A 230686-nucleotide genomic window follows, 5' to 3' on the forward strand; every position below is an offset into this window, starting at 1 on the left:
TATCCTTATACATGTGGTAATTATGCTGCTGATCATCACAGGAGGAATCGGTTTTCTTACCTGGGATGATATTTATAGGAATAAAATGAATTTTAAACGTTACCGCATGCAAAGCAAGATTATTCTTATGACTACTGTATGTCTGATTATTTTTCCGGCAGTTTTTTTCTTTGCCTGTGATCTGAAAAACCTGCCTGCAGGAGAACGCCTGTTAGCTGCCATGTTTCAATCGGTAACTACAAGAACTGCCGGCTTTAATACCATAGACATTTCAGAGATGAGCGAGGCATCAAAAGCGGTTATGATACTGTTAATGCTGATCGGTGGTTCGCCGGGTTCTACAGCAGGAGGAATGAAAACAACCACTTTTACGGTACTGATTCTGAATGCAATTGCAACCTTTCGCAGTCAGGAAAATGCAGGGGCTTTTGGACGGAGACTGGAGTATCATGTGATAAAAAATGCAGCCACAATAGCTATGCTCTATTTTACATTATTCTTTTGTGGAGGTGTTGCAATCAGCGTATACGAAGGTCTTCCCCTTTTGGATTGTCTGTATGAAGCAGCTTCAGCTGTGGGCACGGTAGGTCTAACCTTGGGAGTCACACCGGGACTTCATGTTTTTTCACAAGTTGTGCTGATCATACTGATGTATCTGGGACGCGTAGGCGGCCTGACCCTGATTTATGCAGTATTCTCAGGAAGAAATAAGGGAAATGCAAAGCTTCCTCTGGAGAAAATCACAGTTGGATGAGAAGGAGAAAAGTAATATCATGAAGAATGTATTGATTATTGGACTTGGAAGATTTGGAAGACATATTGCCATGCAGCTGAATCAGCTTGGGCATGAAATTATGGCAGTTGACTGGAAGGAAGAAAGGGTGGACAAAGTGCTTCCGTTTGTGACTAACGCCCAGATCGGGGACAGTACCAATGCTGAATTTTTACAATCCCTTGGAATTGGAAACTACGATATCTGTTTTGTGACTATTGGAGGAAGCTTTCAGAATTCTCTTGAGACAACTTCCCTTCTGAAAGAACTGGGAGCAAAACTGGTAATATCCAGAGCTGAACGTGATGTCCATGAAAAATTTCTTTTACGCAATGGTGCAGATAAGGTGGTTTATCCGGAAAAGCAGGTTGCAAAATGGGCATCTATCCGTTACACAGATGATCATATCCTTGATTATATGGAGGTGGATGCTTCCCATGCGATTTTTGAGGTAGAAGTGCCGGAGGAATGGACTGGAAAAACTGTAGGCGGACTGGATATCAGAAAGCGTTACAATATTAATATTCTGGCAGTAAAAAATGAAGGAGAATTTAATATTGCAATTTCTCCGGATACGTATTTGGAAGAGAATAGTAAATTACTGGTGCTGGGAGAATACAGAGCTCTTCAGAAGTGCTTCCGCATATAGTAAAAAAGACTTTTGACCACAACACAGCCCCATGATATAATTTTCAAAACAGTAAAAAAGGTGGGGGACAGGATGAGTTTAAAAAATGTGAATCATCAGAAACGGTCATTTACATGGTCTATGGAAAAACCGTCTGCAAAGGATTATTTTCTGACGGTATTTATATTTGTGGTATGCACCTTAATTGGTCTGTTGTTTCAGAAACTGAATTTTACGGATACGAATATTGTAACCATATATATTCTGGGGGTTTTGATTACTTCGATTGTGACAGATGGCTATCTTTGCAGTGTGGCAGGCTCTTTCTTAAGTGTATTTTTATTTTGTTTTTTTCTGACAGAACCAAGGATGTCTTTTAAAACCTATGCGGTGGGTTATCCGGTGACATTTTTCATAATGCTTATTTCATCCGTACTTACGGGAGCACTTGCAGCAAAGCTGAAAACACATGCAAAGCTGTCTACACAGCTTGCTTTTCGTACACAGATTCTGTTCGATACAGACCGTCTGCTGCAAAATGCAAAAGGGAAAACAGAGATTCTTGATGTCACCTGTACACAGCTTCTCCGTTTATTAAACCGCAATATTACAGCATATGTAGTAGAAAACGGAACTTTATCAGAGGGAAAGCTTTTTTCCGGAGAAAAAGAGGACACAGAAGATTTTTTGATACCAGAAGAGCAGCAGATAGCCAGATGGGTCTGTGAAAACAGGCAGCATGCCGGTGCGTCCACACACCATTTTCCTCAGGCTAAATGTTTATATCTGGCAATCCGGAGCGGGGATAATGTTTACGGTGTGATCGGGATACCATTGCAAAAAGAAACACTGGACTCTTTTGAATACAGCATCCTGTTGTCTGTAATAAATGAATGTGCGCTTGCAATGGAAAATGCGAAAAATGCATTAGAAAAAGAAAAAAATGCAGTTATGGCCAAAAATGAACAGCTGCGGGCAGATCTTCTTCGGGCGATTTCGCATGATCTTCGTACGCCGCTTTGCTCCATTTCCGGTAATGCAGATATGCTGCTTGGCAATAGCGACCGTCTGGACGAAGCTACAAAACATCAGATTTATAGCGATATCTATGATGATTCTGAATGGCTGATCGGAGTTGTGGAGAATCTGCTTTCCATTACCAGACTGAATGACGGAAGACTGAAATTTAAATTTACAGACCAGCTTCTGGATGAGGTGATTGCAGAATCCCTGAGGCATATCAGCCGGAAACATGATGATTATAAAATTGTGACAGACTGCGAAGAACTTGTTCTTGCACGTATGGATGTACGTCTTATTATGCAGGTTCTGGTAAATTTAATTGATAATGCAATAAAATATACACCGCCGGGTTCTGTGATCTTTATTCGGGGAACGAAAACAGATGGAAAAGCGCAGATAAGTGTGGAAGATAATGGCCCGGGAATTCCGGAAGAAATGAAAACACATATTTTTGAGATGTTTTATACAGGGAAAACAACAGTTGCGGATAGTCACCGAAGTCTGGGACTTGGACTGGCACTTTGCTGCTCTATTATAGAAGCACATGAAGGAACCCTGGTTTTGACAGATCATGATCCTCATGGATGCAATTTTACTTTTACTTTACCCTTAAGCGAGGTGACATTAAATGAATAAAACATTAATTCTGGTGGTTGAGGATGACAGACCCATACGCAATCTGATCGTTACTACATTAAAAACACATGACTATAAATATCTGGCTGCAGAAAACGGATCTTCAGCCATTCTGGAAGCTTCGTCCCACAATCCGGATATTGTTCTTCTGGATCTGGGGCTTCCTGATATGGAAGGGGTAGAAGTGATAAAAAAAATCCGTACCTGGTCGAATATGCCGATTATTGTGATCAGCGCCAGAAGTGAGGACACAGATAAAATAGAGGCGCTGGATGCAGGAGCAGATGATTATATTACGAAACCGTTCTCTGTTGAGGAATTACTTGCGCGTATCCGTGTCACCCAGAGGAGACTTGCGGTTATGCAGAGCGGAGAGCAGATAGAAAGCTCTGTTTTTGAGAATGGTGGATTAAAGATAGACTATACAGCAGGCTGTACATATCTGAAGGGAGAGGAATTGCATCTGACACCTATAGAATATAAGCTGCTCTGTCTTTTGTCCCGCAATGTGGGAAAGGTATTGACACATACCTATATTACACAGCAGATTTGGGGACGATGTTCGGATAATGACGTTGCTTCTCTTAGAGTTTTTATGGCAACATTGCGAAAAAAACTGGAGCCTGAGAAAAATGGAGTGCAATACATCCAGACACATATTGGCATTGGATATCGCATGCTTAGAATTGAGAAGTAAAAAGCTAGTACATCGTTTCGTAAATAACTATACCAATCCGCATCCTACGCGATTGGTATAGTTATTTCGAAAACGATGTACTAGATACGGAGTATGTCACAGAGGATATCGCCCAACCATCTGATTTGATGATACAACAATATCTTATTTTTATAGCAATCCTCGTAAATAATGCATTTAAGAGGATTGCTATAGATTTATTTCTCATAATATAATAAGAAGGAACCCTCCCAATATTAACAGCAATGAGGAAACAACTGAAAAGATCTGGGCTCCTACACCTGGGGTGCCGCCCTGTTTGATCGCTTCATCGCGGTCAAGTTTATTTTTCATTAGATTCTCTGTGATTCCGGGTGCGGATTTGAGAGTCTGTCCGTCCTGTATGCCGATAGCAGTTACGGTTTGCCCTGTTTCGAAATCAGCAGCAGAATAATAATAACGAACATCATATTCTTTATGTGAACGTGTCGTCTGGTTCGATGGTTCTATAAAATGCTTTTGTGTATAGGTGTTATCCGGTACATATGTATAACCGGCAGATGATAATGCTGCCTTGTCGTAATCTTCCCAGGTTTTGGTCAGCATAATATCATCAATAAAATCCTGCGAAAGTGCATAATTTCCAATTTTCCCCTGGCCTGATACCGGCATGCTACTGAAAGATGAATTCCATTCCAGAACGCCATATTTCTTTTCGTCGTCAGTCATTGCCTCCTTCTTTTTGGAAGAAGATTTTGTTAATTTCATTGTCTGTTTTGAACTTGAAATGCGGATGCTGTCAAAGTCCAGTCCAAGCTCATCATCATGTGCCGGTTCAGTCAGCTCAAATGTGCCGCATACAATGACTGTCTTTCCATCGTTTTCCGGGTCGATCGTATCTGCTGCATCAACGTAAACTGCGTCTTTCAGAGCTGCTTTTGTTTTGGGGTTATCCACAAAGATCATCTTTAAAGCAGATACAAAAAAGAATATTCCGATTATTACAAGGAGAATCCCTCCTGCTTTCTTCAATATCTTCATAATTTTCATCACCCTCCATTTCTGTTAATATTTTCTGCAAGTATCTCAATCATATTATTACATATTTTACTTCGCTTGCCACTGTCACTTGCGATAGTAACAGGTTGCATTATTTTCTGGAATTACAGTAGGATTCATGCTATTATGAAAAGTAATAAGACGGATAACAATAATAAGGTATGCTTTATAAATGGAAGGGGATATAAGATGGCAGGATTAAAAAAACTTCCAATTGGAATTGAGAATTTTGAAAAATTGCGGCAGGAAGATTTCTATTATATAGATAAGACACGACTGATTGAACAGTTGCTTACAAGATGGGGTGAAGTAAACCTGTTTACCCGTCCGAGACGTTTCGGAAAATCCCTGAATATGAGTATGCTCCAGAGTTTTTTTGAGATTGGAAAAGATAAGACTTTGTTTGATGGGCTGAGGATTTCAGATAATCAGGAATTATGTGAGGAATATCAGGGGAAATTTCCGGTGGTTTCTGTCAGTCTGAAGGGAATCAATGGTGCCACATATGAGGAAGCCCGCAGATTTCTTATAAAAACAATCAATGAAGAAGCCCGCAGGCTATCCGTACTTTCAGACAGCACAGAGCTTGATGAAACAGATCACGAATTACTGACACAGTTAAAGAAAAAAGAAATGACAAACGATTCTCTGGTGTACAGTATCCGTGAACTGACAGAATTGCTGGAAAAGCACTATGGCAGCAAAGTAATTGTTCTGATCGATGAGTATGACGTACCTCTGGCAAAGGCAAATGAAAATGGCTATTATGATGAAATGGTATTGCTGATCCGTAATTTATTTGAGAATGCATTAAAAACCAACAACAGTCTGAAATTCGCAGTGCTGACAGGATGCCTGCGGATTGCAAAAGAAAGCATTTTTACAGGTCTTAACAACTTTAAGGTTTATTCCATTACAGATAAGAGCTTTGATGAAACATTTGGATTTACAGATGCGGAAGTAAGGGAACTCCTCCGGTATTATGGACAGGAAAAATATTATGAGACAGTGAAAGAGTGGTATGACGGCTACAGGTTTGGAAATGTGGATGTTTATTGTCCATGGGATGTGATCAATTTCTGCAGCGATCATCTGGCAGATCCCGGGCTGGAACCGAAGAATTACTGGGCGAATACAAGTGGAAACAGTGTGATCAGTCATTTCATTGACAGTGTGGGAAAACCACAGAAGCTGACCAGAATGGAACTGGAACAGCTGGTAAATGGAGGGATTGTCCAGAAAGAAATTAATTCTGAGCTTACCTATAAGGAATTATATTCTTCCATAGACAATCTGTGGAGTACACTTTTTATGACAGGATATCTGACACAGAGAGGGGAACCCAGTGGCAACAGGTATAATCTGGTCATTCCCAATAGAGAAATCCGAAATATTATCACCAACCATATTCTGAAAATGTTCAAAGAAAATGTAAAGGACGATGGAAAAACAGTCAGTGATTTGTGTGATGCACTGCTGAACCAAAATCCGGAAAAAGTAGAGTTGATTTTTACAGAATATATGAAGAAAACGATCAGCATAAGAGATACCTTTGCGCAGAAACCAACGAAAGAAAATTTCTATCATGGATTGCTGCTGGGGATTCTGGGATTCAAAGAGAACTGGTCAGTAATGTCCAATCGGGAATCAGGAGATGGATTCGGGGATATTCTGATCCGTATAGAGGATGAAGATGTGGGGATTGTGATCGAAGTAAAATATGCAGATGACGGAAATCTTCAGGGAGAGTGCGAAAAAGCACTTCAGCAGATTATAGATATCAGATATACTGAGGCGTTGGAACAGGAAGGAATTCATACAATCATAAAATATGGAATCGCCTGTTACAGAAAGAAATGTAAAGTTTTGATGAGAATAGATAAACAGTAAACACAGAATATTCTGACCTCATTACCGGATGCAGAACGAACGGTAATGAGGTCTTGTCACGTTATCCTTTAGTTACTGTTCACTCCGTTCACAGTAACTTAGCCAAAATTCATTCCAGATTGCCTGCGGCAATGGAATTTTGGCTTGTATGTCTCGGGATAGTGGTATGTGAACAGTAACATCCTTTACTCTAATGCTGAGTTTTTTCCGTGTTTACAATTGACATCTTAACAGGAAATGATTATGATATCTCTGACAGTGCTTTTTAGCTGTCCGGATTTCTTATCAAATCAAATACCCTGTTGCCAGTGGGATATTTGATTTGATATGAAATGAATGAGGAATGGTGAAATACGAAGGAGAGTTAGAAGTTATGAGTATTTCCATGATTGGAATTGACCATAATATGGCACCGGTGGATATTCGTGCGAAATTTGCATTTACAAAGAAAAATGCCGGTGAAGCAATGGAAAAAATAAAGAATCAAAATGGAATATATGGATGCGTGATCCTGTCCACCTGTAACCGCCTGGAGGTCTGGGCAAGTGTGGATGATGAGGTGGATGTCTGTCTTTATGACTGCCTCTGCAGGATAAAGGGAATTACTGAGGATTCTTACAGACAATATTTTGTAGAGCGTAAGGATCAGGAGGCAGTTGAGCATCTTTTTTATCTTACCAGTGGTCTGAAATCACAGATCATAGGGGAGGATCAGATCCTTACACAGGTGAAGGATGCCCTGAATCTGGCAAGAGAGAATTTTGCGGCAGATGGTGTTTTGGAGGTTCTGTTCAGAATGGCTGCCACAGCAGGAAAGAGAATTAAGACAGAGGTTCCTTTTTCCCATGGAAATCCGTCAGTGATCCATCAGGCCATCGGATTTCTGGCAGAGAAGGGGTATTCTCTCAGGGATAAGACCTGTATGGTCATCGGTAACGGTGAGATGGGCAAGGTGGCTGCTCAGGCCTTGCAGGAGGCAGGTGCAGATGTAACAGTGACCATCCGTCAGTACAGAAGCGGAGTTGTGAATATTCCGCTGGGCTGCAAGCGTATTAATTACGGTGACAGAATGGAGTATATGCCACAGTGTGATCTTGTAGTAAGTGCAACTGCAAGCCCGAATTTTACATTAAAAGAAGAATTGTTCCAGGGAATCAGGACAAAGGATGACCTGATCCTGATCGATCTGGCAGTTCCCAGAGATATAGAGCCATCTGTTGGAAAAATCCAGGGGGTCACACTTTATGACATGGACAGCTTCCGTATAGAGGAAGTTCCTGCAGAGCTTCAGGAAAATCTGGAGGCAGCAGGCGCGATCGTAAGAGAGCAGATGGATGAATTTTTCCAATGGCTGGATGGAAGAGACCTGATCCCAAGAATTCAGGATATTAAAGATGAGGCAGTCAATGACCTGAATTTAAGGATTGCAAAGATATTAAAGAAAACACCTATGGAAGAGGATGACAGGCAGAATCTGGTCCATGCAGTGGATACGGCAGCAGGAAAAGTAGTAAATAAACTGATCTTTGGTCTGCGTGACAGTCTGAATCAGGAGATTTTCCTTGAGTGTGTGGCAGGACTGGAGAAAATATATGAAGAATAAGCCGTATTTTCCAATGTTTATAGACTTATCAGATAAGAATATCGTGGTTGTAGGCGGCGGAAACATTGCAACTCGTCGAGTGAAAACCCTTTTATCATTCACCAGAAATATCAGAGTCATTGCTCCGAAGGTCACCATGGAGATGATGGAGCTTGGCAAAGCCGGCTATGTAGAGCTGATCACACGTCCGGTGAAGCGTACAGATTTTGCGATGGCATATATGGTGATCGCAGCTACCAATGACAGAAAGTTAAATGATGAGATCCACAGGATCTGCAGGCAGGAAGGCGTTTATGTTAATGTAGCCAGTGACAGGGAGCAGTGCGATTTTTATTTCCCGGGAATTTATATGGAAGAGGGACTGGTAGTGGGAATTACAGCCAGTGGTCTGGACCATAAAAAAGCGCGCAGGATAAGAGAAGAGATCCAGAATGCCCTGGAGAGGGTTGCGCAGGAAGATGATAATGAGGAGGAGAATGATGACTGAGGTGATCATTGGAAGCAGAGAGAGTAAGCTGGCAGTTCTCCAGAGTGAGATGGTAAAAAGTTACATAGAGCAGAAAAACCGTGAAAAAAATGCCGGCTCTGAAATAACAGTAAATATCCTGACTATGAAAACAACAGGAGATATTATTCTGGACCGTACTTTGGATAAGGTGGGCGGAAAAGGATTGTTTGTAAAAGAACTGGACAGGGCATTGCTGGATGGTAAAAGCAATCTGTCTGTACACAGTCTTAAGGATATGCCTATGGAGGTGCCGGAAGAGCTTCCGCTTCTGGCCTTTTCAAAGCGTGAGGATCCAAGAGATGTACTGGTGCTTCCTGAGGGAGTGGCGGAGCTGGATCCGGATAAACCTCTGGGATGTTCCAGCTTAAGGAGAACTCTTCAGTTAAAGAAGCTGTATCCTGAGATGGAGGTAAAGAGTATCCGTGGAAATCTGCAGACAAGGCTTCGCAAGCTGGATGAAGGAGAGTATTCAGGGCTGATCCTGGCAGCGGCAGGTCTGAAACGACTGGGGCTGGAAAACAGGATCAGCAGATATTTTACACCGGATGAGATGATTCCTTCAGCAGGTCAGGGGATCCTGGCTGTGCAGGGACGCAAAGGTGAGGATTATGGGTATCTGGACGGATACTGTGACAGGGATGCCTGGCTTGCAGGAACTGCAGAGCGCGCATATGTAAAATATCTGGACGGAGGATGTTCTTCGCCTGTAGCTGCATTTGCAGAGGTGGGCGGAGATGAGATCTTTATCCGCGGTTTATATTACAGTGAAGCTACAGGAAAGTGGCTTACAGGTCAGATCAGAGGTGCAGCAGAGGATGGAGAGAAGCTTGGAACAGCTCTTGCAAAGCAATTGAAATCTGACTGTGAGGGAAGATAAAAAAAATTATAAAAAGAAAATTCTTGTGACGCAAAAAGGAGAAGAAACATGGCAGCTGGCAAGGTTTGGCTGGTTGGTGCAGGACCGGGTGATATCGGGCTTTTTACATTAAAGGGCGCAGCGGTTCTGCAGCAGGCAGATGTGGTAGTATATGACAGTCTGGTGGGCGAAGGGGTTCTGGCAAAGATCCCGGAGCATGCCAGACTGATTAATGTAGGTAAAAGAGCAAATCACCATACAATGGTGCAGGAGGATATTAATAAGGTTCTTCTGGAAGAAGCTGAAAAAGGAAATAAAGTGGTAAGGCTTAAAGGTGGAGATCCCTTTCTCTTTGGAAGAGGCGGGGAGGAATTGGAACTTCTTTCTGAGAATGGAATCCCTTATGAGATCGTGCCCGGAGTGACATCTCCGATTTCTGTTCCTGCTTACAATGGGATTCCTGTGACACACAGGGATTTCTGTTCGTCCTTACATATTATTACAGGACATAAACGCGCAGGGCAGGAGTATGATATAGATTTTAAAGCACTGACCCAGACAAAGGGAACATTGGTGTTTCTAATGGGAATTGCAGCACTGGAGGATATCTGCAAAGGACTTCTTGCAGGCGGCATGGACCCGGATATGCCGGCAGCAGTTCTTCAGAAAGGAACAACAGCAGGACAGAAGCGGGTGGTTGCTACTGTAGGTACCCTCAAGGAAGAGGTGGACAGACAGGGGATAGAGACACCTGCCATTATTGTTGTGGGAAAGGTATGTTCTCTGGCTGACAAATTTGCCTGGTACGAGAAACTTCCTCTGGCAGGCTGGAAGGTTCTGGTCACAAGACCAAGACAGCATATTTCAAAGACAGCAGATCTTCTCCGTCAGAAAGGTGCCGAGGTTCTGGAGCTGCCGTCTATCTGTACAGTACCTGTTGAGGATAATGGCAGACTGTATGAGGCATTTGAGAAACTGGATACTTATCAGTGGATCATTTTTACAAGCCCTGCAGGTGTGGAGATCTTTTTTGACGAGATGGACAGAAAAGAGATGGATGTGCGCAGCCTGGGACAGGCGAAGATCGCAGTGATCGGTGAAGGAACGAAGAAAAAGCTGAAAGAGCATCACCTGCTGGCTGATTTTGTGCCAGGTGTGTATGACGGAGATACTCTTGGGGCAGAGCTTGCAAAACAACTTCAGGGAAATGAAAAAATTCTGATCCCAAGAGCCGAAGCCGGAAATAAAAAGCTGACAGAATTGCTGGAGCAGACAGGTGCGAAGGTAGATGACATTGCTACTTACACAACCTGTTATGAAAAGAGCAGGCTGATCGATGAGAAGAAAGAGCTGGAGACAGGAAGTGTGGACTGTGTAGTATTTACCAGTGCATCCACTGTAAAGGGCTTTGTGGAAGGCACAAAGGGACTGGACTATACGAAGGTAAAAGCTGCCTGTATCGGAAAACAGACCAAAGCTGCAGCAGATGCTTATGGTATGCAGACCCGCATGGCAAAGAAGGCTACCATCGAAAGTCTCATAGAGCTTGTGGAAGAGATGAAACAGGAAAACTGATAACTATTCTGCAAAAAATGGAACAGTTATGAGAATTGTTGATAAAAGGAGCAAAAAGACATGGATTTAATTCAGAGACCAAGAAGATTAAGAGGCAGTGAAAATTTAAGAAAAATGGTAAGAGAGACAAGAATGGACAAGTCTTCCCTTATTTATCCCTTATTTGTAAAAGAGGGAACAGGAATTGAAGAAGAGATCCCTTCTATGGAAGGACAGTTCCGCTACAGTGTAGACCGTCTTCCTTTTGAACTGGAACGTCTGCAGAATGCAGGAGTAAACAGCATTATGCTGTTCGGCATCCCGGATCACAAGGATGAGGTGGGAAGCGGTGCGTACGACCCCAACGGAATCGTACAGAAAGCCCTGAGAGAAGCAAAGAAACAGTTCCCGGACATGTACTATATCACAGATGTATGTATGTGTGAGTACACTTCACACGGACATTGCGGAGTGCTCTGCGGTCATGATGTAAATAATGATGCAACACTGGAATTACTGGCTAAGACAGCTGTTTCCCATGTAGAGGCAGGCGCAGATATGGTAGCTCCCTCTGATATGATGGACGGACGTGTACGTGCTATTCGTGAGGCTCTTGATGCGAACGGACATTATGGAGCACCGATCATGTCCTATGCAGTAAAATATGCATCTGCTTTCTACGGACCATTCCGTGATGCAGCAGGTTCTGCACCGTCTTTTGGTGACAGAAAGAGCTACCAGATGGATTTCCATAACAGAAGAGAAGGAATGAAGGAAGCTCTTACGGATGTGGAAGAGGGCGCAGATATCATTATGGTAAAACCTGCCATGTCTTATCTGGATATGGTCTCTGAGGTATCAAAGGCTGTAAATGTGCCGGTTGCAACATACAGTGTAAGCGGTGAATATGCAATGGTGAAAGCAGCTGCAAAGATGGGATGGATCGATGAAGAACGTATTATGTGTGAGATGGCAGTCAGTGCATACCGTGCAGGTGCCCAGATCTATCTTACTTATTATGCAAAAGAACTTGCAAAATGCATGGATGAAGGGAGAATCGGCTGATGGGTTTATCAGAAGAATTATTTGACAGAGCGGTAAAGGTGATTCCGGGAGGAGTAAACAGTCCTGTACGTGCCTATGGCGCAATCGGTATTGCACCGAGATTTATCGACCGCGCAGACGGATGCCATATTTATGATGTTGATGGAAAAGAATATGTGGATTATATCGATTCCTGGGGACCTATGATTCTGGGCCATAATTTTCCGGAAGTAAAAGAAAGTGTACTGAAGGCATGTGAAAAGGGCCTCAGCTTCGGATGTGCAACTGCAATCGAAGTGGAGATGGCTGAATTCATCTGTGACCATATTCCACATGTGGATATGGTGCGTATGGTAAATTCCGGTACAGAGGCTGTTATGAGTGCAGTCCGTGTTGCCAGAGGATTTACAGGAAAGAATAAGATCATTAAATTTGCAGGATGCTATCATGGACACAGTGATGCCATGCTGGTAAGTGCAGGCTCCGGTGTGATGACAAGCGGTGTTCCGGACAGTGCCGGTGTGCCTAAGGGATGCACAGAGGATACCATGACTGCTGTTTATAATGATCTGGACAGTGTACGTGCACTGATGGAGCAGGCTGACGGACAGACTGCTGCTGTTATCGTGGAAGCTGTAGGCGCCAATATGGGTGTGGTTCCTCCGAAAAAGGGGTTCCTGGAAGGTCTGAGAAAGCTCTGCGATGAGTACGGCGCCCTTCTGATCTTTGACGAGGTTATCACTGGTTTCCGTCTGGCTTTTGGCGGTGCTGCAGAATATTTTGGCGTGACCCCTGATCTGGTTACCTATGGTAAGATCATCGGTGCAGGTATGCCGGTAGGCGCATACGGCGGACGCAGAGAGATTATGGAACTGGTTTCCCCTGTGGGAAAGGTTTACCAGGCCGGTACCTTAAGCGGAAATCCTATTGCAATGGCAGCAGGACTGACACAGTTAAAATACCTCTATGAGCACCAGGAAATCTATAAAGATCTGGAGGAAAAAGGAAAACGTCTCTATGGCGGTATGGAGAAAATCCTAGCAGAGAAAAATCTGCCTTACCATATCAATCACGTATCCTCCCTGGGAAGCCTGTTCTTTACAGAGCAGGAGGTTGTGGATTATACATCAGCCAAATCTTCAGATACAAAAGCTTTCTCGGAATATTTCAAGGGAATGCTTGCGCAGGGAATCCATATGGCTCCGTCACAGTTTGAGGCAATGTTTTTATCTGTTGCCCATACAGATGAGATCATAGACCAGACACTGGAGGCTGTCAGAAATTATTTTACCAAATAAACAGCAGAGCGCTTATCCGGTATAGAACTTAGCCAAAATTCATTCCAGATTGCCTGCGGCAATAGAATTTTGGCTTGTATGTGAACAGTAACGACAGTAACCCATGAACTGGAAAAAAATACATAAAACTGAGTTCCGTAATCTTGTTCTGATTAGGAAAATGTGCTATAATCACCTTATCGTATGACATCGTCCGGCAATATTGGGACGAAAATATTATTGCTCGCTGACAGCAGACGGGAACAGAGTGAGCGATGATAAATAAACTTCAGGACAGCAGGAGGAAAAAAGCATTATGAGTGAAAAGAAATATGTAGCTTATGTGGGCTCTTATACACATGGCTCTTCCAGACAGGGAATCCATGTTTATGATGTTGATGTTGAGAATGGCACTCTTACAGAACGCAGCAGTGTTGAAGTAAGTAATGCATCCCACATGGCTGTTTCAAAGAATGGTAAGTATCTTTATTCTATCGAGGATGAGGGTGTTGCAGTATTTAAACGTGATAAAAATGGTGATCTGTCACGTATCAACAGTGTAAATATTGATGGAATGAGAGGCTGTTTCCTTTCTACAGATGTTGACGGTAAGTATCTTTATGTTGCCGGATATCATGACGGTAAGGTGACTGTTGTACATACTCATAAGGACGGCAGACTTGGAAGCCTGATGGATGGCGTATTCCATACAGGACTCGGAAGTGTTGCAGAGCGTAACTTCCGTCCCCATGTGAACTGTGTTCGTCCAACTCCGGATAATAAATATCTCTGTGCAGTAGATAACGGAATTGATCAGGTGAAGATTTACCGTGTCAACAAATTGCGCAATAAGCTGGAACTGGTAGACATCCTGAGATGTCCGAGAGAGAGCGGCCCGCGTATCATTCGTTTTAGCGATGATGGTAAGTTTGCTTATATTCTCTTTGAACTCAGTAATGAGATCAGGGCTTACAAATATGATGGAAGCGGTAAGGTTCCGGCGTTTGAACTGATCCAGACGATTGAGACAAGTGCGAAGAAGGATGTTCATGATACACATAATGCAGCGTCCGGTCTTTCTCTTGCAAATGATGGCAAGCATCTTTTCTGTACAACAGCAGGTGAGGATACAGTTTCCATGTTTGAGCGTGATGAGGAGACTGGTATGCTGACAAGGAAGTTTACACTTCCGATCAGTGGTGAATATCCGAAAGATCTGGTACTTTTACCGGATGATAAGCATCTGGTGCTGGCTAATCATGCAAGTAATACACTGACTACTTTTACAGTGGATTATGAGAAGAATATTATTGTGATGAACGGCAAGCCGATTAAGATTACAGAGCCAAACTGTATCAGAATCTGGCCGGTTCCGGAAGAATAACAGATTCGTTACATAGAATCAGCAATATAGGCAGATAATAAAATACCTTCATTTGAAACTGAGATCAGCTCAGAATTCAAGTGAAGGTATTTTTGCGTGGATTAATTGGAATTATTTCCGATAAAAATCCCGAACCTTATCCATCTGGGAACTCATATTGACAAAGAGCGCATCCGCCAGTGTGATTGCTGCCATAGATTCTACCACAACCACTGCTCTTGGGACAATGACCGGATCATGTCGGCCATGGATTTCCAGAGAAAGAGGTTCTTTATCTTTGGTTACGGTCTGCTGCGGCTGGCTGATGGATGGGGTTGGTTTGATATGGGCACGAAGTATGATTTCACTGCCGTCACTGATTCCTCCCATGATTCCGCCTGCGTGGTTGGAGGTTTTGATGATTTCACCGTCTTTGACTGTGAATCCATCATTGTCAGTGGAACCGTTTGAGGAAGTCACTGCAATGCCGTCACCGATTTCAACAGCCTTGACTGCACCGATGGACATCAGGGCGTGGGCAAGAAGAGCACTGAGCTTGTCAAAGACTGGCTCGCCAAGTCCGGCAGGTGTTCCGGTAATACGACATTCGATCACGCCGCCTGCACTGTCCTGATTCTTCATACATTCTTCCAGATATTCACCGGCCTTCACTGCTGCCTGTGCGTCCGGCATATAAAATGCATTCTGATGGATTTCTTCTTTATTAAAAGAAGCAATTTCAACAGGTCCGATAGATCTGGTATAGGTGCAGATTGAAATGCCAAGTTCTTCTAATATTTTAGAAGCAATGGCACCTGCTGCAACTCTTCCGATGGTTTCCCGCCCTGAAGAACGTCCACCGCCTCTGTAGTCGCGGAATCCGTATTTTTGGTCAAAAGTATAGTCTGCATGTCCGGGACGATAGGAGTATGCGATATTTCCGTAGTCTCTGGAGCGCTGATCTGTATTTCTTACCATCAGAGAAATTGGAGTTCCGGTGGTTTTGCCCTCAAAGACACCTGAGAGGATTTCTACCAGATCTCCTTCTTTACGGGCGGTGGTGTATCTGCTCTGTCCGGGTTTCCTTCTGTCGAGGAATTTCTGAATGTCCTCTTCACAGAGAGGAAGGCCTGCCGGGCATCCGTCTATCACAGCTCCGAGAGCTTTTCCGTGGGATTCCCCCCAGGTAGTTACCTTAAATTTATTTCCAAATGATGACTGGCTCATATGATTTGTATCCTTTCCTGTTATTGTATTAGAGCGTGTCTGGAAAATCATTTCCGCAATCTGCACGCCCCACTTTGCGGGATATTTCACCTGAATTCAGTTGCCATAGTTAGAGCGTGTTTGGAAAATCACTCCCGCAATCTGTACGCCCCACTTTACGGGACTTTTATAAATAAATACTACTTTATTATAGCGAAGTGTAAAAGTTTTGTAAACCGAAAGCATTGGAATTGACAAAAATTCATGTTCAAATTATAATGATGTTTGAGTCTTTGTGAAAATAAAGAGCAAACGTAACTGTTCAGTAATCTCTTGCAGAAACTCTGAATAGTTGCAGATTTATTGTTACTGAGAACAGAGTAAACAGTAACAATCTATTGAGGGGAAATCGAGAAAAAGAAGGGAAGTGTGGATCGTGGTAAGGATTTTTAAGACAATCGATGGCGCTATCCATGAAATACAGGAACCACAGGAGGGCTGTTGGATTGCGCTGACGAATCCTACGGCAACAGAAATTTTTGAAATTTCCGAGCAATTTGGGATAGAGGTGGACGATTTGCGCGCACCTTTGGATGAGGAAGAGCGTTCCCGTATAGAAGTGGAGGACAATTATACCCTTATCCTTGCAGATGTACCTGCGATTGAAGAACGTAACGAGAAGGACTGGTATGTGACCATTCCTCTTGGTATTATCGTGACTCAGAAGATGATCTTTACTGTATGTCTGGAAGACACACAGGTTCTGACAAGATTTATGGAAGGCAGGGTAAGAAACTTTTTTACCTATATGAAAACCAGATTTATTCTGCAGATTTTGTACCGTAATGCCAGCATGTATCTGAGATATCTGCGTATTATAGATAAGAAGAGCGAGCAGATTGAGGAGAAACTTCATCTGTCTACAAGAAATCAGGAATTGATGGAACTTCTGGAACTGGAGAAATCACTGGTATACTTTACCACATCTCTGCGTTCCAATGAGATGGTTCTGGAGAAACTTCTGAAGGTGGAGAGTATCAAGAAATATCCGGAGGATACAGAGCTTCTGGAGGATGTTATCATTGAGAACAAGCAGGCCATTGAGATGGCTAATATTTACAGTGGTATCCTCAGCAGTATGATGGGAACTTTTGCATCAGTTATTTCTAATAACCTGAACATTGTCATGAAGGTTCTGGCTGTTATTACCATTGTTATGAGTATTCCGACTATTGTTTTCAGTGCGTATGGTATGAACCTGAGTGCTGCGGGAATGCCGTTTTCCAGGACACCATGGGGATTTCTTATCGTTATCATCCTTTCTGTAGTGGCAAGTATCATTGCAGCGATATTTCTTTCCAGGAAGAAGTTTTTCTGATTTTGTGTCTGAACTGAGAGGCAGTTATTCGGTGCAGAATTACGCAGAGAAAGCAGATTGTGGATATCCGCTGTAACGAAAGAACGAATAGCATTTTGTGAGAAAAGGAGATTTATGAAATTTATTGACAAACTGGAACGAAAATTTGGAAATCGCGGGATTGAGAATCTTACGATTTATATTATTGTAAGTTATGTACTGGGATATGCATTGATGTATATTAATCCAGGGGCTCTTTCCATGTTGAGTTTGAATGTCTCTGAAATCCTGCATGGTCAGATATGGAGACTTGTTACATGGATTATTTATCCGCCGAGTACGTCATCTGCTTTATGGTTTGTGATTGCGATATTGTTCTTTTATTATCCGATCAGTGCATCGCTGGAACGTACATGGGGATCATTCAGATTTACTGTATATATTTTATCTGGAATGATTTTTACAGTAATTTCTGCGTTTATTTTGTATTTTATCACAGGTGGAGTGTTAGATGCTTATCTGAATGGATCACAGTTTTCAACGTATTATATCAGTTTATCTATTTTTCTGGCATATGCGCTGACATATCCGGATATGAAGGTTTTACTGTACTTTGTAATCCCGATCAAGATGAAGTGGATGGCGATTGTATATGCTGCTCTTGTGGTATATGATATTGTCAGATATTTTATGGGAGGAGCATGGTTTATGGCACTGCCGATCATCGCATCCTTACTGAACTTTATTATTTTCTTCCTTGGTACAAGAAATCTTAACAGATACAATCCGAAGGAAATCCATCGCAGAAATCAGTTTAAGAGAGCAATGGGAGAAAGTAAGACCGTTCCCTTCCCGGGTGGCAGCAAGTCAGGGGAAGTGACGAAGCACAAATGTGCAGTCTGTGGCCGTACAGAGAAAGATGATCCGAATCTGGAATTCCGTTTCTGTTCTAAATGTAACGGAAACTACGAGTATTGTCAGGATCATTTATATACACATATACACAAGAAGTAAGAGGAGAAAAGATTATTATGAAAAAAGTACCATTTGTCACCCTGGATAAACTTCAGGAAATCACAGCGCAGTTTCCTACACCTTTCCATCTTTATGATGAAAAAGGTATCCGCGAGAATGCAAAGGCAGTGAAAGAAGCATTTGCATGGAATAAGGGCTTCAAAGAATTCTTTGCTGTGAAGGCAACTCCAAATCCATTTCTGATCCAGATCCTTCAGGAGTATGGCTGTGGCTGTGACTGTTCTTCCATGACAGAGCTGATGATGTCCAAAGCAATCGGATGCAAAGAGGGAGATATCATGTTTTCTTCCAATGATACACCGGAAGAAGAATTCAAATATGCAAATGAAATCGGCGGGATCATCAATCTTGATGATATCACACATATCGAGAGTGTAGAAAGAGCAGTAGGATATATTCCGAAGGTGATCAGCTGTCGTTATAATCCGGGCGGAGTGTTTAAGATCAGCAACGATATTATGGACAACCCCGGAGATGCCAAATATGGTATGACAACAGAGCAGATTTTTGAAGCATTCAAGATCCTGAAGGAAAAAGGTGCCGAGGAATTCGGTATCCATGCATTCCTTGCAAGCAATACTGTGACAAATGAGTATTATCCGATGCTGGCGAAAGAGATGTTTGAAATGGCAGTGAAACTTCAGAAGGAGACAGGCGCTCATGTGAAGTTTATCAACCTTTCCGGTGGTGTTGGAATCGCTTACAAACCAGATCAGACTCCGAATGATATCAGAGAAATCGGTGAGGGTGTCCGCAAAGTATACGAAGAAGTACTTGTTCCGGCCGGAATGGGTGATGTTGCAATCTATACAGAGATGGGACGTTTCATGATGGGACCGTATGGCTGCCTGGTAACTAAGGCAATCCATGAGAAGCATACTCATAAAGAATATATTGGTGTGGATGCGTGTGCTGTAAACCTGATGCGTCCGGCAATGTATGGCGCATACCATCATATCACTGTTATGGGAAAAGAAGACCAGCCATGTGATCATATGTATGATGTGACAGGTTCTCTCTGCGAAAACAATGATAAGTTTGCAATTGACCGCTATCTTCCGAAGGTTGATATGGGAGATCTTCTTGTGATCCATGATACAGGAGCTCATGGTTTTGCCATGGGATATAACTACAATGGTAAACTGAAATCTTCTGAGATCCTTCTCCATGAAGATGGAAGTTTCGAGATGATCCGCCGTGCCGAGACACCGAAGGATTATTTCGCAACATTTGACTGCTTCCCGATTTATGAGAAATTACTGGAAGATATGGAATAATGCTGTGATTATTCTGTAATTTACTGTCTTGTGGTATTGACGGGGCAGATAGGACATAAAAACACACAAAAAGAAAGGTACTGATCTGTGCATGATGCTGGAAGGTTAGTGCCTTTCGTTTTGCATGGAGAAACAGTGATTTCAGAAGAATGTACTGTAAAAATTTTGTCTGTTCGGAGGTAGACGTATGATTAAATATGAATATGAAACAGGAATGTGTAAACAGCTGCATTACAATGGTCTGTGGAGTGTACAATATGAGGGTGTTCCCGGACATTTTAAAAAAGTAAAGATGGTCTGTCCCTGCATCAGAGACGAATGTGATCAGGAGTGTGAAGTGTTTAAGAACATACCGGAAATAAAAGCAGCAGATCAGGAATGGCATATGAGAGATGAGAGATAGAATAATGGGAGATAAGGAAAAAGAATACAGAGACAAAAGAACAGGCATGCAGACTGTAAGGTCTGTCATATTTGCTATTGTGCTTATAATTACAGGTTTTACCAGTATAATATCTGTGGCAGATAATACTTATGCAGCAGACGAATATCGAGTGCATAAATCTGAGGTGGTTGTAAAGACCGGTGCCACTTATACAGTAAAGATTCTGAATCATGATACAAAAGTGAGTCCAAAGAAGTTTAAATGGACCAGCAGTAACTCAAAATGTGTAAAGGTTGTAAATGGCAGGATATATGGTTTAAAGCCCGGACAGGCAACGATCACAGCACAGATGAGTGGACTGAAAGTAAACTGCGAGGTTTTTGTCTATAATAAAACGGAAACAGTTCTTTTTAAGAAATACAAAAAACAGGTGAAAGTAACGGCAGGAAAGACAATTATTCTGGAGCCGCAGAAGTATGGAAAAAGGCTGACTTATACTTCTTCTGATAAAACGGTGGCAACTGTATCAAAGAAAGGAAAAGTTACTGCAAAAAAGACGGGAAATGTCAAAATCACCAGTGTTTCTTATGGTACTGACAGGTATGTATCAGAGATAGAAGTGATCGTCCTGCCGGCAGCGTCAGAAACTCCGGAAATTACGCCTACACTGACGCCGGATGAACCAGCACCATCTGTGACCCCGGAGCCGACGGTAACGGTCACGCCAACTCCGAAAATCACACCTGCACCGGAAGATGAGGAAAAGTTCCGGAAACCCCTGGATGGAGTTACTCATTATATTTTGCACAGAGGTGAACAGACAGAAGCACCTGAGAATTCCGTGCCTGCCTTTGAGATGGCAGGACGCAATGGGGCGGAGTTTGTGGAGACAGATGTGAGAGAGACCGCAGATGGAGTTCTGGTTGTCTCTCATGATGATTCTTTGCTGCGGATGTGCGGGGAGGACAGGCTTATTTCAGAGATGACTTATGAGGAGATAAAGCAGTATCCGATTATAAATGGAAGAAATGCTTCGCAGTATCCGGATAATCTTATTCCTACACTGGAACAGTATATTGCATGCTGCAATAAGTACTCTGTGACGCCGGTGATTGAAATAAAGTCAATCCGTACGGAAGAAGCCATGAATTTGTTCATGCAGCTTCTGACTGAATCACAGAAAGAGCCGGTACTCATCTGTTTTCGCATAGAAACACTTGGTAAACTGCGTGAGATGGGATTTACAGGAAAAATGCAGTGGATCCGTACAGTGCGCATGAATGCTTCTATGATACAGCAGTGTAAGAAATATGATCTGGACATAAGTGCAGAGTATAAAAATATCAGTATGAATGATATCAACAATGCTCATCAGAATGGAATCCGCATATCCGTATGGCTTTGCCGGAATGAGGATATGGTAGACATTTTCAGGAAAATGGGTGCGGATTATATCACGTATGAGAGGTGGAATACAGATGAAGTAAAAATACGACAGGATTAGCAGAAAATCAAGGTAGACATTTAGCAGAAAAATAAGTAAAATACAAGATGTAGATATAAATTGTAAGCAGAACAGTAACAGTTCACTATTGCTATAAGAAAGGACTGAACAGTTGTATATATTTGATATACTGCTGAAAAAGAGGAGGAGAGAGTAATGAAAAAAATAGCAGCTATGGTGCTGGCAGGTGTTCTGGCAGCAGTTCCGGTCAGTACGACCGGTGCAGCGGAATTTCAGGATGGAGCAGATACACAGAATTTCATCTGGGCAGCCGGAGAGGAAACTTCAACAGACACAGATGAAAGCAAAGGGGTAAGTGCAAATGACAGTGTCGTTGAAGGACTTGACAAACCTTTGGTTTTCTATCCCAACACTTACTATAAATTTAATGTGACCGGTGCCGGAACGCAGAATACGAATCCTGTTGAGGGAGATGTCAGATGGACACCATTATACTGGAGTCTTTCTCTCAAACCGCAGGAAAGCGATATTCACAGGAAATGGGAAATCGGTTCTGCAAAGGGTATTTATACAAAGGTGGAACGTGCATACAATATATATGTCTTTTTCCAGAGAGAAGAATATACAGGAGGTATATGGGAGAAAAACGATATTGTACAACCTGTGAGATATCAGTTCAATGCAGCTCCGTTAACTGAACAGGGTGGAAGCTATAAGTACCTGATAGGTGGAATTGGCTATAAGATTTTGAATGAAAGAGAAGTAAGCGTTACAGGTCTTGCTGCGGAATATAATGTGATACAGATTCCGGCTACAGTTGTGATCAATGATAAAGTTTATAAAGTAACTACAATTGACAAGAATGCCTTCAGCGGGAACAAAGAAATTACAGATGTTATTTTTGGAAATAATGTAACAACGATTGGAAAATATGCGTTCAGCCAGTGCCCGAATCTGCGGAACATAAGATTTGGAAGCAGAGTAAAAAGAATTGGCAGCAACGCATTTGCACAGTGTACAAAACTGCGAAATTTTATACTTCCTGCCAGTGTCAGACATATAGATGCCAGAGCTTTTTACCAGTGCCCGGCAGTCAAAGTGCTCAGGATCAACAGTACAGCACTGAACTATGTTGGAAAAAAAGCTTTTGCGGTCAACAAAACCGTAACTATCAGACTTCCTGAGAAGCTGTTTGCTAGATATCAGAAACTGATCAAGGCAAGCAATGTGTATTCTAAAACGAGGTTTGTGAAATATTAAAAAAAACTCAAAAATGCCCTTGCCATTTCGACAAAAACGTGATATGATAATACTCGTTTCAATGCCGGCATGTCGGAATGGCAGACGAGGCAGACTCAAAATCTGTTGTGGGCAACCACGTGTGGGTTCAAGTCCCACTGCCGGCATTAAAAAGTAAGCGAAGCCTTTGTTTGTGAAGGTTTTCGCTTTTTTTATTTGCCGTATTAAACAGTTCAGATAATTCTAAAATCTTTATGAAATTTATCTCGCTTTTCTTGAAAAAGAGATGAATAAGTGATATGGTACATCATAACAAAACGAAATGGAGGAAAAGCCAATGAACCTTGATAATAAAAAGCCTGGCAGAAAACCGCTTTATGTATATTATATCATTGCGGCAGTTATTATCATTCTTCTGAATGTGCTGTTACTTCCTGCAATTGAGGGACGAAAGGTACAGACGACTGATTACAGTACTTTCCTGACAGGAGTAGAGAAGGATTACGTTAAGACAGTAGAAATTCAGGATGATTATATTTATTATGTAGCAGAGAGTGACGGACAGGAGGGTTATTTCAGAACTGTCAAGATGAATGATCCTGACCTTGTAGACCGTTTGCATGATGCAAATGTCAAGTTCGGTGCAGCAGCACCACAGCAGACATCTATCTGGATCAGTCTGATCGCAGGATATGTACTGCCGATTGCCATCTTTATCCTTCTTGGAAGGTGGCTCAGCAAGAAGATGATGAGTTCCATGGGCGGAGGTCCCGGTGGGGCAATGTCATTTGGAAAGAGTAATGCGAAAGTATATGTGAAATCATCTACGGGAATCAAATTCTCAGATGTAGCGGGAGAGGACGAAGCCAAGGATCTTCTGACAGAAATCGTAGATTATCTTCATAACCCGCAGAAATACAGAGAAATCGGTGCATCTATGCCGAAAGGAGCCCTTCTTGTAGGCCCTCCGGGTACAGGTAAAACACTTCTTGCAAAAGCGGTAGCCGGTGAAGCGGAAGTTCCGTTCTTCTCCATTTCCGGTTCTGAATTCGTGGAAATGTTTGTTGGTATGGGCGCTGCCAAGGTGCGTGATCTTTTCAAACAGGCGAATGAGAAAGCTCCATGTATTGTATTTATCGATGAGATTGACACAATTGGCAAGAAACGTGATGGTGCCGGATTTACAGGCGGCAATGATGAGCGCGAGCAGACTCTGAACCAGCTGCTTACAGAGATGGATGGTTTTGACGGCTCCAAAGGTGTTGTGATCCTTGCGGCAACCAACAGACCGGATTCCCTTGATCCCGCACTTCTTCGTCCCGGACGTTTTGACAGACGTATTCCTGTTGAACTTCCGGATTTAAAAGGACGTGAGGAAATCCTTAAAGTCCATGCAAAGAAGATTAAGATCGCAGATTCCGTACGTTTTGATGAGATTGCGAAAGCTGCAGCCGGAGCTTCCGGTGCAGAACTTGCAAATATTGTCAATGAAGCAGCACTTCGTGCAGTACGTGACGGCAGAAAATTTGCCACTCAGGCAGATTTTGAGGAGAGTATCGAGGTAGTTATCGCAGGATATCAGAAGAAGAACAGAGTTCTTTCCAATAAAGAAAAACTGATAGTTGCTTATCATGAAATCGGACATGCGCTGGTTGCAGCAAAGCAGACCGAATCTGCACCGGTCCACAAGATCACTATTATTCCGCGTACATCAGGAGCACTCGGATATACCATGCAGGTAGATGACGGAGATCATTATCTGATGACAAAGGAAGAACTTGCAAATAAGATAGCGACCTTTACAGGCGGTCGTGCCGCTGAGGAACTGATCTTCCACTCTATTACAACCGGAGCATCCAATGATATCGAACAGGCGACTAAGCTTGCAAGAGCAATGATCTCCAGATATGGTATGAGTGAAGACTTCGATATGGTTGCCATGGAGAATGTGACAAATCAGTATCTGGGCGGAGACTCCAGCTTAAGCTGTTCTTTTGAGACACAGACTCTTCTGGATAAGAAGGTTGTGGAGCTTGTCAGGATGGAACACCAGAAAGCACTGAAAATCCTTCAGGACAATATCGGAAAGCTCCATGAACTTGCAAAATATCTGTATGAGCATGAGACAATTACAGGTGAGGAATTTATGAAGATCCTGAATGCACCTGTACAGGTTCCCACTGTAGTGGCAGAATCTGAAAGTAATACAAAGTCTGAGAACAATGCAGAATCCGAAAACAGTACAGAAGCTGATGCAGATACATCTTCCGGGAAAGTGAATCTGCAGAAGTGATATTTTCTCAAGATATACAAGCCAAAAGTCCATTGCCACAGGCAATCCGGAAATTTGGTTATGTCACTGAAAACTGAGTGAACAGCAATGAAAGCAGCAGAGGCGATTTGAGCTTCTGCTGCTTTTCCTTGCCAATTAACTCCGGTTCGGTTATAATTCGTAATAGTGAACGCAGCATCCTGGATGTTTTTTGGAAGAAAGAAGGGAATGAAGATGGATTGCCGAACTGCAGAAGGAATGGTGAGTAGTTATATTAAACATGATCTTCCACTAAATGAACTGGAAGAGTTTCTCGATCATGTACAGAATTGTTCTTCCTGTTATGATGAACTGGAAACATATTTTATTGTACATGAGGTAACACAGCAGCTTGATGATGACAGCAGCGATTCGGTTCTGGATTTCAAAAAACTGCTGGAACAGGATATCCGGAAATCCAGAAGATATATCCGCAAGAAGAAAGCCAGTTGGCTGATGTTTGGAGTAAGTATATGCCTTCTGATCGCTACGATTGCGGCAATATTGATTTTTGTAATGATGGAGACAAATTACATTCTATAAAGACACTGGAGGATTTTATGAGCGAAAAAATATTACTGATTGACGGACACAGTATTCTGAACAGAGCTTTTTATGGTCTGCCGGATCTTACAAATTCAGAAGGAAAACACACAGGGGCAGTATATGGTTTCCTGAATATCCTTCTTCGGACGATCGAGGAAGAGAAGCCTCAGTATCTGACAGTGGCATTTGACCTGAAGGCACCGACTTTCCGCCATAAGATGTTTGAAGCATACAAGGGAACACGTAAACCCATGCCTGAAGAACTGAGAGAGCAGGTACCGCTGATTAAAGAAATGCTTACTGCAATGGGTGTGAATGTTGTGACAAAAGAAGGCTACGAAGCGGATGATATTCTGGGAACTCTGGCCAGGAAAAGCGAAGCGGCAGGAATGGATGCGACAATCCTTTCCGGGGACAGAGATCTGCTTCAGCTTGCAACAGACAGGATTATGATACGCCTGCCAAAGACTGTAAGAGGCAAGACTACCATAGAGGATTATCATGCACAGCAGGTGATCGAGAAATATCAGGTGACACCTTCCCAGATCATTGAGTTAAAGGCTCTGATGGGTGACAGTGCTGACAATATTCCGGGAATCCCGGGAGTAGGTGAGAAGACTGCCACAAAGATTATTGTGGAGTATGGAAGTATTGAGAATGCTCATGAACATTTGGAAGAGCTGAAGCCAAACAGAGCCAGGGAATCAATGAGAGAACATTATGATATGGCGCAGATGAGCAAGGCTCTGGCTACGATCTGTACGGACAGTCCCATAGAGTTTTCGTATGAAAAGGCAAAACTGGGAAATCTTTATACAAAAGAAGCTTTCCTTCTCTGCAGACAGCTGGAATTTAAGAATCTGCTTAACCGTTTTGACTCTGCGGCCGTACAGGAAGATACGCTGGAACAGGAGTTTTTCACATGTGCAGACTTGGCAGGCTGTGAAGCGCTGTTTGCGAAAGCGGAAGCAGGAAAGACAGCGGGTGTTTCTCTGGTTACAGAGAATGGCAGGGTATTTGGTGTAGGACTTGCGCTGAATGAAGAGGAAATTTATTATATTCCTGTAGAAGGGATGATCACAGAAGGTTATCTCTGCGGAAAATTGGAAGGGCTCCTTCATAAAGTATCTGAATCCAACACAGAGAACATTATGAAATCTAATACAGATGATGTGAAGAAGGATCCGGAAAATGAGATATCTGATGTCAATACAGACGGTACTCTGAAATATGATAAAAAATGTGTATGTGCATTGGATGTAAAGGCATTACTCAAGCATATAAAATCTGATGATCCGATGGCTGTATTTGATGCAGGTGTGGCTGCATATCTGCTGAATCCTCTGAAATCCTCCTATACTTACGATGATATGGCAAAGGAATATCTGAATGGTCGTATCCTGCCTGCAAGAGAGGAACTTCTTGGAAAGAAAACAGTGGAAAAAGCATGGGAGGAGAGTGCAGAGGGGCTTGCAGCATGGGCCTGCTACATGGCCTATACAGCACTTGCCTGCCGGAAACCCATGTGTGAAGCACTGCGTGATACAGGTATGTGGAATGTATATACACAGATTGAGCTTCCGCTGATCTTTACTCTTGATTCCATGGAAAAATGGGGAATCAGCGTGAAGAGTGAAGAACTGAAAAGCTACGGTGAGAAACTAAGTGTACGTATTGGAGAACTGGAGAAGCAGATCTGGCAGCAGGCAGGGGAAGAGTTTAATATCAATTCTCCGAAACAGATGGGAGTGATCCTGTTTGAAAAGCTTGGCCTTAAGGGTGGAAAGAAAACAAAGACAGGTTATTCCACAGCGGCAGATATTTTGGAAAAGCTTGCACCGGAGTATCCCATTGTAAAGGATATTCTGGAGTACCGTCAGCTTGCGAAACTGAAATCTACTTATGCAGACGGGCTTGTTGGTGAGATCGCAGAGGACGGCAGGATTCATTCTACTTTTAACCAGACAATTACAGCAACAGGAAGGATCAGCAGCACAGAGCCGAATCTTCAGAATATCCCTGTAAGAATGGAGCTTGGGAGACTGATCCGTAAGGTATTTGTTCCGGAAGAGGGATATGTATTTCTGGATGCGGACTATTCCCAGATCGAGCTTCGCGTTCTGGCGCATATGTCAGGGGATGAGAAACTGATCCAGGCATATAAAGAAGCCCAGGATATCCACAGACATACAGCATCAGAGGTATTCCATGTGCCCTTTGATGAGGTGACAGATCTGCAGAGGAGAAATGCCAAGGCAGTAAATTTTGGAATCGTTTATGGGATCAGTTCCTTTGGGCTCAGCCAGGATTTAAGTATCACACGAAAAGAAGCAGCAGAATATATTGAAAGATATTTTGAAACGTATCCAAAGATCAAAGGATTTCTTGACGGACTGGTGGAAGAGGGAAAAGAAAAAGGATATGTGACTACCATGTTTGGCAGACGCAGGCCGATCCCGGAACTGAAATCCGGTAATTTTATGCAGAGGTCTTTTGGGGAGCGAGTAGCCATGAATTCTCCAATACAGGGAACTGCGGCGGATATCATTAAAATTGCAATGAACCGTGTGTACAGACGATTAAAGGATGAGAATCTTAAATCCCGTCTTGTACTTCAGGTACACGATGAACTTCTGATAGAGACCTGTAAAGAGGAAATCCCGCAGGTTTCTGCTATTCTTGAAGAAGAGATGAAAGGTGCCGCAAAGCTTTCCGTAGAACTGGAAGTCGATATGCATCAGGGTAATAACTGGTATGAGGCGAAGTGATGATGATAACAATAGGAATTACCGGCGGAGTGGGTGCCGGAAAAAGTACAGTGCTTGATTTTCTTGAAGAAAAGTATCTGGCATATGTGATGAAAGCAGATGAGATCGGGCATCTGGTGATGGAGCCGGGGCAGTCCTGTTATGAACCGGTGATTGCACTATTTGGAAGACAAATCATAAAAAATGATAAAACTATTGACCGCAGACAGGTTTCGGATGTAGTATTTTCACATCCAGAGCTTCTGGAGAAATTAAACCAGATCATCCATCCGGCTGTGAAACAGTACATCAGAGAGCAGTTAGCTGTAAAGAGACAGCAGGGACAGAAGATATGTGTGGTGGAAGCTGCACTCCTTCTGGAAGATCATTATCAGGAGTTTTGCGATACGATATGGTATATTCATACGGATGAAGAGATCCGTATCAGGAGACTGATGGAGAACCGCGGTTATACAAGAGAGAAATCAGTCAGTATCATTGCCAGTCAGGCACCGGAGACTTTTTTTCGGGAAAATGCAGACTATGTTGTGGTAAATAACGGAGATTTTGCACAGACCAGACGGCAGATTGAGGAAGGAATCAGAAAATATGAGACTTTGTAGCATTGCCAGCGGAAGCAGCGGAAACTGTATTTATGTGGGCTCAGATAATACCCATCTTCTGGTGGATGTAGGCATCAGCGGAAAAAGAGTAGAACAGGGATTGAATTCTCTGGAATTGACAGGAAAAGATATTGATGGTATCTTGATTACACATGAACATTCGGATCATATCAAAGGTCTGGGCGTGATCGCAAGGAAACATCAGATACCGGTTTATGCGACAGAAGGAACTGTGGAAGCTTTATCTCACATGAATCTTGGAAAAATGCCGGAAGGGATTTTTCGTGAGATACACGAAGATGAGCCTTTTGAGATTAATGATCTGACAGTGAATCCTTTTACGATCCCTCATGATGCTGCACAGCCCGTAGGATACCGGGTAGAGTGTGGAGAGCATTCTGTGGGGATTGCTACAGACCTTGGAAAATATAATGAGTACATAGTCGGTAATCTGCAGAATCTGGATGCGCTTCTTCTGGAAGCAAATCATGACATCCGTATGCTGCAGGTTGGAAAATATCCCTATTATCTGAAACAGAGAATCCTTGGAGACAGGGGACATCTTTCCAATGAGAATGCAGGCAGGCTTTTATGCAGGCTGCTGCATGACAATATGAAAGGGATTTTCCTTGGACATCTGAGCAGGGAAAATAACTATGAGGAACTGGCATATGAAACCGTCTGTTCAGAAGTAACCTTAGGTGACAACCCTTATAAGTCGCGTGATTTCAGAATTCAGGTGGCACAGAGGGATTGCATATCAGAAGTAATTACAGTGTAGAAAGGACAAAGAACTTATGAAAAAGACAATCATCACAGTAGTAGGAAACGATACCGTAGGAATTATTGCAAAGGTTTGTACTTATCTTGCAGACAATAATGTAAACATTCTTGATATCTCCCAGACCATCGTACAGGGATATTTCAACATGATGATGGTAACAGATGCCAGCAAATGTGAGAAAGACAACGGAGTTCTTGCCAAAGAACTGGAAGCCCTTGGAGATAAGATCGGTGTAGTGATCCGCTGCCAGCATGAAGATATCTTCAATGTAATGCACAGAATCTGAGAAAATCTAAGCAGGTAAGCCACTGAGGGACTTTCCTGTATCAGATTGCCTGAAAAATGCTGAGAGAACATACAAGGGAGAAAAACAAAATGATCAATATTTTTGAAGTAAATGAAACGAATAAAATGATCGAGCAGGAGAATCTGGATGTGCGTACCATTACTATGGGTATCAGCCTTCTGGACTGTATTGACAGTGATCTTGCTGTTTTAAATGAGAAAATCTATAAAAAGATCACAACCTGTGCAAAGGATCTGGTATCTACAGGTGAGGCTATTTCCGGTGAATATGGAATTCCGATCGTAAATAAAAGAATTTCCGTAACTCCGATCGCATTGATTGGCGGAGCTGCATGTAAGACAAAGGAAGATTTTGTAACTATTGCAGAAACTCTGGATAAGGCTGCCAAGGTGGTAGGTGTAAACTTTATCGGCGGTTATTCTGCACTGGTAAGTAAGGGAATGACTCCTGCTGAGAGACTTCTGATCGAATCTATCCCACAGGCTATGGCGAAGACAGAGCGTGTCTGCAGTTCTGTAAATGTTGGATCCACACGTACAGGTATCAATATGGATGCTGTTAAGCTGATGGGTGAGATCGTTCTGGAAACAGCGAAAGCTACCAAAGATCAGGATTCCCTGGGATGTGCGAAGCTGGTTGTATTCTGTAATGCACCGGATGATAACCCGTTTATGGCAGGTGCTTTCCATGGTGTGACAGAAGCAGACACTATCATTAACGTTGGTGTCAGCGGACCTGGCGTTGTTAAGACTGCGCTGGAACAGGTAAGAGGTAAGGATTTTGAAACTCTTTGTGAGATGATCAAGCGTACTGCCTTCAAGGTAACACGTGTTGGTCAGCTGGTAGCACAGGAGGCTTCCAGACGTCTTGGTGTTAAGTTTGGTATCGTGGATCTGTCTCTGGCTCCTACTCCTGCAATTGGTGACAGTGTTGCTGAGATCCTTGAGGAGATTGGTCTGGAGCATGCAGGTGCACCGGGCACAACAGCAGCGCTTGCTCTGTTAAATGACCAGGTTAAGAAGGGTGGAGTTATGGCTTCTACAGCAGTTGGTGGTTTGAGTGGTGCATTTATTCCGGTCAGCGAGGATCAGGGTATGATTGATGCGGTGAATGCAGGGGCACTGACTCTTGAGAAGCTGGAAGCTATGACTTGTGTATGTTCTGTAGGTCTTGATATGATTGCAATTCCCGGAGATACGAAGGCTTCTACGATTGCGGGTATTATTGCGGATGAGTCTGCAATTGGTATGGTGAACCAGAAGACTACGGCGGTTCGTCTGATCCCGGTAATTGGTAAGGGGGTTGGCGAAGTGGTTGAGTTCGGTGGACTGCTTGGTTATGCACCGATCATGCCGGTGAACCAGTTCTCCTGTGATGCGTTTGTGCAGCGTGGCGGAAGGATTCCGGCACCGATCCATAGCTTTAAAAACTGATAAAAAAGGCCAGAAACTTCGGAAAAGGGGAGTTTCTGGCTCTTTTTATGTTCAAGAGGGACGCGGAGCGGAAAATATTTTGTCTGGGGTGCGGTTTCGGAGCCTAAGATATTCTAAGTTTCCATAAATCTGCTAAAAGCATGAGCCGTCTTGTCAAACTCGCTCCGTTGCAAACTTCGCTCAGACAGTGATGCAGCCAGCTCATAACGCAGATTTCTGAAAACTAAGAATATCTAAGACTCCTGCAAATGCACCCCAGACAAAATATTTTCCGCTCCGCTGGTATCTGGTTTTAACTATAGCAATTAAAGAGATTCCAGAATATTGAGGAGTCGGGTGTTGTCTTCGGGGTGCATGATGCAGAAGCGGATGTATTCGCCGTCCAGGCATTCGAAGGAGGAGCAGTCACGGATCATGAGACCCTGACGGATGCAGGCGTCGAAGACGTCCCGGGAGGTCAGGCCGGGCTTCTGGATTTTCAGGAGGAGAAAGTTGGCGTAGGCCGGGTAGGTTTTGTAAGTGGGGATATTCTCCAGTGCTTTGAGCAGGCGGGTGCGTTCTGAGAGAATGAGGTCCCGGGTCTGGCGGATGTAGGTTTTATCCTGGAGCATCAGCTCGCCGGCCAGGGCTCCCAGACTGTTGAGAGACCATGGTACCTGTTTTTCTTTCATTTTTTTGAGAAATTCCAGGTTCCCGGTGATTCCGTAGCCAAGACGCATACCTGGGGCTGCGTAGAATTTTGATACGCCGCGCAGAATCATAAGGTTCGTGAATTCTCTGGTAAGGCTGACAGCAGTGATCTCATTGATATCCGGGGCAAATTCTACATAAGTTTCGTCGATCATCACGAAAATGTTCCGCTCATTGCAGAAGGAAACGATTCTGCGCAGGTCATTTATGCTAATTGCAGATGAGGTAGGATTATTTGGGTTGCAGAGGATGAGAAAATCGTATTTTCCATCCAGAGTCCGGCAAAAGTCATCTACATCGAGAACAAAGTTATCCTCTTCGCGCAGGTGGTAGTATTCCTGAGTGCTTCCGGAGAAGGAGAGTTCCCTGGAGTATTCTGAATAGGTCGGACCCAGGATAAGGGTATGCTTTGGATTTCGTTCCTGTATCAGCAGTGCGATCAGTTCGCTGGAACCATTTCCGGGCAGGATGAATTCAGCAGGAATATTACAATATTCTGAAATTGTGCTGCGAAGTGAAGTATAATCTCTGTCTGGATAAGAAGACAGGATATCCAGCCGTCCTGCAAGCTGTTCCTTTACATGCTCGGAAAGCCCCAGCGGATTTACATTAGCCCCAAACTTCACAATTTCCTCCGGCTTAAGCTGATAGACCTCACATATTTTCTCAACATCACTCCCATGAAAAACCATTTTTGCTGTTGACATATAATATCCCTCATTTCTATATAAATAATCTATTTAAACTTAAAATTACCACATAGCAGATCGCAGATCTTTTCTGAACATTATTTTAACACTTATCACATAGTTCTGTAAACATCACTGTTTACACATTGCTATCCATTACTATCCTGAAATATACAGGTCCCAATATCATTGCAGCAGGCATTTAACAGAAGGCAAGCAATTCAGCATGCTGTCGAAAATGGAATATATGTCAATTTGCCAGTACACAGCGAAGGAATGGGAAGGGATTTCGGGCGCATTTGAGGGTTCATAGTAATTCTTGGTATTTGGGAAGCTGCGTTATTCAAAAAAATCTCACTGTCTGAGCGAAGCGAGTTTGAGATTTTTTTGAATGCTTTTAGCAACTTCCCAAATGCCTTAGAATTACATGGTTCCGAAACTAAGCCCGAAATCCCTTCCCATTCCTTCGCGTCCCTTTTGAAAAAATTAATGGAAAAAAATAAAAAATAAACCTCTTGACATATCTGCATTAGCGTGGTAAAGTAAACACATCAAAACCGATGAGAAAGAAGAGTAAACAACCAAGAATCATTCCAGAGAACGGCAATTGGTGGGAAGCCGTATGAAACTGATTGTTGAATGGCCTTTCGAGGGCGGCCCGAAATCTTGATAAGCGTGAGAGTAGGCACCGACGGGAACCGAACCCGTTATAAATCAGGAGTGTATGTTTGTACATGAGAAAGTGGACAATTCGTCAATTTGAGTGGTACCGCGATAATAAGATTCTTATTACCGTCTCAAGCAACAGATAGCTTGTGGCGGATTTTTTTATATATAAAGAGAATCTGTTATATGGCACCCCCCCTGTAATGCAGGAAAATTTGCTGATGGCAGGTGGGTATCACAGCAGTTGACACATCCGGGAAAAAGAGGAATCCGGGGAGTTCTTTCTCACAGACAGTAACAAGGGATTGGCAAACATCCCTGAGACTATGGCAGTTAAAAAACCATGAACTGCTAAATAAGATGTAGAGAGAGGAAAAAGACTATGAAAAAAAGAGTATTAGCAATCGCAGCAACAGCAATGGCAACTATGATGATGGCATCACCGGTTATGGCACAGGATTTCAAGATCGGTATCTGCAATTATGTAGATGACGCTTCCTTGAATCAGATCGTAGACAACATCCAGTCCCGTCTGGAAGAAATCGGCAAGGAAAAAGACGTAAATTTTGATGTGTCCTATGATAACTGTAATGCAGATGCCAATGTTATGGAACAGATCATTTCTGATTTTCAGGCTGATAATGTAGATTTGATGGTAGGTATTGCAACACCTGTAGCAATGCGTATGCAGTCCGCAACAGAAGGAACCGATACACCGGTTGTATTTTCCGCAGTGTCTGATCCTGTAGGAAGTGGTCTTGTAGAGGATCTGGATGCACCTGGAGCAAACATTACAGGTACAAGCGATTATCTGGATACAGCATCCATCATGAAACTGATCCAGGCAGTGAACCCGGATGTAAAGAAAATCGGACTTTTATACGATATCGGACAGGATTCTTCTACAACAGCCATCCAGGAAGCCAAGGATTATCTGGATAAAGAAGGCATCGAATATGTAGAGCGTACAGGTACCACAACAGATGAGGTACAGCTTGCAGCAGATGCACTGGTGGCAGATGGCGTAGATGCAGTATTCACACCAACTGACAACACAATTATGACAGCAGAGCTTTCTATCTATGAGAAATTCATTGATGCAGGTATTCCACAGTATACAGGAGCTGACTCCTTTGCACTAAACGGTGCATTTGTCGGATATGGTGTTGATTATGCAAACCTTGGACAGAAGACAGCAGATATGATCGCAGACATCCTTATGAATGATGCAGATCCTGCAACAACATCTGTTGAAACTTTTGATAATGGTACTGCAACAGTAAACACAGAAACCTGCGAGGGACTTGGACTTGATCTTGAAACTGTTAAAAAAGATTTCGAGCCGTTATGCACACAGGTAAATGAGATCGTTACAGCAGAGAGCTTTGATGATGTAGAGAAATAATAAGGATATTCGGACAGCATTTTGAATAAATTCAGAATAAGTTCTGGGTTTATGGAATCCATTGTGCCGGTTGAAAAGACTGATATATTTTCTGGATTAAAATGAACAGCAGCAGACATTTTCTGTTGCTGTTCATTGAATGTAATAAAATAAATACAAATTGGAGGAAATCATCGTGACTATTGCGACTATACTCTCTCTTGGAGAGACCGCACTGAAACTTGGCTTGATCTGTTCATTGACAGTTCTTGCCCTGTTTCTCAGTTATTCCATGCTGAATGTCTGTGACCTTTCCACTGATGGCTGTTTCACACTGGGAGCAGCAGTGGGAGCAGCAGTGGCAGTCAGCGGACATCCTTTTTTATCAATTTTTGCAGCTATGGCTGCAGGTATATGCTCGGGCTTTGTGACAGCCATACTTCAGACAAAGCTGGGTGTTGACAGCCTTCTTGCAGGAATTATCGTTAATACGGCTCTTTATTCTGTGAATATTGCAGTGATGGGAGGTTCCTCCCTGATCAATATGAACAGAACAGAGACGGTATTTTCCATGATGAAAGAAACATTGAAAAGTACACCGCTGAAAGGAAGAGGAGATATTGTAGTTGCTTTCATTGCAGTAGCCATTGTGATTGTCTTCCTTGTATTTTTCTTAAGGACAAGACTTGGTCTGGCGATCAGGGCAACAGGAAATAATGCAGATATGGTAAAATCCTCATCTATTAATCCGGTATTTACTACGATTGTAGGTCTCTGTGTTGCCAACTCCTTCACAGCACTTTCCGGATGTCTTCTGTCTCAGTCACAGAAATCTGTAGATATCAATATCGGACAGGGAATGGTTACCATCGCGCTGGCTTCCCTGCTGATTGGTGGTACGATTCTTGGCAGAGGTGGAATTTTCGTGAGAGCTGTTGGCATGGTACTTGGATCTTTTATTTTCCGTCTGGTATATACCGTCGCACTGAGATTCAATATGCCGGCATTTATGCTGAAACTGGTATCTTCTGTGATCGTTGTGCTGGCTATTTCAGGTCCATATTTGAAAAAACAGTGGCCGCAGATTAAGAGAAGAATGACTCACAGGAAGGGAGTACAGTGATTTATGCTGAAGATTGAACATATTTCCAAGACTTTTAATCCGGGTACGGTAAACGAGAAACAGGCCATCAGAGATTTATCCCTGAATCTGGAGAAGGGCGATTTTGCAACGATCATCGGTTCCAATGGAGCTGGTAAATCCACTCTGTTTAATGCAATCTGTGGAGATTTTCTTACAGATTCCGGTGTGATCATGCTGGATGGACATGACATTACTTTTATGCCCCAGCATGTACGTGCAAAGACCATCGGTCGCCTGTATCAGGATCCTATGAGGGGAACTGCGCCTGGAATGACTATAGAAGAGAATCTGGCACTTGCAGCAGGGAAAGGCGGATGGCTTTCCCATGTGTCCAGACAGGAGAAAGAACGATTCCATGAAGAACTGAAGCTTCTGGATATCGGACTCGAGAAGCGTATGACTCAGCCGGTAGGACTTCTTTCCGGCGGACAGAGACAGGCGCTGACACTTCTCATGGCAACCATGAATCCGCCCAAGCTTCTGCTTCTGGATGAGCATACAGCAGCCCTTGACCCGGGCACAGCAGAGAAGGTGCTGAATCTTACGAAACGAATTGTAGAGGAACATCAGCTTACCTGTCTGATGATCACCCACAATATGCAGTCGGCCCTTGATCTGGGAAATCGTATTCTGATGATGGATTCCGGAGATATTGTGCTGGATATCCATGAAGAAGAAAAGAAAGGCCTGACAGTGGAAGGACTTCTGGAGAAGTTTAAGACAGGTGCCGGTAAGATGTTGGATAATGACCGTATTCTTCTTTCCGGAGAAAAGTAATTATAAAAATAACATGTAATTGTAAATGAAAGAACCATTATATACAGAAGTTATAGTTGTTGCCTAAAGCATACAGCCATGTTTTCTGATATCATGGTTCTTTTTGTCTGGTAGCGACTCTATTGCTTGCTGTAATTTGCAGAAGGTTCCTGCTCTGGTTTGAGTGTGATAAGTTTGCTCCCAACCGCTGCTGCGATAAATATCCAGATAAACATTTTAACCGGGAAGCAGAGGAAGAGAAGCATGGTTACTGCCAGTGGCTTTTTCATAATTCCGCCCAGAAGTGACGCAGTAACGATTGCAGCTCCAAATACCACATGTCCCCCGTCTGGCCCGCAGGTCAGCATTGCCACGCCGTATCCCATACATACTCCGGCAAAGATGACAGGGAAGAAATGCCCTCCCTTTAAACCGAACTGAATACACAGATTTGTCAGCAGGAGCTTAAAAAATGCAATGCCAATAAGTGCCAGCGGCAGATAAGAGGTATAGGTTTTCATAAGTGTTCCCATCTGCTCTTCTCCGGAAAACATAAGTACAGGTAAGAATGAACCTGTGATTCCAAGACATAAACCTGCAAAAATTTCTCTGACAACTGCCGGGAATCTGTTGGAAATATTTCCGGTCAGTTTGTGTGTTGCCTGATAGAAGTATGCCAGGATAAGACCGCACAAAATATACAGAATCATAAGCAGATAGTCTTTTCTCTGGATTTCCACCATATCAAAGGATGGAAATCCGGAAAGCCCTGCACCAAAAAGTGCAGATAAACCTGCATAAATACCAGTGCCTGCAGCCAGCGCGATTCCGTAAATAAATAATTTGGAACCCTTTGTTAAGGCTGCAAGATCTTCCTCGGAGTTTTCTTCTACTTCGAAAATACCGAACAGAGGTGCGTGAAACAGCACACTCATGGAGACTGCGGCACCAATCTGCGAATAATTTCTGGTATTCTGTTTGGCAAACTTCAGATTGTCTCCGGCCCAGTAGCATAAACCTACGATGATTCCGGTAAGTCCGGCTTCGGGACCTACACTGCTTCCTATGAGTAATGGCAGCAGTGCTGCCACCATCATTACAAGCATGTTTTTGTATTCGTATCTTTTTTCTGTTCTGACTTTTCCCATAACAGTTTCCAGATCTTCGGGATAGTCTCCGAATATTTTTCGGAAAATACCGATAATTGCCGCACCGGCTACACAGATAAGAATCGTATAATAGGGAACAGAGGTTTTCCCGGGAAGCCATTTCCATAGAAATTCAGTTCCGACTGCCATTATTTTCAGCAGGATCCATACCAGTGCACCGGCAACAGTACCAATGAGTGCACAGAACAGCCACAATTCAAGCTGATTTTTTAAAGATACGTTTTTGGGGCTTTTTGTGTTATTCATACAGTCATAACCTTTTTGTTAGTTTTCGGTCTTTCCGAGATTGATTCCAAGTACGATCATATTGATACCCTGCATCAAAACAGAAAAAGCGATCATATATCCTGCAGAGATCATGGTAAGTACAGGATGGGTAAATGAAATGATGCTGACAATTACGGATAAAACACCGCACACAATACTCAGGATACCTTTTCCTTTAGATGTTTTATATACCTTTGTGCCGGCGGCAATCTGGAAAATACCGTAGATCAGAATGATTGCACCGACCATATAAGCTGCCATTACGTCTGTGATGAACCGCTGAATGCCGCTGAATAATAAGATAATACCTGCAAGTCCTTCCAGAACACCGAGAATACATGCTCCGATTTCTTTCTTTTCTTTGGATAAAGAAAGGATTACAAGTTCAATACCATTTACAAACAGAAGGATTCCCAGGATCCATCCGATGGCAAGAAAAGTTCTCATTGGTCTTACAAGAGTGTAGACTCCTAATAACAATGTTAAAACTCCGGTGATCAAAGTGAGGTATTTTAGTGCTTTATTATCTTTCATACTGTTAAGCTCCTCTCATATTGCAAGTGAAACCGTTTTATACTATACTTCAATTAATTTCAGGCAGTATATTATTTCATTGGAGGACAAGTGCATGAAAAGAATTAAAGTATTAGGCAGTGTGTTAAAACGGACTCGCGCAGATAAAATTATCATTGGTTTTATTGTATTTATTTTTGCTATCGCAGCAGTGATCCAGCTGGTGGAACCGGACATTAACCGATACGGAGATGCACTGTGGTATTGCTATGCGGTGATCTCCACTGCCGGATTTGGCGATGTGGTTGCGGTTACTTTTATTGGAAAAATGTGTTCCGTTCTTCTGACGATCTATTCGCTTTTTGTAGTTGCCATTGCCACCGGGGTAGTGGTTAATTTCTACACCCAGATGGTGGAATTGCAACGAAAAGAGACACTTGCCATGTTTATGGATCAGCTGGAAAGACTTCCTGAGCTTTCCAGAGAAGAGCTGGAGAATATTTCCAGAAAAGTGCGCCAGTTTCGGTAGCTGTGGATCTTACTGATCTTTGGAAGAAAGTTCTTCTTCCTGCTTGCTGCGTACCTGCGGGATCAGAGAAGCTGCCAGCTTTCCTTTTCCGCGGTTTCGCAGATACAGAATACCGATGATAGAAAATACGACTGCGCCGATAAAGTTTACGATCAAATCTTTCATGGTATCAACAATACCAATATCAAGATAGCCTCCCAGATTCCAGGTCTCGCCGTTAACGGCCAGGGACTGAACATCTACATGGATCGGAACATTTGCACCGGTAGGATTCAGCTTCACAGAGTTGATGACCGGTACGATCCAGTCCTTCTGCATATCCATTCCAAAAAACCAGTCCATGCTGAATTCAAAGAATTCCCACATAACACCAACAGTCATTGAAAAACAGAATGCAAAAAAAGCTACAAAATACGGTGACATTTTAATGGAAAACCTGTCACTGCGGTTAAAAAGATCAATCAGTGCAAATCCGATGGCAGCCATCAGAAAACCGTTAGTAGTATGTAAAATGGTATCCCAGATAGGGATTTTTACATAAAAGGCATTGATTTCGCCAAGAATTTCTGCTGAAAAGATAAAGATCAGAATCACTGTTTCCAGTCCCGGTGGTATTGTGACGTTCAGTTTCCTGTCCAGAAACTGGGGAACCATAAAAAGGATCAATGTCAAGATTCCCAGAAACATATTGTGGTAATTTCCCAGGAAAAACTGACGTACAACAGATAAGATTACCAGGGCGGTAAGTACCATCTGAATCTTTGTTCTGTTCTTTTTCAAACCTGAATTAGCTTTCATTTTTCTTTTCCTCCTTCCTTATTTTATATCCTTATCCTCACTGTTTATATTTTAACATAAGTGCATCCAAACAACAAGAATTATAGGATAATAAGCTGTTTCTGGGACTCGTGGCAGAATTTTCTGCCGGTTTTCAGACACAGAAGTTTTTCATATAAATTGGAAGAAAAAACAGTTTCAGATAAAATCTGATTTCCTTCACTGTCCAAAAGATTTTGGGCGTCCGCAAGCTTGGTGATAAGAGGAATTTGGCTGTGCTGCTTGATCTGGCTTAGCAGTTCACTGCTTTCCCTGCGGAAACCAAGAACCCTGGCAAAGGGAATCTGAGTGGGTGCAGTGTGGATATTTAATATAATATGAAGCAATGCCCTCTGTATCCTTGTCTGAGTCAGTTCTCTGGTTTTTAAAACAGATACAGACTGGGAAAAGGACAACAGAAGATTTTGCTGATTTATGATCCGTCGGGCGAGATCCTCGGAAACATCCATATAGGAAGAAAGACTTTCTACATTTTCTTTCATAAGGCAGTAAGAAAGAATAGAGTCCAGAGAATTTTCTGTGAGAAATTCACCGGAGTCCAGCGCCTTTTTGAAAACGTAAAAAGCATCTGGTGGAATCTGGGATGATAATATATTGGCAGTTTTGGTATCCGGATTCCTGACTGGATTATTTATGTCTGAGATTGCCTCTGAATGGCCACCTCCCGGATTCTGAATAAGACTGCGTATAGCAGTTGCAGATGCAAAGAAATCAGTAGATGACTGTAAATCAGGGGAGGAGCTTGCTGAATCTCCTTCAGGGACAGTGGTTTCATGATAGCCCATTCCTTCCCTGCGGATCGTGACAGGGCAGATCCGGCTGTTCAGACGGAGAAGTGCCTTGCAGTATTCGATCCCCAGAATATTATTCGGTGTATTCAGGATCTGTGTAACTTCATTTAACAGAGGAGTAAGGACTCCGTCAAAATCGTCACCATTGAAGTTGCGCGGATTCTTAAAATATTCTGTCAGTGCCTGGCTTCTGGCAGCCGGAAAAGTCAGCCCTTCGCTTAAAAAGCTTTTCAGCAGCTTTTTATATTCTTCAGGTTCTTCTACAAGGATCTCAGCCAGTTCTCGCAGTGCGCTGATCTCCCCAGATTCACTTCCAAAGCAGAGCATATCAACAACGCCAAGGCTGTCCAACAAGGAAACACCTCCCATTGCAAAGGCTTCCGCACTTGCTGTAGAGACAGATACCGGCATTTCAAGTACAAGGTCAGCGCCGCACCGCAGAGCCATTTCTGCACGTGCGTGTTTGGAGATGAGAGCAGGGGTGCCACGCTGCACATAATCTCCGCTCATGGCAACGATAACATAGTCTGCTTTTAGCTTTTCTTTTGTATACCGGATTTGATATTCATGTCCTTTGTGAAAAGGATTATATTCTGCAATAATTCCTGCTGTTTTCATAAATTTACACAGATGCTCCTTCCTGAAATTTTGTAGAGTTCTCTTTTTTAACCATATTGCATCTTAAAAAATACTTTTTTATGTCATATTCTACCATTCAGATGCTTGAAATACAAGGCTTCAGGAGGTATAATGAAGACAGCGCAGAAAACAGATTACTGTTCACTGTATATATTCGGTGAATGGTAATGACATCTGGTATACAGATATTGTGATATCAGAACTGCTATATGAAAGGAGCCATTTTAATCATGGGATTTATTGACACACTCAAAGAGAGAGCAAAAGCAAACGTAAAAACAATCGTACTTCCGGAGACAGAAGATAAGAGAACTCTGGCAGCTACAGAGAAAATTTTAAAAGAAGGAATTGCAAAGGTTATCCTTGTTGGTAACGAAGAAGCTGTTAAAAAGAGTGCAGCTGAAGACGGATATGACATTTCCGGCGCACAGATCGTAGATCCTGCTACATCAGAGAAAACACAGGGATACATTGACAAGTTAGTAGAATTAAGACAGAAAAAAGGCATGACACCGGATCAGGCTAAAGAGATTCTTCTTAACCAGTATCTGTACTATGGTGTAATGATGGTAAAAATGGGCGATGCAGACGGTATGGTATCCGGTGCATGTCACTCTACAGCTGATACATTAAGACCATGTCTTCAGATCCTGAAAACAAAACCAGGTACAAAACTTGTATCTGCATTCTTCTTAATGGTAGTTCCGAACTGCGAATATGGCGCAAACGGCGCATTTGTATTTGCTGATTCCGGTCTGAACCAGAACCCGACTTCAGAAGAGCTTGCAGCAATCGCAGCATCTTCTGCAGAATCCTTTGAACTTCTTGTTCAGGAGAAACCAATCGTTGCAATGCTTTCACACTCCACTAAAGGCAGTGCAAAACATGCTGACGTAGATAAAGTAGTAGAAGCTACAAAGATTGCAAAAGAGCAGAATCCGGAACTTGCACTTGACGGAGAATTCCAGCTTGATGCAGCTATCGTTCCAAGCGTAGGCGCTTCTAAAGCTCCTGGAAGCGAAGTTGCAGGTAAAGCTAACGTACTTGTATTCCCAGACCTTGATGCAGGTAACATCGGATACAAACTTGTACAGCGTCTTGCAAAAGCAGAAGCTTACGGACCTGTAACCCAGGGTATCGCTAAACCTGTAAATGACCTGTCCCGTGGATGCTCTGCAGACGATATCGTTGGTGTGGTAGCTATCACAGCAGTACAGTGCCAGGCTGACGACAACAAATAAGGTTTCAGTCAGACCGTAAAACGGACTGAGAATTATTTCATTGACTACATAATGTTAAAGGCATCGGAGGAGATATTTCTGATTCTGATGCCTTTGATATCATTACTCATATTTCCCTGGAAATGATGAGAATAATATTATAATATGAAAGGAAAAGCTGACAGAAATATTCGAAGACTTGTGTCAGGATTATGGACAGTATTCGAAATTTGTTGCCGGCAGAATATGAAAATGAACGTATTAGTAATCAACTGTGGAAGTTCATCCCTTAAATATCAGCTGATCAACTCTGATTCAGAAGCAGTTCTTGCAAAAGGTCTCTGCGAGAGAATCGGTATCGATGGAAGATTAGTATATCAGAAAACAGGCTGTGACAAAGAGATCACAGAAGCTGCAATGCCTACACATAAAGAAGCAATCCAGATGGTACTGGATGCCCTCACAAATGATAAAACAGGCGCAATCGGAAGCCTGAAAGAAGTAAATGCTGTTGGACATCGTGTTGTACATGGTGGTGAGAAATTTGCCAAATCTGTAGTGATCACAGATGAAGTAATCTCAGCAGTAGAAGAATGCAATGACCTTGCACCACTTCATAACCCTGCAAACCTGATCGGTATCCGTGTATGCTCCGAGCTTATGCCGGGTGTACCTCAGGTAGCAGTATTCGATACAGCTTTCCATCAGACAATGCCTGCAAAAGCATATCTCTATGGTCTTCCGATCGAATATTACAAGAACTACAAAGTAAGAAGATATGGTTTCCACGGAACATCCCACAGCTTTGTTTCTAAACGTGCTGTTGAATTCCTTGGCCTTGACAAAGATAACTCAAAAGTTATCGTATGCCACCTTGGAAATGGTTCTTCCATCAGTGCTGTCGTAAACGGTCAGTGTGTTGATACAACAATGGGTCTTACTCCACTTGAAGGTGTTGTTATGGGAACACGTTCCGGTAACATTGATCCTGCTATCATGGAATTCATTGCTAAGAAAGAGAACCTTGACATCGCAGGTATGATGAATGTTCTCAACAAGAAATCCGGTCTTCTTGGATTATCCGGCGGATTATCCAGTGACTTCCGTGACCTGAACGATGCAGCTCAGAGCGGAAACGAAGATGCAGCTAACGCAATCGATGTTCTCTGCTATGGTATCGCTAAATTCGTTGGCGGATATGTTGCAGCTATGAACGGTGTAGATGCCATCGTATTTACAGCAGGTATCGGCGAGAATGCTATTCCTGTACGTGAGAAGGTTGTAAGCTATCTTGGATACCTTGGAGTTACACTTGACAAAGAAGCTAACGGAGTTCGCGGAGAAGAGATCGTTATCTCTACACCGGATTCCAAAGTTAAAGTTGCTGTAATTCCTACAAACGAAGAACTTGCAATCTGCAGAGAGACAGTAGCTCTGGTTTAATTTTCACAGATAATAAAGTGTCTGTTTTGTGTCCAAACGAGAGAAATATAACTGGATAAAAGTTATATTTATATAGAAGGGAAGGGTGCATCTGTCAGGAGCACCCTTCTTTGTGCCCGTAAGGCATATGGAAATTACCTGATAATAATGCCGCCGGATGATAAAATACTTCGTAAAGGAATATTACTTGACAAAATGTGAAATTTTTCTAATTTATCGTTGACAAAAGTAGAGGCGGTATGTATAATAAAACAAGTGTGGATAGGAGAAAAGTATGCAGATACATTTATCAGATATTTCATCCAGTGAAGGAATGCGTATTCAGAAGACTGCAGAGTTTGGAATGGATACGATCACCTTTCAGTCAGGAAGCTTTCCGGTACTTGCAAAAGAACCCATAGAGCTTACGATTACGAATACAGGTGACAGAAATCTTGAGATCAGAGGAACAGGTAAGATTACCGTAGGTATTCCCTGTGACAGATGTCTGGAAGAGGTTTCAACAGAGATTCCTTTGGAGATTGAGCGAAAACTTGATATGAAGCTTACGGATGAAGACCGTGTGAATGATCTGGACGAAAGTTCTTATCTCACAGGTATGGACCTGGATGTGGACCAGCTGGTCTATCTTGAGGTACTGATGAGCTGGCCTTTGAAGGTTTTATGTAGAGAAGACTGCAAAGGAATCTGTAGCCAGTGCGGGAAAAACCTCAATGACGGTCCCTGTGGATGCGTCGAGGAACCTAAGGATCCCCGTATGGCAGCTATCAGTGATATATTTAGTAAATTTAAGGAGGTGTAACATAATGTCCATCTGTCCGAAGAATAAATCTTCCAAAGCAAGACGCGATAAGAGAAGAGCAAACTGGAAAATGAGCGCTCCGAACCTTGTAAAATGCAGCAAATGTGGCGAACTGATGATGCCGCACAGAGTATGCAAAGCTTGCGGAAGCTACAACAAAAAGGAAATCATTAAAGTTGAAGACTAATTTTTAATGGTTGCAAAGTATGGCAGGTTCTCCCGTCTGGGATGCCTGCTTTTTTGTGTATTATTTTATGGATGAGGAAAAAGTAATGAATGAGAGGGAGAAGGTAAATCAGATTACAGAAGGTGTGATCTGGAAACAGCTGCTGTTATTTTTCTTTCCTATTGTATTTGGAACATTTTTTCAGCAGATTTATAATACGGCGGATACTATTGTTGTAGGCCGTTTCGTAGGAAAACAGGCACTTGCTGCAGTTGGAGGTTCTGCCAGTCAGATCGCCAATCTGATCGTTGGCTTTTTTGTAGGGCTTTCTTCAGGGGCAGCAGTTGTGATCTCGCAGTTTTATGGGGCAAAAGATAAGAAGAATCTGAGTAAGGCACTGCATACAGCATTTGCATTCTCCATTGCGGCGGGAATTGTTCTTACTGTAGTGGGGATTTTTCTGACCAGACCTGCATTGCTGCTTATGAAGACACCTGCAGATGTAGTAGAGGACTCTGCAGTGTATCTTCATATTTATTTTGGCGGAATGGTTTTTAACCTGGTTTATAATATGGGAGCAGCCATCCTGCGTGCAGTAGGAGACTCCAAAAGACCACTGTATGTTCTGATCATTACCTGTGTGCTGAACATTATTCTTGATCTGCTGTTTGTGGTTGCGTTTGGCATGGGTGTGACAGGAGTAGCTGTTGCTACAGTTACTTCTCAGGTGATCAGTGCGCTGATCGTAACAGTAATGCTTCTGAAAACCAGAGAGATATATGTGCTGAAGATCAATCAGATCCGTTTTGACAGAAGGATGCTGTTTTCAGTTCTGAGAATCGGTATTCCGGCAGGTCTGGAATCTGTAATGTATAATATTTCCAATATTGTGATCCAGGTATTTGTAAATAATCTGGGAACTGACACAGTGGCGGCATGGGGAACTCTTGGGAAAATCGATGCTATTTTCTGGATGGTGATCAATGCGTTCGCAATTTCCATTACTACCTTTGTGGGACAGAATTTCGGAGCCGGCAAATATCACCGTATGCGAAAGAGTGTGAGTGTCTGCATGATCATGAGTATGGTCAGTTCTGCAGTGATGATCATTTTGATGTATTCATTTGCTCCCTGGATTTATCGTCTGTTTACCACAGACAGCGCAGTGATCGTCCATGGTGTTCATATGAGTCGTTTTTTACTGCCGTCCTATTTCATTTATGTGATCATAGGGATTCTGTCTGGGGCACTGAGGGGTACCGGGAAGGTTCTGGTGCCTATGCTCCTTACCTGCGGCGGTGTGTGTTCCCTGAGAATCCTGTGGCTTTTTACAGCCGGACAGATGTACCCGGGAATTAATACGATCATGCTCAGTTATCCGGTTTCATGGAGCATTACGGCAGTATTGTTTATTGTATATTATTTTATGAAATTTCCAGGAAAGAAAAAGGAGAATTAATCATTTTTCGGTACACCATTTTTCATGAAATAATGCAGTTTATCCTATGTCTGTTGCCGAAATTCACCAGATAAGGTAAGCTAAGAACAAAGGAAATTGAGAATAAAGATAACGGATCGAGTAGTAATGTAAAATGAAAGTATGAAAAAAGCATGAGAAAACAGAAAATAACAGTTCTGATTTTAATGATAACTCTGTGCCTGACTGGCATATGGGGAATGAAAAAAAATACCACAGTATGGGGCGCGGTGATCCGGGTAAATGATGTGATCGTACCGAAGGATATTCCTGCAGTAGCTGTAGAAATAAATAAAAGCAGCGAACTGATTACTGAGAAACTGTCTCGGGTTTTCTATACAGTTTATACAGACACAGATACACTGCATATTCCAGTGTTCTGGGATGTTTCGTCTGTAAATATGAAACTGGCAGGCGTTTACACAATGAAAGGTGTACTGAAGCTTCCGCCTGAGTATGCTTTTGATGAGAGTGAAAGTCTGCAGGTACAGACAACTGTTTCTGTGCAGTACCCGGACAAACCGGATATTAATATATATTACAGGCTGACTGCGGCAGGAATCTATATATTTCCCTGGTTGAAGCAGGAAAATTTTGACTCCATGGAAGCTTATCTGAAGAAAGAAAGCGGACAGTGGATCAACCTCACTGAGGAGGGCTTTGCTCTCTGTGAAGAGGAGGGCCTGTATGTATCTAACCAGAGTATGGTTGTGGGCAATACCTATTCTCTGTTGGTAACCTATGATAATGGAAGGAAGCAGACCAATACTCTGCGGTTTCAATATCAAAAAGACGGCAGTCTTAAAATTTACGGTTATCAGCACAGTTTGCTTGGAAACACACAGAAGCCTGGAAAGATCATCTGCTCTTATGATACCGGAGATGAGAAATATCTCAGCAGATGTGCTGCCTATGCAGTAAAAACGGGGGGAAGCCTGAAGCAGATTGAGAAAGAATTGAAGGAGAATGTCAGACTGAGGGTCAGTACTGCTGAAACATTTGAAAATACAGCCGAGAATCCGGAACTGATTCTGGAATCTTCCTGGGATCTGAGCCGGGTGAATAGGGAAAAACAAGGCGTGTACAAGGTAACCGGATCATTTGTGATCCCAGAGGGATATGAAGTATCTGACAGCCTGACGCTGCCAGAGGCATATGCATATCTTTCTGTACAGAAAAAAGGAGAACCACAGATTAATACCTACAGCATGCCGATGGTAGACCTGCTGGAATTTCCTATGCTGTTGGATGGATTTTCTGCAGAGGAACGCCGGAACATACAGGTTTACCTCTCTGAGAATGGGGGAAATTACCGGAAAATTGATGATGACTTGGTGGAAGTGACTTCTGCTGGAATTCAGATTTATTACAGAGAGATATTAAAGAAAGGACAGAACTACCAGATCTGTGCTGTCTATGAGAAAGGGAGCACGGGAATTTATTCTTTTTCCTATAATGATGCCTTTATTGTCAACGAATACTGGCATGAGCGGAATTTTTCAGACAGGGAGGAAAAAGATCTTCCTGACATTGTGCAGAAAGCACCTGCTTCGTCAGATGAAATGCAGGGAGAAAAGGAAGGAAATCTGAATACGGGAAGTGCCGGATATCATTATGACAACTCTTACGGAACAGACAATAATACAGACGGACAGAATAGCAGCAGTAACAAAGCTTCTGATGCAAAATCTGCTGAAATATCGGATACAGAGAATTCTGTGACAGAGTTAAGCACCGACACGATTACTGCAGTCAGCGGAGAGAGACTGCTTTTGATACTCCAACAGAACGGCAGTGCAAAGTTTGAAAAACAGGGAATCTCTGTAACATTTTCTCCGGATACAGTGAACGGATGGAAGATCAATGCAGAGGATGAAATCCAGATAGGAATCGAGAAAACGTCAGAAACTGCATTTTCTCTGCGGATTTTTGTCAGAGGTGGGGAGGTAACAGAAGTTCCGGGAACAGTGGTGGAATTCCAGACATCTGTGTTTGGCGGAATCCAGTCACCTGAAACAGTAAAAGCGGAGGATGTGCAGGGAAATCAATATGCAGTGAATTATCAGGAAAAGCAAAATGTTCTCCGTATGGAAATCAGCCAGACAGGAGACTATTTCCTCATAGATGGAGAATCAGAAAGTATGGGAGATCAGACGGATGAGGACAGTGTGGAAGCTGTTTCAGATGGAGAAGATACAGGATTTACAGAAGAAGAGTCGGTGCCGGAAGAGAAAACAGAACAGAAAACAGAAGCTTCCGGCAGGCAGCTTCTGATGATAATACCTACATTACTGGCAGTATGTATCATGGCATTTGCTGCTATTTTTGTATTTTGTAAAAAACGCAGATAAGGGACAGAGGAAAAGCAAAAAAAGCACCCGAAAACAGAAGGAGGTGTCAGCAATGAAGAAGAACTGGAAATATTCATTACTACTTATAGCAACTGTATTTGCATTGACTATGGGCATATTCTTTCTGTTTTACCGCTTTGATAACAAATATACGGCCAGGGGGGACCAGGCCATTCAGGGAATCCTCTATGTGTCTGATGATGATTCTGTGCATTATCTTGCCAGGGAATGGGAATATTATCCGGATGTATTGCTGACACCGCAGGAAATAAAGGAACAGAAGGAGGACTACTACAGCCGTTATGTTTCCATTGGCGAGTACGGTGGAATGGACCTGGGCGACAAAAATAAATCTCCTTTTGGAAGTGGTACCTATCGGATGACCCTGGTGCTTCCTGAAAAAGAAAAACAATATGCTATTGGCCTGACAGAGATTTTTTCTGCTTACAAGCTGTATATTAATGGGGAATTGATGGGGCAGATGGGAAATCCGGATCCGGACAATTACCAGGAGCAGATTCAGAACAGGGTATTTACCTTTGAGGGAAAAGGAACTGCAGAGATTGTGATCGCAGTGACAGACAAACATTCGGTGTCATCGGGAATTCAGTATGTGCCGGTTTTGGCTTCTCCTTTTAAAGTGAATATTATCCGCGGGTTGTCGCTTATGATTGCTGTGGTATTTATGGCTTTTACATTTTTTGTCCTGATTTTTTCAGTGTATATGTATATGCGAACTAAAAAAGTGGAGTTTGGACTTTTTGCCCTGCTTTGTATCTGTGTGCTGGGATATGGTTCTTATCCGATCCTGCATTCCTTTGTTGCAGTAAAAGTACAGCCTTGTTATGGAATGGAGGCATTGTTCTATTATCTGATGTTTGCCGGTGTTATGCTGGTACAACAGAAGATCCTGGGAGGTGAGGAAAGGATTCCGGAAATTCTTGCAGGTGTGGCCGCAGTAGCCGGAGTGATGGTTTTTGTGGCAGAAATGCTGTGCAGCAGAGCCCAGTCTGCAACAGGGCTGTATCTGATCTCTAAGCTTACAGAGATTTTGAAGTGGGCAGCAGCCGGTTATCTGCTTTTCAGAAGTGTAAAGGAGATAAAACAGAAGTACAGTAATGTACTTTTAGTGGGAATTGTTGTTTATGCAGCGTCTCTGGCAGCAGACCGGATATGGAGATTATATGAGCCGATCATTGGCGGGTGGTTTATGGAAATTGGTGCAGCAGTGCTTGTAGCCAGTGTGGGACTGACTCTGTGGATGGAGCTTGCCAATGCTTACAGATTTCAGCTTACCTATGGAGAATACAGCCGTCAGATGGAACAGAAACTGCAGATACAGAAACAGAATTATGAGGAACTTACAGAAAAGATGGATGAGATCAGCAGGATGCGCCATGATATGAGACACCATCTGCGCACCATCATGTCTTACACCCAGCAGGGAAAATATCAGGAGATGATGGAATATCTGCAGGAGTATGCATCCGTTATAACAGAAGAGGAAAAGCTAATCTGTTATTGCAGAAACATGGCCGTAGATGCAGTGATCCATTTTTATGCAGGAGAACTGAGGAAGAAAGGGATTCCTTTTGAATGTGATATGATGCTGCCACAGAATATTGGCATTTCAGATACAGATCTGTGCAAAATATATGGAAATCTTCTGGAAAATGCCGTAGATGCAGTAAAAGATCTGCTGCCGGAAAATAAGCCTTATGTAAAGATGCTTACAAAGGTTAAGAACAGGAAGCTTCTGATAGAGATTTCAAATCCATATTCCAATGGAATCCAGCGAAGGGAAAAAGTTTTTTATTCAACAAAGCATGAAGGCTTTGGAATCGGAACAGCGTCTGTGGCAGAAGTGGTACAACGAATGGGCGGATATGTAGTTTTTAATACAGAAGAGGGTATTTTTAAAGTAAATATCTTTCTGCCGGTGAAAACAGTACAGTAAATAAATAGTTACTGCCCGGAGGGGAAGAGGCATATCGGAAATACTTATTTATCAGAGTCTGAAGAGAATAAGTATTCCAGATATGCTTTTTTTATTGCGTTGGAGCCACGCTTGCGTACAGTAACAAGCTCCTGATTGTCCATAACAAAGCCTTCATCTGTGGATTTCTCGATGTGATCCATATTTACGATACAGCCTCTGTAACAGGAGAGAAAACATTTCATTCCCTCCAGAAGCTCTTCGAATTTCTGGAAGGTTATGTAGGAGCGTATAATGCCTGCATCTGTGGTATGTACCTGAACTGCATTGCGGTAGGTATCCACGTACAGGATGCTCCTGACAGGGATCTTTACAGGGGTACGGTCGGAGATCAGCTCTATATATCTGGAATTCTGCGACTGCCTGAACTGGATTGTTGAGAGGATCCGGCAAAGCTTCTCCGGGTCAAAGGGCTTCAGCAGATAGTAGGATGCCTGTACATCATAGCTTTCCACAGCAAAGGAATCACTGCTTGAAATAAAAATCAGAGCAGCTGTATCCCTGGCTTCGCGGAGCTTTCTGGCTGCATCCATACCGGTCATACTGCCCATATAAATATCCATAATGATCAGGTCGTAAAATCCGGGTATGTATTTAGTAAAAAAAGCTTCTGCGCTGGAATACAAATGGATGTCTGCGGATGTATTCTGGGATTCATAATAAGAAGAAATGACAGATTTTACCTGACGCAGATCTTCCTTTGAATCGTCAAGGATTGCAATATTCAAAAGGAGTACCTCCTAAATTAACTTAAACATAATTTGTATTTTAGCGTATTTTCATGAGTTATTCAAGTACGGATTCCTTACTGAAAGCAAGTAATACCATAAGTATTTATTCATTTTTCCATATTTCATGAAAAATGTCATTTAATCCCATGTATCTTGAAAATAAGACTGAAATTTTTTATAGTAAGAACATAGAAATTCAGTTTAGAAATATGTACACACATTTTAAGAAAGGATGGTAAAAAAATATGAAAAACTGGAAAAAAATAATGGCAGGTCTTTGTGCTGCTGCAATGGTAAGCTCTATGGTTGTTCCGGTATGGGCAGCAGAGGAGACTACAGAAGAAGCAGCAGATGACGGAGATGTCGCGGATGTATCAGAAGCAATGTTGGGTCTGTGGAAGGACAGTGCGGGAGATATTTACGGATTCTATAAAGATAATTCGTTTTTTGGCCAGTGGAAGGATGAAGAGCAGGATGTTCTTGGTGTATATGCTTTGAGTTCAGACGGAGAATATACAGCTCTGGTAATGCAGTTCGCAAATGACGACGGCACGTATGATGATGAAAATATGGTAACTTATCTGGTGCAGGCAAATGAGGAAGAGAATCTTCTGGAACTTTATGATCCGGACAGTCTGGACCTGACTGCAACCCTGGAGCCTTATGAGGCAGACGGTGATGAGTCGGATTACAATCAGACTTATCAGGATATGGGTGATATCCTGACAGAGTGTTATTCCGGCGAGACAGAAGCGGGTGAGACTTTTATTTATGCAGCTAATGAGGATGGAACTTTCTGCTCAGTACTTGTGATCGATCAGGATGATAACTATGTAAGCTTTGTTGGTGAAGGTACTTTTGATGAAGAGAATGGTACTGTGACGATTACTGATGAAGTTTCTGAGATGGCACTTACTTTTGGCGTGGCAGTGAATGATGATGATACACTGACACTGGATATGGGTGATCTTGGAAGCGCTACTGTAGAGGAAGCTACGCTGGCGGTTGCTGTGCAGGGACTGAAGTATGCAGTTGAGAATGGAACTGAGATGAACTAAGCAATTCTTTTTCAGGAACAAAAATATGTGATTTTGAGGATACTCCTCTTCGGATAGATTTATTCGGAGGGGAGTGTTTTTTCTGTGCCGGGGGTTTTAGAATGGCTGGGAAGATGGTATAATGAGGAGCGAATTCTATAGTTTTTGTGGAAGTGTTACAGATGAGCAGAAACAGACAGGAAGCGAAAATTACGAGAGAGGTTTGAATTTATGAATATTCTGAATATAGAGCATGTTTCCAAGGTGTTTGGTGAGAAGGTGGTGCTGGATGATGTTTCCTACGGGGTGCATCAGGGAGATAAGATTGGAATCATCGGGATTAATGGGACCGGGAAGTCTACGATTCTGAAGATCATCGGCGGTCTGGAGGAGCCGGATGAGGGGCAGGTGATCACTCAAAATGGCCTGAGAATCACGTATCTTCCGCAGATGCCGGAGTTTCCGCAGGGAGCTTCTGTCCTGGATTATGTGGCAGAAGGAAAGTGGCAGAAGGACTGGAGTACTGAGAGCGAGGCAAGGAATGTTCTGAATAAGCTGGGAATTACAGACCATGAGGAGAAGATCGATCATTTATCCGGGGGACAGAAGAAAAGGGTGGCACTGGCAAGGACTCTGGTGAATCCCTGTGATGTGCTGCTTCTGGACGAGCCTACCAACCATCTGGATAATGAGATGGTGACCTGGCTGGAGGACTTTCTGAGAAGTTTTAAGGGCGTTGTGATCATGGTTACTCATGACAGATATTTCCTCGACAGGGTTACTAATAAGATTCTGGAGATTTCCCATGGCGGCCTTTATGCTTATGAGGCTAATTACTCGAAGTTTCTGGAACTGAAGGCAGAGCGTGAGGAGATGGAGCTTGCCAGTGAGAGGAAGAGACAGAGCGTACTCCGCATGGAACTGGAGTGGGCAAAGCGTGGATGCAGAGCCAGAAGTACCAAGCAGCGGGCACGTCTGGAACGCCTGGAGGCACTGAAGAACGGAAAGGCTCCGGTGCGTGATGCGAATGTGGAGCTGGATTCTGTTGAGACACGTATGGGAAAGAAGACGATCGAACTTCATCATATCAGCAAGAGTTTTGGTGAGAAGAAGATCCTGGATGATTTTAATTATATTGTGCTGCGCAATCAGCGCCTTGGGATTATTGGTCCTAATGGGTGCGGAAAGTCAACACTCATCAAGATTATTGATGGGATGATACAGCCGGATGCAGGAGAAGTGGAAATTGGAGAAACCATTCGCATAGGGTATTTTGCACAGGAAGTGCCGGATATGGATACCAATCAGCGTGTGATCGATTATATCCGTGACGTGGCAGAGTATATTCCGACCAGAGACGGGAAGATTTCCGCAACAATGATGCTGGAGAGGTTTCTCTTTGATTCTGCCATGCAGTATGCGCCCATTGCCAAATTGTCAGGTGGTGAGAAGAGGCGTCTGTATCTGCTGAAGGTTCTGATGGAGGCGCCGAATGTGCTTCTTCTGGATGAGCCAAGTAATGATCTGGATATTCCTACACTGACCATTCTGGAGGATTATCTGGATTCTTTTGCAGGGATTGTGATCGCAGTGTCTCATGACAGGTATTTTCTGGATAATATTGTGGACAGGATTTTTGCTTTTGAGGGGAATGGACATCTGACCCAGTATGAGGGCGGATATACGGATTATACAGAGGCGCTGGCGAGAAAAGGCGGGGCAGTATCTGAAGGACAGAGCACTGCAGTTGGTGCGGAAAAGAAGAAGTCGGCTCAGGCAGACTGGAAGCAGAATCGTCCCCAGAAGCTGAAATTTACCTATAAAGAGCAGAGGGAATTTGAAACTATCGATGATGATATTGCAGCGCTGGAGGAACTGCTGGAGAAGCTGGATAAGGATATGGAGGCTAATGCCACCAATTCTGTGAAGCTTCGTGAGATCATGGAGCAGAAGGAGAAGGCACAGGCAGATCTGGATGAGAAGATGGACAGGTGGGTTTATCTGAATGATCTGGCGGAGCGAATCGAGGCACAAAAAAGTGAAAAGTGATTTTTTTCAGATGCTATTGACTTTGCAGAGGGTTCTTTAGTATGATACAGATTATGGAAGATTGCAGGAGCTGCTTTGCAGCGGGGCAATTTGCGGATGCCGGGTCAGTAACAGAAAATATCTTTTGATTCTGACATCTGTAAGTGAACAGTAAGTGAACAGGAGATATAAAAATATGGCAGAACAGGTCAGAGTTGTAGTGGACGCAATGGGCGGGGATAATGCCCCGGCAGAACCTGTCAGAGCTGCAGTGGAAGCTGTAACAGAGAGACAGGACATAAAAGTAATTCTTACAGGAAAACAGGAAGTGATAGATAAGGAACTGGCGAAATATTCCGGATATCCGAAGAACCAGATTCAGGTTGTCAATGCATCCCAGGTGATCGAGACAGCAGAACCCCCTGTTTTTGCGATCCGTAAGAAAAAAGATTCATCAATCGTAGTAGGTTTGAATATGGTTAAGAAACAGGAGGCAGATGCCTTTGTTTCATCAGGAAGTACAGGAGCTGTTCTTGTTGGCGGACAGGTACTGGTAGGCAGAAGTAAAGGTGTGGAGAGGCCGCCTCTTGCACCGTTGATCCCTACCACGAAGGGTGTTTCCCTTCTGATCGACTGTGGTGCCAATGTGGATGCACGTCCATCGCATCTGGTGCAGTTTGCGAAGATGGGCTCTATTTATATGGAGAACGTAGTCGGTATTAAAAATCCAAAAGTTGCCATTGTAAATAACGGGGCGGAAGAGGAGAAGGGAAATGCACTTGTAAAAGAAACTTTCCCCCTTCTGAAAGAATGCAAAAGCATTAATTTCATCGGAAGTATAGAAGCCAGAGATATCCCGGCAGGATATGCGGATGTGGTCGTATGCGAAGCATTTGTGGGAAATGTGATCCTTAAATTATATGAGGGAGTTGGTTCTGCCCTGGTCCAGAAGATCAAAGAAGGAATGATGACCAGCACAAGAAGTAAGATCGGTGCACTTCTGGTAAAGCCTGCACTGAAAGAAACTCTGAAATCCTTTGATGCAACGGAATATGGCGGAGCACCGCTTCTGGGGCTTAAAGGACTTGTGGTAAAGACGCATGGAAGTGCCAAAGCCATTGAGATCAAACATGGTATTTTCCAGTGTGTACAGTTTAAACAGGAGAAGATCAACGAGAAGATCGCAGAGCGTATCCTGGAGGATCAGGAAGTACTGAAGTCCGGAGCAGAATAGAGCAGGACAGGAACAGAAACAGGAAGGAGGGTTGAAGATGGAACTGGAGAAAATAAAAGCTATCATAGCAGAGGTTCTGAATATTGATGCAGATTCGATTACAGAAGACACTACATTTGTAGATGATCTTGGTGCAGACTCTCTTGATATTTTTCAGATTATTATGGGGATTGAAGAGGAGTATGACATTGAACTGGATAATGAATCTGTCGAACAGATTCAGACAGTCGGTGATGCTGTTGAAGCAATTCGGACAATTAAATAAAAATGTAACTGTCCGGCAGTCTGAAATTTGACAGGAGCATAATACAGGCGCACTGAGCAGTTGCAAAAAATGATGCCGCAGGGTTGTCAGATGACAGCCCTGTGCATATGGAGAGGGTTAGAGGAATGAATAGAAAGACAGAAGAATTAGAAGAAATCATAGGATATCATTTTAAAAATAAACATTATCTTACACAGGCACTGACTCACAGTTCCTATGCAAATGAGAAGAAGCTGGGGAAGCTGGGCAGCAATGAGAGACTGGAGTTTCTGGGAGATGCTGTGCTGGAGCTGATCAGCAGTGATTATCTGTATGCAAGATTTACCCAGATACCGGAGGGAGAGCTGACAAAGAAGAGAGCCAGCCTGGTGTGTGAGCCAAGCCTTGCCTATTGTGCAAGAGAATTCGGACTGCCGCAGTTTTTGTTGCTTGGAAAGGGCGAGGATATGACAGGCGGAAGAAACAGGGATTCTATCGTCTCTGATGCAACAGAGGCTTTACTGGGAGCTATCTATCTGGATGGTGGTTTTGCTAATGCAAAGGAGTTTGTGCTGAATTTTATCCTGAATGATATTGAACACAAACAGCTCTTTTATGATAGCAAGACCATCCTGCAGGAAATCGTGCAGGAAAACGGAACACAGCCGGTGGAATATATTCTGACAAAAGAAGAAGGCCCGGATCATAACAAAAACTTTACTGTGGAGGCAAGAGTAAACGGAAAAGTGATGGGACAGGGAAGCGGTCATACAAAGAAAGCAGCAGAACAGGCCGCAGCATACCAGGCGATTCGTGTACTCAGAAAATAAACAGGAGAATTATGTATTTAAAGAATATAGAGGTACAGGGATTTAAGTCTTTCGCCCAGAAGATCAATTTTGAATTTCATAACGGGATCACCGGTATTGTAGGTCCGAACGGAAGTGGAAAGAGCAATGTCGGTGATGCGGTGAGATGGGTGCTGGGTGAACAGAGTGCCAGGTCTCTGCGAGGAGGAAATATGCAGGATGTCATTTTCTCCGGTACAGAGACAAGAAAACCCCTGGGTTATGCATCGGTGGCGATCACACTGGATAATTCAGACCATAAGCTTCCGGTTGATTTTAACGAGGTTACGGTTACCAGAAGGCTTTACCGTTCAGGAGAGAGTGAATATAAGATCAACGGAAGTGCCTGCAGACTGAAAGATATCAATGAGATGTTTTATGATACAGGTATCGGTAAAGAAGGATATTCCATTATCGGACAGGGACAGATCGACAGGATCCTAAGCGGTAAACCGGAAGAGAGAAGAGAGCTTTTTGATGAGGCAGCAGGTATTGTTAAATTTAAGAGAAGAAAGAATACCACTATCAAAAAACTGGAGGAAGAACGCCAGAACCTGGTCAGAGTGACAGATATCCTCTCGGAGCTTACCAGACAGCTGGAACCACTGGAGAAACAGTCAGAGACAGCAAGAGTTTATCTTTCCAAAAGAGAGACTCTTAAGGAACTGGATGTGAATATGTTCCTGATGGAGTATGCTGCTGCAGCCAAAGAACTCAAGGAACTGGAAGAGAAGAACATAATTGCGCAGAATCAGCTGAAGGATACCCAGAGTTCCTATGACCGGACCAAGGTGGAATATGAACGTCTGGAACAGGAGCTGGAAGATTTAAATTCCAAAATGGATGCACTTCGCATTTCCGGTCAGGAGCAGGCAATCCGTAAACAACAGCTGGAAGGCCAGATCAATGTATTAAATGAGCAGATACTGGCAGGGGCACAGAATGAAGAGCATTATAAGGGACGTATCCAGACTATTGAGGCTGAACTTTCAGTAAGAACAGATTCAAAGAAGAAACTTGAAGAAGAAAAAACGGATATTTATGCACAGTTAAAGGCTGTCCGTAAGAAACTTTCTGAGGAAGAAGAGAAATTAAGGACAGCGCAGGAGAATATGGAAGCCTGTACTCTCGAAGTGGAGAATGGCAAAAATGAGATCATTGAAATTCTGAACAGCCGCGCCAATGTCAAGGGTAAAGCCCAGAGATTTGATGCAATGATGGAACAGGCAGAAATCCGTAAGGCAGAGATCAGCCAGCGTATTCTCAGACTGAAGAGTGAAGAGGAAGAACAGCAGACCATTCTGACTACAGCCCGGAAACAGTATGATGAGATTACATCCCAGATTGAAAATGCCAATGAGGAATGTGAACATCTGAATCTGAGTGTGATGAAGATTCAGGAAAAGCTGAAGGAACAGAACACAAAGCTGGAAGCAGAACAGACAGCCTATCACAGAGAGGCATCCCGGCTGGATTCTCTCAGAAATATCGCGGAGCGCTATGATGGATACGGAAACAGTATCCGGAGAGTTATGGAACAAAAAGAACGTGTTCCGGGAATCCAGGGTGTTGTCGCAGATCTGATCCAGGTAAACAAAGATTATGAGATCGCTATCGAGACAGCTCTTGGTGGAAGCATTCAGAATATTGTTACAGATAATGAGCAGACTGCCAAAACCATGATCGAATTTCTGAAAAAGAATCGTTATGGACGTGCAACCTTTCTTCCCATGAGCAGCATAAGTCCCAGAGGTGAGTTTACACCGAAAGAAGCACTGAAAGAGCCGGGCGTTGTGGGGATTGCCAGCGAACTGGTGTCCGTAGCTTCTCAGTATCAGCAGATCACGAAATTCCTTCTTGGAAGAGTGCTGGTAGTTGATAACATTGATCATGCCATTGCAATAGGAAAAAAATACAGACACAGTCTGAGAATGGTCACAACAGAAGGTGAATCCTTAAGCCCGGGAGGTTCCATGACCGGCGGTGCCTTCAGAAACAACAGCAATCTGCTTGGAAGACGGCGTGAGATAGAGGAACTGGAAACAAAAGTAAACCAGCTGAAGCAGAATCTGACCGAAATGCAGAACGCTGTTGAGGAAAATAAAAATCAGAGAAACAGGCTTCGTGATGCCATTGCAGGATTTCAGGAAAAACTCCGTCAGAAATATATAGAACAGAATACTGCCAGAATGAATATCAAACAGCAGGAAAAGAAAGCTGAGGAGATCCGAAGCGGATATGCGCAGATCAACAGAGATCAGGCAGAGATCAAACGCCAGGTCATGGAAATCCGGCAGGATCATGAACGGATTGCCAGGGAACTGGAGAGCTCAAAGCAGGATGAGAAAGAACTGGAGAGTTTTATTGAGGCAAAGCAGTCAGAACTGGATGAATGGAAAGAAGAAGAGAAGAAAATCACCCGGGAGTTAGAAGAAATCCGTCTTCAGTCATCCGCTCTTGAACAGAAGGAGAAATTTGACCAGGAAAACCTGAGCCGTCTGAAATCAGAAATCACAGCTTTTATGACTGAGAAAGAGGATATTTATCAGTCTCTTGCTCACAGCAGTGAAGAGATGGAAAAGAAGCAGGAGATGATCACTCAACTGAAAAAAGAGTCAAAAGAGTCTGTCCTTCATGAAGAACAGGCACAGATGCAGCTGAAAAATCTGCAGAAGGAGAAAGAGAGCAGAACTTCTCAGCATAAAGATTTTTTTGAGAAAAGAGATTATCTGTCCGGTCAGATCGGACTTCTGGATAAGGAATGTTACCGTCTGCAGGGACAGATGGACAAGCTGGAGGAGAACAGGGAAGAGCGGATTGCCTATATGTGGTCCGAGTATGAGATCACTCCCAATAATGCCGTTTCCTACAGAAAAGAGGAACTTACTGATCTTTCGCAGATGAAGCGACAGGCAGCTCAGATTAAAGATGATATCAGAAAGCTGGGACCTGTAAATGTAAATGCTATTGAGGATTATAAGGAACTTCTGGAAAGACACACCTTTCTGTCCGGCCAGTATGAGGATCTGGTCACAGCGGAGAAAACTCTGGAACAGATCATTCAGGAGCTGGATGAGGGAATGCGGAAACAGTTTTCTGAGAAATTCGGCGAGATCCGGAATGAATTTGACAAGGCATTCAAGGAATTGTTCGGAGGCGGAAAAGGAACTCTGGAGCTGGATGAAGAGGCAGATATCCTGGAGGCAGGAATTAAGATCATTTCCCAGCCGCCGGGAAAGAAACTGCAGAATATGATGCAGCTTTCCGGCGGGGAAAAAGCTCTGACAGCTATTGCACTTCTTTTCGCGATCCAGAATCTGAAGCCGTCACCGTTCTGTCTGCTGGATGAGATCGAGGCAGCACTGGACGATTCCAATGTTGGACGATTCGCCGGATATTTACAGAAGTTGACGAAAAACACACAATTTATTATAATAACACATAGACGTGGAACTATGAACGCCGCAGACCGGCTTTATGGTATTACCATGCAGGAAAAAGGGGTATCAACACTGGTTTCCGTCGATCTGGTGGAGAACCAGCTTACCCAGTAACAGGAGGAGTTTCACATGGCAGAAGAAAAAAAAGGTTTTTTTAAACGATTAGTCAGTGGACTGGCAAAGACCAGAGACAATATCGTAGCCGGATTTGACAGTATTTTCAGTGGCTTTTCCAGCATTGATGAAGATTTTTATGAAGAGCTGGAAGAGATTCTGATCATGGGTGATATCGGGATCAATGCGACCACTTCTATTATTGAGAATTTAAAGAAAGAGGTTTCCGAACGTCATGTTAAGGAACCGATGGAATGTAAACAGCTTCTGATCAATGAGATCAAGGATCAGATGCGTGTGGACAGCACAGAGTATGAATTTGAGAACCGCAAATCCGTAGTCTTGGTGATCGGTGTCAATGGTGTCGGAAAAACCACCTCAGTAGGAAAACTTGCAGGAAAATTAAAAGACCAGGGCAAGAAGGTTATCCTTGCAGCAGCAGATACTTTCCGCGCAGCAGCAGGAGAGCAGCTTACTGAATGGGCGAACCGGGCAGGTGTAGAGATCATCGGTGGACAGGCGGGAGCAGATCCTGCATCTGTTATCTATGATGCGGTGGCAGCAGCCAAAGCAAGAAATGCAGACGTACTTCTCTGCGATACGGCAGGACGTCTTCATAATAAAAAGAACCTTATGGAAGAACTCCGCAAGATTTACAGGATCCTGGAGAGGGAGTATCCGGATGCATATCTGGAGACACTGGTAGTGCTGGATGGTACTACCGGACAGAACGCCCTTGCACAGGCGAAACAATTTGCGGAGGTCGCAAATGTCAGCGGTATTATCCTTACCAAGCTGGACGGAACTGCCAAAGGTGGTATCGCAGTTGCAATCCAGTCTGAACTGGATATACCGGTGAAGTACATTGGCGTAGGAGAGAGTATTGACGATCTTCAGAAATTCGATGCAGATGCTTTTGTAAATGCGTTGTTTGATGTAGACCATAAAGAAAACCCGGACGCTTAAGATTATGATGTACTTTAGGAGTCAAATCAGGTAAAAAAAGATTCCGGGAGTACATTCAGGACAAAATGGAGGAAAAACAATGCTTACTTTAGAGAGTTTTGAACAGGCATCAGAGATCGTAAAACAGGTCACACAGGAAACAAAGCTGGTCAAGAGCAGCTATTTCAGTGAACTTACAGGAAACAAGGTTTATTTAAAACCGGAGAATATGCAGCGCACAGGTGCATATAAGGTTCGTGGTGCTTATTATAAGATCAGCACTCTTTCCGATGAAGAGAGAAATAAAGGTCTGATCACAGCATCCGCCGGAAATCATGCACAGGGCGTTGCCTATGCTGCACATAAATATGGAGTGAAGGCAGTGATCGTTATGCCTACCACAACTCCGCTGATCAAGGTTGAGAGAACAAAGAGTTACGGTGCAGAGGTTATCCTGCATGGTGATGTATATGATGAGGCATGTGCACATGCACTGGAACTTGCTGAGAAAGAGGGATATACCTTTATCCATCCTTTCGATGATCCGGCAGTTGCCACAGGACAGGGTACCATTGCAATGGAGATCATTCAGGAGCTTCCGCTTGTTGATTATATTCTGGTTCCGATCGGTGGAGGCGGACTTGCAACAGGTGTTTCCACACTTGCGAAGCTGTTAAATCCACATATCAAAGTCATCGGTGTGGAACCGGCAGGGGCTGCCTGCATGAAAGCTTCTCTGAAGAAGGGTGAGGTTGTGACTCTTCCGCACGTAAATACGATTGCTGACGGTACTGCAGTACAGACACCCGGAAAGAAAATCTTCCCGTATATCCAGAAGAATCTGGACGATATCATCACTATCGAGGATGATGAACTGATCGTTGCTTTCCTTGATATGGTTGAGAACCATAAGATGATCGTAGAGAATTCCGGTCTTCTGACAGTGGCAGCGCTTCGTCATCTGGATGTGAAGGGAAAGAAGATTGTTTCTATCTTAAGCGGTGGAAATATGGATGTTATTACCATGTCTTCTGTTGTTCAGCATGGTCTGATCCAGAGAGACAGAATCTTCACAGTATCTGTGCTCATTCCGGATAAGCCGGGTGAACTGGTACGTGTGGCAAGCGTGATCGCCAGGGCTCAGGGTAATGTTATCAAGCTGGATCATAACCAGTTTGTAAGCACGAACAGAAATGCGGCAGTGGAACTTAAGATCACACTGGAGGCTTTTGGCACAGATCATAAGAATGAGATTGTTAAAGCTCTCGAAGATGCAGGATGCAGACCAAAGGTGATCCGTCCAAGTCTGTGATTGTCTCAGAGCAGCATCTGCCATGTAAATAAATGAAATGGGGAGTCCTGGTGTTCAGTATATGGATGCCGGGGCTTTTTTGCCGAGATTTTTAAGAAGCGTATCGGAAAAAATAAATTTGTGCTGTCAAGAGAAAATGCTTGATATTAATTTTGAAAGAATGCCGTAAATACGCGCTTTTCCGGGCATATCGGCAGGAGTCTGTGACAATCTTGTGACAAATGCGGGAAAAATATGGATTTACAGTGTGAGAAAGCAGTAGAAAAGATATGGTGGTTCGGTTATAATAAAGAAAAAAGTATCGAAGCAGGAAAGGAGAAAACATTATGCCGGTAACAATAAAAATATTGTTGGATCAGTATACCGAAATATTACGGAAGATATATGGAAGTCATTTAAAGACAGTAATTTTATATGGATCCTATGCAAGGGGAGATTATAAGGCAGATTCTGATATAGATATAATGATTCTCCTGGACTTGTCAGACATAGATATTAAACAGTATCGCCATGAATTGTCAGGAGAAACTTTTGATTTCAATATGGATCATGACCTTGATATTAAACCGATAGCAAAAAGCCAACAACATTTCCAGAACTGGGTTGATGTATACCCATTTTATGCGAATGTAAAGAAAGAAGGGGTGAAACTGTTTGAGGCAGCCTAATGAAAAGGGAACGCAGAAATATTTGGCATTGTATCGTATTGAAACCTCTAAAAGTGACATCAAAGCAGCTGAAATCCTTTTGGCAGCTAAAGAATTCCGTGGAGCAAATAACCGGGCATATTATGGGATTTACCATGCAATATCAGCTGTGCATGCGCTGGATGGCAATGCGTATAAAAGACATAAAGATGCTCTGGCGAATTTCAATAAGAATTATGTAAAACCGGAGATTTTTCCGAGAAAGCTTGGAAAGAAAATTGTTGAATCAGAAGAAATCCGTCATGCCAGTGATTATGATGATTTCTATATAGCGACAAGAGAAGAGGCTGAGGAACAGATCCAGACAGCAAAAGAGTTGGTATCACGTGTAGAAGAATATGTACAGGCAAGATGGAAGAAAGAGTCTGAAAAGACTGTTCGAAATGCGGAATACCTAGTACAGAATCGCATTAATTATTAAGTAATATCCCTATGGAAATTTTTCAAAATATATGGCATAATCAAAAGAAAAATCAAGGAGATCATTCAGAAGAAATTCTGCCTAAGTATAAAGAAAATGGACTTACTAAAACAGAGATTGTAGAAGGAATGGTATTAGAATTGGCAACAATTCAGCAGGCAGATAATCTCTCTGTTTCTGTAAATCAAAAAGAAGTAGAAGAAAGATATGATGAATTAGTTGAATTAGAAGAGCCCGTTTTTCACCAAAAAGCAATTAAACAATATGGAACGGAAGAGAAACTAAAACAAGCATTATATTATAAATTGGTTTATAATGCGATAAATGATAAAATAGATGAATTGTTTTTAGAGAACTATTCTATTAGAGAAGAACTACTTCAAGTAAGAGCTAGCGATTATGTTTCACAGTATACTGCTGCTGATTTTGAAGAAAATGATATGGATAAAGAAATTTTTTCAGATGAAGTAGTACAAAACTATTATGATTCTTGTTTGGATAGATTACAGGAGTTATATTTCAAAGTTTGGAAGTACAGAATAGCAAATGAAAGTAGCATATCATATAATAACTATAGTGGCAATGATTTATTAAAAAAGCAGGAGTTTGATATTACTGCTAATAAATTAAACTTTAAAGGAAAAAAATATGAATTAGAAATGTTTTCATTTGATGAAGTCCAAGAAAGATTTGGCGATTATTTTTATTTGTCAAATTCTATTATTAATAATTATGATAATATAGAGTGTAAGGGGATACATATTCCGGAAAAGGATGTTAGAGGTCTTTACATGACATTAGGTGCTGACTCACCTATAACATTTAAATTAATAGTTTCGCCAGTTCTTGCACTATACAACAATTTTCAAAAAAACGGAATACGGACAGGTATAGAAAATGGATTAAATAAAGTAGAGTTTATTCAAACAGATATGGGAATTTACTATTCTATAATTGCTGATATGGAGTATGATAAATTGGAGAAATTATTAACTGATTCTATTACTTATTCAGATAAAGATAAGAATTTAAAAAGAGAAAATAATATAAATATTGTGACTGACTTGGAAGAATATGTTCAGGAAGTTGAATTAACCGATGGGCATATATTTTTCAACTCTTGCTTGGCATTAGAAAGTGACATAGCTTATTATGACCCGAATATAGCACATTTAGAAAAATGGAATACAGAACAGGTTACTGCATATCTCGGAAATACTTTTGTTCCGTCATATATTCCAAAGGATCTTAAGACTTGTCAGGAATCCTATACTGGTACTTTTATGTCAGAATATCTAAATAATACAATGTGGTGGACTGTAGCGTATGATAATGATATAATTATTTATGATAACTTTGGAGTGTTCTATAGTGATTCTTTTACTGATGAATATAATCCTTTAAGACGTAAATTGCTGATTGAAGTGTCAAAAGATGAACTGCCGGTAGCAGATGTATTATATTCATTTGATAAAGTAGAAGTTTCTAAAGTGAAAAAAAATGAACTAACTGTAGGAGTATACAAAGCACCATATTATGATGGGGATTCAAAACCAGCAGGATATATAAATCAATATATTGCGGAATTTATTATTGATAATGTAGGATATCGCATTATAAGTGAAAATTTGTCACAAGAGGAATTTATTAAAGTTTTAATATCTATGCCTGTATTTGAATAATACACTTTTTGGAAATTATTAAACAGTCTTGTAATATTGATAACGGAAAAGTCAATGTTGCAAGACTTTGTTTATTGTAATTAGGTGATGATTGTGTGTAAATATGTAAAGAAGAATTTCATTTTACATACAACAATGTTATAATATCGGATGAAGGAAATAACAGCAAAGGAGAACTGGCATGAATATGTACAAAGAAATAGATCAGGAAACTATGGAACTACTTTTAGATGCATTGCTCAAACGCACCCTGGAAGGTAAACAGATATGGGAAAATCTGTATTATAATCCTATTGGCTTTGTACAGCAGGATGCCTATGAAGATAAGGGCGCATATATATCGCAAATGTTTGAGACAACGACATCTTTTAATGGCATTGAATATGAATTAGAGCTTTGTGAAGCAATAGATCTTCCGTCTTGTAAAGGAAATATTTTCGGAAGCATTAGCTACGAAGCGGAAGAAGAAATAAACAAATATGATTTTTCTTTATCATTTGATTCAGAGCACTACGATGACGCTGATGCAGCAGAACTGAAGAATATTTATAAAGATTCAGTAATTGTGCAGTTAGCAGATGCGATTGTTGGTGTGTTTGAAGATTCGGAAGCGATAGCGGATGGTTTCTCTTATGCAAGGTATTTCAGTCAAAAAGAAATTAATTCAAAATGGAAAAAAGATTCCCTTGTAAAACTTGGTGAGAAGCTAATGAAAGAGAAAGCAATGCAGGATTTCCATAAAATCGTTCTGGATACAGATTACCGGAGCAGCTTATTGAGAAAGTAATAGATTTATATGGAGAACAATGCATGAGAAATATTAAAGACAGTACATTTCCGGAAAATATTTTGGAAGAGATCGGAATTAACAAAGTAAGCGAGAAGAAAATAGATTATTCCCGACTAACAGATGACCAGGTAAATGGATTGCTGTATGCCATATCACAGATGAAGCGCAGGGACAGTATAATTTTATTGTGCCGTTATGAAGACAAAATGACTTATAAAGAAATTGGGGAACGTTTTTCCATAACGAGTGAACGTGTCCTACAGCTTGTTGCAAAAGGACTGAGAAAGCTGAGACATCCGGTTAGATATTGCTACATAATATGGGGATATGAGACATACACCCAAATGTTATCTGAGAGGAGAATGCAGCTTGCGGCATTAAAACGGGAAGAAATAGAAAAATCCGGCAGTGATATTCTTCAAACCGATGTATCAGTTTTACAGTTGACGATAAGGACATGGAATATACTTAATCGCAATGGAATACATACACTAGGTGAATTGATAAGCATATTGGCGGAGGATAAAGAGGGACTTGGTATAAGGATTGGGAGAAACAGTCTGTCAGAGGTAGTATGTAAACTGGAAGAATTAGGATTACTTAGTGACTGTTAGTGAAAAAAGCATTGGAGGATACGGATTGCTGAACGAAAACTGGTTATTTGGAATTACGAATACAGAGAGCAAGAAGCATAGGGCTGATTGTTTCCGGGAAATAGGAGAGCGTACGTTTTCCTTTTTCCTGGATACAGCGGTGGAACAGGGATTTGAGGATCGTGAAGGGCAATGGACAATGTCCTGTGAAATCGTGGATGCTATGCAAAAGAAAAAGCATATTGCAATTGAAGCAGGGGTGGGAATCGGTAAATCATTTGCCTATATCGTTCCTCTGCTTTTTTATCATCAGAAATACCATTGTCCTATTTTAATTGCAACGTCTACGATAGCTTTACAGGATCAGTTGGCTTCAGATATCAAAATTATTGAGGACATGATTGACTATCATCCTACGGTAACGATTGCTAAAGGTCAGACACATTTTCTGTGTAAGAAGAGATTTGATGAATTTTTTCTGGATAAGAAAACCAGGCAGAAATATTCAGAAATTTATGAAGATGTTGAAAGAGATGGCCACGAGAGGTCCGACTGGAATGCAGACATATCGGATTTTTTATGGAATCAGATGAATGTGAAAGAATATAATCCGATGTATTGCAGACAGAGATGCAGCTACCGGGGACAATGCTATTATCATAATTTGCGGCAGCGTCTTCCGATTGAATATGGGATTATACTCTGCAACCAGGATCTCCTTGCTGTGAATATGCGAAAACGGCTGACGGATTCCAAAGAACTGTTCCCACATCAGTTTGAATTTGTTGTTATTGATGAAGCACATAATCTGGAAAGCAGGGTACGTTCTTCATACACCCAGGATATGAATTATAGAAAAATGTTTCAAGAGGCGGATGCAGCCAGACAGATTAACCGCAGTATAGGGGAACCATTAGATAATAAGCTGCGGGAATATCACAAACTGCTCAATGAAGTTTTTACAGCTTTGCAGGAACAAATCCGGAAACAGGATGCATATGCGGAAAAAGAAGGAAGAGAAATTGAACGATATTCCGTAGAACCAAAGAAACTTCGTGCATTGGAGAAGTTCTGCGGATGTATACATGATATCAATTTTTATATATCTATGGATTTTGGTCTTGATGATTATTCCAGAAACCGGGACTATTCCAGAGAAATTGAAGCATTGGAGGAACAGGAAAGGTTCTTCAAATCCTTAAAAGCAGAAGACAGTGAGGATATTTTCTGGATGACTACAAAAGGAAAAAGCCGAGAGAATATATGTCTGTCAAGCTGCCCAAAGGAAGTAGATAAACTGACAAGCCGTTTGTTATTTCAGAGTGAGGATTTTACTACAATTCTGACCTCTGCCACTATTACCAGTGGAAACAGCGATAATTACCTTATGAATTACAGATATTTTATAAACAACATAAAGTTTCCATACAAAAAGGGAATCGTATCAGAGCCTAAACAGTCTCCATTTGCCTATGACGAACATGCTATGATTTATTACACAGAAAATATGCCACATCCAAGCAGGCAGCGGGAACAGTTCATAGCTGCAGGCGTTCAGGAGATTATACGGCTTCTTCGCCTCACAGAAGGAAAGACATTGATCTTATTTACAGCTAAAACAGATATGAGAGAAGTCTTTCAGCTCCTGCAGGGCAAGGTTCCTTATCAGCTTATGATGCAGAAGGAAGGGGATTCTCAGAAAGAAGTGCTGGATAAATTCAAGAGTAATATCAATTCGGTCCTTTTGGGAACCGGTTCTTATTGGGAAGGAATCAGTGTAGAGGGAATGGCTTTATCCAGTGTGATTATTTTCAAACTTCCGTTCCCGGTGCCGGAACCGATTATAGACTATAAATGTAGTTTAAGCGGTGATAAGCATTTAATGGAAGTCCTGGTACCGGAGATGGTGATAAAACTAAAGCAGGGGATTGGCCGGCTGATCCGGAATCAGACGGATAAAGGGATTGTTTCTATCATTGACAGCCGGGTAGGAGAAGAATCCAGGGCACCGTATAAGCAGATTATATGGGATTCATTGCCGATAAAGAATAAAACGAATAATTTTGAAGTGATAACGGAATTCTATCAGAAAATTATCACCAAAGAGGATATCTGAATATGAGAAGTATTACTTCAGACGTACAGGATTTTAAAGAATGATTTTAGATAGTCTTGTAATATTGATTATGAAAAATGTCAATATTGCAAGGCTTTATTTTTTATATGGTGGTCTATATTGGAAAATATTGGCGAAAACGATAGTATGGTACTTATCAGTATCAAAATGGAGGATATTTAAAATGAAGCTTAAAAACAAACTGGCTGGATATTTAGAATATTGCAAATTTAGGAAAGAACTTGATGAAAAAACACTCAAGGCATATCGGATCGATCTAAAACAATACTTTAATTTTGTTTCCTGTGACGAACCGGATAAAGAAAAAATTGAGGAATATATTACAGAACTTCATAAGAAGTATAAGCAGAAGACTGTAAAAAGAAAAATTGCAACGTTAAAGGCGTATTACAATTATCTGGAAGAGGAAGAAATCATCAATGATAATCCGTTTAGAAGAATAAAAGTAAAATTTAAAGAGAATGTTACTCTTCCAAGAATTATTCCTCGGGAAGAAATTGAACAGCTTTTAAATTTTATGTATAATCGCTTGGATGAAAACGATAATTCAGTTTACAAATATCGTTTGAGAGACGTGGTGGTTGTGGAAATGCTTTTTGCAACGGGTGCCAGGGTATATGAAATATCAAATATTCGAGAAGATAGCATTGATTTGAATTCCGGTTTGATCAGAATAATGGGTAAGGGTGGGAAAGAAAGATATGTTCAGATTAGCAATTCATCTCTTCTGGCCATGATGAAAAAATATTTTGTGGAGAATCGAACTGAGATTAAAGAAAGCGGATACTTTTTTGTAAATAATAGGGGAAACAGATATACTGAACAATCAATCCGGTTAATGCTGAAAAAATATACTAAGCAGGCAGGGATTGAACGAAATATTACTCCGCATATGTTTAGACACTCATTTGCAACGTATCTGATTGAAGAAGGCGTGGATGTAAGTTGTGTGCAGCAGATTTTGGGACACAGCTCTATAAAAACAACACAAATATATATTCATGTGGCTGCAAAAAAACAGGCGGAAATACTCCGTGAGATGCATCCCCGAAATAATATGAAAATAGCAGGAGCAGCATAATTCTTTAGTATTCATACAGTTCTTATTGACCGGTCAAAATGTGAGTGGTTTTTTTGTTGTACAAAATTTTTGACCAGAGAGGAATATACAAAAGGTTATAATGGAATTGGACAGAAAAATCATTATAAGGTGAACGATTTGTTATCACCGTATTTGTTACTATGGAAAAATATGGGATAATCTGTTATAATAAGTATCAGATAATATATAATTATCCGATATAGAAACACTTGAAATATCTTATGGAAATTAACGGAGACAAAGAATATGCCAATAGACAAAGAACAGTTTCTCAAACAATTCGTTAAGCAAGCCCTTGATGAAAGGATTTCTCTTTTTTTAGGTGCTGGTGGTTCATGTGATGCAGGCTACCCCAATTGGGCAGACTTGTTTGCACCATTTGCAAGAGACTTAGGAACCCCTATTAATGAATCCACAGATTATTACCGACTAGCTCAGTATTACTCAAATAGTTTTGGACCGGGAGAACTTAGAAAAAGAATTAATGAACGCATAAATAGAAATAATTTTGAAAGTCAATTACTTGAGGAACTTATAGATATTGGTTTTACAAACGTATGGACTACTAACTTTGATAATGCTATTGAACTTAATTATCAAAAGCGTGATATCTTAACAAATAAGGTGTTTAGAGATTCGGATTTTTCAAATATTGATATTAATAAACGAATCAATATATTTAAAATGAACGGTGATGTAACAAACTTAGAGGGTATCGTGGCTACACAAAGCGATTATGAGAAATATGCGGACACACATCGCATTATGCTGATGTTTTTTAAACGTGAGCTTATATCAAGCACATTTCTTTTCATCGGTTATAGTTTTACAGATCATCTGGTATTGGATTGCTTGAGCGAAATCACAAGATATTTGGGATACTCAGCAACATATCACTATACAATTATGAAAAATAATCCAAAAGATCCGTACTTCAAACATTTTGTTGAAGATATTGAACAACGTTATCATATTCGTGTTCTTTTAGTCGATGATTATAAAGAGATACAAATTATTTTAAATGAATTAAATTCAAGGATACGAAGTAAACGTGTATTTGTTTCAGGAGCTTTCAGTTCTTTCACATCAGAAATCGAAGAATATTCGCATAATTTATCACGAAATTTGGCATCATCACTTCTTGAAAATGATTACCGGATAGTTAATGGAATCGGGCGAAGGTTTGGCACACACCTTATTGGTTATGCAAATGAATACTTGGCAAAACAAGGTGTTAAAGATATAGAAAAACATCTTATTGTAAAACCATTTGTCGGTAATACACAAGCTGCGGCTGAAGAAAAATACCGGTCAAGAAAAAAAGTAATTGGTCAATGTGGAACAGCAATTTTTGTGTTTGGCGAAATGAGCGAAAATTCTTCAGCTACAAAAAGCGGTGTCATGGAAGAATTTGAAATTGCATGTGAACAGCACAAAACCATTATTCCTATAGCATATCCGGGAATGGTTTCTGAAATTATATGGGAAAAGGTAAAGGGTGAACTGACTCGATATCCTTATTTAGAAGGTAGAATTGATTTACTTACTTCGGTTCAATCACCCGAATTCCTTTCACAGATTATTATTCATATTCTTGATTCTGTGCAAGAATCTATGTAAAAATCAATTAATATACAGAGTGAATTTTCTAATAGCCATAATTCTCTGTAATCTACAGGAAGGTTGAGGCGTGTCTCAGAAAATAATCTGTCAAAAACACAAGAAACCATATTTGTGATAGAGTTTGCATTTATTCTTTTTGTATCAGTAATAACCAAGTATGCTGCATAAAGTAAAGAGATTCTGCTGTTAAGATTTGCATGATCAATTTGTAAATAACTACGGATGATGTCATACACCCCAGATGGCAGAATTTCTTGAGATGTGGAGATAATATCTCGCACTTTTTGATGAATGCAATTATTCAAGATGTTTCCCGTAATTTTGCATACGATATGACTGCATACTTCACGAGTACCGGAATGTCTATCCACTTCTTTAAAGATAAGTTCTTTAATCCAACACAACCTGTCCGGAATATCATTTGGTGATAATTCATATACCACTGGAAAGACAATGATTTTCCCTTGTCTATACTTCGATTCTATTATAGAAAGTTCCTCCATTGCACATACAGAATCCACAGTAAATTTACTAATAACAACAAGAGCGTAGTTACACTTCCAAACACCTTTCTCAAGGTTTATCTCTTCGCGATTATCCCCCATTAACAATTTATCACGATCATACCAGGTTTTGATACCATAATTTTTAAGATGATATACTAGAGGTTCTACAATACTATATCTGTCTTCAGCAGCAAAACAAATGAATAAAGAATATGAGCAATTATTGATAGTATCATCCCCCTTGTTAAGTATTTTGAGTTCAGTGTATTTTTTATTGATAATTATATATTATCTTCATATAAGGATAAGCCGCCGAGAACAGCATCCGTCCATTTGTAGTTGGAAGAAAAGGCGGGTTATTCTGGATATTCCTGCTGGAGTTGAAGCAAGCACCATGGCTTATACCACGGTAGAGCTGGTCAAAGTCAACAACGTGAATGTTGCTTGAATGTTATCATTATCTTACATTTTTGTCGGAACATCAGTTCGGTTCACAGACGATTGATTAGGAACTGGAGATCTACAGAATGAAAGTTTTCTATTTCCTTACGGATTCAGGGGAAAACTGAACGATAGGAGGTGTTATTGCTTCAAAGCCAAAAGTGTTTATGGATGGAATAACAAGTGATAAAAAGCAAGAGTGGAATTGCCCGTCCAGACACAGGAAGCAGATGAAAAATGCGGAAATAAATAAACAACGCTGAATTCTCTTGGCGAATTGAATATGTTAGACAGATTAGTTTTGAAGTGATAATTTAAATAGGAACAGGGAATGTTTAGTACTATAGGATGAACATTCCCTGTTAGGAATTGTCTTTACGAGAAATATACTTTTCCATAATATCCGCCAGAGGATTTTATGGAAACCAGTTTAAATAATTATTATATAGACTATATTTTTAAATTTCAAAATAAATGACGCATTTTATTAGTTAGAAAACCAATTATCAGTAAAAATGCAACCACTATTGGAACTAACATATATAATTTCGACCAATAGTCAAAATTAAAAAAAGAAGTGAATATAACAAAACAAAATTCGATTAGTAGAACGTAATGTGTTCTTCTTTTAAAAACGATTTTTTCGCTAGGGTCGAAAATGCGGTTGAAATTCGGAATAGGAGCTAAACAAAGTATTAGTAGATTACTCAAAACAAATAGTATAGCTATTATCCCGTAAGCGGTTTTTGAAATTATTAAGTTAGGAATATAAACAATTGCCAAAAGCATCAAATTTGAAAAACAGTAACAAGTTAGCTTTTTCTTGGTATGAAATCCGCCGGCATTACTTCTCAAGGGAATGAAAAGAATTAAAAACATAATTATTTCCAGCAAATGATTTGTAAAGTAGCCTAATAAAAGGGATGTTAATAAATTCACAAACAAAAGTATAAAGCCATTTAATCCATATAGGTATAGGTCTTGATTCTGTTTTGTTATAAGATTATCTTTTAGTAATTTATTTATGATGACCGTAGATAATGCATTCATCTAAAAGTTTCTCAGTTTTTTGGAGCCTTTTGGCAATTCATCCTGGTTCATAACAAACCAACAGGCTGTATTCACCCCATTATAGGTAACAAATAAAGCTAAGGTAGCTATAAATGATAGGCAATTTTTATTAAGTGTAGTTGCCAATTTTTTTAAATGTTTCATATTAGGTAATCCTCCATTTGTTTATATGATATAAGCTATCATACCAGAAAGAATATACATGTTCTAAAACATGTAATAAAAAGTCACTTATCTGTAATGAAAAGGAACTATCCTTAATATTAAAAGTGATTTCTAATAAAATTGAGGTGTTGACTTTTAATGGTATGTCTATAATTCCTACTTACAAATAGTGATTCACCATTTTTTAGGAGAAGTTCATCACGGACAACCTCTTGGACATATTCCAGATTTACGATGCAAGAAGAACGAATTTTTCCAAAAAGGTTTGGATCTACATGTGTTAGAATATTGCTAAGTGTCATGTTAAGAGTATAGGTAGATTTAGGAGTATGTAAAAATGCTTTTCGCCCAGATTTATCAATGTACATAATTTCTGAACAAGGAATGCTAAAATTCTTTTTACAATAACTAAATGAAAATAATTTTTTATTCATATTAAGATATGTGGAAGCTTTTTGTAAAACTTTCTGGAAACGTTTAAAAGTAATTGGTTTTAATAAAAAATCAAAAGTAATAACTTCGAACACATCAAAGACATATTCTGAATAGCTTGTTAGAAAAATGATAAGAGCATTTGGCTCGTTCGTGCGAATCGTTTTAGCTAGTTCTAAACCATTCATGCCCTGCATCTCGATATCAAGGATATAAATGTCATAGGTCAATTCATTATTAAGTTTATATCTATATAATTCTTCGGCACTAAAGTAGACGTCGTAATCAATTGTTGAATCGTTTAATATGTCAAAGTATTTTTCTAAGATTTCAATAGAAGCAGGGTTATCATCACACAAAGCAATATGCAACATTGTAATATTTCTCCATTTCATTCATCATCATAAATTTCGTAAAAATAATCTGTGTTAAAGAAGGTACCAAGGCTAATATCAAAGCCACCACATATTTTTTGGATGGTTTCTATTGTTGGATTAGTGCCATGTATTATATTTAATAAGGTACTTTTAGGAATAGCGGCCTTATAAGCTAATGCATAATAATTGAGATTATGTTCTTTGCATAGTTCATTAATTCTTTTAACAACAAGTTTTTGTGCAGTAATAATAAATCACTCCAATGCTTTATATAATGATATTCATTTTAAAGGAAATCATTATATAATCAGCACTATATATAGTCCTTGGTGAATAGGATGTGACAGATAAATGGCAATCTATTACAACTATCATGAAATGAATATTCTTTTTGATATACTTTTTATATAAGTTGTATAAAAAACGGAAGGAGAAAGATTGAAAATGAGAAGTAGAATTATGGAAAAAAGATTTTATACTGCTGAGTCAGTGACTGAAGGGCATCCAGATAAGATATGCGATCAAATTTCAGATGCAATTCTGGATGAGTTAATAAAAAAAGACCCTAATAGTAGAGTCGCTTGTGAAACATGTGTCACAACTGGTTTAGTTCTGGTTATGGGGGAAATCACAACAACAGCATATATTGATATTCCAGGAGTCGTTAGAAATACGATAAAAGAAATAGGTTATACAGATTCGACATTGGGATTTGACGGGAATACTTGTGCTGTGGTTACTGCGTTAGATGAACAGTCTCCTGATATTGCAATGGGGGTTGAGCAGGCACTAGAAGTAAAAGAAAATGGACTATCTGAAGACGAGAAAATGGAAACGGGAGCAGGAGACCAAGGCATGATGTATGGTTACGCCACAAATGAAACCGAAGAACTTATGCCTTATCCAATTACATTAGCTCATAAATTGGCATATCGCTTGTCAGAAGTACGGAAGCAGGGGATTTTAAACTATTTGCGCCCGGATGGAAAGACACAGGTTACCGTAGAGTATGATGAGAACGATATTCCGGTAAGATTGGAAAATGTAGTGTTATCTACACAGCATAATTCAGACATTTCACAAGATAAAATTTTCAGCGATATTAAAAAATATGTTTTTGATGTTGTTCTTGATACAAAAATGGTTGATGAAGACACGAAATTTTATGTTAATCCAACGGGACGCTTCGTTGTCGGCGGACCGCATGGGGACAGTGGTCTAACAGGGCGCAAGATTATTGTCGATACTTATGGTGGCTACGCACGTCATGGTGGAGGTGCCTTTTCTGGCAAAGACTGTACAAAGGTAGACCGTTCCGCAGCATATGTAGCTAGGTATATTGCTAAAAATATAGTAGCGGCTGGATTAGCTGATAAATGTGAAGTCCAACTATCTTATGCAATTGGAGTAGCTGCCCCTATGTCAGTAGGTGTTGAAACCTTTGGAACTGGTAAAGTATCTAATAATAGGATTATCGAGATTATAAGAGAAAATTTTGAATTACAACCTACTGGTATTATTGAGATGCTGAATCTGCGGCAACCAATATACAAAAAAACGGCAGCATATGGACATTTTGGTAGAGGGAACTGTGGTTTTCCGTGGGAGAAAACTGATAAGGCAGAAATAATAAAAAAATATCTGTAAAGGGATAAAAGAGGAATCTGGTGATTCCTCTTTCTTATAGACCAGGAGGGAATATGAATATATTATTGATTAGTTTACCGGAAAAAAACAAAGATATGAAACTTGAAGCAACAGAAGTTTTACCGCTTGCTTTGTATTCGTTAAGTAGTGTTTTAAAATGCCAAGGATATGAAGTCTCAATTATTGATCCGTGTGAATTTGTTTATCTAGATGAAAAAGAAAATGCAGAAACAACATGTGTTACTTTGATTGAGGAATGTTTGGAAGAAGGATATGATATTGTTGGATTCTCTGTGAATACTTTCAATTGGGGAATAACTAAGACGGTTGTAAATCAAATTAGTTGGAAAAAAAATACTACTGTAGTTTTAGGAGGACTTCATGTAAGCGTTTTTGATGAATATTCACTCTTAACTACAAAAGCGGATATTATTATGAGAGGGGAAGGAGAATTGACCTGGTGTGAGCTCGTAGCAACACTTAAGAATGTTGCTCCTTTAGATACAATAAAAGGGATTACCTATAAAAGTGGAAAGAATATCATAAGGAATCCAGACAGAGGTGCTATGACAATCGAAGATTTAGAGGCATTACCCCTTCCGGATTATGAATTATTGCCGATTGATAATCCGTATGTAGAAATGCCGGTTGAATCATCAAGAGGGTGCCAGTTTAGCTGCTCTTTTTGCTCTATACCTCATAGGCATAACTGGAGAGGGCTTTGTGAAATTCAGGTAATTGAAAGGGTTAAACATGCTAAAAGACATATGAAAAATATTATGCGAGGCGGAAATATTTTATTTGTAGATGACTGTTTTTCAATGCACCCAAAAAGAGCTATTAAAATTTTGGATGCGTTACATAAATGTTATGGAGAAGAAATGAAGTATTTTATAGAAGCAAGAATATCAAATATTTTATCAGGAGAGTTTTTAGAGGGATTTCAGAGAAATCTTATTTCTCAGATGCAAATCGGTGTAGAATGTGGGTATGATGAGGGATTAAAAAAAATAAAAAAGGGCCTGACAATAGCGCAGCTATACAAAGGGTTAAGAATTATAGAAGAAAAAGGATTATCTAGTGTTGCCAATTTGTCGTTCATTATTGGTTTTCCATGGGAAGATTTTGGTACGATAGAAAAAACATTAGATACTGTGGAATATATTGTTAATAGATTCGGTATACTGTGCCGGGTAAATTGGTTTATGCTATTACCATCTGATATATGGTGGGAGCGTAAAAAATATGGCATAAATGTTGAATCGGATATTTACGATAATCCGTCATGGAGATATGATACGGACATTTTCTATAGTACGAATCCGCTTATAAGTGAAGAAGAGATAAATAGAATTGAAAAAAGAATTAAGTTAATTTATGCATGTACAAAGAAAATAAGCTATAATAGAACTTTTGCTATATAGCTATGAAGCAAAATAAAAGGGGGCGTTGCAAAATCAATATCAATAAGTTAAAGTAACATTTTCAAGAGCAGATTATACAATGTATGACCTGCTCTTTTTTGTAATAATTCAAAAAAAGCTTGACAAATCACTCGAAATTTGCGGCGAAGCCACTTAAATATACATTTATTTAAGGAGACTTTCCGATGAAAAATAATTCACCTATTGATCTAAAGAATCAGTTGCTTTCTGTTATCTCACAGATGCAATCTGTATCTCACCTATTTGTAGAGACTGGAAAAGATTTTTCCAGAAAACGAAAAAATTTCTTTCTCAGATACCATTCAGTTTCTCTTATCTATGGGCGGGAATACCATTCGGAAAGAATGGTTCGATTTCTGGGATTTTTCTCCGGATATGGCTTCGGTTCCCGCCTTTTGCCAGCAACGTCAGAAATTGTTGCCTGAGACAATGGATTTCTTATTTCATTCTTTCAATGATTCTTTTTCATCGCTGGAAACTTATCGTGGATTTCGTCTGCTTGCTTGCGATAAATCTGATCTGGCTATTGCTTACACTCCTGATGATAAGGATACCTATAGGCGGCATAATTCTTTGGAACGGCATGAGAAAGGATATAACCAACTTCATTTAAATGCTCTGTATGGGGGATTGAACGATCTTTTCGAGAACTAAAATATACAATAGGATTAACCAATTTTCACGCAAAAAAGGTGGAGTATATCCTGCAGGAAATATTCGCTCGACTAACAATCTACAACTTTTGTGAACGGATTATCACAACTATTGCAATTCAACAGAAAAACAGGAAATATACTTATCAGACCAACTTCACTGTAGCTGTTTTTATTTGCCGGGAATATTTCAGAGACAGAATACACCCATCAGATTTAGTAGCACTCATTCGGAAGAATATTCTTCCAATCAGAGAAGGACGAAAGGCTCCACGAAAAGTCCGTCCTAACTCAAGCAAACAGCTTCTTATATAGAATAGCATAAATAATACAAAATAGCATTCGAAAAACAGAGCTTATATCTGTTTTATTTGTTGTGCAAAAAAATGACCAAAAGCTTAAAACTACTTTTGGTCATTTAATCCGTGAGGCTTAAATCAATATCCGTAGGCTTAACTTATTGACATTGATTTTACGACACCCTCTTTTGTTTTGCTTCGAAAAACATTTTAGAATATATATGAAGTTAGATGACACAATGCTTAAAGAAGTAATCTTCTAATTCTGAGATATTCTGAGTGTTCTTTAATGATAATAGTTGACGGTCTTTATTGATTAAAATAATAGTATCACTGAAATTAGAAACAAGGTCTAAATTGTGTACTGAAAATAATATCATATTATGCTTGCAGTAGCAATAATCCTTTAAGAGATTTTTTATAACGATACAGCTTTCTGGATCAAGACCATTAAAAGGTTCATCAAGTATTAAATTTGTAGCACCAGAAATCAAAGCACCAGTAAGATATATCTTTTGCTTCATACCTAACGAATAGGAAGAAAGAGGTTTGTTTAAGTCCGCAGATATTTTAAGAAGAGAGGTTATCTTATGAGCTGCAGTACTGGCAGCAGTAAAGTCACACTTATAGATATTAATTATAAAGCTTAAATATTCGTTTCCAGAAAGATTTAAGAACATATCTTTATGGTCGGGAATGAAAAAAAAATGATATTTACTTTCAAAAGCGGAATTTGGTATAGAATCTATAAGAACATTTCCATTAGTCCGAAAGGCAGACTGAGTGATTGAGTTTAAGAAAGTTGTTTTTCCGATTCCATTTACTCCAACTAAAGCGTAAATTTGGGTATCATATAGTGTTAAGGAAAGGGCATGAAATATATTTTTCTTTTCATAGGTCTTAGATAAATTTTCTATTTTAATCACGAGTATTCCTCCTAGATTTTTTTGTGTATATTAGTATTAATATTAATATTAATAGGATTATATCTATGAAGCTAACTATTGGTAATAAATATTTCTTACAATCTAATTGATTAATGATATAAATTTCAAAAATAGTTTTCAAAGTCATAACTATTAGTGATAAAAATTTATTTGAATTTCCATGTAATAATTCTGTTTTATTCTTTGTATAGTCGGGCATTAAACAATCAAAAATAACTCCGATGAAGGAACAAAGATAATTATTGACAAGTCCATATAGAACTAGAAAAAAAATATCCTTTTTTGTATGTATAATAAAAAAATTTAATAATATAAAAATTAGAACAATTGTAGAATTAAGAAAAAAACTCATTCGTACTTTACTCTGAAAAATTTTATATGAGTCGATTGGTGTTGTTAAAACAAGCTGATTGATATAAGGATCGCTTGAATATGCAGTGACCGAAAAAGGATTAATTGAGCACAAAATAATAACAATTATCATATTAACTAAGGTTGTATCGAGAGAATATCTAGTTGTAATAAACTTATAAAGCAAAATAATTAATATTATATTTTTTAGGACGGCATAGAACAATATATCTTTATTAGCGAAACATCGTTTCTTTTCTAAAAAGAAATAAGGTGTCCTTATGTAAAATAATTCTTTTTTGGAGTAGAAGAGCTTATTATACTCAAAATCAATTATCTTATAGATGTTTTGAAAAAAAATATGATCAAATAAAATAAAAGTAATTATAGCTAAAACAATACTTCCTATAAAAACAGCAGGTAGAAAAAGTGGCGCTTGAACTATAGAAAGAAATAAAGTAACTGAGGCGGTTCTTTGAAAAAATAGTAAATAGGTTAGTAAATTTTTGAAAAGTAGAAGTGTTGTTAAAAAACCACCATATTGAAAAAAAATCATGATATATCCGCTATGCGTAGTGTGACAAATTTTTAGTATTATCAATAATAAGCAACAAAGGCTTAAAGAGAATAAGAATATTAAAGTAATGGAAGATAAGTAATATTTTACTACAGATAGAAGGTCAGGTGTATATAGGCCTAATGTTATAAAAAGTAGAGTTTCCAACTCAATAAAAGGAACATTTATTTCTGAAAGGTATATTTTGAATAAATGCTTTCTATTTATAGGCATGGTTAAAATATCTTTGATTCGTTTATTATAAAACATAGAATCAATGATTTTATAAATAAGCATAAGTGTACCAATAGGCAGACTTACTATAAATGAGAAAAGAGGAGAACTAATATTAAGATGATTTATTAGTTGAAGTCGCTCTACAACGTACCAGAATAAGTAACATAAGTAAAAACTTAAAATACAATATAATAATATAATTAATAGCGAACCTTCTTTTTTGAAATAAAGAATTTTTTTTAACAGGTCATTCATGGACTAGCCTCCAAATATTAAAGTGCGTTGATATAAAAAACAGTCATTATTATGGCGATAATACCAAATGCAATTGAATTTATAGGTGAAAGTCTTTTTTGCTTTATAAAAGAAAGATTGATGACTAAAGCAAGAACGGGGAAAAGCCAGACACCAAGGATACTTGGTACATTATAAGTCTTAGCCCCTTCGTGGATAATCGGTAATTGTTCGGGGAGGAATAGCAGCATAATCGCTGAAATAATAAACATTAAAAAAATAATTGTAAAGTTAATTTTTGCATATCGCTCATTGCTTTCTGTAAAATCATTTCCTAAAAGATTTTTTAATAATTTTCTAATCATAGTTTTGTCCTTTCTATGTATTAAGTTCTTAAATTATATTCCATGAATGACCTATAAAGAAGATAGCAAGTGCAGTAATCATGGAGGATTACTATGGTAATAAAAAAAGATATTCATTTGATTCCCCTTTATTAATTTGGAATACATCCAATTATATAATATTTTAGGAAGAAAAAAAGTAAAGTGTAACAAAAAGCGACATATCTGTAACAAAAGAATTTAACACCATATTGGTTAAATACCCCATTGCAGTTAAATGACAAATTGTGACAGTACAATAAAAAAGAGCAGATTTTTTGCTACAATGACCATGCAGTCGAGAAAATCACGGAAAAGGGGATAACATGAAACAGGCAGGGCGCTTTTTGAGTAAATATATAAAAAGAAATTTTGGTGTATTTGCTATTTATATGTTACTTTGCATATTGTGTTCTATACTATCGCTAATTGCACCATATATATCAGGCAACTTCATTGATGTTTTATTACATATAGAGCAACGAGAACAATTGGTAAAATATTGCGTAGTATTTGCAACTATGAGTTTTGGGTCTATTGCATGTAACTATATTATAAGTCAGATTTTTGCACGATTACGAATTAAAATGAATTATGAAATAAATATGGATTTCCTCCATCATATAAGGAAAATTTCAATACTGACATTACAAAAACAAACAACAGCTTCTATAACGCAAAAGTTAAATTATGATACGGGGATTGTCACTAGCTTTTCATTACAGACGTTACAAAATATCTTGACAAATATTATTACCATGATTCTTTCATTGATTGCATTGTTGCATTTTAGCTTGGATATTGGAATTATTTTGGTTTGTATGCTTTTGGTATATTCAGGTACCTATATCATATTTAAAAAGCCTCTTAAGCATTGTAACCAGGAAGCAAGAGAAAAAGAAACAAAATATTTTAGTACATTATATAAGCAGTTAGGCTATATAAAATATATTCAGATGAATTGTGTTGACCGATTTTTTGATGGGCTAATGAAAAAATCATATGTTTGCTTATATAAAGCTGGAATGCGTGTCCAGAAAATTGGTTTCCTTTTTACAAGTTTAGATAAAATAATTATGACTATAGCACAAATAACGCTTTTCTTTTTGGGAGGAATCCGTGTAATGGAAGGAATCCTAACTATAGGAGAATTTACCATTATTTCGACTTACTTTAGTATGATTCTAGGTGCAATACGATATTTCTTTGGTTTAGGGAAATCTATACAAGAAATGCAAGTTTCGTTGGGACGGCTTATCAATGTAATGAGCATTGAAGAAGAAAAATACGGTAAGAAAGTAATTAAACATATTCAAACAATTGAAGTGAATAATTTGGATTTCGTTTTAGATAAACGAGTAATATTAAAAAATTTCTCATATAAATTTCGACGTGGAAACATATACGGGATTACTGGCGAAAATGGAGCTGGAAAAAGTACGTTAATGAACATTATAACAGGGATGTACTGGATACCGGAAGCACCTATATTTATAAATGGAGTCCCAATTGTTAAATGTGACCTTGGAAAAATGAGAAGAACAAGCTATGGAATCTTAGAACAGGAACCGATATTACTTGAAGAGTCTATAAAAGATAATATGTTTTTGGGTGGCGAAGACAAAAGCGGTAGTCAGAAATTTATAGACATTACAAAATTATTGGGGTTAGATGTGTTTTTGAAAAAATTGCCGAATGGATTAGAAACTATTATAAATGAAAATGCTATGAATCTTTCAGGAGGAGAAAAACAAAAATTATCCCTATTAAGGATTTTATTAAAGGATTCAGAAGTTCTAATTTTAGATGAACCTGCATCAGCATTAGATACTGATTCCAGAGAACAACTATACAATTATCTGAATACAATAAAACGAAATAGTATCATATTTATTGTAACACATGATGATAAAATCACTGATAAAGTGGATCATATTATAAATTTATCTAAAAATGCATAAGACGGAGGAATTGAGTATGTATGACTTTAAAATGACAGCTCGACTTAGGACAAACATTATGAAGCAAAGACCGATTTTTGAGCAAAAAAACTTTAGTTTTCGTAGAGAAGAGAAGGAGGGGTATATTAGCGTAAGGAGTACGAATCTTCCACGATTACAGGAATTGTTTTTGAATAGGACTACGCAAAATATTTTAAAGAAATGTAACGGGAGCAATACGGTTGAACAGATTATAAGAATAATTAGTGATATGTATCCGGACATACAAAGGCAAGTAATAGCTAATGATGTTGTAAAAAATTTAAGTGTTTTATCAAGATTTCAATTAATTGAGTGGAAAGAGAGGAACCCATTTATGAAAAAATTATGTGTAGCATTTGAAGGAAACAAAGAATTTGAATTGTTAGATGAGGGAGATATTAGAGAGATTATTACATTTATCAAAGCAAATAGTAAGAATGTCCGATTTTTAAATGTTATGAGTCGATTCGAACCATATTATGATGAGTTGTTTATAAGAGATGTCTTATTTAATTTTACAGAAGACTTTTTTGCTGTTCGAGAAAACGGGGAAATTAAGGGGATTGCTACTTTGAAATATACTACAAACTTAGACAGTACAGTATGCTCTTTAGGACTTTTAATTGCACAGGCAGGATACGAAGAGTCTTTATTAACTGGAATTGTTGAGTACTCAGGCGGTACCTGCAACCGGGCAATGGTTAAAATTAAAGTTCAATTACCTGAAAAGGATTGTGACGCTAAAGCAGAATTTATTGAAAATTTGCAGACGCATGGTTTTATAAAAGAAAATATTTCCTTGGGGGAATTTCAGGGAGGAAACGTTTGCAATTACTGTTTCTTTTATGAGAAGGAGGGTTCAAAGGCATGTTAAGAGACTTGATTGTGGGGCCGCATCAGATTAGTTTTGATATTACAAACAAATGTAACTTGAGGTGTTTACATTGCTATAATAGTAGTGGTGAAAATCTGGCGTCCCAAAACGAACTTACGGATCAGGAAGTCTTAGATTTTATAGATGAGTTTAAGAGTATAAAATTATTAAATTTCTGCTTTTGTGGTGGAGAACCTCTTTTACGTAAAGAATTGATTGTAGAAGCTGCAAAGAGGCTACGAACTTATGGGTGTGAAAATGTAGCAATGGTGTCGAATGGGATTTTAATGACTGATGAAGTAATTGAAGAGCTTATAAATGCGGGAGTAACTAGAATACAGATTAGTTTAGATGGTATAAAAGCAGAATCTCATGACCGAATTCGAAATAAAAAAGGTGTTTATGAAAAAGCAACCAGGGCAATTGAAGCTTTGGTAAAACACGGAGTAGATACTGCAGTTGCTTTTACACCAACGAGTTTTAATATTAGTGAGCTTAGGGCAGTACGGGACTATCTTCACACAGTAGGTATTTCTGGGACTAGTTTACGGGTACAGCCGCTGATGATTATGGGAAGAGCAAGCCAGAATGTCAAAGCAATTGAAGCGACAAATGACCAATATAGGGATTTGGTTATGGAAATTAGAAAAATGAATATGGAAGGAAAGGACCCCCAGATTGACTGGGGAGACCCGATTGACCATTTAATACGTTTCCGGCAAAAAGATTTAATGTTGACGAATGCTATTGTTAGGTCTAATGGGGAACTAATTGTTGACCCATACTTGCCTATCATCTTAGGAAATCTGAAAAAACATTCCTTTACAGAATATTGGGAAAATGGTTTATACAAAATGTGGCAATTAGAGATTGTCAAAAAACTAGCAGAGAAAGTTATTTGTATAAGAGAAATGGATATAGAAAGCAATGATATGCCAGTTGAGTTTAAGAACGGCGATGTATACATTGATTTAATTGAGGACGATGTGAACGTCTTATCTGAGCGACTCCTCGAATTTTTTAAATAGATTACTTGAACGAAAGGAGATATAATATATGGGAGAAAACACATATGAAGCACCTGTAGTAAATACTTTAGATGGAAATGGAAATGGTACAGATCCAAATGTACAGCCGGCGGGACTGGTTTGGCAGACAGAAATTGCCGTTGCATATGCATATGCATTAGTACTTGTAGTGTGGTCTCAGATTGATGTCACACCCTAACCCTAGTAAAAAAACAAAATAAAACCAATAGTATTATGACACATAGAGGAGAGTAATTTGAGTGCAAGTAATCTAATTTAGATGTGTTTCATAATACATAAATAAGGCTATTCGGGAACCGGATAGCCTTTCCGATTTAGAGGCTTCCCCAATGGATATTCCGTTTGAAACGGAATACTCACCCCAATTTAAATAAATTTCTTGACATAAAGTTTTATTAAATTTATTATCTGTATAGTAATACCAGAGAGGAGATGACTTATGTTAGAAATAGCTATTTGTGACGATGATGCAATAATACTGAAAACTCTGGGGAAGTATTTCGGTAAACTCAATGATGCAACAATTAAATATGATATTTATAATAGTGCGGATACCTTGTATAGGTATGTAGAAGAACAAGGGACAGTCTATGATGTTTTTATCTTAGATATTGAAATGCAGGGGATGAATGGTTTAGAACTGGCACAGAAGATAAGAGAAAAGGATTCCAACTGTCTCATTATCTTTTTAACTAATTACTCTCAATATGTGTTTAGTGTATTTGAGGTCATCACATTTGATTTTTGCGTAAGCCGCTAGAATATTCTGAATTTGAAAATTTAATAAAAAAAATAAAGCGATATTTTAATATTACAAAAGGAGTATTTGTTTTTAGCTACAGAAAAAATAGTTTTTCTATTCCCTTTGAAGAAATATATTACATAGAGAAATCCGGCAGAAGAGCATATTTATATTCTAAGGATAAAGAATATATTTTTAATATGACTTTAAATGAAATATGGAAGCAGCTTGATTCTGGAGCATTTGTAGCAATTTATCCTTCTTGTATTGTGAATTTATTTTATGTGCGAGAAATTGTAAGAGATGAGTTGATTCTAAAAACTGGAGACAAACTTTTTGTTAGTAAAAAATATTGTCAAGAGGTTAAGAAAAGGCATTTGAGATTTATTAAGGAGAAGGGATAAAGATGCTTATACTAACTTTTATTATGAATTTATTTGACTTTTATATAGTAGATAAGTATTATTATTGCTTTTCAAAAGAAAGAAAAAGGAATACTTTTTTTTCAATAACTACATTAGTAGCAAGTGCTTTTGTACTTAGTATTGTAAATGCTATTGGATATCCAATAGCAAACCTAATATGTAGTATGTTTTTAATATATCTATATTGTACTAATTTTATGTTGCCACGAACGTATTATCTGTTTTTGCCTATGCTTTATTTAGGGTTAGGTTTTATTACGGAGCCAATTGGCGTACTATTGCTGGATTCCTTTTCGGAGATTTTTCCGAACCTATCGGAGTCAGTAAACTATTTTATTTCTGTAATGCTATGCGAATTGATAAGATTATTTACTGTAATAATCATTAAAAATTATTGGAAGGGAAATCTTATTGACTTACCATTGAAAATCAATGTGTTTTTGTGCCTGATTTATATATTGGGAATTATAAGTTGCTGCATTGTTGTTCGAGTTATATGGCTATATGATATACCTGAAGAGTGGTTATTGTGTACGAGTATTATATTTATAGTTCTCTTTATTAATATATTAATATTTAGTGTTTTTAAAAAAATGAATACAATATATGCTTCAATCTATGAAAAGGAAATGATAATACAAGAAGCAAAGTTAAAAGAAGCATATTACAGTGAAGTTGATAAAAGTAGTCAGTATTTGAGAAAAATACGGCATGATTTAAAAAATAAATTGATTGGGATATATGGAATAGAGGATGATAATGAATTAATACGTACCAAAATTAAAGAAATAATAGGTGAATTAGAAGACAGTAAGAAAAATTTATATACGGATAATTGTATTTTAAATTCCGTATTAAATATAAAATATAGTGCCGCTCAGGTAGCAGATATTAAGATAGAAAGCAATATTTTTGTGCCTAAATATATGAATATTGACTATGGCGATATGGGAGTACTATTTGGCAATCTCTTGGATAATGCGATTGAAGCGAACCAAGGGGTAGATAGGAAAAAACGTTGGATTAATGTGTCAGTAAAATATGAAGAGCACATATTAATAATTAATATTAAAAACAGCAAAATACGGGGAAGTAGACGAAAGAAAAAGGGCTATTTGAATCATGGGATTGGACTCAACAGTGTTAAGCAAATTGTTGAAAAATTTAATGGGATTGTTGAGGTTCAAGATTTTGGTGAAATGTATGAAGTTAGCGCAATCCTTTATGGTATTTGTGATGACAAGGATTTGGGGAAAAGTGTACTGTAAAAATCAAAGGTAAGAAACAATAATAATTGACACTATTTATGAACAAAATGTACAGAATAAAATAAATATTGGATAGGTTATAATAAACTGGACAGATATAGAAGGATTCGACCTTAAAAGGTATGGTATGGACATTTCCTTTTAAGGTCTATATCTACGGCAAATATGTATTGTTTTTAAAATAAGTTTTCATCCTCACTAGGTGACATAAGCCGGTAATAAAAGGGAATATCCGATAATCATGTAGGGAGTTAATAGGAACTGAGTAACCCAGCTTCCGTGTTCTACTGTCCGGTAAAATGGAAACAGCATAATCCTTGTGTTTGATTCGCAGAATCTTATTAGAAATTACAGTACTGGTGATATATATTAATAGTATAAAGTGGGATAAATTTTATCCTAAACAATCCATGTGCATATCCCAGTTCAATCTGAGACACCGACGTTTGGAATACCATATAACGATTAATTTACTATTTTAATTGCCTTATAAAATCAAAATAGTATGGGATATGATGAAAAGACTTACATTTGTCTTTGTCTATTTAATCATTGTAAATATCCAATTAGACGAAAGTACTATTATAAAATTACTAATATATAGCTACAAGGAAGAAGCATATTTAGATAATTGATGTAGATGTAAAAAACTTTTATTTTATATATAAAAGTATTCTTGCAGAAAATAGTGATAACATTAGCTATAATTTGTCGAAAATTCTGAAACGGAAAGTAAGAAAAATATTTTCCCAAACAGTCCATTCTAATAACACGAAAACAAATCTATACTCAAGGTACATTAGTTTGGGAGTGATAAAATGTACGACGATTTTCAAATTATATCTGCAAATCTAAAGTATTTGAGAGAAAAAAGTGGATATACACAAGAGCAGTTGGCTGAAATTACTGGATTATCTGTTTCACATATCAGTAAAGTAGAAGCCGGTTTACGCAGGGTAGGAATGAAAACATACATAAGTATTCTGCAGGCATTGAATGTAGAAGGAAATGACTACATTAACCTGGCGGTAAAGGATTCCAATGAAAATAATATCAAACAGTATCTTGCTATCTTTGAAGGATGCAGCGAAGCGGAAACGAAGTTTCTGCTTAACAGCCTGGAAAGTTTGAAAGCTAACCTGAAACAATTAAATCCACATGCAGCGTAAGCATAAAAAAATGGCGTCAGGCCATTTTTTTATTTGCCCGAAAAGAAAAAGGCGACAGCATCTGTCAAGATATTCACCTATATAGTTAACTTCGTCAAATTTCATATTGGGAAAATTATCGTTTCCTATCATAAAATCTGAATTGGCAATTCACAAGAATTTTTGTCCAGCATAGTCACTTCTGCACACAAACATCCCTGTTTATAATGAAGACGGTTCAAACTTATTGGACAACTGTACCTTGAAAACAGAATATCGTAAGCGATGAATAATCCACCGGTTTTTCAGTATCCAAAATTTATGAGATAATCCCTCTAAGGAGTGGTATCTCTATAACTTTTCCAGTTTTTTGCACTTAGGACCATTTCACTTCAGTTCTTCTGGTACCTGTGCTAATCTCACTCCAAATAAAAAACAGGAGTTGAATTTTTATGCCTAAAAAAAATCCAAGACGTACAGATAAAGAATGGTTGGATCTGATCCAGGAATGCCGGTCCAGTGGTCTTTCTGATAAATGCTGGTGTCAGGAACATCATATCCATACAAGCAACTTTTATTACCAGATACGAAGACTTCGACAAAAAGCCTGTGAGATACCGGAACCAGTCCATTCTTCTTTCTCAGGAAAACAGGAAGTTGTACCGCTTTCTTTTGAGGAACCGGCAGTCTGCCCATCCTCAGTGCAGCTCAAAACGGATACCATTCCAGACTCTGTTATAAAGATCACTTATCACAGTTTCCAGATTGAGATCACCAACGCAGCAGACCGTGAGACCATATTTCATATGTTATCAGCGCTGCAGGATTTATGTTAGGTGATCTGTCCGGTGTGTCTAAGATCTTCGTTATCACCGGACGTACAGATATGCGAAAAAGTTTCGACGGGCTTATGGCTATCATACGCGATACTTATGAACTCGATCCGTATGCAAATGCAGTTTATCTTTTCTGTGGAAGGGATAGCCGTAAACTTAAGGCACTCCATTTTGATAAGGATGGTTTTGTGCTGCTCCAGAAAAGGCTTGACGGAAACGGCAGGTTCCAGTGGCCGCGGAATGCTTCGGAAGCCCGTCTTTTGACGCGTCAGGAATTCCGGTGGCTTATGGAAGGTCTTTCCATCGATCAGCCCAAAGCAATCAAAGGCACAGGCAGAAAAAAAGATTTCTGATCCTTTGTGCAAAACAGAGAATTTTAAATTTTCTATATCCGTGACAGCAGGCAGCCGCCAGACACTTATCCACTGCTTTCTTTTTTCCTTTCGAATGCGATGTGGATGAGACTCAAAAAAACATCTGTTTTAAAACAGCAGGTGGATATCTTTCCTAAAAGAATGAGCATACAGGCATATCTTTCATTTTTTTAGGAAAGATATCCACAACTGAGGTACCGTCAGATTGACAGTACCATCTGTCCCGTCTGTTTGCCATATCCCCGTACTTCTTTTATAATAGGGATAAGAAAACAAAGGACGGAAATGCCATGCCTCATGATACAGAAGATATGATCCAGCTTTTATTAAACACGAATAAAGAACAGGAACAGACCATTGTGGATCTCAGAGCTACCATAAAAGAGCTCCGCAGCACTATTGCGAACCTGAACGAGACGATAGATGAACTGAAAAGGAAGATCTTTGGAACATCCAGCGAAAAGACCAGGCGTCCTGATCAGGAGGAAGGAATCCAGGAGGAAGAAACGGTGACCGTTGTAAAAGAACATACACGGACCAGAAGAAAAAAGTCTGTTCGTGCAGATCTGTATGAGGCCCTTCCCATAAAAGAGATCTCCTGCGATGTTCCCCCGGAAGAAAGGATCTGTCCGGACTGTGGTTCCCCGATGGAACACCTGGGGTATAAGTTTGTCCGGGAAGAACTGCGTATCACTCCGGCAAAAGTGGTAAGGGTCCATTACATGCAGGAAACCCTTATGTGTCCTGTATGTCGGCAGGAGGATGAAACAATGATCGTAGAGGCAAAAACACCGACACCGCTTCTTGCCCATAGTCCCGCATCGCCGGATATGGTGGCAATGGTCATGTACCAGAAAAGCTTTCTGCACCTTCCCTTTTACCGTCAGTCAAAAGACTGGATGGAAAAAGGGGTGCCTGTCCCAAGAGAAACTGCAGCGCACTGGTACAATTACTGTTCATTGGAATATCTCTCTCCAGTCTATGAAGTAATGCATCAGGAACTGCTGGCAAGAGAGATCCTCCATGCAGACGAGGTACCCTGTCAGGTGCTTCATGAAGAGGGAAAAACTGCCACTTCAAAATCCTATATGTGGATCTACCTGAGCGGGACTGATGGAAAACCACCGATCATCCTGTATGATTACAGACCCGGACGGAGCGGGGATTATCCGATAGAATTTCTCCATGGTTTCACTGGGATGCTCCAGTGTGATGGGTATAGTGCATACGGCAGGATCGAAGATGTTGTCCTGGTCTGCTGTCTTGCCCACTGCAGGCGTAAGTTCTTTGAAGCAGTCCCAAAAGCACGTCAGAAAAAGCTGAAACTTCTGGACATTAATTCTGAACAGGAACTTGCAGAACCTCCGCAGGGAACTGCAGAAGACAGTTCCCTGCTCCCTGCCGAAAAAGGAGTTGCATTCTGTAACCGTCTTTTCTATATGGAACGTCTCTACAAAGAACTTCCACAGGAAGAACGAAAACAGAAACGCCAGGAAACAGAACCTGCCATCTGGAATGAATTCTGGACATGGTTGGAAACCCTGGAGCCTGCTGGCGGGAGTAAGCTTGAAAAAGCGGTAAACTATGCCTTTAATCATAAAGAGACCCTTATGAATTATCTACTGGATGGAAGATGCGAGATCTCTAATAATGCAGCGGAACGTCGGGCAAAAACCTATGTGACGGGGCGTAAAAACTTTCTGTTTCATGATACTGCTGATGGAGCAACGGCAAGTGCCATTGTATTGAGTCTCATAGAAACAGCGAAAGCCAATAACCTGAACATCTATCATTATCTCTACACCTTGCTGCTGTATATGCCGGACTATAAAAATGAGCCCGCAGGCATAAAACAGCTGCTGCCATGGAGTGACTTTATAAAAGAAAGATGTACCGGGATCATAGATATCGAAAAAGTAAGACCTGAAGAACGTGGGAACCTGAATATTTAAGGTTCCCAGGAAGTCGTGACCGGGTGATTATTCATCGCTTACAGAATATCAGTATGGTGATATTTTATTTTTGGTTAAAACATGTCATTTCTGACATTAAAAATATCTTGAAGGACACAAAAACATCCAGGACATCCAATAGGATGATGTGGAGCAATGAGCTGCGCGAGGAAGCATTTGTCTGCCAGACATAATTTTTTTTCATAACAGGGCAGATCAGACAAGGAATCGTAATAGAAGAAGGAAAAGTGTGAGCGGCACTCCGGCATGGGTTACCGGCGGCAGGTAATCCGAAACCCTGGATGATAATGATACCTTTACTGACAAAAACACGGTAACCAGGGTAGCGTCTGGGACATGCTGCAGCGGGAAAGGGTACTGCAGGGTGTCAGGCGGTCTGCTAAGACCGGTCCTACATACTCCCGTTTCACACCGGGGAGAGAGAATGAAAAAATCATGCTGGCAGGGAAGTTGCTGTCAGCATGGTGTGTGGAAATTAAAGAAGAAACTATTTATTTTATCCGTATTTGTTTTCAGGGATATGCAGAAAAGTCTTATTTTCTTCATATCCCTGGGATGAAATCCGGGAAAATCAGGAAGGAGAGCAACAGCATGAAACTATTTGCATTTAATGAATTGTTTTCAAAAGAGAAAAAGAGCAGGGGACAGGAATCTCTCGTATGCTTTGGAAAGATCAATAACGGAGAGGTTTTTATCAGTCCAGTCGTATGTCTGGATGCAAAGCCTTTGAATGCGGTGATATATAACCGTTTTGTATCTTCTGAAAGCGCACAGTGTTTTCTGGATTATGAACGTGAGATTGAGGTGTTATACTGTGAGGTACAGGAATATAATCTGCTGGCAATGTTTAACTCCGTGGGCTGCAGTACGGCTGTGGAGGATATTGCATGGGATAAAATACTGGAGCTTGCCCGAAAACATTTGATTGATGTTGTAGTCCTTCAAAGCATGAGCCGGCTGTCGGGAAACTTTGAGGAGATCATAGAAATTTTGGATACTCTTTACAGTTATGGTGTAAAAGTAGACTGTATGGGCTATGGCATCCTGGAACAGGATGTTTTATATCAGTACATAGAAAAAAGAAAGAGAGAAACCCAGATTTTAGAAGAAAGGATTCTTGAAATCATGCTGGAAAGTATGGATGAGGGAATGGAAGGGTAAATTCATATGCTTACCAGGGAAGACTTGATGCATATGAGAAACATGTCTTTTGAGGATATCAATCCGGCAGAAATACCAGATTTGGATGAAATGAACATAGATGTTACAAAAAGTAAAAGGGAAAAGATTCTGGGCATCCTGGAATCAGGAAAGAATCCTTATTTCATAAAAAGCGGAAATATCGTTGTGAAAGTAGGGTTCGCTTCTACAAGCCGTACAATAGAGGAAGCACTTGAAAGCCTTGTGCAGATGAAGTGGTGATACAGAGGAGGAAACTGTGATTTGTGTCAGCGGATTGCGGGGTAGACAGGGGAATAGAACTATGGTAAGATGATGGCAAGTAGAGGACAAGCAGCTTGTGCTTCCAAACATCAAATTAGTTTAGCTGACTAATTTAATGATTGGAGTGCTTGCTATGAAAAACCAAATTATCGAAAAAATCTTTCGTGTTGTCATATATCTGCGCTTATCCGATGAGGACGGCGATAATCAGGAGAGTGACAGCATATCTAACCAGAGGATACTGAACAGGGGATTTCTGGAAGGAAAACAGGAGTTTCAGATTGTAAAAGAGTGCGTGGATGATGGATATACCGGCACGAATTTCAATCGTCCGGGTTTTCAGGAAATGATGAGACTGATTGAAAATGGAGAGGCAGACTGCATTGTTGTAAAAGACCTTTCCAGATTCGGCAGGGATTTCTCAGGAGTCCTTCAGTATGTAGAACGTATCCTGCCTAAAATGGGTGTGCGTCTGATATTGGTAAATGACCAGTATGACAGTATTGCACCAAACCATGATTTTATTACCCTTCGTTTAAAAAGTTTTATAAATGACATTTACCCTGCGGATACTTCAAGAAGTGTGCGTTCTAATTTACATGCCAAAATGGTGCATGGACAGTGTGTGGCGCCGTTTGCTTCTTATGGTTTTCTGAAATCTCCGGAGGATAAGCACCAGTTGATGATTGATCCGGTAGCCGGCTCTGTTGTAAAAGATATTTTTCACCTGAAGCTGAAAGGGCACAGTCTGAATGATATTGCGGAAAATCTGAACCTCCGCGGTATACTGACACCGCTTGCTTATAAACGGATCTGCCTGAAACAGAATTTAAAGACTGGATTCAAGGTATCGGGGAATAACCAGTGGGAAGCAACCATGGTACGGCGCATTTTATTGGACGAGCGTTATACCGGTGTGCTGATTCAGGGAAAAACCACAACGCCAAACCATAAGGTCAAAAAGCTGATTCGAAAAGAAGCGGATGAATGGGTACGCTATGAAAATGCTTTTGACGGTGCGATTGATAAGCATACCTATGAGGTTGTGCAGAATCTTATGAGCCGGGATACCAGGAAGTCAGCAAAAGGACTGGCACTTCTGGGCGGTTTAGTGGAATGTGCAGACTGTCATCAGAGCATGGTGCGTAAAAGTCCCAATGGAACAAATTATTATTATGTCTGTTCTACTTCTCTGTATGAGAAAACCTGCAGTCCTCACAGTATCAGTGAGGAAAAGCTGATAGAAGCTGTAAGAAAAAGCGTCATGCATTATATTTCGCTTATTGTGGAACTGAATGAAATTCTGAGCTATGTCAAAACGGCTTCAATTCCACAGCAGAAATTGTATGAAGAGGATCTGCAGTTAAAAATGCTGGAACAGGAAAGTGAAAGAATCCTGAAAATCAAGATGAATCTGTATAACAGTTTTTGCGAAGGGCTTCTTGATGAAGAGGAGTTCAAGTCATATAAGAAAAAATATGATGCTTCACTTAAACAAACGGAAGAAGCTATAAAGAAGCAGCGGACAGAGATTGCAGATATGCAGGCAGCATTAGAAAATCAGCAGGAATGGATGAAACATTTCCTGGTTTATAAGGACAGAGAAGAAATAGACCGCATTATGCTGACCATGCTGGTAAAAAGAATCTGTGTGGATTCAAAGAAAAGGCTTACCATACATTTTTGGTTTGCAGATGAATTTGAACGTCTGATTTCTCTGCTTTCTACAGTAAATAAGGTGCAGCCGGATACGGGGATTGAGAACTTCCTTCTTAGAGAGGGGGAAGAGATCAGTGCCTAGAGTAAGCAAGAGAACAAAAAAAGCGGAAACACAGCCGCAGATAAAGTATTACCGTACTTATATTTATTTGAGATTATCCGAGAAAGACGGAGGCCACGGACGCAGAGATTCCATTTATATTCAGAAACAGATCTGCGTGGATTTTGCAAAGAAACATCCGGAAATGCTGATTATGAAAGTCTATACAGATAATGGTGTAACAGGAACCACCTTTGAAAGAAAGGCTTTTGAAGAGTTGATGACGGATGTGCGTGCAGGGAAAGTGGACTGTATTATTGTAAAGGATTTTTCAAGATTTGGTAGAGATGCCTTAGATGCAGTTGATCTGATTGATGTGATTTTCCCAACACTTGATGTACGTTTTATTTCTGTTCTTGATGAATATGACAGTGAAAATCCGGCCTGTGTGCAGGACAGGGTAACAAACATCCTGAAGCATTTTATGAATGATTATTATGCAAGGGAAGTTTCCTCAAAACTGATTCAGGCACATAAGATTTCCAGAGAAAAAGGAGAATATTGGGGCGGAAGACCTCCATATGGCTATGAACGTGCCGAAGATAACAATAAGAAGCTGGTGCCGGAGAAGACAGAAAGAAAGATTGTCCAGAAAATTTTTTACTGGTACGTGTTTGAAGATATGTCAAGCTATGATATGGCCAGGGAATTGAATGGCGGAGGAATCCCAAGTCCGACAGAAAGTTATGAAATCCGGAGATTCGGAAAAGTGAAAAGGAAGAAACGGATATATTGGGGAGCGGATACTATCCAGCGGATATTACAGAATCCATTATATATCGGTGCTGCCGTAAGCGGGAAAACAAAACAGATGCTTTGTGAGAATCTTCCATTTCAGATAATACCAAAGGAACAGTGGGAAATACAGGAAAATGTATGGGAGCCGCTGATTGAAAGGACAGTATTTGAACAAGCACAGCAGATTCTAAAAGAACGATGGAAAGATAACTTGGAGATATGGGCTGCGAGTATAGCAGGTAAGGGTTCCGCAAATGGACCTCTTCTTGGAAGAATTTATTGTGGATGCTGTGGAAAAAGAATGAAACGTTCCAGAACCGGACGCAATGGAAAACAGGAAAGGATGAGTTATCGGTGTTCTACCGCAGAAATCACTGATGAAACGGAGTGCCTGAAATATATAAATGAAAAATGTGTATTCCAGGCAGTACGTGGTGCTTTGCAGTATCAAATGAAACTCGCATCGGACTATCATACCAAATATGGTATGGATTTTTACAGAAAATTAGAGAAAGAAACTTCCCTGATTATAAAAAAATCAAAAGGTGATTATGAAAAATACGAGGGAAAACTGGAACAGCTCTTTGAACATTATGCTACTGGGCTTATTGATCGTGAGGAGTATCTGGAATTTAAAGAAACTTATCTTTCGGAACAGGAGCAGGCTCATAAAAAACTAAAGGAAAAACAAATTTATTATCAGAACATTTTAGAACGTCTTATGGCAAAGATAGACTGGGCAGATGAACTGATAAAATATCAAGGGGTTACGGAAATCACCAGGGAGATTGTGGAACGGTTCATAGAAAAAGTTGTGGTAAAATCCGCAACAGAGATTACCGTATATTTTTGGTTTGGAGATATCTTTGAACAGGAAGTACCGGATATGGAAAGGGGGCTTTTGGATGCAGTATAAGTATGTCATCGGTTATCTCCGGCTTTCACAGGATGATGAAGATAAAAATGATGAGAGTAACAGCATCAAGAACCAGAGGCTTCTGATCCAGCAGTTCATCAACGGTAATGAAGAGTTTCAAGGAGCAAAAACGGTATTCTTTTCAGATGATGGATATAGCGGAACAAATTTTAACCGTCCGGATTTTAAAAAGATGATGGAACTGGTAAAAGCTGAAAGTTCCTGCTGTGTCATTGTGAAGGATCTGTCCAGATTAGGAAGGGATACCATTGATACGCAGCAGTATATAGAAAAGATTTTTCCGTTTTTACTTGTCCGTTTCATTGCGATAAATGATTATTATGACAGCAGTGCTCCCCTTGCATCACGAAAGGATACAGAAGCTAAATTTAAGAATCTGGTAAACGGTATCTATCCGCAGATATGTTCAAAGAATATCAAGCAGGTCATGCGGAAACAGGCAGAAGCGGGAAAGTACCATGGTTCGGTTCCTCCTTATGGTTATATGTTTAAAAATGAGGATAAGACGGTACTGCATCTGGACAGAGAGGTGTCCGGAAATGTACGTTTTATCTTTGATAAAAGATTAGAAGGTGAAAAGTATTCAGAAATTGCTAAAATGATGAACGAAAAGGGAATAGAAACCCCTACGGCGTATCTTCTTAAAAAGGGATATTCATTATATAATACACAATGCCTTCCGGTATGGAACAGCCATATGGTAAGGAAAATTCTATTAAATCCAATCTATGCAGGCATCATGACAAACCATAAAAGTGAAAAAAAAGATTTGAGCACAAAATCCTGTGTCCGTCTTCCAAGAAAAGATTGGATCTATGTTCCAGGAACTCACGAAGCCATTGTGACAGCAGATGAACTTGATAAGGTTATGGGAATGGTGGAAACAGGTGCTGCGTATCATGGACCGCAGAAAATACCCAAAAATATATTCCGATATAAGCTGAAATGCGGATATTGTGGACGTGCCCTCCGGGTAAGAAGCGAGAATAAAACGCCTGCGATGGGCTGCAGTACATCCAAAGTCAGTCAAAACACAAAATGTTATGCCGGACAATATAAAACAGCAGAGTTTGAAAAGCTTTTCTTAAAGCTGGTTCAGCGGGAAGCTGCCCTTGCAGAAGATACATTGAAACAGATAAAACAGGTCAGTAAAACCCAGAATCTTTCAAAACTGAAAAGCCGTAAAAAAGGCTGTGAAGAAAAGGTGCAGAAAGTAAAACAGCAAAAGATGGAATTCTATGAAGCTTTCGTGGATGGTAAAGTGACAAAAGAAGGATATTTAAGGAAGAAAGAGCTGCTTACACAGAAGGAACACCGGTATAAAGAATTAATAACCGAGCTTCAGGAACAGATTATTCAAGCAGAGGAAAAAAGAAAACTTGCGAAATCACCGGAACTTCTTGCTTTTTCTAAATGCAAAGACCTGACAGAGCTTTCTTATGAAGTGATACAGGAACTGGTGGAGGTAATCTATTTCTATGACCCGGAACATATTGAAGTAATCTGGAAATACCGGGACGAATTTTTAGAGGCAGAAAAAGCTTTGGCTGAATGAAAAATAGTATGGAATATAGGCAGAGAAAAGGGAAGAACGCAGTGCGGACTTCCTTTTTTCTGCCTATAAAGTCAAATAGAGGATAGTAAAAATGGAAAGGAAGGTTTTCCTATGTATCTTGAAAAACCTATTGAAGAACTGATGAAACTTATTGAGGAAAGCGGGTATTCAACTTATGCTTCCTGGAAAATACAGCATGAGATGGAGGAAGCTAAACGGCTTTATGATTATTTGATTGAAGTTCAGGGGGTACCGGATGAAGAAACCCTTAAAAGGGGTATGTCCGTTGTGGTGGTACGGTATTATTTGTTTCTACTTAACCGTTTAAAATATATTCTTCCCTATGATGCCATGGGCTGCCAGTTTTCGGTTCCTTTATTTTTACTGGAAGAATTCCGGGATGAAAATATTCTTGAAAAAATCAAAAATTTTGGTGGTATATACACCTGGTTGGAAAGTTGTGAGTTGGAACACGAAATTCAGAAGTTCATTACAGTGCATCTTGATCCACGTGGAATCATCCTTTATATGGACATACTAAGCCACCGGCAGGATAAGAATGATATTATGCCGGAACCGGCAGTTAAACTCTCAATGGAAAAATGGATAACAAAGAAGAATGGAACAGAGTATGCTTGTTCGTAAAATTTCTGGCTGAAAACAGCAGACTAAAATAAAAAATGAGGAGGAAGGTCATGGTCAAGGAAAGAATACTTGCAGTTCCCTATACAACGGTTTTTATTGCACAGCTTCCAAAAGAAACACAGGATATCATCCGGGAGGATATGAAGCTGCACGCAAGGGAAAACGGATACCGCCTGGAATGGGATGCCGAAGCCAGGGATTATATTGGAATGACCCGGCGGTTTTGTGACATTGAAGAGATATATGCACATACGAAAGTGGATTTTTGTGAACCGGGTGAGGATATCGAACCATATGAAAGAAGCCAGCAGCGGAACATTGTTTTAAAACTCCCGGAGGATGATATAAAAGATTTATGTGCGAAAGCAGGAAGAAACGGTATGACTGTATCGCAGCTTCTTGAAAATTTTGTTTCAGACCTTGTAGGCGGTTCCAGAACAAACGGCTCAGATGAGAGAATGTATGCAAACCAATGGTTTGAACGGTGCTGGTTCAGTTTTGAACCGGAGCAGACATTTCTTAGTTACCTGCTTGACTGGGGACAGATTGAATATGCAATAGAGGACTGGACGGAGCTTGAGGATTACAAAGGTCAGGATACCCTGGATGAATATGATAAGGAGGAGATGGAAAGCCTCAAAGAATCTTTGGATGAACTGTTTGAGGAATATCAAAGTGCCAATAAGAATCCAGCAGATTCCACTTTGGAAGAGGGTATGCAAAAGGTTATAAAATGGGATAAGGAACGTCAGATGCTTCTGGCAGGAAACCCGGTGGAAAGAAGAAAAGAAAGATAAAAACGTCTTAATTGGGTTGGAAGGAGAATAAGAAATGAGCTTTATTAGTAGTGCGGAACTTGTTATTTTACGAAAGATGTATCCGGAGGGATGCAGGGTGTCCCTGGAAAGAATGGTTGATGAACCGTATGCAAAATTGCACCCTGGTGATCTTGGGACTGTAAGGAATGTTGATGATGCGGGGCAGATACATATTTCCTGGGATCAGGGGAGCAGCGTAGCCGTTATATATAAAGTAGATAGCTGTAACTGCTTGATGACGAAAGAACAGATGGATGAAACCCTTGCACAGATGAAAAGAATACCATTTGAGAATATGGACAGACTGCAGGCATGGATGGAAGAGAAACTTCTTCCGGTATTTCCAAAACTGTTTTTCAGACCGGCAATAAATGGTGAATTGTTGGTGGAGATGGGGTGCAGTGCATTCACATTGAAAAATGCAAGGATAACGGTTGGATTCACTCAGGATGCACAGGGACATATTTTCATAGACAGATGTAAACTTGGAATGGCGGTAACAGAAAAAAAGGAAATAGGAAAGGCAGCAAAACAAAAATAGCTTATGCAAAAGAAGGAGTTAAATGCAGTTTGGGAAGAAATGTTGACAAACTGGTAAAACCAACGTAAACTTTATTTTGCAGAAAGTGACAATTTTTTTTGGTAATTACTTGACACAATGGGGCAAGTCTACGGTGGCGAAGCTGATTGCCGGGTATTGGGATGTTACATCCGGCAGCATTACCCTCGGCGGCCATGAGCTGAAGGATATGCCGCTGTCTGAAATTGCAGACCAGATTTCCTATGTATCTCAGGACAACTACCTGTTTAACCGCAGTATCCGGGAGAATATCCGCATGGGAAGACCCAGTGCCACGGACGCAGAGGTGGAGCAGGCAGCCAAACAAAGCGGCTGCGACGCCTTTATCCGCAAGCTGAATAATGGCTATGATACGGTTGTCGGCAGCGCCGGTTCCCATCTTTCCGGCGGTGAACGCCAGCGGATTGCCATCGCCCGCGCCATGCTGAAGGACGCACCGATCATCATTTTGGATGAGGCAACAAGCAGCGTTGACCCGGAGAATGAGGATGAATTGCAGCGTGCTATTGAGGCACTGACCCATGACAAGACTATCATCATGATTGCCCACCGGTTGAAAACCGTTCGCAACGCCGACCAGATCCTTGTGCTGGACAATGCACACATTATCCAGCGCGGCACTCATGCAGAGCTGATTCGGCAGAATGGCCTGTATGCCGATTTTGTATCGGCCAGACAGGAGGCCATCGGCTGGAAGCTGGCTCAGTAAAGGAGGACTTATGAACCTTTATGCATCTGGAGAAGATTATTTAGAAGCAATTTTGGTTCTCTATAAAAAATTTGGAAGCGTCCGCTCGGTAGACATCGCTCGACATATGGAAGTATTAAGTGAGCTGTATATATTAACCAAAGATTTTTGTAACATTATATTCTCAAAAAATGCTGCAAAATTAGACGAATGGATCAATACAGCACAAAAATATGATATTCCTGAATTTCAAACATTTATAAACGGTGTAAAAAAGGACTTAACTGCTGTAAAAAACGGAATCATATATTCGTATAATAACGGCTTGCAGAAGGTAGTGTAAATAAAATCAAAATTATAAAACGAATAATGTATGGCAGAAACAGTTTTGAATTATTGAAAGCGGAAGTGTTATTTGATGAACTTTTTCACGATAAATTCAACGCTTACGTTTTTCCAGCTTTTCCAGGAGCAGGTGGAAGCATAAACGATGGAATATTGGATGCTGCACTCACACCGAAGTTAATACGGCCAACAACATTTGCAGAGATATCGGGAAATACATCTGAAAGAGCGAAACAGTTTTCAAAGATATTAAAACATTCCCATATACCATATCAGCAAGGTAAAAGATATGCATATGTGGCAGCTTTGCCATCTGGCTATGGTAGTTCCGATTGCAGATGCATATTATGAAGCAGATTGCCTGGAAAAAGCAGGAAAAGAATGGAAGACCGAGAGAAAAACAGCAAAAAGACTGAAAAGAAATTTTTGCTTTTTAAAGAAAAAGTTTGGCAGACTGTCACCATGCAAAATGAATATTTCTTGCAGAAAAGGTAGGCGTTTTGTACAATAAATGTTGATCTGATGGCGCAGGAAAAAGTTTACCTGCCGATAAGATTGGTGTTGATATTGTACAGAAATGGATTGATGAGAGCATGAGTGTCGCACATTAGAGCGTGTCTGAAAAATCATTCCCGCAATCTGCACGCCCCACTTTGCGGTATATTTTGCCCGAATTCAGTTGCCGTAGCCCGCTACGGCGCCCTCATCCGGGCAAAATCTCCTACAAATTGTGACATACATCTTGCGGAAAGCATTTTCAGACACACTCTAGCAAATGCTGAATTACAATGAAGCTGCCAGAAGATATAATTTTCTGGTGGCTTTTTTTCTGATATCACTGTATATAAAAATATGATAGAATGCAGGTTCTACGATGTCAATTCCTTTTGTAGATGATTCCGGAAACATCAGGAGGCAGGTATCAGACATTGTATTTGCAAATTCTGTTGGACGTGTCTGGAATGAACCTGGTAAGACAAAAAGATGGCAAATCAGAGAAGCGTTGATTTTACGCAGGATAACACAAGGCAAAACAAGATAAATTTAGTTCGTCAAGATAAAATGCTTGACAGCACATTGGAAATAGGTTAATATAGTCAAGGTGATTACAGATGGAGAAGTTTGTAGAGCAAGGTTATTTATATGATTTTTATGGAGAACTTCTGACAGAGAGACAGCAGCAGGTTTATGAGAGTGTGGTGCTGGAGGATTACTCGCTGAGTGAAGTCGCAGAGGATCTGGGCATCAGCAGACAGGGTGTGCATGATATGATCAAGAGATGCAACAAGACCCTTGAAGAGTATGAACAGAAGCTTCATCTTGTAGAGAAATTCCTGAATATACGGGCGCAGGTAAAGCAGATCCGTGTACTTGCCCGGGAATATCATTCCGATGAAATTATAAATATTTCCAATGAGATTTTAGAGGAGTTATAACATATGGCATTTGAAAGCTTGACAGATAAACTGCAGAATGTATTTAAGAAGTTGCGAAGCAAGGGCCGCCTGACAGAGGAGGACGTTAAGCTTGCCCTTAAGGAAGTAAAGATGGCTCTGTTAGAGGCAGACGTAAACTTTAAGGTTGTGAAGCAGTTTACTAAATCTGTACAGGAGCAGGCAATCGGACAGGACGTTATGAGCGGTCTGAATCCGGGTCAGATGGTGATCAAGATTGTTAATGATGAGCTTGTGAAATTAATGGGAAGTGAGACAACAGATCTGCCTCTTCGCCCGGGAAATGAGATCACAGTGTTCATGATGGCAGGTCTGCAGGGTGCAGGTAAGACCACCACAGTTGCGAAGCTTGCAGGTAAGCTGAAATCCAAAGGTAAGAAACCTCTTTTAGTAGCCTGCGATGTTTACCGTCCGGCAGCTATCACACAGTTGCAGGTCAACGGCGAGAAACAGGGCGTGGAAGTATTTTCCATGGGAGATAAGCAGAAGCCTGTGGATATTGCGAAAGCAGCCATAGAGCATGCGAAGGCAAATCAGCAGAATGTCGTACTTATCGATACAGCCGGTCGTCTTCATGTTGATGAAGATATGATGCAGGAACTTGCAGATATCAAGGCGAACATTCAGGTAGATGCAACCATCCTCATCGTAGATGCGATGACCGGACAGGATGCGGTAAATGTGGCAAGCACATTTGCTGATAAAGTAGGAATCGACGGTGTCATTCTTACCAAGATGGATGGTGATACCCGAGGCGGTGCAGCCCTTTCTATCAAGGCAGTAACCGGTAAGCCTATTCTGTATGTAGGTATGGGCGAGAAACTTTCTGATCTGGAGCAGTTCTATCCGGAACGTATGGCTTCCAGAATCCTTGGTATGGGTGATGTCATGAGCCTGATCGAGAAAGCAGAAGCTTCCATCGATAAAGAACAGGCGCAGGACATGCAGAAGAAGTTAAAGAAAATGGACTTTGACTTCAACGATTACCTTACCAGTATGGAACAGATGAACAAGATGGGCGGTATCGGCAGTATCCTGAATATGCTTCCAGGTATGGGCGGTAAGATGAAGGATATTGAGGGAATGATCGATGAGAAAGCCATGGACAGAACCAAGTCAATTATTCTTTCCATGACACCTCAGGAGAGAAGCAATCCGTCAATCCTGAACATTTCCAGAAAGAACCGTATTGCCAGAGGTGCAGGAGTAGATGTCTCTGAAGTAAACCGTCTGGTGAAACAGTTTGAGCAGAGCAAGAAGATGATGAAACAGATGCCTGGTCTTATGGGCGGAAAAGCCGGTAAGCGCAGCGGTGGATTTAAACTTCCGTTCGGACTGTAATTGAGAAGTTAGCGAAGCGGATAACGCTTTGACATAAAAGTTACTGTTTCATAGCTGAACAGTAATATAACATAAGAAAACAATATATTTTATTTAATGGAGGAAAAGAAACAATGGCAGTTAAAATCAGATTAAGAAGAATGGGACAGAAGAAAGCACCTTTTTATAGAATCGTAGTTGCAGATTCCCGTTGCAAACGTGATGGAAGATGTATCGAAGAAATCGGAACATACGATCCAAACCTTGAGCCAAGCGCTGTAACAGTTGATGAAGAAGCAGCTAAAAAATGGCTTGCAGCAGGAGCTCAGCCTACAGATGTTGTAGCAAAAATCCTCAAAGATGCCGGAATTGAAAAATAATTCAGATATACCAGGATAAGGTATTTCTGCAGCGTCCGTAGGGGACGGGTCAGGGAGGTATGTAATGAAAGAATTAGTGGAAGTAATTGCAAAATCTCTTGTTGAAAATCCGGATGAAGTAGTTGTTACTGAGACAGAAAAGGAAGACGCGATCATCGTTGAACTGAAAGTCGGACCTGCTGACATGGGCAAGGTTATCGGACGACAGGGAAGAATTGCGAAAGCGATCCGAACTGTGGTAAAAGCAGCTTCTTCAAAAAGCAGCAAAAAAGTGATTGTAGATATTCTGCAATGAAAATAAGGGTCAGGAGCTGTGGAACATCCCATGGCTCCTGATTTGGGTTTAAGCGGATTTGGAATATGGATCAGCATTCGCTGTGAGCAGGCATAAAAGCAGAATGCAAATGACGTATAATATGAAAATTATAGGAGTCAGCAGATGGAAGATTTATTAAAAGTTGGTGTGATCACTACGACACACGGAATACGCGGGGAAGTAAAAGTATATCCTACCACAGATGCAGACAGATTTCTGGATCTGGAATATGTTCTGCTTGACACAGGCAGAGAGAAAAGAAAGCTTGAAATAGAGAATGTTAAGTATTTCAAGAACCTTGTAATCCTGAAATTCAGGGGAATTGATAATATTAATGATATAGAGATGTATAAAAAAAGAGAACTCTGGATCCCGAGAGAAGAAGCGCAGGAGCTGGAAGAAGATGAATATTACATTGCAGACCTGATCGGTATGGATGTAGTTCTCGAAGACGGAAGCAAATTTGGAACTCTGAAAGATGTAATGGAAACAGGCGCTAATGATGTCTATGTAGTAGAGGATGCCAAAGGCGAAGAAATTCTGCTCCCTGCTATCAGGGAATGTATCCTTGATGTGGATGTGGAGAAGAATGTAATGACCATTCATCTGATGAAAGGATTAATATAAATGAATTTTCATGTTTTAACCCTGTTTCCGGAGATGATTGAAAATGGCATGAATACCAGCATTACCGGACGTGCGATCACAAAAGGTCTCCTCACACTGGAGGCAGTGAACATTCGTGATTATGCATTCAATAAGCACCAGAAAGTGGATGATTATACCTATGGCGGCGGTGCCGGAATGCTGATGCAGGCAGAACCGGTTTACCTTGCTTATGAGGCGATTGCAAACCGTACGGCAAAAAAGCCAAGAGTTGTATATCTGACTCCTCAGGGGCAGGTATTTAACCAGGCTATGGCCAGAGAAATGGCGCAGGAAGAGGATCTGGTATTCCTTTGTGGACACTATGAGGGAATTGATGAGCGTGTTCTGGAGAAAATCGTCACAGATTACGTATCTATCGGAGATTACGTGCTTACAGGCGGCGAACTTCCTGCAATGGTCATGATGGATTCCATTTCAAGAATGGTTCCGGGTGTACTGAACAATCAGGAGTCCGGTGAGACAGAATCCTTTGCAGGAAACCTTCTGGAGTATCCGCAGTACAGCCGTCCGGAAGAGTGGCATGGCAAAAAGGTACCGGAGGTTCTTATGTCCGGTCATCATGCAAACATAGAAAAGTGGCGCAGAGAGCAGTCAATTTACCGCACGGCAAAAAGACGCCCGGATCTTCTTAAGAAAGCTGATCTGACAAACAAAGAATGGAACTATGTGCGCCAGTTAAGGAAACAGTGGAAGGAAGAAGAGGAGCAGATAAAATGAAAACATCAGATTTTTATTATGACCTTCCTCAGGAACTGATCGCTCAGGATCCTCTGGAGGACAGAAGTTCATCCAGACTGATGCATCTGTCTTTAAAAGATGGCAGCATTGAGCATCGCCATTTCACAGATGTTCTGGATTATATGGAAGAGGGAGACTGCCTGGTCATCAACGATACAAAGGTAATCCCTGCCCGGTTATACGGACATAAAGAAGAGACAGGAGCATTGATTGAAATCCTGCTTCTGAAGCGAAGAGAGAATGATATCTGGGAGTGTCTGGTAAAACCCGGAAAGAAGGCACGCCCGGGTGCTAAGATCACATTTGGAAATGGTATTTTAAAAGGTGAGATCATTGATGTGGTGGACGAGGGAAACCGTCTGATCCAGTTCCATTATGAAGGAATTTTTGAAGAAATCTTGGATCAGCTTGGCGAAATGCCTCTGCCGCCTTATATTACACATAAACTGAAAGATAAGAACCGTTATCAGACAGTTTATGCAAAGAACGAAGGCTCCGCAGCAGCACCGACAGCAGGATTGCACTTTACTAAAGAGCTTCTTGAAAAAGTAAAGGAAAAAGGCGTCAATATCGCTCATGTGACTCTTCATGTAGGTCTCGGAACTTTCCGCCCTGTCAAAGTAGATGACGTGGAAAGCCACCATATGCATTCCGAATTCTACATAGTAGAGGAGGATCAGGCAAAGCTGATCAATGACACAAAGAAGGCAGGTAAACGTGTAATAGCAGTAGGAACCACAAGCTGCAGAACACTGGAATCTGCAACAGGAGAAGATGGAATTCTGAAATCCGGAAGCGGATGGACAGAAATCTTTATCTATCCGGGCTATCATTTCAAAATGATCGATGCCCTGATCACAAACTTCCACCTGCCGGAATCCACACTTGTGATGTTGGTGTCTGCGCTGGCAGGTAAGGAGAATATCATGCATGCCTATGAGACTGCAGTGCAGGAAAAGTACAGATTTTTCTCTTTTGGAGATGCCATGATTCTGATATGACACCGTTTTCTAACATTTGTTAGATACCATAAAACATAGAAAGCCGGGAGCGATTTCCCGGCTTTTGGCATTTAGAACCAATTACTTGTCTTTATATATGAATCTATGAGTTAGCCCATTTTTGAATGTAATAGCAGTAATCTTTCCGTCGGCTGTGTAGATGGAGTCGAGAATAGTTTCCATATATGCTTTTAAAATATCTGGATCCACAGTGCTGACCAGTTTTTTGAAATAGATATATTTTTTATTTTTTAATTCTTTTTGAATCAGTAAATGACTGGCTTGCTTAATAAATTCTTCATCTGAAAGGAAGGAGGCTTGATCTTGCGTCATAAGCCCCAATTGCCTGTTGATATTATCTAAATGAGATGAGATTTCACTTTTCCGAATGATAAAATCTTTTTCCGACATGGAAGTCTCAGAATATAAATAAAGGTCCTGTAAACGCTGGAGTGCTCGCTCCTGCTTTTCTTTTTCTTTTCTAAGTTTTGAAAGTTCCGGATCAACAGCTGCCTTTTTCTTTCGTGGGCTCTTGACTGAAAAAATATAAGATCTGTCAGAACCATATCTTGACAGGAGATTAAAAAAGCTATTAAGCCCATTTTCTTCAACAGAAGATACTTCGGAGAAAACAGATCCGGATAAAAGAGCAGCGTTCAATTCATCTGGCGTATTTATTGTAGAAAATGTTTTCTTGGCGTTGAGCATATTCAGAATGTAATTGATAACGAATTCACCTATGACGATATCATTTACAGTAGGATTATTACATTTTTTAGTGTTGCGTCTTAAAGGACAACCGTAGTTTGAAGTACGATATCCATCAACATGAAGTCTGCCAGGAGTAGACACCATCTTACTGCCGCATTTATCACAATACATAATTCCTTGGAAGATATGTGTTTTTGTAGAAAGATGAACCCTTCCTGGAAGATTGTCCATATTTCGTTGGTTAGATTTCATAATACTTCTCATTGCTTGATGCTCTTCCAGTGTAAATATTGCCGGATGGTGATTTTGAATCATAACCCATTCTTCTTCCGGGTTGATTGTTCTGCTTTCTACTCCCTTATATCGATTATATCGGTAGATTCCTGCATAAAAAGGGCTTGAGGCGATAATCCATACTGAATGAGGGGACCAGTTTACCCCAGCTCGTGTTTTATATCCTTTTTCGTTCAAAGCTCTGCTGACATAAGCAAGTGACCGATTAAGCAGATAAAGATCTTTTAATTCACGGCAAATGGAGGCTTCGTCTTCACGTATGGAAAAGACTTTTTCTTTAGGATCATAACTATATCCAAAAGGAATGCGTCCACCGTTCCATTGGCCACTGTTAGCTCTTGATATCATAGTAGCTGTTACACGCTCAGATGTCATGTTTCTTTCCAGCTCGGCAAAAACCAATATGATTTTCAACATGGCTTCTCCGATTGCAGTTGAGGTATCAAATTGTTCGTTCTTACTTACAAAGGTTACACGTAGCGAACGCAGCTCCTCATACATTTCCGCAAAGTCCAATAGATTTCTGGATACCCTGTCTATTTTCCAAACCAGAACATGAGTGAATTCGCCCTTTCGGATTCTCCCCATCATATTCTGAAATGCTGGTCTGTCTGTATTTTTTCCAGAATACCCTGCATCTTCAAAAATTTCATAATTATCGGTTCCGAGGATAAGCTGGCAGTATGCAATTAAATCCTTTTTCTGCATGGGGATAGAGTCTTTGTCTACCTGATGAATGGTAGAAACTCGAATATATATAGCGACTTTTGTTTCGCGTACAGACGGAGTGTTGCCGATTAGATTAGTTCTCTTTCGTGCCATATGGATGCTCCTTTGTTGAAATATATGTAATATCTGTTTGACAAAAAGTATATGAATAGATATAATGTACTTAACAAGAGAACCGTTGGTCAGTGCACACCTGACCGCCGGATAGAGTAGTAACTAAAAAATAGCGCCTTACTTTACCAGAGCAGGGGCGCTATTTTTTATGCATTAAATTGATAACAAGAGTTACAACTGCACAAAGCATAATTACAAAGGTAAAAAGATCTCCATATGTAACCATCAGCACCAGCCTCCTTTCACATAAGTGTCCGGCGGCTGACATAACACCCCAACGGTTCCCCAGTTAAATATACTATTCTGTTTTTTCTTCTTCCATCTTCTCCATCATTCCCAAAAAGATACGTTTTCCCTTCTTGGATAACTGACGGTACCGCAGGATGATATCCTGTTCGTCTTCTGAAGCAATGGCACAGCTGTATTCAGAATTCCCTACTAAATAATCTATGGAAGTATCAAGGGCTTTAGAGAGCCTGCCGGCAACATCTATCCCTGGGATAACTGTTCCTGTCATGATATCCTCAAAGGAATCTTCGGGAATTTCTGATTTAGTGATCAGATCGGACGGGTTCAGCTGCAACTGATCCATCCGGTCTTTTATTTTTGCAGAAAGAGCAGGAGCTTCTTTTTGCTCTGTTGTAGAATATTTTTCAGTGGTCCGGCCAAGAAGATAATCTGCCGGCACACCGAAATATTTTGCGCACCGATTAACCAGTTCGGTGGATGGCTTGGTATAGCCTCTCTCAATATTCGAGATTACCTGGGCAGAAACTCCTACGGCTTTTCCCAACTCAGACTGGTGTAGACCTGATTCAGTGCGGAGAGATTTGATTCGTTTTTGAATGTTCATTCTTCAAAACCTCTAGTATTTGCTCTTTAATTGGACTCCTATATCAGAAATTTTTCCTGCATCAATCAAAAATCCAAAGGTGGCTGTTTTATTATAAGATATTTTGTCTCCAATTTGCGGAAGAGGGATAATTTCTCCACAAAATTCAGCACCCTCGAATATAACACCAAGAGTTACCATGTTGGTATCTATAGATGAAAGAAGAGATTCTATATCATCGGAATCGGTAGCCTCTATTTGAGAATTGTACATTTGAATTATTTTATCTTCTTTTTCAGTATCGACGCCATCTTTATAACCTACTTGTACAGAAAAATCTTCTTTGTTATAAACAGAAAATATTTTTGAAACATCATCTCCTATTTTTAAACCTCGAAAAGATGTACTGCCAGGATAATCGGAAGAACTCATGTAATCGTCAGAATTAACATAATTAATTTTATTACCCTGACTATCGTACAAATAGAAGTCGTCTTCTGAAAACCAGCCTTTTTTATTGACATATTGAGAAAGTACATTCTGGGAAGCGCCCTCTATTATGTATTCTCCGGTCTTATAGTCAATTATTTCATAAGCGTTTTCCTTGGAATATTTTGGGCTTACCCAGTAATAAATCATATCTTCAACACTATTGTAAACATTGGTTACATATGAGCATTCCCAAGTGTTTTCTTTGGAAAAAAAGCAAGTTGCTTCAATAAGCACTCCGTCCGCAGACATAATCAAACCAATAGCGGCTTGATTTGGCTCATCACGAGATAACTCGTAAGAAGTGACCTCTTTTACACCCATATCCGTTAAAGCCTGAGAAATTACATCACATAATTGAATAGAATCCCCAGTCACATATTCGCTAGAAATACTGATTTGATAATCTGGAGCAGCGGATACAGGGATAGAAGACACAAATAATTGAGAAAGTGCAATTAAGGATATCAATATTTTCTTTTTCATATTTTTATTTTCCTTTCCTGCTTCGGTACCACTCGAAGCTTATTATTTTGCTTGTTTAAGTTTCTTATTTGAAGCCTCTTGATCAAGATGCTTCAAATATCCTTTTAGTTCACCTTTAAATTCTAATTGAGCATCTCTTGGAAGTTGATGAAATAAGGAAAGAATTTCCATATCGAATTCCGTATACTCTGGGGTCTGTTCTTTTCCAGTGAGAAGAAATTCACAAGAAGTATTTAGCATATTTGCTACTTTTAATAACTTGTCAGCAGCTGGCGGGCTATTATCCCATCTACGAATTGTTCCATTACCAAAACCAGCAGACTCCTCTAAAAGCTTTAAATTTAAGTTATTTTCTTTAGCGAGCTCTTTAATACGAGAAACTAGGGTCATGACACAAAAAATCCTCCAAAATAGCAAAAATGCGAAAATAACTATTGACATTTAGCATATCTGCTATTATTATTAAAACTGTAATAAACAAATGTTTAAAACGAAATAAAAAATGTAGCAGAAATAATTGCAAATAAAAATATTTCCTCGAGTATGGCCGCCACAGCTATTAAGAGGTTGCATCATTTTGATTCACAATATTTTTCTGCCATTACAATTTTATAGCAATTTTAAACAAATGTAAATAACAAATGTTTACTGTAACGACTGGAGGTGATTTTGTGAAACGAAAATTATCCCCTTGGTGCAAAGAAGTAAAGAAGACATTGATCGACAGGGATATGACAGTAACAGATTTGTGTGATCAGGTTGGTATGTGTCGAAATTATGTGAGCCGGACTATCAATGGCGCTTCATATGCACCAGCTTTAGCTGAGACAATCAGTAAAGCATTGGATATCAATACAGAGTACACAATTTAATAGGTTGTAACTACATCATAGCATTAAAGAAAGGATAGAAAAATGTCGAAGTATGCCACGAAAGCGGCTGGCAATATGTTTTGCCAGGCACGGTACGAAGCGGCAAAGTTCAATGAGCGGTTAGGTAGCCGCGAAGGAGCTGCTGAGGAACTTGGTGTTGACCGGACAAGGCTTGCACGGATAGAACTTGGGAGTGTTACTCCTTATCCAGAGGAAGTGCTTCTGATGGCGGATATCTATAGAGCTCCTGAATTAAAAGGTAATTATTGCCGGGAAATGTGCCCTCTGGGAAAAGGAATGCCAAAGATCGAGAATCAGGATATTGATAGGATTGCACTCAGGGCGTTGTGCTCATTCCGGAAGATCAACGAAGCCAAAGAACTCCTGCTGGATATTACGGCAGATGGAGTTATTACAGAGGATGAAAAGCCAGATTTAGAGAAAATCATAAACACCTTGAATGAGGTTAATGAGGTAACTCAAAATTTGAAAAACTGGATTGAAAAATCTTTGAAATGAGGGGAGGAGGTTTAATGCAGAAGAAATTATCTCCCTGGTGCAAGAAAGCCAAGATAGCAATGATTCAGAATGATATCTCTGTTAATGATCTGGCCGAAGAACTTGGCTGTTCCAGATGCTATCTTTCGTCAACTTTAAATGGAAAGAATACCAGCATAGAAATCAGAAGAAGAATCAGCGATTATCTTAATATTTCGGATTCAGATAATTAAAAGGAAGTGTTTTGATGGACCTTAAAGAAAAATTAAAAGAAATATTAAAAAAGAACTATGGAATTACATCAGACGCAGAGCTTCTGGAGGAACTGAACAATATGGAAAGTGTTGATCTTGGAATTTTTGTAACCCAGATTGATACAGAGAAGACAGCATAGATGAAGGAGGTGCGAAATTGCTTACAACAGAAGATATGAAGAAATATCATACAACAGCTGAGAGAATTTTAAATGCGCTGGATAACAGTTCGGTACCGATCAGCTGGCATGAAATGGACAGATGCGCATTACAGAGCGTTATCGCCAAAGAATTGATCTTAATTGATAAGGAGGCAAGATAATGGATGTACGCAAAGTGCAAGATATGCGAAAGAATGTGGAACATCAGTACATTACAGAAGATTCCAAAACACGGATATATCTGTCCGTGGTGCGAGAATTTAATGAGAAGGAGTATGAGGAATATTCCAAAAAAAAGAAAAGAGCGAAAATAAAAAAGAGAATTCGCTTCTTGAAAAGGTCGATGGTTTACATCGTTCCTACAGCAGTCAGCCTTATCTTCTTCGGATATCTGAGCGATATGCTTTGCGCAATAAGGGGAAGCGCAGAACTCGGATCCGAATGGATAGCAATCCCGCTCATGTGGGTGTGGGTATACGCATTGACCAGATTCGCTGTAGGAGATGCATATTAAAAGCCCCAGATGCTTAAAGGAGATATGAAGTGTAGACGGCACTCATAAATCCGCATCCGAGGCTTTTGGGTCAGAACTTTAAAAAACAGGTTGGGCCTCATTTTTTAAAGAACACCGTCATTTTATCACAGATTTAGGAGGTAATCAAGTACATGCAGGAAATTTCAGGAAGCTTATCAGAGGTTATAAGAGCATACAGTGATCATAATTTGCTTGTCCCTGCGGCAACAGATGTGCAACTGAATCCTTTCTATAAATATCATGTAGAGGAAGTTGCAGTTGATCTGAGCGAAAATAGTGGCGACATTTTTAAAGTTGGTTCTGTTAAAACTGGAAAAACAGATAGCAAAGGAAATGATATTTGGCAGGATACATATTCATTATCCAAACCACTTCTTAACAAATTGGCTATGGCAGCTGGTATTCAGTTTAATCCACATCAGACATACGGTAGACGAATTGATAGTATCACATATCGAGCTCAGGCACAGGGAGCAATGAGAAAAGCGGATGGGACTTACAGAGCGGAAGTCGACCAGAAAGAAATCTGTCTTGAGGATGAAGAAGATAAGTATCGTACAGAATTTTCTGATAAGGCGGTTAAGGGGATTACAGACAAGAAAGCGGCAAATGCAGCGGCAGAAATATTTAAAGGAAGCTGGGTTGATACGAAAGATAAATGGGGAAAGAAAGTTAAAGCTTATGTTATCGACGAAGCAGATAGAGAACGATATGTTGAACGTTCGGTAAAAGTAAATATGGCTTTATTAAAGAAGACATGGGCCGAAAAAGCAATGACAGGAGCAAAACTCAGAGTCATCAGAGCATTGCTTGGGACAAAAGGCTCTTACACAAAGGATGAATTAAAAAAGAATTTCGCGATTCCAACAGTAATATTCTCTCCGGATTATTCAGATCCACAGGTCCGGCAGGCAATGCTGATGCAGGGTATGAATTCTGTAAACAATATGTTCGGAATGCCTCAGATTGAGGTTAAGAATGTAGATTTTGCCACAGATAGCAATATTATCGATGAAGGTGACTTGGACAATCCGGCGTTTACTTCGGAACTTCCGGATGAAGATATGGGCGAAATTCAACAGGAAGCATTTGCCCAGCCCGAACAGGAAGAGCCGAATGAACCGGATCCGCAACCAGAGGAAGACAGAACTGCAGATTTTCAGTGCTCCAGATGCGGTACGATCATAAATGAAAAGGTTTATGAGTATTCAATCAATAAATTTGGTGAACCATTGTGTATCAAATGCCAGAGAGGAGGCGGACGCAGATGAAAATATTACATACAGCTGACTGGCATATTGGCCAGTTCAAAGGTCCTGTAGTGGACGGGGTAAATCTCCGTTCACAGGATACAGTAAATTGTCTTAATTATATGATTAAGGTTGCAGAAGAAGAGAAACCAGACATTGTTTGCGTTTCTGGTGATGTTTTCCATCAGGAGCAGATAGGTCCGGTAAGATATTCGGACGAAATGATTGTTGCAACAGACACGATCACAAAATTGGCAGGTGTTGCGAAAGCAGTAATCGTAATGAGAGGAACGCCGAATCATGATGGAGGTGGACAATTCAGAGTTTTGAGCAAGATGTTTGCAAATACTGGAAATGTACATATAGTAACATCGCCAACTGTACTCCGTACGCCATATGCTGATATAGCCTGCATTCCGGGATTTGATAAGCAGGAGTTCAGATCAAGATTCCCTGGTCTGTCTGCAGATGAAGAAAACGAAGCATGGACAAGCTATATATCCAGTATGGTAATGGGGCTTCGAGCTGAATGCCATAATACATCTATCCTGATGGCGCATTATACCGTACCTGGTTGCAACATGGAATCCGGTCAGACTTCATTCTTTACAAATTTTGAGCCGGTTATTCCGAGAGAAGCATTGGAAGCTGCTGGCTATGAAGCAGTGCTTCTGGGACACATACATAGACCACAGCAGATCAACGGATTGCATAACGTGTATTATTCTGGCGCTATTAATGCCATGAATTTTAATGACGAGTATCAGAACAGAGGATTTTATATTCATGAGTTCATGGGCGGGGAGATGACATCATCTCAGTTCCGTAAAACACCTTATCGCAGATTCAAAACCATAGATTGGGACACGAATCAGGTAAGTGATTATATCGAAAACAGGGATGCATATGCATTGGTTACGAATATCAGCAGGGATATTTCAGACATGATTGTAAGAGTGAAATATAGTTGCACCAGTGAACAGAAAAAACTGTTGAATATCCCGTTACTGCAAAAGGATTTGTATGATTGGGGAGCCTTTTATGTGTCGGATATTGAGGCAGAAAATGCTATTGATGTTACGAACAGAGGATTACTCTCAGAGGAAAGCGACCCGACTTTAAATCTCAAGAAGTATCTGGAAGAAAAATGCTTCAAGAATCCGGATAAGATCGTAGAACTGGCAGAACCGATTATTGCGGAAGCGATGAAACAGAGTACAACTGCAGAGATACACGGAGTATTCCGACCGATTTCAATAGCTGTCCGTAATTACAGAAATTATAAAGAAGAAAACTTTGATTTTTCAGACATTTCATTCTGCACGATCAATGGAGTAAACGGTGCAGGAAAGAGCAGCCTTTTCATGGATGCTATTGTGGATTGTCTGTTTGAAGAAACCCGAGAGGGAGACTGTAAGGCGTGGATCAGAGGTACAGAGGATGCAAGAAGCGGCTCCATAGAATTTATTTTCGACATCGGAGAGAAACGATTCCGGGTAGTCCGCACCAGAACAAAATCCGGAAAACCAACCCTGAACTTGTCACAGTATCAGGAAGAAAGTGCTGACTGGATGAATCTGTCCAAGGAAAGAATCATTGACACACAGGCTGAAATCGAGAAGCTTCTTGGCATGGACAGCATGACATTTCGCAGCTGCGCATTGATCATGCAGGACCAGTATGGATTATTCTTGCAGGCGAAGAAAGATGAACGTATCGCTATCCTTGGAAATCTGCTCGGGCTTGGAATTTATGGAGTAATGGAACTGGATGCCAGAAAGAAACTTGCGGATGCAAGAAAGGAGCTTGCTTCTAAAAAAGAAGCCGTTCGGATCAAGACTGACTTCATTAAGGCTCAGGGAAATCCAGAGGAAGAACTGGAGACAGTAGAAAAAGATATTCATAAAAAGCAGGAAGAACTTGAAAATCTGGATGAATCCAGAAGAAAACTGCTCGAACGTCAGGAAAAAATATCTGAGGCAGAGAAAGAAAGCGAAAAAGCGAGAAGTGAATTAAAAGAATGCTCTGAGGAATGCAGTGCCATGGAACATGACCTGGAATATTCAAAGCAGACACTGACAGCGTGCAACAATCTTTTGGAAATGGCTGATGTGATACGGGAAAAAGCAAAACAGCATTCAGAATTATCTTTGCAGCTTTCTGACGTAGAAAAGGACGTTATTAAATATAAAAATGCCAAAGAGACATTGAACGGTTACATCGAAGAGGCTGACCGTTACCAGCGACTTATTGATAAGAGCAAGTTCCGAAACGACCAGATACGCAATCAGATTTCACAGTTGGCATTTAATGTTCCGGATGATCTGGAAGAAAGACTTGATGCACTGGTAAAGGAAAGAGAAGAAATTGAGTGTCAGCAGGAAAAAAGATACCGATATTCTACGGCTCAAAACGAATTGCATGAAGTTGACTCATCCTATTCGCAGAAAATATCAGGAGCAGAAAACCGACGGGATTATCGACAGAAAAGGATTGCTGAGATAAGACAACAGGAAGAATTCATGAAGAATTCTGGGTGCCCGGATATTGAGAGTGCAAGCTGCAGATTCCTGTCGAAAGCAGTCGAAGATGTCAAAAGCCTTCCGGTTGAACTGGATAATCTGAAAAAATGCGAGGAAGAGATTGAGATATTAACATCTGAGCGTGACAAAAAAATAGCCGATAAGCAGGAAGAGATTGAAAGAATAGGATACGATCCTAAACGCCTCGCTATTCTGACCGCATCTGTAACAGAACTTTCCAAATATGAACGAATGAAGAAAGCTGTGGAGGAGAACAAACTCGAAATTGCCCGTTTAGAGACCGAAAAGGAATCGAACGATAAAAATATAGGGCAGTGTGAGGAGAATCTGCTACAGGTCAAATTAAAGGCCTCTGAGATAACGGAAACAGTTAATAAACTATCGGAATCAGTTGACAGACAGGAACAGATCAAACAGCAGATGGTTCATCTGCAGACTTATGTAGAACAGGAAAAAGAACTTCCTGTTTACGAAGAAAGAAAGCAGCATGTTCTTGAAAGGATTGAGAGCATGGAAAAAGAGAGGGAAAAACTTACTGACAGAAAATTCATTCTCTCTTCTCAGCTTACTGGTATGGATACCATGTTGGAAAAAATGAAGGAAACATTTTCGACCGATATGGTGAAAGAAACAGACAGGCAGATTCGCAGTAACAAGGAAACTCTTGGAGAACTGCAGATCCAGAAGGGAGTACTCCTTGAACGTCTGGAAAATATCGATACCATGCGAGGCGAAATCTCCACGCTGAATAATGGAATTGCAGTAGCTGCTGGCAGAGCGGACTGTTATGAAGCATTAAAGCAGGCATTTTCACAGGACGGAGTTCCGCATCAGATCATCAGGAACATCATTCCTCATATAACAGATACTACGAACAATATTCTTGGCCAGATGACCGGCGGAACGATGGGAGTGGAATTCGCGATGGAGCGCACCGTCAAAGGCAAGGACGGAGATAAGGCAACGCTGGATGTTCTGATCAACGAATATGGCAAGACAACTCTTCCATATGCTTCAAAGAGCGGAGGCGAGAAAGTTAAGGCTTCTCTTGCCGTTATCCTTGCACTGTCCGAGATCAAGGCCACAGCGGCAGGAATACAGCTTGGAATGCTCTTTATTGACGAACCGCCTTTCCTTGATGATGAGGGTGCACAGGCTTATGTAGATGCCCTAGAGACTATTCGCGATCGGTATTCCGATGTGAAGATTATGGCAATCACTCATGATGATGCCATGAAAGCGAGATTTGGCCAGGCTGTGACAGTAATTAAAACAGATGATGGTTCAAAAGTAATCTACTAACAGGAGGGAAAGATGGCAGATAAGAAAACTTATTATTACTTGAAGTTGAAAGAAGGCTTCTTTGATTCAGAAGATATGCTTCTCCTGCAAGGAATGAAAGATGGATATATCTATAGTGATATCTTACTTAAACTCTATTTAATGAGTTTAAGACAGGACGGCCGGCTTATGTATAGGGGGATTATCCCCTATACGCCGGATATGGTGGCAACAATTACACACCATCAAGTTGGAACTGTTGAAAAAGCGATGAAGGTGTTGACATCCATGGGATTCATTGAAATTTTGGATAATGGTGCAATTTATATGCTCGATATCCAGAATTTTATAGGACGGAGTTCTAATGAAGCCGACAGGAAAAGAGAGTACAGAGCAACTATAAATGCCGAAAAATCAAGGATTATTGAGGATAAAGAAGGACAAATGTCCAGACAAATGTCGGACGTTCGGGCACCAGAGAATAGAGATAAGAGAACAGAGAATAAAGATAAAGATAATAAAAACATTAGCTTGGAGCTTAAAGACTCCAAGCAGAACACTTTTATTTCTCTTCCTCTGGTTACGGGCTCAGGGAACTATGATGTGACCTTTGATTACCTCAATTCACTGAGAGAACTGTTTCCGGCACTGGATGTTGAACAGGAGTTTAGATCAATGGCGGCATGGCTTGATAGTCACCCTCGTAATCGTAAGACCCCGAGAGGAATCAAGAGTTTTATAACTAACTGGTTAGGGCGATCACAGAATTCAATGCCGGCATCCAGAACTCCTGTGACACAAGCGCCGGCCGCAACACGAAATATGTCTACCAGTCAATACATGGAGGCAACAGCTGGATGGTACAAAGGGACAGGTGATGGAAGTGACGCAACAGGAATTTGATCTTATCAGGGCTTCAATCAAAAGCGCATATCCGACATTCAATGTCATGCCAGACCAGTACAGCATCAGATTGTGGTACCGCATGCTGGGAGATCTGGACTACAAGCTTTGCGAAACAGCATTGATGGAACTGTTTGCCACTCATACATACCCGCCGCAGATTTCTGAGATACGGGAGAAATGTGCAGAATATACAGTTCCACACCTCAAAGACCAGGGAGAGGCATGGGGAGAAGTGCAGAAAGCCATTAGCCAGTATGGATATTACAGGCAGGAAGAAGCACTGGAAAGCCTGACACCGATAGTCAGAGAGGCGGTAAAGCGGCTTGGCTTCCGGGAGATATGTCTTGATGAGAACCAGGATGCTGTGCGAGCACACTTCTTCAAGATATATTCAAGCCTGATCGAGCGCAAGATGAACGATGCAAAGCTTCCTCCGAGTATTCTGGAAGCGAAAAATAAATATATTGCACAGCTTACCACGCAAGAAAATGTGGCAATAGAACAACAGCACCGGGAACAGATAGCAGAAGAACCAGAACGTGCGACACCAGAGTATATAGATATGCTGATGCGGGAACACGGATTCAAGAGGTGACAGCATGGAGCAGATAGAGAAAATACAGGGAACAGAGAAAGAGTTCATAAAAGTCTTTCAAGAGCTGTGTTACAGCCGGAGTTCATGGCAGGTGTGGGCGGATCTGATGGCGGCAATGGCATGTACACTTGCAAATGCAGTAGATAAGTCATTGCCGAGACATACGGCAAGGGAAAAAGAGTATGCAGAGTGTATCAAACGCCTTGGAGGAGTGGAGAAGCCGGCCAAGTGCTTTGCGATTGTAGTTGAAGCACTGGAACGCAATCCAGATCAGGATTTTCTTGGGAGGTTATACATGAGCCTCGAACTGGGAAATCACTGGAAAGGCCAGTTTTTCACACCGTATGATGTCTGCAGATGCATGGCAGAGTTGACGATACATGACAATATGCAGAAACTGCAGAACAAAGAATGGGTATCTGTTAACGATCCTGCCTGCGGAGCCGGAGCAACACTTATAGCAGCGGCGAATACATTTCGTCGGAAAGGGTTTAATTACCAGACTCAAGTGCTGTTTGTTGCAAATGATATTGACCGGGTAACTGCACAAATGTGTTTTGTACAGTTGTCGCTTCTTGGCTGTCCAGGATATGTAGCAGTTGCAAACACACTATCAAATCCAGTAGCAGGCAATACACTTATGCCAGAGGAAAGACCTGAACAGGAATTTTGGTATACACCGTTTTATTTCAGGCCAGAGTGGAATATGAGAAGACAACTTCAAATTCTTAGACACAGACAACGACGGCCCACCTTATTTGGAAGAGCACCGGAACAGATAACATTTCATTTTGATTTCGAGAAAGGAGAATACAAATGTCAGAACAGTTAAAACAGGAAGTGGACACTGCTGAAATCGACCGTTTAGAGACGGAAACGGACGTGGACAGTAAAACGATAGGGCAGGACGAAACAGAACTGCCAGAGAGCAAATTAGAGGACGAGAGCGGCAATGAATCGTCAGCAGAAGCAGAGACAACTGAAAATACAAAATCAATAAAGCAGAAAGCAAAAGAAAAACTGGAAGCTGAAAAGAAAAAAGCAACCCAGAAGAACTTTGCGGATCCGATCATTGCTTATCTGTTGAAAAGATGCGAAGAGGATCAGGGGCTTGCTGAAGATGTGATGCAGGAGGGAAAGACCTGGAACAAGTGCTTTAACTATATTGTCGAACAGGCTAGGAAGCAGTCGAATGGCAGAAGTACAGCAGTTGAAGACCGAGTTGTGTATGAATGGGCCGAGGATTATTACCGCAAGTATGAAAAACCGGAAACCGCCAAAAAGGAAAAAGGCAAAAAGCCTGCGACAACAAAAAAGACAGAAGCACCAGCTAAAAAAGTCACAGAAATCAAGAAAGACATTCAGGAAACAAAGGATGATTCCAAGGTTTCTGAAAAGCCAGAGAAAAAAGATGCTGCTTCCAAGCAGCAGAAAACTGAAAAAACAAGTACAAAAAGCAGCGGCCTGAACGGTCAGATGTCACTGTTCGATCTTCTATAGGAGGCCGCCACATGGAAAAGAGAAAATTAGCACAGATTCCAAGAGAAGAAGCCACAGACGAAATGGTCAGGTTTGCCGAAAGAGCTGCGGGCACGCATATTGTTACAACAAGAGACATAGAAAAAGATCTTTTGATGATGACATTCTATCCCATTGATAAACTGAAGAAAGGAGAAAAGAGCGCTCAGTTAAGAACATTTTTTTCCAAGAATGATTACATATCACAGGATCTGACTGCTGAAAGGGTGAAATGGCTGACTGCAGCTTTTGATCGGATGGAATGTATTCACCTGTATGAATATCACTGGGATAGAGATAAGGGGAACAGATATACCCCGAACATGTTTTTCTGGACGGATGCAGACATTGATCGTATGCGTGGATTTTTCAAAGAATGGAGTACAGAAAAAGATGTTAAAGACTGGACAGCTGTGACACGTTTTCAGGACATGGTCAAACAGCGGAGACTGGATGAAAAACATGCCAAGGAGACAAATCCTATTGATACAGTCATGGGAACAGTCAAGGAAATTCCGGAAGACTTCAAGAAATGGGTATCGGAAAAAGTGATGTCATTCAGCAGATATCTGGTTTACTCAACAAGATCAAAGAATGAGGCTCTGGTGCATTGCACTCATTGTAATGGGGTGACACTGGTAGACAGAACGAAAATTCGGTTAAGAAATAACGAGAAGGGGATATGCCCCCTTTGTGGAAGTCCGGTCACCATTAAAGCCAGAGGCAGGATGCCGGCACATATATGGGACAAAAGGATAGTTTCATTCATTGAACCAAGAGAAGAGGGGTTTCTGTGGCGATATTTCTCGGTCCATAGAGAGGTGAAACAGGATGGAAAAACGAATGACAGTCTGCTTGAAATCGTAAGGACGTTTTACAAATTTGCACCGAACGGAACGCCATGCACCAGCAGTTATGAATACAGAGAGTATAAACAGACTGGTATTGTGCGGTGGTGTACAGATGAAGGGTACAGAGAAAGGTCATACTGCGCCTTATATCCGGGAAACCTGCCGGAAGCATGGAAAGATACTCCAATGAAATATTCAGCACTGGAGATTTTGTCAGAGAATAGACCGAGCGAACAGATACATTATGCCAATGCTATTTACAGATATCAGGAGTTTCCACAGCTTGAATGGTTTATAAAAATGGGTCTGTATAAACTGGCTGCGCATCTGATCAATAAGATTCATGACGGGGCATTTGAATATAATAGCCGGAATGGAATCAGGGGACTCAGAAAAAACGGAAAAACAATATTTGAAATACTCGGGCTCACGAAGGAGAACACACGAATCCTGCAGTCTATTGATGGGAACATTGATGAATTGAGGCTATTGCAGGAAGCGCAAAGCTCCGGATACAACCTAAAAGCGGAAGAATTGGAACGGTTCTATAAACTCTTTGGATGCAATACAACGCTGATACGGAAAGAAAACAGACATTCAACGATTCATAAGATCTGCAGATATATCGAGCGCGAAGGTTCCGATTATCGAGTAGGAGAGCGTGGAGGGTGTTGGAGATATTCTTATATGCAGCGCAAAGAAAGACCGGATATCAGGGAAGAACGTTTGCAGAATTGCGCCAAGGACTGGTTGGATTATCTGGCTTGGTGTAAAGAACTGAAATATGACCTCACCAATATGTTCTTCTATTTCCCGAAGAATTTCAAAAAAGTTCATGACAGGACAGCTGCGGAATATCAGGCAGTACAAGATAAAAAGGCCGCAGAAAAGAAACGTCGGGAAGAAGAACGGATAAAGCGAGAGGCTGAGGTCATGAAAAAACTTCTGGAGGAAATGCTCAAAGAGAATGCCGGCATAGATAACGCTTTCCTGATAAAAGGAAAAGGATTGATATTGAGAGTGCCAAGAGATGCACAGGAAATCAAGAATGAAGGAGCTGCCCTTCACCATTGTGTTGGAACTTACGTTGATCGAGTGGCAAAAGGGCAGACACACATCTTCTTTGTGCGCAGAGTGGAAGAACCTGATACACCATATTTCACAATGGAATATAACAAAGGTCGAGTGATCCAGTGCAGGGGCAGTCACAACTGCGAGATGCCGTCATCAGTAAAAACTTTTGTAGCTGCATTCGAGAAACTGATGAAAGAACGAGAAGAAAAGATAGAAAGGAAGTGCGGGTAATGGCTAAGCAGATCATAAGGAGCATTCGTAAAGGCTCGGTACAGTGGAATGAAGAATACAGACTGCAGATGGTTTCAATGCTGGCGAAAGCAGGATATGCGGTTCAGATCGTAAGAAAAGAGATTCCAAGCAGTGAAACTAGAAAGACAACGCAGTATGAATATGTGATCGAATATGGAGAGAGGGTGGAGTAATGATCGCTATGAAACCTGTATCAAAAACAGGAATTGTTATTCGATACAATTTCGTGAAGTTGGAACATGAATACCATTATTGCCCGGCTTGCGGTGGTGCGTTGAATGCTGGACCAGATTACTACCCTGATTTTTGTGAGAAGTGCGGACAGGCACTTGATTTTTCCGGAACAGAATGGAAAGAAGATAGACAGATAGGGTTCGTAGAACCAGAAGCCGTGTAAGAAAGGAGATAGAATGGCTAAGAAAAGTTGCAGAAGAACAATGGATGAAAATAAAATCCATGAGAAAGCAGTAAAAATGAGAAAAAAGACAGATGAACAGCTGGTTCATTATGTGGAAGACAGAGTGGAGAAAGCCAGAAGCGAAGGGTTCAACGAAGGCAAGGCTTTAGCTAAAAATACAACAAAGGAGTTTATTGTATTGCTCCAGCAGAATAAGATTCCGGGAATCGGAGCAGTAACGATCAATAAGCTGTTGAAAGTGGCAGGTGAGCATGGATACTTATAATCGTTCAATCATAGGGCTTAAAAGCAGATCAAACGGCGAATATTTTGAAAAAATGATTATGGCAGCTTCACGGTTCTATGAGGACCGGGGGATAGCTGTTATAGATAAAACCCCTGAAGCTTTTAAAGTGATTAAGCCGTATAACAGAGACAGAGGCCAGTTCATATGTTGTTTTACACAACAGGCTCAACCGGATTTTAAAGGCGCCCTGATGGACTCTACAATGGTTCTGTTTGATGCGAAACATACAGATAAAGGCCAGATCAGTCGGAATGTTGTGACAGAAGAGCAGGAGGAATGCTTTGAACGTTACATGAAGATGGGGGCCATGTGCTTCTTGGTAATATCCCTCGAATTCGAGGAGTTTTACAGGGTTCCATGGATCGTATTCAGAGACATGAAAAAAATCTACGGACATAAGTATATGAATCGTGAGGAACTGGCACCTTATAGAGTTAAATATAACAACGGAGTTGTGAAATATCTGGACGGGATAACACTCCGGGAAAGGAACGAAGATGAAAGTACAGAAGTATGAGATTTCCAGAACTATTGATAAATTGAAAAGCATTGTGCAGAAGAACGACCAGTTTCCGGCATTAGGAGGCGTTCTGGTAAAGGACGGGTATTTAATCGCATCCAATACAGAAATGACCATGCAGCTCAAATTAGAGGCCTCTAAAGGCAGTTGTTTCATCATTCCTATGAAAGCCTTTGATGTAATTAAAAATCTTCCGGATGGCGAAGTGATTATTGATGCAGACGGCAAAAACATTGTTACGATCAAGACAAAAGCTATAAAGAATAAATACCAGAGCTATCCTCCGGAAGAATTCAGTTTTGATATTACAGAAGATCTGGATGCCCCAGAAGTTGTGATCAATGGTAAGAGGATGATGGAGGCAATTGGACATGTTATCTATGCAGCTGCAGACAGCAGTTCTGCAACACAGATGATGGGTGTGTACTTCGAAGGTGGAGAAAACAAGATTAAGTTGGTCGCACTTGACGGACATGTCGTAGCAGTTGATTCGATACCGACTGACGGTACCGCAGATATGAAACTGATAGTGCCTAAAACAGTGGCAAAGAAGCTTGTGTCAATGGGAATTATTGATGATGTTGCTGTTACATACACAAGAAATAGAGCGGTATTCAAATCAAAAGAATATACCATTTACACGAGGTTAATAGAGGGTAAGTATTTTGATTACAATAGATTTTTCATGGCGGGAAAGATGAAAACGTATGTTTCCAGACCGGAATTAGTTGCGGCAATGACCAGAGCAAAGATGTGTACGGAAGAAAAGAAACCTGCAGTCTTCGAAATGAACGAAGATCAGTTAAATATTCGCATTGCCGACAGACTTACGGATTATCAGGAAGAGGTGAAGCTTCAGGATCCGCTTCCTGAACCATTGAAAATTGGCTTCGATTCGAAGCTGGTTCTTGAAACACTGAAAGCATTCACTTGTGAAAATATAGCTATGAATTTTTCAGGGCCTAAGATGCCGGCAGTTGTTGAAGCGGAAGACAGTGACATGAAAGCTATCGTGCTTCCAGTAATGATAAGAGAGGAATAAAAACTATGATTGAGATCTTGGATATGAAAGATGTAAAAGATGCAACACCAGAAGAACTGGAAGAGCTTCGTCGGAAAGGATTCCTTCCGAAAACCAGATCCAAAAGAATTTCCGGGAAACCACTTACTCCATATGAAAGAACCAGAGCACAGGTGGCTGCTACCGGGAATAGATGGGCGATGGAGAACTTCTACGCCACACACAGCTGAAAGGAGATATTCATGGGAATGTATCATAAGAACCATCTTGTTGGCCCTGGTTTTAAAAGACGGGCAAAACGTCAGACTTCGAAAGGGATGAGAAGAGCTGCAAAGAAAAGTTGCAGAGAACATTTCGAGGATAGTATTACATTGACAAGGAAAAGCCATAATTTACATGGCATAGACTCATGGAAATTTAGTTGAGAGAAGAAAAAATGGCGAATTTATATAATTTGTGCAGAAAGGACGGGACAGTGATGGAATACTCCATCACCGCATCCGACATAGCAAAGCGAATTGGATGCGATCGACAGGATATCTATTCTTCGGCAAGTTATGCGCTCCTGATCAAGAAAGAGTATTATGTAGAAATTACAGATCGTCCGTTGAGCTGGAAGAAAGATATTGATCTGCTGACAGAATATGATAATGTTCGGAAAAAGTTTCTTAGGAGGTGCGGAAAGTGAAAATATATAAAGCAGTGTATGAGAGAGAAAACAAGTGCAAGGAACTTCACAAGGAGATGAATCTGAATGTGGGGCCGACTCGTTTGGTTCAGCCGGATTTCTATCTGTTGGTTGATGTGGATGACCTGCAGAAACAGGTGAATACTTTGGAGAACGAGGTTCACCGCATGAAAAGAGTAGAGGCAAGGAGGAAATGGCGTTATGGAAGAAAAAAATATTAAGATAACAATTAATGTTGAATGCTCGGAAAAATCTAGTGTAAAAAAAGAACAGATTGCTGGATATCTGCTGAGAGCTATTGCAGGAGTAGCTGCAAACAATAAATGCCTTATTACAAATTATGCATGTGAAATAAATGAGAAAAATGATGATAAGTTACAGGAGAAATATATTACAGGAAAACCTAAACTTACAAAAGACGAAAAGAGTTTCCTTGACGGACTGGATCCTTCGTGGAGTTACATGCTGAGAAATGGAAAAGGGCAACTATATCTTGCCAGAAAAGTTGAGTCTATGTACGGAAGTAACTTCAAATATTTGTATTTAGAGGGCATAACAAATGCAAAGTTTGATTTTGTTGAAGCAGAAGGCGAAAGCTGGCTTATTGACGATTTGAGAAAATTGGAGGTAAAAGATGAGGCTAATTGATGCAGATAAATTGATATTACATTTAAACGATTATGCCCTGCAAAAATCTCCAAGCGATGTAGAGTCTGCTGGGGACAGAAAAGTTTCAAGGGCAGTATATAAAGCAATAACGGATTGTATTAGAGCTGTGGACGAGCAGCCGACAGCTTTTGATTTGGACAAGGTTATGGAACAATTGGAAGATAGAAGTGCACTGGCAAGACCAGTAGGGTGGTCTAAAGCATATGAAATTATAATGCTGAAAGATGCAATCGAGATCGTGAAAGGCGGTGGAGTTGAATGAAATATCCAGAAGAAATGTATATTGATAGTCAGATATTCGCAGGGGATATGGATGGTTCGGAATCAAATCTGACAGAAAAAATCGTAAAAATAAGGGCTTCTCATTTATGCTGCGTATGTGAAAAACAGGTACCTAAAGGCGAAAGAATGTTGAATCAAAAAGCAATAGTAGAAGGACAAGGTTGGCGCAGTTGCTATATCTGCCTACCATGTGTTGAAAATTGGTTAGAAGAATCAGGACAAGTAGAGGATGGTGGAGTTAATGAGAGAAATTCTTTTTAAGGGAAAGAAAAAAGATAACGGTGAATGGATAGAGGGATACCTGTTGGATGGTGGAATGCCGGGAGAAAAGCGAATATTCATAGGGAAATTGGTAATAGGCAAATGGACCGTTATGGCGGATGAATTTGACGAAGTTGATCCGGATACAATATGCGAGTACACAGGATTAACAGATAAGAACGGCAAGAAAATCTGGGAGAATGATATTTTGATGTGTCATGGAAATTCAGAAGACCTTGTAAAAACGGTATTTGGAGAATTTGGTGTAAGAAATATTGAAACCGGGTCCATAGTAGATAAAGTTGTCGGATGGCATTATGAGATTATTCCGACAGATACAATCAGCAGATGTGAACCATTCTGCTATTCAATGCCACTGACCAAAGATTATATCGACAGGTGCGAAATGGAAGTAGTTGGAAGCATTTTTGACAATCCAGAATTAGTGCAAGGAAGCTTATGAGCCGAGATGATTATGCTTTTCACTGCGCATTTTCACTGCGCAGGATGCCGTTGTAATCATTGTGCAAACAATGTGGAAACAGGAGATAACTGTGCAGGGGAAGCGATAAAAGCCTGCTTCGTCTGTGACGAATGTAATTGGTATGATGGGAACTTTAAAAATAGAGATATGACATGTAGGCAGTGCGAAGATTATATTGTAACAAATCAACATGCTGAGTATTTAAGAAAAAGGATAAAGGTGATAAAAAGATGAAAAAACAGTGGAATTATGTTGAAAAAGACGGAAACCCGAAAAAGGCAGGGCTGTACTGGGTGACGCTTATTTATCCAGAGAGAAAAGATGGTAAAAAGACAGGAAAATTTATGGCTGAGGTTGATACCAGATATTTCGCAGATTTGGACAAAGAGCCAGATTTAAGAGGCTTGACCATGGACGGAGAACCAGATAGCGGTTTCGCATGGACAGAAGAATGCGGAAGTATTTCAGGAGAAAGAGTGCATGCTTGGATGCCTATGGAAGATATTAGAATTGCTGAGTTGCCGGAGGGAGTTGAAAACCGAAATTTTGAATCTATGGAGGTATAAGCGTGACAAGAGCAGAAACAACCAAGTTCCTTGGACAGTTGCTTATAAGTACCCGGTTTAACGGCGCTGGGAAGCACTGGGCCAGCGAGGTAAGTATTGATCCGTGGGGAAGAGACGCGAAAAGAGTTGATTACATGCAGTTTTCACCAGCTAACCAGTGCTCTATATCCGGGATAGAAAAAGGCATATTTACATGTTATGAGGTAAAAAGCTGCAAAGAGGATGTTTATAGTGGGAACGGTCTCAACTTCCTGGGTGAGAAAAACTATATTGTAACCACTATGGAGTGTTACAAGGATATTTTACCGGACTTTCGGAGTGGGAAACTTGCTAAGCATATGCGTGATCAGTTTCCGGAATCCTCCAATTATTTTGGAGTGATGGTTGCAATACCATACTGGGCAGAAATTACAGATGAATTCGAGAATCCTACACCGATAGATGGAAACACAGAGAGGAGTTGGAAGCTGGCGGCTATTTTATCATGCAGGCAGGGACCAAGAAAGAGATCTATGTCGGAATTATTATTTTGTATGTTGCGGAGCGGTCATTAAGGAGGATGAAGAAATGAAAAAATTTAAAGAAAAACGCATGGCAAGTTATGTGCTCAGAAGCAATGAACTGATTCAGGAAGGCAAAACAAAAGAAGCTGCAGAGCTATTTGGAAAAGGCTTAGGTTATTATAGTTCAAACATTATTCATGCCATTACGCCTTATGCAACCGCGGATGCAGGACTTATATCTACTGTTTTACGTCATTTAGCATCAGAAATCGAAGAAAAGAATCCTGGGGCAAAAGAAATGCGAGAATGGGCAGAAACTCATGTCGAAAAGCCGGAACTCAAAGAGATAAAGAGAATTAAGAAACCTAATTGTAAATAAGAAAAATATTCGATTGGAGTGAAAAGATGTTTGATATCGAAAAGGCAAGAGAAAAAAAAGAGAGGAGTAAAATAAATGAAGGAAGTTATATTTTACTTATGTGGAATCTTTAGCTGTATGATCATATGGTTCTTGTGGGCCATTATAGCCTCTAAAAAGGCCAAAGAAGCCCCTTTGAAAGAGTATGCAAGGATTCATATTGATATCGAAAAAGCTATCAGAGAGAATGAAGAACAGATAGCGATGACTAAAAAGTATCAGGCGATGGAAGATCAGGTGATTGACCAGATGATTCTTCAGTGGAAGATGGAATATCTGCAGAGCCAGAGAGAATGGCTGTTTACATTACTTGGCGGAAAGATGGAGGATTCGTATGTACAGCAAATGTCAGAAATGTGGAAGGAAACTGACGGATCCGGAGAGCATTGAGAGAGGATATGGACCAGAATGCTGGGGAAGTATCTTGCCTCATTATTCTATTGAACAGGAGGAACCGGAAGAATCTATTCCAGGCCAAATGACTATAGAAGATTTCTTGGGAGGTTTAAAAAATGGAGGAGAAAAGGATATGTCCTGAATGTGGGAAAGAGTATAGTTCTCGCCCGGCATTATCAAAAAAAGATAACAAAACAATGATATGTCCTAAATGCGGGATGATAGAAGCACTTGATACAGTGCGAGATTTCTACGCTCCGGGAATGACAGATCAGCAATGGAAGCAATATAAAGAGGAGTACATGCTTAAATATATAAAGGAGAATTGAAATGGATAAAAGTTTATATAATGCAAGCGGATGTAAGGACAGAACAGCACATGATGCGATCTGTGCAGCGGATAGAACCCGAACATTAGTGTACAGGGCAAGCAGGACAAAAAAGGATGAGGAAGCAGAACTGTTTGTGAAGATAGTAAAAAGACTTGCAAAAGGTTTTGGGTTCAAACTCTGTGACAGAATCAAATTCGAGGATCCTGAGACTGGAAAGAAATATGTGTGAGGTGGAGCATGGATACAGAAAAACAATTCGTTGTTATGAGCAAAAAAGATGTTGAAGAAATGATTCAGCAGGCAGCAGTGGCAGGAGCACAGGTTGCGAGCGATACAATGCTGGTGGCTCAGCGCCGGGCTGAAAAAGAAAGAATAGACCGAAGACTTCACAATACAGAATTGCTCCTCAGAAACTACAGGACTCTCAAGGCATCCTGTGAAAATGCTGTATATGAATCGAGGGATTCAAAAAGAGAAGAGGTCACAGAAATACTGGAAGACATTATGGAGATGAAAGACGACAAGGTGATCGTGGAATCTATCAAGGCGTCGGCAAAGAGAACGGCTTTAATGGTACAGCATATTGATAAAATGCTGGACGTATACAGAATTTATTGTAGCAAGCTTTCAGAGAAAGACAAGAGAAGATACAAAGTAATCAAGTTATTGTACATATCAAAGCAGTCAATGAATATTACGGAAATTTCAAAAAAATTTTCAGTTAGTAAAGTCACTATTTACGAGGATCTCAAAATTGCGAAAGAGCGCTTATCTTCGCTGTTTTTCGGGATTGACGGACTGAGATTTTTTTGAAAAATAGAAAATATCGAAAAGCGTTAACTTAACATTGACTTAATAACGAAAATGGTGTATGATAATCGGGTAAAATTTTATCATGAGCCATGAGCCATCAGAGTGAAATCTGGTGGCTTTTTTAATGCAATCTTGGGAGGGAGGAAAGGACAGAAAGACGAAATGCTCCTTTAATATTTTAGAGGAGATTACGCATGAATGGAGTAACAATATTATTTGTATATGCAGTTATCATGATCCTGGCAACAGTGATCCTGACAAAGAAAGAAAAAAATGTGGAACGCTTCTGTGTTGGAAGTCGTTCTGAAAACTGGCTGATGTCGGCTCTCAGCATTGCGGCAACGTGGATCTGGGCTCCGGCATTATTTGTATCAACTGAGAAAGCATATTCTGCCGGCTGGGTTGGCCTGTTCTGGTTTCTGGTCCCGAATGCTCTTTGCCTTGTGATATTTATTCCTTTTGCAAAGAGAATCCGGAAGGAAATGCCGGAAGGAATGACACTGTCTGGTTACATGAAAGAAAAATACAAATCCGATGGAGTGAAAAGAGTTTACCTCTTTCAGCTGATCGGGCTGTCTGTTCTGTCAACGGGAGTTCAGCTTCTTGCAGGAAGTCAGATCCTTAGTGCAGTAACAGGAATTTCGTTCAAAGCCATGACTATTCTGCTTGCTTGCATAGCAATTTCATATTCCCTGTTCTCCGGAATCAAAGCATCTATGCTTACAGATGCTATTCAAATGGTATTCATGCTTGTTGCATGTAGCCTATTTGTAATATTCGGAGTAAGAAATACAGGAACACAGGGCATTATACAGGGACTGAGCGGTATATCAGGAGACTACACAACACTATTCTCTGGAAAAGGAGTAGAGATTTTCTTAGCCTTTGGGCTTCCGACAACGATTGGACTTTTATCCGGGCCGTTTGGAGATCAGAGCTTCTGGCAGAGAGCGTTTGCAGTAAAAAAAGAGAAGCTGGGAAGAGCGTTTCTTCTTGGAGCAGTTCTTTTTGCGGTGGTTCCGCTGTCAATGGGAATTCTTGGATTTATGGGAGCCGGCGCAGGATATCAGGCACAGAACCTTGGAATCATCAATTTTGAATTGATCCGCCACTTTTTCCCGTCCTGGGCAGTATTGCCGTTCCTTTTCATGATTGTTTCCGGCTTGCTGTCTACAGTGGATAGCAACCTGTGCGCAGTATCTTCGCTTACGACAGATATTGCAGGAGGAAAAGACATCAGGAAGACCAGAGCTGCAATGGCAGTGCTTCTGATCGCTGGCATTCTGATTGCAAATATCCCGGGAATTACAGTGACACATCTGTTTTTGTTCTATGGCACACTGAGGGCGTCAACATTACTTCCAACAGTCATGACACTGAAAGGGGTAAGACTGAATGCAAAAGGGATTATCACAGGTGTGGTTGCTGCACTGACTGTAGGGCTTCCTGTATTTGCCTATGGCAGCGTTTTGAATAGTGGACCATATAAAACACTGGGAAGCTTGCTTACAGTCCTGTTGAGCGGAATTATTGCCTTGGCCGCTTCCGGAAAGGAGAGACGCTATGCTCGGTAGAAAACAATCCGTTCGAAATAATGAAGACTGGAAGAATGCGCTTGATCACATTGAAGAGACGGTGTCAAAGAAAGAACTGGATTCCCTTGTGAAAAAGACAGTGAAAGACATCAAAGAGAAATGCAAGGGGAAAAAGGCAGCCTATGCATGGAGTGCGGGAAAAGACTCCCTGGTACTTGGAGAGATATGCGAGAAAGCTGGCATCGATCAGAGCGTCCTTGTGAGATGCAATCTGGAATATCCGGCATTTATTGCATGGATAGAGCAGAATAAACCTTCTAACCTTGAGATTATCAATACCGGACAGGACATGGAATGGCTGAAAAAGCATCCGGATATGTTGTTTCCGGATAAAAGCAATAAGGCAGCACAGTGGTTCCATATCGTACAGCACAGGGGACAAGCACGATATTATAAAGAGCATCAGTTAGAAATACTCCTGCTCGGACGCAGAAAGGCAGACGGCAATTATGTTGGAAAAGATAATATCTACACTAATTCAGCCGGAATCACCAGATACAGCCCTCTCGCAGAGTGGAGGCACGAAGATATCCTTGCATACATTCACTATTATGATGTGAAGCTCCCACCTATATATGACTGGGAAAAAGGATATTTATGCGGTACACATCCATGGCCCGCCAGACAGTACATGGAGACAGAACAGCAGGGTTGGAAAGAAGTTTACGACATTGATAAGACCATAGTTGAAAATGCAGCACAGCATTTCGATGGAGCCAGAGAATTTTTAAAAGCTATCAAATAGCCGGTTGCAGCCGGAAGCCATTGCCCTTCAGAAATGGAGGACAAGCAAGATGAAAGTAACAATCAAAAAATTGAGTGTTCTGAAGCATCCTGAGAAAAATGTCAGGATTCATTCAGAACAGCAGATCAGGGAACTGAAGAGATCACTTGAAAAGTTTGGTCAGACACGAGCACTGGTCATTGATGAAAACAATATCATTCTGATTGGTAACGGTTTGTATGAAGCTATGGTGAGTCTTGGCTATCAGGAAGCAACTGTATATGTAAAAGCAGGGCTTTCTGAGAACGATAAAAAGAAACTCATGATAGCTGATAATAAGACCTATGCTCTTGGAATCGACAATCTGGAAACCCTGAATGAGTTCCTTGAGGAACTGCAGGGGGATCTGGATATCCCTGGATATGATGAAGAAATTTTACAGCAGATGGTCGCTGATGCGGATAAAATTACCGAAAAACTCTCTGAGTATGGAACTTTAGATGATTCCGAAATCCAGAAGATTAAAGAAGCAAATGAAAAGAGAGAACAGAAAGCCGCAGTGGATACACAATCAGCTGATAATGGAGAGAGTAGCCCGGAAAAGCCGAACCCGCAGAACGAACAGCCAGCAGAAGAGCAGAATGCCACTGAAACCGAACCAGAGATCACAGAGACCAGAAGGTTTGTTGTCTGCCCTAAATGCGGTGAGAGAATATGGCTGTAAAACGCTGCGAATCAAACATTGATGTTGTGAAGGCTGCGGAAATCCGAATAAAAAATGTATTTGGAAATGGTCTGCCAGTGTTCTTTTCTTTCAGTGGGGGAAAGGACAGCTTGTGCTTGGCACAGTTAATGGTAAACCTAGCCAACCGTGGCGAGATTAACATGAAACAGCTTACCGTGCAATTCATAGATGAAGAAGCAATATTTCCTTGCATGGAAGAAATGACAAAGAAATGGCGCAGAATATTTATGATGATGGGAGCTAAATTTGAATGGTATTGTGTAGAAGTAAAACATTACAATTGCTTTAACGAGCTGTCGAATGACGAGACATTTATTTGCTGGGATTCAACAAAGCAGGATGTGTGGGTACGACAGCCTCCTTCTTTTGCAATAAGGAGTCATAAACTGTTAAGACCGAGGATTGATGCTTATCAGGATTTCCTGCCACGAACTACTGTATCAGGTATTACGATGGTCGGAATCCGTACAGCGGAATCCGTGCAGCGCCTTCAGAATATTGCGTCTATGACAAAAGCCGGAAACAGAATGACATCCAAGAAGCAGGTATTTCCAATCTACGACTGGACTGATAATGATGTATGGCTTTTCTTACTGAGGAACTATGTAGATATCCCGGAGATATATCTGTTTCTCTGGCAGTCAGGATCCAGTAAACGTCAGATGCGGGTATCGCAGTTTTTTTCTGTTGATACAGCCAGAAGCCTTGTGAAGATGAATGAGTATTATCCAGATCTTATGGAGAGTGTCATTCGGAGAGAGCCGAACGCATATCTGGCCGCCCTGTACTGGGATAGCGAGATGTTTGGCAGAAGTTCCAGAAAGCGGAAAGAATCTGAACAGGGACAGGAGCAGAAAGATTACAAACAGGAATTGATAAATCTGTTTGATCATATGGAAATTTTTGATACTCCGCATAAACGGCATGTAGCAGAGAGGTACCGTAATTTCTTTATTGCAGTATCTGCTATTGCAACACCGGAGGACTGCAAACATATTTACGAGGGTCTGATATCTGGTGATCCTAAGATGCGGACATTCAGGGCACTGTATCAGAGAATATATGGACGGTATATCAATAACGCAAAGAAGGAGAGAAAACATGGATAGTAAGTTAACAGCGCCGCTGTCCACGTTGCGTTGGGTGGACAGAAATTTATTAAAGCCGAATGACTATAACCCGAACAAAGTTTCGAAAGAGAACTTGAAACTGCTTATTCAGTCTATTCTTACGAACGGATGGACACTTCCGATAGTAGTCCGACCGGATATGACGATCATTGATGGCTTTCATAGATGGACAGTTGCAGGAATGGAGCCTTTGCTTTCAAAACTGGATGGCAAGGTTCCTATAGTTATTGTGGAGCATAAAGAGCATTCAGAAGATATTTACGGTACCGTTACTCATAACAGGGCAAGAGGTACGCATTTGTTGGAACCTATGAAGAAAATCGTAAAAGAACTCATGGATGAAGGCAAAACTGTAGAAGAAATCGGTAAACAGCTTGGAATGAGACCGGAAGAAATCTTCCGATTGTCTGACTTTTCAAAAGAAGACTTCTTGAAGATGATGACAAAAGGGGTGACGGGATATTCAAAAGCTGAATTTATCACAAAAATTTAATACTGTTCTATTGCACATAGAACAAAAAGCGGGGAGAGGGAGTGTAACCTCTCCTTTTTACATATGCCGAAATAAGATGATGGAAGGGAGGGGTGTCCATTGGCAAGGGCAAGAAGTCCCAACAGCATTGAAGCTGAGGAAATGTATAAGAGAGGGATGAAACTTGTTGACATTGCCAAGAAGTTGGATGTTCCTGCCAGTACAGTTCGACGATGGAAATCAACCCAGAATTGGGATGGAGATACAAAAAAGAAAAAAAGCGAACGCTCGCCAAAGAAAAAAGCGAACGCTCGGCATAAAGGTGGACAGCTTGGAAACAAAAATGCTGTAGGAAACAAAGGCGGTCCCCTAAAGCCGGGAGATAAGATCGCAGAGAAACACGGGGCGTATTCTTCTGTCTATTGGGACGTCCTTGATGAGTCTGAAAAAGATATGATCGAAGATATCCCGATGGATGAAGAAATGCTCCTGATCGAACAGATTCAGCTCTTTGCCGTGAGGGAAAGACGAATCATGGCGGCAATCAATAAATACCGGAATATGAATGGAGAAGTATCTTTGTTCGGCTTCACCAGAACTGAAGACAAGCGAGCTTTCAAATCAGATGAAGATAAACAGCTCTATGAAGAACGCATTGAAGAAAAGGTTGCTTCTGGAGATCGTCTTCCGGGTAACACATATAACATGATGACAAATATGGAAAACAAGGATAATATGATTGCTCGTTTGGAAAAAGAACTTTCTACTGTACAGTCAAAGAAGACCAAGGCTATTGAGGCACTTGCGAAGCTGAGACTGGAGAAGCAGAAGATTGCCGGAGAAAGCAAGGGCAATGAGGTTGTTCGTGCATGGGCTGAAGCTGTAGTGAAAGCAAGGAGGGAAGAGAAACATGATGGATGATACGGCGTTCTCTGAGTTCCTTGACGAAAGCATTCCCTTGTGGCGTGATGATCCAGTCATGTTTTTTCGGGAAGTTCTGAATTTCGAACCAGATGAATGGCAGGCACAAGCAGCTAGAGACTTGGCTGCAAACCCAAAGGTAAGCATTAAATCCGGACAGGGTGTTGGAAAGACTGGTCTTGAGGCAGCGGTGTTCCTGTGGTTCGTTACCTGTTTTCCGCACCCAAGAATCGTTGCGACAGCACCAACCAAACAGCAGTTGCACGATGTCCTCTGGTCTGAGATTTCCAAGTGGATGAGCAAGTCCGAACTGCTCTCTATACTTCTAAAATGGACAAAGACATATGTTTATATGGTTGGAGAGGAAAAGCGTTGGTTTGGTGTTGCCAGGACTGCTACAAAGCCAGAGAATATGCAAGGTTTCCATGAAGATAACATGCTTTTTATCGTTGATGAAGCTTCCGGTGTTGCGGATCCAATCATGGAGGCTATCCTTGGGACCTTATCTGGAGCAAACAATAAACTTCTTCTGTGCGGAAACCCAACGAAGACATCTGGAACCTTTTATGATTCCCATACAAGAGACAGGGCATTGTACAAATGCCATACGGTTTCTTCTATGGACAGCACCAGAACAAATAAAGAGAACATAGATTCTCTTGTTCGAAAATACGGATGGGATTCTAACGTGGTCCGTGTTCGTGTCAGGGGCGAGTTCCCGAACCAGGAGGACGACGTATTTATTCCGCTGAGCATTATCGAACAATGTAGCAACAGGCTTTTAGAGTTGGATGATACAGAAGGAATGCAGATTGTATCTCTTGGAGTCGATGTGGCGCGTTTTGGTGATGATGAAACGATTATATACCGAAATTTTCATGGACACTGCAAAATCGTTAGAAAAAGACGAGGACAGAATCTTATGGCCACCGCAGGAGATATTGTAGTTGCTTACAGGCAGATATATAAAGACTATCCGGGGTATGAAGGAAAGGTATACGTCAATATTGATGATACCGGTCTTGGCGGAGGAGTTACTGACCGTTTGAAAGAAGTCAAGAGGGAAGAAAAGCTCTACAAGATGTACGTAATTCCAATTAATGCAGCGGAAAAAATCGAGACCGATACAGCCGCAGGAAAAGACGCTGCTCGGAGGTATGATGATCTGACAACAGACATGTGGGCCAGCATGAAAGATCTTCTTGAAAAGAAGCAGATTGTTCTGGAAGATGATGAACAGACAGTTGCTCAGCTTTCGTCCCGCAAATACGAAATGACTAGTAATGGAAAGATTAAGATTGAGCCTAAAAAGGAAATGAAGAAAAGGGGACTTGATTCCCCTGACCGCGCAGACGCTCTTGCGTTGGCGCTGTATCTCGGAAAGATTAAGAAGCATACCGGTAGTGCACCAAGCGCAGGCGCTATGCAGAAATTGTCAAAAGATAATTATTGGGGCTAATATAGCCAGAAAGAGAGGTGATGAAGATGAAAGAGTATGGACGGATTGGACAGAAACGCTGGGAAGGCGTGTTCAATGAAGAGTTTCTTCCTGAGCTATCCGGAATAAGAGGCGTGAAAACGTATCGTGAGATGCTCGACAATGACGATACGATTGGAGCGATAATGTTTGCTATCAAGATGCTGATTCGCCAGGTTAAATGGCACGTTGAGCCGGGTGGCGATAGCACAAAGGATCGAGAGGCAGCAGAATTTGTAGAATCGTGTATGGACGATATGCAGAACACATGGACCGATACCATCTCGGAGGTATTATCATTTCTTGCGTATGGTTGGAGCTTCCATGAAATTGTCTACAAGCGCAGGATGGGAAAAACAAAAAACCGAAAAACATCAAGCAAATACTCAGATGGACTGATTGGATGGCAGAAGATTCCGCCCAGGGCGCAGGACACATTGTATAGATGGGAATATGACGATAAGGACAACCTAATCGGCATGACTCAACAGCCCCCGCCGGATTATGGACTGCTTACCATTCCGATTAGCAAAGCGATGTTGTTTAGAACAGAGAGTGTAAAAGACAATCCAGAAGGACGAAGCATTCTGAGAAACGCCTATCGGTCATGGTACTTCAAGCGCCGCATACAGGAAATCGAGGCAATTGGAATCGAAAGAGACCTTGCCGGACTTCCGGTGTTGCACGCACCAGACGGAGTTGATCTCTGGGATGAAAATAGTCAGGATGCAATTAACATAAATAATGCACTCGTGGGAATGGTGAAGAATATCCGCAGGAATGAGTATGAGGGACTTGTCCTTCCGTTTGGATATGAAGCTGAACTCCTGAGCACTGGCGGAACCAGACAGTTTGATACGAATGCCATTATCAACAGATATGATGCAAAGATCGCGCAGACTGTAATGGCGGATTTCATCATGCTGGGGCATGAGCAGACAGGAAGCTTTGCGCTGAGTGAAGATAAAACAGAACTGTTCGCAGTTGCTCTTGGGGCGTTCTTGGATGTCATATGCGAAACGTTCAATAATCAGGGCATTCCGTCCCTGATTGATATGAATGGCGCTCATTTTGATGCAATAACAGATTATCCACAGCTTGCACATGGCGATGTGGACAAGAGAGACATCACGAAGCTGTCTACATTCCTGAAAGACATGGTTGGAGTTGGAATCCTTATCCCAGATGAAGACCTTGAGGATTATGTAAGAGAAGTCGCCAATCTGCCGGAGAGAACGTTGTCAGATGATCCTAGAAATAAGGATGAACAGCGGGAAGCACAGAGAAGGTCGCCGGAAAAAGAAGGCAAAACATCAGAAGTTGAGCCTGAAGAAAATCAGGAAATCGAAGAAGCGAAGAAACGGTTAGGCAGGTGAACATATGCTGAAGATGCGGGCAAGGTCTCGAATGATTAAAAAAAGCGTAGAATCACAGAAGGTTCTTGAAGCCCTTGATAATTATCTTGAGAGTAACTTGGACGAGCCGATGAAATGGCTTGTAAGGTTCTGGAAAGATCAGGCGGCGGTTATGCTGTATAAGGACTTGCGGGAGATTGTAATCGGAGAAGCGGATCCACAGAGCCTGTTCGACCAATGGTTCTCTGATTATTCCGTTTTTCTTTCCTCGAAAATGACAGCATCATGGGAAAGTGCTTATTTTGCGGCGTGGAATTCAACAGCTGAATTTGTTGCTCTGGAAGAAAAGATTAGTTCAGAAATCTATGTGAGAGATTGGATTATAAATCGAACGGGTAATTTGATTACGAATGTCTGTAGTGATCAGGTGAATGCAGTTCGCTATTTGATTGCAGAAACCCAGTCATTAGGTATGGGTAGCGATGAAACTGCTCGATATATCCGGCCAACGGTTGGCTTGACGGAGAGGCAGGCAGCAGCGAATCTGAGGCATTATAACAGTGTGAAGACTCAGTTGAGAGCAGATCATCCACGCATGAAAGAAGAATCTATTGAGAGAAAGGCCAGAACAGCGGCTGCGAAGTATGCTGAACGACAACAGCGATATAGAGCTGAAACGATTGCCAGGACAGAGATTGCACAGGCATACAATGCGGGAGCAGATGCTTTCATCAGAGAAGCCATGCGGCATGATTTGATGCCGGAAATGAAGAAAGAATGGTCAACTGCTCTGGATGGGAGAGTGTGCAAAGAGTGCCAGGCTCTTGAAGGCGTACAGATTAGTATGGATGATAGTTTTGAGACACAGTCAGGAAGAAGGAATGTAACAGTATTATTGCCGCCATTGCATCCTCGGTGCAAATGTGCGGTCAAATATGTGGAGGTGACAGGTGAAAACATTTAATGAAATCATGAAGATAAGGGACGAACCGGACAACAAGCCAGAGGTAACAAAAAGAAAGTTCCAAGTAAAGAAGACAAATAATGAAAAAATGCAGGCATTCGGCTGGGCCAGTGTTGCTATTGCTGAGAATGGAGAAACTCTGGAAGACTGGCAGGGCGACATCATAGAGCCTGATGAACTTGAAAGCGCCGCTTATAAGTTCGTTGATCTCTACCGGGAAGGTGGAGAGATGCACGAAAGAGGTGGGGTTGCTTATCTGATCGAGAGTGTTGTATTTACGGAAGAGAAGATGGCGGCAATGGGAATCCCGGAAGGTACGCTCCCTGTTGGATGGTGGATAGGCTTTCAAGTAACAGATGCGGATGTTTGGGAGAAGGTAAAAGATGGAACTTATAGTATGTTCTCCATTGAAGGGAAAGCAGAAAGGGTAGAAGTAAACAATGAATAAGTATATTGGAACAAAGCTTATTGAGGCAGAAAAAGCAACTCTTTCGGAAGCACAGGCATTAAAAACAGGTGCCTGCGATACTATTGAAGAAGCAAGAGAAAGATTTGGAGGTTCAGATGATGGCAATCCGGGATATGTAGTTAAATATCCGGATGGATACATCAGTTGGTCTCCGAAAGATGTGTTCGAGAAGTCTTATATGCAGGTTCAGGAGAATCCGAAACTGATATCTGGCGTATCAATAGGAGAACACATGGTTAATGATTTTATCAGCTATATTGAAACCAGTACCGTAGGCTATAAGACAACAATGGTTCGTTGCGTGCTTCGAAATGGTTTTGAGATCATTGAAACATCTGCATGTGTAGATGCTCAGAATTATGACCAGAAGCTCGGAGAAGAAATCTGCATGAGGAAGATAAAGGATAAGATCTGGTATCTTTTAGGATTTCTGCTTCAGACAGCGTGGCATGGAATTAAATAAATGTGATCAATAGGCGTCCAAAAGGGCGCTTTTTTGATAAATAAAAGCGAAAGGAGGAAGCATTGTGGCAACAAAACTGAAAGGCCTGGAAGTGGGTAAAGTAGATTTCGTTGATGAAGGCGCAAATCAGAGAGCTGATATCAAACTGCTGAAAGGCAAGAATAAAGCAGAGGAAACATCAGACCCGGAAATCGGACTATTTAAACGATTCCTGAACTGGATCAGCGGAGAAGTGCAGAAATCAGCCACGACATTTGATGAACAGATCAACGCTGTGAGCATGGATGCAATCAGGGATGAAATCTGGTCTACTTGCTATGCACTGCAGAATTCACTGAACTCTATTCTGTGCGATGCAGAAATGGACAGTTCTGCGAAGCAGGCCGCAATGGAAACAAGCACAGAACAGTTTGCAGAAGCTATGAAAGGATATATCCCGAACTGGGCTTCTGGCACAGCGACGAATATCAGAAAGAATCTGGCTACACCAGATGAAACAGATCTTCAGATGGTTATGAAAGCACATAAGAATCTGACAGATATTATTGAAAAATCAAACGAAGATAATGAGAAAGGGGAATTGGAAGACATGCTTAAAATCAACAAGTCTAAAATGACCGCAGAAGAAAGAACTGCGTATGATGAACTTATCAAAAAATATGCAGTAGAAACAGAAGAACAGACAGAAGAACCGGTTGGAAAGAGTGCACCTAAAGCGGAGGATCCGGATATTGTAGATGATTCCGAAGTTACGAAAACTCAGAAGTCAGTAACACCGCCACCAGCAGCACCTACAACAGAGACAAGTGCAGACACCGGAGATGATATCTACAAAGGATTACATCCTGCTGTAAGAGCAAGATTAGAGGCTCTGGAAAAGAGAGCGGCAGAAGCAGAAGAAAGAGAGCTTCTTGATGTCGCAAAGAAATATGAGATTGTCGGAGAAAAGCCGGAAGAATTAGTGAAAACTCTGAAGTCTTTAAAGGATGCAGGCGGAACCGCATACAATGATATGATTAGCGTTCTGGACAGAAGCGTTGATATGGTTGAGAAGTCTGGCGTATTTAGCGAAATTGGGAAGTCCTTCTCAGGCAATCCTGTAGCATCTATTAAGAAGTCTGCAGCAGAAAGTAAGATCGATACTATTGCAAAGGGATATATGGAAAAAGACTCTGCTCTGACATATAATGCAGCTCTTGCAAAAGCGTGGGAGGATCATCCAGAACTCTTGGATGAATATGAAGCAGAAGCGGGCTATTGAGAAAGGAGTGAAGAAAGATGGGTACAAACTTTAACGGAACAATGATCAACCAGTCTGTGACTATCGCAGAAAAGGCAGGAGCTGATATTGCAGATGTCCGCAATCTTATTCTGAAATATGATGAAGATGGAAATGTAGTGATCGCCGCAAACGGAACAGCACCCCTGCTCGGCTTATCTATTATCGAAGGTGGCTACAACGATATTTCTGGTGCTGAATCAGGAAAAGTAAAGAAAGGTGATGATCTTGAAATCCAGATCAAGGACATTGGCTATGCAATTGCGTCTGCGGAAATCAAAAAAGGACAGGAAGTCACAGCCACCACAGGTGGAAAGGCAGCAGTAGCTAAAGCGGGAGAGTACGTGATTGGTGTTGCCCTCAATTCTGTGTCTGCCGGAGGATACAGCAGAATCCAGATTGCAAAATATCAGAAAGCAAAAGCGTAAAGGAGGAATGTAAACATGAGAAATACAACAGCGGGAATTAAGGCTGAAATCGCAAAAGGCGTGTTCAGACCCCACACAGCACTTACTAACATGGCACTGGCTTATTACCAGAATGCCAGCAATTATTTCGCAAAAGCTCTTTTTCCAACCTGTCCGGTAGGTCTTTCTTCTGACAATTACTACATTTTTAGCAGAGAAGATCTCCTGAGAGATAACTGGCAGAGAAAACCGGCATATGGCAAAGTTGACCCGACAACAATTGGCGAAAGCACTGACAACTATGTCTGCAAAGTAGATCAGATGATTATGGGTATCGACCAGATTCGCCAGACCGACCTTTCCAGACGTCAGGGTCCATCTATCATTCAGCCTAAACAGCAGCGCACTAGAACAATTGCAGAACAGGCTAACATCCACCAGGACCGTTTGTTTGCAGCGAGCTATTTCAAAGAAGGAGCATGGAAGAACGAACTTGAGGGTGTTGATAACACCACTCCAAGCACAAACCAGTTCATTAAGTTCAGCAATGCAAATTCTGACCCTATTGCATTTATCGACAAAGAGAAGACCGACATGAACCAGCAGACAGGTCGCATGCCGAATCGTCTTGGTCTTGGTATTAATGTATTTAATGCTCTGAAAGTACATCCGGGCATCCTCGAAAGGGTTAAATACGGTGGAAGCACCGCAAATCCGGCATCTGTAACAGAGAATGTGCTTGCGCAGTTGTTTGGAGTTGAAAAGATTGTAGTGCTTAAATCCATTATGAACAGTGCAAGCATGGGCGCAGATGAAGAAATGCAGTATATCGGAGATCCGAACGCATTTCTACTGGCTTATGCAACTAACGCACCGAGTATCGATGAACCGTCTGCAGGTTATATCTTCACATGGGATATGCTCGGCAATGGACAGATGCTTCCGATCCTGAACTATCTTGGAGAGAATGGCACACATACTGAGTACATTGAAGGTCTTATGGCGACAGATATGAAGAAGACATCTGACGATCTTGCAAGATTTTATAAAGCTGCAGTTTAAGGAGGAACCTATGAAACTTGTTGCAAACAAGCCATGCAATCTGAATGGAAAGAAATATTTCATCGGTGAAGAAGTCCCGGTTGAAGAAGTGGTTGATTACGCCAGTTTAGTAAAGATGGGGCTGTTATCAGTGATTCATGACGCTGTTCCGGAGGATAATCTTGAAGAATGTGTTGCTATGGTAGGAGAGGTAAGCTTTTCTATTCCAATTGTCAAAGGTCACGAGACGATTGATTTGGACGTTACAGAGCCTCAGATGCAGGATGCAGTAAAAACTATGCAGATGAGTGCAGATGCTGCTGTAGCTCATATTAGAGGGAATATTGAGGACGATACAACGCTTATTATCATCAATGCTCTTGACTCCAGAGCAACCGTAAAAAAAGCAGCAGAGTCAAAAGCCAAAAATCTCATTGAACAGGAAGAAAGTAAAGGTGATGCCTGATGGCAGGAACTTATACATATGAACCTGCCATGATCACATCGTATGGGAAAGATCGAATGAGGTTTGAACTTGGAGATGTGATGGTAGATGGAAAAGAGAGAACTTGTGCATTGTCAGACGAGGAATACATCGTTTTGTGTGATGATGTTCAGTCTGCGAAAGATTGGAAACGGGCAAAATTAAAGTGCCTTGAAAGTATATTTCGCAGGTTTTCTTTTGAACCTGATACAACAGTTGGCCCTACCTCATTCAAATTTGGTGATAGGGCTAAATTGTGGCAGGAAGAATATGAGAAGCTGAAGAAAGACCTGAAACTTGCTTCTGTATCCCCATCGGCTATTCTGATGAATGCCGGAGATACAAGCAAACAGCCAGTGCCATATTTCTACAACGGAATGATGAGCCATGAAGAAAGTGATGGTGTAGATATATGATTAGTCCATTTGGCTTGATGTATCTAAGACCGGGAAATTTATGGACAGATTTTGTGGTAAGACGAAAGAGCATTCGCAACATACTCGGACATCCTGTGTCAGATTTTGAAGCGAAAGGCGAGATATCAGGAATACTTGCTGAAGCATCTACACATGAATCTGACCGAATGAAACACAGGTGGGATCAGGAACAGCATTCCTTAACCCACACTCTTGTTATCCGAGATTCTGCAAATGTAAAGCAGGGAGACTATCTAACTACCGCAGGAAGAACCTTCCTCGTTCTCTTGTGTGAGGATCCCGGAAACCTTGGAGCAACTGGCTTAATATATCTTGAAGAAAGGAATGATCTGAAATGACGCCTGCCGAAGCAGCAGAAGCAGTAAAAGTTCAAGTTCAAACAGACAAGGAACGGATAGAGCAGCAGGTGATCGCAAGATATCCAAGGGCTTCAAATGCCCTTAGAAATGCTGCATTATCTGTACTGGCAAATCCAAGCCCGTCAGCTCCGGGCAGTCCACCGGGTGTTCGGAGCGGACATTTAAAAAATAACTGGCATATGAGCGGCGGTGCGGTATGCATTACTTCAGGTATGGGATATGCTGGCTATCTGGAACATGGTACCAGAAAGATGGCGGCCCGTCCTTTTGTTGACAAAATACAGCAGACGGCATTACCGAATGTTATGGCTATATTTGCAGAAATCGGAGGTTGATATGCTTATTGATCACATTGAACGAGCAGAATTTAATGCGGAGGAAATGCGAAGAGGAACTCTCGTCTTTGCAAAACATAAAACATGGAAAGAGGGAATCTCAGGTATTGTTTATCGCGCTTCTGCGGAACAGATTACAGTAATGTATCCGAATTCTCTGACAAATACCCAAAATCATTTTTTTATACCAGTTTCAGAAGTTTATAAAAATGAGTGGGAAATAAGATATTCGGGCGATGGTCTTCGTACTGTTCAGGAATACAAGGAGGCTGCGGATGAATCTTAGCGAACTGATTTTTAAACGTCTCTCTGCAGACGAAAATTTGCAGACAATGCTTGCTACATATGCCGGAGCACCTGCAATATTTGATTCTGAGTTTCCGGCAGACCAGCAGGAAGGATGGGAAGGAGCCACGCAGTATCCGAGGATATGCTACCGTATCGATATGCAGGTCAATCAGGAACGATCATCGGCGGGAACCTTATATGTTGCAATGTATACGGATAAAACCAGTACGATAATTGAAGATATTGAAACAGCTGTGAAGCACTGTCTTCAGGACGTCCTGATGAAGCCGGCAGGAGAAGCACCGTTTTGCGTGGCGTGGGCGCGCACAGAATCGTATGCGATTGAGGGAAAAGAGGTGTGGTGCAAAGAAATGGCATTTGACATCCTCGAATACCCCGAACAGTTCAGCACGGATCCTGATCCGGTTCTTGCGGTAGCTGCGTATATCAAAAAGATATTTCCAGAGACAACAGTGCTTGGCATAGACAATGTTGGAGATTTTGTCGAAACATCAAGAACTCCCGTGTTCTATTGCAGATTGGCAAATATACAGCATACGACAGGGCATTGTATGAATACGATTTCATGGTTTGTAGGGAAGATTGCTGTACATTTGATTTATCCGGGAGCTGGCACAAGGTTAAAGACACTTGCATCTATCAATCAGAAGGTAGCCATAGATGAGGAGATAATCATGCTGGATGACTCCCCTATGACTATTCAGGGATTAGAACTGAATAATAAGTCAGATTACCTCAGAGAGGGACAGCTGACTATAACTGGTAAATATGGATGTCTCAGATGCAGTGTGAAAAAACATAATATTGCAAGAATAGGCATGGAATTCACAAATTGAAAGGAGAAGCAATGGCAGAAACAAAGAAAACAAATGCTCCGGAAGAAACAAAAGAAGTTCTTCCGGCAGAGAAAGAAACGGAATATGGGGTAGATGAGCTGATTGCCGCACGCGATCAGCTTTTTTCTTGCCCTGATTGCGCGATGGTGGCACTGAAACTGTCAAAAAAGAAAAGCATGACTGTTTCAGAAGCCGAGAAGCTTGTCGAAGAATTTATGAAGAAGGAGGTCAAATAATGGCGGAATATTTCCAGATTCCTGAAGTAGGTACAAAAGTTCGACCAGGAAGTTATTTCAACGTAGATAAGAATGGTGACGATGATTCTTTCGGGGCAATTGACGGAGTTGTTGTAGCTGTGTTTAAAGCAACGTTTGGACCAGTAGATAAAGTAACAGTCTTAGAGAGAGGAGACGATTACACAACAATCTACGGAGATGGATTAACGACTGACCTGATTCGTGAAGTTCTGTATGGTGGTGCAAAGAAAGTTATTTGCTGTCGCCTTAATGGAACGGGCGGAGCTGTGGCGAGCGTAAGTCTTACAGCTGCAACTGGAAAAGTTAAGATCACAGCAAAACATCCAGGAGAGATGCCATTTTCTGTAACTATTAGAAACCGCTTAACTGACAAAGACAGGAAAGAATGCATTATCTATACAGGAACTACTGAATTTGAAAAAGTATATTTTTCAGCAGGCGATAATGAAGCTGCAAGTCTTGTAAGTGCTTTTGCAAATTCAAAGAATTTCACGGCTAATCTTGAAGAATCTGCAAAAGGAATCATGACTAATGTGAATCAGACAGCGTTTACGGGAGGAAAGAATCCTACAGTAGCAACTGCCAATTATTCAGCTGCTTTTTCACAGGCAGAAAAATATTTCTTCAATACAATTTGTGTTGATACAGAAGATACAGCAGTACATGCGCTGTTACAGGCATTTCTGGACAGAATTTATGAAACCAGTCAATTTGGGATTGGAGTTGTTGCAGAGAAAGATAACAAAGATTTAGACGAAAGAATGAATGCGGCAGCAGGATTTGATGGTGAGAATATAGTTTATGTTCTCAATCCAAAAGTCTTTATCAATGAGGGAACTCTGGATGGATATCAGACTGCCGGCTTGATTGCTGGACTTATTGCAGCAACTCCTGCAAATCAGGCAGTGACTCATATGGTGATTACTCGATATGTAGATCTTGCAGAACCGCTTACAAATACTCAGATTATAAAAGCGGAACTGAAGGGATGCTTGGTTCTTAGTAAGTCTACAGAAGATGAGGTATGGATTGATGCTGGAATCAATACACTGATCAATCTTCCAGATAACAAAGATAAAGGTTGGAAGAAAATCCGCCGTGTAAGAACAAGATATGAGTTATTGTACAGAGCAAATGCCCAGTCCGACGCTTTAGTTGGAAAAGTCGATCCTGATAAAAATGGAAAAGCCACTATTATTGGAAAAATTCAGGGAATTATCAATGCCATGATCAAAGAAAAAAAATTAACAGCAGGAACAGTAACTGAGAGCACGACTTATATTGCAGACGCAGATAACTGTTATTTTGACCTTGATATCATTGATAAGGATTCTGCGGAACATATTTACTCATTCTATAAGTTTAGATTCAGTACCAATGCAGAGTAAAGGAGGAAAGGTGAATGTTAAATACAAGTGCTGCAACAGACGCGAGACATAGTCGTTCAGGTAAAGATGCCATGCTTTACAATGCAGATGGGGTTCCGTTTGCGCAGGTAAGCAGTTTTCAGTCGAAAACATCTTTTAATAATACCAAATATCAGCCATTAGGACAGAACAGAGAACTGGAAACAAACAATACTATTGGAGTCACGATTACAATTTCGGAGATCGTTGTTCTGGATGGCGAATTATTCAACAATGTTGTTAGTGCGGTAAATAAAGGAGAAAGCCCGGTTATGACTTTAGATGGAGTTATTGAAGGGCGTAATGGCTCCCAGGAACGCATTACATATCGTGAATGTATCTTTAGCGGTGACCAGGATCTGCAGAATGTAAGTACAGGAGATACATTATCAAGATCTTATAATCTGCACTGCAACGGGGAAGTAGAACCCCGTTCATCACTGACAATTTGATATCTGGTCAACACAAGGGTGGCTAAAACTGGCCACCCTTATTTTTATAAACGGAGGAAAATAATACATGGCAAGAACTGCAAATATCGAAAATGAAGAACCAAGAACAACTGAAATTGATATGACAGAGGCGGAAGCCGAGGAAGCATTAAAGGAAGATATGAGAGCTAATGAAATGGATTATCTGAATGGTATTTTAGAGGCAGCAGATGATGTGGATGAAGAAACGAAGGAAATTAAAATCATTCGTTCCGGAAAATTGTATTTTGCTTTTTCTGTCCATGCATTATCAGATGATGATATGTATGAGATCAGGAAAAAGTACACCAAATACGCAAAAAACAAGAGAACTGGAATGAAAGTAACGGATGGAATGGATAATGCAAAATTCCGCAGTTCCCTCATCTACAATGCAACTGTAGCAGAAGATCAGGAAAAATTATGGAACAATAAAAATATTCAGGAAGCACTTAGAAAGAAAGGAAAGAAGATTATCAATGCACTTGACGTGATCGAAGCAGCTCTTCTTCCGGGAGAGAAAGAGAAAGTTCTTACTACACTTGATGAACTCTGCGGATATAACACAGAAGAAGATAAAGTTAATACAGCAAAAAACTTATAAGGTCCGGTTATAAATCAGCCCTGTTGCACTGGATATTCCAGAGACAGGGGATTAGACCGGATGAAGTGATGGCTTTGCCCTCTGGGGTCAGAGCCTTTCTTTTTGCCTCTACGGAGGTATGGATTGAAGAGAATATCAAGAAAAATGAAAAGAGGTGAGATGCTTGGCAGAAACGATAAGGATAGAGATTCCTGTTGATGTGGTCGATAATACCGGTTCCGGAACGTCGAGTGTGACCAGGAATCTCACTGCAATGGAAAGAGCGTTCGAGAGAGCGGATAGGGCGGCACAACGATTCCAGCGTAGATCAGGCGTAGCGGCTGAGATAGAAATAGGAGCAGACGACAATGCAACCCCGGTTCTTTCAGCTGTTGAAAATGCTACGGAGCAGATAGACGGAGAGACGGCACAAGTTGAAGTTGCGGCAGATGATTCTGCTACGCAGACGGTCAATGCTGCTTCGGATGCTGTAGAAAATTTTGACGGTACTTCCGGAGATGCAGAAATAGGAGCAGACGATAGCGCCACCCCGGTAGTATCCGCCGCTTCTGATGCGGTGGAGAATTTCGATGGAATGAGTGGGGATGCTGAGATTGGAGCATCTGATGAAGCTACGCCGGTTATCCGGGCCGCACAGGATGCAGCGGAATCATGGGGAGGAAGCGTGTTTAATGCTACTATTGGTGTCATAGATGCGGCAACCGCTCCTATTTCTGCGCTTGCAAGTGCAGCAAAAAATCCGGTTGTGCAAGGGGCATCGTTGATCGGTGCCAGTTTCGGTGTGGCAGAATCGGTTAATTCCTTCCAGGACTTCGAGTCTATGATGTCACAGGTAAAAGCTATATCCGGCGCAACAGGACAGGAGTTTGATGATCTGACCGCAAAAGCACAGGAGATGGGCGCAACGACCAAGTTTACGGCTACAGAATCAGCTGAGGCGTTTAATTACATGGCTATGGCAGGATGGAAGCCACAACAGATGATTGATGGTATATCCGGTATTATGAGTCTTGCAGCAGCATCTGGCGAAGACCTTGGTACGACTTCCGATATTGTGACAGATGCGCTGACAGCTTTCGGATTACAGGCGGGTGATGCAGGGCATTTTGCTGATGTTCTTGCTCAGGCGAGTGCCAATGCCAACACAAATGTGTCAATGCTTGGAGAATCGTTTAAATATGTCGCTCCTGTTGCTGGCGCTATGAATTACAGCGTTGAAGATACATCTCTTGCGCTTGGTTTAATGGCAAATGCAAGTATTAAAGGTAGCATGGCCGGTACCGCACTTAAAACATCTTTGGCAAATATGGCGGCACCTACAGACAGCATGGCAGCAGCTATGGATAAATACGGAATCAGCCTTACAGATTCTGAGGGAAACATGAAATCCCTTCGAGGAGTAATAGATAATCTTCGAGGAAGCTTGGGTGGACTTTCTGAGACTGAGCAGACAGCAGCAGCTTCAACCATTTTTGGAAAAGAGGCCATGGCCGGCATGTTAGCAATCATCAACGCCAGTGAAGAGGATTACAACAAGCTGAGCACAGCAATTGGCAATTCAAAAGATGCGGCAGAGGGAATGGCTGACACGATGCTGGACAACCTTAAAGGCTCCTTTACATTAATGCAGAGTGCTATCGAAGGTACGGAGAATGCCTTTGGAAAACGGTTGTCTCCGTATTTAAGAGGAATTGCAGGTGGAATTACCGATATGATGCCTGAGATAACGGATGGAATCAATGCGGTTATGGATGTGGCAGATGATAAGATTGCAGGCGTAAAACGCAAGATCACTGACATGACCGGTTCTGATGAATGGAAGAATGCGGATCTGTTTGGAAAGATAGACATAGCATGGGATTCAATAATCGCAAAGCCGTTCGGGAATTGGGTTTCTGGAGATGGCGCGCAATTAATATCAAGCGGGCTTGGCACATTATTTTCGAGTGCAGCGGCTATTCTTCCTGGCGGTGAAAAAGCGGGATTAACATCTTGGTTAAGTGCAGGGATTCTTGCAAAAGGAGCAGCTACGGTTGCTCAAAAAGGGAAAAACATAGTGGAAACCTTGTCTCCTATCGGAGATGCTATTGGCAGCATCACAGAGGCAGCTGGAAATGCAAACGATGTGATGGACTTTGCAGGCAATCTGAGTTCTATGATTCCTGTAGGAGCGAAAGTTGGACTTGCGGCAGCGGGAATTACAGCTGCGATCATCGGCATTAAGCTTGCGATCGACAAGTACAATGAGACACAGCTGGAAAATAGTCTTGAAGATCATTTCGGAAAGATTAAATTATCTGCAGACGAAGTCAAAGATGCGGCGGCAGGAATACTGAATCAGAAGTACCTTACCAATGTCGAATTGGCATTAAATGAAGTACAGAATGCCGACAATCTACGAGCTGAAGCGCAGAAAGCTTTGGAATCAAATGATGTTCTTGAATTCAAGAGCAGAGTTGGAATCACTTTGACAGCTGATGAACAGCAGGAATATACGGATAATATTAATACTTTTGTTGAAAGTAAGATATCTGAACTGGAGAGTCGTACATTTGCGGCTCACATTCATGTCCAGACATATCTCGGAGGGACAGAAGATGGACAGACATTAGCCCAGAACATCAAGGAATGGGCTAGAGCGGACAATTTAGAGCTATCCGATTTATCCAGTCAGTTGTCACAAAAGGTCTCAGAAGCCCTGAAAGACGGCATCATTGATGTGAATGAAGAAGAAGCTATTAGTGCATTGCAGGAGAAGATGAATAACATTACTGCCCGCTGGAAAGAAGCCGAAGCACAAGCGCAGTGGGACTGGATTAAACAGGAATACGGACATATGAGCGCTGCTGACCTGGAAAGCGGTTCGTTTACAGACTTGATGGATGAAATGCGAAGCCAGCGCGAGACTGCAATGGAAAGCATTAAAGCAGATACGACTCAGTGGTATTCGGAATTGGAGGCAATGAAGGACTATGGAAGAATTACTCCTGAACAGTATGAGAGCTACAAAGAACAGACTGGGTGGTATGTAAGAGGACAGCAAGGCTCCGAATTAGCCAAGAGTCTTGAACTTGGAAGTAATACCCTGAATGATACATATGGCGAGAAGATTACTGGAAACATCCAGACGCTTACAGAAACTGCACAGAATGCTTTGAAGAGTGCGGAAACCAGCTTACAAAGCGGAGCTTATGGTACGATTGCAAGCACCTTTGATAATATGTTTACGTCTATGGATAATGGAAAAGGCTTCCTGGGAATTGGTGCAAATGCCGATCAGAGAGCACTAAACGAATTGTATCAGTCGATGGCTCCGGATGTTAGTCAGATGGGAAGCCTGATTGACCAGTACAGAGAAGCAGGACAGGCAGTGCCACAAAGCCTTATGGATGGGTACAAGGAAGCAATCGAAGTTGGTGCGGCAGCAGGTGACGTTGATGCGGCTTGGCAGAATTACGCAAACCAGATTCTCGAATCTGGAAGCGAAGAAATGAAGAGTGTTTTGACGGATCCGAATAATCCGATGTACGAAAGCGTACGAGAGCAGTTGCCTGATGAGCTTAGAACTGCAATTGACAGGGCTACAGCAGAAACGACTGACAATGAAATTACACTTGAAGGTCTGAAAGCTTCTGTCGATGGTGACGTAGACATAGATAAGGATGCATGGGTATCAGCGCTGAATGAAAAACTGGGAGATCTTGCAACTACTGAAGAGGTTACTGCTGACAGCATAAAGATTAAAGTTGAGCAGGGGGATTGCCTTTGGGAAATTGGCAATGCTCTTGGAATTGACTGGCAGACTATTGCGGAACAGAATGGCATCGAAAGCCCATACGTTATTCATCCAGATCAGGAACTCACCATCTCCATGGACACAATAACTGCTGAAATGGACGGAGATAAGGCGCAGGCTGCTATCGAGCAGGCAATGTCGGCTCTGGATGCTGAAGGGGCTGAAATGTCCGTTACAGCAGAAGGAGTGAAAGTTGATCTGGCAAATGTTGAAGTGGATTCCGATGTAGCAGCAGCTCAAATTGAAGCGGCTCTTGGTATGGAATCCGGGACACTTGCAGCCAACAGCATTGAAGTACAGGCAGGAGCAACCGTAACAATTCCGCAGGAACTGGTACAGGTTGATACTTCTGGTATACAGAGCGCAACCGCAGAACAGACCGAAACGGAACCGGTTGAGACAGATACAACTGCAAACGTTAATATCACTGATGCGACCACAGATGCGTCCGGAGCAAAAGAGCAGGCACAGTCAGAGGTAGAATCTACATTCTCTGAATCTATGCCGACAGACGGACACACTGACGTAACACTCGATCAAACAAATAATGCCGCTGAAGTATATTCTGAAGTTGCAGGAGAAGTACAGTCTACATTTTCAAATCCGATTCCTGCGTCTTGTACAGTTAATGTAACTCTTGACTGGCATATCACGAAACCTAGCGCCGGAATAACAACATCTGGAAGCGGTTCTTCTGTAAAGGCATCTATTGCAGGCAATGCGGAGGGAAGCATCGTTACCGGACCGTTATTATCCTGGGTAGGCGAAGATGGTCCAGAAGCCATTATTCCTCTTGGCTCAAAACGCCGAGACAGAGGCATGGACTTGTGGTTACAGGCTGGACGGGCATTGGGTGTCAAAGAGTATGCAGACGGCGGCATGATTGGAGATGTCCCACTGTCAGGAGGTTCCTCAGACTCATCTTCCGGAAGTTCTGGTAACAATGGCGATAAAGGACAAATCGTTGTCAATATGAATCCTGTCTTCAACATTAACGGAGAGGGCGGCAATGACACAGTAAATTCAATCAAAGAGAAACTGAAAGAGTTAATTAACGAAATGTCCGGAGAACTGGCATCAAGATTACTCGAATCATACGCAAATATGCCGACGTAGAAAGGGGAGAGGGCATGGAGATATATTTAAAAGAGGCGGCAAATAAGCAATCTTGTCTTCGCTTTCCTTCTCTCCCAGACAAGGAGATTACTGTTAAGGGAAATTCAAAATACCAGAAGTACGATCTGATAAAAAAAGGAACCTTTGCATTTCCGGCTGGTCCGGATATCAGATCATATGAATGGGATGGATACCTCTGGGGAAGAGCCAGAAAAAAGATGTCCACCATACATACGAAGTGGCTGGATCCGAAATCTGTTATAAAGAAGCTGGAAAACTGGCGAGATAAGGGAACGGTTCTGAACCTTATCATTTCTGCCGGCGGCGGCATCAATGTTGATGTGACGATTAATAGCTTTGAATATAAGAAATTTGGCGGGAAAGGAGATTACTTTTATAGCATTTCCTTTTATCGTTATCGTCCGCTTAAAATCCAGACCACAAAGGACCTTGGCATTGATAAGAAGAAAAAGAAGACGACAGCCCGAACGAACCTGAAAAAGAGTTCAACAGATAAGAAAAAACAGACATACACCATTAAAACTGGTGACTGCCTGTGGAATATCGCAAAGAAATTTTACGGATCAGGAGCAGATTGGAAAAAGATTTATGATGCAAATAAGACAGCGATAGAAAAGGCTGCGAAAAAATACGGGCATAAGGATAGCAACCAAGGGGACTGGATATTCCCTGGCACTATCCTTACGATACCGTAAAGGAGGCATTATATGATTGATCCGCTGAAATATTCTTATTATTTAGTCCTCGTGACTGAAAAAAAGAAAAAATATGACATCACCAATTTTGTCGAAGATTTGGGATGGGAAGAGCTGGAAAACGAACTTGCAGCCAGATTGTCGTGCACTGTAAAGAATGATAAGACCACAAAAGGCAGGATTTCCAGTTTGTCTAAACCGGGATGTTATTTGTACTTGTATTATCGGTACAAGACTGGAACTGCACAGGAAGCTATGCGTGGCCGGATTGTAGAATGGAATCCATCTGCAAAGTCAAGCAGTCAACCATTAAAGCTGAAGGCCTATGATAACCTGTATGATTTGCAGGAGTCGGAAGACTGTGTATATTATTCTTCCGGAGCAAGAACCAAGCAGGTTATACAGGATTATTTCAAGAAATGGGGTATACCAATTGGTAAATATACCGGACCTGATGTGGTCCACGGAGTTATTAAGGAAGACAAGAAGAAACTCGGCACAATGGTCAAAGATATTCTGGATGAAGCGAAGAAAAAGGGTGGGGGCTATTCTGCAATCCGTTCTGTCAAGGGCAAAGCCCAGATTCTGGCAATTGGCAGCAACAAGAACATTTATCATTTTGCCGAAACAGAAAATCTGATAAGTGTTTCTCATAAGATCAGCACTTCGGGAATGGTTACGCGAGTAAAGATTCTCGGAGAAGCAGACGATGATAAGCGCAGACCTGTAGAAGCAACGGTCGATGGTCAGACAAAGTACGGCATTCGCCAGAAAATACTTACAAGAGGCAAGGATGATAGCTTAGATGAAGCAAAAAAAGAGGCAAAGGAAGTCCTTGATGATGATGGAAAGCCGAAAGAGGAAATCAAGGTAGTTACTATCGACATTCCTATCATCCGAAAAGGAGATATTATCCATCTTAAAATGTCAACTGGATCAGGGTATTACTGGGTAAAGGCAATTACTCATGATTGCGACAAGATGGAAATGACTATGACTTTAAAGAAAACTAAGCTGAAATCTTCGTCTTCGAAAAAGGATAACAAGAAAAAGGATGGAGATTACAGCATCGGAGATACAGTCAACTTCCATGGCGGCTATCATTATGTTTCTTCGGATGCAACGTCAGGATATAAGGTAAGCGCCGGAAAGGCGACAATAACACACAGTAATCCGGGCAGTGCTCATCCATGGTGCTTGGAAAATGTTAACTGGGCTGAGACCCATGTATGCGGCTGGGTAGACGAAGGCTCGTTTGATTAGGAGGGCATATGGCATATGACAGTAATGACGGTGTCGCACGATTAGCTGCGGTATTAGATGCAAGAATGAGAGATCATGCAGATAAGCCGCTCTGCCTTGATTTTGCAGAGATTCAGGCAGACGGCAGCCTGCTCTCGAATACATTTCCGATTCCAATTCCTAAGAGTGATTACAGAGTTTGTAGGCAATTAACTCTTGGAAAGACGGGAGATGCATTTTGCGATGTCCGGGCAGATGAACATTCTGGAAAAGCATATCTTCCGGAATCTATGCGGCAGTTGCAGGCCGGAGACAGAGTGTTGATTGCGTGGGTGCAAGACACTGCTGTTGTGATCGACATTATAACCAGACCGGTATAAGAGGACAGTATAGGAGGACATATGGCAGACAATAACTTATATCCGGTGGTGGATATACCGGAATATGAGGAAGAAAATGAAGAATATGATACAGAGTACAAGCCATCTGTGGCGTGGGACTTAGAGAAAGGAGATTTCGTTTGTAAATCTCCTTTTTGTATGCTCAAAAGCGAAGGACTTGAAGCGTACAAGATATGGTGCGTGAAGGCCGTATCAACAGAAAGATATAGTTGCCTCGGGTACGACGATGACATCGGTGCAGAGATGGAAGATGCCATGAAGGAAGAAGATGACACAGCTGTGGAACTGGCAATTGAACGTACCATAGAAGAGGCTCTGATGGTAAATCCAAGGACTGAATCCGTAGAGGACTTTGAGTTCTCATGGGAACCATCTGTGGTTTATGTGAAATTTACAGTGTACGCAATACACTGGGAGAAATTTGATTTAGAAGTAACATTGAAAAGGAGATGAGAATTTGACAGAAGAATTTGTAACTCCAGAATTTATAGATAATAGTGATCCTGATACGATCCAATCCAGGATGATGAACAATCTGCCTGTTGATATCTCTGATATGCCGGCAGATTTCCCATACGATTTCACAATGCCAACAGCGATTGAAATATCGAGGTTAATACAGTATAACCTTACCCGGACATTGATGTTGATGTTCCCGATGTGGGCTTGGGGTCAATGGCTTGATTTGCATGGTGTATCTGCAAAGGTTACACGAAAGCAGGCGAGCAGAGCATCCGGTCATGTGACCGTCGTAGGCACCGCTGGAACGATTATCGAGGAAGGGACGGTATTTTGTACAGAAGGTACGACAGATGTCGAATCTGTTGAATTTGCGACGACTGAGGAAGCAACTATACCAGAGCAGGGAACGGTTGACATACCTGTTGCGTCTGTTCTCACAGGAGCTTCTTATAATGTGACAAGAAATACTGTGACATTGCAGAAACAGCCAAACAAGAATGTTACTTCTGTGACGAATGAGAATCCTATCAGGGGTGGCACAGACGAAGAGGACGACGACACATACCGAGAAAGAATCCTTGAAAAGCTTCGCTCCGCAGAGGTTTCCTTTGTAGGATGTGACGCAGATTATGTCCGTTGGGCGAAAGAAGTATCTGGTGTTGGTTCTGCCGTGGTCGAAGCTGAATGGAAAGGACCTGGCACCGTTAAGGTTGTTGTTGCGGATCCGGATGGTTCTGCGGTTGGAGAAGATACTCTAAAAGCAGTTGAAGACTATATTGTATCCCCAAAGGACAGAATGAAGCGTTTGGCTCCGATTGGAGCATCCGTAACGATATCTACAGTGAAGGACATGACTGTATCCTACAGTGCAGTGCTTGAACTGGAAAGCAATTACAGTATCGACAATGTAAAGGAAGCATTCCTGACAGCATTAAAGACCTACTACAGGGAAGCTAAGGACAGTGAAGAAATTCGGTATACGGTTGCATCTGCATTGTTGTCTAATACAGCTGGAGTAATTGACTTTTCAGATTTTCGCATAAATGAAAATACGAACAACATATCGGTTGCAGCAGACTATTATCCAATCACAACTGCGACGGAGCTTAATTTTACGGAGGGATAGAGATGCATATAGATAATGTTGATCTGGAACATTTTCCTGCAAATGAGGTTGCTCAGAGGCTCCTGACGTATGTGACGAGAGGATGGTATGATAAGTCGTACGTCGGAAAATGGATTTTTGAGGTCATGGGTTTAGAACTGGATACGGCAATCAAAAGGATTGAAGAAGCGCAAAGTCAGTCATTTCCGGAAACGGCGGCATGGGGAATGTATTTTCATGAACTGACATATGGAATACCGATTGACAGGACAAAAGACATTGATGATCGCCGAAAAGCAGTCGTGAATCGGCGCGATAGGACGTCCAGATCGTCCATTACGCCTTATAGACTGGAAAACATTATACAGACCGTATTTGGGCTTTCTGCGAGCGTCTCGGAGCAGGTTGAGAAGTATATCTTCAATGTAGATTTGCTTATTGGTGCTGACTATCCGATATATTCCGTCGATATTCTGCTGGGATATATCCGCAAAATAAAGCCATCTCATCTGTCAATGCAGGCTCGATATGTTATTGAAGCCGCAATATGCAGTGAGAGGGAAAGAGTTCTATTCCCAGCGTTAGATATAGGAATGCAGCATACCTGGATGGAAGGATATTCTGTGCCGTTAATAGAAGTTAAATGCGAGATAACAGAAAAGCTTCCGGTCGGAATGACTGGGAATGTAATGATCTACAAGAACCTTAATCAGTGGAATGGTGAGTATAAATGGGATGGAACGATAAAATTTGATACAGAAGTAACAACGGAGGAATTGTGATGGAAGGAAAGGTAACAGTAGTAGGAAGGACGAAAATCCTGAGAGCCAGAGCCGGAGAGATCACTCTGCCTAAGATTGTAGGATTTGCGTTTGGAAGTGGCGGCTCGAATGGTTCAACAGTTCTTAGTCCGGGAGAAACATTGAAAAATGAATTTCTTCGAAAAGCGGTAGATGGACATACACTTAAAACCAATGAAAACAAGTGTGAATATTATTGCACATTAAATGGATCTGAAGCCAACGGAAAGAGCATAAGTGAGATCGGATTGTATGACTCTGAAGGAGACATCATCATGATTGCTAATTTTCTTCCAAAAGGTAAAGATTCGAATGTATCAATGAGATTTGAAATTGATGATGTTTTACAGTAAGGAGATGATTATATATGGCGAACGTGGTTATCCCGGAGAATCCGGAGTTCAATGAAGCTTTGAGAATCATCGAGACAAAGGATCTGGTTCATGCGGATGTAGTAAATCCTATGTTTAGGACATTACTGCTTAATACTATATATCTCGAACGACGGGTAGCAAAGATGATCGAACGGATTGACACACTTGCGATTGACAATACCTATGGAGGACCAGAGCTGTCGGCGGATGCAAATATCGTAGATGCAAGCGCGCAGTTCAGCGTTATCAGGAAAACGTCGTCGACAGCATCAGTACAGACACTGTTTCAAAAAGCAATCGATAGTCTCAGAAAAGGACTCTATAGCTTGTTGATTAGAGTGAAAGTGAACTCAAATTCAAATAACGGCGGGCTAATCGAATTAAATGTAACGTCTGGCGGAGCGATATTGGAAACCAGAACTATTACTGCAAATATGTTTGAAAGAGCAGGAGTTTATCAGACGTTTGGACTTAATGTTGAATTGAATGATACGGTTACTATTACTGCGAGATTGCTGAAAAATAGCGCAAATATAACGGTGTCCGTTGATTATGTCATGCTTCAGCCGGCTCAGACAGCAATCACGAGTTTGTAGGCGGTGGCTATATGATATCAGCAGAGAGACTTGTAGAATTGCGGGCAAAAGTAAAAAAAGAAATGGCAAGGAGAAGCTGTGTGGAGCATGGTTCAAGCGCTTCAATGAATAAATTTGCTGCAAATTATGATTATAATGCTGTTCCGGTCACTGGGGGAGACATTACAGATGAACATATACAAAAGGTTATTGATCCGCTGCTTAATGTAGCGGATTTTTTGCAGAATAACAGCCTGCAACAGAGTCATAGTGGAGCAGATGTGATCGTCGATCAGGCGGAGAAATTTGTTGATACCCTTGCAAAAATAGATAAGCAGGCAAGTGATAGTGGGTGCAGAGGACTCTGTACGGGGTTATGTGTAGGTTCTTGCACATCTGGCTGTCAGGGATGCACTGGGTGTACTGGTGGTTGCGATACCACTTGCGCAAAGAGTTGTTCAGATGGCTGTTCTACATCCTGCGGTGGTTGTTCAGATGGCTGTTTTTCTGGATGCACACATACCTGTGGTTCCGGATGTACAACCGGCGCGATGACTACATAATGAGAGGAGGTGATATCTATGGCGTGTTCAAAAGGATGTGGAACGAGTTGTGCAACGAGCTGTAAGTCCACAGCGTCTGGCAACTGCGGCGGATGCGGGACTTCTTGTTCACGAAATTGCAGTACGATATGCTCAGGTACCTGCTCTGGTACTTGTAACAAAACATGCACAAAGCAGTGCAATCATAATTGTTCGGATGAATGCACTGGATGTCAACGGACATGCGCAGATGATTGCGAGGCAGGATGCAAAACGGATTGCCTTCAGACCTGCACAGCGAATTGTTCAGACACTTGCGCAGACTGCACAGGTGGATGTGGAAACAGTTGCTTTGCGACATGCGCTGATGACTGCACAGGTGGATGCAAAGGCGGTTGCAACACGACATGCACAGCGAATTGTATGAACGACTGCAATACCTGGTGCGAAGGCGGATGTTATTCTTCATGCACATGGACTTGCGAAGGATGCAGTAATACTTGCACTGGTACCTGCTCCGGTACCTGTTCCGGTACCTGTTCTGGTACCTGTTCTGGTACTTGTCAGGGTTGTGATAATAAGTGTACAGCTTCCTGCGCTCAGTCTTGTACTGGCTGTAGCGGCTGTTCGGGTTGTGGAAATTCCTGTGGTTCCGGATGCACAGATAGCTGCATGGGAACCTGCAAAAGCAATTGTTCTGGAGGCTGCGGAACCAGCTGCGGAGGATGCTCTACATCCTGTGCATCAAGCTGTCAGAGTGATTGTGGCGGGACCTGCAGGAATCAGTGCTACGGACAGGCGACTACACCGATATATTCATTTAATTAGGAGGAAAAAATGAGAACAGTAATTATTAAAGTAGACAGCAAAGAGGCAGAGTACATCGAAAGACTGGACTACGAAAGGGGATTTACTAAAGATGTCCTGCAGAGAATCATCGAATCACATATGGAAGACCCAGATGTAATCAATAGCCCGGCATTTAAGGCTTATCAGAAACAGGGAGCGGAATTGGATGCACAGTTCAGCATGGCAGTAGCAGAGCTTGAGAAAAAATATATTCCGGAGATTCTTAAACATCACAAGACCAAATGGAATCTTGAGTACAAGACAGGAGAACTGAAAGTAGACATTCTGTGCAATTGTGAAATTGAGGGAATCAAATGAAAAGAACAGAACAATATTCCGAAAGGCTGAGCAGATTATATCCTGAGCTGCACGAACCGGTAGGGACAGAAAAGATTCTGACTCAGACCGTTACATTTCAGGTCACTGATGACTGCAATCTGGCATGCAAGTATTGTTACCAGACACATAAGGGCAAAAAGAAGATGTCGTTTGAAACAGCGAAGAAAATGGTTGATCTTTTACTGTCTGGAAATAAGGGTGTGGGCGATTACATAAATCCTCAAAAAAGCCCTGGGCTTATCATTGATTTTATTGGTGGGGAACCCCTGCTGGAGATTGAATTAATTGACCAGATCTGCAGCTACACGATTAACAGGATGATCGAATTAAACCATCCGTGGCTGACGAGAACGATGTTTTCCATATGTTCGAATGGAGTGTGCTACTTCGAACCGGAAGTACAGAGAGTTTTACAGAAATGGAATCAGCGCCTGTCTTTTTCTGTGACTGTTGACGGAAATAAAGAACTTCACGATTCCTGCCGGGTATTTCCGGATGGGCGGCCATCTTATGATCTGGCAATTTCAGCGGCGAAAGATTGGGTAAACAAAGGTGGATATATGGGTAGCAAGGTTACGATAGCTCCTGCAAATGTGATGCATGTGTACGATGCAATTACGCACATGATCGATCTTGGATATAACGAGATCAATGCAAACTGCGTCTACGAAGAAGGATGGCAGATGATCCATGCAACGGTTTTTTATGACCAGCTGAAGAAGCTTGCAGACTATATCTTGGAACACAATCTTGATATGGAGAATGATTATTACATTTCACTGTTCGAGGAAAATTTCTTTCACCCGAAGCAGCCTGACGACCTGGAAAACTGGTGCGGTGGCAATGGCGTAATGCTTGCTGTTGATCCAGATGGAATTATCTATCCATGTCTGAGATATATGGAAAGCTCTCTGGCGGGGCAGCAGGAACCATATAGTATAGGAGATGTGGATACAGGAATCTGCCAGACGGAATGCGACAGATGCCGCGTAGAATGCTTGAAGAAAATTGACAGGAGAACACAGAGCACAGACGAGTGCTTTAACTGTCCTGTCGCAGAAGGCTGTAGTTGGTGTACTGCATACAACTATCAGGTGTTCGGTACACCGGATGCAAGAGCAACTTATATTTGCGATATGCACAAAGCACGTGCGCTGGGAAATATTTATTTCTGGAATCACTATTATGAGAAAAATAATATCGACAAGCATATGGAGAATCATGTACCGGAAGAATGGGCACTTAACATTATCAGCAAACATGAATGGGATATGCTGTGCAGTTTATAACGATTTTCGATATTAAATAACAAAAAGCGATAATATCGGAAAAATGTGGTAAAAAAGAGAGGTGTTTTAAATGATAAAACAAGAAGTTATCTTTAATGTCAAAAACCTCAAGATTTCAAAAACGGAGAATATTTTCGCAACAGAAGGCATCAAAAATGTGTTTACGGCAGTATTTCAGTTTCATTCTACGGATTGGGATGGGCTGGCAAAAACAGCTGTGTTTGAAAACGCAGAAGGAACGAAAGAGCCAAAGCTGTTAGAAGAAGACAGATGTGATATCCCGGATAGCTTTTTTAAGACTTCCGGGGTTTGCTATGTTTCTGTAATGGCAGGAGACTTCATGGTGACAAATAAAGTTGCCATTATCGTAGTCAATGCCGGCTATACTTCTGGCGATACCGTAGCGGAAGCTAAGAACTACTTTGAACAGATTCTCAGATATTTTGACGCAACAAATATGAATGTCCAGAAATACGGAAAGCTGGCTGAGAGATTCGCTGTCGGATTGGCAGAAGATCCGGAGAGTCTTATGGATAACGCAAAATATTATGCACATCAGGCAGAACAGGCGGTAATGGGAATCCCTGGACAGGTGGAAGATGCGAAGAATGATATCGATGCTTATGTAAAAGAAAAGGAAGCTGATCTGAAAGGCGAGGATGGAAATGTGTGCTTTGTCGAGTTTCGCATTCAGCCTCCTTGTCTTCTTATGCGGAATAATCCAGAAGAAACGGATATAGAGTTTAGACTTAACGGCTCTAAGCTCGAATACAAATGGAGGGATAGAGGTTAATGGCAAATAAAACAACAGGAAGTGGCCAGTGGACTAACATGGGAAATGTTACGACAAACCCCGATGGAAGCTACTCTGACTCTAAAACATACAACTTCTTAGATATGGTTTCATACGAGGGCGGCTCATATGTATGCCTGGAAAACGGGACGATTGGTGTGCGCCCATCTCCTGGCGAAAGTACAGACAGATGGTTCTGTTCTTCAGTACCGGGAGAAGCAACTCCAGATTTCAAAAACTTAGTGACAGAAACTAAAGAAGCGGCCAGGACAGCAAAAGAAAAAGCATCTGAGGCGGAGACAAGTGCAAAGGCTTCAGAAATAAGTGCACAGGCGGCTTCGAACTCAGCCGGAGCAGCAGCAGCTTCGGCCAGAGATGCGGAGAATGCAAAAGATGTTGTTGCCGGATACAAAAATGCGGCTGAAAAGGCTGCATCATCCGCTGCGACATCTGAGAAAAATGTAAATGATAAAATTGCTGGACTGGACAATACGTTTTCTGAAAAGACAACGAGTGCAATAGAAACCATAAACAAATCCGTAGATACAAAAGCGGAGGAGATAAAAAATGAAATAACTGCAACAAAAAATTCTATGGTGGATGCGTCTCAGAAAGCTATAAACGACACAATCGATGCGAGAAAAACTGAGATCAATAATACAGGTGCATCTGAAATTAAAAATGTACAGGCTGAATCAGCAACACAGACGCAGGGGATTAAAAGCGTAGCAGCTGAGCAGCTGGCAGCTATTAATGCAGCTGGTGGCACTTTAGAGAGTGCAATTGAGCGCTACTATGCTATGCGCCGTACTAGAGAAATTTATACGGTAGAAGACCTTGATCCGGATGTTACACAGGCCTGCACGGTAAATCGTTTAGATGCTCTGTCTGGTCTTACCTGCACACCGTCCACAAATACGACAGCTGGAGAAGACCAAATTGGAACTCTCGAAGCATTCCGCCCGATTGAAGTGAACTGGATCCTCGATGATGATGGAAACCAGAAAATTACTGCAATTGAAGGAATGCCGGGATATAAGACGACAGGAAAAGTCAATCGTGGAATCATGAACATGGGACTTTATTACAAAAAAGAGCGAAATGCAGAAGACAATGGCTGGCTGCATCATTGGTCCATGCTTCCTCGAAAAGAAGAAGGATATGTTCCGATGAAAGAATGTGTTCGTTCAGACAATACGGTGCAGGGATGGATGCTCCATCCTAAAGGAGCGGCAGTGGATATTGATGGTGTTCCATATGTAACCAACGGAAAACCCGTCAGAAACAAACCTTCGTATGCAAATTTTGCATATGCACGAAAGCAGGGTCCGGCATACTGCTTTGAAACAGATGTTGATGCCGCATGGGTTCTGGCGTTGACAATGATTAAGTACGGAACAAAGGACCTGCAGGCATATATGAGAGGATGCACAGCTTACACTGCTCAGTACAATGTCGCAGTTGCTGAAGAAAATACAAAGAGAGTAATTCTCACAAAAGATCAGGCGAATTATTTTGTTATTGGTTCGTCGGTCAGCATTGGAAATCCAGGTTCGAACACTAACTTCGATAGGGGCTATAATTATATGCACAATATCGTTGATAGTGCAAAAATTACAGCTATTGAAAAAGTAGACGATACATATAGCGCTTTAGTTTTGGATGTGTCTGCTTCATTTACAACTGCAACTACTTATAAAGTAAGTACAATGCATTGGGAGACAGGATCCACTGATTCCGTACAAGGCTATGATGGAAGTCCTGTATCCAACACAGATGGAAAGAATATCTGCAAGATTAATGGCATCGAGATTCTTCCAGGTGGATATTCTGTGTCCGGAAACTCTATGCATATTGTTTCAACAGATGCAGATGGCAATACAGTCGATAAGTATTACCGAACCAATAATGCTAAGTTACTGACGACCAATTTAGATACGATCATAAGTACCTATGAAGAAGTGGGCATCTTACCGGAAGCATACGATGCATGGAAGTATGTAAAAGGACAGCTTGTGGACTTTGGTAAAGGGACAATGATTCCGACTGAATGGGGAGGAGGCGATAAGGCTTGGTGGGCTGATGCTTGGTATTGCGGCGGAAAACCTGCGGCTGGAACAAGAACAGGCCGGGAGCTCTTCCGGCGTGGCGATCTGTTCGATGGTGGCTTCGCTGGCCCGTCGTGCGTGGGTGGCAACAATGGCCTGTCGGGTGCCTGGTGGGGCATCCTCGCGACCCTTTCTCCTAACGCCGTACGGGGTGAATGGCAGGCGGCAGCCTGACAGAGGGGCTGTCCCCTCCAATGGCTACAAATGATTTTAAAGTAACTATGAAATAGAATATTTTTAAGGACTTATGAGGTCCGGGAGCTCCTCCGGCGTGGCAATCTGAACAATGGTGGCATCGCTGGCCCGTCGTGCGTGAATGGCAACAATGGCCTGACGAATGCCTGGTGGAACATCCTCGCGACAATTTCTGTGTATAAAAAATTTGATACTCGACCTCATAAGCCGGCTGAAGAAGCCTATACTTGGGAATACCCGAAATACGTGATAAAAGGCCATTCCTTTCTCATGAAGTAGATTGACATCTGCAGAGTGGGAAGGGGAGACTGGCAGGTGCGCTGTCAGCCGGGACTAGTAGACAACCGAAAGTCCCTGAATCACACAGAAAGGAAATGCCTTTATGAAGAAATGCTGCAAGAATGTAAATATTTTAGCAGATGATTTTATTGAAGATTCAATTAATGAAGCACTTGACGAAAAATGGAAACGGTCAGATGTGGCAAAGTATCTGCATGGTCGCACAAGCTCAATGAGTTTGCAGGCTATGAAACGATTGCTTCGGGACACAGACGAAAGAGATCTCATGGTATCTGGTCTGGTCCATACAGTTGCAGAAAGTCTCAGATATGAAATCCAGAACAGAGAGTTGAAAGTAGAACCTATTCAGTATGGTTGGCGGCGAGATGGAATAAACGGAAAGCTTCGAGAAATCGGAGTGGAGAGTGTAAAACAGCTTATTCTTGACGAAATAGCCAGCGAAGGACTGGATGAACTCTGGAGAAGAAAACTGGGCTATCATCAATATGCAAGTATCAAAGGAAAAGGACAGCTCGGAGGCAAAAGAGCAATAGAGCATCAGATCAGAAAGAAATATGCTCAATCTCGGTATGCCTGGAAGGGCGATGTAAGGAAATGCTATCCATCGGTTGATACCCGTAAATTGAAACGTATGTTGGAACATGATGTGAAGAACGAAGTCCTTCTGTATCTTGTGTTCTTTCTGATAGGGACATACAAACAGGGGCTTAATATCGGCTCCGGTTTATCACAGTTTCTGTGCAATTATTACCTGTCTAAAGCCTATGTGTATGTACTTAGCCTACATAAGACCAGAAAACACCGTGATGGAGCTACCGAAAGCAAAAGACTTGTATATTTTTGTATCATGTATATGGATGATATTTTGCTCATAGGAGCCCGGGAAGCTGATGTTAAGAGGGCAGCTCGGGCGTTAGAAAAGTACCTGTTGAAAGAGTACGGACTCACAATAAAACCGGATGCAGACCTATTCCCGATTGATTATCGTATTAAAACAGGAAAAAAATACGATAGTTACAGAGAAAAGGATAAGGCAGAAAGGCGCGGTAAGCCAATAGACATGATGGGCTATGTAATTTATAGGGAACACACAGAAATCCGTAGCAAGATCTTTCTACGGGCAAGGAAAGCGTATTCTGTTGCTTGGTACTGCATGAAAAATAAAATGGAAATCCCGTTACAGACCGCTTATAAATGTACAAGTTATTATGGATGGTTCAAACATACCGATTCTAAATACGCCAAGGGAAAATATAACATTGATGCTGTTTGCACAGCTGCAAAAAGGAGGATCAGCAAACATGCAAAAAGCGAAATATATGGAACGTCAGCCAGAAGTGCGCTGGCAGCCTGTCAATAATGGCATGGTAGATGTCACACTGTGCCTGAATGAGAAGAAAGTGACAATTGAACAGGGTCAGATGGAAGACTCAGCAAAGCAGATGATGTATGAATATGATTATCACCAGTTCAGAGAGTCTGCAGACAAGATCAACGAAGAAACAGTAAGGGCATCCCCTGCGAAGTATATGTCCTATGTTCCGGAAGTCGAAAAGAGCTTGGAAGAGCAATTTGAAGAATTGAAAGCATCGAACGAAATGCTTACAGGATGCGTTCTTGAGATGTCAGAACTGGTATATCAGTAATGATGAGACTGTTGAGTAACTTTATTATATTATTACAGAATGATGGAGGAAAAGAAATGATGGCAATGTTATGGGCACAGCAGATTATGCTTGGAAAGAAAACTTATGCAGAGGTACCGAGACTTCTGAAAGCAAAGGTAAAAGAAATCCTGGAAGATTCCGGAATGGGAGAATTGGCAAAGGAAGAATGACGAAACTGCAGATAATAAGTAAACAATGGTCATTGATTTATGATCTTCTGCTTCTTAATAAGGGTGAGAGCGAAAGAACCCTTGATGAGATTGAACAGGATATGGATACATTGGAATTTCATTGTAGAAAGTATGCCGATGCAGATGATGAAGAATTGATGGCATAAAAAGGGCCTGAGCAGGCTCTTTTTTAATGGAGGTAAAACTATGCATAGCCAAAGAAGTCCACCGTAGAGGTCAAAATAGAAGGTGTAGACAGGAATATAGGAGGAAATATATGGAGGCGGAATACATTAGCCGGTCCGAGCACGAGGAATTCTGCAAGAGAATCGACGCAGAAAACGGGAGACAGAATAAACGACTGGAACTGCTCGAAGGAAACACAAAGCAGATAAATTCGCTTACAACATCCGTTGAGAAGTTGGCACAGAGCATTCAGCTGATGTGCAAGGAGCAAGAACAGCAGGGGGCACGTCTGGAATCGCTCGAAAGCCGGGACGGAGAAATGTGGAAGCAGGTGACAGGATATGTACTTACAACCCTGATTGGTCTTGCAATCGGTTTTTTCTTTAAGCAGTTCGGTTTATAAGAAAGGCAGCATTGAGATGGCTATTATAAAAAAGAAAATAAAAAAGATAGTTTCGGCGATAAAGAAAGTCGGAACATTGAACATTGTGCTGATGCTCGTCGGCGCTTTTTTTATATGGTTCAATTGGCAGATGATCCTTGTGTTCCGGGAATGCGGAAGTATGCCGGAAACATATGCCTGCGCAGTTGTGGCGGCAACGATTGGAGAGTGCGGCATATGCGGTTGGATCCGAACAAACAAAGACAAACAGCAGGATCGGAAATGGCAGAAACAGGATGAAAAAGAAGGACGAGAACAAAATGATTCCGACATGAATGTCGGGAACATAGATGAGGAGGATAATTTATGACATTAGAATATTTTTTACTGTTACTTATGATTGTATCAATCTTTACCGGCTTAGTGACTGAAGGTATTAAGAAGTTGCTTGAAGAGTCAAAAAAAACCTACAAGGCAAATTTCCTTGCAGGAGGGGTGGCTGTAGTTTTGTCAGTGCTTGTAGGAAGTGGATATATTATTTTGATGGATGCACAGATAAACAGCAAGATGGCAGTATACCTTATTGCGCTGATCCTGCTTTCATGGCTGTCTGCAATGGTTGGATATGATAAGGTCATTCAGTCGCTTGGACAGATTAAACTCCCGAATAAAAATGAGTAGTTAGGAGCCTGTTTTAAGGCTCCTTTTTGCGAGGCGGACTTATGGATAAGCAAAATATAACTGTGTTGAGAAAAACACTGTACGCAGTGGAATCCGGAGATCAGGTATATGGTAAGCAGGATTATTCCTGCTTTGCCGGGGTCGGAGCGAACTGTAGCAATGAAAAAGCTATTACGATCGGTGCGGGCCAGTGGTACGCAGGAGAAGCAAAAGAACTGTTATACCGGATTCAGAGAGCAAACCCGAAGCTATTCAAAGACATGGATAATGCAGGTATGGAAAAAGACCTGCTGATGAAGAGCTGGGATACATACGCCGTAACAGCGGAATCTGCGAAAGGTCAGTGCATTATCAGCATTATTAGCACTAATCTGGGGAAGAAATGCCAGGACGAATATATGGAAGATCAGATACAGACATATGCGAAGAGCATCGAAAAAACATACGGATCCATGCCGGATTCCGCAATGATGGAATGTATTAATGTCCTGCACCAGGGTGGCTTTGACGCATTGAAAAGAATCTTGTCTAAAACTCCGGAACCGTACACTGCAGACAAGATTTATACAACGTTATGTAAGGATCCGGCAGACTCGACGCCGAACCAGGTAGGAGATTACACAGACAGACAGAAAGCGGTAATCAGCATGATTAGGAATTATGCTGTGACTGCGGAAAGAAAGGAAGATGTAGCAATGACAAAAACAGAAAAAGCAATAAGGCAGATGGAGACATGGGCGAAAGATGATTCTCACGGCTACGATCAGGACTACCGCTGGGGAGAAAAAGGAGATTACGACTGTTCCTCCGCTGTAATTCAGGCATGGCAGAACGCCGGAGTTCCAGTTAAGTCTGGTGGCGCTACATACACAGGAGATATGAAGAACGTATTCCTGAAAAATGGATTTGTAGACGTAACGAGCAAAGTTAACGTAGCAACCGGATCTGGTCTGCTCAGAGGAGATGTGCTGCTGAATGAAGCGCATCATGTAGCCATGTACTGTGGAAATGGTAAAGAGGTAGAAGCCAGCATCAACGAGAAAGGTACCGCTCATGGCGGCAAACCGGGAGACCAGACTGGTAAGGAGTTTCTGATCCGGAGCTATCGGAACTATCCTTGGAATTGCGTGCTCAGGTATAGAGGGAATATTTTCTCCGCTTCTGACACAGAAAAGAAGCAGAACGTAGTAGCCTATGTAGCGAGATTTACAAAGGACTGCAAATGCTACAGTGTAGCTGGTAAGACTCAGGCGAAAATGTTCCCAGTGATTAAAAAGAATGCGGTTGTAGATGTGATGAAATACACCGAAACCGTAAATGGTAAAAAGTGGTATTTTATCCGGATTCCACATCCGACAGAAGGATTCGTAAGGGAGTTCGTCCCAGCCGGATACTTCAAGAAGTTGATTTAACAGACGGTGCCTTCTAAAAACACATTAAAATATATCACATCAAAAGGAACTCTGTAAATGGAGTTCCTTCCATATATTACCGCTATTTTTTTATACATTGAATATGATAATATGAACAAGCTTCGCTTATCAAGATTTCGATAGGATATAGCCAAAAACGATATAATCTAACAAATTCCGTCGTGTATTACCATAAAGTGGTAATTTATAACGGAAGGAGCAATGGCATGATAAAAATTTTGCTATCGAAAAAGCTTGGGGAATTAAGACTTACTCAGGCGGACCTGGCAAGGGCGACAGGAATACGTCCTAACACTATCAATGAGTTGTACCACGAGCTCACGGAAAGGGTAAACCTTGAGCACCTTGATCTAATATGCGAAGCGCTAAACTGTGAACTAGACGAATTGATCATTAGGGTGCCGAACAAAGAAACGTCAGTTGTCCATACACGCCAGGGAACCCTGAAACCCAACAAAAAGATGTAGCCGCTGCAACGATTACATCTTATTAAAGAGGGGAATGTTACATCCCCCTCTTTAATTCATTTCTTTTAAATTATATTCTAACGAATCGTACAAATAATCTGTATCAAATCCCATATCTTTGTAACCTTGCAATACAGTTTCAACATAACGATTAGATGGTTTTCCCACAGTGGCTGAGTCAGGCAACAGATATATCATAGCCTTTTTCCTTGTGCCGTTTTTTAATTGCACAAATACATTTTTCTTTCTATAAAATCTCGGATAGCCCTCATACAGATCAAGAGCCTTCTCGTTTTTATTATCGATATTCCAAACAGCAACAGGAACCCTACTTCCTTTTTGCCTTTTGACGGTCGCATAAGATCCTGTGCGGCTTCCCCTGTAAAGCAATTTCCAATTTATCAGATATCCAGTAAATGCGACTGTTGCTCCAGGGCAACGGTATGACATTTGCTGTACATTGAGATTGCTACCGTATGCTACATATAACATGACATTCCCTTTCTCCCCGTCAAGCCGGTAGGACAGCTGATTTATAACTAAGCAACCTGTTCCACTTTTGCATTTTCGCGAAGCTGTTTCATCATGTGAAGTCTGCAGGTTTTGAACTCGTCTCCGTAAAGTCCAAGTCTGTTTGTAAGGATGTTGTACATCAGAGTGACTTTTTTCTTTGCTGTGTATCCGTTCATGGATCTAAATATGACTTTGTCATCAGATTCGATGGACCATGCAGAGAGTGCTAAACAAAACTGTACATACGCTTTAATTTTTCCTGCATGAAGAGTGCTGTTAAAAAGTCTAAATTCAACAGTGCCTTTCTGGAAGAAGCTATGAAGATTCAATGCGTGGTATCTTGTAGAGTTATAATGCTGATGATTGATCCCACCACAGTAGCCATCGTTTGCTGGGCTGTACCAAATTTTCTCAACGGAATCTGTTGTGATGTTTTTGTCTTTTTTCATTGTATCAAGTAAATTCTTGCAAACTGGCTGGCACCAACGATATTTTCTGTCACCTACTGCAAGCGCATCGTAAATGATTTCCTGTCGGCTATACATGAAATTTACCAGACGGCGAAGAGATGTTGCGGTATGGTTCGCTCCGTCTACATGAATATGGATTCCGCATGAACTGTGAGGAACTCCGCCGATTTCTTTGAATTTACGGATGATTGCCTGCAATGTATCAAGGTCTTCGTATTTAAGAATCGGTGTTACGAATTCAACTCTGTATTCGTCTATGCTCTCAGTTCCAACTTTGCGAATTGGATGGATTGAGCTGTCTCGCATTACCTTCCATTTTCTTCCCTGTGAATCCTGAACGGTTCTTGTCTGGTAACAAGTGTGATCTGGTCTGGAAGCTGTAGTTCCGATGATTTCTGCAACTGCATCAGCGGCCATCTTTCTTGAAATACCTGTAAATTCAACCTCAACACCGTAGTTCTGTTTCTTTAAAAGTTCTGACATATCATTTTCCTCCTATTATCTCTCAAACATTCGCACCGTCTATGCGAATGTTTGTTCTGCTGTTTATGTTTGTATATTACCATATGTACCGTATATGTCAATAGAAAATTAAAGAAAATCTATAAAATATTAGAGAATAACGTTGACAAAATAGAGAACAAGGGATATAATATAATTGTAGCAAGGAGATGGCAGGAAAGGAGATAAGAAATGGAAAATGACGAAATGACAACATTAGAGTTTAAATCAATTATGGAAATGGTCGTGATGATCATTGAAAGCAGTAAAGATAAAGAAGAGGCTCTTGAAAAAATCAAGAACCTCTCCATTTTAAAAGAAAAGAATTAATAACTAAGCGATTGGACACCGAGCAGACTCCTAAACTTCCTGCTTCTGCTCGGTATCTTAAAATAAATAATAGCAGGAAGAAAAAATAAAGTCAACAGTAAGGAGGGAAAAAAGTGATCTCATATAATCCACTTTGGCATACTCTGATAGATAAAGGAATGAATAAAGGTGACTTAATGAGAGAGACAGGCATTAGCTTTGGAACCATGGCAAGTATGGGGAAAAACGAGCCAGTCAACTTAAAGCAGATAGACAGGATCTGCAAAGTTCTTCATTGCAAGATAGAGGATGTTATAGAATATAAGGAAGATTAAATGCTTCCTTATATATATTTAACAAATGTTAGATTCTGGTTACCTGCCATTAACATGCGGGATGCTATGATTATCATATAATGTCACCCAAATAATTATATCAATCAATTATCTGGTTATGAGTAAGTAGCGAAGAGGATGCTTTTATCTGCCTGATAAAAGCATAGTAAAAATATAAAAAAGAGCTGAGAAGTCCTTAACTGGATTTTTCAGCTCTTTTGAAGTATTGATGTGATTTTGGATGAATGAAGGCTCCATTTATTCGGCGTCCGAATTATCAGTATCATAGGATTCGTCGTATGTCTCTGCGTCTGTGTCATCTGAAGCTGAACTGTTCATATCGACGATATCGCTATCTGAAGCAGCTGTATCTGCAGAACTGCTCTGGGAGTCGTTATTATTGTTATATTTTGCAGTAAAAGTACTGCCTTCTGCAGTAGAAATCCAGGAACTCCGCTCATTGATTTTTCCAAGGATTCTTGTTGCCTCATCACCTTCTGCCGGAGTTGGCTGATAATTATTATATCCATCATAGGCAGCAGAAGAAATGGAGCAGGGAATGATATTGGTCACGTTGTCTTTTTTTACCCCATCGGCATCAATAGTAAAGGTCTGCTGGTAGATCATGGTGTCCATATCACTTGGAGAACTGTTGCCGCCGAAGCAGAAGTTTCCGAGGCTGTATACAATATTCCTGCCTTTATAAGTTTCAATGCCCTGAAGTACATGCGGATGATGTCCGCATACAAGATCAGCGCCTTCATCGATCGCGATGCGTCCAAGTGTTGTCTGGTTGCTGTCCGGAACGGTTTCCGTTTCATTACCCCAGTGGAAGATCACTACGATCAGCTGTGCCCCGTCTGCCTTTACTTTTGCAATATTGTCTTTTAACTGCTGCTCGCGCTCAAGATGGTCGTACAGTTCATAGATACCGACTAATCCCACTTTGATTCCCTTTACATCCATAACAGCAGTTTCATCATATCCGAAATGAACGATTCCTGCATCATCCAGTGCTGCCAGAGTATCATCGAAACTCTGCTCACCATAATCATGACTGTGATTGTTAGCGGTATTTACGGCTTCTACAGATCCGCCTGTCAGAATAGAGGCATAGGATGCGGGTGCTTTAAATGCAAATGTTTTATCCTCCCGTTCATCAGAATCGGTGAGTGTTCCCTCAAAATTTGCAATAGTCAGATCATCTGTGGAGAAAATATCTTTTACATTCTGCAGGAAATAATCTGCACCGTAATTTTCATAATAAGCATTTAAGCTGGTATCATAATCAAAAGTTTCATCTGTGCCAAGAGTGCAGTCACCGACAACACTGAGTGTCAGAGAAACAGGAGAAGATACTGTAGCATTGGAGGAATCCGTGTTCTGAGAATCTGAGGATGCTTTCTGGCTGTTGTCCTCAGAAGCGTTCATGGAAACAGTTTTTTTGGCTGCTGCCTGTCTGGAACTTATATAGTTGCTGCATCCGCGGATACCTGCCAGAATAAGTATAAAAACCAGAACAAAGATACCGATACCTGTTGCAATCAGCAATTTTTGCCTTTTTTCCTGATAGTATTTTGATTTTTTGTAGATGTCTTTCCTGCGTGCAGAAGAAGATTTCGTCTGGCTTCGCTTGTTGGATTGTAGGCTCATATGTATAGTTCTCGCTTTCGTTTATAATAGATTAGAGATATAGTATTTAAAAAAATATTAAAGAGACCGGGCAGTTAAAATATCTGAACAGATGATCAGAATTAACAAAAAATAAATCGTAATTGCTATAGGATATATTCAAAGTATATAGAGAATTCACAGAATCGTCAAGAAATAAGTCTTTTCATAAAACCGTATTTTTGTTATAATACCATGACAAAAGGTTACATAAATATTACAGACAAAGAATGAGATGTGTTATCCTAGAGCGTGTCTGAAAAATCATTCCCGCAATCTGCACGCCCCACTTTGCGGGATATTTCACCCGAATTCAGTTGCCGTAGCCCGCTACGGCGCCCTCATTCGGGCAAAATATTCCACAAATTGTGACGCACATCTTGCAGAAAGCCTTTTTCAGACACGCTCTAAAGCGTATGAAACATGCTCTGAAAGCATTCAAAGATAATGAGAGATGGGTACGTGAGATAGCACTTCTCAGGAAAGAATATGAGGAAAAATAAAGATGAAAACATTGATATTCAACGGTTCACCGCGAAAGAACGGTGAAACTGCATATATGATCCGGACTCTGCAGGAAAATCTTGGAGGGGATTTTAAGGTGGTTAATGCCTACAGGGCAGATATCCGACCGTGTATAGACTGCAGATGGTGTTTTGACCATGCAGGATGCGCAGTCAAAGATGAATGGCAGGAGGTTCTTTCGTACATTGAAGAATGTGACCATATTATTATGGCATCTCCTGTATATTTTGAGGAGGTTACGGGAATGCTTCTTGCTGTGATGAGCAGACTGCAGACCTATTTCAGCGCAAGATATATCCGTAAAGAAGAACCTGTTCCTAAGAAGAAAACAGGAGCAGTTCTGCTGACAGCAGGAAGTATCGGACCCAGAGAAAAAGCGGAAAGTACGGCAGAGATGCTGCTTCGTCAGATGAGCTGTGACAGTCTGGGGACTGTATATGTGAACCGTACAGACAAAGTGCCGGTCAGAGACAGAGAAGATATCATACAGGAAATAAAAGATCTGGCAGGCAGATTGAGAACAGCAGAATAAATATTATCTGAAAATGAAACACCATTTGTGTTATGTGGAACAGACGAAAGGATGATTAAAATGAAAAAAATAAAATACTTTATGATTACAGGAATGCTTCTGGCATCCATCGGTCTTGCCGGATGTGGGAAGAAGTCAGAAGATGATATTACAAATAAGGAAATTTATCAGGATGATCTTGAACCGCTGACAGAAGAAGAGCTGAATGAAATGGATGCAGATACTTCTGACGAGGATATGAAACAGATTGATGAGCCTGAGGAAGAAACCGCTGACATTACAGATACTACAGATGCAACAGAAACTACAGATAAAACGGAAAATACAGATAAAGCAGAAACTTCAGATTCTTCTGCAAAAAAATCTGCGGATAAAACTGAAACATCAGATTCTGCAGATACAACGAAATCAGAAACTAAAACGAAAACTGAAAAATAATCACAAGGGGGCTGTCGCTGGAATTATTATTGCGACAGCCCCCTGATCATATTTCTGTAATTATCAGGAAAGAACCTCGTTCTTCAGTTCGTTCCCATCCATAAATGCTTTCGCATTTTCGAGAGTAGTCTCAGCAATGTTAGTCAGTGCTTCTTTTGTAAAGAATCCCTGATGAGAAGTCATCACTACATTCGGGAAGGAGAGCAGGCGCTGGGTAATGGAGCTCTGCAGAATACGCTCGGACATATCCTCGAATACGAAATCAGTTTCTTCTTCATAAACATCCAGTCCTACTGCAAAGAACTTATGATCACGGATTCCGGAGATCAGGTCCTCTGTCTTGATCAGGCCGCCGCGGGAAGTGTTTACAAGAATTACACCATCTTTCATTTTGGCGATAGTTTCTTCATTGATGATGTGTTTGGTTTCTTCTGTAAGCGGGCAGTGAAGACTGATGAGATCACTGGTTGCCAGAAGCTCATCCAGAGATACATATTCCAGATAATCCAGGCTCTTATTCGGGAAAAGATCGTAAGCGATAACTCTCATACCAAAACCTTTGCAGATTTTTGCCATTGCCTGGCCAATTTTTCCGGTACCAATGATTCCGGCAGTTTTCTGATAGAAATTAAGTCCCATCAGACCACTTAAAGAGAAGTTGTTTTCGCGGCATTTGATGTATGCTTTATGTGTATGGCGGTTTGCGGTCAGCGCAAGTGCCATTGCATGCTCAGCCACAGCTTCCGGAGAATATCCCGGAACACGCAGAACCTTCATTCCGAATTTGTGAGCAGTTTCCAGATCTACATTGTTATATCCTGCGCAGCGCATAAGAATCAGTTTTACACCCTGAGCATTCAGCTCTTCGATAACAGGAGTGCTCAGATCAGCGTTTACAAAAGCGCAGATTGCCTCATATCCTTTTGCAAGGGAAGCAGTTTCTTCGTGAATATTTGCTTCGGTAAATTTAATTGTAATTCCCGGATAGGAAGGAAGAAGCTTCTCGAAAAATTCTTCGTCGTAGTTTTTTGTGCCGTAAAATAAGATTTTCATAAATGTTAGCTCCTCTCTGGCTGTATACCTGTATGGTATACTCACCGTGAAAATTATAATATCAGTGTGTATAGCAATCCTCATAAATAATGCATCTTAATCCAGACCATCAGAGTGTGAAATCCTGCTATAGTAAAACAAATCGAATAATGTTAAAATAATAACAATCTTCTGACGATTCACATTATAACCGATTTATCGGAAAAAGAAAAGACTATTTTGGATAAAATTTCTCAAGTATCTATAAAAATACAATCTGAGAGAGTATGAAGATACTGTAAATAGGAATTGCAAATTATGCTTTGTTATGAAAAGTATGTACAGAAAGACAAAAGATATGCAGGATAAAAAAACATCTTGCGGGATATTACAGGTGAACAGTAAAAATTATGCTGCTGTCAACAAACATAAAAAAATGATATGTTGACAGCAACATAATTATAAATGACAGTTGCTATTTTCCGAGAGAGTACAGATCTTCATAGAATTCCGGATAGGAAATTTTAACGCAGTCCCCATCTTTGATAGTAAGTGTACCGTCACAAATTGTACCTGCAACAGCAAAGGACATGGCAATACGGTGATCAAGATAAGAATTGATCTCGGCACCATGAAGTGGCTTTCCTCCATGGATGATCATTCCGTCATCAGTCGGCTGAATATCAGCTCCCATGCGTTTCAGCCCTTCTGTTACCACTGCGATACGGTCGGATTCTTTTACCTTCAGCTCCTGTGCGTCCCTGATAACAGTAGTCCCCTCTGCAAAAGCTGCCATCACAGCGATCATCGGGATTTCATCGATCAGTGTGGGGATGATCTCACCCTCAACAGTGGTTCCGTGAAGACTGCTTGTGCGGATCAGCAGGTCAGCGGTAGGCTCACCCTCTGTACTTGCATTCAGCAGAGTAATATCAGCCCCCATAGCCTTACATACACGAAGCATTCCGTCTCTGGTTGGATTAATGCCTACATTTTTAAGAAGAATCTCACTTCCGGGAGTAAGAAGCCCTGCTGCGATAAAGTAAGCAGCAGAAGAAATATCTCCGGGAACTTTAATCTCGCGTCCGTTCAGCACAGGCTCCGGTTCAATAGAAGCAGTTGTTCCCTGGGAAGTCACATTTGCGCCGAAATAATTCAGCATGATCTCTGTATGATTTCTGGAAAGTACCGGCTCAGTAACGCTGGTGCTCCCATCTGCATACATACCAGCCAGAAGCACGCAGGATTTTACCTGTGCGGAAGCAACCGGTGACTGATAATGAGCGGCATGTAAAGGCTTTCCTGTAATACGCAAAGGTGCGCATCCATTGCCCCTCAGACTTACGATATCAGCGCCCATAGACAGAAGAGGAGTCATAATCCTTTTCATTGGACGGGACTGAATGGAAGCGTCGCCGTTTAATTCGCTGGTAAAAGACTGTCCTGCCAGAATTCCGGAGATCAGTCTTGTGGTAGTCCCACTGTTTCCCACATCCAGAGTTTCAGACGGAGCACTGAGTCCGTGAAGTCCCTTTCCATGAACGAGGATTTCGGAAGCATTTCTTTCAATATCGATTCCCATTTTCCGGAAACAGGAGATAGTAGAGAGACAGTCAGCTCCCTCAAGAAAATGTGTGATCTTTGTAGTACCCTGTGCAAGAGAACCGAACATAACTGCACGATGAGAAATGGATTTATCTCCGGGTACAGTGAGTTCTCCTCTGAGGTTTGTCTGTTTTTTTATTTCCATGTTTGATTCCTGCCTGTTTTTATAATATTTCTGTATTTCCCTGCAGCTATTTATAGCAATCTGCTTTTGACAAAATATTTTTGAAATGAATGTCAAAGGGTGATCTGTTTAGAGCGTGTCTGAAAAAGGCTTTCTGCAAGATGTGCGTCACAATTTGTGGGATATTTTGCCCGGATGAGGGCGCCGTAGCGGGCTACAGCAACTGAATTCGGGTGAAATATCCTGCAAAGTGGGGCGTGCAGATTGCGGGAATGATTTTTCAGATACGCTCTAGCGTTCGTAGACAATATAATTTCTTTTTTTAAGGAGTGCGGCACCCTTTTCCATAGAGATTCCGTCGTAGAATTCAATTTTGAGGACACCTTCCTCGAATTCACGGTTGTGAATGATACCGATATTTTTAATGCTGATCTTCTCCATCGCAAGGATAGTGGCAATTGTAGCAATACCGCCGGCCTCATCCGCAATATCAAGATACAGGACATAAGCTTTTTTCAGCAGACCATTGTCTACCACATCAATAGAATCACGGTAATCCCTGGAACTTGCAAACATCTGATACAGACTCCTGGAGTCCTTGTTATCCACAAAACATTTGATCTGAACCAGCAGGCGGATGTAGTCATCCAGAACATTGGAGATATTCTGATTATTTTCCACACAGATCTGCTCCCACATAATTGGAGAAGAAGAAGCAATACGTGTGATATCACGGAAACCTCCGGCTGCAATCGTTTTCATGTATTCCTGATCACTGTCCAGCATATTGACAAGATTTACCAGTGCAGAAGCAATAATATGAGGCAGATGGCTGACTCCGGCAGTGATGAAATCGTGTTCTTCACTTGTAAGGACCATCGGGATCGCACCAAGGGAAGAAATCATCTCTGTGAAATCTGTCAGGCGTTCCAGTGCAACTTCACCGCCCGGAGTAATAATATAGTAAGCATTCTCAATCAGACGGTCACTGGAAGCTTCGAATCCGGTCTTCTCAGAACCGGCCATTGGATGACCTCCGATAAAACGGGATTCCATTCCAAGACGTTCTACTTCTTTATGGATAATGCCCTTGACACTTCCAACATCTGTGAGAATCGTGTCAGGACCGATATTGTCTTTGAAATATTCAAGATATTTTACATTAAATTCTACAGGAGCACACAGGAAAATATAATCGCAGCTCCTGAAACGTTCATCATGTTCTTCGCATACAGCATCGATCATATTGCTGCTTACTGCTGCAGCAAGTGTTTCCCGATCCTGATCATAAGCAAGAAGTCGGTAGTCTTCATGGTATTTTCGGATGGCCTTGGCAATTGATCCGCCAATCAGTCCGAGACCGATAAAACCGATAGTTTTCATAGTGGTTTTTGCATCCTTTCAGGTAACATTATTCGTAACTGTGAAAATACGGAACAGTTACATGATTTCATAATTTACTATTTTAAAGGATATGATTTGAAAAGTCAATTCATACGGCACTTTTATACATAAATAATTTAAAGCGACAAAGCGAACGCCGTATCATATGCAGATATCTTCCATGTCTTTCGCACTCTGGTTACTAGAGTGTGTCTGAAAAATCATTCCCGCAATCTACACGCCCCAATTTGCGGGATATTTCACCCGAATTCAGTTGCCGTAGCCCGCTACGGCGCCCTCATCCGGGCAAAATATCCCACAAATTGTGACGCACATCTTGCAGAAAGCCTTTTTCAGACACGCTCTAGGACTGCTATAGTCAACTGAAAAAACGATGCACTATAAATATTCGTACAATCAAAATCAGTCAGCCAGCTGCACGTTTGAGATAAAATTCACAGTCGCGATCCGTGAAAATTACTGAAAATATATAAAATGCTCATCAATTTACAAGAAGTTCACAAAAAAAGATGTTAAAATTTCATAAAATACTTGAAAAATATAAAAAAATTTAGTAATATATAGCCATATCGTTGCTGCGGACGTTACAGGCGGCAATAACATAACAGACAAACAGGGAGGTACGCAACATGGATGTATTTAGAACTGACCGAATTAGAAATGTAGTCCTTTTAGGTCATGGGGGCGCTGGCAAAACTACACTGGCAGAAGCAATGGCTTACTTAGCAGGAATGACTAACCGTCTCGGAAGAGTAGAAGACGGAAATACTGTCAGCGATTATGACAAAGAAGAGATTAAGAGACATTTTTCCATTTCTACCACATTGATCCCGGTACCGTGGGATAAGGTAAAGATCAATGTGCTGGATACTCCCGGATATTTCGATTTCGTAGGCGAAGTAGAAGAAGCAGTAAGCGCAGCAGATGCAGCGATCATTGTAGTTTCCGGTAAAGCAGGCGTTCAGGTTGGAACACAGAAGGCATGGAACTTATGTGAGAAATATAAACTTCCGAGAATGATCTTTGTCACAGATATGGACGTAGATGATGTCAGCTACCGTAAAGTAGTAGAACAGCTCACTGAACTCTACGGCAAGAAGATCGCACCGCTTCACTTCCCGATTCGTGAAGACGGCAAATTTGTAGGATATGTAAATGTTGTAAAACAGGCAGGACGTAAGTACATAGATAAAGGTAAGAAAGAGGAATGCCCGATTCCTGAATACCTGGATGAATATCTGGAGAAATATCATGATATCCTTATGGAATCTGTTGCAGAGACCAGCGAGGAATTCATGGATCGTTATTTTGAAGGTGATACATTCTCAGTAACAGAGGTTTCCGCAGCACTTGCAATGAACGTACAGGAAGCATCTATCGTACCTGTATGCATGGGCTCACCGATCAATCTTCGCGGTGTATCCAACTTACTGGATGATATCTGCGGATATTTCCCAAGCCCGGACAAACGCTCCTGCAACGGAATCGCTCAGAAGACAAATGAGATCTTTGAAGCAAACTACGACTTCACGAAAGTGAAATCCGCATATGTGTGGAAAACAATTGCAGACCCGTTCCTTGGCAAATATTCTCTTATTAAAGTATGCTCCGGTGTTATCAAATCCGATGACACTTTATTAAACGTAGAGAAAGGCGAAGAAGAACGTCTGAATAAATTATATGTACTTGAAGGATCCAAACCGATCGAGGTTCCGGAACTTCATGCCGGTGATATTGGTGCAATTGCCAAATTAAACAGCGTACAGACTGGTGACAGCCTTGCGACAAAAGCAAATCCGATTCTTTATCCGAAGGCACTCCTTTCCACACCATATACCTGCAAGAGATTTAAAGCAGTGAAGAAGGGTGATGAGGATAAGATTTCCCAGGCACTTGCGAAGATGATGAGTGAAGACAAGACACTTCGTGTAGTAAATGACAGTGCAAACCGTCAGAGCCTTATCTATGGTATCGGTGATCAGCATCTCGATATCGTTATGAATAAATTAAAAGAACGCTACAAAGTAGATGTTGAGCTGAGCAAACCGAAGGTTCCGTTCCGCGAGACGATCCGTAAGAATGCAGATGTAGAGGGTAAACATAAGAAACAGTCCGGTGGACATGGACAGTATGGACATGTTAAGATGCGTTTCGAGCCATCAGGCGATCTGGAGACACCTTATGAATTTGAACAGGTTGTAGTTGGTGGTGCAGTTCCGAAGAACTACTTCCCGGCAGTTGAGAAAGGTCTTCAGGAATGCGTATTAAAAGGACCTCTGGCTGCATATCCTGTAGTTGGTGTGAAAGCTACCTTATATGATGGATCTTATCATCCGGTAGACTCCTCAGAAATGGCATTCAAGATGGCAACGATTCTTGCATTTAAGAAAGGCTTTATGGATGCATCACCTGTACTCTTAGAGCCAATCGTATCTATGAAAGTAACTGTTCCGGATAAATTTACCGGTGATGTTATGGGCGACCTGAACAAACGTCGTGGCCGTGTTCTTGGTATGACTCCTGATCATCAGGGCAATACCATTATTGAGGCAGATGTTCCACAGCTTGAGATTTATGGATATTCCACAGATCTTCGTTCTATGACAGGTGGAAGCGGAGAATTCTCCTATGAATTTGCACGCTACGAGCAGGCTCCTGGAGATATTCAGGCAAAAGAAATTGAAGCCAGAGCAAGTAAGGTAGATAAATCTGAAGAATAATAAGAGGCTGGCGGTTACCGACAGAGAGGCAGCAGATAAATATATCAGCGCTATGAATTAGATGTAAGTATATAAGAAATAAAGAAGACAGGACATTTGACAGAAATGTGAGATGTCCTGTTTTTACTGTTCACTGGTAGTAACTATAAAATAGGTCCCATTTTTATCGTAAAAACAGCCAATACTGCGAAACGTTACATTGACAAACCGGCGCCATTGAATTAAAATGAATTTTTAGATATAGCAAAATGTTGGAGGAAGTATAGAGATGAAATACTTGTTTAAAAAGATCGAGCCTAAGTGGCAGGCAAAATGGGAAGAAGCCAAAGTCTTCGAAGCCAAAGATAACAGTGACAAACCTAAATTCTATGGTCTGGTAGAGTTCCCATATCCAAGCGGTGCCGGTATGCACGTAGGACATATCAAAGCATATTCCAGTCTGGAGGTTATTTCCAGAAAACGTCGTATGGAAGGCTATAATGTACTTTTCCCGATCGGATTTGATGCATTTGGTCTCCCGACAGAGAACTACGCGGTAAAGACCGGAACACATCCACGTATTATCACAGATGAGAACATCAAGAGATTTTCAAACCAGTTAAAGAAAGTTGGATTTTCCTTTGACTGGAACCGTGTGATCGATACAACAGATGAAGACTACTACAAATGGACACAGTGGATTTTCCTGAAAATGTTCGAAAAAGGTCTTGTATTCAGAGACAGAACACTGGTTAACTACTGCCCGCACTGTAAAGTAGTCCTTTCCAATGAGGACAGTCAGGGTGGTAAATGTGATATCTGCCACAGTGATGTTGTTCAGAAATCCAAGGATGTATGGTATTTAAGAATCACCCAGTATGCAGATAAGCTTCTGGAAGGTCTGAAAGATGTAGACTATCCGGATAATGTAAAACAGCAGCAGATCCACTGGATCGGCAAATCAAAAGGTGCTTTCGTTAACTTCGATGTTGACGGAATCGATGAGAAACTTGAAATCTATACAACCAGACCGGATACTCTGTTTGGTGTAACATTCATGGTAATCGCACCGGAACATCCGATCATTGACAAATATGCAGATAAAATCACAAACATGGATGAGATCACTGCATATCGTAATGAGTGTGCAAAGAAAACAGAGTTTGAGAGAACTCAGCTTGTAAAAGATAAAACAGGTGTGAGAATCCAGGGACTTGAGGGAATCAACCCGGTTAACGGTAAGAAAATCCCAATCTACATTGCTGACTATGTAATGATGGGATATGGTACAGGTGCTATCATGGCAGTACCTGCTCACGACCAGCGTGACTATGATTTCGCGAAGAAATTCGGCATCGACATTATCGAAGTTATCAAAGGCGGAGATATTTCCAAAGAAGCCTATACAGGCGACGGCGAAATGGTAAACTCCGATTTCCTGAACGGATATGCAAAGAAGAAAGATTCTATTGAGCGTATGTTGGAAGAACTGGAGAAAAAAGGAATCGGTAAAGCCGGTGTTCAGTATAAGATGAAAGACTGGGCATTCAACCGCCAGAGATACTGGGGTGAGCCAATCCCGCTTATCCACTGCCCGAACTGCGGTGTTGTGGCAGTTCCGGAGAACGAACTTCCGCTGCGCCTGCCGGATGTAAAGGACTTCGAGCCGGGTGAAGACGGACAGTCCCCACTTGCAAAGATTGATTCTTTCGTAAACTGCACATGCCCGAAATGTGGTGCTGCAGCGAAGCGTGAGACAGATACTATGCCTCAGTGGGCAGGATCTTCCTGGTATTTCTTAAGATATACAGATCCGCACAATGCAAATGCACTGGCAGATATGGACAAACTGAAATACTGGATGCCTGTTGACTGGTACAATGGTGGTATGGAACACGTTACCAGACATATGATCTACTCCAGATTCTGGCATCATTTCCTGTATGATCTTGGCGTAGTAAATACACCGGAACCATACGCAAAACGTTCCATCCAGGGATTGATCCTCGGACCGGACGGAGATAAAATGAGTAAATCCAAGGGTAATGTAGTTGACCCGCTGGATATTGTAGAAGAATACGGTGCAGATACTCTTCGTACCTATGTGCTGTTTATGGGTGACTATGGCGCAGCTACACCATGGAGCGAGAACTCTGTAAAGGGCTGTAAGAAGTTCCTGGACCGTGTTGCAGGTCTGACAGATATCCTTTCTGAAGAATCCGTATCTGATGAACTGGAGATGAAACTCCACCGTACCATCAAGAAAGTTTCTTCTGATATCGAGAACCTGAAATTCAATACAGCGATTGCCAGCCTGATGACACTCATTAATGAGATCACAGCAGAAGGACACTTAAGCAAAGATGACCTTACCATCTTTATCAAACTGCTTAGCCCGTTCGCACCGCATATCTGCGAAGAAATCTGGGAATTCATCGGAGGTGAAGGCTTACTGGCAGTTTCCGAATGGCCGAAATACGATGAAGGCAAAACAATTGCCAAGACCGTTGAGATCGGTGTACAGGTAAACGGTAAAGTAAGAGGAACAATCGTAATCCCTAACGGATGTGAAAAAGAAAAAGCATTCGAGATCGCCAAAGCAGACGAGAGAATTGCTTCCTTCCTGGAAGGTAAGAACCTTATCAAAGAGATTTATGTACCGAACAAGATCGTAAACTTTGTTGCGAAATAATAGAAATAGTAAAAAGAGGACTGACAGAAATTTTTCTGAACAGTCCTCTTTTGAGTTTGACAGCTATATTAAGAGACCTTTAGACCTTTTCAGGCAACCGCCTGCTGATATGCCGGAATGTCAGTGTAAACACGATTCCCTTCACGATAGAAGAGATTGTAAGCGCCCACCATACACCATTTAATCCCATTCCCGCATGTGTCAGGATCAATGCCAGCGGGATTCGTGAGCCTGTCAGGATCACACTGATCATACTGGATAATCTGGTGCGTCCAAGTCCTGATAATGCGCCCACTGTCATCAGCTCAATGGACATAAAGACTTCACTGAATCCGATAATGACCAGATAATTGACAGCAGTATCCAGAGCTTCTTTTTCGTGGAAAAATAACCTGGCAATTGGTTCCGGAAGAAAGACAAAAGCTGCAGTGACAAACAGGCCCCAAATTGTGAGAACGCGAAATGACAGACTGTAACCTTTACGGATACGGTCTTTTTTTCGTGCACCGTAGTTTTGGGCAATAAAAGCATTCAGTGCTGAAGCAAAACCATCAGCAGTATTCCAGGATACGGATTCAATCTGTCCGCCAACACGCTGCGTTGCAATAGCGGCAGCACCATAACCGGAAACCATACGGGTCAGAATCATGGAGATGAAACAGTAAATGCTTCCCTGTATAGCTGTGGGAAACCCGATCCTGAAAATGTGCTTATAATATTCTTTTGGAAAAACAGACAGCAGATTCAGATGCTGTAAAACATTGGGCTCCAGTCTGGAATGCCGGATACGCATAACCATCACCACAAAAACCAGAATCTGTGAACTTACTGTCGCAATAGCGGCTCCGGCAACCTCCAGCCTCGGGAAAGGTCCGATGCCAAGGATCAGCAGCGGATCCAGGATCATATTTCCTGCAAGCCCGATAAAGTTTGCAAGCAGGGGAGTGCGGGAATCTCCCTGCGCAGTAGAGAGTCCTGTCAGCGTCAGATTCAGATAAGAAAAAAGAATCAGTCCACAGGTGATCAATGTATAAGATTTGGCAGCAGTATAAGTTTCTGCGTCGGTCAGATTAAAAAATCCCAGCAGAGGCTGTATGAAAATAACACAGACAGCAGCAAACAAAATGCCGGACAGTGCAGTGAGCTGCAGAGAACCGGCAGCATAGGAACGTGCCTGGTTATAATCTTTGCGCCCGCATGCCTGAGCTGTATTTACCTGTCCGCCCATTCTTGACAGGGATGCAAGCCCCTGGGAGAGCCAGACATACATTCCGCCTACTCCCACGCCTGCAACCGCCTTTGCACCAAGCAGTCCGATCCATGCCATATCCATAATACTGTATGCTGTTCCCAGCATGGAAGAAATCATGATAGGCAGAGCCAGCTCTGCCAGAGTTTTCAGGATCGGACCGGAAGTCAGATCCACAGTTTTTGATTTACTCATTTGTAATAACCCTTCATGTACCAATTATTATAATACTTTTGTAGTCCATTTACTGCAGTCCCATACCTGAGAAACCACATCGCGGTAAAACTCCGGTTCATGGCAGATCAGGAGAATGCTTCCCTTATATTCGATCAATGCCTGCTTCAAAGCTTCTTTTGCATCCACATCCAGATGATTGGTAGGCTCGTCCAGAAGCAGAATGTTCGTTTCTTTATTCACCAGCTTACACAGACGCACCTTCGCCTGCTCCCCGCCACTCAGTACACGTACCTGACTTTCAATATGCTTGGTAGTCAGACCGCATTTGGCGAGAGCAGACCGCACCTCATACTGAGTATAAGACGGGAACTCCGCCCAGATTTCATCAATACAGGTAGTCTTGTTATCACCCTTTACTTCCTGCTCAAAATATCCAATCTGAAGATTCTCCCCAAGTTCGCAGGAACCCTTCAGAGACGGGATCAACCCCAGAATACTTTTCAGTAAAGTTGTCTTACCGATACCGTTTGCACCAACCAGCGCAATCTTATTTCCTCTTTCCATAGAGAGAGTAACAGGTCTGGAAAGAGGTTCATTATAACCAATAACCAGATCCTTCGTTTCGAAAATATATTTCCCCGGAGTGCGTCCGTATTTAAAATGAAACTCAGGCTTCGGCTTCTCGGCAGCAAGCTCGATCACATCCATCTTATCCAGCTTCTTCTGTCTGGACATTGCCATATTTCTTGTAGAAACCCTGGCCTTATTTCTTGCGACGAAATCCTTCAGTTCACTGATTTCCTGCTGCTGGCGTCTGTAAGCAGCCTCAAGCTGAGCCTTCTTCACCTCATACACTTCCTGGAAATGGTCATAATCCCCGACATAACGGTTCAGTTCCTGATTCTCCATATGATAAACCAGATTGATAACAGAATTCAGAAACGGAATATCGTGGGAGATAAGGATAAATGCATTCTCATAATCCTGCAGATAACGCTTCAGCCATTCGATATGTTCCTCATCCAGATAGTTGGTAGGCTCGTCCAAAAGCAGGATATCCGGCTTCTCCAGAAGCAGCTTGCCAAGCAGAACCTTGGTCCTCTGACCACCACTCAGGTCTGTAACATCACGTTCCAGTCCGATATCCAGAAGTCCCAGGGCTCTGGCAACTTCCTCCACCTTCGCATCGATCACATAGAAATCATGCATGGTAAGGGTATCCTGAATAGTTCCCAGCTCCTCCATCAGAGTATCCATCTCCTCAGGAGAAGCAGTGCCAAGAGAGTCACAGATCCCATTCATTCTTTCCTCCATCTCAAAGAGATAAGAGAACGCAGACTTCAGCACGTCACGGATGGACATACCCTGAGAAAGAACAGAATGCTGGTCCAGATAGCCGACACGTACATTCTTTGCCCATTCAATCTTACCCTCATCCGGCATCAGCTTTCCAGTTACAATATTAAAGAAAGTAGATTTACCTTCCCCGTTGGCACCAACCAGTCCAATATGCTCGCCCTTTAACAGGCGGAAAGACACATCATTAAAAATCGCCCTGTCTCCGAAACCATGTGTCAGATGTTCAACATTCAAAATACTCATAAAAAGAAATTCTCCTTAATTATTGTTATATAATGTCAGGGTCAAAAGGTATTTCACCCCTGACCTGACATCCACGAATTACTTACTCCGCTGCAAAGCAGCTCCCGCAATTCTTTTAATATTTGTAACTATACAACAGTATAATCAGACTTCCCTGACTCCTTTTAATGACGGCTCAGCCATCAGCGAATAATTTGTATAATAAACCACAAATCCGGGCTTCGCCCCTGCAGGCTTTTTCACCTGCTTCTTCTGGATATAATCAATCTCCACCTTAGGAGCAGTACGTCCTTTGGAATAATAAGCGGCAAGCTGTCCCGCAATCTCAAAGATATGATCCGGCAGTTCTCCGTCCTTAGACTTCACGACCACATGCGAACCGGCCATCTTCTTGGCATGAAACCACCAGTCATTCCCTGTGGCAAACTTAAAGGTAAGCTCATCATTCTGGAAATTATTTTTTCCCACATAAATATCATACCCATCCTCAGTCACATAATGGAACGGCTTAGACTTACTCTGCGCCTTCTGCCCCTTCCTGCGGTCATAATGCTTCTTAATATACCCATACTCCATCAGCTCTTCCTTGATCTGTGCCAGATCACTCTCAGCCAGAGCAATATCCAGAGCATTGGAAACAGACTCCAGATGCTCAATCTCGCTTCTCGTATCTGCAATCTGCTCAGTCAGAGCCTCCTCCGTACGCTTCAGCTTTCCATACTTGTCAAAATACTTTTTGGAATTCTCCGCCGGAGTCATAGTAGGATCAAGAGGAATGGTAATCTCCTCATTGGTATAATAATTCAGAGCCTTAAACGACTTACATCCATCCTCCAGCCCATACCCGTAAGTATTGATCAGCTCCCCGTAAACCTTATACTTCTCTTTCTTCGCAGTATCCTTCATCTGCTTCTCCTGCAGACTCAGCTTCTTACGGTTACGCTCCAGCGCAGTCTGCACGATCCTCCTCAGATCCGAAGACTTCTGATGGATACGCGTCAGCGTATTCTTCGTCGCATAATAAGTCTCCAGCATCTGTGAAACACTGTCAAACTCCACAGAATGATACTCCGGTCCATACTGCTGGAACGCAAACACACCATACTCCACAGGTTCTTCCCCCCGGTAAACAATATTCGGAGAAAAATCCCCCTCCACAACCTGATCCATCAGCCTGCGGAACGTATGATACAAATGCACCCTCGCCGCCTCATCCAGAGACTGCGCTGCATCACTCCCGTCGATCGAAGCCCTGAAACAGATCTCCTCCGCAACAACCGGACTGATTCCCGTAAGAGAAGAGTAAACAGCCCTGGAAATATTACAGGGCTTCCTGCACACAACATCACAAAACTCCTCCTCACTCACAGTCAGCGGATCCAGCTTATCCTGCGTCTTCGGAATAAAATACTCCCTTCCCGGAAGCACCTCACGCACAGAACTCATATGAGAAGAAACATGCTTGATACTATCCAGGATCATCCCCTTATCATCACAGAAAATAATATTACTGTGCTTGCCCATCAGCTCCATGATAAGAACCTTCTTACAGGGATCCCCCAGCTCATTTAGATGCTCCAGCTCAAACATCACCACACGCTCCATCCCCGGCTGCCTGATATCCGAAATCCTCGCACTTCCAATATGCTTACGCAGCAGCATACAGAAATTAGGCGCAGTCATAGGGCTGGGCTTATTCTTGGAAGTAAAATAAATCAGCGGAAGAGAAGCACTGGCCGAAAGCAGCAGCCTGCACTGCCCATTCGCCCCCTTCCCCGTAATCAAAAGCTCATCCGCCTCCGGCTGAGCAATCTTATTAAACCGTCCTCCATCCAAATTCAAATGCAGCTCCTTCACCATAGCCGCAATCGTAATCCCATCAAAAGCCATATAAAAACACTCCTTTTTAAATAATACTCACAATAATCAAAATCTCAGTCCCCAATATGACTGATAACAATTTTATAATTGACAGGTAATACATAAAATCTAAACATCACCTACGTCAGAAAGGCGAAGCCCTTTCTGACAAACAAACTCTAATATAACAGGCCTTTTTGAAAGCCTTTCATAAATATACCATATACCTCCCACAGCCAGCTGCCAGCAGGATAAAATAAATGGTCTGGGGCGCATTTGCAGGGAGCGTAGTAACTCTTAGGCTTTGGGAATTTGCGTTATGAAAAAAACAGCAACCTGTCTGAGCGAAGCGAGTTTTGCTGTTTTTTTCATGCTTTTAGCAAATTTCCGAAGCCTTAGAGTTGACTAGCTTCCGAAACCGCGCCCCAGACCATTTATTTTATCCTGCGTCCCTTTTACCAGTATACCACACATTTCCTACCGCCATCAACGAAAAAATGTTTGACTCCCATTCTATAATGAACTATAATAAATCTGTATGTAAACCAGAACAGGCACACATACCCCGACACTAATAGACAGACAAAGAGAGAAAAACTATGATAAAAAGCATGACAGGTTTCGGCCGGGCAGAAGTCGTGACCAAAGAAAGAAAAATAACAATCGAACTAAAATCTGTCAACCACAGATACCTGGACCTCAGCATCAAAATGCCCAGAAAACTCAACTTCCTGGAAGGCGCAGTCAGAAACCTGATGAAAACCTACATCCAGAGAGGCAAAGTTGATGTATACATCACATACGAAGACTACACCCTGGACAACGGAGCTCTCAAATACAACAGAGAACTCGCATCCGAATACATCACCTGTCTTAAACAGATGCAGCAGGACTTTGACCTTGACTACGATATCAAAGTCAGCACCCTGTCACGCTATCCGGAGGTACTTGTCATGGAAGAACAGTCTGTTGATGAGGAAGCACTCTGGGAATCTCTGGAACCGCCCCTTCGCGAGGCATGTGAGAAATTTGTCCAGACAAGGATACTGGAAGGCAGAAATCTTGAGAAAGACCTTATCGGAAAACTGGACAGCCTTGAAGAAAAAGTATTACGTGTAGAAGCCCGCTCTCCGGAAGTAGTCAATGCCTACAGGACCAAACTGGAAGCAAAAGTTTCCGAGCTGCTGGAAGACACACAGATCGATGACAACCGCATCGCAGCAGAAGTCATCCTGTTTTCAGACAAAATCTGCAATGATGAGGAAACCGTCCGCCTTCACAGCCACATCAGGAACATGAAAAAGATGCTTACAACAGAGAAAGAAGGCATCGGACGCAAACTGGACTTCATGGCACAGGAAATGAACAGAGAAGCAAACACGATTTTATCCAAATCAAGTGATCTGGAGATTTCCAACATTGCCATTGATCTGAAAACAGAGATCGAGAAAGTCAGAGAACAGATCCAGAACGTAGAATAGAGGAAGAAAACGTGGCAAGACTTATTAATATCGGTTTTGGAAATGTAGTCAATTCACAGAAAATCGTGGCAGTGGTAAGCCCGGATGCGGCACCTGTAAAAAGAATGGTGCAGAGCATAAAGGGAACCCGGTCACTGATTGATGCAACTCAGGGGCGAAAGACAAAAGCAGTGATCGTCACAAGCGACGATTATCTGGTGCTCAGCGCACTTCAGCCTGAGACCATTGCCCGGAGATTTGCAGAAATATATGAAAACGAGGATAAGGGAGAGACCCATGAATAAAGGAATTTTAGTAGTGGTTTCCGGATTTTCCGGTGCAGGAAAAGGCACAGTAATGAAACGCCTCATGGAGAAATATGATGGTTATGCATTATCTGTCTCCGCAACAACCAGAAAACCCCGTCCCGGTGAAGAGGACGGCAGAGAATATTTCTTCCGTACAAGGGATGAATTTGAGAAGCTGATCGAAGAGGATGCATTGCTTGAATATGCCCAGTATGTGGAAAATTATTACGGCACTCCACGCTCTTATGTCGAAGAGCAGCTTCAGGCAGGCAGAAATGTAATCCTTGAGATCGAAATCCAGGGCGCAATGAAGATCAAAGAGAAAATACCGGAAGCACTTCTGGTGTTTGTAACTCCGCCGACTGTGGAGGAACTGGAACGCCGTCTCACAGGCAGAGGAACAGAAACCGCACAGGTGATCGCAGACAGACTTGCAAGAGCTGGTGAAGAGGCAGAAGGTATGGGACAATATGACTATATTCTTGTCAACGATACTGTAGAGGAATGCGTAGACCATCTTCATCAGATTATTGTGAGTGAACATTCCAGAGTATCCAGAAATGCAGAATTTATCGCAGATATCCAGAAACAGACAAAAGCATTTCAGAAATGATAAACATGCGGCCCAGACCGCTTAAAAGAAAGGAGAAAATACATGATACATCCGTCTTATACAGAATTAATCGAAGCAATCAATACAAACAGTGAGGACGACGATACAACAATGTCCCTTAACAGCCGTTATTCCCTTGTACTTGCTGCAAGTAAACGTGCACGCCAGATCATTGCAGGTTCCAAACCAATGGTAGAGGGTGCGGAAGGCAAGAAACCTCTCTCAGTTGCGATCGACGAGCTCTACAAAGGAAAAGTAAAGATCCTTGCTCCGGAAGAAGAGGATGAAGAAGGAACAGAACAGACAGCTGAGGCACAGACAGAAGAATCAGCACAGGCTTCTGAAATCACAGAGACTGCTGAAACAGCAGAAGAAACAACTGCAGAAACAACTGAAGAGTAAGAACTGATGGTAACACAATAGATAAACAAAAGGATGTGTCTGAGAATTACAGAGGTATATTTTCAGGCACATTCTTATAGGAGAATTTATGAAATTATTATTCGTATCATTAGGCTGTGACAAGAACCTTGTAGATTCCGAAGAAATGCTTGGACTTCTTACAGGTAACGGGTTCGAGATCGTAGATGATGAAACTGAAGCAGAGGCCATTGTGGTGAACACCTGCTGCTTTATCAATGACGCAAAGGAAGAGAGCGTCAACACCATCCTTGAGATGGCAGAATACAAGAAAACCGGGAGCTGTAAAGTCCTGGTTGTCACAGGATGTATGGCACAGCGTTATAAGAATGAGATCATTGAGGAAGTACCGGAAGTAGATGCAGTACTTGGAACAACTTCCTACGGAGACATCCTTAAGGCAATCCGTGAAGCAATGGAAGGAAAACATTTCCAGGAATTTAAAGATATTGATTATCTTCCGGAAAAGCTTGGCAAACGTGTTCTCACAACAGGCGGACATTTCGGATACCTCAAGATAGCAGAAGGCTGTGATAAACACTGCACCTACTGTATCATCCCGAAACTTCGCGGTAAATTCCGAAGCGTTCCGATGGAACGTCTGGTAACACAGGCAAAGGAGATGGCAGAGGAAGGCGTAAAAGAGCTGATCCTTGTCGCACAGGAGACAACCGTATATGGAACTGATATATATGGAAAGAAATCTCTTCATATCCTCCTGAAAGAGTTATGCAAGATCAAAGGAATCCGCTGGATCCGCGTGCTTTACTGCTATCCGGAGGAAATTTATGATGAACTGATCCAGACCATGAAAGAGGAGAAGAAGATCTGCCATTATCTGGATCTTCCGATCCAGCATGCAAGTGACCGTATCTTAAAGAGAATGGGAAGAAGGACAACACAGGCAGAACTGGTGGAGATTGTAAATAAGCTTCGCCGGGAGATTCCTGACATCGTGCTCCGTACCACTCTGATCTCCGGATTCCCCGGGGAAACACAGGAAGACCACGAAGAGCTGATGAGCTTTGTGGATGAGATGGAATTTGACCGTCTGGGAGTATTTACTTACTCACCGGAAGAAGATACACCTGCAGCAACGATGCCTGATCAGGTTGCGGAAGAAGTCAAAGAGGCCAGACGTGACGAGATCATGGAGCTTCAGCAGGAGATTTCCTATGATAAGGGAACTGACCGTATCGGACAGGAACTTCTCGTGATGATCGAGGGAAAAGTTGCAGATGAGAGCGCATACATTGGCAGAACTTACGGAGATGCACCAAAGGTCGACGGTTATATTTTTGTGCAGACAGGAGAACTTCTGATGACAGGAGATTTTGCAAAGGTACGTGTGACCGGTGCACTGGAATATGATTTGATAGGAGAGTTGGCAGATGAATACACCGAATAAACTTACAGTAGCCAGAATGATCCTGGTTCCGTTTCTTGTACTGTTTATGCTTACAGACTTGGGCGGTGAGGCAAACCGCTATATAGCACTTGCTATTTTTGTTGTTGCAAGTGTGACCGACTGGTTTGATGGAAAGCTTGCCAGAAAATACAATCTGGTGACAAACTTTGGAAAATTCATGGATCCTCTTGCAGACAAGCTGCTTGTGTGTTCTGCAATGATCTGCTTTATTGAACTGGAAAAACTTCCGGCATGGTTTGTTATCATTATCATAGGAAGAGAATTTATTATCAGCGGATTCCGTCTGATCGCAGCCGAGAACGGTGTTGTGATCGCGGCAAACTACTGGGGCAAATTCAAGACGGTTTCCCAGATGATCATGATCATTTTACTGCTGATCGATCTGGGCGGAGTGTTTGATATTCTGGAACAGATATTTATCTGGCTTTCTCTGGCACTTACCGTTATTTCCCTGATCACATATATCTGGCAGAACAGAAGTGTTCTGTCCATGCAGGATTAGAAAGAAGGCTTTAATATGGCTTCAGAAAAGGAAGCATCAGAAGAATCAGCATTAGAGGAAACAGCATTAGAAGAAACAGTTGTAGGACTCCTGAAAAAAAAGAAAATGACACTGTCTCTTGCCGAGTCCTGTACAGGCGGTGCGGTAGCAGCGGACATCGTAAATGTGCCGGGAGCTTCTGAGGTATTTATGTGCGGCTATGTCACATATACAAACCGCGCCAAAAGAAAATGTCTTGGAGTAAAGAAGAGCACACTGAAGAAAGAAGGTGCTGTCTCAGCCAAATGTGCCGGACAGATGGCAAAAGGCGGTGCGAAAGCAGCCAAAACCGATGTCTGTCTCTCTGTGACAGGACTTGCAGGTCCGGGCGGTGGAACAGAGGAAACACCGGTGGGAACTGTATTTATGGGATGTTACTGTGCAGGAAAGACAACTGTGAGGGAATTTCACTTTGAGGGCGACAGAAAAAGTATCAGAGACCAGGCAGTTGAACAGGCACTGACATTTATCTGCGACAGGCTGCGCAAATATGACAGATAATAATTGGTGACAAGTTACATTACTGAACATAAGAGTACATTTCGGAAAGTTGATGAAATGTACTCTTTTTGTTATCATGGCAATTCATATTAACCGAATCAGGTAAGTTTTCTGCGGAGTCTGCGAAAAGCAATAAGCAGTGAGTGGGGACTTGGTCACCGCATCATTTTCATAAGGTTCACCACTTTATCAAGTTTTTGTGTCTCTGCGGGAGATTTCCCCATCTTCAGCACTTCAATGATCGCAGAAATCTCATCAGCATTAAATTTCAGACCGCCTTTTTTCCCCTGAGCAGCTGCACTCATCAGGAAAGGCAGCATCTCATTTGCACCCTTTGAACTTCCCTGGGAAGCCAGATTCTGAAGCATATCAAGCTTGGAACGATCCATACCTGCAAGCTTCGGGTTGTTGCGCCAGTCATCATTCATGGGAATCCTCCTTCTCACCATCTGCAGGCTGATTCATGAGCTGCAGCATCTGAACCATAGCCATCATATTTACCATCTGATTTAATTTATCCCTGCTGGGACCATAACAGAAGCTGCGGATATCATTGACGATATCCACCGGATTCTGGGCCGGCATGCTCATGGCACACAGATCGCTGCCGGAACTTCTTTTGCTGAAAACAGAAACCGTATTGATAAATTCAACCGCTTTTTCATAGACTGAGAAAATCTGCTGTCCTTTTGGCGGAAGATAAGGAATGGCGGCTTTTATCATCTGTTCGCGGTCAGAACTGACCATCTGATCCAGCAAAGTCTGGGAAATCTGCTCTTCATTCATAATATCTGCTTCCATTTTATGTTTTTTATTAACAGAATATGACGGGGAGAAGGATTCTGACATATAATAAAGTAGAATTTAAGTAACTGTGAGACTGTTTTACTGCACGCTGCCTCAAATTTTATGGAATTGCTGCAGGTATCATGCGTTTGCAGTTGCAAAAAATGGAGAATCAGATATGGGATCAGAGTCAGAAGAAAAGAAAGAAATGCTTATTATAGATGGAAATGCTTTTTATGAGATAGATTTGGAGTGTGTGAAAAAGAAAAAACAATGTGCTCAGACAGTGCACCCGGAAAAGAAAACAGACAGGATCAATTCCCGGAATATGAAAGATAAGGATAATATCAGGCAGCATGAATAATAAGGACGAAGTTATAATCCTGTAAAATATAAAGAGGCAGAGGGAAAGATCCCCCTGCCAACAGAAAATGATTGTCAGCAGCCACATCCACAGCCATTGTTTCCACATAACAGAAGCAGCACGATAATAATCCAGCAGTTGTCACCGTTGCCACATCCGCCGCAGCCATTGTTGCATCCGCAGTTATTGTTTCCGCACAGGCACAGAAGGATGATGATCCAGAGGATATTACAGCAGGAATTATTTCCGCCTGAAAGTCCCCATCCACTGTTACATCCACATCCGTTATTACATCCGCAGCCATTGTCGCATCCGCATCCGCTGTTATTAGCGCAGCCACATCCGCATCCTCCTCTGTCCTCACATCCGCAATTTGTAGCAGCTAAGTCGCTCATATTAAATCCTCCGTTTTTTTTCTTTACAATCCTATCATATGTGGAACCGCAAAAAGTGTTACAGTTTCATTATTGTTCATTATGTTCACAGTAACCAATAACCAATAACCTTAAGTTCGATGCGAATTGTTGCTTTTCACAAGTTGACAATAATATATGAATCCGATATAATATACCACGTAACAAATCTGTAATGATTGAGAAAGAAATGCAACAATAACCCAATTAAAACGTAAAACAATACGTATAAAAAGAGAGGAAACGGAGAATAAGAATGAAGAAACATGGGAAACTATTGTTAAAGTATCTGCTCCTTTTTGTGATGACCGTTTTTGTAATGGGCTGTTTTAGTGTATCCGCGGCAACAAAAACAGGATTTGTCACTCAGAAAGGGAAAACCTATTACATAAACAAAGACGGTTCCAAACAGAAAGGCTGGCTGGAACTTAAGGGTAAGAAATATTACTTTGATAAGAAAACAGGAGTTCAGGTAAAAGGCTGGGTAAAAGACTCCAGCGGACAGGCGATTCGATACTTTACCAGCGGAGCCGGATATATGGTGACAGGATTTATCACTGATTCCAATGGAAATACCCGTCATTTTGATGAGACAACAGGCCTGCTGACAAGAGGCTGGCTCACAGATACAGATGAATATAAATATTATTTTTACAGCGGTTCCGGCGTTATGGCCAAAGGCTGGGTGGAGAACAAAAAAGAACAGAAACGCTATTTCAGTCAGGCCAATGGACGTATGTGTACAGGCTGGGTGAAGAGCAGTGCCGGAAATTACAGATACTTTAAGCCGTCAAATGGAATAATGTATACAGGTCTGGAGAAAATTGACTCAGACTATTACTATTTTTCAAAATCAACCGGTGTCCGTTATCAGAAAGGTTTCGGAACCGTAGGAAGTAAGAAATATTATTTCAACCCTTCAGATGGTAAGGCGAAGACAGGCTGGCTTGAGCTTGATGGAAAGAAATATTACTTTGATACATCAGGAGTGATGCTGGCAAATACCATCGCTTCCATTGACGGAACTACATACAGGTTTGATTCTGACGGTGCTGCAACAAAGACTTCCGATAATGATTACACAGTAGAGGGCAAATATGTCAAGGTCTTTGATGCGAAGAATAATAAATACTACTATATGGAAGAAGAGTTCCTGGAACATCCGGGAATTGCAGACGGAAAGGTGTCAGATCTGGATCTTCTGGCAGCAGTGTGTGATGCAGAAGCAGGAGATCAGGGAGTCGTGGGAATGGAGGCAGTTGCGCTTTGCGTATTAAACTGTACCATTGACCAATATAAAGAATTTCCGTCACAGATCCGTTATGTGGTATATCAGGGAAAACCTACCCAGTATGCGGTTGTCACAGACGGAGCACTTCTTAAAAGACTGAAAGGCCAGTTTGAGGACAGGACCAATGCCTATGCGGCAGCAAAGGCAGCCATGGAAGTGTTCAGTAACTATGTGAATCATGGCACAAAGAGAACACTCCCGGGATTTAAGACAAAGGATTTCAATTACAAATTCTTTATGACTCCGGCAGCATTTAAGGCACAGAACCTTAATTTCAGCAAGCTGGAATATGAACAGTACAAAGGACATGTATTCTTTGTGGACTGGATTTCAGGGTGAGTACATTAATGCTTTAAGTTGGTGAAATATGAAGAGGATTGTTATAAATTCCTTGACAAATAAATTTTGTATTTGTATACTTGCAGATATATGATATAAAAAAGCACAGATGGGAAAGAGTAACATAGGGAAAACAGACAGAGAGCTGCCGGCAGGTGAGAGGCGCGTGGGGAACTTATGTGAATACCTCCCGGAGCTCTGCACCGAACACCTCAGAGATATTGTAAGGTAAGTAGGCTGCAGCGGAGTGGCATCCGTTAACATGCTTAAGTAACAGAGAGAACCGTTGTTTATCATAACAATGGCATGGTTTGTTACTTATTGAGGCAGAGAATGCGAGTTTTCTGCGAATTTAGGTGGTATCGCGGGACCCGGTTCTCGTCCTAAAGGGACAGGAACCGGGTTGTTTTATTTTATTACGAGGAGGAAACAAACAATGACAGTTTGGGACGAGCTGAAAGCCCGTGGTCTGATTGCCCAGGTAACAGACGAAGAAGAGATCAAAGAAATGGTAAATAATGGAAAAGCCACATTTTACATTGGCTTTGACCCTACCGCAGACAGCCTTCATGTAGGACATTTCATGGCGCTCTGCCTGATGAAACGTCTGCAGATGGCGGGAAATAAACCAATCGCATTATTAGGCGGCGGAACCGGTATGATCGGTGACCCGTCCGGAAGATCTGATATGCGTCAGATGATGACAGTGGAGACCATTCAGCACAACATCGACTGCTTCAAGAAACAGATGGAGCGTTTTATCGACTTCTCAGACGGCAAGGCATTAATGGTAAACAATGCAGACTGGCTGATGAATTTAAATTATGTAGAAGTACTTCGTGATGTTGGACCACATTTCTCTGTAAACCGTATGCTCTCTCACGAGTGCTACAAACAGCGTATGGAACGTGGACTTACATTCCTTGAGTTCAACTATATGATCATGCAGAGCTACGACTTCTACATGCTGTATCAGAAATACGGCTGCACCATGCAGTTCGGCGGTGATGACCAGTGGGCAAATATGCTTGGCGGTACAGAGCTGATCCGTCGTAAACTTGGAAAAGACGCTTACGCCATGACGATCACACTTCTTCTGAACTCCGAAGGTAAGAAGATGGGTAAAACACAGTCCGGTGCTGTATGGCTTGACCCGGAGAAGACTTCTCCTTTCGATTTCTATCAGTACTGGAGAAACGTGGATGATGCAGATGTTATCAAATGTATGCGTCTCCTTACCTTCCTTCCGTTAGAAGAAATCGATGAGATGGCGAAATGGGAAGGAAGCCAGTTGAATAAAGCAAAAGAAATCCTTGCATACGAGCTGACAAATCTGGTTCATGGCGAAGAGGAAGCAAAGAAAGCGCAGGAAGGCGCAAGAGCACTTTTTGCAGGCGGCGCTGATACAGCACACATGCCGACAACTGAGCTTGCAGACGAAGACTTCTCAGAAGAAGGAACAATCGACCTGATCTCCATGCTTGTAAAAGCAGGAATGGTTCCAACACGTTCCGAGGGACGTCGCGCCATTGAACAGGGCGGTGTTTCCATTGACGGTGAGAAGATCACAGATGTGAAATACACAGTTGCCAAAGATGCACTTACAGGTGAAGGTGTAGTGCTGAAAAAAGGCAAAAAGAAATTCAACAAAGTTCTGGCAAAATAAAAAATTCATTATAGAAATATCGGCGGATACTGCTGAACCGGTGCCGCCGATTTCAGGAGGAAAAGATTATGAAGAAATACGGAGTAAACGAACTTCGTCAGATGTTCCTCGACTTCATGGAGAGCAAAGGACATCTGGTAATGAAAAGCTTTTCCCTGGTACCACAGGGAGATAAGAGTCTTCTGCTGATCAACGCAGGTATGGCTCCGCTGAAACCATATTTTACAGGTGCTGAAATCCCGCCAAGAACAAGAGTAAGTACCTGCCAGAAATGTATCCGTACAGGTGATATCGAGAATGTAGGTAAAACTGCACGTCACGGTACATTCTTTGAGATGCTTGGTAACTTCTCCTTTGGTGACTATTTCAAGACAGAAGCCATCCACTGGTCCTGGGAATTCCTGACAGAAGTAGTAGGACTGGATGCAAACCGTCTTTATCCTTCTGTATACCTGGAAGATGACGAAGCATTTGACATCTGGAACAAAGAGATCGGAATCCCTGCTGACAGAATTTTCCGTTTTGGAAAAGAAGATAACTTCTGGGAGCATGGTGCAGGTCCCTGTGGTCCATGTTCAGAAATCTACTATGACCGTGGAGAGAAATACGGCTGCGGGAAACCTGGCTGTACAGTAGGCTGTGACTGCGACCGTTACATGGAAGTATGGAACAACGTATTTACTCAGTTTGAGAACGATGGAAACGGAAATTATACAACACTGAAACAGAAGAACATTGATACAGGTATGGGTCTGGAACGTCTGGCAGTTGTTGTGCAGGACGTAGATTCCATCTTCGATGTAGATACTATCTGCGCACTGCGTAACCTGGTATGTAAGATCTCCGGAAAAGAATACGAGAAGAATTATAATGATGACGTATCCATCCGTCTGATCACAGACCATATCCGTTCTGCAACATTTATGATCTCCGACGGTATCATGCCTACAAACGAAGGCCGCGGTTATGTACTCCGCCGTCTGATCCGTCGTGCAGCACGTCACGGACGTCTTCTTGGAATCGAAGGCACCTTCCTTGCAAAATTAAGTGAAGAAGTGATCAATGGTTCCAAAGCAGGATATCCGGAGCTGGAAGAGAAGAAAGAATTTATCTTTAAAGTTCTCACAAATGAAGAAAACCAGTTCAACAAGACCATTGACCAGGGTCTTCGTATCCTTGGAGAGATGGAAGATGAGATGAAAGCAGCAGGAGAGAAAACACTTTCCGGCGAAAATGCATTCAAATTATATGATACTTACGGATTCCCGATGGATCTTACAAAAGAGATCCTTGAGGAAAAAGGATATGATATTGACGAGGCAGGCTTCCAGAAATGTATGGAAGAGCAGAGAAACAAAGCACGTTCTGCACGTGAAGTGACAAACTATATGGGTGCTGACGCAACTGTATATGATGATATTGATGTAAATGTTACAACAGAATTCGTAGGATACGATCATCTTACCTTTGATTCCAAAGTAACAGTCCTTACAACAGAGACAGAGATCGTAAACTCCCTGATGGAAGGACAGAAAGGAACAGTCTTTACAGAGCAGACTCCATTCTACGCAACTATGGGTGGACAGGTCGGAGATACAGGTGTGATCGAAACTGCAAACGGTAAGTTCGTAGTAGAAGACACCATCAAGCTTCGCGGCGGTAAATTCGGACATGTAGGTCATATGGAATCCGGTATGATCTCCACAGGCGAAACTGTTTCCCTGAAAGTGGATGAAGCTGCAAGAAGAGACACTGAGAAGAACCACAGTGCAACACATCTTCTTCAGAAAGCATTAAAGACAGTTCTTGGAAGTCATGTAGAACAGAAGGGTTCTCTGGTAACACCGGACAGACTTCGTTTCGACTTTGCTCATTTCCAGGCTATGACAGCTGATGAGATCGCGCAGGTAGAAGCGCTTGTTAATAAAGAAATCCAGGCTGGTCTTGAAGTCCGTACAGATGTTATGGATGTGGAAGAGGCTAAGAAATCCGGAGCAATGGCTCTGTTCGGAGAGAAATATGATCAGAAGGTACGTGTGGTATCCATGGGCGACTTCTCCAAGGAACTCTGCGGTGGTACTCATGTGGCAAACACAGGCAACATCATGCTGTTCAAAATTGTTTCCGAATCCGGTATTGCAGCAGGTGTGCGCCGTATTGAAGCTCTGACAGGAAATGGTGTTCTGGAATACTATAAGAAACAGGAAGAACTGCTTCATGAAGCTGCAAAAGCTCTCAAAGCAAATCCTGCAGAGATCGTAGAGAAGATCGGACATCTTCAGGGAGAAGTAAAGGCACTCTCCAGTGAGAACGAATCCTTAAAGAGCAAACTGGCTCAGGGAGCTCTGGGAGATGTTATGGATAAAGTAGTAGAAGTCAAAGGTGTGAAACTTCTTGCTGCAAAAGTAGACGGAGTGGATATGAACGGACTTCGTGACCTTGGCGACCAGCTGAAAGGCAAACTTGGTGAAGGTGTTGTCCTTCTGGCAGCAGTAAACGGTGAGAAAGTAAATCTTCTTGCAATGGCTACTGACGCAGCACAGAAAGCAGGTGCCCACGCAGGTAACCTGATCAAAGCAGTGGCAGCTATCGTAGGCGGTGGCGGCGGCGGACGTCCGAACATGGCTCAGGCCGGTGGAAAGAACCCTGCCAAAGCTCAGGAAGCCGTAGATGCAGCAGCAGGAATCCTTGAAGGTCAGATAAAGTAAAAATTGTTACTGCTCACTTTGTGACCAGCAACACGCTTCGCGATGCACAGAATTTATGCTAATCGCATAAATTCGCGCGGTATGTCTCGGGATTTTGGCATATACATGCCAAAACACCTCGCGGGATAGTGGCGTGTGAATAGTAACTAAAAAAATCTGCAAAATTTAACCAAAAAGATGTTGACGAACCCACAGGCAATGATATATAATATCACTTGTGCAAGAAAAAATACCCAGACAGTTGTATTTTAGCACAATCTACAACTGGAGGGAGGTTAGGTGTGAGTCTATGTCAAACGTAATCGTAAAAGAGAACGAGACTTTAGATAGCGCTCTTCGCAGATTCAAGAGAAGCTGTGCAAAAGCAGGAATCCAGCAGGAAATCCGCAAAAGAGAGCATTACGAGAAACCAAGCGTTCGTCGTAAAAAGAAATCTGAAGCCGCAAGAAAACGTAAATATAATTAATTGTGCGCAAAAATCCCTGGCAGTTCTGTCAGGGATTTTTATCATAATTTGGACAATAATCAGGGGAAGGAAGTAATCTTGAAGGCAGAAAATAACAAAATACTTAAAGAAAAGAAAAACTGGATCCTTTTACTGTTTAAAAAACTGGCAAAGCTGATTTTCAACAGAATCTTTTATGTTGCGGTTGCAATGCTTGTCCAGCTCGGATGGATCTTAATGATGGTACTGCGTCTGGCCGCTTATTCCAGATATATTGATATCGGATTAAGGCTGATAGGTATTGTACTGGTATTATGGATCCTGAATAAGGAAATAAACCCTTCCTACAAACTGGCCTGGACAATGCTGATTCTGATCCTGCCAATCCTTGGAGTGGTATTATATTTTGTATTTGGACGTTCCAGGATCGCTGCGATCATGCAGCAGCATTTTGAACAGAGGATTGAGGAGAGCAGGGAGTATCTGCGGGATCGGCCACAGACGAGGCAGAAGCTGGAGGCTCTGGATCCCTCGGCTTCAAACCAGTCCAGATATATTTCGGATGTTTCCAGATTTCCGGTCCATGAGAACACAACTGCAGAGTATTTTCAGGTAGGAGATGATATGTTTCCGGTGCTTGTGAGGGAACTGAAACAGGCGAAGAAATATATTTTTATTGAATATTTCATTATCAATGATGGGGTGATGTGGCAGACAATCCTGAATATTCTGGAAGAGAAAGCTGCGGAGGGTGTGGATGTGCGCCTGATTTATGATGGATTTGGATGTCTTACAACACTTCCCCATAAATATTATGAAGAGCTTCAGAAAAAAGGAATCAAATGTCAGGTATTTAATCCTTTCCGTCCCATTTTGAATATTATCCAGAATAACCGGGATCACAGGAAGCTCTGTATCATTGACGGATGGGTTGGATTTACGGGAGGCATCAATCTTGCAGATGAATATATCAACCAGAAAGAGCGTTTCGGACACTGGAAGGACACGGCGGTTATGCTCAAAGGGGAAGCTGTCTGGAATATGACGGTAATGTTTCTCCATATGTGGGCGGTGATCGGCAGATCTGAAGAAAGTATTGATTATGAAGCCTATTTTCCCCACAGATATCATGAGGAAGAATTTGAGAGTGACGGATTTGTCCAGCCATTCTGTGATACACCTCTGGATGAGGAGGTTGTCGGTGAAGATGTATATCTGAACATTATCAACAAAGCAAAAAAATATGTATATATCTGTACTCCTTATCTGATCATAGACAATGAGATGATGACTGCCCTCTGTCTGGCAGCCAAAAGCGGGGTGGATGTGCGTATTATGACGCCGGGAATCCCTGACAAGAAGCTGGTATTTATCCTTACCCAGTCCTATTACAGGCAGCTTCTGGAAGCCGGTGTAAAGATTTATGAATATCAGCCCGGTTTCCTTCACGCAAAATCCTTTGTGAGTGATGATGAGATTGGAGTTGTGGGAACCATCAACCTGGACTATCGAAGTCTTTATCTTCATTTTGAGGATGGTGTATGGATCTACAGAAACAGAGTAATACAGGATATCAAAGATGATTTTATCCAGACTATGGAATATTGCAGGCAAATAGAACCGGAATTCTGCCTGAACAGAAATATAGGGCTGCGTATCATGCAGAATATTTTCCGCGCATTTGCGCCGCTGATGTAAAATGAGCACTGAAAATCGTATTTTTATGGTTTTCAGTGCTTTTTATCTGATTATGATCAGGTATCGGATCGGATTAAGATGCATTATTTTATTGGATTGCTATATAATGAATAAAGAAAGTAGTCTTAGAGCGTGCGCCGGCAGCCTGCCGGTACATTGATCGGAGAGAGAATATGCGAAAAAAATGGATCTCCATAATATGCGCTGTGATCATCATGGTCTGCACTATCATTACCCCTGCTTATGCCGCCGGAATCTTTTTGCCCGAGGAAAGCAATACCAAACAGGCAGAATCCACAGATCTTATTGAAGCACCATCAGGAATCTTAATGGAAGCGCAGACAGGAACAGTCGTTTATCAGAAGGATGCGGATACCAGACGAAGCCCTGCCAGTATCACGAAGATCATGACTCTGATCCTGATCTTTGATGCTCTGGATAAAGGCAGCCTGAAAATGGACGACACAGTCACAACCAGTGCACATGCAAAGTCAATGGGCGGTTCTCAGGTGTTTCTGGAGGAGGGGGAAATCCAGACAGTGGAAACCCTGATCAAATGCATTGTAATCGCGTCAGGAAACGATGCCAGCGTAGCAATGGCAGAGCATATCTGCGGCAGTGAACAGGAATTTGTCCGCCACATGAATGAACGGGCAGAAGGACTTGGGATGAAAAATACTCATTTTGAAGACTGCTGTGGTCTGACAGAATCTCCCGATCATTACACAACAGCCAGGGACATTGCCATCATGAGCAGGGAACTGATTACAAAATATCCGAAAATTCTGGAATATTCTTCCATATGGATGGAAAATATCACCCATGTGACCAGGCAGGGGACCAAGGAATTCGGACTTACCAATACCAACAAACTGATCCGCAGCTACGATGGCTGTGTCGGCCTGAAAACAGGAAGCACCAGCATTGCAAAATACTGCCTCAGCGCAGTTGCAAAAAGAAATGACATTACTCTGATCGCAGTAGTGATGGCAGCCCCGGACTATAAAGTGCGATTTAAAGATGCTGCCTCCATGTTAAATTATGGCTTTTCAAAATGCAGCCTGTACATAGATAAGAAAATGGAAGCTCTGCCTGAGATCCCGGTCAGAAATGGAAAGAAAAAAACGGTTTCCCTGGTTTATGAAGAACAGTTTCACTATCTGGACACCACAGGACAGAATATCGGAAATGTAAAAAGAAAGCTGAGGATCCACAGGGAAGTAAAGGCCCCGGTGAAAAAGAACACCCTGGCAGGGGAGATGATCTATTCCGTCGATGGGAAGGAACTGGGAAGAGTGAGGATCCTTTATGGGGAAAATGCAGGAAAAGCCACATATCCGGACTGCCTGAAAAAAGTTGTCATGAGACTGTAGACAAAAAGTATTTTGGACAGTTTTATAATTTTTTGACAAAGGACAGCAATCCGATGTATAATAAAATCCAAATGGGTATTGAGGGAAATAAAAAACAAAAGGAAGGTACTATATAATGAAAGAAATCCGTACAGAAGATGCCGTAGGGCACATTTTATGCCATGACATCACACAGATTATCAAAGATGTAAAAAAAGGGGTGCTTTTTAAGAAAGGTCATATTGTCAGAGAAGAGGATATTCCTCTGTTACTCTCTGTAGGAAAAGAACATTTATATGTGTGGGAGAAGAAAGAAGGAATCCTTCATGAGAATGAAGGCGCAGAGATCCTTTATAAGATCTGTGCCGGAGATTCGGACACCATGCATGGTTCTGATATAAAAGAGGGAAAGATCGAGTTGATCGCAGACATTGACGGAGTGCTTAAGATCCGCAGAGAAGCTCTGCTGGCTGTCAACTCACTTGGAGAGATGATGATTGCATCCCGCCATGGAGATTTTCCTGTAAAGAAGGGCGACAAACTTGCAGGAACCAGAATTATCCCTCTGGTGATCGAGAAGGAGAAAATGGATCGTGCAGCAGAGGTGGCAGGCACAGAGCCGATCTTTTCCATTCTGCCATATAAGAAGAAAAAGGTGGGTATCGTAACAACAGGAAGTGAAGTGCAGAAAGGTCTGATCACTGACACCTTCACTCCTGTACTGAGAGATAAATTTGCAAAATTTCCATCAGAGGTCATCGGTCAGACAAAACCGGGTGACGATATGGAGCAGATAACAGCCGACATCCTGAAATTTATCGAAGAGGGGGCCGATATGGTAGTCTGCAGCGGTGGAATGAGCGTAGATCCGGATGACAGAACTCCGGGTGCGATCAAAGCAACAGGAACCCGCATCGTATCCTACGGTGCACCCGTACTTCCGGGAGCTATGATGCTGGTTTCCTATTATGAGAAAGACGGCAGGCAGATACCGATCCTTGGGCTTCCGGGATGTGTTATGTATGCAAAGAATACCATCTTTGATCTGCTTCTGCCGAGACTGATGGCAGATGATGAGATCACGTTATCAGAGATTAACCAACTTGGAGAGGGTGGACTCTGCCTGAACTGTGATGTCTGTACATTCCCGAACTGCGGATTCGGAAAATAATATCCCGCAAAATGCGTTGTCAGACACAAAGTGAACATAAAGGGAAAAGAAAACTTGCATGAAAAGATTTAAAACCGTACATTATACAATCCATTCTAACAAAATAAAGGATGCGAGAGGCATCAGATTTGCTGTGATCGCAGATCTTCATGGCATGGAATTTGGCCCTGATAACAGAAAGCTTTCGGAGACGATCCACCGGTACAGACCGGATGGGATCCTCATTGCCGGTGATATGGTCGTGAGAAATGATTCTGCTTCTTTAAAGACTGCATCATCTCTTCTGAGGAGCCTGGCTCAGCAGTATCCTGTTTATTATGCACTGGGAAACCATGAATATAAGCTGTACAGGACAGATCCTCAGGAGAACTGTATGGCAGCCCGATATCAGGAATATGAAAAGGAGCTGAAGACAGCCGGGATCCATATCCTGCATAATGAATCCTGCAGCCTGCAGGTGGGAAAAACCAGCCTTACTGTCTATGGTCTGGAAGTACCTCTGATTTATTATAAGAAGCCATTTTCTCCACAGCTTAAAAGAGAGGAAGTCAGGGAATTGATCGGAGAACCATCTTCCGATTCCCTGAATATTCTTCTGGCCCACAGTCCCAAATATGGAGAAACCTATTTTGACTGGGGGGCAGATTTGATCCTGAGCGGACATTATCATGGAGGGATTGTAAGAATTGGCAGGCACAATGGGCTGCTTTCCCCACAGCTTCATCCATTTCCGAAGTTCTGCTGCGGAGATTTCCACAGGAAGGAACAGCATATGCTGGTAAGCGCAGGAGCAGGGGAACACACCATACCTGTAAGGATCCATAATCCCAGGGAATTGCTGATGGTGGATCTGAAACCGAATGCCTGAGAATATTGTTACTGTCTGCTGACTGTATGGCAGCGAAATATTTACTTGAAAAGGAAAAGACTGTGCTATGGGAATTCCGGTAAAGCTGGAAGTATTTGAAGGTCCTCTGGATCTCTTACTGCACCTTATCGAAAAAAATAAAATAGATATCTATGATATCCCCATCGTGGAGATCACAGATCAGTATATGGAATACATCCATGCCATGGAGCGGGAAGACCTTGGTGTTATGAGCGAGTTTATGGTTATGGCAGCCACATTGCTGGATATCAAGTGTAAAATGCTTCTCCCGAAAGAAGTCAATGAGGAGGGAGAAGAGGAAGATCCAAGAGCGGAACTGGTGGAGAAACTTCTGGAATATAAGATGTATAAGTTTATGTCCTATGAGCTGAAAGACAAGATGGACGATGCGGCAAATGTATTCTTTAAAGAGCCCACTCTTCCCGATGAGGTACTGCAGTACAGAGAGCCTGTAGATCCCAAGGAACTTCTGGCAGGTCTCACACTGGAGAAGCTGAATGCAATCTACAAGTCTATCATCCGCAGGCAGGAAGACAAGGTCGATCCTATCCGAAGCAAATTCGGAACCATAGAGAAGGAAGAGGTCAGTCTGTCTGATAAGATGATAGAGATCAAAGATTTTGCCCGTACCCATCAAAAATTCAGCTTCCGCAATCTCCTGGAGAGTCAGTGCTCGAAAGTACAGGTGATCGTCACCTTTCTCTCCATACTGGAACTGATGAAAATGGGACATATCCATGTAGAGCAGGACGGACTGTTCGATGATATCTCTGTTGAAGTACAGACAGACCCGGATACATGGAAGAATCTTACAGAATTTGCGGAAGATGAACCATAGAATACAGAGATCAATATGTAATAAAAGGAATGAGGAAGACTGAGTGAAGATTAAGGAGACAGAAGCTGCGATAGAAGCAATACTTTTTGCAATGGGCGGTTCCGTAGAACTGCCCCGGATCGCCAGAGCCATCGGTGTGGACGAGAAGACAACAGGAAGGATCATCCGCAATATGATGGACCGTTATCAGGAAGAGAACAGAGGCATCCAGATCATAGAGTTGGAGAATTCTTTCCAGATGTGTACAAAGAAAGAATATTATCAGTATCTGATCAATATTGCCCTGCATCCTCAGAAGCCGGCACTGTCAGATGTTATGCTGGAAACCTTATCCATCATTGCATACAAACAGCCGGTTACAAAGGCGGAGATCGAGAAGATCCGAGGGGTAAAATGTGACCACGCCATCAACAAGCTGGTAGAATACAGTCTGGTCAGGGAGCTGGGGCGTCTGGATGCCCCTGGACGTCCGATCCTGCTCGGGACCACGGAAGAGTTTCTGCGCTGCTTCGGCGTACAGGATCTGGAATCCCTGCCTGTCCCTGACCCTGTCCAGATAGAGGACTTTAAGGCAGAGGCAGAGGAAGAAATCCAGCTGAAACTGGATGTGTAAGATAAAGGAGAAAAAATAATGCCAACCACATATGCACATGATTTATTTGGAAAAGAAGTATATAAGAGACTGCCTTCAGATATGAAAGCTCTGATCCGCAGACATGGAGATCTGTACAGGATTGGTTTACATGGGCCGGATATCCTGTTCTACTATATGGTTTCAAAGAATCCTGTCACTCAGTTCGGGATTGAGATGCATCATGAGAAGGCAAGAGCCTTTTTTGAAGAAGGGATGCGGCAGGTCAGAAGAAATAACGATGAGGCACTCTTTGCATATCTTCTTGGGTTTGGCTGTCATTATATTCTGGACTCCGCATGCCATCCCTATGTAAATAAGATGGCTGCAGAAGGCGTCATTCCTCACATTGTTCTGGAGAAGGAATTTGACCGTGTGCTTATGGAAGAGACAGGTAAAGATCCCGACCATTATTATCCGGCCTGCGGGATCATGCCGAAGATGGAATATGCCAGAGTGATCCACAGGGCCATTCCTCTGGTGAAAACCATGAACATTTATATTTCTGTCAGGATGATGAAAATTCTTACCAATTTCATGGTGTGTGATGACCATGGAAGAAAACGCAGGATTCTGGGGAAACTTCTGAGACTGGGAGGAGAGTCCATCGGCTCTGTCATTGAACATTTCATGACTGCCGAAGCAGTAGAGCAGGCAAAAGCTCCCATGCCTGAACTTGAGAGGCTTTACAGAGAGGCGGTTCCTGAAGCTGTGGAATATCTGGGAGAACTTTATACCTTAAGAGAGGGAGCTTATCATCTGAGCAAAAGATGGGACCGGACTTATAACGGGTAATGGGCATATCCCGATATTTTTCGGAACTGTGACAGTCATATTCCGGACATGCAGGCATAAATTATCTTATAGGGTGAAGCAAAATCCTGCAGATATCCTGTAAACAACAAATCTGTGAATAACCGTAAATTATGAACAGTGATATTCATGGATTGCCAGCATGTGAGGTGGAGTATGAGAATGAAACATATTGCCGCTGTCATTGTTGTGACGGCGGTATTATTGTTTACGCAGACATACACCTCCGCCCGGGGAGCGGAGTACAAAATACCTCAGACAGTAGACATGACACCTGTTGCAGAAGAACCGGCAGAACTGTACGCATTATCAGCAGTCCTTATGGACGGAGAGTCCGGCAGAGTACTCTATGAAAAGGACGGGGAGCGTCCTCTGGCAAATGCCAGCACAACCAAGGTGCTTACCTGTATTGTGGCACTGGAGAACTCTCCGGGGGATGATTATGTTCAGGTTTCTCAGAATGCGGCATCCCAGCCGGAAGTAAAGCTGGGACTTCAGAAAGGAGAACAGTATTATCTGGAGGATCTTCTGTACTCCCTTATGCTGAAAAGCCACAATGATACAGCGGTTGCCATTGCAGAACACTGCGGGGGAAGCGTGGAAGGCTTTGCCAGAATGCTCAACCGGAAAGCAAAACAGATAGGATGTAAGAATACGTATTTTATCACACCCAATGGCCTGGATGCTGAGGATGAGAATGGAAAACATCACACAACAGCCGCAGATCTGGCACTGATCATGCGCTATGCTGTTAAAAACGAAACATTCCTGCACATTGCACAGACCAGAGACTATACATTCTCTGAGATCACAGGAAAGAGAACCTTTTCCGTACATAATGCCAATGCATTTCTCGACATGAGAGACGGAGTTCTTGCCGGAAAAACAGGCTATACTTCCCAGGCTGGCTACTGTTATGTATGTGCCTGGGAAAAAGAGGGCAAAACATTTATCGTCAGCCTCCTTGGCTGTGGGTGGCCCAACCACAAAACCTATAAATGGAGTGACACAGAGAAACTGCTGGACTTCGGAGATTACAACTATGAGTACGAAACCTACTGGAAAGAACCACAGACCGGAAAAATCCTGGTAACAGACGGTGTGGAAGATGGTCAGGATATAGGAACGAAAATCTATCTGAGGGGTAAATGCAGTGTAACCGCATATGACAGGGAAAAAGAAGTCCTTCTGAAAAAAGGGGAAACTGTAACCTGTAAAATAGAAATTCCACAGAAAGTCAGTGCACCGGTTCTTAAGGGGGAGAAGCTTGGCCGCATTGCCTATTACCTGGATGGAAAACTGATAGATTTTTATCCGGTCTATGCGGAGAAATCAGTGGAAAAAATCAGTTTTAAATGGTACACTGAAAAAGTATTTCATGATTTTTTTCATTAGATATATTATATGGGAACCTTAAAGAACCGTCATCAGAGTCTTGCCATAGAATTGTTTGCCGAATTCATAGAAAAAAACTATCGAACAGATGAAACAATTTAATGGTTTAAAGGGTTGCTATACGAAAGCGATATTGATATAATAAATCTTAACAGTCGGCATTCATATATTGCCGTTCGTGAATAGTTTATGTCAGCCTGTGGCTGATCTGCGGTCTGCTGCAAGCTGACATAGGAAAGACAGAGGAAAGAGATATGAATCAGTTAGAAATACTCAGAGAGAGTCTTGGCCAGTGTGATGAGATCATTCTGGATGCACTTATCATGCGTAACAGGATCGTGGAGGACATTATGGCATATAAAGAAGCCAACGGACTCCAGATTTTACAGCCTGAGCAGGAAGCGAAGCAGAAAGAATGGCTGGAGAAGAGAATGGAAGGCAGACGCCATAAGGATGAGGTTTCCGATGTATTTGAATGCATCCGCACAAACAGTAAACGGATCCAGGCAAGAAAACTCTTCAACTACAACATCGTGCTGATCGGTTTCATGGGTGCCGGAAAGTCCACAATTTCTGATTTCCTTAAGAATGTATTTGCCATGGATGTGGTAGAGATGGATCAGATCATTGCCCAGAGACAGGGAATGAGTATTTCCGATATCTTCGAGACATACGGTGAGCAGTATTTCCGTGACCTTGAGACAAACCTGCTTATCGAAATGCAGTCACGCAGCAATGTTGTGATCTCCTGCGGCGGTGGTACTCCAATGAGAGAGTGCAATGTAGTAGAGATGAAGAAGAATGGCCGTGTTGTTCTCCTCACAGCAAAACCGGAGACAATCCTTGACCGCGTCAAAAATAACCATGACCGTCCGCTGATCGAGAACAATAAGACTGTTCCATTTATCGCAGATCTGATGGAGAAACGCCGCGCTAAATACGAGGCAGCGGCTGATATCATCATCGAAACAGACGGCAAGAACGAACTGGAAATCTGCGAAGAACTGGTACACAGACTCCGCACCATGGATGAAGAAAAATAATATAACATGACAGATCTGGTTTATGATATCAGAAGCGCCGGATATCAAGTCATAATATTGAATGTATCGGTTATTATAAAAAGATATGGGGTATCTCGACTGACGGGACAGTCCCATATCTTTTTGTATTCTGATATTTTATTGTGTCAGATCAGCTGGTCTTATAATCCCATTCCTTCTGTGCCTGTTCGATCACATATTTCTTAAATGCTTCCACAACCGGTGGATGGTATACGTTCTTCAGCATCGCCATATAGAAGTTTCTCTGCCAGCTTGGAGAAACTAAGGGAAGGATCTTTACATTCAGAGACTGCAGGATTGGAATATTGGGAGCTACGCAGATTCCAAAGCCGTTGGAGACAAAGCCTGCAGCAACCTGATCCTCGTCAATCTCATAAGCCACATCCGGTGTCTGCCCGATACATTCAAATAGTCCGTCAATGATCTGTCTCAGACCACTTCTCTTCTTAAATATAATCTGTTTATAAAGAATGGTATCCTCCAGCCGTACTTCATCCTTTACTGCCAGCGGATGATCCAGAGGTACGATCACAACCAGCTCCTGTCTGGCAACCGGAATAAACTCAATCAGCGGCTCATTATCAAGTTTGGAACAGAACCCCAGATCGTATTTCTTCTCTTTTAATCCGTTCAGAATATCAGATGTTAAAACTTTATCACAATACAGATTAAAATCTATCTTTTTAGTAGGATTTTCCTCCAGAAATCCCCGCATGATCTTAGGAAGAAAATCAATTCCAAGTGTACGCAGGAATACCACATCAATGCAGCCTTCCCCTTTACCTGCCAGCTTCAGACTGTTCACAGAAGAGTCCAGACGGTTCAGTACCTCTTCCACGTCATTCAGGAAAACTTTTCCATACTTGGTAAGAGTAACATTCCTTCCATTTTTTTCAAATAGTTTTACGCCCAGTTCTTCCTCAAGAGTGGAGATCGCATAACTCAGCGAAGGCTGGGTGATCGCCAGAATATCAGCGGCTTTTGTGTAATGTTCAATATGAGCCAGCGTAGAAAAGTACCGCAGATGATACAGGTTCATAGAAAAACTCCTTTCTCTGATAAATATTTTATAAGTGACTATATTTTATGTGCAGGCTTTCATAGTCCTTTAATGCTTCGGAAAACTATAATTATAGTCACTCTTGCACAAATAATCCGCGCTGTATTTGTCATATACGTAGATTATATCATGATGTATTGAAAAAATCTATGAATTTAAAGGATAGAACTAATTTGTTTTATATTTAACAAAGATATATAATGCTTATATCAAAAAGATACAAAATATTATCAAAATAAATAGAAAAATTATGCGATTTTATCAGGAGGACAAAAAGATGTCAAAAGAATTTCCAATTACAATCAGTTCCTGGACACTGGGAGATCAGTGCAAATTTGAAGACAGAGTGATCGCTGCAAAGAACGCAGGATACGAAGGAATCGGCCTTCGTGCAGAAACTTATGTAGATGCGTTGAATGAGGGACTTTTTGACAAAGACATTCTTGCTATTCTGGACAAACATGGTATGAAAGTAACAGAGGTTGAGTACATCGTACAGTGGGCTGAAGAACACAGATCTTACGAACAGAAATACAAAGAACAGCTCTGCTTCCATATGTGTGAATTATTTGACGTAAAACAGATCAACTGTGGTCTGATGGAAAACTACTCCGTAGAATATACTGCTCAGAAATTAAGAGAATTATGCCAGAGAGCAGGAAAATACATCATCGGTGTTGAACCAATGCCATACAGCGGAATCCCAGATATGAAAAAAGGCTGGGCAGTTGTAAAGGCAGCTGACTGCGAGAATGCAAAACTGATCATGGATACCTGGCACTGGGTAAGAGCAAATCAGCCGGTTGACCTTTCTGTGATCGAAGACATCCCGGCAGACAAGATCGTATCCATCCAGATCAACGATGTATGGGAAAGACCATATGCAACAACGATCTTAAGAGACGAATCCATGCATGACCGTCTTGCTCCCGGAACAGGAATCGGATGTACAGCAGCGTTCGTTAAGATGGTAAAAGAAAAAGGAATCAAACCAAACGCAATCGGTGTAGAAGTCATCAGCGATGCAATCCTTGCAAAAGGACTTGAATATGCTGCAAACCATACATATGAGAACACAAAGAAAGTGCTTGAGGAAGCATGGCCGGAGGTTCTTCAGTAAGTATCTGACGGATAAACCAACAGATTAAAGGATCAGGCAGAAATCTCCACGCCTGCCTGATCCGCATTCTGAATGAACACAAAATAGAGAATGAATAATTAATAGAAAAGAATTCGAAAAAAAGGAGAAGGTTACATGAAATTTAATGCAATGTTTCAGCCGATCAACATCGGTCCAATGACAGTAAAGAACCGCTTCGTAGTTCCGCCAATGGGAAACAACTTTGCAAACACAGACGGAAGCATGAGTGAACAGTCCGCAGCTTATTATCGTGAAAGAGCAAAAGGCGGCTTCGGTCTGATCACAATCGAAGCAACAGTAGTACATAAAGGCGCAAAGGGCGGTCCTCGCAAACCATGTCTTTATGATGACTCCACAATCGAAAGCTTCCGCAAGGTAGTAGATGCCTGTCATGCAGAGGGAGCAAAGGTTTCCGTACAGCTTCAGAATGCAGGTCCTGAAGGAAATGCAAAGAATGCAGGTGCACCCATTGAGGCAGCTACAAGCATTCCCTCAGACTGCGGAAGAGACACACCAAAGGAAGTTACGACTGAAGAAGTTTATGAACTGGTAAAAGGCTATGGCCTCGCAGCAAAGAGAGCCATGGAAGCAGGCGTAGATGCAGTTGAGATCCATATGGCACACGGTTATCTGGTAAGCACCTTCCTTTCCCCGAGAACAAACAAGAGACTGGATGAGTTCGGCGGTTCCTTTGAGAACAGAATGCGTTTCTCCCGTCTGATCATCGAAGAAGTTAAGAAGATGACAGAAGGAAAGATCGCAGTTCTTGCAAGAATCAACAGCAGTGACGAAGTACCGGGCGGTCTTGATGTCCATGACAGTGCTGCAATTGCTGCATATCTGGAAGGATGCGGACTGGATGCCATCCATGTATCCAGAGCTGTTCACATCCGCGATGAATTTATGTGGGCACCGACAGTCACACACGGCGGTTTCTCCGCTTCTCAGGTAGAAGAGATCAAACGTGCCGTATCTATCCCGGTGATCACAGTAGGACGTTATACAGAACCGCAGTTTGCGGAATTAATGGTAAAAGAAGGACGCTGTGACCTGGTTGCATTCGGACGTCAGAGCCTTGCAGATCCTTATATGCCATTAAAAGCGCAGGAAGAAAGACTGGAGGATATGATCCCATGTATCGCATGTCTTCAGGGCTGCGTGGCAAACATGTATGCAGGAAACCCTGTATGCTGTCTTGTAAACCCATTCCTTGGACATGAAGCTGAGGGCATTGCTCCTGCAGAAAAAGCTAAGAAAGTAATGGTAATCGGCGGCGGTGTTGCAGGTCTTTGCGCTGCATTTATCGCACAGGAAAAAGGTCATCAGGTAACACTTTATGAAGCAAGTGATAAACTTGGCGGAAACATGCGTCTTGCTGCTTATCCTCCGGGAAAAGGCGACATCACAAACATGATCCGCAGCTATATCGTACGCTGCCAGAAAGCAGGCGTAACAATCAAAATGAATCAGGAAGTAACTCTGGATCTTATCAGGGAAGAGAAACCAGACAGCGTAATTGTTGCTTCCGGTTCCAGAACACTGATCCTTCCGATCGAAGGTATCGACAATCCTGCAATTATCCATGGCTCTGATCTCCTTGACGGCAAGAGAGCAGCAGGAAAGAAAGTACTGGTTGTAGGCGGCGGAATGGTGGGATGCGAGACAGCAGCATTCCTCGGTGAGCAGAACCATGATGTAACAGTCATTGAGTTCAGAGACACTGTAGGTGCCGACGTGATCCACGAGCATAGAGTTTACCTGATGAAAGATTTCGAAGATTACAAGATCAAAGAGATCACAGGTGCAAAGGTATGCAAATTCTATGAGGACGGCGTAGAGTACGAGACAGCAGACGGACAGAGACATGAATCCAGAGGCTATGATTCTGTCATCCTCTCCATGGGATTCAGAAACTACAACCCATTCGGCGAAGAGATCAAAGCTATCGTACCGGATACCTATGTGATCGGCGATGCCACCCGCGCAAGAAGAGCACTTGATGCTACGAAAGAAGCGTATGAGGTAGCTTCCACATTATGATGATATCAGGGTCAAAAGTTCAAAAAGTCGTTCGTGCTTGCACGATAAGATTTTTGAACCTGGGACCCGCCAAACATGAGAAAGTAGCGATTTACGCAGTAAATCAGCGAATTTCGAATCTTATAATTTATTCGTTTTATAGTTGCAGTTAAGAGACGCTGTATGATATTATCAGCGGACAGCAGCTTGAAAATGATTTTACAAAAAAATTCAGGAGGCAAACAGGAAATGGAACAGAGAATTAAAGGAACAACAGGATTAATGGCACTTATCGGAAGCCCGGTAGGACACTCAGGATCACCGGCAATGTATAACTTCAGCTTCCGTCATCATAACCTTGACTATGCTTACATGGCATTTGACATCAAGGAAGACCAGGTTCCGGCTGCTCTGGATGCAATCCGTCTTTTCAAAATGAGAGGCGCAAACGTAACTATGCCATGCAAGAACGAAGTTGCAAAACACATGGATGAGCTTTCACCTGCAGCAAGAATCATCGGTGCAGTTAACACAATCGTTAATGAAGACGGCAAATTAGTAGGACATATCACAGACGGTATCGGATTTGTCCGCAACTTAAAAGAACATGGCGTTGATGTGAAAGGCAAAAAAATGGTAGTTCTCGGTGCAGGCGGTGCTGCAACAGCAATCCAGGTACAGTGTGCATTAGACGGTGCAGAATCCATTTCTATCTTCAATCCGAAAGACCCATTCTTTGCACGTGCAGAGTCCACAGCAGAGAAACTGAGCAAAGAAACACCGGATTGTAAAGTTTCTGTATTTGATCTGGCAGATGAGGCAAAACTGAAAGAAGAGGTTGCAAACGCAGACATCCTCGTAAACGCAACACTTGCAGGAATGAAACCTCACGAAGAGCTTACTCTGATCAAAGATAAATCCATGTTCCGCCCTGACCTTGTAGTAGCAGACGTTGTTTACAATCCTGCTGAAACAAGAATGGTAAAAGAAGCCAAAGAAGCAGGCTGCAAGCTTGCAATCGGCGGAAAAGGAATGCTGTTATGGCAGGGAGCTGCAGCTTACAAACTCTACACAGGACTGGAAATGCCAACAGCTGAATACCAGAAATTCCAGGAAGAAAACGAAAACAAGTAATAATAACCTAGGAGACCAAAATGAAACAGAAAACAAACAAAATGCTCATTTTCACCTCCCTTGCAGCATATTTCACCTATTTCATCCATGGAATCGGTGCTTCTATCCTGGGGCAGTACAAACCGGAGTTTGCAGCTGCCTGGGGTGCGAAGCCCCTGGCTGATGGCACCTTGGATGTAAGTATGGTAGTATCTGTAATTGCAGCACTTGGACTGGGGCGTCTGATTTCTCTTCCTTTCTCCGGTCCTCTGTCTGACAAATACGGAAGAAAACTGAGCGGAATTATCGGTGTGCTCTGTTATGTAGCATACTTCTTTGGAATGGCCAATTCCACATCCATGGCAATGGGATATGCCTTTGCAGTGATCGGCGGAATCGCGAACTCTTTCCTCGATACCTGCGTAAGCCCTACCTGTATGGAAATCTATGTAAACAACCCGTCAGTAGCCAACCTGTTTACAAAATTTTCCATCTGCCTGAGCCAGTTCCTGCTTCCATTCCTGATCGGAATCGTAGCATCTGCAAATATGTCATATAAGACAATCTTTATTGTTGCAGGTATTGCAATCCTCATTGACGGAATCCTGATCCTGATCCTCCCTTTTCCGGCGAGAGGGAAGGCAGTACAGGCTAAAGCTGATAAGAAGAAATCCGGACACAAGATTTCCCCTGCAGCGATTGCTGCAATTCTGATCGGATTCACCAGCTCCTCAACCTTTATGTTATGGCTGAACTGTAACCAGGAGCTTGCCCGTTCCTATGGTATGGCAGACCCTTCAAAGATCCAGTCCCTGTATGCCCTGGGAACTGCAACTGCCATCCTTGCAACAGCAGCATTTATCAAAAAAGGTCTGAAAGAGATTAACGTCCTGATCCTCTATCCGTTAATCTCTACAATTATGCTGGCTCTCTGCTACTTTATCCAGGCTCCGTTTATTTGTCTGGTAGGTGGTTTTGTGATCGGATATGCAGGTGCAGGCGGTGTTCTCCAGCTGGCAGTTTCCACAACAGCAGAGTTCTTCCCTGAGAACAAAGGAACAGCAACCTCACTGGTAATGATTGCATCCAGCATTGCGAACTACACGATCTTAAGTCTTGCAGGATACATTACCAAAGTGGGCGGAAGCAGCGCTCCGAGAATGATCCTTCTTCTGAACATGGCAGTGACCATCGTCGGTATCCTGCTCGCCCTCTTTGTAAAGAAGAACAGAAATAAGTAAGCCAGTAAGTGATAGAAATAAATAAGCGATAGAAATAAATAAGATACAGAAATCCTGTGATATTGAAATCCAATCTAACTGAAGATACGTTTGGACGTTACAAGCTTCAAATTTTCCCGGTCGGATTGGATTTTATTAAAATCTGGATTGTCTAAAAATTAACAAAAAAGATAGAATATACAAGCTGAAATATAGAAGTAATCTAATAATTTATTGAAAAGGAGAATCTGTATGGCAAATACAAGAACACAAAGAAGAGAAAATGAACTGCCCTACATCCCCTTTGGACCATTTCAGATAAGACTTCCATTTATACATTACAAGATAGAATCTGTTGAGTTCATTCAGGGTCTGATCCTGGGCGTTACTGCGCTGGCTGCTGTTCCGTATCTGGAGCAGTATCTGGGGCTTCCTTATGAGCTGGCGTGGAGCTGTGTAATTATTGAAACCTTCCTTTATCTGCTTCACAGCCTGCTTGGCGATCCGGTAGTACCGGGGTGGATCACACCGACCCTGCCGCTGACTATTGTATTTCTGGAAGGCTTCCCCATGGGAAAAGAGCGAATACAGGCTATGATCGCACTGCAGATGCTGGTAGGTCTGGTATTTATCTTTATGGGTGTGACCAGGCTGGCAGATAAATTTGTTCATGCAGTTCCCAATTCTGTCAAAGGCGGTATCCTTCTTGCAGCACCTGTTACAGTTATGGCAGGGCAGCTGGGAGAGAATGGAAATATGCACAAATATCCTCTGGCTATTGTTGCGGGTGTAGGCCTTTTGATCCTGATCAGCTTCTCTGACAAATATCAGGAGAAGCGAAAAACAAATAAGTTTCTTGACCTTGTTGCGAGATATGGAAATCTTTTTCCATACCTTATCGCAATGGTAGTAGGACTTCTGGTTGGCGAACTGGATGCCCCGGGACTGGAGATTGGTACCTTTATCAAGATTCCTCAGTTTAAAGATATCATTGATCAGGTGAGCATCTTTGGCGTAGGGATTCCTCCTGCATCTATGTTTATCAAAGCACTGCCGCTGGCACTGGTATGCTATGTTATTGCATTTGGTGATTTTGTTACTACAGAGACTCTTGTATCAGAGGCACGCCAGGCAAGAGATGATGAGTATATTGATTTCAATTCCAGCCGTTCCAATCTGGTCAGCGGTCTGAGAAACCTGATTCTGTCCATCATCGCACCATTTCCTCCCCTTTCCGGTCCGTTATGGGTTGGAATGACTGTATCCGTATCCATGCGTTACAAAGAAGGAAAGAAAGCTATGAAGTCTCTTCTCGGAGGAATGGCTTCCTTCAGACTGGCCACATTCTTAAGTGTGCTGATCATTCCTGTAGTAAGCTTCTTTCGCCCGATCTTCGGAGTAGGATCTTCCATTACTCTGATGTTCCAGGCATTTGTATGTGCGAGAATTGGTATGGATTACTGCAAGAGCGACAGAGACAAGATGATCGCAGGCGTTATGGCAGCAGTCCTCGCAACCCAGGGAACCGCATGGGCATCTGCATGGGCACTGGCAGTCGGCTTCGGACTGAATATCTTCCTGTCCAACTGGAATCCCCTTGAGAAAAATCATAGATGATTAATGGAATCTGTGTTATAATCAGGTAAATTAGATGAAGAAGGGGTGAATGCAATTATGATGTATCCGTTTATGACATTGAATGATGATACTGAAATTACTCATTCGGAAATGAAAGCAGATGGGAAAGTAAAAGTCTATATAGAAACTCCTGATGAATTTGGAGGATTTCACAATGCCACATGCTGGCTTCCTGATTATAAGTGGGAGGATATTGAGGGATATTCTGATACAGAGATGGCATATTTTAAACAGTTAATCAGAAATAACGCTCATCTTATTATTGAATTTTCGCAGGAAGGAGGCATTTTAAATGCCGCAAATTCTTAGAATTGGACCATATAGTATTTATTTTTGGTCCAATGAAGGAGATCCCTTAGAACCAATTCATGTTCATGTATCAGAAGGAAGAGCCAGTGCAACTGCTACTAAAATATGGATTACCAGTACTGGAAAAACTATTCTCAGCAATAATAATTCTAAAATTCCGGAAAAGATACTGAAAAGGTTAATGAGGATGATAGAAGCCAATAGTTCGGATATTATTGATGAGTGGTTAAATCGTTTTGGAGAAATTCGATATTTTTGTTGAAAAATACCAGCTTTTATTAGCTGGTATTTTTTTATTGTGAAGGATTCTGAGATAAAGAGATAGTTTTGGATAATTCAGGTTGGAAAAAGGAAGGCTCTATATTAATGGCTGAGGAAGGCAGTACAATATCAATAATAGTACCTTCGCCAGGTATACTTTCTACCAAAAGTCCATATTCCTCTCCATAATAACTGCGTAACCTTTGATTTACATTTGCAAGTCCAATAGAGTGATGCCCTTTTGGAGAAGTTTTGCCGGAACACTGAAAAGTTTTTAATTGTTCCTGAGACATTCCGCTTCCGTTATCAGCAACCAGGAAATGAAGTAATTCGTTTTCAAGTTGACAGGAAATACTGATATAACATTCATTTTCTTTATTAGAAAAACCATGTTCCACACTGTTTTCTACAAGTGGCTGGAACAAAAATACAGGAAGATTCATCTGCAGGAATTCAGGTGGGACATTAATATCATAGCAGAATTTTCCTGGAAAACGTATGTTCTGTATAGTCATATAGCGCTGAACCTGCTGGAGTTCTTCCTGAAGAGTTGCAACAGGAAATTTTTCCAGATTATACCGTACAAGTTCAGACATACAAGTAGCAATGGTTTCGATTTCAGGTACATCATGAATTTCAGCAAGTGACTTGATAACATTTAAAGTATTATGAAGAAAATGATGATTTATCTGAAATTGCAGCATTTGAACCCGCATTTGTTGTTCAGTAATTTGAATTTCATAATTTTGTTTCAGGCTCAGAAAGAGACGCTGGCTCATTCCGTTAAAGCTGTCAATCAGTTTGCGCAATTCCTGGTTGGAACCGCAGGATTTCAGATCAATCTGTGTTCCATCGGAAGGATCCAGAATATCGATTTCATGACATAGATTGGAAACCGGACGGGTAAGTATTCTGGACAGGAAAATTGCCAGGATAAGTCCAAGCAATGCGCAGAACAGGAAAATTCCCAGGTAACTGATGATAGTGTCATGAAAAGTATGAGCGATTTTTTCGTTGCTTATGATCTGAACAATATGCCACTGGGTAGTATTATTAATGCATCCATTAATTACAAACTGACCCAGAGATGTCTTAAGAGTACTTTGACCGATTGCATCCTGTGAAGTTAGAGTATTGCTGAAGTCTTCAAGTTTGGACAAAACAGAGGAAGATATATCTGCTTCTGAAAAAGATGCAAGATTAATTGTGCATGTAAGTTTGTTATCTGCATTATAGATTAAAAGTGTATTTTGTGTTTCACAGGATGAAGATAGGATTTCCATAATTGGAGTAAAATCTATTTCTGCATAACATAGTCCTGTTTCCTGGTAATCGTATCTATCCAGTAAAATTTTGACCATTGGAAGAATACTGTGTCCGGTACTGGAATCTGTCTGCAGAGGTGCAAAATATGTCCGGTTTTTAGAAGTTTCAGCTATTTTTTTCCATTTTTCCATATTAGATTCAATTGTATGACGCTGCTGCGCTGTCTTTACATTATATTCAAAAGAGTAACCGTATCTATTTTGAAAATAGACGGTAAGCATAGAACTGTTCAATTGATTTGTCTGGCGCATTAAATTTCGAAAAACATTGAAATCCTGAGCATATGACAGATAATCTTTTTCGTAATTAGTTATCATGGCTTTACGTGCGTCATCGTTGAGAAGAGGAGTATCCGCTATTTTTAGTGCATTTTCAAGAAGTGTATCAAGAGACTGGTTCATTTGCGTCAGTGTTGCTGCAGTAGAAGTATTATATTCTGAAGTGATTGTACTGGTTTTTGAAATGGCATTTATTGTGCTTAGAAGAACCGTTGGAAAAATAACGAGAATAAGTGATGACAGAAAAATCTGCATACGAAAAGACAATTGATGTATTTTTTTCATAAAAACCTCCAGATATTTGTGATAGAATATTTTTAAAGAATTATAGCATGTATTTTTTGGAAAAAATAGAAAATATCCTAAGAAATTTTCTATTTTTATAAAACAATCTTTCTATTTTTTTGAAAAGAAGTTTATTATACTGTTTTCAACGGTCAGGGAACTTTGCAAAGCAGAAGACAGTAGAAATTTCAGGAGGTTAGAGAAAGATGACAAAGAAAGAGCGTGTACTGGCAGTAATGAAAAAAGAGCAGGTGGATATGATTCCGGCTGGATTCTGGTTTCATTATAAATCAGATTATACAGTGCAGCAGATGATTGATGAGCATATGAAATTATTCAGAACTACAGATATGGATATTGTTAAAATTATGCAGGATTACCCATATCCGATTTCTGGAAAGATAACCTGCGCGGATGACTGGTACCATATCCAGGTAAAAGGAACAGACTCTGAAGAATTTGCAAAAATGGCAGAGATCATAAGAGGAATAAGAAAAGAAGCAGGTAAAGATGTTTTGATCTTCCAGACAATGTTTGGACCTTTTAAAGCTGCATCTATGACTTTTGGTGATGATGTTCTGATGAAATACAGTAAAGAAGCTCCAGAGGCAGTTGCGGCTGGTGTTAAGATTATTGCAGATGCATTGGAAGAGTGGACAAAGGGATATCTGGAGGCAGGAGCAGATGGCATATATTATTCTGCACAGTTTGGTGAAATCGGAAGATTTGAAAAAAATGAATGGGAAGAACTTGTGCGCCCATATGATCTTCAGATTTTAAAAGTAGCAGAGGAAATGCCAGAGAAATATAATATTCTTCATATTTGCGGTGAACCGGAATATCAGTTTGAAACACATGTAGAATGGTTTAAGAATTATCCGGCTGATTTGATTAATTGGTCAGTGAAAGATAATCATTTCAGTCTGGAGCAGGGACGTGAACTTTACAGCAGCGCGATTCTTGGTGGAATGAATAATAAGGGTAATGTATTGAATGGCTCTGAAGATGCAATCCGAGAAGAAGTAAAAGGAATTTTGGACGCGTTTGGAACAAAAGGAATTATGATTGGAGCTGACTGTACGATTCAGGGCGAAAATATCAGCCTTGATCTGATTAAAACAGCAGTGGAAGCGGCACATGCATACAAGAAATAAAAAGTAAAAGGAGAAATATATTATGGGTAAGAAGAGTTTGGCAGCATTACTTTGTGCAACAATGGCAATGACAGCATGTATGTTACCTGCAACAGCAGCAATGGCAGATGAACCATTAAAAATTGAATTCTTTCAGCAGAAGGGAGAAGAAGGACCTCAAAAGGGATATAAGGAGATTATTGATAAGTTCAATAAAGAAAATTCAGATATAGAGATTGAAATGAATACAGTTCCGGATGCAGGAACAGTTCTTACGTCCAGAATTTCTTCTGGTGATATTCCGGTGATTTTTTCCGATTTTCCAACACAGACACAGTTTAAACAGAAAGTTGCCAATGGATATGTACAGGATCTTTCTGATCAGGATTTCCTAAAAAACGTCAATGAATCCGCACTGGAAATGACAAAACAGGAAGATGGTGGATATTATGCGCTTCCTTACAGCAGAAACTATATTGGAGTTTACTATAACAAAAAGACCTTTGAAGATAATGGATTAGAAATCCCGACTACATGGGAAGAGTTTACTGCAGTATGTGATAAGTTAAAAGAGGCAGGAATTACTCCTGTTGGAATGCATGGAAAAGATCCGGCACGTGTAGGACATCTGTTCCAGGCAGCAACTGTTGCATGGGCACCGAATGGTGTGGAAACTATCGGAAAAGTTGTTTCCGGAGAGGCAAAAATTGAAGGAGACGAAGAATTTAAAAATGTATTTGAAAAGATGAACACACTTCTTTCCTATGCGAATGAAGATGCACTGGCACTTTCTGATACAACATGTTACGAAAACTTTGTAAATGGTGAATATGCAATGACGATTACAGGTTCTTATGCGAGAGGAACTATCCAGTCTATTAACCCGAATCTGGAAATTGGTGTATTCCCACTTCCAAATGATACTTATGATGATACTAAGTGCTTATCCGGTATTGATGCTGCAATTTGTGTATCTGCACAGGCAAGTGATAAGGAAAAAGATGCAGCATATAGATTCCTTTCTTATCTTGCTGATCCTGAAAATGCACAGATATTCTGCGATAATGACGGTGCACCATCCTGTATCACAGGTGTTACAAGCAATGATGATGGAATCAAACCTATGGTAGATATGATTAATGCCGGAAAAACACATGACTGGATGGCGTCTACAATTGATAACAATGTAACTACTGATCTTTATAATGTAGTGCAGGGATTCTGGGCAAATAAAGATGTAGATGCAGTTATGAAAGACATGGATGCATCAATTGAAATTTCAAGCGCACAGTAAAATATTAAACGGCTCAATGTAGAAAAACCGTATACGTTCAAAAAAAGATTGCTGCGTAAGAATAATGATTCATTGGCAGCAATCTTTTTTTGAACCTGGATTTGATAATAATAAACAAAGCCTTTTAAGAGGAGTGCTATATGAATAATACAAAAAGAAAAAAGTTATCGGGCAGAGTGACGTTTTTTCTGTTTACACTGATACCGGTAGTGCTTTATACATTTTTTTATGTGGTATCTGTAATCAATGGTATTCGATACAGTTTTACAGACTGGGATGGAATGGCTCAGAAAATGAATTTTATCGGGTGGAAGAATTATAAGATATTGCTCAAAAATCCGAACTTTTGGAATGCTATAAAAACAACGGTGATTTACAGTGTATTGCTGGTGATTGGTGTAATTGTAATATCACTGATTTTGTCAATTTCACTGAATTCACTGAAAAAGTTTAAGACATTAGTAAAATCCGTGTATTTTGTTCCGGCAATGATTGGTGGTGTTACAATTGCACTGATCTGGGATCAGATTTATTATCGAGTGATTCCGGTAATCGGGAAAGCACTGGGAATTTCCTGGTTATCTAACAGCGTTCTGATGTCTGGAGATACGGCGTTGCCTGCAGTTGTATTTGTACAGATATGGCAGGCGGTTGCGATGCCAACGGTAATCTTTATAGCCGGTTTGCAGCAGATTCCAGAAGAGCAGTATGAATCTGCCAAAATTGATGGTGCCACAGCTTTTCAGCGTTTCAGGTATGTTACATTTCCTTATTTGCTTCCAACAGTAACAGTAAATCTTATACTTACAATTAAACAGGGATTTACCTCATTTGACTTTCCGTACGCACTTACCGGAGGTGGACCTGTCCGGGCAACAGAAGTAATAGGAATTCTGATATATAATGATGCGTTTAAAAATATGCGATTTTCCATGGCAAATGCAGAAGCATGTATATTATTTGTGATTGTTGCGATATTCTCACTTACGCAGTTGAAACTGACAAGTAAAGGAGGGACGGACTGATGAAGATAAAAGCAGGAAATGACGAAAGAGTATGGCTTTTTTTTAGAAATATTATTTTGATCGGTGGATTACTCCTGATTTTATGCCCTCTTTGGATGGTGCTGATCAACTCATTTAAAACATTGGAGGAGGCCGGAAAAAATTTCTTTGCGCTTCCTTCAAAACTGAATCTGGAAAATTATATTGAGTTGTTTACTAACAGTAATTACTGGATTTTTTTGAAAAATTCATTTAAAATAACAGTAATAACCATCATTTTGATTTTGATTTTTGTTCCGTCTGTTTCTTATTCTATTGCAAGAAACTTTAACCGGAAGTATTACAAAACAATTTATTTCTATATTATGATGGGGTTATTTGTTCCGTCGCAGGTAGTATTGTTGCCTGTAACCAAAATGATGTCAAAGTTAAATATGCTTAATCATGCGGGACTGATTATTCTGTATGTGGCATTTAGCCTGACGCAGGGAGTATTTCTGTTTGTAAATTATATCAGAGGTCTTCCTTACGAAATTGAGGAGTCTGCACAGATTGACGGTTGCAGTGTATTTCAGACATATGTAAAAATAGTACTTCCTCTGGTAAAGCCTATGATTTCTACGTTGCTGATCATGGATACTTTGTGGATCTGGAATGACTTTATGCTCCCTTTACTAATTTTAAACCGTTCACAGGCTATTTGGACACTTCCTCTTTTTCAGTATAATTTTAAGACAGAATATTCTTTTAACTATACAATGGCGTTTACGGCATACTTACTTGCTATGTTGCCTATGTTGATCATTTATTGTATGGGACAGAAATACATAGTCAAAGGACTGACAGCAGGATCTGTAAAAGGTTGATCCTGTAGAAGTAGTATATTGCGGGCGAAAGGAGAATCATGAAAAGTGAAGATGCTGGTTGTAGAAGATGAATTTTATGCAAGAAAAGCCATGATAAGACAAATCAAAAAATATGATCAGGATGGACTTTTTGAGATATCGGAGGCATCTAATGGAGAGGAAGGCTGGGAATTTTGCGAAAAATATAAACCAGAACTTGTCTTGACAGATATTCGTATGCCTAAAATGGATGGGATACAGCTTCTTCAGGAGATCCGCAATAATGAATTAGAAATAAAAGTAATTATTCTGAGTGCTTACTCTGATTTTGAATATGCTCGCAGTGCAATTGTAAATGGAGCTTCAGATTATTTACTGAAACCAATTGATGATACGGCTCTGACAGAATGTCTGAATAAGTTTGTCACTCAGCATAAAATAGAACGAAAAGAAGCTTTGCTATCCAGAAAAGATAT

244 protein-coding genes, 1 tRNA gene, 6 pseudogenes and 2 other annotated features (2 of these 253 only partly in view) are annotated in these 230686 nt (G+C 41.6%); of the genes and pseudogenes, 212 read left to right on the forward strand and 39 right to left on the reverse strand.

The window, feature by feature from the left end; genetic code table 11:
- The 4 genes from LJE12_RS00310 to LJE12_RS00325 form a co-directional block, all read left to right on the forward strand.
- Positions 1 to 754 carry the 3' portion of a TrkH family potassium uptake protein gene (locus LJE12_RS00310; protein ID WP_118613221.1) on the forward strand. It extends 584 nt beyond the left edge of the window, so 754 of the gene's 1338 nt are visible here — the last part of the coding sequence; the start codon falls outside the window, past its left edge; the stop codon is at positions 752 to 754.
- 19 nt (positions 755 to 773) lie between these two features.
- Entirely contained in the window at positions 774 to 1421 is a 648-nt protein-coding gene (locus LJE12_RS00315) for a potassium channel family protein (protein ID WP_022381472.1), read from the forward strand.
- 72 nt (positions 1422 to 1493) lie between these two features.
- Complete coding sequence (locus LJE12_RS00320; RefSeq protein ID WP_227226151.1) at positions 1494 to 3059, forward strand: ATP-binding protein; 1566 nt, start codon at positions 1494 to 1496, stop codon at positions 3057 to 3059.
- On the forward strand, positions 3052 to 3756 hold the full coding sequence (locus LJE12_RS00325) for a response regulator (RefSeq protein ID WP_019161280.1): 705 nt from the start codon (positions 3052 to 3054) through the stop codon (positions 3754 to 3756). Before LJE12_RS00320 ends, LJE12_RS00325 begins: the two co-directional genes overlap by 8 nt.
- A gap of 204 nt (positions 3757 to 3960) precedes the next feature.
- Here LJE12_RS00325 and LJE12_RS00330 read toward each other — a convergent pair whose 3' ends face one another.
- Positions 3961 to 4776, reverse strand: coding sequence for a hypothetical protein (locus tag LJE12_RS00330; RefSeq protein ID WP_227226153.1), 816 nt, complete (start codon positions 4774 to 4776; stop codon positions 3961 to 3963).
- 207 nt (positions 4777 to 4983) lie between these two features.
- Between LJE12_RS00330 and LJE12_RS00335 the strand changes: the two genes are divergently transcribed.
- The 8 genes from LJE12_RS00335 to LJE12_RS00370 all read left to right on the forward strand — a co-directional run bounded on the left by LJE12_RS00335 (position 4984) and on the right by LJE12_RS00370 (position 14910).
- A complete protein-coding gene (locus LJE12_RS00335; RefSeq protein WP_227226154.1) occupies positions 4984 to 6684 on the forward strand; it encodes an AAA family ATPase in 1701 nt (566 codons plus the stop codon).
- A gap of 373 nt (positions 6685 to 7057) precedes the next feature.
- Positions 7058 to 8287 carry a glutamyl-tRNA reductase gene (hemA, locus tag LJE12_RS00340; protein ID WP_019161306.1) on the forward strand — a complete coding sequence of 410 codons (1230 nt, stop codon included), beginning with the start codon at positions 7058 to 7060 and terminating at the stop codon, positions 8285 to 8287.
- Entirely contained in the window at positions 8277 to 8774 is a 498-nt protein-coding gene (locus LJE12_RS00345; RefSeq protein ID WP_022381476.1) for a precorrin-2 dehydrogenase/sirohydrochlorin ferrochelatase family protein, read from the forward strand. Before hemA ends, LJE12_RS00345 begins: the two co-directional genes overlap by 11 nt.
- Entirely contained in the window at positions 8752 to 9672 is a 921-nt protein-coding gene (gene hemC, locus LJE12_RS00350) for a hydroxymethylbilane synthase (RefSeq protein WP_330381260.1), read from the forward strand. The genes LJE12_RS00345 and hemC overlap by 23 nt, the downstream gene beginning before the upstream one ends.
- A 48-nt stretch (positions 9673 to 9720) precedes the next feature.
- Positions 9721 to 11226, forward strand: coding sequence for a uroporphyrinogen-III C-methyltransferase (gene cobA, locus LJE12_RS00355; protein WP_022381478.1), 1506 nt, complete (start codon positions 9721 to 9723; stop codon positions 11224 to 11226).
- Between the two features lie 60 nt (positions 11227 to 11286).
- The gene (hemB, locus tag LJE12_RS00360; RefSeq protein WP_008704753.1) at positions 11287 to 12270 is read left to right on the forward strand and encodes a porphobilinogen synthase; all 984 of its coding nucleotides are present in this window, start codon (positions 11287 to 11289) and stop codon (positions 12268 to 12270) included.
- The gene (hemL, locus tag LJE12_RS00365; RefSeq protein ID WP_022381480.1) at positions 12270 to 13547 is read left to right on the forward strand and encodes a glutamate-1-semialdehyde 2,1-aminomutase; all 1278 of its coding nucleotides are present in this window, start codon (positions 12270 to 12272) and stop codon (positions 13545 to 13547) included. Before hemB ends, hemL begins: the two co-directional genes overlap by 1 nt.
- A gap of 295 nt (positions 13548 to 13842) precedes the next feature.
- Positions 13843 to 14910 carry a lactonase family protein gene (locus LJE12_RS00370; protein WP_008704751.1) on the forward strand — a complete coding sequence of 356 codons (1068 nt, stop codon included), beginning with the start codon at positions 13843 to 13845 and terminating at the stop codon, positions 14908 to 14910.
- Positions 14911 to 15021: 111 nt separating this feature from the next.
- On the opposite strand, the gene aroC is transcribed toward LJE12_RS00370, so the two are convergent.
- Positions 15022 to 16116: a chorismate synthase gene (gene aroC, locus LJE12_RS00375; RefSeq protein WP_008704750.1), complete on the reverse strand. Its 1095-nt coding sequence runs from the start codon at positions 16114 to 16116 to the stop codon at positions 15022 to 15024.
- Here aroC and LJE12_RS20965 point away from each other — a divergent pair.
- Positions 16117 to 16221, forward strand: a pseudogene (locus tag LJE12_RS20965) (DUF6783 domain-containing protein); the annotation flags it as partial.
- Here LJE12_RS20965 and LJE12_RS20970 read toward each other — a convergent pair.
- Entirely contained in the window at positions 16213 to 16341 is a 129-nt protein-coding gene (locus LJE12_RS20970) for a DUF6783 domain-containing protein (protein WP_349826391.1), read from the reverse strand. The pseudogene LJE12_RS20965 and the gene LJE12_RS20970 overlap by 9 nt on opposite strands.
- A 190-nt stretch (positions 16342 to 16531) precedes the next feature.
- Between LJE12_RS20970 and LJE12_RS00380 the strand changes: the two genes are divergently transcribed.
- From LJE12_RS00380 to LJE12_RS00445, 14 genes are all read left to right on the forward strand, one after another.
- Positions 16532 to 17473 (forward strand): magnesium transporter CorA family protein, encoded by a 942-nt coding sequence (locus LJE12_RS00380; protein ID WP_020993736.1) that lies wholly within the window; start codon positions 16532 to 16534, stop codon positions 17471 to 17473.
- A gap of 114 nt (positions 17474 to 17587) precedes the next feature.
- Positions 17588 to 18466: a hypothetical protein gene (locus LJE12_RS00385; protein WP_022381481.1), complete on the forward strand. Its 879-nt coding sequence runs from the start codon at positions 17588 to 17590 to the stop codon at positions 18464 to 18466.
- Between the two features lie 17 nt (positions 18467 to 18483).
- Positions 18484 to 19764 carry a diaminopimelate decarboxylase gene (locus LJE12_RS00390; protein ID WP_008704744.1) on the forward strand — a complete coding sequence of 427 codons (1281 nt, stop codon included), beginning with the start codon at positions 18484 to 18486 and terminating at the stop codon, positions 19762 to 19764.
- Between the two features lie 187 nt (positions 19765 to 19951).
- Entirely contained in the window at positions 19952 to 20167 is a 216-nt protein-coding gene (locus LJE12_RS00395; RefSeq protein ID WP_227226156.1) for a hypothetical protein, read from the forward strand.
- A 4-nt stretch (positions 20168 to 20171) separates the two neighbouring features.
- A complete protein-coding gene (locus tag LJE12_RS00400; RefSeq protein WP_227226158.1) occupies positions 20172 to 21653 on the forward strand; it encodes a glycerophosphodiester phosphodiesterase family protein in 1482 nt (493 codons plus the stop codon).
- A 156-nt stretch (positions 21654 to 21809) separates the two neighbouring features.
- Positions 21810 to 22874 carry a leucine-rich repeat domain-containing protein gene (locus LJE12_RS00405; RefSeq protein ID WP_227226160.1) on the forward strand — a complete coding sequence of 355 codons (1065 nt, stop codon included), beginning with the start codon at positions 21810 to 21812 and terminating at the stop codon, positions 22872 to 22874.
- Positions 22875 to 22937: 63 nt separating this feature from the next.
- Positions 22938 to 23020: transfer RNA gene (locus LJE12_RS00410), tRNA-Leu, on the forward strand.
- 170 nt (positions 23021 to 23190) lie between these two features.
- Positions 23191 to 25146, forward strand: coding sequence for an ATP-dependent zinc metalloprotease FtsH (gene ftsH / locus LJE12_RS00415; RefSeq protein ID WP_055053421.1), 1956 nt, complete (start codon positions 23191 to 23193; stop codon positions 25144 to 25146).
- Positions 25147 to 25359: 213 nt separating this feature from the next.
- Positions 25360 to 25707, forward strand: a complete 348-nt coding sequence (locus LJE12_RS00420; protein ID WP_029676784.1) for a zf-HC2 domain-containing protein — start codon at positions 25360 to 25362, stop codon at positions 25705 to 25707.
- A gap of 17 nt (positions 25708 to 25724) precedes the next feature.
- Positions 25725 to 28478: a DNA polymerase I gene (gene polA, locus LJE12_RS00425; protein ID WP_227226162.1), complete on the forward strand. Its 2754-nt coding sequence runs from the start codon at positions 25725 to 25727 to the stop codon at positions 28476 to 28478.
- Positions 28478 to 29080 (forward strand): dephospho-CoA kinase, encoded by a 603-nt coding sequence (gene coaE / locus LJE12_RS00430; protein ID WP_320055394.1) that lies wholly within the window; start codon positions 28478 to 28480, stop codon positions 29078 to 29080. Before polA ends, coaE begins: the two co-directional genes overlap by 1 nt.
- Positions 29067 to 29861 carry an MBL fold metallo-hydrolase gene (locus tag LJE12_RS00435; protein ID WP_008704729.1) on the forward strand — a complete coding sequence of 265 codons (795 nt, stop codon included), beginning with the start codon at positions 29067 to 29069 and terminating at the stop codon, positions 29859 to 29861. The genes coaE and LJE12_RS00435 overlap by 14 nt, the downstream gene beginning before the upstream one ends.
- 16 nt (positions 29862 to 29877) lie before the next feature.
- Complete coding sequence (locus LJE12_RS00440; protein ID WP_008704728.1) at positions 29878 to 30150, forward strand: ACT domain-containing protein; 273 nt, start codon at positions 29878 to 29880, stop codon at positions 30148 to 30150.
- Positions 30151 to 30239: 89 nt separating this feature from the next.
- Positions 30240 to 31604 (forward strand): PFL family protein, encoded by a 1365-nt coding sequence (locus LJE12_RS00445; protein WP_008704727.1) that lies wholly within the window; start codon positions 30240 to 30242, stop codon positions 31602 to 31604.
- A 305-nt stretch (positions 31605 to 31909) separates the two neighbouring features.
- Here the strand turns inward: LJE12_RS00445 and LJE12_RS00450 are convergent, their stop codons facing one another.
- Positions 31910 to 33001: a pyridoxal phosphate-dependent aminotransferase gene (locus LJE12_RS00450; RefSeq protein ID WP_227226163.1), complete on the reverse strand. Its 1092-nt coding sequence runs from the start codon at positions 32999 to 33001 to the stop codon at positions 31910 to 31912.
- 533 nt (positions 33002 to 33534) lie between these two features.
- Positions 33535 to 33786, forward strand: a binding site (T-box leader).
- Positions 33787 to 34031: 245 nt separating this feature from the next.
- On the opposite strand from LJE12_RS00450, the gene LJE12_RS00455 reads away from it, so the two are divergent.
- The 3 genes from LJE12_RS00455 to LJE12_RS00465 all read left to right on the forward strand — a co-directional run bounded on the left by LJE12_RS00455 (position 34032) and on the right by LJE12_RS00465 (position 36954).
- Entirely contained in the window at positions 34032 to 35054 is a 1023-nt protein-coding gene (locus LJE12_RS00455; protein WP_008704725.1) for an ABC transporter substrate-binding protein, read from the forward strand.
- A 175-nt stretch (positions 35055 to 35229) separates the two neighbouring features.
- Positions 35230 to 36156: an ABC transporter permease gene (locus LJE12_RS00460; RefSeq protein ID WP_008704724.1), complete on the forward strand. Its 927-nt coding sequence runs from the start codon at positions 35230 to 35232 to the stop codon at positions 36154 to 36156.
- 3 nt (positions 36157 to 36159) lie between these two features.
- Complete coding sequence (locus LJE12_RS00465; RefSeq protein ID WP_227226165.1) at positions 36160 to 36954, forward strand: ABC transporter ATP-binding protein; 795 nt, start codon at positions 36160 to 36162, stop codon at positions 36952 to 36954.
- 119 nt (positions 36955 to 37073) lie between these two features.
- Here the strand turns inward: LJE12_RS00465 and LJE12_RS00470 are convergent, their stop codons facing one another.
- Positions 37074 to 38348, reverse strand: a complete 1275-nt coding sequence (locus LJE12_RS00470; protein WP_227226167.1) for a chloride channel protein — start codon at positions 38346 to 38348, stop codon at positions 37074 to 37076.
- 18 nt (positions 38349 to 38366) lie between these two features.
- Positions 38367 to 38903: an HdeD family acid-resistance protein gene (locus LJE12_RS00475; protein WP_227226169.1), complete on the reverse strand. Its 537-nt coding sequence runs from the start codon at positions 38901 to 38903 to the stop codon at positions 38367 to 38369.
- A gap of 94 nt (positions 38904 to 38997) precedes the next feature.
- On the opposite strand from LJE12_RS00475, the gene LJE12_RS00480 reads away from it, so the two are divergent.
- Positions 38998 to 39411 (forward strand): potassium channel family protein, encoded by a 414-nt coding sequence (locus tag LJE12_RS00480; protein ID WP_008704717.1) that lies wholly within the window; start codon positions 38998 to 39000, stop codon positions 39409 to 39411.
- A gap of 9 nt (positions 39412 to 39420) precedes the next feature.
- On the opposite strand, the gene LJE12_RS00485 is transcribed toward LJE12_RS00480, so the two are convergent.
- Positions 39421 to 40209 carry a hypothetical protein gene (locus tag LJE12_RS00485; protein ID WP_161233294.1) on the reverse strand — a complete coding sequence of 263 codons (789 nt, stop codon included), beginning with the start codon at positions 40207 to 40209 and terminating at the stop codon, positions 39421 to 39423.
- Positions 40210 to 40289: 80 nt separating this feature from the next.
- Complete coding sequence (locus LJE12_RS00490) at positions 40290 to 41657, reverse strand: tRNA(Met) cytidine acetate ligase (RefSeq protein ID WP_161233295.1); 1368 nt, start codon at positions 41655 to 41657, stop codon at positions 40290 to 40292.
- 251 nt (positions 41658 to 41908) lie between these two features.
- Between LJE12_RS00490 and pta the strand changes: the two genes are divergently transcribed.
- From pta to LJE12_RS00525, 7 genes are all read left to right on the forward strand, one after another.
- A complete protein-coding gene (gene pta / locus LJE12_RS00495; protein WP_019161337.1) occupies positions 41909 to 42919 on the forward strand; it encodes a phosphate acetyltransferase in 1011 nt (336 codons plus the stop codon).
- 231 nt (positions 42920 to 43150) lie between these two features.
- Positions 43151 to 44341, forward strand: a complete 1191-nt coding sequence (locus LJE12_RS00500; protein ID WP_025576923.1) for an acetate/propionate family kinase — start codon at positions 43151 to 43153, stop codon at positions 44339 to 44341.
- Positions 44342 to 44615: 274 nt separating this feature from the next.
- On the forward strand, positions 44616 to 45143 hold the full coding sequence (locus LJE12_RS00505) for a YceD family protein (protein WP_008704711.1): 528 nt from the start codon (positions 44616 to 44618) through the stop codon (positions 45141 to 45143).
- A 4-nt stretch (positions 45144 to 45147) separates the two neighbouring features.
- Positions 45148 to 45330: a 50S ribosomal protein L32 gene (rpmF, locus tag LJE12_RS00510; RefSeq protein ID WP_008704709.1), complete on the forward strand. Its 183-nt coding sequence runs from the start codon at positions 45148 to 45150 to the stop codon at positions 45328 to 45330.
- 85 nt (positions 45331 to 45415) lie between these two features.
- Entirely contained in the window at positions 45416 to 46768 is a 1353-nt protein-coding gene (locus LJE12_RS00515; RefSeq protein ID WP_118633473.1) for an MATE family efflux transporter, read from the forward strand.
- Positions 46769 to 46920: 152 nt separating this feature from the next.
- A complete protein-coding gene (locus LJE12_RS00520) occupies positions 46921 to 49137 on the forward strand; it encodes a hypothetical protein (protein WP_118633452.1) in 2217 nt (738 codons plus the stop codon).
- 52 nt (positions 49138 to 49189) lie between these two features.
- Positions 49190 to 51094 (forward strand): sensor histidine kinase, encoded by a 1905-nt coding sequence (locus LJE12_RS00525; RefSeq protein ID WP_182437655.1) that lies wholly within the window; start codon positions 49190 to 49192, stop codon positions 51092 to 51094.
- A gap of 44 nt (positions 51095 to 51138) precedes the next feature.
- Here the strand turns inward: LJE12_RS00525 and LJE12_RS00530 are convergent, their stop codons facing one another.
- Positions 51139 to 51861, reverse strand: a complete 723-nt coding sequence (locus LJE12_RS00530; RefSeq protein ID WP_008704705.1) for a LytR/AlgR family response regulator transcription factor — start codon at positions 51859 to 51861, stop codon at positions 51139 to 51141.
- A gap of 248 nt (positions 51862 to 52109) precedes the next feature.
- Between LJE12_RS00530 and LJE12_RS00535 the strand changes: the two genes are divergently transcribed.
- From LJE12_RS00535 to LJE12_RS00610, 16 genes are all read left to right on the forward strand, one after another.
- Positions 52110 to 52922, forward strand: a complete 813-nt coding sequence (locus tag LJE12_RS00535; RefSeq protein ID WP_008704704.1) for a hypothetical protein — start codon at positions 52110 to 52112, stop codon at positions 52920 to 52922.
- Positions 52923 to 53132: 210 nt separating this feature from the next.
- A complete protein-coding gene (locus LJE12_RS00540; protein WP_118613243.1) occupies positions 53133 to 54950 on the forward strand; it encodes an ABC-F family ATP-binding cassette domain-containing protein in 1818 nt (605 codons plus the stop codon).
- A gap of 175 nt (positions 54951 to 55125) precedes the next feature.
- Positions 55126 to 56163, forward strand: a complete 1038-nt coding sequence (plsX, locus tag LJE12_RS00545; protein WP_020993746.1) for a phosphate acyltransferase PlsX — start codon at positions 55126 to 55128, stop codon at positions 56161 to 56163.
- A gap of 37 nt (positions 56164 to 56200) precedes the next feature.
- Positions 56201 to 56428, forward strand: coding sequence for an acyl carrier protein (acpP, locus tag LJE12_RS00550; RefSeq protein ID WP_020993747.1), 228 nt, complete (start codon positions 56201 to 56203; stop codon positions 56426 to 56428).
- Positions 56429 to 56553: 125 nt separating this feature from the next.
- Positions 56554 to 57237: a ribonuclease III gene (gene rnc, locus LJE12_RS00555; RefSeq protein ID WP_008704699.1), complete on the forward strand. Its 684-nt coding sequence runs from the start codon at positions 56554 to 56556 to the stop codon at positions 57235 to 57237.
- An 11-nt stretch (positions 57238 to 57248) separates the two neighbouring features.
- The gene (gene smc / locus LJE12_RS00560) at positions 57249 to 60809 is read left to right on the forward strand and encodes a chromosome segregation protein SMC (protein WP_227226171.1); all 3561 of its coding nucleotides are present in this window, start codon (positions 57249 to 57251) and stop codon (positions 60807 to 60809) included.
- Between the two features lie 15 nt (positions 60810 to 60824).
- Positions 60825 to 61775 carry a signal recognition particle-docking protein FtsY gene (gene ftsY, locus LJE12_RS00565; RefSeq protein ID WP_173702469.1) on the forward strand — a complete coding sequence of 317 codons (951 nt, stop codon included), beginning with the start codon at positions 60825 to 60827 and terminating at the stop codon, positions 61773 to 61775.
- Positions 61776 to 61854: 79 nt separating this feature from the next.
- Positions 61855 to 63066 (forward strand): threonine ammonia-lyase, encoded by a 1212-nt coding sequence (gene ilvA / locus LJE12_RS00570; protein ID WP_161233299.1) that lies wholly within the window; start codon positions 61855 to 61857, stop codon positions 63064 to 63066.
- Between the two features lie 326 nt (positions 63067 to 63392).
- Positions 63393 to 63734 (forward strand): nucleotidyltransferase domain-containing protein, encoded by a 342-nt coding sequence (locus tag LJE12_RS00575; RefSeq protein WP_161233300.1) that lies wholly within the window; start codon positions 63393 to 63395, stop codon positions 63732 to 63734.
- A complete protein-coding gene (locus LJE12_RS00580; RefSeq protein WP_161233301.1) occupies positions 63721 to 64194 on the forward strand; it encodes a HEPN domain-containing protein in 474 nt (157 codons plus the stop codon). Before LJE12_RS00575 ends, LJE12_RS00580 begins: the two co-directional genes overlap by 14 nt.
- Positions 64195 to 64205: 11 nt before the next feature.
- Positions 64206 to 65876 carry a hypothetical protein gene (locus LJE12_RS00585; protein ID WP_161233302.1) on the forward strand — a complete coding sequence of 557 codons (1671 nt, stop codon included), beginning with the start codon at positions 64206 to 64208 and terminating at the stop codon, positions 65874 to 65876.
- Positions 65877 to 66057: 181 nt separating this feature from the next.
- On the forward strand, positions 66058 to 66663 hold the full coding sequence (locus tag LJE12_RS00590; RefSeq protein ID WP_055057356.1) for a hypothetical protein: 606 nt from the start codon (positions 66058 to 66060) through the stop codon (positions 66661 to 66663).
- A 23-nt stretch (positions 66664 to 66686) separates the two neighbouring features.
- Positions 66687 to 67280 carry a sigma factor-like helix-turn-helix DNA-binding protein gene (locus LJE12_RS00595; protein WP_055057355.1) on the forward strand — a complete coding sequence of 198 codons (594 nt, stop codon included), beginning with the start codon at positions 66687 to 66689 and terminating at the stop codon, positions 67278 to 67280.
- A gap of 25 nt (positions 67281 to 67305) precedes the next feature.
- Positions 67306 to 69375 (forward strand): ATP-dependent DNA helicase, encoded by a 2070-nt coding sequence (locus LJE12_RS00600; RefSeq protein WP_226840172.1) that lies wholly within the window; start codon positions 67306 to 67308, stop codon positions 69373 to 69375.
- Between the two features lie 184 nt (positions 69376 to 69559).
- Positions 69560 to 70477 carry a tyrosine-type recombinase/integrase gene (locus LJE12_RS00605; RefSeq protein ID WP_055057354.1) on the forward strand — a complete coding sequence of 306 codons (918 nt, stop codon included), beginning with the start codon at positions 69560 to 69562 and terminating at the stop codon, positions 70475 to 70477.
- A 267-nt stretch (positions 70478 to 70744) separates the two neighbouring features.
- Complete coding sequence (locus LJE12_RS00610) at positions 70745 to 72118, forward strand: SIR2 family protein (protein WP_055057353.1); 1374 nt, start codon at positions 70745 to 70747, stop codon at positions 72116 to 72118.
- On the opposite strand, the gene LJE12_RS00615 is transcribed toward LJE12_RS00610, so the two are convergent.
- From LJE12_RS00615 to LJE12_RS20415, 5 genes are all read right to left on the reverse strand, one after another.
- Positions 72085 to 72912 (reverse strand): toll/interleukin-1 receptor domain-containing protein, encoded by an 828-nt coding sequence (locus LJE12_RS00615; protein WP_081026357.1) that lies wholly within the window; start codon positions 72910 to 72912, stop codon positions 72085 to 72087. The two genes, LJE12_RS00610 and LJE12_RS00615, sit on opposite strands and share 34 nt — an antisense overlap.
- 621 nt (positions 72913 to 73533) lie before the next feature.
- On the reverse strand, positions 73534 to 74118 hold the full coding sequence (locus LJE12_RS20975) for an accessory gene regulator B family protein (RefSeq protein WP_055057352.1): 585 nt from the start codon (positions 74116 to 74118) through the stop codon (positions 73534 to 73536).
- On the reverse strand, positions 74119 to 74283 hold the full coding sequence (locus LJE12_RS20410) for a cyclic lactone autoinducer peptide (RefSeq protein WP_081026356.1): 165 nt from the start codon (positions 74281 to 74283) through the stop codon (positions 74119 to 74121).
- Positions 74284 to 74402: 119 nt separating this feature from the next.
- Positions 74403 to 75110, reverse strand: coding sequence for a LytR/AlgR family response regulator transcription factor (locus tag LJE12_RS00630; RefSeq protein WP_161234285.1), 708 nt, complete (start codon positions 75108 to 75110; stop codon positions 74403 to 74405).
- Between the two features lie 17 nt (positions 75111 to 75127).
- Complete coding sequence (locus LJE12_RS20415; protein ID WP_081026582.1) at positions 75128 to 75364, reverse strand: helix-turn-helix domain-containing protein; 237 nt, start codon at positions 75362 to 75364, stop codon at positions 75128 to 75130.
- Positions 75365 to 75572: 208 nt separating this feature from the next.
- On the opposite strand from LJE12_RS20415, the gene metK reads away from it, so the two are divergent.
- From metK to LJE12_RS00650, 3 genes are all read left to right on the forward strand, one after another.
- A complete protein-coding gene (gene metK, locus LJE12_RS00640) occupies positions 75573 to 76760 on the forward strand; it encodes a methionine adenosyltransferase (protein WP_055059033.1) in 1188 nt (395 codons plus the stop codon).
- A gap of 53 nt (positions 76761 to 76813) precedes the next feature.
- Positions 76814 to 78184, forward strand: coding sequence for a B12-binding domain-containing radical SAM protein (locus tag LJE12_RS00645; protein ID WP_161234287.1), 1371 nt, complete (start codon positions 76814 to 76816; stop codon positions 78182 to 78184).
- Between the two features lie 339 nt (positions 78185 to 78523).
- On the forward strand, positions 78524 to 78859 hold the full coding sequence (locus tag LJE12_RS00650) for a hypothetical protein (protein ID WP_155512404.1): 336 nt from the start codon (positions 78524 to 78526) through the stop codon (positions 78857 to 78859).
- A 525-nt stretch (positions 78860 to 79384) separates the two neighbouring features.
- On the opposite strand, the gene LJE12_RS00655 is transcribed toward LJE12_RS00650, so the two are convergent.
- From LJE12_RS00655 to LJE12_RS00665, 3 genes are read right to left on the reverse strand one after another with little or no spacing between them, the layout of a single operon-like run.
- Complete coding sequence (locus LJE12_RS00655; RefSeq protein ID WP_119243069.1) at positions 79385 to 80083, reverse strand: ATP-binding cassette domain-containing protein; 699 nt, start codon at positions 80081 to 80083, stop codon at positions 79385 to 79387.
- On the reverse strand, positions 80076 to 81503 hold the full coding sequence (locus tag LJE12_RS00660) for a hypothetical protein (RefSeq protein ID WP_055058935.1): 1428 nt from the start codon (positions 81501 to 81503) through the stop codon (positions 80076 to 80078). The genes LJE12_RS00655 and LJE12_RS00660 overlap by 8 nt, the downstream gene beginning before the upstream one ends.
- Before the next feature lie 17 nt (positions 81504 to 81520).
- On the reverse strand, positions 81521 to 81847 hold the full coding sequence (locus tag LJE12_RS00665; RefSeq protein WP_055058936.1) for a hypothetical protein: 327 nt from the start codon (positions 81845 to 81847) through the stop codon (positions 81521 to 81523).
- 344 nt (positions 81848 to 82191) lie between these two features.
- On the opposite strand from LJE12_RS00665, the gene LJE12_RS00670 reads away from it, so the two are divergent.
- The 23 genes and pseudogenes from LJE12_RS00670 to LJE12_RS20980 form a co-directional block, all read left to right on the forward strand.
- Complete coding sequence (locus LJE12_RS00670) at positions 82192 to 83826, forward strand: ABC transporter ATP-binding protein (protein WP_055058937.1); 1635 nt, start codon at positions 82192 to 82194, stop codon at positions 83824 to 83826.
- 16 nt (positions 83827 to 83842) lie between these two features.
- Positions 83843 to 84721: a PqqD family peptide modification chaperone gene (locus LJE12_RS00675; RefSeq protein WP_055058938.1), complete on the forward strand. Its 879-nt coding sequence runs from the start codon at positions 83843 to 83845 to the stop codon at positions 84719 to 84721.
- Positions 84715 to 85749, forward strand: coding sequence for a radical SAM/SPASM domain-containing protein (locus LJE12_RS00680; protein ID WP_055058939.1), 1035 nt, complete (start codon positions 84715 to 84717; stop codon positions 85747 to 85749). Before LJE12_RS00675 ends, LJE12_RS00680 begins: the two co-directional genes overlap by 7 nt.
- Before the next feature lie 28 nt (positions 85750 to 85777).
- Entirely contained in the window at positions 85778 to 85948 is a 171-nt protein-coding gene (locus tag LJE12_RS00685) for a hypothetical protein (RefSeq protein WP_155512398.1), read from the forward strand.
- Positions 85949 to 86209: 261 nt separating this feature from the next.
- Positions 86210 to 86530 (forward strand): LytR/AlgR family response regulator transcription factor, encoded by a 321-nt coding sequence (locus LJE12_RS00690; RefSeq protein WP_227226173.1) that lies wholly within the window; start codon positions 86210 to 86212, stop codon positions 86528 to 86530.
- Positions 86515 to 86916: a LytR/AlgR family response regulator transcription factor gene (locus LJE12_RS00695; protein WP_227226175.1), complete on the forward strand. Its 402-nt coding sequence runs from the start codon at positions 86515 to 86517 to the stop codon at positions 86914 to 86916. The genes LJE12_RS00690 and LJE12_RS00695 overlap by 16 nt, the downstream gene beginning before the upstream one ends.
- Before the next feature lie 2 nt (positions 86917 to 86918).
- Entirely contained in the window at positions 86919 to 88205 is a 1287-nt protein-coding gene (locus LJE12_RS00700; protein ID WP_227226177.1) for a sensor histidine kinase, read from the forward strand.
- A gap of 818 nt (positions 88206 to 89023) precedes the next feature.
- Complete coding sequence (locus LJE12_RS00705; RefSeq protein WP_055058942.1) at positions 89024 to 89374, forward strand: helix-turn-helix domain-containing protein; 351 nt, start codon at positions 89024 to 89026, stop codon at positions 89372 to 89374.
- Between the two features lie 431 nt (positions 89375 to 89805).
- Positions 89806 to 90189, forward strand: a complete 384-nt coding sequence (tnpA, locus tag LJE12_RS00710; RefSeq protein ID WP_161233677.1) for an IS66 family insertion sequence element accessory protein TnpA — start codon at positions 89806 to 89808, stop codon at positions 90187 to 90189.
- Positions 90183 to 90542, forward strand: a complete 360-nt coding sequence (gene tnpB, locus LJE12_RS00715) for an IS66 family insertion sequence element accessory protein TnpB (RefSeq protein ID WP_081019426.1) — start codon at positions 90183 to 90185, stop codon at positions 90540 to 90542. Before tnpA ends, tnpB begins: the two co-directional genes overlap by 7 nt.
- A gap of 311 nt (positions 90543 to 90853) precedes the next feature.
- Positions 90854 to 92515, forward strand: a complete 1662-nt coding sequence (tnpC, locus tag LJE12_RS00720; protein WP_055056075.1) for an IS66 family transposase — start codon at positions 90854 to 90856, stop codon at positions 92513 to 92515.
- Positions 92516 to 92872: 357 nt separating this feature from the next.
- On the forward strand, positions 92873 to 93697 hold the full coding sequence (locus LJE12_RS00725) for a recombinase family protein (RefSeq protein ID WP_055058943.1): 825 nt from the start codon (positions 92873 to 92875) through the stop codon (positions 93695 to 93697).
- A 33-nt stretch (positions 93698 to 93730) separates the two neighbouring features.
- On the forward strand, positions 93731 to 93958 hold the full coding sequence (locus LJE12_RS00730; RefSeq protein WP_147418534.1) for a DUF6870 family protein: 228 nt from the start codon (positions 93731 to 93733) through the stop codon (positions 93956 to 93958).
- Between the two features lie 154 nt (positions 93959 to 94112).
- Positions 94113 to 95780 (forward strand): recombinase family protein, encoded by a 1668-nt coding sequence (locus tag LJE12_RS00735; RefSeq protein WP_161233676.1) that lies wholly within the window; start codon positions 94113 to 94115, stop codon positions 95778 to 95780.
- Positions 95773 to 97452, forward strand: a complete 1680-nt coding sequence (locus tag LJE12_RS00740) for a recombinase family protein (protein WP_147418535.1) — start codon at positions 95773 to 95775, stop codon at positions 97450 to 97452. The genes LJE12_RS00735 and LJE12_RS00740 overlap by 8 nt, the downstream gene beginning before the upstream one ends.
- Positions 97442 to 99028 (forward strand): recombinase family protein, encoded by a 1587-nt coding sequence (locus LJE12_RS00745; RefSeq protein WP_161233675.1) that lies wholly within the window; start codon positions 97442 to 97444, stop codon positions 99026 to 99028. The genes LJE12_RS00740 and LJE12_RS00745 overlap by 11 nt, the downstream gene beginning before the upstream one ends.
- Positions 99029 to 99139: 111 nt before the next feature.
- Complete coding sequence (locus LJE12_RS00750) at positions 99140 to 99673, forward strand: hypothetical protein (protein ID WP_119242579.1); 534 nt, start codon at positions 99140 to 99142, stop codon at positions 99671 to 99673.
- A gap of 50 nt (positions 99674 to 99723) precedes the next feature.
- Positions 99724 to 100470, forward strand: a complete 747-nt coding sequence (locus tag LJE12_RS00755) for a hypothetical protein (RefSeq protein ID WP_055057487.1) — start codon at positions 99724 to 99726, stop codon at positions 100468 to 100470.
- Positions 100471 to 100504: 34 nt separating this feature from the next.
- Positions 100505 to 101032 (forward strand): DUF4314 domain-containing protein, encoded by a 528-nt coding sequence (locus LJE12_RS20190; RefSeq protein ID WP_070102656.1) that lies wholly within the window; start codon positions 100505 to 100507, stop codon positions 101030 to 101032.
- Positions 101033 to 101165: 133 nt separating this feature from the next.
- The gene (locus LJE12_RS00765) at positions 101166 to 101780 is read left to right on the forward strand and encodes an ABC transporter ATP-binding protein (RefSeq protein WP_438265728.1); all 615 of its coding nucleotides are present in this window, start codon (positions 101166 to 101168) and stop codon (positions 101778 to 101780) included.
- Positions 101781 to 101790: 10 nt separating this feature from the next.
- Positions 101791 to 102102: a hypothetical protein gene (locus tag LJE12_RS00770; RefSeq protein ID WP_227292019.1), complete on the forward strand. Its 312-nt coding sequence runs from the start codon at positions 101791 to 101793 to the stop codon at positions 102100 to 102102.
- 53 nt (positions 102103 to 102155) lie between these two features.
- On the forward strand, positions 102156 to 102455 hold the full coding sequence (locus LJE12_RS00775; protein WP_330584685.1) for a hypothetical protein: 300 nt from the start codon (positions 102156 to 102158) through the stop codon (positions 102453 to 102455).
- Positions 102456 to 102743: 288 nt separating this feature from the next.
- Positions 102744 to 102806: pseudogene (locus LJE12_RS20980) on the forward strand (DUF6783 domain-containing protein); the annotation flags it as partial.
- Here LJE12_RS20980 and LJE12_RS20425 read toward each other — a convergent pair.
- Positions 102780 to 102845, reverse strand: coding sequence for a DUF6783 domain-containing protein (locus LJE12_RS20425; protein WP_306441470.1), 66 nt, complete (start codon positions 102843 to 102845; stop codon positions 102780 to 102782). The pseudogene LJE12_RS20980 and the gene LJE12_RS20425 sit on opposite strands and share 27 nt — an antisense overlap.
- Before the next feature lie 133 nt (positions 102846 to 102978).
- On the opposite strand from LJE12_RS20425, the gene LJE12_RS00780 reads away from it, so the two are divergent.
- From LJE12_RS00780 to queA, 8 genes are all read left to right on the forward strand, one after another.
- Positions 102979 to 103146: a hypothetical protein gene (locus LJE12_RS00780; protein ID WP_161233674.1), complete on the forward strand. Its 168-nt coding sequence runs from the start codon at positions 102979 to 102981 to the stop codon at positions 103144 to 103146.
- A 70-nt stretch (positions 103147 to 103216) separates the two neighbouring features.
- On the forward strand, positions 103217 to 103540 hold the full coding sequence (gene ylxM / locus LJE12_RS00785; RefSeq protein WP_161233673.1) for a YlxM family DNA-binding protein: 324 nt from the start codon (positions 103217 to 103219) through the stop codon (positions 103538 to 103540).
- A 3-nt stretch (positions 103541 to 103543) separates the two neighbouring features.
- Entirely contained in the window at positions 103544 to 104899 is a 1356-nt protein-coding gene (ffh, locus tag LJE12_RS00790) for a signal recognition particle protein (RefSeq protein WP_055057849.1), read from the forward strand.
- Between the two features lie 113 nt (positions 104900 to 105012).
- Complete coding sequence (gene rpsP, locus LJE12_RS00795; RefSeq protein ID WP_008704685.1) at positions 105013 to 105258, forward strand: 30S ribosomal protein S16; 246 nt, start codon at positions 105013 to 105015, stop codon at positions 105256 to 105258.
- 64 nt (positions 105259 to 105322) lie between these two features.
- The gene (locus LJE12_RS00800; protein ID WP_008704683.1) at positions 105323 to 105553 is read left to right on the forward strand and encodes a KH domain-containing protein; all 231 of its coding nucleotides are present in this window, start codon (positions 105323 to 105325) and stop codon (positions 105551 to 105553) included.
- Positions 105554 to 105697: 144 nt separating this feature from the next.
- Entirely contained in the window at positions 105698 to 106201 is a 504-nt protein-coding gene (gene rimM / locus LJE12_RS00805; protein ID WP_008704681.1) for a ribosome maturation factor RimM, read from the forward strand.
- Entirely contained in the window at positions 106202 to 106960 is a 759-nt protein-coding gene (gene trmD, locus LJE12_RS00810) for a tRNA (guanosine(37)-N1)-methyltransferase TrmD (RefSeq protein WP_173700047.1), read from the forward strand.
- Entirely contained in the window at positions 106957 to 107982 is a 1026-nt protein-coding gene (gene queA, locus LJE12_RS00815; RefSeq protein WP_118568715.1) for a tRNA preQ1(34) S-adenosylmethionine ribosyltransferase-isomerase QueA, read from the forward strand. The genes trmD and queA overlap by 4 nt, the downstream gene beginning before the upstream one ends.
- A gap of 81 nt (positions 107983 to 108063) precedes the next feature.
- On the opposite strand, the gene LJE12_RS00820 is transcribed toward queA, so the two are convergent.
- The 4 genes from LJE12_RS00820 to LJE12_RS00835 all read right to left on the reverse strand — a co-directional run bounded on the left by LJE12_RS00820 (position 108064) and on the right by LJE12_RS00835 (position 112078).
- Positions 108064 to 109809 carry a recombinase family protein gene (locus tag LJE12_RS00820; protein WP_118571008.1) on the reverse strand — a complete coding sequence of 582 codons (1746 nt, stop codon included), beginning with the start codon at positions 109807 to 109809 and terminating at the stop codon, positions 108064 to 108066.
- A gap of 319 nt (positions 109810 to 110128) precedes the next feature.
- Positions 110129 to 110683 carry a helix-turn-helix domain-containing protein gene (locus LJE12_RS00825; protein WP_128866035.1) on the reverse strand — a complete coding sequence of 185 codons (555 nt, stop codon included), beginning with the start codon at positions 110681 to 110683 and terminating at the stop codon, positions 110129 to 110131.
- A 12-nt stretch (positions 110684 to 110695) separates the two neighbouring features.
- Positions 110696 to 111637 (reverse strand): hypothetical protein, encoded by a 942-nt coding sequence (locus tag LJE12_RS00830; protein WP_227226179.1) that lies wholly within the window; start codon positions 111635 to 111637, stop codon positions 110696 to 110698.
- A gap of 42 nt (positions 111638 to 111679) precedes the next feature.
- Positions 111680 to 112078: a hypothetical protein gene (locus LJE12_RS00835; protein ID WP_227226181.1), complete on the reverse strand. Its 399-nt coding sequence runs from the start codon at positions 112076 to 112078 to the stop codon at positions 111680 to 111682.
- A gap of 230 nt (positions 112079 to 112308) precedes the next feature.
- Between LJE12_RS00835 and LJE12_RS00840 the strand changes: the two genes are divergently transcribed.
- The 83 genes and pseudogenes from LJE12_RS00840 (at position 112309) to LJE12_RS20430 (ending at position 172411) form a co-directional block, all read left to right on the forward strand.
- Complete coding sequence (locus tag LJE12_RS00840; protein WP_118566457.1) at positions 112309 to 112509, forward strand: helix-turn-helix domain-containing protein; 201 nt, start codon at positions 112309 to 112311, stop codon at positions 112507 to 112509.
- Between the two features lie 42 nt (positions 112510 to 112551).
- Positions 112552 to 113028, forward strand: coding sequence for a helix-turn-helix domain-containing protein (locus LJE12_RS00845; RefSeq protein WP_227226183.1), 477 nt, complete (start codon positions 112552 to 112554; stop codon positions 113026 to 113028).
- A gap of 14 nt (positions 113029 to 113042) precedes the next feature.
- Entirely contained in the window at positions 113043 to 113240 is a 198-nt protein-coding gene (locus LJE12_RS00850; RefSeq protein WP_227226186.1) for a helix-turn-helix domain-containing protein, read from the forward strand.
- 14 nt (positions 113241 to 113254) lie between these two features.
- Positions 113255 to 113401: a hypothetical protein gene (locus LJE12_RS00855; RefSeq protein ID WP_020993751.1), complete on the forward strand. Its 147-nt coding sequence runs from the start codon at positions 113255 to 113257 to the stop codon at positions 113399 to 113401.
- A gap of 17 nt (positions 113402 to 113418) precedes the next feature.
- Positions 113419 to 113583 carry a hypothetical protein gene (locus LJE12_RS00860; RefSeq protein ID WP_227226188.1) on the forward strand — a complete coding sequence of 55 codons (165 nt, stop codon included), beginning with the start codon at positions 113419 to 113421 and terminating at the stop codon, positions 113581 to 113583.
- Positions 113583 to 113936, forward strand: coding sequence for a hypothetical protein (locus tag LJE12_RS00865; protein ID WP_182466317.1), 354 nt, complete (start codon positions 113583 to 113585; stop codon positions 113934 to 113936). Before LJE12_RS00860 ends, LJE12_RS00865 begins: the two co-directional genes overlap by 1 nt.
- Before the next feature lie 152 nt (positions 113937 to 114088).
- Entirely contained in the window at positions 114089 to 115228 is a 1140-nt protein-coding gene (locus LJE12_RS00870) for a hypothetical protein (protein ID WP_227226190.1), read from the forward strand.
- On the forward strand, positions 115225 to 119052 hold the full coding sequence (locus LJE12_RS00875) for a metallophosphoesterase (RefSeq protein WP_227226192.1): 3828 nt from the start codon (positions 115225 to 115227) through the stop codon (positions 119050 to 119052). Before LJE12_RS00870 ends, LJE12_RS00875 begins: the two co-directional genes overlap by 4 nt.
- A 12-nt stretch (positions 119053 to 119064) precedes the next feature.
- Complete coding sequence (locus tag LJE12_RS00880) at positions 119065 to 119934, forward strand: phage replisome organizer N-terminal domain-containing protein (RefSeq protein ID WP_227226194.1); 870 nt, start codon at positions 119065 to 119067, stop codon at positions 119932 to 119934.
- Positions 119909 to 120532: a replicative helicase loader/inhibitor gene (locus LJE12_RS00885; RefSeq protein WP_227226196.1), complete on the forward strand. Its 624-nt coding sequence runs from the start codon at positions 119909 to 119911 to the stop codon at positions 120530 to 120532. Before LJE12_RS00880 ends, LJE12_RS00885 begins: the two co-directional genes overlap by 26 nt.
- Positions 120533 to 120536: 4 nt before the next feature.
- Positions 120537 to 121364: an N-6 DNA methylase gene (locus tag LJE12_RS00890; RefSeq protein ID WP_227226198.1), complete on the forward strand. Its 828-nt coding sequence runs from the start codon at positions 120537 to 120539 to the stop codon at positions 121362 to 121364.
- Positions 121349 to 122032 carry a Cas9 inhibitor AcrIIA9 family protein gene (locus LJE12_RS00895; protein ID WP_227226200.1) on the forward strand — a complete coding sequence of 228 codons (684 nt, stop codon included), beginning with the start codon at positions 121349 to 121351 and terminating at the stop codon, positions 122030 to 122032. The genes LJE12_RS00890 and LJE12_RS00895 overlap by 16 nt, the downstream gene beginning before the upstream one ends.
- 11 nt (positions 122033 to 122043) lie before the next feature.
- On the forward strand, positions 122044 to 124206 hold the full coding sequence (locus LJE12_RS00900; RefSeq protein WP_227226201.1) for a PcfJ domain-containing protein: 2163 nt from the start codon (positions 122044 to 122046) through the stop codon (positions 124204 to 124206).
- Entirely contained in the window at positions 124206 to 124400 is a 195-nt protein-coding gene (locus LJE12_RS00905) for a hypothetical protein (RefSeq protein ID WP_227226203.1), read from the forward strand. The genes LJE12_RS00900 and LJE12_RS00905 overlap by 1 nt, the downstream gene beginning before the upstream one ends.
- The gene (locus tag LJE12_RS00910) at positions 124400 to 124624 is read left to right on the forward strand and encodes a hypothetical protein (protein WP_118566466.1); all 225 of its coding nucleotides are present in this window, start codon (positions 124400 to 124402) and stop codon (positions 124622 to 124624) included. Before LJE12_RS00905 ends, LJE12_RS00910 begins: the two co-directional genes overlap by 1 nt.
- Before the next feature lie 13 nt (positions 124625 to 124637).
- Complete coding sequence (locus LJE12_RS00915) at positions 124638 to 124910, forward strand: hypothetical protein (RefSeq protein WP_227226204.1); 273 nt, start codon at positions 124638 to 124640, stop codon at positions 124908 to 124910.
- A complete protein-coding gene (locus LJE12_RS00920; protein ID WP_227226207.1) occupies positions 124897 to 125448 on the forward strand; it encodes a Holliday junction resolvase RecU in 552 nt (183 codons plus the stop codon). Before LJE12_RS00915 ends, LJE12_RS00920 begins: the two co-directional genes overlap by 14 nt.
- On the forward strand, positions 125429 to 126493 hold the full coding sequence (locus LJE12_RS00925; protein WP_227226209.1) for a DNA polymerase III subunit beta: 1065 nt from the start codon (positions 125429 to 125431) through the stop codon (positions 126491 to 126493). The genes LJE12_RS00920 and LJE12_RS00925 overlap by 20 nt, the downstream gene beginning before the upstream one ends.
- Positions 126494 to 126498: 5 nt before the next feature.
- A complete protein-coding gene (locus tag LJE12_RS00930; protein ID WP_128866047.1) occupies positions 126499 to 126702 on the forward strand; it encodes a hypothetical protein in 204 nt (67 codons plus the stop codon).
- A 206-nt stretch (positions 126703 to 126908) separates the two neighbouring features.
- Complete coding sequence (locus tag LJE12_RS00935; protein WP_227226211.1) at positions 126909 to 127160, forward strand: hypothetical protein; 252 nt, start codon at positions 126909 to 126911, stop codon at positions 127158 to 127160.
- The gene (locus LJE12_RS00940) at positions 127157 to 127381 is read left to right on the forward strand and encodes a hypothetical protein (RefSeq protein WP_227226213.1); all 225 of its coding nucleotides are present in this window, start codon (positions 127157 to 127159) and stop codon (positions 127379 to 127381) included. The genes LJE12_RS00935 and LJE12_RS00940 overlap by 4 nt, the downstream gene beginning before the upstream one ends.
- Complete coding sequence (locus LJE12_RS00945) at positions 127362 to 127808, forward strand: hypothetical protein (RefSeq protein WP_227226215.1); 447 nt, start codon at positions 127362 to 127364, stop codon at positions 127806 to 127808. Before LJE12_RS00940 ends, LJE12_RS00945 begins: the two co-directional genes overlap by 20 nt.
- On the forward strand, positions 127795 to 128091 hold the full coding sequence (locus tag LJE12_RS00950) for a hypothetical protein (RefSeq protein ID WP_128866050.1): 297 nt from the start codon (positions 127795 to 127797) through the stop codon (positions 128089 to 128091). Before LJE12_RS00945 ends, LJE12_RS00950 begins: the two co-directional genes overlap by 14 nt.
- On the forward strand, positions 128088 to 128372 hold the full coding sequence (locus LJE12_RS00955) for a hypothetical protein (RefSeq protein WP_008704640.1): 285 nt from the start codon (positions 128088 to 128090) through the stop codon (positions 128370 to 128372). Before LJE12_RS00950 ends, LJE12_RS00955 begins: the two co-directional genes overlap by 4 nt.
- Positions 128353 to 128835 (forward strand): YopX family protein, encoded by a 483-nt coding sequence (locus LJE12_RS00960; RefSeq protein ID WP_227226217.1) that lies wholly within the window; start codon positions 128353 to 128355, stop codon positions 128833 to 128835. The genes LJE12_RS00955 and LJE12_RS00960 overlap by 20 nt, the downstream gene beginning before the upstream one ends.
- Before the next feature lie 251 nt (positions 128836 to 129086).
- Complete coding sequence (locus LJE12_RS00965; protein WP_055200073.1) at positions 129087 to 129422, forward strand: hypothetical protein; 336 nt, start codon at positions 129087 to 129089, stop codon at positions 129420 to 129422.
- Between the two features lie 2 nt (positions 129423 to 129424).
- On the forward strand, positions 129425 to 129976 hold the full coding sequence (locus LJE12_RS00970; protein WP_008704634.1) for a hypothetical protein: 552 nt from the start codon (positions 129425 to 129427) through the stop codon (positions 129974 to 129976).
- Positions 129977 to 129989: 13 nt separating this feature from the next.
- Positions 129990 to 130304 carry a hypothetical protein gene (locus tag LJE12_RS00975; RefSeq protein ID WP_008704633.1) on the forward strand — a complete coding sequence of 105 codons (315 nt, stop codon included), beginning with the start codon at positions 129990 to 129992 and terminating at the stop codon, positions 130302 to 130304.
- 75 nt (positions 130305 to 130379) lie between these two features.
- A complete protein-coding gene (locus LJE12_RS00980; protein WP_227226219.1) occupies positions 130380 to 130733 on the forward strand; it encodes a hypothetical protein in 354 nt (117 codons plus the stop codon).
- A complete protein-coding gene (locus LJE12_RS20985; protein ID WP_227226220.1) occupies positions 130678 to 130881 on the forward strand; it encodes a DUF6011 domain-containing protein in 204 nt (67 codons plus the stop codon). The genes LJE12_RS00980 and LJE12_RS20985 overlap by 56 nt, the downstream gene beginning before the upstream one ends.
- Positions 130856 to 131068, forward strand: coding sequence for a hypothetical protein (locus LJE12_RS00990; protein ID WP_227226222.1), 213 nt, complete (start codon positions 130856 to 130858; stop codon positions 131066 to 131068). The genes LJE12_RS20985 and LJE12_RS00990 overlap by 26 nt, the downstream gene beginning before the upstream one ends.
- A gap of 1 nt (position 131069) precedes the next feature.
- On the forward strand, positions 131070 to 131300 hold the full coding sequence (locus tag LJE12_RS00995) for a hypothetical protein (RefSeq protein ID WP_227226223.1): 231 nt from the start codon (positions 131070 to 131072) through the stop codon (positions 131298 to 131300).
- Between the two features lie 8 nt (positions 131301 to 131308).
- Positions 131309 to 131884, forward strand: a complete 576-nt coding sequence (locus LJE12_RS01000) for an HTH domain-containing protein (RefSeq protein WP_118570985.1) — start codon at positions 131309 to 131311, stop codon at positions 131882 to 131884.
- Positions 131885 to 132078: 194 nt separating this feature from the next.
- Positions 132079 to 133458 (forward strand): sodium:solute symporter family transporter, encoded by a 1380-nt coding sequence (locus LJE12_RS01005; protein ID WP_227226225.1) that lies wholly within the window; start codon positions 132079 to 132081, stop codon positions 133456 to 133458.
- On the forward strand, positions 133448 to 134224 hold the full coding sequence (locus tag LJE12_RS01010; RefSeq protein WP_227226226.1) for a phosphoadenosine phosphosulfate reductase domain-containing protein: 777 nt from the start codon (positions 133448 to 133450) through the stop codon (positions 134222 to 134224). The genes LJE12_RS01005 and LJE12_RS01010 overlap by 11 nt, the downstream gene beginning before the upstream one ends.
- A gap of 49 nt (positions 134225 to 134273) precedes the next feature.
- A complete protein-coding gene (locus LJE12_RS01015; RefSeq protein WP_227226229.1) occupies positions 134274 to 134927 on the forward strand; it encodes a ParB/Srx family N-terminal domain-containing protein in 654 nt (217 codons plus the stop codon).
- 116 nt (positions 134928 to 135043) lie between these two features.
- Positions 135044 to 136057 (forward strand): phosphoadenosine phosphosulfate reductase domain-containing protein, encoded by a 1014-nt coding sequence (locus LJE12_RS01020; RefSeq protein WP_331466026.1) that lies wholly within the window; start codon positions 135044 to 135046, stop codon positions 136055 to 136057.
- A complete protein-coding gene (locus LJE12_RS01025) occupies positions 136050 to 136571 on the forward strand; it encodes a ParB N-terminal domain-containing protein (RefSeq protein ID WP_020993766.1) in 522 nt (173 codons plus the stop codon). The genes LJE12_RS01020 and LJE12_RS01025 overlap by 8 nt, the downstream gene beginning before the upstream one ends.
- A gap of 99 nt (positions 136572 to 136670) precedes the next feature.
- A complete protein-coding gene (gene terS / locus LJE12_RS01030) occupies positions 136671 to 137471 on the forward strand; it encodes a phage terminase small subunit (protein WP_055200081.1) in 801 nt (266 codons plus the stop codon).
- Positions 137461 to 138930, forward strand: a complete 1470-nt coding sequence (locus LJE12_RS01035; RefSeq protein WP_227226232.1) for a DEAD/DEAH box helicase family protein — start codon at positions 137461 to 137463, stop codon at positions 138928 to 138930. Before terS ends, LJE12_RS01035 begins: the two co-directional genes overlap by 11 nt.
- Before the next feature lie 26 nt (positions 138931 to 138956).
- The gene (locus tag LJE12_RS01040) at positions 138957 to 140324 is read left to right on the forward strand and encodes a phage portal protein family protein (protein WP_227226234.1); all 1368 of its coding nucleotides are present in this window, start codon (positions 138957 to 138959) and stop codon (positions 140322 to 140324) included.
- A gap of 31 nt (positions 140325 to 140355) precedes the next feature.
- On the forward strand, positions 140356 to 141267 hold the full coding sequence (locus LJE12_RS01045) for a phage minor head protein (RefSeq protein ID WP_227226236.1): 912 nt from the start codon (positions 140356 to 140358) through the stop codon (positions 141265 to 141267).
- Positions 141254 to 141715 (forward strand): XkdF-like putative serine protease domain-containing protein, encoded by a 462-nt coding sequence (locus tag LJE12_RS01050; RefSeq protein WP_117628324.1) that lies wholly within the window; start codon positions 141254 to 141256, stop codon positions 141713 to 141715. Before LJE12_RS01045 ends, LJE12_RS01050 begins: the two co-directional genes overlap by 14 nt.
- Positions 141708 to 142199, forward strand: coding sequence for a Gp49 family protein (locus LJE12_RS01055; protein WP_227226238.1), 492 nt, complete (start codon positions 141708 to 141710; stop codon positions 142197 to 142199). Before LJE12_RS01050 ends, LJE12_RS01055 begins: the two co-directional genes overlap by 8 nt.
- Before the next feature lie 64 nt (positions 142200 to 142263).
- Positions 142264 to 143460, forward strand: coding sequence for a hypothetical protein (locus LJE12_RS01060; RefSeq protein WP_227226240.1), 1197 nt, complete (start codon positions 142264 to 142266; stop codon positions 143458 to 143460).
- 17 nt (positions 143461 to 143477) lie between these two features.
- Positions 143478 to 143906, forward strand: a complete 429-nt coding sequence (locus LJE12_RS01065) for a hypothetical protein (RefSeq protein WP_008704610.1) — start codon at positions 143478 to 143480, stop codon at positions 143904 to 143906.
- Between the two features lie 15 nt (positions 143907 to 143921).
- Positions 143922 to 144947 (forward strand): hypothetical protein, encoded by a 1026-nt coding sequence (locus LJE12_RS01070; RefSeq protein ID WP_195277615.1) that lies wholly within the window; start codon positions 143922 to 143924, stop codon positions 144945 to 144947.
- Between the two features lie 10 nt (positions 144948 to 144957).
- Complete coding sequence (locus LJE12_RS01075; protein ID WP_055149996.1) at positions 144958 to 145392, forward strand: hypothetical protein; 435 nt, start codon at positions 144958 to 144960, stop codon at positions 145390 to 145392.
- Positions 145392 to 145826, forward strand: a complete 435-nt coding sequence (locus LJE12_RS01080; RefSeq protein ID WP_055149999.1) for a hypothetical protein — start codon at positions 145392 to 145394, stop codon at positions 145824 to 145826. The genes LJE12_RS01075 and LJE12_RS01080 overlap by 1 nt, the downstream gene beginning before the upstream one ends.
- 95 nt (positions 145827 to 145921) lie before the next feature.
- A complete protein-coding gene (locus LJE12_RS01085; RefSeq protein ID WP_227226242.1) occupies positions 145922 to 146185 on the forward strand; it encodes a hypothetical protein in 264 nt (87 codons plus the stop codon).
- A complete protein-coding gene (locus tag LJE12_RS01090; RefSeq protein ID WP_195277613.1) occupies positions 146182 to 146541 on the forward strand; it encodes a hypothetical protein in 360 nt (119 codons plus the stop codon). Before LJE12_RS01085 ends, LJE12_RS01090 begins: the two co-directional genes overlap by 4 nt.
- Before the next feature lies 1 nt (position 146542).
- Complete coding sequence (locus LJE12_RS01095; protein WP_055150008.1) at positions 146543 to 146827, forward strand: DUF5026 domain-containing protein; 285 nt, start codon at positions 146543 to 146545, stop codon at positions 146825 to 146827.
- Positions 146817 to 147686: a hypothetical protein gene (locus tag LJE12_RS01100; protein WP_055150011.1), complete on the forward strand. Its 870-nt coding sequence runs from the start codon at positions 146817 to 146819 to the stop codon at positions 147684 to 147686. Before LJE12_RS01095 ends, LJE12_RS01100 begins: the two co-directional genes overlap by 11 nt.
- A gap of 11 nt (positions 147687 to 147697) precedes the next feature.
- On the forward strand, positions 147698 to 147922 hold the full coding sequence (locus LJE12_RS01105; RefSeq protein ID WP_055150014.1) for a hypothetical protein: 225 nt from the start codon (positions 147698 to 147700) through the stop codon (positions 147920 to 147922).
- Entirely contained in the window at positions 147922 to 149331 is a 1410-nt protein-coding gene (locus tag LJE12_RS01110) for a phage tail sheath subtilisin-like domain-containing protein (protein WP_055200092.1), read from the forward strand. Before LJE12_RS01105 ends, LJE12_RS01110 begins: the two co-directional genes overlap by 1 nt.
- A 14-nt stretch (positions 149332 to 149345) precedes the next feature.
- A complete protein-coding gene (locus tag LJE12_RS01115) occupies positions 149346 to 149801 on the forward strand; it encodes a hypothetical protein (protein WP_055150020.1) in 456 nt (151 codons plus the stop codon).
- Positions 149802 to 149868: 67 nt separating this feature from the next.
- A complete protein-coding gene (locus LJE12_RS01120) occupies positions 149869 to 150423 on the forward strand; it encodes a phage tail assembly chaperone (protein WP_227226245.1) in 555 nt (184 codons plus the stop codon).
- A gap of 154 nt (positions 150424 to 150577) precedes the next feature.
- Complete coding sequence (locus LJE12_RS01125; protein ID WP_420314556.1) at positions 150578 to 155335, forward strand: phage tail tape measure protein; 4758 nt, start codon at positions 150578 to 150580, stop codon at positions 155333 to 155335.
- A 14-nt stretch (positions 155336 to 155349) separates the two neighbouring features.
- Entirely contained in the window at positions 155350 to 156051 is a 702-nt protein-coding gene (locus LJE12_RS01130) for a LysM peptidoglycan-binding domain-containing protein (RefSeq protein WP_008704594.1), read from the forward strand.
- 12 nt (positions 156052 to 156063) lie between these two features.
- Complete coding sequence (locus LJE12_RS01135; RefSeq protein WP_020993776.1) at positions 156064 to 157314, forward strand: XkdQ/YqbQ family protein; 1251 nt, start codon at positions 156064 to 156066, stop codon at positions 157312 to 157314.
- Between the two features lie 8 nt (positions 157315 to 157322).
- Positions 157323 to 157673: a hypothetical protein gene (locus LJE12_RS01140; protein WP_008704590.1), complete on the forward strand. Its 351-nt coding sequence runs from the start codon at positions 157323 to 157325 to the stop codon at positions 157671 to 157673.
- A gap of 21 nt (positions 157674 to 157694) precedes the next feature.
- On the forward strand, positions 157695 to 158147 hold the full coding sequence (locus LJE12_RS01145; RefSeq protein ID WP_020993777.1) for a DUF2634 domain-containing protein: 453 nt from the start codon (positions 157695 to 157697) through the stop codon (positions 158145 to 158147).
- Positions 158148 to 158151: 4 nt separating this feature from the next.
- Positions 158152 to 159282 carry a baseplate J/gp47 family protein gene (locus LJE12_RS01150; RefSeq protein ID WP_118570966.1) on the forward strand — a complete coding sequence of 377 codons (1131 nt, stop codon included), beginning with the start codon at positions 158152 to 158154 and terminating at the stop codon, positions 159280 to 159282.
- A gap of 2 nt (positions 159283 to 159284) precedes the next feature.
- Positions 159285 to 160043, forward strand: coding sequence for a putative phage tail protein (locus LJE12_RS01155; RefSeq protein WP_118570965.1), 759 nt, complete (start codon positions 159285 to 159287; stop codon positions 160041 to 160043).
- Complete coding sequence (locus LJE12_RS01160; protein ID WP_020993778.1) at positions 160043 to 160414, forward strand: phage tail-collar fiber domain-containing protein; 372 nt, start codon at positions 160043 to 160045, stop codon at positions 160412 to 160414. The genes LJE12_RS01155 and LJE12_RS01160 overlap by 1 nt, the downstream gene beginning before the upstream one ends.
- Before the next feature lie 14 nt (positions 160415 to 160428).
- Positions 160429 to 161031 (forward strand): hypothetical protein, encoded by a 603-nt coding sequence (locus LJE12_RS01165; RefSeq protein WP_118570964.1) that lies wholly within the window; start codon positions 160429 to 160431, stop codon positions 161029 to 161031.
- Positions 161032 to 161042: 11 nt separating this feature from the next.
- Positions 161043 to 161573 (forward strand): hypothetical protein, encoded by a 531-nt coding sequence (locus LJE12_RS01170; protein WP_118570963.1) that lies wholly within the window; start codon positions 161043 to 161045, stop codon positions 161571 to 161573.
- Positions 161574 to 161622: 49 nt separating this feature from the next.
- Positions 161623 to 161979, forward strand: a complete 357-nt coding sequence (locus LJE12_RS01175) for a hypothetical protein (protein WP_167343386.1) — start codon at positions 161623 to 161625, stop codon at positions 161977 to 161979.
- A pseudogene (locus LJE12_RS20990) lies at positions 161976 to 162047 on the forward strand (hypothetical protein); the annotation flags it as partial. The gene LJE12_RS01175 and the pseudogene LJE12_RS20990, both read left to right, overlap by 4 nt.
- A gap of 76 nt (positions 162048 to 162123) precedes the next feature.
- On the forward strand, positions 162124 to 162393 hold the full coding sequence (locus tag LJE12_RS01185; protein WP_227226327.1) for a hypothetical protein: 270 nt from the start codon (positions 162124 to 162126) through the stop codon (positions 162391 to 162393).
- Positions 162390 to 162719 carry a hypothetical protein gene (locus tag LJE12_RS01190; RefSeq protein WP_008704579.1) on the forward strand — a complete coding sequence of 110 codons (330 nt, stop codon included), beginning with the start codon at positions 162390 to 162392 and terminating at the stop codon, positions 162717 to 162719. Before LJE12_RS01185 ends, LJE12_RS01190 begins: the two co-directional genes overlap by 4 nt.
- The gene (locus LJE12_RS01195) at positions 162716 to 164029 is read left to right on the forward strand and encodes a radical SAM peptide maturase, CXXX-repeat target family (RefSeq protein WP_118570961.1); all 1314 of its coding nucleotides are present in this window, start codon (positions 162716 to 162718) and stop codon (positions 164027 to 164029) included. Before LJE12_RS01190 ends, LJE12_RS01195 begins: the two co-directional genes overlap by 4 nt.
- A 70-nt stretch (positions 164030 to 164099) precedes the next feature.
- On the forward strand, positions 164100 to 164822 hold the full coding sequence (locus LJE12_RS01200) for a hypothetical protein (RefSeq protein ID WP_055150060.1): 723 nt from the start codon (positions 164100 to 164102) through the stop codon (positions 164820 to 164822).
- Positions 164822 to 167104: a hypothetical protein gene (locus tag LJE12_RS01205; RefSeq protein ID WP_227226247.1), complete on the forward strand. Its 2283-nt coding sequence runs from the start codon at positions 164822 to 164824 to the stop codon at positions 167102 to 167104. Before LJE12_RS01200 ends, LJE12_RS01205 begins: the two co-directional genes overlap by 1 nt.
- Positions 167105 to 167507: 403 nt before the next feature.
- Entirely contained in the window at positions 167508 to 168785 is a 1278-nt protein-coding gene (locus LJE12_RS01210; RefSeq protein WP_227226249.1) for an RNA-directed DNA polymerase, read from the forward strand.
- Positions 168727 to 169071, forward strand: a complete 345-nt coding sequence (locus LJE12_RS01215) for a hypothetical protein (RefSeq protein ID WP_147421136.1) — start codon at positions 168727 to 168729, stop codon at positions 169069 to 169071. The genes LJE12_RS01210 and LJE12_RS01215 overlap by 59 nt, the downstream gene beginning before the upstream one ends.
- Positions 169072 to 169127: 56 nt before the next feature.
- Entirely contained in the window at positions 169128 to 169262 is a 135-nt protein-coding gene (locus tag LJE12_RS01220) for a CD1375 family protein (protein ID WP_320055396.1), read from the forward strand.
- A complete protein-coding gene (locus LJE12_RS01225; RefSeq protein ID WP_182466314.1) occupies positions 169259 to 169429 on the forward strand; it encodes a hypothetical protein in 171 nt (56 codons plus the stop codon). Before LJE12_RS01220 ends, LJE12_RS01225 begins: the two co-directional genes overlap by 4 nt.
- 110 nt (positions 169430 to 169539) lie before the next feature.
- A complete protein-coding gene (locus tag LJE12_RS01230) occupies positions 169540 to 169851 on the forward strand; it encodes a hypothetical protein (RefSeq protein WP_118570956.1) in 312 nt (103 codons plus the stop codon).
- Positions 169852 to 169867: 16 nt separating this feature from the next.
- Entirely contained in the window at positions 169868 to 170200 is a 333-nt protein-coding gene (locus tag LJE12_RS01235; protein ID WP_227226251.1) for a hypothetical protein, read from the forward strand.
- Positions 170197 to 170511 (forward strand): hypothetical protein, encoded by a 315-nt coding sequence (locus LJE12_RS01240; protein ID WP_008704562.1) that lies wholly within the window; start codon positions 170197 to 170199, stop codon positions 170509 to 170511. Before LJE12_RS01235 ends, LJE12_RS01240 begins: the two co-directional genes overlap by 4 nt.
- A gap of 41 nt (positions 170512 to 170552) precedes the next feature.
- Positions 170553 to 171923, forward strand: a complete 1371-nt coding sequence (locus LJE12_RS01245) for an NlpC/P60 family protein (RefSeq protein ID WP_227226253.1) — start codon at positions 170553 to 170555, stop codon at positions 171921 to 171923.
- Between the two features lie 227 nt (positions 171924 to 172150).
- Complete coding sequence (locus LJE12_RS20430) at positions 172151 to 172411, forward strand: helix-turn-helix domain-containing protein (RefSeq protein ID WP_008704558.1); 261 nt, start codon at positions 172151 to 172153, stop codon at positions 172409 to 172411.
- A 51-nt stretch (positions 172412 to 172462) separates the two neighbouring features.
- Here LJE12_RS20430 and LJE12_RS01255 read toward each other — a convergent pair whose 3' ends face one another.
- Both LJE12_RS01255 and LJE12_RS01260 read right to left on the reverse strand, forming a co-directional pair.
- Positions 172463 to 172903: a gamma-glutamylcyclotransferase family protein gene (locus LJE12_RS01255; protein WP_118570955.1), complete on the reverse strand. Its 441-nt coding sequence runs from the start codon at positions 172901 to 172903 to the stop codon at positions 172463 to 172465.
- 47 nt (positions 172904 to 172950) lie between these two features.
- Complete coding sequence (locus LJE12_RS01260) at positions 172951 to 173877, reverse strand: amidoligase family protein (protein WP_118570954.1); 927 nt, start codon at positions 173875 to 173877, stop codon at positions 172951 to 172953.
- A gap of 210 nt (positions 173878 to 174087) precedes the next feature.
- On the opposite strand from LJE12_RS01260, the gene LJE12_RS01265 reads away from it, so the two are divergent.
- Both LJE12_RS01265 and LJE12_RS01270 read left to right on the forward strand, forming a co-directional pair.
- Positions 174088 to 174225, forward strand: a complete 138-nt coding sequence (locus LJE12_RS01265; protein WP_008704555.1) for a hypothetical protein — start codon at positions 174088 to 174090, stop codon at positions 174223 to 174225.
- A gap of 113 nt (positions 174226 to 174338) precedes the next feature.
- Entirely contained in the window at positions 174339 to 174539 is a 201-nt protein-coding gene (locus LJE12_RS01270; RefSeq protein WP_020993785.1) for a helix-turn-helix domain-containing protein, read from the forward strand.
- A 258-nt stretch (positions 174540 to 174797) separates the two neighbouring features.
- On the opposite strand, the gene LJE12_RS01275 is transcribed toward LJE12_RS01270, so the two are convergent.
- The 3 genes from LJE12_RS01275 to LJE12_RS21000 all read right to left on the reverse strand — a co-directional run bounded on the left by LJE12_RS01275 (position 174798) and on the right by LJE12_RS21000 (position 176589).
- The gene (locus LJE12_RS01275; RefSeq protein ID WP_173700049.1) at positions 174798 to 176192 is read right to left on the reverse strand and encodes a CapA family protein; all 1395 of its coding nucleotides are present in this window, start codon (positions 176190 to 176192) and stop codon (positions 174798 to 174800) included.
- Between the two features lie 235 nt (positions 176193 to 176427).
- Positions 176428 to 176517 (reverse strand): DUF6783 domain-containing protein, encoded by a 90-nt coding sequence (locus LJE12_RS20995; RefSeq protein ID WP_368221829.1) that lies wholly within the window; start codon positions 176515 to 176517, stop codon positions 176428 to 176430.
- 6 nt (positions 176518 to 176523) lie between these two features.
- The gene (locus LJE12_RS21000; protein WP_319017442.1) at positions 176524 to 176589 is read right to left on the reverse strand and encodes a DUF6783 domain-containing protein; all 66 of its coding nucleotides are present in this window, start codon (positions 176587 to 176589) and stop codon (positions 176524 to 176526) included.
- Positions 176590 to 176715: 126 nt separating this feature from the next.
- Here LJE12_RS21000 and LJE12_RS01280 point away from each other — a divergent pair, with 126 nt between their 5' ends.
- Positions 176716 to 177267, forward strand: coding sequence for a flavodoxin family protein (locus tag LJE12_RS01280; RefSeq protein ID WP_025576904.1), 552 nt, complete (start codon positions 176716 to 176718; stop codon positions 177265 to 177267).
- 60 nt (positions 177268 to 177327) lie between these two features.
- A complete protein-coding gene (locus tag LJE12_RS01285) occupies positions 177328 to 177705 on the forward strand; it encodes a hypothetical protein (RefSeq protein WP_020993787.1) in 378 nt (125 codons plus the stop codon).
- A 63-nt stretch (positions 177706 to 177768) separates the two neighbouring features.
- Here LJE12_RS01285 and LJE12_RS01290 read toward each other — a convergent pair whose 3' ends face one another.
- The 3 genes and pseudogenes from LJE12_RS01290 to LJE12_RS20440 all read right to left on the reverse strand — a co-directional run.
- Entirely contained in the window at positions 177769 to 178758 is a 990-nt protein-coding gene (locus LJE12_RS01290; RefSeq protein WP_008704545.1) for a 2-hydroxyacid dehydrogenase, read from the reverse strand.
- A 454-nt stretch (positions 178759 to 179212) separates the two neighbouring features.
- Entirely contained in the window at positions 179213 to 180487 is a 1275-nt protein-coding gene (gene aroA / locus LJE12_RS01295; protein ID WP_227226255.1) for a 3-phosphoshikimate 1-carboxyvinyltransferase, read from the reverse strand.
- A 92-nt stretch (positions 180488 to 180579) separates the two neighbouring features.
- Positions 180580 to 180690 (reverse strand): annotated as a pseudogene (locus tag LJE12_RS20440) (DUF6783 domain-containing protein); the annotation flags it as partial.
- Here LJE12_RS20440 and LJE12_RS20445 point away from each other — a divergent pair.
- Positions 180649 to 180792: pseudogene (locus LJE12_RS20445) on the forward strand (DUF6783 domain-containing protein). The pseudogenes LJE12_RS20440 and LJE12_RS20445 overlap by 42 nt on opposite strands.
- On the opposite strand, the gene LJE12_RS01300 reads toward LJE12_RS20445, so the two are convergent.
- Positions 180758 to 181849, reverse strand: a complete 1092-nt coding sequence (locus LJE12_RS01300; protein ID WP_025576901.1) for a prephenate dehydrogenase — start codon at positions 181847 to 181849, stop codon at positions 180758 to 180760. The pseudogene LJE12_RS20445 and the gene LJE12_RS01300 overlap by 35 nt on opposite strands.
- Positions 181850 to 182056: 207 nt before the next feature.
- On the opposite strand from LJE12_RS01300, the pseudogene LJE12_RS20450 reads away from it, so the two are divergent.
- From LJE12_RS20450 to leuS, 3 genes and pseudogenes are all read left to right on the forward strand, one after another.
- Positions 182057 to 182164: pseudogene (locus tag LJE12_RS20450) on the forward strand (DUF6783 domain-containing protein); the annotation flags it as partial.
- Between the two features lie 335 nt (positions 182165 to 182499).
- Entirely contained in the window at positions 182500 to 184590 is a 2091-nt protein-coding gene (locus tag LJE12_RS01305) for an elongation factor G (RefSeq protein ID WP_008704541.1), read from the forward strand.
- Between the two features lie 268 nt (positions 184591 to 184858).
- The gene (gene leuS, locus LJE12_RS01310; RefSeq protein WP_022381115.1) at positions 184859 to 187261 is read left to right on the forward strand and encodes a leucine--tRNA ligase; all 2403 of its coding nucleotides are present in this window, start codon (positions 184859 to 184861) and stop codon (positions 187259 to 187261) included.
- Between the two features lie 79 nt (positions 187262 to 187340).
- Here the strand turns inward: leuS and LJE12_RS01315 are convergent, their stop codons facing one another.
- The 3 genes from LJE12_RS01315 to LJE12_RS01325 form a co-directional block, all read right to left on the reverse strand.
- A complete protein-coding gene (locus LJE12_RS01315; protein ID WP_227226257.1) occupies positions 187341 to 188705 on the reverse strand; it encodes an MATE family efflux transporter in 1365 nt (454 codons plus the stop codon).
- A 27-nt stretch (positions 188706 to 188732) separates the two neighbouring features.
- A complete protein-coding gene (locus LJE12_RS01320; protein ID WP_008704538.1) occupies positions 188733 to 190289 on the reverse strand; it encodes an ABC-F family ATP-binding cassette domain-containing protein in 1557 nt (518 codons plus the stop codon).
- A gap of 144 nt (positions 190290 to 190433) precedes the next feature.
- Positions 190434 to 192179, reverse strand: coding sequence for an Rqc2 family fibronectin-binding protein (locus LJE12_RS01325; RefSeq protein WP_227226259.1), 1746 nt, complete (start codon positions 192177 to 192179; stop codon positions 190434 to 190436).
- A 569-nt stretch (positions 192180 to 192748) separates the two neighbouring features.
- Between LJE12_RS01325 and LJE12_RS01330 the strand changes: the two genes are divergently transcribed.
- The 7 genes from LJE12_RS01330 (at position 192749) to LJE12_RS01360 (ending at position 197421) form a co-directional block, all read left to right on the forward strand.
- The gene (locus LJE12_RS01330; protein ID WP_008704536.1) at positions 192749 to 193630 is read left to right on the forward strand and encodes a YicC/YloC family endoribonuclease; all 882 of its coding nucleotides are present in this window, start codon (positions 192749 to 192751) and stop codon (positions 193628 to 193630) included.
- A gap of 11 nt (positions 193631 to 193641) precedes the next feature.
- Entirely contained in the window at positions 193642 to 193914 is a 273-nt protein-coding gene (locus LJE12_RS01335) for a DUF370 domain-containing protein (protein WP_008704535.1), read from the forward strand.
- Positions 193907 to 194530, forward strand: a complete 624-nt coding sequence (gene gmk, locus LJE12_RS01340; RefSeq protein ID WP_008704533.1) for a guanylate kinase — start codon at positions 193907 to 193909, stop codon at positions 194528 to 194530. Before LJE12_RS01335 ends, gmk begins: the two co-directional genes overlap by 8 nt.
- Positions 194531 to 194572: 42 nt before the next feature.
- Positions 194573 to 194932, forward strand: coding sequence for a DNA-directed RNA polymerase subunit omega (rpoZ, locus tag LJE12_RS01345; protein WP_118613259.1), 360 nt, complete (start codon positions 194573 to 194575; stop codon positions 194930 to 194932).
- A gap of 88 nt (positions 194933 to 195020) precedes the next feature.
- Positions 195021 to 196358 carry a 30S ribosomal protein S12 methylthiotransferase RimO gene (gene rimO / locus LJE12_RS01350; protein WP_008704530.1) on the forward strand — a complete coding sequence of 446 codons (1338 nt, stop codon included), beginning with the start codon at positions 195021 to 195023 and terminating at the stop codon, positions 196356 to 196358.
- Positions 196342 to 196881, forward strand: a complete 540-nt coding sequence (gene pgsA, locus LJE12_RS01355) for a CDP-diacylglycerol--glycerol-3-phosphate 3-phosphatidyltransferase (RefSeq protein WP_008704529.1) — start codon at positions 196342 to 196344, stop codon at positions 196879 to 196881. The genes rimO and pgsA overlap by 17 nt, the downstream gene beginning before the upstream one ends.
- 15 nt (positions 196882 to 196896) lie before the next feature.
- Positions 196897 to 197421, forward strand: a complete 525-nt coding sequence (locus LJE12_RS01360; protein WP_055057857.1) for a CinA family protein — start codon at positions 196897 to 196899, stop codon at positions 197419 to 197421.
- A gap of 155 nt (positions 197422 to 197576) precedes the next feature.
- Here LJE12_RS01360 and LJE12_RS01365 read toward each other — a convergent pair whose 3' ends face one another.
- Together LJE12_RS01365 and LJE12_RS01370 are read right to left on the reverse strand one after the other, a co-directional pair.
- Positions 197577 to 197849: a hypothetical protein gene (locus LJE12_RS01365; RefSeq protein WP_026650387.1), complete on the reverse strand. Its 273-nt coding sequence runs from the start codon at positions 197847 to 197849 to the stop codon at positions 197577 to 197579.
- Positions 197842 to 198207, reverse strand: a complete 366-nt coding sequence (locus LJE12_RS01370; protein ID WP_055057858.1) for a hypothetical protein — start codon at positions 198205 to 198207, stop codon at positions 197842 to 197844. The genes LJE12_RS01365 and LJE12_RS01370 overlap by 8 nt, the downstream gene beginning before the upstream one ends.
- Before the next feature lie 178 nt (positions 198208 to 198385).
- Between LJE12_RS01370 and LJE12_RS01375 the strand changes: the two genes are divergently transcribed.
- Complete coding sequence (locus LJE12_RS01375) at positions 198386 to 198571, forward strand: hypothetical protein (protein WP_022381124.1); 186 nt, start codon at positions 198386 to 198388, stop codon at positions 198569 to 198571.
- Positions 198572 to 198645: 74 nt separating this feature from the next.
- Here LJE12_RS01375 and LJE12_RS01380 read toward each other — a convergent pair whose 3' ends face one another.
- The gene (locus LJE12_RS01380) at positions 198646 to 198966 is read right to left on the reverse strand and encodes a hypothetical protein (protein WP_118573923.1); all 321 of its coding nucleotides are present in this window, start codon (positions 198964 to 198966) and stop codon (positions 198646 to 198648) included.
- Between the two features lie 274 nt (positions 198967 to 199240).
- Between LJE12_RS01380 and LJE12_RS01385 the strand changes: the two genes are divergently transcribed.
- The 13 genes from LJE12_RS01385 (at position 199241) to LJE12_RS01445 (ending at position 215263) form a co-directional block, all read left to right on the forward strand.
- The gene (locus tag LJE12_RS01385) at positions 199241 to 200614 is read left to right on the forward strand and encodes a cell wall hydrolase (RefSeq protein ID WP_227226261.1); all 1374 of its coding nucleotides are present in this window, start codon (positions 199241 to 199243) and stop codon (positions 200612 to 200614) included.
- 97 nt (positions 200615 to 200711) lie between these two features.
- Positions 200712 to 201003: a binding site (T-box leader), on the forward strand.
- Between the two features lie 47 nt (positions 201004 to 201050).
- Positions 201051 to 202280: a tyrosine--tRNA ligase gene (tyrS, locus tag LJE12_RS01390; RefSeq protein WP_008704520.1), complete on the forward strand. Its 1230-nt coding sequence runs from the start codon at positions 201051 to 201053 to the stop codon at positions 202278 to 202280.
- Between the two features lie 68 nt (positions 202281 to 202348).
- Complete coding sequence (gene alaS, locus LJE12_RS01395) at positions 202349 to 204988, forward strand: alanine--tRNA ligase (protein ID WP_055059416.1); 2640 nt, start codon at positions 202349 to 202351, stop codon at positions 204986 to 204988.
- A gap of 289 nt (positions 204989 to 205277) precedes the next feature.
- Positions 205278 to 205454, forward strand: a complete 177-nt coding sequence (gene rpsU, locus LJE12_RS01400) for a 30S ribosomal protein S21 (protein ID WP_004222305.1) — start codon at positions 205278 to 205280, stop codon at positions 205452 to 205454.
- Positions 205455 to 205643: 189 nt separating this feature from the next.
- Positions 205644 to 207131, forward strand: a complete 1488-nt coding sequence (cls, locus tag LJE12_RS01405; protein WP_227226321.1) for a cardiolipin synthase — start codon at positions 205644 to 205646, stop codon at positions 207129 to 207131.
- 173 nt (positions 207132 to 207304) lie between these two features.
- The gene (locus LJE12_RS01410; protein ID WP_227226263.1) at positions 207305 to 208504 is read left to right on the forward strand and encodes a D-alanyl-D-alanine carboxypeptidase family protein; all 1200 of its coding nucleotides are present in this window, start codon (positions 207305 to 207307) and stop codon (positions 208502 to 208504) included.
- 115 nt (positions 208505 to 208619) lie between these two features.
- Positions 208620 to 209654, forward strand: coding sequence for a molybdopterin-binding protein (locus LJE12_RS01415; RefSeq protein ID WP_055053455.1), 1035 nt, complete (start codon positions 208620 to 208622; stop codon positions 209652 to 209654).
- A gap of 58 nt (positions 209655 to 209712) precedes the next feature.
- On the forward strand, positions 209713 to 210522 hold the full coding sequence (locus LJE12_RS01420) for a metallophosphoesterase (RefSeq protein ID WP_227226266.1): 810 nt from the start codon (positions 209713 to 209715) through the stop codon (positions 210520 to 210522).
- 67 nt (positions 210523 to 210589) lie between these two features.
- Complete coding sequence (locus tag LJE12_RS01425) at positions 210590 to 211381, forward strand: segregation and condensation protein A (protein WP_118613263.1); 792 nt, start codon at positions 210590 to 210592, stop codon at positions 211379 to 211381.
- A 43-nt stretch (positions 211382 to 211424) separates the two neighbouring features.
- Positions 211425 to 211994, forward strand: coding sequence for an SMC-Scp complex subunit ScpB (gene scpB / locus LJE12_RS01430; RefSeq protein ID WP_008704505.1), 570 nt, complete (start codon positions 211425 to 211427; stop codon positions 211992 to 211994).
- A gap of 18 nt (positions 211995 to 212012) precedes the next feature.
- On the forward strand, positions 212013 to 212807 hold the full coding sequence (locus tag LJE12_RS01435; protein WP_128866098.1) for a zinc dependent phospholipase C family protein: 795 nt from the start codon (positions 212013 to 212015) through the stop codon (positions 212805 to 212807).
- Between the two features lie 180 nt (positions 212808 to 212987).
- Positions 212988 to 214220, forward strand: a complete 1233-nt coding sequence (locus LJE12_RS01440; RefSeq protein ID WP_227226268.1) for a D-alanyl-D-alanine carboxypeptidase family protein — start codon at positions 212988 to 212990, stop codon at positions 214218 to 214220.
- A 254-nt stretch (positions 214221 to 214474) separates the two neighbouring features.
- Complete coding sequence (locus tag LJE12_RS01445; protein ID WP_022381135.1) at positions 214475 to 215263, forward strand: shikimate kinase; 789 nt, start codon at positions 214475 to 214477, stop codon at positions 215261 to 215263.
- Positions 215264 to 215414: 151 nt separating this feature from the next.
- Here LJE12_RS01445 and LJE12_RS01450 read toward each other — a convergent pair whose 3' ends face one another.
- Entirely contained in the window at positions 215415 to 216323 is a 909-nt protein-coding gene (locus LJE12_RS01450; protein ID WP_227226270.1) for a LysR family transcriptional regulator, read from the reverse strand.
- Between the two features lie 298 nt (positions 216324 to 216621).
- Between LJE12_RS01450 and LJE12_RS01455 the strand changes: the two genes are divergently transcribed.
- The 7 genes from LJE12_RS01455 to LJE12_RS01485 all read left to right on the forward strand — a co-directional run bounded on the left by LJE12_RS01455 (position 216622) and on the right by LJE12_RS01485 (position 224046).
- Complete coding sequence (locus LJE12_RS01455) at positions 216622 to 217464, forward strand: sugar phosphate isomerase/epimerase family protein (RefSeq protein WP_022381137.1); 843 nt, start codon at positions 216622 to 216624, stop codon at positions 217462 to 217464.
- 135 nt (positions 217465 to 217599) lie between these two features.
- A complete protein-coding gene (locus LJE12_RS01460) occupies positions 217600 to 219525 on the forward strand; it encodes an oxidoreductase (protein ID WP_161233657.1) in 1926 nt (641 codons plus the stop codon).
- 228 nt (positions 219526 to 219753) lie between these two features.
- Positions 219754 to 220638, forward strand: coding sequence for a shikimate dehydrogenase (gene aroE / locus LJE12_RS01465; protein ID WP_022381139.1), 885 nt, complete (start codon positions 219754 to 219756; stop codon positions 220636 to 220638).
- Between the two features lie 20 nt (positions 220639 to 220658).
- The gene (locus tag LJE12_RS01470; protein WP_227226271.1) at positions 220659 to 221858 is read left to right on the forward strand and encodes an MFS transporter; all 1200 of its coding nucleotides are present in this window, start codon (positions 220659 to 220661) and stop codon (positions 221856 to 221858) included.
- Positions 221859 to 222089: 231 nt separating this feature from the next.
- Positions 222090 to 223454: a hypothetical protein gene (locus LJE12_RS01475; RefSeq protein WP_227226273.1), complete on the forward strand. Its 1365-nt coding sequence runs from the start codon at positions 222090 to 222092 to the stop codon at positions 223452 to 223454.
- Positions 223455 to 223511: 57 nt separating this feature from the next.
- Entirely contained in the window at positions 223512 to 223784 is a 273-nt protein-coding gene (locus tag LJE12_RS01480) for a hypothetical protein (RefSeq protein WP_008704491.1), read from the forward strand.
- Positions 223768 to 224046 (forward strand): DUF4160 domain-containing protein, encoded by a 279-nt coding sequence (locus LJE12_RS01485; protein WP_008704489.1) that lies wholly within the window; start codon positions 223768 to 223770, stop codon positions 224044 to 224046. Before LJE12_RS01480 ends, LJE12_RS01485 begins: the two co-directional genes overlap by 17 nt.
- A 31-nt stretch (positions 224047 to 224077) precedes the next feature.
- Here LJE12_RS01485 and LJE12_RS01490 read toward each other — a convergent pair whose 3' ends face one another.
- The gene (locus LJE12_RS01490) at positions 224078 to 225934 is read right to left on the reverse strand and encodes a sensor histidine kinase (protein ID WP_227226275.1); all 1857 of its coding nucleotides are present in this window, start codon (positions 225932 to 225934) and stop codon (positions 224078 to 224080) included.
- A gap of 206 nt (positions 225935 to 226140) precedes the next feature.
- Here LJE12_RS01490 and LJE12_RS01495 point away from each other — a divergent pair, with 206 nt between their 5' ends.
- The 5 genes from LJE12_RS01495 to LJE12_RS01515 all read left to right on the forward strand — a co-directional run.
- The gene (locus tag LJE12_RS01495) at positions 226141 to 227088 is read left to right on the forward strand and encodes a uroporphyrinogen decarboxylase family protein (protein WP_227226277.1); all 948 of its coding nucleotides are present in this window, start codon (positions 226141 to 226143) and stop codon (positions 227086 to 227088) included.
- 22 nt (positions 227089 to 227110) lie between these two features.
- Positions 227111 to 228361 carry an ABC transporter substrate-binding protein gene (locus LJE12_RS01500; RefSeq protein ID WP_227226278.1) on the forward strand — a complete coding sequence of 417 codons (1251 nt, stop codon included), beginning with the start codon at positions 227111 to 227113 and terminating at the stop codon, positions 228359 to 228361.
- Between the two features lie 140 nt (positions 228362 to 228501).
- Positions 228502 to 229386, forward strand: coding sequence for a carbohydrate ABC transporter permease (locus LJE12_RS01505; protein WP_008704485.1), 885 nt, complete (start codon positions 228502 to 228504; stop codon positions 229384 to 229386).
- Positions 229386 to 230231: a carbohydrate ABC transporter permease gene (locus tag LJE12_RS01510; RefSeq protein ID WP_008704484.1), complete on the forward strand. Its 846-nt coding sequence runs from the start codon at positions 229386 to 229388 to the stop codon at positions 230229 to 230231. The genes LJE12_RS01505 and LJE12_RS01510 overlap by 1 nt, the downstream gene beginning before the upstream one ends.
- Before the next feature lie 51 nt (positions 230232 to 230282).
- Positions 230283 to 230686: the start of a response regulator transcription factor gene (locus LJE12_RS01515; protein WP_227226323.1), read on the forward strand. Its footprint extends 1138 nt past the window's final position; 404 of the gene's 1542 nt are visible here — the first part of the coding sequence; its start codon is at positions 230283 to 230285; the stop codon falls past the right edge of the window.

This window comes from Blautia sp. DFI.6.71 (genome assembly GCF_020593585.1).
GTDB classification, from domain to species: Bacteria; Bacillota; Clostridia; order Lachnospirales; family Lachnospiraceae; genus Blautia_A; species Blautia_A wexlerae.

Bases quoted from the DNA above. Each gene is read 5' to 3' on its own strand.
- LJE12_RS00315 (WP_022381472.1), top strand. From the start codon at position 774: ATGAAGAATGTATTGATTATTGGACTTGGAAGATTTGGAAGACATATT.
- LJE12_RS00320 (WP_227226151.1), top strand. From the start codon at position 1,494: ATGAGTTTAAAAAATGTGAATCATCAGAAACGGTCATTTACATGGTCT.
- LJE12_RS00325 (WP_019161280.1), top strand. From the start codon at position 3,052: ATGAATAAAACATTAATTCTGGTGGTTGAGGATGACAGACCCATACGC.
- LJE12_RS00330 (WP_227226153.1), bottom strand. From the start codon at position 4,776: ATGAAGATATTGAAGAAAGCAGGAGGGATTCTCCTTGTAATAATCGGA.
- LJE12_RS00335 (WP_227226154.1), top strand. From the start codon at position 4,984: ATGGCAGGATTAAAAAAACTTCCAATTGGAATTGAGAATTTTGAAAAA.
- hemA (WP_019161306.1), top strand. From the start codon at position 7,058: ATGAGTATTTCCATGATTGGAATTGACCATAATATGGCACCGGTGGAT.
- LJE12_RS00345 (WP_022381476.1), top strand. From the start codon at position 8,277: ATGAAGAATAAGCCGTATTTTCCAATGTTTATAGACTTATCAGATAAG.
- hemC (WP_330381260.1), top strand. From the start codon at position 8,752: ATGAGGAGGAGAATGATGACTGAGGTGATCATTGGAAGCAGAGAGAGT.
- cobA (WP_022381478.1), top strand. From the start codon at position 9,721: ATGGCAGCTGGCAAGGTTTGGCTGGTTGGTGCAGGACCGGGTGATATC.
- hemB (WP_008704753.1), top strand. From the start codon at position 11,287: ATGGATTTAATTCAGAGACCAAGAAGATTAAGAGGCAGTGAAAATTTA.
- hemL (WP_022381480.1), top strand. From the start codon at position 12,270: ATGGGTTTATCAGAAGAATTATTTGACAGAGCGGTAAAGGTGATTCCG.
- LJE12_RS00370 (WP_008704751.1), top strand. From the start codon at position 13,843: ATGAGTGAAAAGAAATATGTAGCTTATGTGGGCTCTTATACACATGGC.
- aroC (WP_008704750.1), bottom strand. From the start codon at position 16,116: ATGAGCCAGTCATCATTTGGAAATAAATTTAAGGTAACTACCTGGGGG.
- LJE12_RS20970 (WP_349826391.1), bottom strand. From the start codon at position 16,341: ATGCTTTCGGTTTACAAAACTTTTACACTTCGCTATAATAAAGTAGTA.
- LJE12_RS00385 (WP_022381481.1), top strand. From the start codon at position 17,588: ATGAAATTTATTGACAAACTGGAACGAAAATTTGGAAATCGCGGGATT.
- LJE12_RS00390 (WP_008704744.1), top strand. From the start codon at position 18,484: ATGAAAAAAGTACCATTTGTCACCCTGGATAAACTTCAGGAAATCACA.
- LJE12_RS00395 (WP_227226156.1), top strand. From the start codon at position 19,952: ATGATTAAATATGAATATGAAACAGGAATGTGTAAACAGCTGCATTAC.
- LJE12_RS00400 (WP_227226158.1), top strand. From the start codon at position 20,172: ATGGGAGATAAGGAAAAAGAATACAGAGACAAAAGAACAGGCATGCAG.
- LJE12_RS00405 (WP_227226160.1), top strand. From the start codon at position 21,810: ATGAAAAAAATAGCAGCTATGGTGCTGGCAGGTGTTCTGGCAGCAGTT.
- ftsH (WP_055053421.1), top strand. From the start codon at position 23,191: ATGAACCTTGATAATAAAAAGCCTGGCAGAAAACCGCTTTATGTATAT.
- LJE12_RS00420 (WP_029676784.1), top strand. From the start codon at position 25,360: ATGGATTGCCGAACTGCAGAAGGAATGGTGAGTAGTTATATTAAACAT.
- polA (WP_227226162.1), top strand. From the start codon at position 25,725: ATGAGCGAAAAAATATTACTGATTGACGGACACAGTATTCTGAACAGA.
- coaE (WP_320055394.1), top strand. From the start codon at position 28,478: ATGATGATAACAATAGGAATTACCGGCGGAGTGGGTGCCGGAAAAAGT.
- LJE12_RS00435 (WP_008704729.1), top strand. From the start codon at position 29,067: ATGAGACTTTGTAGCATTGCCAGCGGAAGCAGCGGAAACTGTATTTAT.
- LJE12_RS00440 (WP_008704728.1), top strand. From the start codon at position 29,878: ATGAAAAAGACAATCATCACAGTAGTAGGAAACGATACCGTAGGAATT.
- LJE12_RS00445 (WP_008704727.1), top strand. From the start codon at position 30,240: ATGATCAATATTTTTGAAGTAAATGAAACGAATAAAATGATCGAGCAG.
- LJE12_RS00450 (WP_227226163.1), bottom strand. From the start codon at position 33,001: ATGTCAACAGCAAAAATGGTTTTTCATGGGAGTGATGTTGAGAAAATA.
- LJE12_RS00455 (WP_008704725.1), top strand. From the start codon at position 34,032: ATGAAAAAAAGAGTATTAGCAATCGCAGCAACAGCAATGGCAACTATG.
- LJE12_RS00465 (WP_227226165.1), top strand. From the start codon at position 36,160: ATGCTGAAGATTGAACATATTTCCAAGACTTTTAATCCGGGTACGGTA.
- LJE12_RS00470 (WP_227226167.1), bottom strand. From the start codon at position 38,348: ATGAATAACACAAAAAGCCCCAAAAACGTATCTTTAAAAAATCAGCTT.
- LJE12_RS00475 (WP_227226169.1), bottom strand. From the start codon at position 38,903: ATGAAAGATAATAAAGCACTAAAATACCTCACTTTGATCACCGGAGTT.
- LJE12_RS00480 (WP_008704717.1), top strand. From the start codon at position 38,998: ATGAAAAGAATTAAAGTATTAGGCAGTGTGTTAAAACGGACTCGCGCA.
- LJE12_RS00485 (WP_161233294.1), bottom strand. From the start codon at position 40,209: ATGAAAGCTAATTCAGGTTTGAAAAAGAACAGAACAAAGATTCAGATG.
- LJE12_RS00490 (WP_161233295.1), bottom strand. From the start codon at position 41,657: ATGAAAACAGCAGGAATTATTGCAGAATATAATCCTTTTCACAAAGGA.
- pta (WP_019161337.1), top strand. From the start codon at position 41,909: ATGGGATTTATTGACACACTCAAAGAGAGAGCAAAAGCAAACGTAAAA.
- LJE12_RS00500 (WP_025576923.1), top strand. From the start codon at position 43,151: ATGAACGTATTAGTAATCAACTGTGGAAGTTCATCCCTTAAATATCAG.
- LJE12_RS00505 (WP_008704711.1), top strand. From the start codon at position 44,616: ATGCAGATACATTTATCAGATATTTCATCCAGTGAAGGAATGCGTATT.
- rpmF (WP_008704709.1), top strand. From the start codon at position 45,148: ATGTCCATCTGTCCGAAGAATAAATCTTCCAAAGCAAGACGCGATAAG.
- LJE12_RS00515 (WP_118633473.1), top strand. From the start codon at position 45,416: ATGAATGAGAGGGAGAAGGTAAATCAGATTACAGAAGGTGTGATCTGG.
- LJE12_RS00520 (WP_118633452.1), top strand. From the start codon at position 46,921: ATGAGAAAACAGAAAATAACAGTTCTGATTTTAATGATAACTCTGTGC.
- LJE12_RS00525 (WP_182437655.1), top strand. From the start codon at position 49,190: ATGAAGAAGAACTGGAAATATTCATTACTACTTATAGCAACTGTATTT.
- LJE12_RS00535 (WP_008704704.1), top strand. From the start codon at position 52,110: ATGAAAAACTGGAAAAAAATAATGGCAGGTCTTTGTGCTGCTGCAATG.
- LJE12_RS00540 (WP_118613243.1), top strand. From the start codon at position 53,133: ATGAATATTCTGAATATAGAGCATGTTTCCAAGGTGTTTGGTGAGAAG.
- plsX (WP_020993746.1), top strand. From the start codon at position 55,126: ATGGCAGAACAGGTCAGAGTTGTAGTGGACGCAATGGGCGGGGATAAT.
- acpP (WP_020993747.1), top strand. From the start codon at position 56,201: ATGGAACTGGAGAAAATAAAAGCTATCATAGCAGAGGTTCTGAATATT.
- rnc (WP_008704699.1), top strand. From the start codon at position 56,554: ATGAATAGAAAGACAGAAGAATTAGAAGAAATCATAGGATATCATTTT.
- smc (WP_227226171.1), top strand. From the start codon at position 57,249: ATGTATTTAAAGAATATAGAGGTACAGGGATTTAAGTCTTTCGCCCAG.
- ftsY (WP_173702469.1), top strand. From the start codon at position 60,825: ATGGCAGAAGAAAAAAAAGGTTTTTTTAAACGATTAGTCAGTGGACTG.
- ilvA (WP_161233299.1), top strand. From the start codon at position 61,855: ATGCTTACTTTAGAGAGTTTTGAACAGGCATCAGAGATCGTAAAACAG.
- LJE12_RS00575 (WP_161233300.1), top strand. From the start codon at position 63,393: ATGCCGGTAACAATAAAAATATTGTTGGATCAGTATACCGAAATATTA.
- LJE12_RS00585 (WP_161233302.1), top strand. From the start codon at position 64,206: ATGGAAATTTTTCAAAATATATGGCATAATCAAAAGAAAAATCAAGGA.
- LJE12_RS00590 (WP_055057356.1), top strand. From the start codon at position 66,058: ATGAATATGTACAAAGAAATAGATCAGGAAACTATGGAACTACTTTTA.
- LJE12_RS00595 (WP_055057355.1), top strand. From the start codon at position 66,687: ATGAGAAATATTAAAGACAGTACATTTCCGGAAAATATTTTGGAAGAG.
- LJE12_RS00605 (WP_055057354.1), top strand. From the start codon at position 69,560: ATGAAGCTTAAAAACAAACTGGCTGGATATTTAGAATATTGCAAATTT.
- LJE12_RS00610 (WP_055057353.1), top strand. From the start codon at position 70,745: ATGCCAATAGACAAAGAACAGTTTCTCAAACAATTCGTTAAGCAAGCC.
- LJE12_RS20975 (WP_055057352.1), bottom strand. From the start codon at position 74,118: ATGAATGCATTATCTACGGTCATCATAAATAAATTACTAAAAGATAAT.
- LJE12_RS20410 (WP_081026356.1), bottom strand. From the start codon at position 74,283: ATGAAACATTTAAAAAAATTGGCAACTACACTTAATAAAAATTGCCTA.
- LJE12_RS00630 (WP_161234285.1), bottom strand. From the start codon at position 75,110: ATGTTGCATATTGCTTTGTGTGATGATAACCCTGCTTCTATTGAAATC.
- metK (WP_055059033.1), top strand. From the start codon at position 75,573: ATGGAAAAAAGATTTTATACTGCTGAGTCAGTGACTGAAGGGCATCCA.
- LJE12_RS00645 (WP_161234287.1), top strand. From the start codon at position 76,814: ATGAATATATTATTGATTAGTTTACCGGAAAAAAACAAAGATATGAAA.
- LJE12_RS00650 (WP_155512404.1), top strand. From the start codon at position 78,524: ATGGGCGGGAATACCATTCGGAAAGAATGGTTCGATTTCTGGGATTTT.
- LJE12_RS00660 (WP_055058935.1), bottom strand. From the start codon at position 81,503: ATGAATGACCTGTTAAAAAAAATTCTTTATTTCAAAAAAGAAGGTTCG.
- LJE12_RS00665 (WP_055058936.1), bottom strand. From the start codon at position 81,847: ATGATTAGAAAATTATTAAAAAATCTTTTAGGAAATGATTTTACAGAA.
- LJE12_RS00670 (WP_055058937.1), top strand. From the start codon at position 82,192: ATGAAACAGGCAGGGCGCTTTTTGAGTAAATATATAAAAAGAAATTTT.
- LJE12_RS00675 (WP_055058938.1), top strand. From the start codon at position 83,843: ATGTATGACTTTAAAATGACAGCTCGACTTAGGACAAACATTATGAAG.
- LJE12_RS00680 (WP_055058939.1), top strand. From the start codon at position 84,715: ATGTTAAGAGACTTGATTGTGGGGCCGCATCAGATTAGTTTTGATATT.
- LJE12_RS00685 (WP_155512398.1), top strand. From the start codon at position 85,778: ATGGGAGAAAACACATATGAAGCACCTGTAGTAAATACTTTAGATGGA.
- LJE12_RS00690 (WP_227226173.1), top strand. From the start codon at position 86,210: ATGTTAGAAATAGCTATTTGTGACGATGATGCAATAATACTGAAAACT.
- LJE12_RS00700 (WP_227226177.1), top strand. From the start codon at position 86,919: ATGCTTATACTAACTTTTATTATGAATTTATTTGACTTTTATATAGTA.
- LJE12_RS00705 (WP_055058942.1), top strand. From the start codon at position 89,024: ATGTACGACGATTTTCAAATTATATCTGCAAATCTAAAGTATTTGAGA.
- tnpA (WP_161233677.1), top strand. From the start codon at position 89,806: ATGCCTAAAAAAAATCCAAGACGTACAGATAAAGAATGGTTGGATCTG.
- tnpB (WP_081019426.1), top strand. From the start codon at position 90,183: ATGTTAGGTGATCTGTCCGGTGTGTCTAAGATCTTCGTTATCACCGGA.
- tnpC (WP_055056075.1), top strand. From the start codon at position 90,854: ATGCCTCATGATACAGAAGATATGATCCAGCTTTTATTAAACACGAAT.
- LJE12_RS00725 (WP_055058943.1), top strand. From the start codon at position 92,873: ATGCTGCAGCGGGAAAGGGTACTGCAGGGTGTCAGGCGGTCTGCTAAG.
- LJE12_RS00730 (WP_147418534.1), top strand. From the start codon at position 93,731: ATGAGAAACATGTCTTTTGAGGATATCAATCCGGCAGAAATACCAGAT.
- LJE12_RS00735 (WP_161233676.1), top strand. From the start codon at position 94,113: ATGAAAAACCAAATTATCGAAAAAATCTTTCGTGTTGTCATATATCTG.
- LJE12_RS00745 (WP_161233675.1), top strand. From the start codon at position 97,442: ATGCAGTATAAGTATGTCATCGGTTATCTCCGGCTTTCACAGGATGAT.
- LJE12_RS00750 (WP_119242579.1), top strand. From the start codon at position 99,140: ATGTATCTTGAAAAACCTATTGAAGAACTGATGAAACTTATTGAGGAA.
- LJE12_RS00755 (WP_055057487.1), top strand. From the start codon at position 99,724: ATGGTCAAGGAAAGAATACTTGCAGTTCCCTATACAACGGTTTTTATT.
- LJE12_RS20190 (WP_070102656.1), top strand. From the start codon at position 100,505: ATGAGCTTTATTAGTAGTGCGGAACTTGTTATTTTACGAAAGATGTAT.
- LJE12_RS00770 (WP_227292019.1), top strand. From the start codon at position 101,791: ATGAACCTTTATGCATCTGGAGAAGATTATTTAGAAGCAATTTTGGTT.
- LJE12_RS00780 (WP_161233674.1), top strand. From the start codon at position 102,979: ATGTCAATTCCTTTTGTAGATGATTCCGGAAACATCAGGAGGCAGGTA.
- ylxM (WP_161233673.1), top strand. From the start codon at position 103,217: ATGGAGAAGTTTGTAGAGCAAGGTTATTTATATGATTTTTATGGAGAA.
- ffh (WP_055057849.1), top strand. From the start codon at position 103,544: ATGGCATTTGAAAGCTTGACAGATAAACTGCAGAATGTATTTAAGAAG.
- rpsP (WP_008704685.1), top strand. From the start codon at position 105,013: ATGGCAGTTAAAATCAGATTAAGAAGAATGGGACAGAAGAAAGCACCT.
- LJE12_RS00800 (WP_008704683.1), top strand. From the start codon at position 105,323: ATGAAAGAATTAGTGGAAGTAATTGCAAAATCTCTTGTTGAAAATCCG.
- rimM (WP_008704681.1), top strand. From the start codon at position 105,698: ATGGAAGATTTATTAAAAGTTGGTGTGATCACTACGACACACGGAATA.
- trmD (WP_173700047.1), top strand. From the start codon at position 106,202: ATGAATTTTCATGTTTTAACCCTGTTTCCGGAGATGATTGAAAATGGC.
- queA (WP_118568715.1), top strand. From the start codon at position 106,957: ATGAAAACATCAGATTTTTATTATGACCTTCCTCAGGAACTGATCGCT.
- LJE12_RS00820 (WP_118571008.1), bottom strand. From the start codon at position 109,809: ATGGCACGAAAGAGAACTAATCTAATCGGCAACACTCCGTCTGTACGC.
- LJE12_RS00825 (WP_128866035.1), bottom strand. From the start codon at position 110,683: ATGAACATTCAAAAACGAATCAAATCTCTCCGCACTGAATCAGGTCTA.
- LJE12_RS00830 (WP_227226179.1), bottom strand. From the start codon at position 111,637: ATGAAAAAGAAAATATTGATATCCTTAATTGCACTTTCTCAATTATTT.
- LJE12_RS00835 (WP_227226181.1), bottom strand. From the start codon at position 112,078: ATGTCAATAGTTATTTTCGCATTTTTGCTATTTTGGAGGATTTTTTGT.
- LJE12_RS00845 (WP_227226183.1), top strand. From the start codon at position 112,552: ATGTCGAAGTATGCCACGAAAGCGGCTGGCAATATGTTTTGCCAGGCA.
- LJE12_RS00850 (WP_227226186.1), top strand. From the start codon at position 113,043: ATGCAGAAGAAATTATCTCCCTGGTGCAAGAAAGCCAAGATAGCAATG.
- LJE12_RS00855 (WP_020993751.1), top strand. From the start codon at position 113,255: ATGGACCTTAAAGAAAAATTAAAAGAAATATTAAAAAAGAACTATGGA.
- LJE12_RS00865 (WP_182466317.1), top strand. From the start codon at position 113,583: ATGGATGTACGCAAAGTGCAAGATATGCGAAAGAATGTGGAACATCAG.
- LJE12_RS00870 (WP_227226190.1), top strand. From the start codon at position 114,089: ATGCAGGAAATTTCAGGAAGCTTATCAGAGGTTATAAGAGCATACAGT.
- LJE12_RS00875 (WP_227226192.1), top strand. From the start codon at position 115,225: ATGAAAATATTACATACAGCTGACTGGCATATTGGCCAGTTCAAAGGT.
- LJE12_RS00880 (WP_227226194.1), top strand. From the start codon at position 119,065: ATGGCAGATAAGAAAACTTATTATTACTTGAAGTTGAAAGAAGGCTTC.
- LJE12_RS00885 (WP_227226196.1), top strand. From the start codon at position 119,909: ATGGAAGTGACGCAACAGGAATTTGATCTTATCAGGGCTTCAATCAAA.
- LJE12_RS00890 (WP_227226198.1), top strand. From the start codon at position 120,537: ATGGAGCAGATAGAGAAAATACAGGGAACAGAGAAAGAGTTCATAAAA.
- LJE12_RS00895 (WP_227226200.1), top strand. From the start codon at position 121,349: ATGTCAGAACAGTTAAAACAGGAAGTGGACACTGCTGAAATCGACCGT.
- LJE12_RS00900 (WP_227226201.1), top strand. From the start codon at position 122,044: ATGGAAAAGAGAAAATTAGCACAGATTCCAAGAGAAGAAGCCACAGAC.
- LJE12_RS00905 (WP_227226203.1), top strand. From the start codon at position 124,206: ATGGCTAAGCAGATCATAAGGAGCATTCGTAAAGGCTCGGTACAGTGG.
- LJE12_RS00910 (WP_118566466.1), top strand. From the start codon at position 124,400: ATGATCGCTATGAAACCTGTATCAAAAACAGGAATTGTTATTCGATAC.
- LJE12_RS00915 (WP_227226204.1), top strand. From the start codon at position 124,638: ATGGCTAAGAAAAGTTGCAGAAGAACAATGGATGAAAATAAAATCCAT.
- LJE12_RS00920 (WP_227226207.1), top strand. From the start codon at position 124,897: ATGGATACTTATAATCGTTCAATCATAGGGCTTAAAAGCAGATCAAAC.
- LJE12_RS00925 (WP_227226209.1), top strand. From the start codon at position 125,429: ATGAAAGTACAGAAGTATGAGATTTCCAGAACTATTGATAAATTGAAA.
- LJE12_RS00930 (WP_128866047.1), top strand. From the start codon at position 126,499: ATGATTGAGATCTTGGATATGAAAGATGTAAAAGATGCAACACCAGAA.
- LJE12_RS00935 (WP_227226211.1), top strand. From the start codon at position 126,909: ATGGCGAATTTATATAATTTGTGCAGAAAGGACGGGACAGTGATGGAA.
- LJE12_RS00945 (WP_227226215.1), top strand. From the start codon at position 127,362: ATGGAAGAAAAAAATATTAAGATAACAATTAATGTTGAATGCTCGGAA.
- LJE12_RS00950 (WP_128866050.1), top strand. From the start codon at position 127,795: ATGAGGCTAATTGATGCAGATAAATTGATATTACATTTAAACGATTAT.
- LJE12_RS00955 (WP_008704640.1), top strand. From the start codon at position 128,088: ATGAAATATCCAGAAGAAATGTATATTGATAGTCAGATATTCGCAGGG.
- LJE12_RS00960 (WP_227226217.1), top strand. From the start codon at position 128,353: ATGAGAGAAATTCTTTTTAAGGGAAAGAAAAAAGATAACGGTGAATGG.
- LJE12_RS00965 (WP_055200073.1), top strand. From the start codon at position 129,087: ATGAAAAAACAGTGGAATTATGTTGAAAAAGACGGAAACCCGAAAAAG.
- LJE12_RS00975 (WP_008704633.1), top strand. From the start codon at position 129,990: ATGAAAAAATTTAAAGAAAAACGCATGGCAAGTTATGTGCTCAGAAGC.
- LJE12_RS00980 (WP_227226219.1), top strand. From the start codon at position 130,380: ATGAAGGAAGTTATATTTTACTTATGTGGAATCTTTAGCTGTATGATC.
- LJE12_RS20985 (WP_227226220.1), top strand. From the start codon at position 130,678: ATGTACAGCAAATGTCAGAAATGTGGAAGGAAACTGACGGATCCGGAG.
- LJE12_RS00990 (WP_227226222.1), top strand. From the start codon at position 130,856: ATGGAGGAGAAAAGGATATGTCCTGAATGTGGGAAAGAGTATAGTTCT.
- LJE12_RS00995 (WP_227226223.1), top strand. From the start codon at position 131,070: ATGGATAAAAGTTTATATAATGCAAGCGGATGTAAGGACAGAACAGCA.
- LJE12_RS01000 (WP_118570985.1), top strand. From the start codon at position 131,309: ATGGATACAGAAAAACAATTCGTTGTTATGAGCAAAAAAGATGTTGAA.
- LJE12_RS01005 (WP_227226225.1), top strand. From the start codon at position 132,079: ATGAATGGAGTAACAATATTATTTGTATATGCAGTTATCATGATCCTG.
- LJE12_RS01010 (WP_227226226.1), top strand. From the start codon at position 133,448: ATGCTCGGTAGAAAACAATCCGTTCGAAATAATGAAGACTGGAAGAAT.
- LJE12_RS01015 (WP_227226229.1), top strand. From the start codon at position 134,274: ATGAAAGTAACAATCAAAAAATTGAGTGTTCTGAAGCATCCTGAGAAA.
- LJE12_RS01025 (WP_020993766.1), top strand. From the start codon at position 136,050: ATGGATAGTAAGTTAACAGCGCCGCTGTCCACGTTGCGTTGGGTGGAC.
- LJE12_RS01035 (WP_227226232.1), top strand. From the start codon at position 137,461: ATGATGGATGATACGGCGTTCTCTGAGTTCCTTGACGAAAGCATTCCC.
- LJE12_RS01040 (WP_227226234.1), top strand. From the start codon at position 138,957: ATGAAAGAGTATGGACGGATTGGACAGAAACGCTGGGAAGGCGTGTTC.
- LJE12_RS01045 (WP_227226236.1), top strand. From the start codon at position 140,356: ATGATTAAAAAAAGCGTAGAATCACAGAAGGTTCTTGAAGCCCTTGAT.
- LJE12_RS01055 (WP_227226238.1), top strand. From the start codon at position 141,708: ATGAATAAGTATATTGGAACAAAGCTTATTGAGGCAGAAAAAGCAACT.
- LJE12_RS01065 (WP_008704610.1), top strand. From the start codon at position 143,478: ATGGGTACAAACTTTAACGGAACAATGATCAACCAGTCTGTGACTATC.
- LJE12_RS01070 (WP_195277615.1), top strand. From the start codon at position 143,922: ATGAGAAATACAACAGCGGGAATTAAGGCTGAAATCGCAAAAGGCGTG.
- LJE12_RS01075 (WP_055149996.1), top strand. From the start codon at position 144,958: ATGAAACTTGTTGCAAACAAGCCATGCAATCTGAATGGAAAGAAATAT.
- LJE12_RS01080 (WP_055149999.1), top strand. From the start codon at position 145,392: ATGGCAGGAACTTATACATATGAACCTGCCATGATCACATCGTATGGG.
- LJE12_RS01090 (WP_195277613.1), top strand. From the start codon at position 146,182: ATGACGCCTGCCGAAGCAGCAGAAGCAGTAAAAGTTCAAGTTCAAACA.
- LJE12_RS01095 (WP_055150008.1), top strand. From the start codon at position 146,543: ATGCTTATTGATCACATTGAACGAGCAGAATTTAATGCGGAGGAAATG.
- LJE12_RS01100 (WP_055150011.1), top strand. From the start codon at position 146,817: ATGAATCTTAGCGAACTGATTTTTAAACGTCTCTCTGCAGACGAAAAT.
- LJE12_RS01105 (WP_055150014.1), top strand. From the start codon at position 147,698: ATGGCAGAAACAAAGAAAACAAATGCTCCGGAAGAAACAAAAGAAGTT.
- LJE12_RS01110 (WP_055200092.1), top strand. From the start codon at position 147,922: ATGGCGGAATATTTCCAGATTCCTGAAGTAGGTACAAAAGTTCGACCA.
- LJE12_RS01115 (WP_055150020.1), top strand. From the start codon at position 149,346: ATGTTAAATACAAGTGCTGCAACAGACGCGAGACATAGTCGTTCAGGT.
- LJE12_RS01120 (WP_227226245.1), top strand. From the start codon at position 149,869: ATGGCAAGAACTGCAAATATCGAAAATGAAGAACCAAGAACAACTGAA.
- LJE12_RS01130 (WP_008704594.1), top strand. From the start codon at position 155,350: ATGGAGATATATTTAAAAGAGGCGGCAAATAAGCAATCTTGTCTTCGC.
- LJE12_RS01135 (WP_020993776.1), top strand. From the start codon at position 156,064: ATGATTGATCCGCTGAAATATTCTTATTATTTAGTCCTCGTGACTGAA.
- LJE12_RS01140 (WP_008704590.1), top strand. From the start codon at position 157,323: ATGGCATATGACAGTAATGACGGTGTCGCACGATTAGCTGCGGTATTA.
- LJE12_RS01145 (WP_020993777.1), top strand. From the start codon at position 157,695: ATGGCAGACAATAACTTATATCCGGTGGTGGATATACCGGAATATGAG.
- LJE12_RS01155 (WP_118570965.1), top strand. From the start codon at position 159,285: ATGCATATAGATAATGTTGATCTGGAACATTTTCCTGCAAATGAGGTT.
- LJE12_RS01160 (WP_020993778.1), top strand. From the start codon at position 160,043: ATGGAAGGAAAGGTAACAGTAGTAGGAAGGACGAAAATCCTGAGAGCC.
- LJE12_RS01165 (WP_118570964.1), top strand. From the start codon at position 160,429: ATGGCGAACGTGGTTATCCCGGAGAATCCGGAGTTCAATGAAGCTTTG.
- LJE12_RS01170 (WP_118570963.1), top strand. From the start codon at position 161,043: ATGATATCAGCAGAGAGACTTGTAGAATTGCGGGCAAAAGTAAAAAAA.
- LJE12_RS01190 (WP_008704579.1), top strand. From the start codon at position 162,390: ATGAGAACAGTAATTATTAAAGTAGACAGCAAAGAGGCAGAGTACATC.
- LJE12_RS01195 (WP_118570961.1), top strand. From the start codon at position 162,716: ATGAAAAGAACAGAACAATATTCCGAAAGGCTGAGCAGATTATATCCT.
- LJE12_RS01200 (WP_055150060.1), top strand. From the start codon at position 164,100: ATGATAAAACAAGAAGTTATCTTTAATGTCAAAAACCTCAAGATTTCA.
- LJE12_RS01205 (WP_227226247.1), top strand. From the start codon at position 164,822: ATGGCAAATAAAACAACAGGAAGTGGCCAGTGGACTAACATGGGAAAT.
- LJE12_RS01210 (WP_227226249.1), top strand. From the start codon at position 167,508: ATGAAGAAATGCTGCAAGAATGTAAATATTTTAGCAGATGATTTTATT.
- LJE12_RS01215 (WP_147421136.1), top strand. From the start codon at position 168,727: ATGCAAAAAGCGAAATATATGGAACGTCAGCCAGAAGTGCGCTGGCAG.
- LJE12_RS01220 (WP_320055396.1), top strand. From the start codon at position 169,128: ATGATGGCAATGTTATGGGCACAGCAGATTATGCTTGGAAAGAAAACT.
- LJE12_RS01225 (WP_182466314.1), top strand. From the start codon at position 169,259: ATGACGAAACTGCAGATAATAAGTAAACAATGGTCATTGATTTATGAT.
- LJE12_RS01230 (WP_118570956.1), top strand. From the start codon at position 169,540: ATGGAGGCGGAATACATTAGCCGGTCCGAGCACGAGGAATTCTGCAAG.
- LJE12_RS01235 (WP_227226251.1), top strand. From the start codon at position 169,868: ATGGCTATTATAAAAAAGAAAATAAAAAAGATAGTTTCGGCGATAAAG.
- LJE12_RS01240 (WP_008704562.1), top strand. From the start codon at position 170,197: ATGACATTAGAATATTTTTTACTGTTACTTATGATTGTATCAATCTTT.
- LJE12_RS01245 (WP_227226253.1), top strand. From the start codon at position 170,553: ATGGATAAGCAAAATATAACTGTGTTGAGAAAAACACTGTACGCAGTG.
- LJE12_RS20430 (WP_008704558.1), top strand. From the start codon at position 172,151: ATGATAAAAATTTTGCTATCGAAAAAGCTTGGGGAATTAAGACTTACT.
- LJE12_RS01255 (WP_118570955.1), bottom strand. From the start codon at position 172,903: ATGTTATATGTAGCATACGGTAGCAATCTCAATGTACAGCAAATGTCA.
- LJE12_RS01260 (WP_118570954.1), bottom strand. From the start codon at position 173,877: ATGTCAGAACTTTTAAAGAAACAGAACTACGGTGTTGAGGTTGAATTT.
- LJE12_RS01265 (WP_008704555.1), top strand. From the start codon at position 174,088: ATGGAAAATGACGAAATGACAACATTAGAGTTTAAATCAATTATGGAA.
- LJE12_RS01275 (WP_173700049.1), bottom strand. From the start codon at position 176,192: ATGAGCCTACAATCCAACAAGCGAAGCCAGACGAAATCTTCTTCTGCA.
- LJE12_RS01280 (WP_025576904.1), top strand. From the start codon at position 176,716: ATGAAAACATTGATATTCAACGGTTCACCGCGAAAGAACGGTGAAACT.
- LJE12_RS01285 (WP_020993787.1), top strand. From the start codon at position 177,328: ATGAAAAAAATAAAATACTTTATGATTACAGGAATGCTTCTGGCATCC.
- LJE12_RS01290 (WP_008704545.1), bottom strand. From the start codon at position 178,758: ATGAAAATCTTATTTTACGGCACAAAAAACTACGACGAAGAATTTTTC.
- aroA (WP_227226255.1), bottom strand. From the start codon at position 180,487: ATGGAAATAAAAAAACAGACAAACCTCAGAGGAGAACTCACTGTACCC.
- LJE12_RS01300 (WP_025576901.1), bottom strand. From the start codon at position 181,849: ATGAAAACTATCGGTTTTATCGGTCTCGGACTGATTGGCGGATCAATT.
- LJE12_RS01305 (WP_008704541.1), top strand. From the start codon at position 182,500: ATGGATGTATTTAGAACTGACCGAATTAGAAATGTAGTCCTTTTAGGT.
- leuS (WP_022381115.1), top strand. From the start codon at position 184,859: ATGAAATACTTGTTTAAAAAGATCGAGCCTAAGTGGCAGGCAAAATGG.
- LJE12_RS01315 (WP_227226257.1), bottom strand. From the start codon at position 188,705: ATGAGTAAATCAAAAACTGTGGATCTGACTTCCGGTCCGATCCTGAAA.
- LJE12_RS01320 (WP_008704538.1), bottom strand. From the start codon at position 190,289: ATGAGTATTTTGAATGTTGAACATCTGACACATGGTTTCGGAGACAGG.
- LJE12_RS01325 (WP_227226259.1), bottom strand. From the start codon at position 192,179: ATGGCTTTTGATGGGATTACGATTGCGGCTATGGTGAAGGAGCTGCAT.
- LJE12_RS01330 (WP_008704536.1), top strand. From the start codon at position 192,749: ATGATAAAAAGCATGACAGGTTTCGGCCGGGCAGAAGTCGTGACCAAA.
- gmk (WP_008704533.1), top strand. From the start codon at position 193,907: ATGAATAAAGGAATTTTAGTAGTGGTTTCCGGATTTTCCGGTGCAGGA.
- rpoZ (WP_118613259.1), top strand. From the start codon at position 194,573: ATGATACATCCGTCTTATACAGAATTAATCGAAGCAATCAATACAAAC.
- rimO (WP_008704530.1), top strand. From the start codon at position 195,021: ATGAAATTATTATTCGTATCATTAGGCTGTGACAAGAACCTTGTAGAT.
- pgsA (WP_008704529.1), top strand. From the start codon at position 196,342: ATGAATACACCGAATAAACTTACAGTAGCCAGAATGATCCTGGTTCCG.
- LJE12_RS01360 (WP_055057857.1), top strand. From the start codon at position 196,897: ATGGCTTCAGAAAAGGAAGCATCAGAAGAATCAGCATTAGAGGAAACA.
- LJE12_RS01365 (WP_026650387.1), bottom strand. From the start codon at position 197,849: ATGAATGATGACTGGCGCAACAACCCGAAGCTTGCAGGTATGGATCGT.
- LJE12_RS01370 (WP_055057858.1), bottom strand. From the start codon at position 198,207: ATGAATGAAGAGCAGATTTCCCAGACTTTGCTGGATCAGATGGTCAGT.
- LJE12_RS01375 (WP_022381124.1), top strand. From the start codon at position 198,386: ATGGGATCAGAGTCAGAAGAAAAGAAAGAAATGCTTATTATAGATGGA.
- LJE12_RS01380 (WP_118573923.1), bottom strand. From the start codon at position 198,966: ATGAGCGACTTAGCTGCTACAAATTGCGGATGTGAGGACAGAGGAGGA.
- LJE12_RS01385 (WP_227226261.1), top strand. From the start codon at position 199,241: ATGAAGAAACATGGGAAACTATTGTTAAAGTATCTGCTCCTTTTTGTG.
- tyrS (WP_008704520.1), top strand. From the start codon at position 201,051: ATGACAGTTTGGGACGAGCTGAAAGCCCGTGGTCTGATTGCCCAGGTA.
- alaS (WP_055059416.1), top strand. From the start codon at position 202,349: ATGAAGAAATACGGAGTAAACGAACTTCGTCAGATGTTCCTCGACTTC.
- rpsU (WP_004222305.1), top strand. From the start codon at position 205,278: ATGTCAAACGTAATCGTAAAAGAGAACGAGACTTTAGATAGCGCTCTT.
- cls (WP_227226321.1), top strand. From the start codon at position 205,644: ATGCTTGTCCAGCTCGGATGGATCTTAATGATGGTACTGCGTCTGGCC.
- LJE12_RS01410 (WP_227226263.1), top strand. From the start codon at position 207,305: ATGCGAAAAAAATGGATCTCCATAATATGCGCTGTGATCATCATGGTC.
- LJE12_RS01415 (WP_055053455.1), top strand. From the start codon at position 208,620: ATGAAAGAAATCCGTACAGAAGATGCCGTAGGGCACATTTTATGCCAT.
- LJE12_RS01420 (WP_227226266.1), top strand. From the start codon at position 209,713: ATGAAAAGATTTAAAACCGTACATTATACAATCCATTCTAACAAAATA.
- LJE12_RS01425 (WP_118613263.1), top strand. From the start codon at position 210,590: ATGGGAATTCCGGTAAAGCTGGAAGTATTTGAAGGTCCTCTGGATCTC.
- LJE12_RS01435 (WP_128866098.1), top strand. From the start codon at position 212,013: ATGCCAACCACATATGCACATGATTTATTTGGAAAAGAAGTATATAAG.
- LJE12_RS01440 (WP_227226268.1), top strand. From the start codon at position 212,988: ATGAAACATATTGCCGCTGTCATTGTTGTGACGGCGGTATTATTGTTT.
- LJE12_RS01445 (WP_022381135.1), top strand. From the start codon at position 214,475: ATGAATCAGTTAGAAATACTCAGAGAGAGTCTTGGCCAGTGTGATGAG.
- LJE12_RS01450 (WP_227226270.1), bottom strand. From the start codon at position 216,323: ATGAACCTGTATCATCTGCGGTACTTTTCTACGCTGGCTCATATTGAA.
- LJE12_RS01455 (WP_022381137.1), top strand. From the start codon at position 216,622: ATGTCAAAAGAATTTCCAATTACAATCAGTTCCTGGACACTGGGAGAT.
- LJE12_RS01460 (WP_161233657.1), top strand. From the start codon at position 217,600: ATGAAATTTAATGCAATGTTTCAGCCGATCAACATCGGTCCAATGACA.
- aroE (WP_022381139.1), top strand. From the start codon at position 219,754: ATGGAACAGAGAATTAAAGGAACAACAGGATTAATGGCACTTATCGGA.
- LJE12_RS01470 (WP_227226271.1), top strand. From the start codon at position 220,659: ATGAAACAGAAAACAAACAAAATGCTCATTTTCACCTCCCTTGCAGCA.
- LJE12_RS01475 (WP_227226273.1), top strand. From the start codon at position 222,090: ATGGCAAATACAAGAACACAAAGAAGAGAAAATGAACTGCCCTACATC.
- LJE12_RS01480 (WP_008704491.1), top strand. From the start codon at position 223,512: ATGATGTATCCGTTTATGACATTGAATGATGATACTGAAATTACTCAT.
- LJE12_RS01485 (WP_008704489.1), top strand. From the start codon at position 223,768: ATGCCGCAAATTCTTAGAATTGGACCATATAGTATTTATTTTTGGTCC.
- LJE12_RS01490 (WP_227226275.1), bottom strand. From the start codon at position 225,934: ATGAAAAAAATACATCAATTGTCTTTTCGTATGCAGATTTTTCTGTCA.
- LJE12_RS01495 (WP_227226277.1), top strand. From the start codon at position 226,141: ATGACAAAGAAAGAGCGTGTACTGGCAGTAATGAAAAAAGAGCAGGTG.
- LJE12_RS01500 (WP_227226278.1), top strand. From the start codon at position 227,111: ATGGGTAAGAAGAGTTTGGCAGCATTACTTTGTGCAACAATGGCAATG.
- LJE12_RS01505 (WP_008704485.1), top strand. From the start codon at position 228,502: ATGAATAATACAAAAAGAAAAAAGTTATCGGGCAGAGTGACGTTTTTT.
- LJE12_RS01510 (WP_008704484.1), top strand. From the start codon at position 229,386: ATGAAGATAAAAGCAGGAAATGACGAAAGAGTATGGCTTTTTTTTAGA.